191 protein-coding genes and 8 pseudogenes (2 of these 199 cut by a window edge) are annotated in these 230686 nt (G+C 71.5%); 104 read left to right on the top strand and 95 right to left on the bottom strand.

Going from position 1 to position 230686, the window contains the following annotated elements:
• Nucleotides 1-1170, top strand: the 3' portion of a protein-coding gene (locus J8403_RS35670) for a propionyl-CoA synthetase (protein WP_211126752.1). It extends 708 nt beyond the left edge of the window; the window shows 1170 of its 1878 coding nt (coding positions 709-1878); its start codon lies beyond the left edge, outside the window; the stop codon is at nt 1168-1170.
• 6 nt (nt 1171-1176) lie between these two features.
• On the opposite strand, the gene J8403_RS35665 is transcribed toward J8403_RS35670, so the two are convergent.
• The 3 genes from J8403_RS35665 to J8403_RS35655 form a co-directional block, all read right to left on the bottom strand.
• Nucleotides 1177-2019, bottom strand: a complete 843-nt coding sequence (locus J8403_RS35665) for an alpha/beta fold hydrolase (RefSeq protein ID WP_211126751.1) — start codon at nt 2017-2019, stop codon at nt 1177-1179.
• Nucleotides 2020-2185: 166 nt separating this feature from the next.
• A complete protein-coding gene (locus tag J8403_RS35660; RefSeq protein WP_246586147.1) occupies nt 2186-2944 on the bottom strand; it encodes an SDR family NAD(P)-dependent oxidoreductase in 759 nt (252 codons plus the stop codon).
• Between the two features lie 181 nt (nt 2945-3125).
• Entirely contained in the window at nt 3126-3803 is a 678-nt protein-coding gene (locus J8403_RS35655; protein WP_211126750.1) for a TMEM175 family protein, read from the bottom strand.
• A gap of 183 nt (nt 3804-3986) precedes the next feature.
• Here J8403_RS35655 and J8403_RS35650 point away from each other — a divergent pair, with 183 nt between their 5' ends.
• On the top strand, nt 3987-4703 hold the full coding sequence (locus J8403_RS35650; protein ID WP_211126749.1) for a GntR family transcriptional regulator: 717 nt from the start codon (nt 3987-3989) through the stop codon (nt 4701-4703).
• A gap of 99 nt (nt 4704-4802) precedes the next feature.
• Here J8403_RS35650 and J8403_RS35645 read toward each other — a convergent pair whose 3' ends face one another.
• The 7 genes from J8403_RS35645 to J8403_RS35615 form a co-directional block, all read right to left on the bottom strand.
• On the bottom strand, nt 4803-6347 hold the full coding sequence (locus tag J8403_RS35645; RefSeq protein ID WP_211126748.1) for a sugar ABC transporter ATP-binding protein: 1545 nt from the start codon (nt 6345-6347) through the stop codon (nt 4803-4805).
• Nucleotides 6344-7420, bottom strand: a complete 1077-nt coding sequence (locus J8403_RS35640; protein ID WP_211126747.1) for an ABC transporter permease — start codon at nt 7418-7420, stop codon at nt 6344-6346. Before J8403_RS35640 ends, J8403_RS35645 begins: the two co-directional genes overlap by 4 nt.
• Nucleotides 7417-8496 (bottom strand): ABC transporter permease, encoded by a 1080-nt coding sequence (locus J8403_RS35635; RefSeq protein WP_211126746.1) that lies wholly within the window; start codon nt 8494-8496, stop codon nt 7417-7419. The genes J8403_RS35640 and J8403_RS35635 overlap by 4 nt, the downstream gene beginning before the upstream one ends.
• Nucleotides 8493-9581: a mandelate racemase/muconate lactonizing enzyme family protein gene (locus J8403_RS35630; RefSeq protein WP_211126745.1), complete on the bottom strand. Its 1089-nt coding sequence runs from the start codon at nt 9579-9581 to the stop codon at nt 8493-8495. Before J8403_RS35630 ends, J8403_RS35635 begins: the two co-directional genes overlap by 4 nt.
• Before the next feature lie 51 nt (nt 9582-9632).
• Nucleotides 9633-10700, bottom strand: a complete 1068-nt coding sequence (locus J8403_RS35625; protein WP_425519915.1) for a sugar ABC transporter substrate-binding protein — start codon at nt 10698-10700, stop codon at nt 9633-9635.
• 187 nt (nt 10701-10887) lie between these two features.
• Nucleotides 10888-12276: a chitinase gene (locus J8403_RS35620; RefSeq protein ID WP_211126743.1), complete on the bottom strand. Its 1389-nt coding sequence runs from the start codon at nt 12274-12276 to the stop codon at nt 10888-10890.
• Entirely contained in the window at nt 12273-13550 is a 1278-nt protein-coding gene (locus J8403_RS35615; RefSeq protein WP_211126742.1) for a glycoside hydrolase family 16 protein, read from the bottom strand. The genes J8403_RS35620 and J8403_RS35615 overlap by 4 nt, the downstream gene beginning before the upstream one ends.
• Nucleotides 13551-13863: 313 nt before the next feature.
• On the opposite strand from J8403_RS35615, the gene J8403_RS35610 reads away from it, so the two are divergent.
• Nucleotides 13864-15072, top strand: a complete 1209-nt coding sequence (locus J8403_RS35610; protein ID WP_211126741.1) for a serine hydrolase domain-containing protein — start codon at nt 13864-13866, stop codon at nt 15070-15072.
• 134 nt (nt 15073-15206) lie between these two features.
• Nucleotides 15207-17957 (top strand): FHA domain-containing protein, encoded by a 2751-nt coding sequence (locus J8403_RS35605; protein WP_211126740.1) that lies wholly within the window; start codon nt 15207-15209, stop codon nt 17955-17957.
• A 29-nt stretch (nt 17958-17986) separates the two neighbouring features.
• Here J8403_RS35605 and J8403_RS35600 read toward each other — a convergent pair whose 3' ends face one another.
• On the bottom strand, nt 17987-18850 hold the full coding sequence (locus J8403_RS35600) for an SCO6745 family protein (RefSeq protein ID WP_425519914.1): 864 nt from the start codon (nt 18848-18850) through the stop codon (nt 17987-17989).
• Nucleotides 18851-18864: 14 nt separating this feature from the next.
• Entirely contained in the window at nt 18865-19569 is a 705-nt protein-coding gene (locus tag J8403_RS35595; protein ID WP_211126738.1) for a GntR family transcriptional regulator, read from the bottom strand.
• A gap of 163 nt (nt 19570-19732) precedes the next feature.
• On the opposite strand from J8403_RS35595, the gene J8403_RS35590 reads away from it, so the two are divergent.
• The 5 genes from J8403_RS35590 to J8403_RS35570 all read left to right on the top strand — a co-directional run bounded on the left by J8403_RS35590 (nt 19733) and on the right by J8403_RS35570 (nt 24119).
• On the top strand, nt 19733-20272 hold the full coding sequence (locus J8403_RS35590; RefSeq protein WP_211126737.1) for a YbhB/YbcL family Raf kinase inhibitor-like protein: 540 nt from the start codon (nt 19733-19735) through the stop codon (nt 20270-20272).
• A 140-nt stretch (nt 20273-20412) separates the two neighbouring features.
• Nucleotides 20413-21582 (top strand): aminotransferase, encoded by a 1170-nt coding sequence (locus tag J8403_RS35585; RefSeq protein ID WP_211126736.1) that lies wholly within the window; start codon nt 20413-20415, stop codon nt 21580-21582.
• A gap of 111 nt (nt 21583-21693) precedes the next feature.
• Nucleotides 21694-22347, top strand: coding sequence for a class I SAM-dependent methyltransferase (locus J8403_RS35580; RefSeq protein ID WP_246586146.1), 654 nt, complete (start codon nt 21694-21696; stop codon nt 22345-22347).
• Between the two features lie 195 nt (nt 22348-22542).
• The gene (locus J8403_RS35575) at nt 22543-23130 is read left to right on the top strand and encodes a response regulator (protein WP_211128596.1); all 588 of its coding nucleotides are present in this window, start codon (nt 22543-22545) and stop codon (nt 23128-23130) included.
• 134 nt (nt 23131-23264) lie between these two features.
• Complete coding sequence (locus J8403_RS35570; RefSeq protein ID WP_211126735.1) at nt 23265-24119, top strand: alpha/beta fold hydrolase; 855 nt, start codon at nt 23265-23267, stop codon at nt 24117-24119.
• A gap of 16 nt (nt 24120-24135) precedes the next feature.
• Here the strand turns inward: J8403_RS35570 and J8403_RS35565 are convergent, their stop codons facing one another.
• Nucleotides 24136-24762 carry an NADPH-dependent F420 reductase gene (locus tag J8403_RS35565; RefSeq protein ID WP_211126734.1) on the bottom strand — a complete coding sequence of 209 codons (627 nt, stop codon included), beginning with the start codon at nt 24760-24762 and terminating at the stop codon, nt 24136-24138.
• Nucleotides 24763-25246: 484 nt separating this feature from the next.
• Here J8403_RS35565 and J8403_RS35560 point away from each other — a divergent pair, with 484 nt between their 5' ends.
• Both J8403_RS35560 and J8403_RS35555 read left to right on the top strand, forming a co-directional pair.
• Nucleotides 25247-25780, top strand: a complete 534-nt coding sequence (locus tag J8403_RS35560; protein WP_211126733.1) for a cupin domain-containing protein — start codon at nt 25247-25249, stop codon at nt 25778-25780.
• A gap of 440 nt (nt 25781-26220) precedes the next feature.
• Nucleotides 26221-27192, top strand: a complete 972-nt coding sequence (locus J8403_RS35555) for a glycoside hydrolase family 16 protein (protein ID WP_211126732.1) — start codon at nt 26221-26223, stop codon at nt 27190-27192.
• 82 nt (nt 27193-27274) lie between these two features.
• On the opposite strand, the gene J8403_RS35550 is transcribed toward J8403_RS35555, so the two are convergent.
• The 5 genes from J8403_RS35550 to J8403_RS35530 are packed head-to-tail and all read right to left on the bottom strand — an operon-like array spanning nt 27275 to nt 32680.
• Nucleotides 27275-27739 (bottom strand): ribose-5-phosphate isomerase, encoded by a 465-nt coding sequence (locus J8403_RS35550; RefSeq protein WP_059142953.1) that lies wholly within the window; start codon nt 27737-27739, stop codon nt 27275-27277.
• Entirely contained in the window at nt 27736-29481 is a 1746-nt protein-coding gene (locus tag J8403_RS35545; protein ID WP_211126731.1) for a dihydroxyacetone kinase family protein, read from the bottom strand. Before J8403_RS35545 ends, J8403_RS35550 begins: the two co-directional genes overlap by 4 nt.
• Nucleotides 29478-30938, bottom strand: coding sequence for an FGGY-family carbohydrate kinase (locus tag J8403_RS35540; protein ID WP_211126730.1), 1461 nt, complete (start codon nt 30936-30938; stop codon nt 29478-29480). The genes J8403_RS35545 and J8403_RS35540 overlap by 4 nt, the downstream gene beginning before the upstream one ends.
• Complete coding sequence (locus J8403_RS35535) at nt 30935-32005, bottom strand: 2-hydroxyacid dehydrogenase (protein ID WP_211126729.1); 1071 nt, start codon at nt 32003-32005, stop codon at nt 30935-30937. The genes J8403_RS35540 and J8403_RS35535 overlap by 4 nt, the downstream gene beginning before the upstream one ends.
• Nucleotides 32006-32011: 6 nt before the next feature.
• On the bottom strand, nt 32012-32680 hold the full coding sequence (locus J8403_RS35530) for an HAD family hydrolase (protein WP_211126728.1): 669 nt from the start codon (nt 32678-32680) through the stop codon (nt 32012-32014).
• 174 nt (nt 32681-32854) lie between these two features.
• On the opposite strand from J8403_RS35530, the gene J8403_RS35525 reads away from it, so the two are divergent.
• The 3 genes from J8403_RS35525 to J8403_RS35515 all read left to right on the top strand — a co-directional run bounded on the left by J8403_RS35525 (nt 32855) and on the right by J8403_RS35515 (nt 36122).
• A complete protein-coding gene (locus tag J8403_RS35525; protein WP_211126727.1) occupies nt 32855-33643 on the top strand; it encodes a DeoR/GlpR family DNA-binding transcription regulator in 789 nt (262 codons plus the stop codon).
• Nucleotides 33644-33750: 107 nt separating this feature from the next.
• Nucleotides 33751-35034 carry an MFS transporter gene (locus tag J8403_RS35520; protein ID WP_211126726.1) on the top strand — a complete coding sequence of 428 codons (1284 nt, stop codon included), beginning with the start codon at nt 33751-33753 and terminating at the stop codon, nt 35032-35034.
• 347 nt (nt 35035-35381) lie between these two features.
• The gene (locus J8403_RS35515) at nt 35382-36122 is read left to right on the top strand and encodes an alpha/beta hydrolase (protein ID WP_211126725.1); all 741 of its coding nucleotides are present in this window, start codon (nt 35382-35384) and stop codon (nt 36120-36122) included.
• Nucleotides 36123-36358: 236 nt separating this feature from the next.
• Here the strand turns inward: J8403_RS35515 and J8403_RS35510 are convergent, their stop codons facing one another.
• The 3 genes from J8403_RS35510 to J8403_RS35500 form a co-directional block, all read right to left on the bottom strand.
• Nucleotides 36359-36781, bottom strand: a complete 423-nt coding sequence (locus tag J8403_RS35510; protein ID WP_211126724.1) for an ATP-binding protein — start codon at nt 36779-36781, stop codon at nt 36359-36361.
• Nucleotides 36782-36905: 124 nt separating this feature from the next.
• Complete coding sequence (locus tag J8403_RS35505) at nt 36906-38117, bottom strand: helix-turn-helix domain-containing protein (RefSeq protein ID WP_211126723.1); 1212 nt, start codon at nt 38115-38117, stop codon at nt 36906-36908.
• Nucleotides 38118-38203: 86 nt separating this feature from the next.
• Complete coding sequence (locus J8403_RS35500) at nt 38204-38752, bottom strand: dihydrofolate reductase family protein (protein ID WP_211126722.1); 549 nt, start codon at nt 38750-38752, stop codon at nt 38204-38206.
• 258 nt (nt 38753-39010) lie between these two features.
• On the opposite strand from J8403_RS35500, the gene J8403_RS35495 reads away from it, so the two are divergent.
• Entirely contained in the window at nt 39011-39754 is a 744-nt protein-coding gene (locus J8403_RS35495; RefSeq protein ID WP_211126721.1) for a flavodoxin family protein, read from the top strand.
• A gap of 64 nt (nt 39755-39818) precedes the next feature.
• On the opposite strand, the gene J8403_RS35490 is transcribed toward J8403_RS35495, so the two are convergent.
• From J8403_RS35490 to J8403_RS44030, 3 genes and pseudogenes are all read right to left on the bottom strand, one after another.
• Nucleotides 39819-40445: an RraA family protein gene (locus J8403_RS35490; protein ID WP_211126720.1), complete on the bottom strand. Its 627-nt coding sequence runs from the start codon at nt 40443-40445 to the stop codon at nt 39819-39821.
• A 251-nt stretch (nt 40446-40696) separates the two neighbouring features.
• Nucleotides 40697-41341, bottom strand: coding sequence for a TetR family transcriptional regulator (locus J8403_RS35485; RefSeq protein WP_211128595.1), 645 nt, complete (start codon nt 41339-41341; stop codon nt 40697-40699).
• A gap of 597 nt (nt 41342-41938) precedes the next feature.
• Nucleotides 41939-42070, bottom strand: a pseudogene (locus J8403_RS44030) (hypothetical protein); the annotation flags it as partial.
• Nucleotides 42071-42312: 242 nt separating this feature from the next.
• On the opposite strand from J8403_RS44030, the gene J8403_RS35475 reads away from it, so the two are divergent.
• Nucleotides 42313-43923 (top strand): MFS transporter, encoded by a 1611-nt coding sequence (locus tag J8403_RS35475; RefSeq protein ID WP_211126719.1) that lies wholly within the window; start codon nt 42313-42315, stop codon nt 43921-43923.
• A gap of 105 nt (nt 43924-44028) precedes the next feature.
• Here the strand turns inward: J8403_RS35475 and J8403_RS35470 are convergent, their stop codons facing one another.
• From J8403_RS35470 to J8403_RS35455, 4 genes are read right to left on the bottom strand one after another with little or no spacing between them, the layout of a single operon-like run.
• A complete protein-coding gene (locus J8403_RS35470) occupies nt 44029-46080 on the bottom strand; it encodes an acetoacetate--CoA ligase (RefSeq protein WP_211126718.1) in 2052 nt (683 codons plus the stop codon).
• Between the two features lie 15 nt (nt 46081-46095).
• On the bottom strand, nt 46096-47835 hold the full coding sequence (mhpA, locus tag J8403_RS35465; protein ID WP_211126717.1) for a bifunctional 3-(3-hydroxy-phenyl)propionate/3-hydroxycinnamic acid hydroxylase MhpA: 1740 nt from the start codon (nt 47833-47835) through the stop codon (nt 46096-46098).
• Between the two features lie 7 nt (nt 47836-47842).
• Entirely contained in the window at nt 47843-48817 is a 975-nt protein-coding gene (locus tag J8403_RS35460) for a fumarylacetoacetate hydrolase family protein (protein WP_211126716.1), read from the bottom strand.
• Nucleotides 48818-48869: 52 nt separating this feature from the next.
• A complete protein-coding gene (locus J8403_RS35455) occupies nt 48870-49994 on the bottom strand; it encodes a VOC family protein (RefSeq protein ID WP_211126715.1) in 1125 nt (374 codons plus the stop codon).
• 128 nt (nt 49995-50122) lie between these two features.
• Here J8403_RS35455 and J8403_RS35450 point away from each other — a divergent pair, with 128 nt between their 5' ends.
• Nucleotides 50123-50758 (top strand): TetR/AcrR family transcriptional regulator, encoded by a 636-nt coding sequence (locus tag J8403_RS35450; RefSeq protein ID WP_211126714.1) that lies wholly within the window; start codon nt 50123-50125, stop codon nt 50756-50758.
• Between the two features lie 38 nt (nt 50759-50796).
• Here the strand turns inward: J8403_RS35450 and J8403_RS35445 are convergent, their stop codons facing one another.
• From J8403_RS35445 to J8403_RS35425, 5 genes are all read right to left on the bottom strand, one after another.
• The gene (locus J8403_RS35445; RefSeq protein ID WP_211126713.1) at nt 50797-51798 is read right to left on the bottom strand and encodes an alpha/beta hydrolase; all 1002 of its coding nucleotides are present in this window, start codon (nt 51796-51798) and stop codon (nt 50797-50799) included.
• 85 nt (nt 51799-51883) lie between these two features.
• Nucleotides 51884-53806, bottom strand: a complete 1923-nt coding sequence (locus J8403_RS35440) for an amylo-alpha-1,6-glucosidase (protein ID WP_211126712.1) — start codon at nt 53804-53806, stop codon at nt 51884-51886.
• Nucleotides 53803-55227 carry an MGH1-like glycoside hydrolase domain-containing protein gene (locus J8403_RS35435; RefSeq protein WP_425519856.1) on the bottom strand — a complete coding sequence of 475 codons (1425 nt, stop codon included), beginning with the start codon at nt 55225-55227 and terminating at the stop codon, nt 53803-53805. The genes J8403_RS35440 and J8403_RS35435 overlap by 4 nt, the downstream gene beginning before the upstream one ends.
• Complete coding sequence (locus tag J8403_RS35430) at nt 55155-55955, bottom strand: sugar phosphate isomerase/epimerase family protein (RefSeq protein ID WP_211126710.1); 801 nt, start codon at nt 55953-55955, stop codon at nt 55155-55157. Before J8403_RS35430 ends, J8403_RS35435 begins: the two co-directional genes overlap by 73 nt.
• A gap of 11 nt (nt 55956-55966) precedes the next feature.
• Nucleotides 55967-57013 (bottom strand): zinc-dependent alcohol dehydrogenase, encoded by a 1047-nt coding sequence (locus J8403_RS35425; protein WP_211126709.1) that lies wholly within the window; start codon nt 57011-57013, stop codon nt 55967-55969.
• A gap of 126 nt (nt 57014-57139) precedes the next feature.
• Between J8403_RS35425 and J8403_RS35420 the strand changes: the two genes are divergently transcribed.
• The 6 genes from J8403_RS35420 to J8403_RS35395 all read left to right on the top strand — a co-directional run bounded on the left by J8403_RS35420 (nt 57140) and on the right by J8403_RS35395 (nt 63399).
• Complete coding sequence (locus J8403_RS35420) at nt 57140-58543, top strand: ABC transporter substrate-binding protein (protein WP_211126708.1); 1404 nt, start codon at nt 57140-57142, stop codon at nt 58541-58543.
• A 31-nt stretch (nt 58544-58574) separates the two neighbouring features.
• A complete protein-coding gene (locus J8403_RS35415) occupies nt 58575-59597 on the top strand; it encodes a carbohydrate ABC transporter permease (RefSeq protein WP_211126707.1) in 1023 nt (340 codons plus the stop codon).
• The gene (locus tag J8403_RS35410) at nt 59594-60478 is read left to right on the top strand and encodes a carbohydrate ABC transporter permease (protein ID WP_211126706.1); all 885 of its coding nucleotides are present in this window, start codon (nt 59594-59596) and stop codon (nt 60476-60478) included. The genes J8403_RS35415 and J8403_RS35410 overlap by 4 nt, the downstream gene beginning before the upstream one ends.
• Nucleotides 60479-60495: 17 nt before the next feature.
• Nucleotides 60496-61695 carry an ROK family transcriptional regulator gene (locus tag J8403_RS35405; RefSeq protein ID WP_211126705.1) on the top strand — a complete coding sequence of 400 codons (1200 nt, stop codon included), beginning with the start codon at nt 60496-60498 and terminating at the stop codon, nt 61693-61695.
• Nucleotides 61696-61883: 188 nt separating this feature from the next.
• Nucleotides 61884-62726: a Gfo/Idh/MocA family protein gene (locus J8403_RS35400; protein WP_281427962.1), complete on the top strand. Its 843-nt coding sequence runs from the start codon at nt 61884-61886 to the stop codon at nt 62724-62726.
• Nucleotides 62727-62898: 172 nt separating this feature from the next.
• Nucleotides 62899-63399: a nuclear transport factor 2 family protein gene (locus tag J8403_RS35395; RefSeq protein ID WP_211126703.1), complete on the top strand. Its 501-nt coding sequence runs from the start codon at nt 62899-62901 to the stop codon at nt 63397-63399.
• Between the two features lie 54 nt (nt 63400-63453).
• On the opposite strand, the gene J8403_RS35390 is transcribed toward J8403_RS35395, so the two are convergent.
• On the bottom strand, nt 63454-65106 hold the full coding sequence (locus tag J8403_RS35390) for a helix-turn-helix domain-containing protein (protein WP_211126702.1): 1653 nt from the start codon (nt 65104-65106) through the stop codon (nt 63454-63456).
• A gap of 197 nt (nt 65107-65303) precedes the next feature.
• Here J8403_RS35390 and J8403_RS35385 point away from each other — a divergent pair, with 197 nt between their 5' ends.
• A complete protein-coding gene (locus J8403_RS35385) occupies nt 65304-65987 on the top strand; it encodes a DUF4232 domain-containing protein (RefSeq protein ID WP_211126701.1) in 684 nt (227 codons plus the stop codon).
• A gap of 8 nt (nt 65988-65995) precedes the next feature.
• Here the strand turns inward: J8403_RS35385 and J8403_RS35380 are convergent, their stop codons facing one another.
• Entirely contained in the window at nt 65996-66688 is a 693-nt protein-coding gene (locus J8403_RS35380; RefSeq protein WP_211126700.1) for a hypothetical protein, read from the bottom strand.
• 140 nt (nt 66689-66828) lie between these two features.
• Between J8403_RS35380 and J8403_RS35375 the strand changes: the two genes are divergently transcribed.
• Complete coding sequence (locus tag J8403_RS35375; RefSeq protein ID WP_211126699.1) at nt 66829-67515, top strand: DUF899 domain-containing protein; 687 nt, start codon at nt 66829-66831, stop codon at nt 67513-67515.
• A 494-nt stretch (nt 67516-68009) separates the two neighbouring features.
• On the opposite strand, the gene J8403_RS35370 is transcribed toward J8403_RS35375, so the two are convergent.
• The 5 genes and pseudogenes from J8403_RS35370 to J8403_RS44845 form a co-directional block, all read right to left on the bottom strand.
• Complete coding sequence (locus J8403_RS35370) at nt 68010-68519, bottom strand: serine hydrolase (RefSeq protein WP_246586145.1); 510 nt, start codon at nt 68517-68519, stop codon at nt 68010-68012.
• 82 nt (nt 68520-68601) lie between these two features.
• On the bottom strand, nt 68602-69423 hold the full coding sequence (locus J8403_RS35365; protein ID WP_211126698.1) for an alpha/beta fold hydrolase: 822 nt from the start codon (nt 69421-69423) through the stop codon (nt 68602-68604).
• 360 nt (nt 69424-69783) lie between these two features.
• Nucleotides 69784-72390 (bottom strand): rifamycin-inactivating phosphotransferase, encoded by a 2607-nt coding sequence (gene rph, locus J8403_RS35360; RefSeq protein ID WP_211126697.1) that lies wholly within the window; start codon nt 72388-72390, stop codon nt 69784-69786.
• Nucleotides 72391-72894: 504 nt separating this feature from the next.
• Complete coding sequence (locus tag J8403_RS44850; protein ID WP_211128732.1) at nt 72895-73833, bottom strand: hypothetical protein; 939 nt, start codon at nt 73831-73833, stop codon at nt 72895-72897.
• 571 nt (nt 73834-74404) lie between these two features.
• Nucleotides 74405-75082 (bottom strand): annotated as a pseudogene (locus J8403_RS44845) (AfsR/SARP family transcriptional regulator); the annotation flags it as partial.
• A 206-nt stretch (nt 75083-75288) separates the two neighbouring features.
• Between J8403_RS44845 and J8403_RS35345 the strand changes: the two are divergent.
• Nucleotides 75289-76809: an FAD-dependent oxidoreductase gene (locus tag J8403_RS35345; protein ID WP_211126696.1), complete on the top strand. Its 1521-nt coding sequence runs from the start codon at nt 75289-75291 to the stop codon at nt 76807-76809.
• Nucleotides 76810-76863: 54 nt separating this feature from the next.
• Here the strand turns inward: J8403_RS35345 and J8403_RS35340 are convergent, their stop codons facing one another.
• The 3 genes from J8403_RS35340 to J8403_RS35330 form a co-directional block, all read right to left on the bottom strand.
• Nucleotides 76864-78027, bottom strand: a complete 1164-nt coding sequence (locus J8403_RS35340; protein ID WP_211126695.1) for an oxygenase MpaB family protein — start codon at nt 78025-78027, stop codon at nt 76864-76866.
• Nucleotides 78028-78104: 77 nt separating this feature from the next.
• Nucleotides 78105-79217, bottom strand: coding sequence for a polyprenyl synthetase family protein (locus tag J8403_RS35335; protein WP_246586144.1), 1113 nt, complete (start codon nt 79215-79217; stop codon nt 78105-78107).
• Nucleotides 79210-79491 carry a polyprenyl synthetase gene (locus tag J8403_RS35330; RefSeq protein ID WP_211126694.1) on the bottom strand — a complete coding sequence of 94 codons (282 nt, stop codon included), beginning with the start codon at nt 79489-79491 and terminating at the stop codon, nt 79210-79212. The genes J8403_RS35335 and J8403_RS35330 overlap by 8 nt, the downstream gene beginning before the upstream one ends.
• Before the next feature lie 310 nt (nt 79492-79801).
• On the opposite strand from J8403_RS35330, the gene J8403_RS35325 reads away from it, so the two are divergent.
• Nucleotides 79802-80218: a nuclear transport factor 2 family protein gene (locus J8403_RS35325; protein ID WP_211126693.1), complete on the top strand. Its 417-nt coding sequence runs from the start codon at nt 79802-79804 to the stop codon at nt 80216-80218.
• 22 nt (nt 80219-80240) lie between these two features.
• Here the strand turns inward: J8403_RS35325 and J8403_RS35320 are convergent.
• Both J8403_RS35320 and J8403_RS35315 read right to left on the bottom strand, forming a co-directional pair.
• Nucleotides 80241-81085, bottom strand: a protein-coding gene (locus tag J8403_RS35320; protein ID WP_425519913.1) for an IS5 family transposase whose coding sequence is annotated in 2 segments (ribosomal slippage) — nt 80241-80746 and nt 80746-81085 — 846 coding nt in all. Because the reading frame shifts where the segments join, the coding sequence is not laid out codon by codon here.
• A gap of 37 nt (nt 81086-81122) precedes the next feature.
• The gene (locus tag J8403_RS35315; protein WP_211126692.1) at nt 81123-81524 is read right to left on the bottom strand and encodes a PPOX class F420-dependent oxidoreductase; all 402 of its coding nucleotides are present in this window, start codon (nt 81522-81524) and stop codon (nt 81123-81125) included.
• Nucleotides 81525-81665: 141 nt separating this feature from the next.
• Here J8403_RS35315 and J8403_RS35310 point away from each other — a divergent pair, with 141 nt between their 5' ends.
• Nucleotides 81666-82331 (top strand): MarR family winged helix-turn-helix transcriptional regulator, encoded by a 666-nt coding sequence (locus J8403_RS35310; protein ID WP_211126691.1) that lies wholly within the window; start codon nt 81666-81668, stop codon nt 82329-82331.
• Between the two features lie 39 nt (nt 82332-82370).
• Here J8403_RS35310 and J8403_RS35305 read toward each other — a convergent pair whose 3' ends face one another.
• The 4 genes from J8403_RS35305 to J8403_RS35290 all read right to left on the bottom strand — a co-directional run bounded on the left by J8403_RS35305 (nt 82371) and on the right by J8403_RS35290 (nt 85815).
• The gene (locus J8403_RS35305) at nt 82371-82586 is read right to left on the bottom strand and encodes a thioredoxin domain-containing protein (RefSeq protein ID WP_211126690.1); all 216 of its coding nucleotides are present in this window, start codon (nt 82584-82586) and stop codon (nt 82371-82373) included.
• 160 nt (nt 82587-82746) lie between these two features.
• Nucleotides 82747-83112, bottom strand: a complete 366-nt coding sequence (locus J8403_RS35300) for a YciI family protein (protein WP_211126689.1) — start codon at nt 83110-83112, stop codon at nt 82747-82749.
• Between the two features lie 96 nt (nt 83113-83208).
• Nucleotides 83209-84672: an alpha/beta hydrolase family protein gene (locus J8403_RS35295; protein WP_211126688.1), complete on the bottom strand. Its 1464-nt coding sequence runs from the start codon at nt 84670-84672 to the stop codon at nt 83209-83211.
• Between the two features lie 138 nt (nt 84673-84810).
• A complete protein-coding gene (locus J8403_RS35290; RefSeq protein ID WP_211126687.1) occupies nt 84811-85815 on the bottom strand; it encodes a LacI family DNA-binding transcriptional regulator in 1005 nt (334 codons plus the stop codon).
• A 220-nt stretch (nt 85816-86035) separates the two neighbouring features.
• Between J8403_RS35290 and J8403_RS35285 the strand changes: the two genes are divergently transcribed.
• Complete coding sequence (locus J8403_RS35285) at nt 86036-89020, top strand: alpha-L-fucosidase (RefSeq protein WP_211126686.1); 2985 nt, start codon at nt 86036-86038, stop codon at nt 89018-89020.
• A gap of 11 nt (nt 89021-89031) precedes the next feature.
• Nucleotides 89032-90507 (top strand): glycoside hydrolase family 28 protein, encoded by a 1476-nt coding sequence (locus J8403_RS35280; RefSeq protein ID WP_211126685.1) that lies wholly within the window; start codon nt 89032-89034, stop codon nt 90505-90507.
• 30 nt (nt 90508-90537) lie between these two features.
• Here the strand turns inward: J8403_RS35280 and J8403_RS35275 are convergent, their stop codons facing one another.
• Nucleotides 90538-91158, bottom strand: coding sequence for an L-threonylcarbamoyladenylate synthase (locus J8403_RS35275; RefSeq protein WP_211126684.1), 621 nt, complete (start codon nt 91156-91158; stop codon nt 90538-90540).
• Nucleotides 91159-91227: 69 nt separating this feature from the next.
• The gene (locus tag J8403_RS35270; RefSeq protein WP_211126683.1) at nt 91228-92403 is read right to left on the bottom strand and encodes an Lrp/AsnC family transcriptional regulator; all 1176 of its coding nucleotides are present in this window, start codon (nt 92401-92403) and stop codon (nt 91228-91230) included.
• Between the two features lie 38 nt (nt 92404-92441).
• Here J8403_RS35270 and J8403_RS35265 point away from each other — a divergent pair, with 38 nt between their 5' ends.
• The 3 genes from J8403_RS35265 to J8403_RS35255 all read left to right on the top strand — a co-directional run bounded on the left by J8403_RS35265 (nt 92442) and on the right by J8403_RS35255 (nt 97076).
• Nucleotides 92442-93776, top strand: coding sequence for a metal-dependent hydrolase family protein (locus tag J8403_RS35265; protein ID WP_211126682.1), 1335 nt, complete (start codon nt 92442-92444; stop codon nt 93774-93776).
• Nucleotides 93776-95407 carry an AbgT family transporter gene (locus J8403_RS35260; protein WP_246586143.1) on the top strand — a complete coding sequence of 544 codons (1632 nt, stop codon included), beginning with the start codon at nt 93776-93778 and terminating at the stop codon, nt 95405-95407. The genes J8403_RS35265 and J8403_RS35260 overlap by 1 nt, the downstream gene beginning before the upstream one ends.
• A gap of 235 nt (nt 95408-95642) precedes the next feature.
• Entirely contained in the window at nt 95643-97076 is a 1434-nt protein-coding gene (locus J8403_RS35255; RefSeq protein ID WP_211126680.1) for an amidase, read from the top strand.
• 19 nt (nt 97077-97095) lie between these two features.
• Here the strand turns inward: J8403_RS35255 and J8403_RS35250 are convergent, their stop codons facing one another.
• Nucleotides 97096-98100, bottom strand: coding sequence for a threonine ammonia-lyase (locus J8403_RS35250; RefSeq protein ID WP_246586142.1), 1005 nt, complete (start codon nt 98098-98100; stop codon nt 97096-97098).
• A gap of 175 nt (nt 98101-98275) precedes the next feature.
• Nucleotides 98276-98884, bottom strand: a complete 609-nt coding sequence (locus J8403_RS35245; RefSeq protein ID WP_211126678.1) for a TetR/AcrR family transcriptional regulator — start codon at nt 98882-98884, stop codon at nt 98276-98278.
• A 96-nt stretch (nt 98885-98980) separates the two neighbouring features.
• Here J8403_RS35245 and J8403_RS35240 point away from each other — a divergent pair, with 96 nt between their 5' ends.
• Nucleotides 98981-99730: an SDR family oxidoreductase gene (locus J8403_RS35240; protein ID WP_211126677.1), complete on the top strand. Its 750-nt coding sequence runs from the start codon at nt 98981-98983 to the stop codon at nt 99728-99730.
• Nucleotides 99731-99754: 24 nt separating this feature from the next.
• Here the strand turns inward: J8403_RS35240 and J8403_RS35235 are convergent, their stop codons facing one another.
• Complete coding sequence (locus tag J8403_RS35235; RefSeq protein WP_211126676.1) at nt 99755-100507, bottom strand: DUF6328 family protein; 753 nt, start codon at nt 100505-100507, stop codon at nt 99755-99757.
• 209 nt (nt 100508-100716) lie between these two features.
• On the opposite strand from J8403_RS35235, the pseudogene J8403_RS44840 reads away from it, so the two are divergent.
• Together J8403_RS44840 and J8403_RS35225 are read left to right on the top strand one after the other, a co-directional pair.
• A pseudogene (locus J8403_RS44840) lies at nt 100717-101481 on the top strand (RsbRD N-terminal domain-containing protein); the annotation flags it as partial.
• An 82-nt stretch (nt 101482-101563) separates the two neighbouring features.
• Nucleotides 101564-102001 (top strand): helix-turn-helix domain-containing protein, encoded by a 438-nt coding sequence (locus J8403_RS35225; RefSeq protein WP_211126675.1) that lies wholly within the window; start codon nt 101564-101566, stop codon nt 101999-102001.
• On the opposite strand, the gene J8403_RS35220 is transcribed toward J8403_RS35225, so the two are convergent.
• The gene (locus J8403_RS35220) at nt 101984-103039 is read right to left on the bottom strand and encodes a GlxA family transcriptional regulator (RefSeq protein ID WP_246586140.1); all 1056 of its coding nucleotides are present in this window, start codon (nt 103037-103039) and stop codon (nt 101984-101986) included. The two genes, J8403_RS35225 and J8403_RS35220, sit on opposite strands and share 18 nt — an antisense overlap.
• A 202-nt stretch (nt 103040-103241) precedes the next feature.
• Here J8403_RS35220 and J8403_RS35215 point away from each other — a divergent pair, with 202 nt between their 5' ends.
• The 6 genes from J8403_RS35215 to J8403_RS35190 all read left to right on the top strand — a co-directional run bounded on the left by J8403_RS35215 (nt 103242) and on the right by J8403_RS35190 (nt 109863).
• Nucleotides 103242-104171, top strand: a complete 930-nt coding sequence (locus J8403_RS35215; RefSeq protein ID WP_211128592.1) for an NADP-dependent oxidoreductase — start codon at nt 103242-103244, stop codon at nt 104169-104171.
• 231 nt (nt 104172-104402) lie between these two features.
• Nucleotides 104403-105467, top strand: a complete 1065-nt coding sequence (locus J8403_RS35210) for a glutaminase (RefSeq protein ID WP_211126674.1) — start codon at nt 104403-104405, stop codon at nt 105465-105467.
• 135 nt (nt 105468-105602) lie between these two features.
• Nucleotides 105603-105872, top strand: coding sequence for a hypothetical protein (locus J8403_RS35205; protein ID WP_211126673.1), 270 nt, complete (start codon nt 105603-105605; stop codon nt 105870-105872).
• Between the two features lie 207 nt (nt 105873-106079).
• A complete protein-coding gene (locus J8403_RS35200) occupies nt 106080-107564 on the top strand; it encodes a long-chain-fatty-acid--CoA ligase (RefSeq protein ID WP_211126672.1) in 1485 nt (494 codons plus the stop codon).
• A gap of 404 nt (nt 107565-107968) precedes the next feature.
• Entirely contained in the window at nt 107969-108835 is an 867-nt protein-coding gene (locus J8403_RS35195; protein WP_211126671.1) for a helix-turn-helix transcriptional regulator, read from the top strand.
• 44 nt (nt 108836-108879) lie between these two features.
• Complete coding sequence (locus tag J8403_RS35190; RefSeq protein WP_211126670.1) at nt 108880-109863, top strand: quinone oxidoreductase family protein; 984 nt, start codon at nt 108880-108882, stop codon at nt 109861-109863.
• A 127-nt stretch (nt 109864-109990) separates the two neighbouring features.
• Here the strand turns inward: J8403_RS35190 and J8403_RS35185 are convergent, their stop codons facing one another.
• Nucleotides 109991-110947 (bottom strand): AraC family transcriptional regulator, encoded by a 957-nt coding sequence (locus tag J8403_RS35185; RefSeq protein WP_211126669.1) that lies wholly within the window; start codon nt 110945-110947, stop codon nt 109991-109993.
• Between the two features lie 82 nt (nt 110948-111029).
• On the opposite strand from J8403_RS35185, the gene J8403_RS35180 reads away from it, so the two are divergent.
• The 8 genes and pseudogenes from J8403_RS35180 to J8403_RS35145 all read left to right on the top strand — a co-directional run bounded on the left by J8403_RS35180 (nt 111030) and on the right by J8403_RS35145 (nt 119019).
• Nucleotides 111030-111866: an NAD(P)H-binding protein gene (locus J8403_RS35180; RefSeq protein WP_211126668.1), complete on the top strand. Its 837-nt coding sequence runs from the start codon at nt 111030-111032 to the stop codon at nt 111864-111866.
• A 113-nt stretch (nt 111867-111979) separates the two neighbouring features.
• On the top strand, nt 111980-112408 hold the full coding sequence (locus tag J8403_RS35175; protein ID WP_211126667.1) for a pyridoxamine 5'-phosphate oxidase family protein: 429 nt from the start codon (nt 111980-111982) through the stop codon (nt 112406-112408).
• Between the two features lie 70 nt (nt 112409-112478).
• Nucleotides 112479-112613 (top strand): hypothetical protein, encoded by a 135-nt coding sequence (locus J8403_RS44465; RefSeq protein ID WP_281427960.1) that lies wholly within the window; start codon nt 112479-112481, stop codon nt 112611-112613.
• Nucleotides 112614-112684: 71 nt separating this feature from the next.
• Nucleotides 112685-114031 (top strand): NADP-specific glutamate dehydrogenase, encoded by a 1347-nt coding sequence (gene gdhA / locus J8403_RS35165; RefSeq protein WP_211126666.1) that lies wholly within the window; start codon nt 112685-112687, stop codon nt 114029-114031.
• 94 nt (nt 114032-114125) lie between these two features.
• Nucleotides 114126-115121 (top strand): aldo/keto reductase, encoded by a 996-nt coding sequence (locus tag J8403_RS35160; protein WP_211126665.1) that lies wholly within the window; start codon nt 114126-114128, stop codon nt 115119-115121.
• Between the two features lie 268 nt (nt 115122-115389).
• Nucleotides 115390-116274: pseudogene (locus J8403_RS35155) on the top strand (ThuA domain-containing protein); the annotation flags it as partial.
• 322 nt (nt 116275-116596) lie between these two features.
• A complete protein-coding gene (locus J8403_RS35150) occupies nt 116597-117382 on the top strand; it encodes a cyclase family protein (protein ID WP_211126663.1) in 786 nt (261 codons plus the stop codon).
• Entirely contained in the window at nt 117379-119019 is a 1641-nt protein-coding gene (locus J8403_RS35145) for a thiamine pyrophosphate-binding protein (protein WP_211126662.1), read from the top strand. Before J8403_RS35150 ends, J8403_RS35145 begins: the two co-directional genes overlap by 4 nt.
• A 23-nt stretch (nt 119020-119042) precedes the next feature.
• Here the strand turns inward: J8403_RS35145 and J8403_RS35140 are convergent, their stop codons facing one another.
• The 3 genes from J8403_RS35140 to J8403_RS35130 all read right to left on the bottom strand — a co-directional run bounded on the left by J8403_RS35140 (nt 119043) and on the right by J8403_RS35130 (nt 121947).
• Complete coding sequence (locus tag J8403_RS35140) at nt 119043-119282, bottom strand: DUF6411 family protein (RefSeq protein ID WP_014059174.1); 240 nt, start codon at nt 119280-119282, stop codon at nt 119043-119045.
• A 191-nt stretch (nt 119283-119473) separates the two neighbouring features.
• Nucleotides 119474-120577 (bottom strand): AI-2E family transporter, encoded by a 1104-nt coding sequence (locus J8403_RS35135; protein ID WP_211126661.1) that lies wholly within the window; start codon nt 120575-120577, stop codon nt 119474-119476.
• A 248-nt stretch (nt 120578-120825) separates the two neighbouring features.
• Nucleotides 120826-121947, bottom strand: a complete 1122-nt coding sequence (locus J8403_RS35130) for an ABC transporter substrate-binding protein (RefSeq protein ID WP_211128591.1) — start codon at nt 121945-121947, stop codon at nt 120826-120828.
• Between the two features lie 236 nt (nt 121948-122183).
• On the opposite strand from J8403_RS35130, the gene J8403_RS35125 reads away from it, so the two are divergent.
• The 3 genes and pseudogenes from J8403_RS35125 to J8403_RS35115 form a co-directional block, all read left to right on the top strand.
• The gene (locus J8403_RS35125) at nt 122184-122798 is read left to right on the top strand and encodes a dihydrofolate reductase family protein (RefSeq protein ID WP_211126660.1); all 615 of its coding nucleotides are present in this window, start codon (nt 122184-122186) and stop codon (nt 122796-122798) included.
• Between the two features lie 843 nt (nt 122799-123641).
• Nucleotides 123642-124400 (top strand): MerR family transcriptional regulator, encoded by a 759-nt coding sequence (locus J8403_RS35120; RefSeq protein ID WP_211126659.1) that lies wholly within the window; start codon nt 123642-123644, stop codon nt 124398-124400.
• 247 nt (nt 124401-124647) lie between these two features.
• Nucleotides 124648-124764: pseudogene (locus J8403_RS35115) on the top strand (IS5/IS1182 family transposase); the annotation flags it as partial.
• 48 nt (nt 124765-124812) lie between these two features.
• On the opposite strand, the gene J8403_RS35110 reads toward J8403_RS35115, so the two are convergent.
• The gene (locus tag J8403_RS35110; protein WP_211128731.1) at nt 124813-125199 is read right to left on the bottom strand and encodes an arginase family protein; all 387 of its coding nucleotides are present in this window, start codon (nt 125197-125199) and stop codon (nt 124813-124815) included.
• Between the two features lie 312 nt (nt 125200-125511).
• Nucleotides 125512-126423, bottom strand: coding sequence for a helix-turn-helix transcriptional regulator (locus tag J8403_RS35105; protein WP_211126658.1), 912 nt, complete (start codon nt 126421-126423; stop codon nt 125512-125514).
• A 69-nt stretch (nt 126424-126492) separates the two neighbouring features.
• On the opposite strand from J8403_RS35105, the pseudogene J8403_RS44010 reads away from it, so the two are divergent.
• Together J8403_RS44010 and J8403_RS35100 are read left to right on the top strand one after the other, a co-directional pair.
• Nucleotides 126493-126624 (top strand): annotated as a pseudogene (locus J8403_RS44010) (Rossmann-fold NAD(P)-binding domain-containing protein); the annotation flags it as partial.
• A 280-nt stretch (nt 126625-126904) separates the two neighbouring features.
• Nucleotides 126905-127657 (top strand): dienelactone hydrolase family protein, encoded by a 753-nt coding sequence (locus tag J8403_RS35100; protein ID WP_211126657.1) that lies wholly within the window; start codon nt 126905-126907, stop codon nt 127655-127657.
• 18 nt (nt 127658-127675) lie between these two features.
• On the opposite strand, the gene J8403_RS35095 is transcribed toward J8403_RS35100, so the two are convergent.
• Nucleotides 127676-128113, bottom strand: coding sequence for an ester cyclase (locus J8403_RS35095; RefSeq protein ID WP_246586139.1), 438 nt, complete (start codon nt 128111-128113; stop codon nt 127676-127678).
• A gap of 341 nt (nt 128114-128454) precedes the next feature.
• Here J8403_RS35095 and J8403_RS35090 point away from each other — a divergent pair, with 341 nt between their 5' ends.
• Nucleotides 128455-130320, top strand: a complete 1866-nt coding sequence (locus J8403_RS35090; RefSeq protein WP_211126656.1) for a hypothetical protein — start codon at nt 128455-128457, stop codon at nt 130318-130320.
• 72 nt (nt 130321-130392) lie between these two features.
• Here the strand turns inward: J8403_RS35090 and J8403_RS35085 are convergent, their stop codons facing one another.
• Nucleotides 130393-131649, bottom strand: a complete 1257-nt coding sequence (locus J8403_RS35085; protein ID WP_211126655.1) for a winged helix DNA-binding domain-containing protein — start codon at nt 131647-131649, stop codon at nt 130393-130395.
• Between the two features lie 39 nt (nt 131650-131688).
• On the opposite strand from J8403_RS35085, the gene J8403_RS35080 reads away from it, so the two are divergent.
• On the top strand, nt 131689-132012 hold the full coding sequence (locus J8403_RS35080; protein WP_211126654.1) for a hypothetical protein: 324 nt from the start codon (nt 131689-131691) through the stop codon (nt 132010-132012).
• A gap of 53 nt (nt 132013-132065) precedes the next feature.
• Here the strand turns inward: J8403_RS35080 and J8403_RS35075 are convergent, their stop codons facing one another.
• Nucleotides 132066-132467, bottom strand: coding sequence for a VOC family protein (locus J8403_RS35075; protein WP_211126653.1), 402 nt, complete (start codon nt 132465-132467; stop codon nt 132066-132068).
• A 185-nt stretch (nt 132468-132652) separates the two neighbouring features.
• Entirely contained in the window at nt 132653-133585 is a 933-nt protein-coding gene (locus J8403_RS35070; protein ID WP_211126652.1) for an NADP-dependent oxidoreductase, read from the bottom strand.
• A 193-nt stretch (nt 133586-133778) separates the two neighbouring features.
• On the opposite strand from J8403_RS35070, the gene J8403_RS35065 reads away from it, so the two are divergent.
• Both J8403_RS35065 and J8403_RS35060 read left to right on the top strand, forming a co-directional pair.
• Complete coding sequence (locus J8403_RS35065) at nt 133779-134252, top strand: MarR family winged helix-turn-helix transcriptional regulator (protein ID WP_211126651.1); 474 nt, start codon at nt 133779-133781, stop codon at nt 134250-134252.
• Between the two features lie 633 nt (nt 134253-134885).
• A complete protein-coding gene (locus J8403_RS35060; protein ID WP_211126650.1) occupies nt 134886-135554 on the top strand; it encodes an alpha/beta hydrolase in 669 nt (222 codons plus the stop codon).
• Here J8403_RS35060 and J8403_RS35055 read toward each other — a convergent pair.
• On the bottom strand, nt 135500-136312 hold the full coding sequence (locus J8403_RS35055) for a sulfite exporter TauE/SafE family protein (protein WP_211126649.1): 813 nt from the start codon (nt 136310-136312) through the stop codon (nt 135500-135502). The genes J8403_RS35060 and J8403_RS35055 overlap by 55 nt on opposite strands.
• A gap of 103 nt (nt 136313-136415) precedes the next feature.
• On the opposite strand from J8403_RS35055, the gene J8403_RS35050 reads away from it, so the two are divergent.
• Nucleotides 136416-137207, top strand: a complete 792-nt coding sequence (locus J8403_RS35050) for an AraC family transcriptional regulator (protein WP_211126648.1) — start codon at nt 136416-136418, stop codon at nt 137205-137207.
• Between the two features lie 23 nt (nt 137208-137230).
• On the opposite strand, the gene J8403_RS35045 is transcribed toward J8403_RS35050, so the two are convergent.
• A complete protein-coding gene (locus J8403_RS35045) occupies nt 137231-139879 on the bottom strand; it encodes a PLL family lectin (RefSeq protein WP_211126647.1) in 2649 nt (882 codons plus the stop codon).
• Between the two features lie 137 nt (nt 139880-140016).
• The gene (locus J8403_RS35040; protein ID WP_211126646.1) at nt 140017-140847 is read right to left on the bottom strand and encodes an oxidoreductase; all 831 of its coding nucleotides are present in this window, start codon (nt 140845-140847) and stop codon (nt 140017-140019) included.
• A gap of 84 nt (nt 140848-140931) precedes the next feature.
• Between J8403_RS35040 and J8403_RS35035 the strand changes: the two genes are divergently transcribed.
• Complete coding sequence (locus tag J8403_RS35035) at nt 140932-141459, top strand: TetR/AcrR family transcriptional regulator (protein WP_246586138.1); 528 nt, start codon at nt 140932-140934, stop codon at nt 141457-141459.
• Between the two features lie 58 nt (nt 141460-141517).
• On the opposite strand, the gene J8403_RS35030 is transcribed toward J8403_RS35035, so the two are convergent.
• Nucleotides 141518-142207: a GntR family transcriptional regulator gene (locus tag J8403_RS35030; RefSeq protein ID WP_246586137.1), complete on the bottom strand. Its 690-nt coding sequence runs from the start codon at nt 142205-142207 to the stop codon at nt 141518-141520.
• Between the two features lie 54 nt (nt 142208-142261).
• Between J8403_RS35030 and J8403_RS35025 the strand changes: the two genes are divergently transcribed.
• Both J8403_RS35025 and J8403_RS35020 read left to right on the top strand, forming a co-directional pair.
• Entirely contained in the window at nt 142262-142684 is a 423-nt protein-coding gene (locus J8403_RS35025) for a VOC family protein (RefSeq protein WP_211126644.1), read from the top strand.
• Entirely contained in the window at nt 142681-143442 is a 762-nt protein-coding gene (locus tag J8403_RS35020; protein ID WP_211126643.1) for an SDR family NAD(P)-dependent oxidoreductase, read from the top strand. The genes J8403_RS35025 and J8403_RS35020 overlap by 4 nt, the downstream gene beginning before the upstream one ends.
• A 13-nt stretch (nt 143443-143455) precedes the next feature.
• Here the strand turns inward: J8403_RS35020 and J8403_RS35015 are convergent, their stop codons facing one another.
• The gene (locus J8403_RS35015) at nt 143456-143911 is read right to left on the bottom strand and encodes an anthrone oxygenase family protein (protein WP_211126642.1); all 456 of its coding nucleotides are present in this window, start codon (nt 143909-143911) and stop codon (nt 143456-143458) included.
• A gap of 104 nt (nt 143912-144015) precedes the next feature.
• Here J8403_RS35015 and J8403_RS35010 point away from each other — a divergent pair, with 104 nt between their 5' ends.
• Nucleotides 144016-144591, top strand: a complete 576-nt coding sequence (locus tag J8403_RS35010; RefSeq protein ID WP_211126641.1) for a TetR/AcrR family transcriptional regulator — start codon at nt 144016-144018, stop codon at nt 144589-144591.
• 170 nt (nt 144592-144761) lie between these two features.
• On the opposite strand, the gene J8403_RS35005 is transcribed toward J8403_RS35010, so the two are convergent.
• Nucleotides 144762-145382, bottom strand: coding sequence for a TetR/AcrR family transcriptional regulator (locus J8403_RS35005; protein WP_211126640.1), 621 nt, complete (start codon nt 145380-145382; stop codon nt 144762-144764).
• Nucleotides 145383-145594: 212 nt separating this feature from the next.
• On the opposite strand from J8403_RS35005, the pseudogene J8403_RS44000 reads away from it, so the two are divergent.
• Nucleotides 145595-145747, top strand: a pseudogene (locus J8403_RS44000) (muconolactone Delta-isomerase family protein); the annotation flags it as partial.
• A 28-nt stretch (nt 145748-145775) separates the two neighbouring features.
• Here J8403_RS44000 and J8403_RS34995 read toward each other — a convergent pair.
• Complete coding sequence (locus tag J8403_RS34995; RefSeq protein WP_211126639.1) at nt 145776-146210, bottom strand: spore germination protein GerW family protein; 435 nt, start codon at nt 146208-146210, stop codon at nt 145776-145778.
• Between the two features lie 232 nt (nt 146211-146442).
• On the opposite strand from J8403_RS34995, the gene J8403_RS34990 reads away from it, so the two are divergent.
• Nucleotides 146443-147894 (top strand): amidase, encoded by a 1452-nt coding sequence (locus J8403_RS34990; protein ID WP_211126638.1) that lies wholly within the window; start codon nt 146443-146445, stop codon nt 147892-147894.
• 160 nt (nt 147895-148054) lie between these two features.
• On the opposite strand, the gene J8403_RS34985 is transcribed toward J8403_RS34990, so the two are convergent.
• The 4 genes and pseudogenes from J8403_RS34985 to J8403_RS34970 all read right to left on the bottom strand — a co-directional run bounded on the left by J8403_RS34985 (nt 148055) and on the right by J8403_RS34970 (nt 153845).
• Complete coding sequence (locus tag J8403_RS34985; protein ID WP_246586417.1) at nt 148055-148417, bottom strand: cupin domain-containing protein; 363 nt, start codon at nt 148415-148417, stop codon at nt 148055-148057.
• Nucleotides 148418-148531: 114 nt separating this feature from the next.
• A pseudogene (locus J8403_RS34980) lies at nt 148532-149536 on the bottom strand (MerR family transcriptional regulator); the annotation flags it as partial.
• A complete protein-coding gene (locus J8403_RS34975) occupies nt 149530-150351 on the bottom strand; it encodes a HEAT repeat domain-containing protein (protein ID WP_425519855.1) in 822 nt (273 codons plus the stop codon). The gene J8403_RS34975 and the pseudogene J8403_RS34980, both read right to left, overlap by 7 nt.
• A gap of 92 nt (nt 150352-150443) precedes the next feature.
• Nucleotides 150444-153845: a CARDB domain-containing protein gene (locus J8403_RS34970; protein WP_211126637.1), complete on the bottom strand. Its 3402-nt coding sequence runs from the start codon at nt 153843-153845 to the stop codon at nt 150444-150446.
• Nucleotides 153846-154233: 388 nt separating this feature from the next.
• Here J8403_RS34970 and J8403_RS34965 point away from each other — a divergent pair, with 388 nt between their 5' ends.
• Entirely contained in the window at nt 154234-155064 is an 831-nt protein-coding gene (locus J8403_RS34965; RefSeq protein WP_211126636.1) for an isocitrate lyase/PEP mutase family protein, read from the top strand.
• 40 nt (nt 155065-155104) lie between these two features.
• Here J8403_RS34965 and J8403_RS34960 read toward each other — a convergent pair whose 3' ends face one another.
• From J8403_RS34960 to J8403_RS34950, 3 genes are read right to left on the bottom strand one after another with little or no spacing between them, the layout of a single operon-like run.
• On the bottom strand, nt 155105-155983 hold the full coding sequence (locus tag J8403_RS34960) for a helix-turn-helix domain-containing protein (RefSeq protein ID WP_211128586.1): 879 nt from the start codon (nt 155981-155983) through the stop codon (nt 155105-155107).
• 19 nt (nt 155984-156002) lie between these two features.
• Nucleotides 156003-156833 (bottom strand): alpha/beta fold hydrolase, encoded by an 831-nt coding sequence (locus J8403_RS34955; RefSeq protein WP_246586136.1) that lies wholly within the window; start codon nt 156831-156833, stop codon nt 156003-156005.
• The gene (locus J8403_RS34950; RefSeq protein ID WP_246586135.1) at nt 156826-157521 is read right to left on the bottom strand and encodes a hypothetical protein; all 696 of its coding nucleotides are present in this window, start codon (nt 157519-157521) and stop codon (nt 156826-156828) included. Before J8403_RS34950 ends, J8403_RS34955 begins: the two co-directional genes overlap by 8 nt.
• A gap of 406 nt (nt 157522-157927) precedes the next feature.
• Here J8403_RS34950 and J8403_RS44460 point away from each other — a divergent pair, with 406 nt between their 5' ends.
• The 7 genes from J8403_RS44460 (at nt 157928) to J8403_RS34915 (ending at nt 166511) form a co-directional block, all read left to right on the top strand.
• Nucleotides 157928-158935 carry an Lrp/AsnC family transcriptional regulator gene (locus J8403_RS44460; protein ID WP_211126635.1) on the top strand — a complete coding sequence of 336 codons (1008 nt, stop codon included), beginning with the start codon at nt 157928-157930 and terminating at the stop codon, nt 158933-158935.
• A 102-nt stretch (nt 158936-159037) separates the two neighbouring features.
• Nucleotides 159038-159994: a polysaccharide deacetylase family protein gene (locus J8403_RS34940; RefSeq protein WP_211126634.1), complete on the top strand. Its 957-nt coding sequence runs from the start codon at nt 159038-159040 to the stop codon at nt 159992-159994.
• Entirely contained in the window at nt 159991-161319 is a 1329-nt protein-coding gene (locus J8403_RS34935) for an MFS transporter (protein WP_211126633.1), read from the top strand. The genes J8403_RS34940 and J8403_RS34935 overlap by 4 nt, the downstream gene beginning before the upstream one ends.
• Entirely contained in the window at nt 161319-162191 is an 873-nt protein-coding gene (locus J8403_RS34930; protein ID WP_211126632.1) for an SDR family NAD(P)-dependent oxidoreductase, read from the top strand. The genes J8403_RS34935 and J8403_RS34930 overlap by 1 nt, the downstream gene beginning before the upstream one ends.
• Entirely contained in the window at nt 162188-164410 is a 2223-nt protein-coding gene (locus J8403_RS34925; protein ID WP_211126631.1) for a 2-dehydropantoate 2-reductase, read from the top strand. Before J8403_RS34930 ends, J8403_RS34925 begins: the two co-directional genes overlap by 4 nt.
• A gap of 343 nt (nt 164411-164753) precedes the next feature.
• The gene (locus J8403_RS34920) at nt 164754-165497 is read left to right on the top strand and encodes a hypothetical protein (protein ID WP_246586134.1); all 744 of its coding nucleotides are present in this window, start codon (nt 164754-164756) and stop codon (nt 165495-165497) included.
• Between the two features lie 120 nt (nt 165498-165617).
• Nucleotides 165618-166511: an NAD-dependent protein deacetylase gene (locus J8403_RS34915; RefSeq protein ID WP_211126629.1), complete on the top strand. Its 894-nt coding sequence runs from the start codon at nt 165618-165620 to the stop codon at nt 166509-166511.
• A gap of 50 nt (nt 166512-166561) precedes the next feature.
• Here J8403_RS34915 and J8403_RS34910 read toward each other — a convergent pair whose 3' ends face one another.
• Nucleotides 166562-167431, bottom strand: a complete 870-nt coding sequence (locus J8403_RS34910; RefSeq protein WP_211126628.1) for an LLM class F420-dependent oxidoreductase — start codon at nt 167429-167431, stop codon at nt 166562-166564.
• 312 nt (nt 167432-167743) lie between these two features.
• Here J8403_RS34910 and J8403_RS34905 point away from each other — a divergent pair, with 312 nt between their 5' ends.
• Nucleotides 167744-168889 carry a serine hydrolase domain-containing protein gene (locus J8403_RS34905; RefSeq protein WP_211126627.1) on the top strand — a complete coding sequence of 382 codons (1146 nt, stop codon included), beginning with the start codon at nt 167744-167746 and terminating at the stop codon, nt 168887-168889.
• 37 nt (nt 168890-168926) lie between these two features.
• Here the strand turns inward: J8403_RS34905 and J8403_RS34900 are convergent, their stop codons facing one another.
• Nucleotides 168927-169478, bottom strand: coding sequence for an ROK family protein (locus J8403_RS34900; protein WP_211126626.1), 552 nt, complete (start codon nt 169476-169478; stop codon nt 168927-168929).
• On the opposite strand from J8403_RS34900, the gene J8403_RS34895 reads away from it, so the two are divergent.
• Nucleotides 169479-172688: a glycoside hydrolase family 38 N-terminal domain-containing protein gene (locus J8403_RS34895; protein WP_211126625.1), complete on the top strand. Its 3210-nt coding sequence runs from the start codon at nt 169479-169481 to the stop codon at nt 172686-172688.
• A 262-nt stretch (nt 172689-172950) separates the two neighbouring features.
• Here J8403_RS34895 and J8403_RS34890 read toward each other — a convergent pair whose 3' ends face one another.
• The 6 genes from J8403_RS34890 to icmF all read right to left on the bottom strand — a co-directional run bounded on the left by J8403_RS34890 (nt 172951) and on the right by icmF (nt 180458).
• On the bottom strand, nt 172951-173322 hold the full coding sequence (locus J8403_RS34890; RefSeq protein ID WP_211126624.1) for a VOC family protein: 372 nt from the start codon (nt 173320-173322) through the stop codon (nt 172951-172953).
• A gap of 389 nt (nt 173323-173711) precedes the next feature.
• Nucleotides 173712-174146, bottom strand: coding sequence for a VOC family protein (locus J8403_RS34885; protein WP_211126623.1), 435 nt, complete (start codon nt 174144-174146; stop codon nt 173712-173714).
• A gap of 111 nt (nt 174147-174257) precedes the next feature.
• Nucleotides 174258-175373: an aminopeptidase P family protein gene (locus J8403_RS34880; protein ID WP_211126622.1), complete on the bottom strand. Its 1116-nt coding sequence runs from the start codon at nt 175371-175373 to the stop codon at nt 174258-174260.
• 248 nt (nt 175374-175621) lie between these two features.
• Nucleotides 175622-176206, bottom strand: a complete 585-nt coding sequence (locus J8403_RS34875; RefSeq protein WP_211126621.1) for an SUKH-4 family immunity protein — start codon at nt 176204-176206, stop codon at nt 175622-175624.
• Between the two features lie 120 nt (nt 176207-176326).
• Nucleotides 176327-177187, bottom strand: coding sequence for a 3-hydroxybutyryl-CoA dehydrogenase (locus tag J8403_RS34870; protein WP_211126620.1), 861 nt, complete (start codon nt 177185-177187; stop codon nt 176327-176329).
• Between the two features lie 40 nt (nt 177188-177227).
• Nucleotides 177228-180458 (bottom strand): fused isobutyryl-CoA mutase/GTPase IcmF, encoded by a 3231-nt coding sequence (icmF, locus tag J8403_RS34865; protein WP_211126619.1) that lies wholly within the window; start codon nt 180456-180458, stop codon nt 177228-177230.
• A 308-nt stretch (nt 180459-180766) separates the two neighbouring features.
• On the opposite strand from icmF, the gene J8403_RS34860 reads away from it, so the two are divergent.
• Entirely contained in the window at nt 180767-182719 is a 1953-nt protein-coding gene (locus J8403_RS34860; protein ID WP_211126618.1) for an oxidoreductase, read from the top strand.
• Nucleotides 182720-182746: 27 nt separating this feature from the next.
• On the opposite strand, the gene J8403_RS34855 is transcribed toward J8403_RS34860, so the two are convergent.
• Nucleotides 182747-183313, bottom strand: a complete 567-nt coding sequence (locus J8403_RS34855) for a class I SAM-dependent DNA methyltransferase (protein WP_211126617.1) — start codon at nt 183311-183313, stop codon at nt 182747-182749.
• A 208-nt stretch (nt 183314-183521) separates the two neighbouring features.
• On the opposite strand from J8403_RS34855, the gene J8403_RS34850 reads away from it, so the two are divergent.
• The gene (locus J8403_RS34850) at nt 183522-184661 is read left to right on the top strand and encodes a PQQ-dependent sugar dehydrogenase (protein WP_211126616.1); all 1140 of its coding nucleotides are present in this window, start codon (nt 183522-183524) and stop codon (nt 184659-184661) included.
• Nucleotides 184662-184931: 270 nt separating this feature from the next.
• On the top strand, nt 184932-186185 hold the full coding sequence (locus J8403_RS34845) for an MFS transporter (protein WP_211126615.1): 1254 nt from the start codon (nt 184932-184934) through the stop codon (nt 186183-186185).
• 54 nt (nt 186186-186239) lie between these two features.
• Here the strand turns inward: J8403_RS34845 and J8403_RS34840 are convergent, their stop codons facing one another.
• The 3 genes from J8403_RS34840 to J8403_RS34830 all read right to left on the bottom strand — a co-directional run bounded on the left by J8403_RS34840 (nt 186240) and on the right by J8403_RS34830 (nt 189098).
• Entirely contained in the window at nt 186240-187193 is a 954-nt protein-coding gene (locus J8403_RS34840) for a phosphotransferase family protein (RefSeq protein WP_211126614.1), read from the bottom strand.
• A gap of 127 nt (nt 187194-187320) precedes the next feature.
• On the bottom strand, nt 187321-187968 hold the full coding sequence (locus J8403_RS34835) for a DUF4232 domain-containing protein (protein WP_211126613.1): 648 nt from the start codon (nt 187966-187968) through the stop codon (nt 187321-187323).
• Nucleotides 187969-188165: 197 nt separating this feature from the next.
• Nucleotides 188166-189098, bottom strand: coding sequence for an NADP-dependent oxidoreductase (locus J8403_RS34830; protein WP_211126612.1), 933 nt, complete (start codon nt 189096-189098; stop codon nt 188166-188168).
• A gap of 90 nt (nt 189099-189188) precedes the next feature.
• Here J8403_RS34830 and J8403_RS34825 point away from each other — a divergent pair, with 90 nt between their 5' ends.
• Nucleotides 189189-189581 (top strand): winged helix-turn-helix transcriptional regulator, encoded by a 393-nt coding sequence (locus J8403_RS34825; RefSeq protein ID WP_211126611.1) that lies wholly within the window; start codon nt 189189-189191, stop codon nt 189579-189581.
• 98 nt (nt 189582-189679) lie between these two features.
• On the opposite strand, the gene J8403_RS34820 is transcribed toward J8403_RS34825, so the two are convergent.
• Nucleotides 189680-191068 carry a M1 family metallopeptidase gene (locus J8403_RS34820; protein ID WP_211126610.1) on the bottom strand — a complete coding sequence of 463 codons (1389 nt, stop codon included), beginning with the start codon at nt 191066-191068 and terminating at the stop codon, nt 189680-189682.
• A complete protein-coding gene (locus tag J8403_RS34815) occupies nt 191065-195060 on the bottom strand; it encodes a Pls/PosA family non-ribosomal peptide synthetase (protein ID WP_211126609.1) in 3996 nt (1331 codons plus the stop codon). The genes J8403_RS34820 and J8403_RS34815 overlap by 4 nt, the downstream gene beginning before the upstream one ends.
• 792 nt (nt 195061-195852) lie before the next feature.
• Between J8403_RS34815 and J8403_RS34810 the strand changes: the two genes are divergently transcribed.
• The 22 genes from J8403_RS34810 (at nt 195853) to J8403_RS34705 (ending at nt 224642) form a co-directional block, all read left to right on the top strand.
• The gene (locus tag J8403_RS34810) at nt 195853-196290 is read left to right on the top strand and encodes a cupin domain-containing protein (protein WP_211126608.1); all 438 of its coding nucleotides are present in this window, start codon (nt 195853-195855) and stop codon (nt 196288-196290) included.
• A gap of 813 nt (nt 196291-197103) precedes the next feature.
• Nucleotides 197104-198582 (top strand): sugar transferase, encoded by a 1479-nt coding sequence (locus J8403_RS34805; RefSeq protein WP_211126607.1) that lies wholly within the window; start codon nt 197104-197106, stop codon nt 198580-198582.
• Nucleotides 198583-198652: 70 nt separating this feature from the next.
• Complete coding sequence (locus J8403_RS34800; RefSeq protein WP_211126606.1) at nt 198653-199978, top strand: nucleotide sugar dehydrogenase; 1326 nt, start codon at nt 198653-198655, stop codon at nt 199976-199978.
• A complete protein-coding gene (locus tag J8403_RS34795; protein WP_211126605.1) occupies nt 199968-201233 on the top strand; it encodes a glycosyltransferase family 4 protein in 1266 nt (421 codons plus the stop codon). The genes J8403_RS34800 and J8403_RS34795 overlap by 11 nt, the downstream gene beginning before the upstream one ends.
• Complete coding sequence (locus tag J8403_RS34790; RefSeq protein WP_211126604.1) at nt 201230-202627, top strand: Wzz/FepE/Etk N-terminal domain-containing protein; 1398 nt, start codon at nt 201230-201232, stop codon at nt 202625-202627. The genes J8403_RS34795 and J8403_RS34790 overlap by 4 nt, the downstream gene beginning before the upstream one ends.
• Complete coding sequence (locus J8403_RS34785) at nt 202624-204144, top strand: Wzz/FepE/Etk N-terminal domain-containing protein (RefSeq protein ID WP_211126603.1); 1521 nt, start codon at nt 202624-202626, stop codon at nt 204142-204144. The genes J8403_RS34790 and J8403_RS34785 overlap by 4 nt, the downstream gene beginning before the upstream one ends.
• 3 nt (nt 204145-204147) lie before the next feature.
• Nucleotides 204148-206082 (top strand): asparagine synthase (glutamine-hydrolyzing), encoded by a 1935-nt coding sequence (asnB, locus tag J8403_RS34780; RefSeq protein ID WP_211126602.1) that lies wholly within the window; start codon nt 204148-204150, stop codon nt 206080-206082.
• Nucleotides 206083-206100: 18 nt separating this feature from the next.
• A complete protein-coding gene (locus tag J8403_RS34775) occupies nt 206101-208308 on the top strand; it encodes a bi-domain-containing oxidoreductase (RefSeq protein WP_211126601.1) in 2208 nt (735 codons plus the stop codon).
• A complete protein-coding gene (locus J8403_RS34770) occupies nt 208305-210281 on the top strand; it encodes a heparinase II/III family protein (RefSeq protein ID WP_211126600.1) in 1977 nt (658 codons plus the stop codon). The genes J8403_RS34775 and J8403_RS34770 overlap by 4 nt, the downstream gene beginning before the upstream one ends.
• Nucleotides 210282-210291: 10 nt before the next feature.
• Complete coding sequence (locus J8403_RS34765; protein WP_211126599.1) at nt 210292-211809, top strand: right-handed parallel beta-helix repeat-containing protein; 1518 nt, start codon at nt 210292-210294, stop codon at nt 211807-211809.
• Nucleotides 211810-211825: 16 nt separating this feature from the next.
• Nucleotides 211826-213067: an O-antigen ligase family protein gene (locus tag J8403_RS34760; protein WP_211128584.1), complete on the top strand. Its 1242-nt coding sequence runs from the start codon at nt 211826-211828 to the stop codon at nt 213065-213067.
• Nucleotides 213068-213078: 11 nt separating this feature from the next.
• Nucleotides 213079-214320 (top strand): glycosyltransferase family 4 protein, encoded by a 1242-nt coding sequence (locus J8403_RS34755; protein WP_211128583.1) that lies wholly within the window; start codon nt 213079-213081, stop codon nt 214318-214320.
• Entirely contained in the window at nt 214317-215552 is a 1236-nt protein-coding gene (locus J8403_RS34750) for a class I SAM-dependent methyltransferase (RefSeq protein WP_211126598.1), read from the top strand. The genes J8403_RS34755 and J8403_RS34750 overlap by 4 nt, the downstream gene beginning before the upstream one ends.
• A complete protein-coding gene (locus J8403_RS34745) occupies nt 215549-216343 on the top strand; it encodes a glycosyltransferase family protein (protein WP_211126597.1) in 795 nt (264 codons plus the stop codon). The genes J8403_RS34750 and J8403_RS34745 overlap by 4 nt, the downstream gene beginning before the upstream one ends.
• Nucleotides 216340-216990: a PIG-L deacetylase family protein gene (locus J8403_RS34740; RefSeq protein ID WP_211126596.1), complete on the top strand. Its 651-nt coding sequence runs from the start codon at nt 216340-216342 to the stop codon at nt 216988-216990. The genes J8403_RS34745 and J8403_RS34740 overlap by 4 nt, the downstream gene beginning before the upstream one ends.
• A 3-nt stretch (nt 216991-216993) precedes the next feature.
• Nucleotides 216994-218019, top strand: a complete 1026-nt coding sequence (locus J8403_RS34735) for an NAD-dependent epimerase/dehydratase family protein (RefSeq protein ID WP_211126595.1) — start codon at nt 216994-216996, stop codon at nt 218017-218019.
• On the top strand, nt 218007-219290 hold the full coding sequence (locus tag J8403_RS34730; RefSeq protein ID WP_211126594.1) for a DUF4910 domain-containing protein: 1284 nt from the start codon (nt 218007-218009) through the stop codon (nt 219288-219290). Before J8403_RS34735 ends, J8403_RS34730 begins: the two co-directional genes overlap by 13 nt.
• A gap of 5 nt (nt 219291-219295) precedes the next feature.
• Nucleotides 219296-220585, top strand: coding sequence for an MATE family efflux transporter (locus J8403_RS34725; protein ID WP_211128582.1), 1290 nt, complete (start codon nt 219296-219298; stop codon nt 220583-220585).
• Entirely contained in the window at nt 220582-221529 is a 948-nt protein-coding gene (locus tag J8403_RS34720) for a glycosyltransferase family 2 protein (RefSeq protein ID WP_211126593.1), read from the top strand. Before J8403_RS34725 ends, J8403_RS34720 begins: the two co-directional genes overlap by 4 nt.
• Entirely contained in the window at nt 221526-222761 is a 1236-nt protein-coding gene (locus tag J8403_RS34715; protein ID WP_211126592.1) for a polysaccharide pyruvyl transferase family protein, read from the top strand. The genes J8403_RS34720 and J8403_RS34715 overlap by 4 nt, the downstream gene beginning before the upstream one ends.
• Nucleotides 222758-223309 carry a dTDP-4-dehydrorhamnose 3,5-epimerase gene (gene rfbC / locus J8403_RS34710; RefSeq protein WP_211126591.1) on the top strand — a complete coding sequence of 184 codons (552 nt, stop codon included), beginning with the start codon at nt 222758-222760 and terminating at the stop codon, nt 223307-223309. The genes J8403_RS34715 and rfbC overlap by 4 nt, the downstream gene beginning before the upstream one ends.
• A gap of 7 nt (nt 223310-223316) precedes the next feature.
• Nucleotides 223317-224642 carry a glutamate-1-semialdehyde 2,1-aminomutase gene (locus tag J8403_RS34705; protein WP_211128581.1) on the top strand — a complete coding sequence of 442 codons (1326 nt, stop codon included), beginning with the start codon at nt 223317-223319 and terminating at the stop codon, nt 224640-224642.
• 7 nt (nt 224643-224649) lie between these two features.
• On the opposite strand, the gene J8403_RS34700 is transcribed toward J8403_RS34705, so the two are convergent.
• Both J8403_RS34700 and J8403_RS34695 read right to left on the bottom strand, forming a co-directional pair.
• Nucleotides 224650-225369, bottom strand: a complete 720-nt coding sequence (locus tag J8403_RS34700; protein WP_246586414.1) for a phosphatase PAP2 family protein — start codon at nt 225367-225369, stop codon at nt 224650-224652.
• Between the two features lie 152 nt (nt 225370-225521).
• Nucleotides 225522-226454 (bottom strand): zinc-dependent alcohol dehydrogenase, encoded by a 933-nt coding sequence (locus J8403_RS34695; protein ID WP_211126590.1) that lies wholly within the window; start codon nt 226452-226454, stop codon nt 225522-225524.
• 82 nt (nt 226455-226536) lie between these two features.
• Here J8403_RS34695 and J8403_RS34690 point away from each other — a divergent pair, with 82 nt between their 5' ends.
• Nucleotides 226537-227322: a TetR/AcrR family transcriptional regulator gene (locus J8403_RS34690; RefSeq protein WP_246586133.1), complete on the top strand. Its 786-nt coding sequence runs from the start codon at nt 226537-226539 to the stop codon at nt 227320-227322.
• 192 nt (nt 227323-227514) lie between these two features.
• Nucleotides 227515-230686, top strand: the 5' portion of a protein-coding gene (locus J8403_RS34685; RefSeq protein ID WP_211126589.1) for a WD40 repeat domain-containing serine/threonine protein kinase. 254 nt of this gene lie beyond the right edge of the window; the window shows 3172 of its 3426 coding nt (coding positions 1-3172); its start codon is at nt 227515-227517; its stop codon lies beyond the right edge, outside the window.

Here is a 230686-nt window from a genome sequence, read left to right as displayed (position 1 = left end):
CTGTACACCTCCGGGACCACCGGCAGGCCGAAGGGCGTCGTCCGCGACAACGGCGGCCACGCGGTCGCGCTGGCGTGGTCAATGGCCGCGATCTACGACATCGGGCCGGGCGACGTGTGGTGGACCGCGTCCGACGTCGGCTGGGTGGTCGGGCACTCCTACATCGTCTACGCGCCGCTGCTGATCGGTGCGACCACCGTGCTGTACGAGGGCAAGCCGGTGGGCACCCCGGATGCCGGGGCGTTCTGGCGGGTGATCAGCGACCACGGGGTGAAGGCGCTGTTCACCGCGCCCACGGCGCTGCGGGCGATCAAGAGGCTGGACTCGGAGGCCTTCGAGCCGAAGAAGTACGATCTGTCCTCGTTCCGCACCCTCTTCCTGGCCGGGGAGCGGCTCGACCCCGAGACCTACCACTGGGCGCACCAGCACCTCGGCACACCGGTCATCGACCATTGGTGGCAGACCGAGACCGGCTGGCCGATCGCCGCGAACCTCCACGGGCTGGAGCCGATGCCGGTCAAGCCCGGGTCGGCCACGGTGCCGGTTCCCGGCTGGGATGTGCGCGTCCTGGACCAGGGCGGTGCCGAGCTGCCCGCGGGCCAGGAGGGCGTGATCGCGATCCGGCTTCCGCTGCCTCCCGGTGCGCTTCCCACGCTGTGGGGTGACGACCAGCGGTTCATCGAGGCGTATCTGTCCCGGTACGAGGGCTACTACCTGACCGGTGACTCGGGGTACCGCGACGCGGACGGCTATCTGTTCGTCATGGGCCGCACCGACGACGTGATCAACGTCGCGGGGCACCGCTTGTCCACCGGTGCGATGGAAGCGGTGCTCGCGGCGCACCCGGCCGTCGCGGAGTGTGCGGTGATCGGGGTGCACGACGAGCTGAAGGGCCAACTGCCGCGGGGCTTCGTGGTGCTCAAGGCGGGCGCCGACATCCGGGACGAAGACCTGCGCGAGGAGCTGGTCGCGGCGGTCCGCCGGGAGATCGGCCCGGTGGCCGCGTTCCGGGCCGTCTCGGTCGTGGAGGCGCTGCCCAAGACCCGGTCGGGGAAGATCCTGCGCAAGACGATGCGCGGAATCGCCGACGGGCGCGACGAGCCGGTGCCGTCGACGATCGAGGACCCGTCGGTGCTGGACGCGCTGCGGCCGGTGCTGCGCCCCGAGTGAAGTCGATCAGCGACCGGACGTGTGGTCACCGGCCTCCGCCGCCCCGATGAACTCGGTGAGGACGGCCGTGTACTCCTGGGGGTGGGTGACATGCGGGATATGCCCCGCCCCCTCGAAGCTCCGGCGCTGTGCCCGCGGCAGGGCCGCGGCCAGCCGCTCCAGGACCATCGAGAACCAGCTGGGGCTCGTGCTGCCGCGGCTCAGCAGTACCGGCATCGTGCAGGCGGAGAGCCGGTCCAGGTCCAGTAGGGCCCAGGACGGGTCGGACTGTTCGTCCAGCCAGGTCCGGGCGTGGGCCACGAACATCGCGCGCACCGGACCGGTCAGCCGGCCCCAGCTGCCGGGGCCCAGGGCCACCTCCTCCACGAACAGGCGTGCGCCCCGCTCGGTCTCCGCCCGGCGGAGGTGGTCCACCACGGCTTCGATGGAGGCCATGGTCGGCCGCAGCTGTGCCATGGCCTCCGCGTCGTCGGCCACGACCCCGACCAGTGGTGGCTCGTGCACCGCGATGCTGCGGAACAGCTCGGGCCGGCGGGTGGCCAGGCCGAGGATGATCGACGCGCCGAAGGAGACCCCGGCGACATGCGCGGGGGCGTGGCCGAGCCCTTCGATCAGCGCGGCGAGGTCGTCCTCGTCCTGCCTCCGGGTGCCCTGACCCGGCACCTCTTCGCTCCGGCCGTGGCCGCGGCGGTCGTAGGAGACCACGGTGAAGGACGCGGAGAGGTCGGCCTCGATCGCGGACCGCCAGCTCGTGTGGTCGTTCCACGAAGCGTGGACGAGTACGAGCGGTGTGCCGTCACCGACCGCCTGGTAGTGGAGATTCACGCCGGCGGCGCGTACCTGGGGCATGCCCTGCCTCCTCGGAGGGGTGAGGGCGGCGCGTCGCGAGCGCCGCCAGGCAGGTCTTTATCAGCACCGTCCGCGGCTCGCTCGCCGCCGCGCCGGGGCCGTACGCCAGGGCACGGTCCGCGCCGCCCTCGCCGTCCGGCCCCGCGCACGGTCGACCGGACGGGCCTCAGAGGTTCTGTCCGCCGGAGACCTCGATGTCCTGGGCGGTGATCCAGCGGCCTTCCTCGCCGACCAGGGTGGCGATCACCATGCCGATGTCGTCGGGTTCACCGATCCGCCCGAGTGCGAAGGTGCGCGCCAGGTCCGGGATGATCTCCGGGTGCCGCTCGAAGGCATCGTCGGCGAAGCGGGTGCGGGTGGCGCCGGGTGCGACGGAGTTGACGCGGATGCCCCGGGCGCTGAACTCCTTGGCCATGTAGCGGGTCAGTACCGTCAGGGCGCCCTTCACGGACGCGTAGACGGAGTACCCGGGCGCCGTCACGGCCGGCCGGGTGGAGTTGCTGGTGGTGTTGACGATCGCCCCGCCGTCGGCCATCAGCGGCAGCAGCGCCTGGGTGAGGAAGAACGGCCCCTTGAACAGGCCACGGGTGAGCGCGTCGAAGAACTCCTCGGTGGTCTCCTCGATCATCGAATTCCCCGCGAAACCCGCGTTGTTGACGAGGTGGTCGAAGGTGTCGCGCTGCCAGGTGGTGCGCAGCGCCTCGGCCACGGCGTCGCGGAACGCGGGAAAGCCGGCCGTGTCGCCGATGTCCAGAGGCAGGGCCACGGCGGTGCCGCCCCGCTTCTCGATCTCGGCGACGGCGTCCTGGGCGCCCTGCTGGTTGGAGCTGTAGGTGAGGATGACCCCGGCGCCCCGTTCGGCGATCTGGATCGCCGCGCTGCGGCCGATACCGGAGCTGGCGCCCGTGACCACGGCTACCTTCATGATGTGCCTCCTGCGCACGCGGTGGAGCACGCGATCTCCACGCGGAATGTGACACTTCCAGGTAAGCGGCCGGCGTCACACCGGCGAAAGAAAGATCCTCCCGCGTCCTTGCCCAATCCTGCCGCGCTGCCCGACAGCGACGCTCAGATGCGCCGGTAGCGGCCCCGCGGCCATGCCGAGGTCAGGCGGCGGCCTCACCGGACGTGTCCCGGCTCCCCGGCAGCCCTTCGCTGGTGGTGAAGTAGAAGACGGGGAGCAGGATGAACGCGGCCAGGGCGGCCAGCGGCGTGACGAGGACGCCCAGGACTCCGGCGAGCGCGTAGGCCAGCGCTCCGATCCACGAGCGAAGGGAGCCGTGGCGTACATACGTGGGCTCGATGGTCTCCTCCAGGAGCTCGGGGCGCCGGCGCAGGTGGTCGTAGAGGGCCGCCCAGCTCAGACACATCACGGCGGCGAGGGCCGCGTAGAGCGCCACGGCCACCTTCGCGTCCGTGCCCCAGGCGTCGGCCCGCAGTTCGGTGGCGACGACCTCGGTGGGAAAGGCCAGCGCCGCCGTGGTGAAGAGCAAGAAGAAGTTCGCCGCGTGCAGGCCCCGGTCCATGCTGCGGATCCGCAGGAAGCACCGGTGGTGGTTGAGCCAGATCACCGCGATGTAGCTGAAGGACGCGGCGTATCCCAGATAGGCGGGCCACTGGCGGGCCAGTGCGTGTCCCAGGCCGCCGGGCGGATGTGCGGGGGTGGTCAGGCCGAGCACCAGGATGGTCAGTGCGATCGCGAGGACCGCGTCACTGAACGCTTCGGCACGAGCCGTGTCCGACAGAGCGAAACGCTGGGCGGGCAGGCGGAAACGGGGCGGCATGCGAGGCTCCTTGTCCCGACTTCCCCCAGACCGTCACATATGACACATAACCGACTATATCGGGTTCCGCTTCGCCGCAGCTCAGCACCGGGTGGGACGGACTCGGCTCACCCCTGAACCGCGTCCCTCACCTGGGTAAACTGTTGCTGTCCCGACAAGCCCCGAAGAGCACCAGGAGGCCGGATGCCGCCGCACGACACCTCCGCGCTCGGGGCACCGCGCGACGGGCACGGCCGCGACCTGTCCCCCGCCCGCCAGGCCCTGTCGGACAGCGTCTACGAGAACATCAAGGCCATGGTCATGGACCATGAGATCACCCCCGGCGCGCGCGTCAGCATCGAGGCCCTGGCCCGCGCCCTGAGCGTCTCACCGACCCCCATCCGGGAGGCGCTGGCCCGGCTGGAGTCCGATGGCCTGGTGGTGAAGAGGCCGCTCTCGGGGTACCGCACCACCGAGCTGCTGACCCGGCAGGGGCTCGAGGAGCTCTTCGAGATGCGGCAGTTGCTGGAGCCGAGGGCGGCCGCGCTCGCCGCGGGCAACGCCAGTGAGGCTCAGCTCGACGGCATCGAGCGGATCGCGGAGGAGATGCAGTCCCATTCGGGGACTGCCGGGCGCTATGCGGCCTACCGCGACTTCGCCGCCCTCGACCAGCGCTTCCATGACGCGATCGCGCAGGCGTCCGGGCGGCCGCTGCTCGCGGACGCGGTGGAGCGGCTCCATTCCCATCTGCACATCTTCCGGCTCAGCAGTGTTCTCGACGCCGAGGACCCGACCCTCGCCGAGCACCAGCGTGTGCTGCACGCGGTATTGCGCCGCAACCCCGACCGCGCGGCCGAGGCGATGGCGGAGCACCTCGCCCGCAGCCTCCGGCGCCAGCTCAGCCAGGACGATAAGTCCTGACCGCGCGGCGTCCTGACGGCACGGCGTCCTGACCGCACGGCGTCCTGACCGCACGGCGTACGGCATCGGACCGGCCGGGGCGGGGTCATCGCGGCCCGGTCACGCCTCCACCGCCCGGGGGTGCACGGCCGAGGTCGCGCGGTCGTGGATGATGCGGATGATGCGGCCGCTCATCCGCTCGTAGTCGCGGTCGTTGTCCACCTCACCGCGGATCCGGTGGTCGGCCATCACGGCCACCCGGTCCGCGAGCGTGATCATCTCCGCGAGGTCGCTGCTGATCAGCAGGATGGGCAGGCCACCGCGGGCCAGTTCCCAGATGAGTTCGTGGAAGGCGTGCTTGGTGCGCACATCGACCCCGACGGTCGGCTCGTCGACGATGAGCAGCCGGGTGTCCGCCGCCAGCCACTTCGCCAGGCTCACCTTCTGCTGGTTGCCGCCGGACAGCTCACCGGCGTTCTGCCCCAGTCCGGAGATGCGGATGCCGAGACGTTCGACGAGGTCGTGGGCGACCTCCCGCTCCTCGCGCGCGGAGATGAACCCGAGCGTCTTCGCCAGCCTCTTCCACACCGTCACCGTGATGTTCCGGGCGATGGGCTGCTCCAGGAAGACCCCTTCCTCCTTGCGGTTCTCGGTGAGGTAGCCGATGCCGAAGCGGTGCAGGGCCTCCCGGGGAGAGGTGATGCGCACCGGCTCGCCGTGCACCCGGATCTCGCCGCCGGTCACGCGGTCGAGGCCGAGCATGGCCTTGACCAGTTCGCTGCGCCCCGCGCCGACCAGGCCGTACAGACCGACGATCTCGCCGGGCCGGACGTCCAGGCTGATGTCCCGGTGCCCGGCGGCGGTGGAGACGCCGTCGAACGAGAGCACCGGCGCCGCGGAGGTGTCCGCCTCCCGCGGCCGCATCTCGGTGGCCGAGTGGGCCCGGCCCACCATGAGCCCGACCACGTCGTCGTGGGTGTGGTCGGCGAGTGGCGAGGATTCGAGCACGGACCTGCCGTCGCGCAGCACGGTGACGGTGTCGCAGATGGCGAACACCTCCTCCAGTTTGTGACTGACGAAGACGACACACGTCCCCCGGGCCTTCAGCCGCCGGACGACCTCGAACAGCCGCTCCGCCTCCTGCGGGGAGAGGGACGCGGTCGGCTCGTCCAGGAGCAGCACCCGGCTCTCGGTGTACAGGGCCTTCGCGATCTCCACCAACTGCTGTTGTGCCACGGACAGTTCACGGACCGGCTGGTCCGGGTCAAGGTCCAGACCCAGCTCACCGAGGCATCTCAGCGCGGGGGCGGTCATGGCCGCGCGGTCGATCAGACCGCGGTGCGAGGGAGGGCTCTGCAGCGTGATGTTCTCGGCCACCGAGAAGCCCGGGATCAGATTGCGCTCCTGGTGCACCACGCCGATACCGGTGCGGGTGGCCTCCTGCGGCGAGCGCAGGTGAACTTCGTCGCCGCACCAGGTCAGGCGGCCGCCGTTGGGCGTGTGCACCCCGGTGATGACCTTGATGAGGGTGGACTTTCCGGCGCCGTTCTCGCCGAGCAGTGCGTGGATGGACCCCTCGGTCAGGCGCAGTCCGACGCCGTCCAGGGCCCGTACGCCGGGGAAGACCTTGACGATGGCGTGGCATTCGAGAAGGACGTTGCTCATCCGGAACCTCCCGGGTGCGGCAGGACGGCGGTCGGTCGCGCCTCACTCGGCGGTGGTGCGGGCGGTACGCGGCCGCGCGAACCACCCCGCTTCGCCAGCTGGGTCTGGTGGATCCGGCCGCCGACCACCGTGCCGAGCACGACCACGCCGATGAGGAAGTTCACCCAGCTCGGGTCGAGTGAGAACTGCGCGCGTGCGGCGTCGATGAGCCGCATCACGAAGGCCGCCAGCACCGTGCCGAGCACGGCGACCGACCCTCCGGTGAGCGCCACGCCGCCGATGATGGGGGCCGCGAAGCTGGGCAGCAGCCAGTCGCCGCCGACACTGCGGTTGACTCCGGGCAGCGACGCCGTCGCGGTCAGGGCCGCCACGCCGATCAAGAGCCCGGACAGGGTGTGGGCGAGCACGATCTGCCGGTCGGTGGAGATGCCCGAGAGCCGGGCCGCCAGCGGGTTGCCACCGGCCGCCAGCAGCCGCCGGCCGGCAGTGCCGCGGTACAGGAAGGCGGCGAGCAGGGCCGCGGCGGCCAGGGCCGTGACGAACACCAGCGGGACGTTCAGCGGGGCCGCCCTGCCGAGGTCCTTCAGGCCCGCGGAGTATCCGTCGACGGTGCGCGTGCCCACCAGCCAGTACTGCGCTCCCTGGAGGATGGTCATCGTCCCGAGGGTGACGATAAAACCGTTGATCTTCGTCGCCACGATGCACAGGCCCGTCACCAGGCCGATGGCGGTGGCCGCCAGCACACCGGCCGCCACCGCCACCACGGCGGGCACACCCTGGTCCGCCATCAGGACACCCATCAGGCAGGCGGTGAAGCCACCGAGCGCGCCGACCGCGAGATTGAGCTGTCCGACGCACAGCGCGACCATCTGGGCCAGCCCGATGAGGACGGGGGTGGCCAGGTACCGCAGGAAGGTCCGCACCGACGGGCCCTCGAGGAACGAGCCGGAGGAGGCCAACCCCAGGGCGAGGTAGCCGGCGAGGACCACGCACAGCAGGGTCATCGTCGTGGAGCGGGAGAAGCGGCGCAGGATCGCGGCGCCCCGCTCTCCCCGTTCGCGGATCGTGTTCATGTGGAGCGCACCACCTTGCGATGGGCCACCACGGTGCGCACCCGGTCGGCCGAGAGGGCCAGCAGGAGTACACAGCCGAGGTAGATGTTCAGGCTTTCCAGACCGACGCCGAGCAGATCGAGTCCCTTGCGGATGACGCCGACCAGGGACGTGCCCAGCAGGGCGCCCAGTACGGAGACGACACCGCCGGTGAGCAGGGTGCCGCCGAGCACCGAGCCGAGGAAGGACGGCAGCATGAAGTCGTCCCCGATGGAGGCGCGGAACGTGCCGGTGCCGACGGCGGCCATGAAACCGGCGAGCGCGGCGAGCAGCCCCGAGAGCGTGTGCGCCAGGATGAGCCGGCGGCCGGTAGGAATGCCGGACAGCTCGGCCGCCGCGGGGTTCGCGCCGGTGAGCAGCAGCTCCCGGCCGATGCGGGTGCGGGCGTAGAGGAAACCGAGGCCGACCAGTGCCAGGACGGTGAACTGCGCCAGCTGCGGGATGACCGGGGATCCGCACACGGGCCCGACGCAGATGTCGGCCAGCGAGTACGAGCGCAGTTCCGCGAGCCCGGACGGCTTGCTGGTGAAGGCGGCGTTCTCGGTCAGGGCCGAGTAGAGCAGGGAGACGAGTCCCAGCAGCGCGAAGTCCATCGCCAGGGTCACCACGAAGGAACTCACCCCGGTACGGGTGATGATCCAGCCGGTCAGCGCGCCGATGGCGGCCCCGGCCAGCAGGCACAGCAGCAGGCCGAGTGGCAGTGGCAGGTCCAGCCGGTCGTAGCCGAATCCCGCGAACAGGGCGCCGAAGGCGGCCATCCGCCCGACGGCCAGGTTCATATGCCCGACCGAGAGGACGACCATCTGGGCGAGCGCCACCACCGTCAGCGTCGAGACGTCCCGCATCAGCGGGAACAGCACGAGCCGTGCATCGAGGAACGCCGGCTGCAACGCGCCGAACAGGGCACCGAGGCCGATGACGAGCACCAGCAGCCCGAGCCGCTGGTTGACCCAGAACGGCAGCCGGTGCACCGGACGCGGCGGCGTGGCCCCGGCGGAGCCGGTGTCGGTGCCCGGCGGGAGGACGGGCGTCGTCATGCCACCCTCCGGTCGTCGATGGCGTCCATGTCCCAGTCGATGCCGATCCCCGGAACGTCGGGCGCCACGGCCCGCCCGTCGCGGATCGTCAGCTCGCCGCGGGTGACCGCCCGCAGCTGCGGGATGTACTCGACGAACCTGCCGTTGGGCACCGCGGCCACGAGGCTGACGTGCAGTTCCATCAGGAAGTGCGGGCACACCATGACGTTGTGGCTCTCCGCCGTGTGGGCGACCTTGAGCCACGGTGTGATCCCGCCGATGCGGGCGGCGTCGACCTGCACGATGGAGGCGGCGCCCGTCTCCAGATAGGTGCGGAACTGCTGGGGCGAGTACAGGGACTCGCCGACGGCGACGGGAATCCGTGTGGCACGGGCCAGCCGGGCGTGGCCGCTGATGTCGTCCGCCGGCAGGGGCTCCTCGATCCAGTACGGGTCGTAGGGCTCCAGCGCGGCCGCCAGCTGGAGGGCCGAGGACATCGTCTGCGACTGGTTGGCGTCGGTCATGATGTGCAGCGAGGGGCCGACGGCCTCTCGTACGGCGCGCAGGCGCTCGGCGTCCTCGGCGGCATGCGGCTTGCCCACCTTGATCTTGACACCGTCCCACCCGGCCTTCTGGGCCCGCAGCGCACCCTTCACCAGGTCGTCGGCGCTCAGATGGAGCCAGCCGCCCTCGGTGTCGTAGACCGGGACGTCCTGGCGGTGGCCGCCGGCCAGCCGCCACAGCGGCTCGCCCGCGCGCTTGCAGCGCACGTCCCACAGCGCGGTGTCGACGGCGGCGAGCGCGAGCGAGGTGATGGCTCCGGTGGTGGTGGCGCGGGTCAGGGCGAACAGCCGCTGCCACAGCGCCTCGACGTTGCGCGCGTCCTGCCCGATGAGGGCGGGCAGCAGATGGTCCCGCAGCAGGGCCAGTACGGAGGTTCCGCCGGTGCCGATGGTGTAGGCGTAGCCGGTCCCCGTGCTGCCGTCCACCGTGGTGATGTCGACCAGGACCGTCTCCTGTTTGACGAAGGACTGCACCGCGTCGGTGCGGTCCGTCTCCACGGCGATGTCGGCCAGCTTGGCCGTGGCGGTCGTGATGATGCTCATCTCGTGATGCCCGGTTTCTCTAGAGCGTTCCGCGGTACGGGGGCGGCGGGATCAGCCGCACGCCAGGACGTCGTCGGCGAACTGCTTCTTCAGCCGGTCCGTCTTCGCCCTCCGGGCACGGTCGTAGGTCGTGACGTTCTTCTTCGTGACGACGAACGAGCCGGAGTCGACGGACTGGCCGGGCGTGCGCATGGTGCACTGCTTGGTCTGCAGCAGCGCGAGCGCCCACGCCCCGACCTTCGCCTGTCCCACCGGGTTCTGCACGACGGTGGCGGTGACCGTGCCCTGCCTGATCGAGCTGAGGATCTTGGCGTCGTCGTCGATGGCGACGACCTTCGCCCGCGAACCGGAGCTCCTGACCGCGTCGGCGGCGGCGACGGCCGGGTTGTAGGCGGTGGAGACGATGCCCTGGATCTGCTTGCCCTTGGCCGTCAGCAGATCGGACACCGCCTTCTGCGCGGTCTGCAGGTCCTTGTCGATGTCGGTGACGGTCTGCAGCAGCTTCGCCTTGCCGCCCGACTCCTTGACGGCCCTGGCCACGCCCTTGATCCGCAGCTGGGTGTTGGCGTCCACGTTGTTGCCCGTCAGATGGACGATCGTGCCCTTGCCGCCCATCGCGTCGATGGCGGCCTTGGCCGCCTTGTACGCGGCCAGTTCGACATCCGTGGAGAGGCAGAAGTCGGCCTCGTTCCTGCCCGCCGGACAGGAGCCGAGCGAGGCCACGGCGAGGCCCTGCGACTTCAGGTCGGCGAATGTGGTGTTGATGTCGGTGGGCGAGACCCCGAAGACACCGAACGCGTTGTAGCCGCGCGCGGCGAGCGTGGACAGCAGGTTGTTCTGCTTCTGCTGGTCCCACTCCGCCGTCTCGTCGAACGTCACGCCCCCGAGCCGGTACGTCTTCTTCGCGTCGGCGCCGGCGGACTTCCAGGGCTGGAAGTACGGGTGCGCCCCGCCGGGCACGAGTGCGACCTTGGTGGCCGACCCGTCCGCGAGCACGGCCGAGCCACCACCCGCCCGCGCGGACGCGGGGCCCTGCCCGGCCGTCGGCTCACCCGAGTTCTTGAGCGTGCAGGCCGCCGAACCCGCGGCCAGCACCACGACGGCGACCACTCCCGGCAGTACAGATCCAGTCCGGAGACCCACCTCCGCACCCCCACGAATCAAATAGGAAATTGATGCCGCGATGGTGTGCCAGCCGGGCCGCCCCGTCAAGACCTCGGACAAACACGAGATCCGGCACCCCTGTGGATCGGGTGCCGGATCTCGTCGCGCAGATTCCTATAGGAAACGCGTGTCCTGAATGGGATCAGCCCGCGTACTGGGCGAAGACACGGGTGAAGTCCCACGGCTGCTGGGAGACGCCCGAGCAGGTGTCCGCCCCGCCACCGGTACAGGGCCGGTCACGGTTGACCGACCAGAAGGTCAGCCGCGCGAGGTGCCGCTGCTGGGCGTAGCCCAGGATGGTGCGGAAGTCGTTCACGGTCACGGTCTCACCGTTGTCGGTGATGCCGTTCATCGAGGAGATGCCGGTGTGCCGGTACGCCTGGTCGTCCGTGTACCCGTAGGCGCTCTTGACCGTGTTCTTGAGCCCCTCGGCGGCGCGGAGGGTGAGCTGGCCCATGTTCTGCCCGGCGCCCCCGAAGTTGAACGGCATGATGGTCCAGCTGTCCACGGTCAGACCGGAGGCGGCGGCCTTGCTGATCAGGCTGTTGTCCGGGCCGTTCTGGCCGGTGCCGAAGGTGACGTACACCTTGATGCCGGGGTTGTTGGCCTTGACGGTCTTCAGCGCGTCGACCGTGCGCTGCTGGACGGTCGGGCTGTCGTACGCGGCGGCCTCGATGTCGATGTCGATCGCCTTGAGACCGTAGGCGTTGATGACCTTCTGGTAGGCGGCGGCCAGCTCGCCCGCGCTGCCGCAGGAGCTCTCCAGCTTGTTGCCGCTCCAGCCGCCGAAGGACGGGATGACATCGCCACCGGCGGACCGCACGGTGTTGATGGTCTGCTGGTCGACGCCTCCGGTGAGCGGACGGCCACCGTCCCACTGCGGGTTGCAGTAGCCGTTGCTGAGGACGAAGGCGAGCGTGAACCACTTGACGCCGGTCGCGTTCATCACGGTGGTGGGGCTCGGCGGGCTGCCCCAGCCGTTGTAGAGGTACGGGGCCACGGCCATGGCTCCCGGCCCGGTCGGCGGGGTGCTGCCACCGTCCGGCGCCGTCCACTTCTGGTTGGCGGCACCGGTGCAGGTCCATATCTGCAGCCGGGTGCCGTTGGCCGAACTGCCACCGGTGGCATCCAGGCACTTGTTGGCCTGCGGATTGACGATGTCACGCGCCGCCGGGAGGGACCACTGCTGGGCCCCGCTGCCGTTGCAGTCGTAGAGCTGGACCAGGCTGCCGTCGGCCGTGCCACCCGAGGCCACGTCCAGACACTTCCCCAGCGCACGGATCGTGCCATCGCCACCAACGGTCCACTGCTGCGCGGCGGAACCGTTGCAGTCGTAGAGCTGGATCGGCGTACCGTTCGCGCTGTTGGCACCCGCCACGTCCACACACTTGCCGCCGACACCGGTGATCTGTCCGGTGGCCGCCGCGGCACCACTCGCGGGGACGCTGGTCAGGCCGGTGAGGAGGGCGGCGGCGGCCGCCACGCCCAGAATGCCGCGCACCACGGGTCTGTGCAGGAGTCTCATCTTCATCTGGTCACCGTCCACTTCTGGTTGGCGGCGCCGGTGCAGGTCCATATCTGCAGCCGGGTGCCGTTGGCCGAGCTGCCACCGGCGGCATCCAGGCACTTGTTGGCCTGCGGATTGACGATGTCGCGGGCCGCGGGAACGGCCCATTGCTGCGCCGCGCTGCCGTTGCAGTCATAGAGCTGGACCAGACTGCCGTCGGCCGTGCCACCCGACGCCACGTCCAGACACTTCCCCAGCGCACGGATCGTGCCATCGCCACCAACGGTCCACTGCTGCGCGGCGGAACCGTTGCAGTCGTAGAGCTGGATCGGCGTACCGTTCGCGCTGTTGGCACCCGCCACGTCCACACACTTGCCGCCGACACCGGTGATGGCACCGCCGCCCGGCTGTCCGCCGTCGGTGCTGACCCGGACGTAGTCGACGAGGAGTTGCTGGGGGAAGGCCGTGCTGCCGTTGGGGTCTCCGGGCCAGTAGCCACCGACCGCCAGGTTGAGGATCACGAAGAAGGGCTTGTTGAACACCCACTGCCGGCCACCGAGGTCGGCGGGGGTGCGCCGCTGGTAGACGGTGCCGTCCACGGACCAGGTGATCGCGTTGGGGCTCCAGTCGACGGCGAAGGTGTGGAAGGCGTCGGCGAACGCCTGGCCACCGGGCAGGGAGTACCCGGCGCCGATACCGCCGGACCCCGAGTATCCGGGGCCGTGGAGGGTGCCGTGGACCGTGGACGGCTCGAAGCCCACGTTCTCCATGATGTCGATCTCACCCGAGTTGGGCCAGCCGACCTGTCCGATGTCATTGCCCAGCATCCAGAACGCCGGCCACATGCCCTGCCCGCGCGGAATCTTCATCCGGGCTTCGACCCGGCCGTAGGTGGTGGTGAACTTGCCGGAGGTGTTCAGCCGGGCGGAGGTGTACTCACATCTTCCGTACCAGCACTGGTAGTTGCTCGGGTTCTCACGGCGGGCGGTGATGGCCAGATGGCCCTGCCCGTCGAGGGCGGCGTTGCGGTTGCCCGCCGTGTAGTACTGCCGCTCATGGTTGTTGACGTTGTCGCCCGTCTCGATCTGCCACTTGCCACCGTCGACGGCGGAGCCCGCGGGCCCGTCGAACTCGTCGGAGAAGGTGACGGCGGCGGCCTTGGCGGCCGCGGCCGGTGGCGCGGCGGACCGCGCCGCGGAGGCGGGCGCGCCCTGTGCCAGTCCGGTGGACATGGAGGCGAGGGCGAGGAACGAGACGACGGAGAGCAGCAGTCGCCGGGGTAAGCGCGGGGAGTCCATGACTCTCCCTTCCAGAAGCATGTGCATGACAGGTGCGGAGAGACATGAGGCGCATGTGAAACCAACAGGTGGAACCAAGTGGTTACGGCGCCGACCGGGGTGCGATGAGCGATCCGAGAGATACTTAGTTCACTACGTGATTTAAGAAGTGAAGGAAAATCCTGTCAAGGGTTTGGTATGGACCATATGTAGGGACAGAAACCGCCGGGGAGGACGGCCGCACGACGGGTGAGGGCCCGCGGGGGATATCCCCCATGTCGATCCTGGGGTGCGCCGGATCGCGCCCCGTTGGGGGCGAATCTAGCGTTCAGCCATGTCTCCCACTCCGCGCAAGCACCTCGCCCTGGCACTCGGTGTCGCTACGCTGCTCGCCACCGAGGTGGCCACCGCCGTCGCCCGGCCCGCCGGCCCCTCCCCCGTGGAGCGGCTGCGCCAGGACACCGAGGCGATCCACGCCCTCGGCGTCAGCGGTGTGCAGGCCCGCGTGGTCGCGCCGGACGGTCGGCACTCGGTCGCCACCAGCGGCACCGGCGACCTGAACACCGGCCGTCCGGTCTCTTCCGACGGCTCCTTCCGCATGGCCAGCACATCCAAGACACTGGTCGCCACCGTGGTCCTCCAACTGGAGGCCGAGGGCACACTCTCCCTGGACGACACGGTCGACCACTGGCTGCCGGGAGTGGTGCGGGGCAACGGCAACGACGGCCGCCGGATCACCCTCCGCCAACTGCTCCAGCACACCGGCGGCATCCACGACGACCTGCCCGGATACACCACGCCGGAGGAGTACTACCAGCAGCGCCACGACGTCTACGAGCCCGAGTGGCTGGTGGCCCGCGCCATGGCCCACGCACCGGACTTCCCGCCCGGCGAGGGCTGGGCGTACTCCAACACCGGCTACATCCTTCTCGACATGGTCGTCAAGAAGGCCACCGGCCGCCCCGCCCACCAGGAGATCGAGGACCGCGTCCTGCGCCCGCTCGGCCTCGACCGGACCCGGTGGCTGGGCACCTCGCCCACCCTCCCCCGGCCGCACGCCAGGGCCTACCAGCTCTTCGGCCCCGGGTCCCGGGTGGACGTCACCGACCAGAGCCCGGTGGACCACGAGAACCTTTCGTGGGTCACGACCACACGGGACGAGAACGACTTCTTCCGCGCACTGCTCTCGGGCCGGCTGCTGCCGCCGCGGCAACTGGCCGAGATGAAGCGGACCGTGCCGGTGAGCGAGGAGGTCCAGCAGCTGTGGCCCGGCGGCCGCTACGGGCTCGGCCTGGTCGAACGCCCGCTGAGCTGCGGAGGAACGTACTGGAGCCACGAGGGCGGGGACGGCGGCTACATCACCCTCAACGGGGTGACCGAGGACGGCAGGCGCAGCGCCGCGGTCTCCATGTCGGAGGCACGCGGTGACACCCCGGAGCACATCCTGGACCAGGAGAACACGGCCAGCGCCCTCATCGACCACGCACTGTGCGCCGGGGGCGAACGCGGGGACGGAGGCGAACCACCGCTGCCGGGGAGGTAAGTTGGGACCCCGCGCCATCACACGCAACCTCCGTACGCCCCGTGCCCTCTTCCAAGTCGGCTACGGCCGTACGCATCGGCGTGCCCGGCCCGGGCCGCACGCCGACTGACCGACCCCATGAGGACACACCGCCCGTGCCGGAACTTGTACTGCATGCCAATGGACGCACCTGGACCCTGGACGCGTCCCGGAGCTACACCGTGGGGCGCGATCAGCAGGCCGACATCCCGACCATCGACCGCCGGGTCTCCCGGCGGCACATCACGATCCGCTGCGTCGGCGGGACGTGGGTCATCGAGGACCTCGGCAGCGCGAACGGCACGTTCGCGGACGGGCGCCGTGTCCAGCGGATCGAGATCGGCCACGGTTCGATCGTCCGGCTGGGGAACTTCTCCAGCGGCATGCGGCTGGACTTCACGGAGGCCGCGCCGACGCCTTCGCCAGCGCCGGCGCCGTCGCCGGTGAGTGGCGACCAGGCGCCCGCCGCCGCGCAGGGCCGCGCGGCGGCACATCAGGGCGATGCCCGTCCTGAGCCTCGTCCCGAGGCCCGCCCCGAACCCCGTCCTCAGGCTCATCCCGAACCCCGCCCCGAGGCCCATCCCCAGCCCCCTCGCGGACCGCGAGGTGATACGGGTTGGGGCACGGTGGCAGCCGCCGGTTCACCCCCGGTGGCGCCCCGTCCCGGGACGGCGGAGGGCCCGGGAGCCCCGGCCGGGGCGGCGGCCTCAGCGGGGCAGGCGGCGGCCCCGGCCGGGACGGCGGCCCCCGCCCGTACGGCAGGCCCGGACGTCACCCGGGACCCGCACCGGCCCGCCGCCGGAGAGCCGGACGAGCCCCATGGAGCCGCCGCGACCCACTTCATCGACCGGAGCCCGTCGGGTGTCCACCGGCTCGTCCAGGGGCGGCCGATGCGCATCGGCCGGGCGCAGGACAACGAACTCGTGGTGGAGGGCCCGCACGTCTCCCGCCACCACGCGGAGTTCCGGCCGCTGCCCGGTGGCCGCTTCGAGATCGTCGACCTCGGCAGCCACAACGGCACCTTTGTCAACGGGCAGCCCGTGGACCGCCGCCAGCTCATCGGCCCCCATGACATCGTCGGTGTCGGCCACTCCACCTTCCGCCTCGCCGGGGACCGGCTGGAGGAGTTCGCCGACACCGGTGAGGTCTTCTTCGCCGCCCGGAACCTGACGGTGACCGTCGGACGCGGCAAGACCATCCTGGACGACGTCTCCTTCGGCGTCCCGGAGAAGTCGCTGGTGGCGGTGGTCGGGCCGTCGGGCTCCGGGAAGTCCACCCTGCTGCGCGCGCTGACCGGCTACCGGCCCGCCGACCAGGGGCATGTCCTCTACGACCACCGCGATCTGTACACCCAGTTCGCCGAGTTGCGCCACCGGATCGGCCTCGTTCCGCAGGACGACATCCTGCACAAGGAGCTGACCGTCGACACCGCGCTGAAGTACGCCGCCAGGCTGCGCTTCCCCGGCGACACCAAGGCCGCCGAGCGCAAGGCCCGTATCGACGAGGTGCTCCGGGAGCTGAAGCTCGACGTCCACCGGGACAAGAAGGTCGCCTCGCTCTCCGGCGGTCAGCGCAAGCGGGTGTCCGTCGCCCTGGAGCTGCTGACCAAGCCATCCCTGCTCTTCCTGGACGAGCCCACCTCCGGGCTGGACCCGGGCCTGGACCGCGATGTCATGAAGTTGCTGCGGGGGCTCGCCGACGACGGCCGTACCGTCCTGGTGGTGACCCACTCGGTCGCCGAACTGTCCCTGTGCGACCGGGTGTTGGTGATGGCGCCGGGCGGCTCCGTGGCCTACTTCGGCGCCCCGGACGAGGCCCTGGAGTTCTTCGGCCACGAGAGCTGGGCCGATGTCTTCTCCGCCTTCGAGAACCATCGCGACCACGACTGGGGCGGACGCTGGCGGACTTCCCCGCAGTACGCCCGGCGGGTCGCGGAGGTCGGCTCTGCCGTACCGCCGCAGCAGCCGGGCGCCCTTCCGGCGCAGCCGCCCGCGCGAGCGCTGCAGCCCAAACGGCGGCACTGGGTCGCCCAGTTGTGGACCCTGATCCGCCGCTATCTGTCGGTCATCGCCTCCGACAAGGGCTTCATGGCGCTGATGCTGCTCCTCCCGGCCGTGCTGGGCGGGGTGAGCTGTCTGGTTCCGGCGAAGTACGGACTCGTCCCGCCACCGCCCGACAGCGGTTTCCGCTACAACCAGGAGTCCGGAACCATTCTGCTGGTGCTCGTCATCGGCATGAGTTTCTCCGGCGCGGCCAACTCCGTACGCGAATTGATCAAGGAACGGGTGATCTACGAACGGGAGAGGGCCACGGGTCTGTCCCGGTCCGCGTATCTGATGTCGAAGGTGATCGTCCTCGGTCTGATCACCGCGATGCAGGGTGCCGTCCTGTGCGCGATCGGCTTCTCGGTCCGCCAACTGCCCGCCCAGGGGCTGCTCATGCCCACGGCCGTCGAGGTCTGTGTGGTGATCAGTGCGCTGGGCTTCACCTCCATGATGTTCGGCCTGGTCATCTCCGCGCTGGTGAGGACGGCCGAGAAGACCATGCCGCTGCTGGTGATGTTCGCCATCGTGCAGGTGGTCTTCACCGGCGTCCTCTTCAAGCTGTTCAGCTCTCCGGGCATCGAACAGGTCGGCTGGCTGATGCCCGCCCGCTGGGCGGTCGCGGGCGCCGGGACCACACTCGACCTCGCGCACACCATGCCGCCGTGGAATCTCGACAAGCCGAACGAAGTCGACCCGCTGTGGGCGCACACCGTCTCCCAGTGGGGCATCGATCTCGGTGTGCTGGTGGCGATCGGGCTGGTCTGCGGCTTCGTCGTGGCCCGGCTGCTGCGCCGGCACGAGCCCGACGTCATGCGCGACTAGGGGGCGACCAGGCGGCGGCTCGGTGGCGGTCAGCCCTTGCCGAAGTGGACCGCCGGGAAGGCGCCCGCGGCCCGGAGGGTTTCGGTGAAGCCACCGGCCAGCTCGGTGAGGCGGGCGGTGGCGGCCGGGCCGAGGTGGTCGTACGGGGCGGCGTCGAGGCGGTCGGTGAGCGCCTCCACCTCACCGCGCAGGGCCACGCCCGACTCCGTGAGGTCCCCCGCCTCGTCCAGCAGTCCGCGCTCGCGCAACCGGTCCCGCGCGGCGGCCCACTGCCCGGCGGACCATCCTCGGGTCCGCATGAACGTCGCCGACGTCACCGTGGTGCCGGTGGCGTTGTGCAGGACCAGCGCCTCGATCCCGGACAGGCCGGCGACCGCCAGGGCGAAGAGGTGGCCGTCGCCCCGGTGCTCGCGCAGCAGCGTCGCGGCGTGCCACAGGGCCAGATGCGGTTCCTCGGGCACCGGGAGGCCCGCGTTCGCGGCGTACAGCGGCCGCGCCTCCCGGTGGCACGCCTCGGTGGCGCGCAGCGCCAGCCCGGCCGTCTCGGCCATCTCCTCCGACGCCAGGGCCGCCTCCCCGAGCAGCCGCCGCAGCACCTTGTCCGCGCCGCGCAGCCGCGCCGCGAGCACCGCCTCCGGTGTGGCGATGGCCCACGCGGCGGGGATGAACCGCTCCACATGCGCGTGGTTGAAGTTGTAGAAGGTGGCGGAGACGGTGCCCGCGCCGACCGGCCCGAGCGGGGCCGCGCGGTCCGCGAAGTAGGCCATGGCCCCGCGCTCCAGCCCGAGCGCCGCGAGCTCGTCCTGCCGCTCGGGCGCGAAGTACACGCAGGAGTGCAGGGGATTGACGACGCCGTGGCAGCGGCGGCCCGCACTCGGTTCGGATGTGGTCAGGTCGGCGAGGCGCATCAGGCTTCCTTCGCGGGGTCGTCGTGGGTGCGGCCGGTCAGTACGGCCGCGGTCTGGGTGAGGTGCTGGACCAGGACCTCGGCCGCGGTGTCGGCGTCGCGGGCCAGCGCCGCCTCCTCCAGCCGGCGGTGTTCGCGGACGCCGTCCCGGCCCGGGTTGCGCTGTGCCGACCAGCGGCGTGCCAGCTCGCTCGCGGTCCACATCCGGTCGAAGGTGTCGAGCAGGACGGGGTTGCCGCAGCCCTCCAGCAGGGCGCGGTGGAAGACCCGGTGGGCCTCGGCCCATGCGGCGCTGTAGTGCTCGCCCTTCCCCGGCACGTACGCCTGGGTCCGGGTCAGCCGGTGGTGGGCGGCGCGTACGCGGGACTCCCAGTCGACGTCGCCGCGCTCGATGGACATGCGCAGCACGACCGGTTCGATGGTCCGGCGGGCCTCCGCGATCTCCTGCCAGCGGCGGTCGGAGTAGGCGGGGACGGCGAAGCCGCGGTTGTGCAGCCGGTCCGCCAGGCCCTCGCCGACCAGCCGTACGAGCGCCTCGCGGACAACGGCCAGGCTCACGCCCTGTTCCTTGGCGAGGTCCTGCGGTTTGAGGGCGTCCCCGGGGGCGTGGTCCCCGCGCATGATCGCGTCCCGCAGATGTGCGTAGACCTGCTCGGAGAGCATCCGCTTCCCCGAGGAGGCCGACGTGTGGGTCGTCTGAGTCATGCGGGCCATCATAGATGATCCAGAAGATAATCGATTATTACTGCTATGATCGATCGAGCGGTCCGACGGTGAGAGCCGTCGGCGGTGCCCTGCGCGGCGCCGCGGCCCCCCTCGGCCGCACCATCACCGCCACTTCACAGCACGGCCCGAAAGGAACGACGCGATGAGCGCCAACGACCCCTTCGCCCGCCTCCCCGAGGCGGCCTCCTTCACCGTCACCAGCACCACCGTCACCGACGGCGCCGCCTGGTCGATCGAGCAGTTCTCCGGCATCTCCGGCGTCCCCGGCGGGAAGGACGTCTCCCCGCAGCTGACCTGGAGCGGCGCCCCCGAAGGCACCAAGAGCTACGCCGTCACCGTCTACGACCCCGACGCCCCCACCGGGTCCGGGTTCTGGCACTGGGCGGTCGCCGACATCCCCGCCACCGTCACCGAGCTGCCCGAGGGCGCCGGCGACGACACCGGCTCGGGACTGCCCGAGGGTGCCTTCCAACTGCCGGGCGACGCCCGCGCCGCCCGCTTCATCGGCGCCGCCCCGCCGGCCGGACACGGCACCCACCGCTACTTCGTCGTGGTGCACGCCCTCGACGTCGAGTCCATCGGCGTCCCGGCCGACGCCACCCCGGCCGTGCTCGGCTTCACCATGGCCGGACACATCCTCGGCCGCGCGGTCCTGATCGCCACCGCCGAAACCCCCGCCTGACGCACAGCGACTACGGCGGCCGGTCCGGCTCCGACTCCCTCGCGCGCGTCCCCGCTGCCATGGCCCGGCCGGCGCGCGGGGGAGGTCGGTAGCATCGCGGTGAACCGACAGCGGCCCGCCACCCGTGAAGGAGCGCCGACGTGCGACTCAGCCCGCGCACCGTGCAGGAGATCGATTCGCCGATGGGCGCGACGTATGCCCTGCTGGCGGGCCGCAGCGGCGAGCGGGCACTGCTCGATCTGGCCCAGGCCGCGCCGAGCTACCCGCCCGCGCCCGAGATGGTCGAACACGTCACCAAGATCGCGCACGAGCCGAACGGCGCCGCCTATGTGCCGAGCCCCGGACTGCCCCGGCTGCGGGACGCCTTCGCCGCCGACCTCAGCCGCGCCTACCAGAGCCCGGTGGGAGCCGACCAGATGGTCGTCACCGCGGGGTGCAACCAGGCGTTCTGTCTGGTGGCGCAGGCGCTCACCGAGCCGGGCGACGAGGTCATCGAAGTCCTGCCGTACTACTTCAACTACGACATGTGGCTGCGCATGAATGGCGTCGTGCCGCGCTACCTGGAGCCCGGGCCCGATCTGGTGCCCGACCCGGAAGCGGCCGAAGCGCTCATCACCCCGCGCACCAGGGCGATCGTGCTGGTCACCCCGGGCAACCCGAGCGGCGTCACCCTTCCGCCGGATGTGCTCGCGGACTTCTACGCACTGGCGAAGCGGCACGACATCGCGCTGATCGTGGACGAGACCTACCGCTCCTTCCGCGACACCGTGCGACCGGCACACGACCTGTTCGCCGAACCGGACTGGGCGCGGACCCTGGTGAGCCTGCACAGCTTCTCCAAGGACCTCGCGATTCCCGGCTACCGGGTGGGCGCGGTCGTCGGCTCGCCCGAGCTGAACCGCGAGGTGATGAAGTTGCTCGACTGCGTGGCGATCTGCCCTCCGCGCGTCGGGCAGGAGGCCGCCTGGGCGGGGCTGACCTCGGCCCAGGAGTGGCGGCGTGCGCGTGCCGACGAGGCCACCGAGAAGCGGCGCTGGCTGGAGACCGTGCTGGCCGAGCGGCCGGGCGGTTTCGAGCTGCTGAGCTGCGGAGGGTTCTTCGGCTGGGTCCGCCACCCCTTCGCCGGCCGTGGCACCGACGACGTCGTGCGCGACCTCATCACCCGCTACGACACGCTCGTCATTCCGGGCACCGCCTTCCTGCCCGACGACCGCCAGGTCTTCCGGGTCAGCTTCGGCAACGTGGACCGGGCCGGGCTCACCGAATTCGCCGGGCGGCTCGAGCTGATGGCCAAGGATCTCCATGGCTGACCCGGCGGGCCGCGGCCGACCTGACGCTTGACCTTGCCCGAAGGTCAAGGACGAGGGTGCCGGTGGGACCGAGCAGGGTGCTCGGCTTGGCCGAACCGGGAGGAACCCGCAGTGGATGACGACGCTCTGCTGACCGAGCAGATGGCCTACTACAGGGCGGGCGCGGCGGAATACGACCGGCCCTATGCGCAGCGCGAGGACCTGCGGGAGTTGTTGGCTGCCGTCGATGACCTCCCGATTGCCGGAGATGTTCTGGAGCTGGCGTGCGGGACGGGGCAGTGGACCTCGTCGCTCGCCGCGCGGGGGCGTTCGGTGACGGCCGTCGACGCGGCGGCTGAGGTACTGGCCCTCGCTCGTGCGCGTACCGCGTCCGCCACCGTCCGGTTCGTCGAGGCCGACCTGTTCACGTGGCGGCCGTCGCGCCGCTACGACACGGTGTTCTTCGCCTTCTGGCTCTCCCACGTCCCACCGGCGCGGTTGCCCGGCTTCTGGAACACCGTCGCCTCCGCACTCGCACCGGGTGGCCGAGCGGTCTTCATCGACGACGGTCCCGCCGCGGCCGCCGAAGAGGAGGTCCTCTCCGGCGGGCCGACTCCGGAGGCCGTGCGCCGGCTCGATGACGGCAGCCGGTACCGCATCGTGAAGGTGTTCCACGACCCCTCCTCGCTCACCGCCGACCTCGCGGCGCTGGGCTGGTCCGCCCACATCCGGCTGGTGGCCGGGAACTTCATCGGCGTCGCGGAACCGCCGGCCACCGCTGCCTGAGGCCCGGCCCGGGTCCGGCGAGGATCAGATGAGTGTGGCCACCTTCTCGGCGGGCCTGTTGCGCCGCCAGCCGACGGCGAGGTAGGCGAGCATCCCGACGGGCGGGATGGCGCAGACGGTCCAGCTGATGGCCAGGGGCGGGCCGGGCCGGTCGAGCAGGCCGACGTTCCGCAGGGTGCCGCGGCCGTGGCCGCCATGTTCCGCTCGGGGCTGAAGGCGGTCCTGGGCACCCAGGACGATCTGTGCTGTGCCGCCGAAGTGGCCGACGGTCAGGCGGCCGTCGACGAGACCGGCAGGCCGGCACCCGACGTCGCCGTCCTGGACGTCCGCATGCCGCGCCTGGATGGACTCGGAGCCGCGGAGCGCATCCTCGGCAGGCCGGGCAACACCACGAAAATCATCGTGCTCACCACCTACGACGACGACAGCTACGTCTACCGCGCCCTCCACATGGGAGCCGGCGGATTCCGCCTGAAGAGCGCCCCTCCCGAGGAGACGATCGCGGCCATCCGCATCGCCGCCCGAGGTGACGCCCTCATCGATCCCTCGGTCACCCGCCGTCTCATCTCGCGTTTCGCCGGCAGCATCGCCCCGCCCGCGTCCTCCACCGCGCTCGAGCGGCTGACGGCCCGCGAGCACGAGGTGCTGATGCTGGTGGCCCAGGCGCACAGCAACACGGAGATCGCGCAGCGGCTGGGCATCGGCGACGAGACGGTCAAGACGCATGTCTCCCGGATCCTGGCCAAGCTGGGCCTGCGCGACCGCACCCAGGCCGTCATGTAGCGCGGCATCCCATCGGCTCGTGGCACCGCTTCCCCCTCCACCAGCCGGTACGGAGCGCTTGGGGCGGCGCGGGGGAAGGGGCGGTCGCTAACATTGACACCACACAGATGCCCCGAGCGACAAGCGAGGGAGCCGTGGGTGTCAGGACACATGACGCCATCGTGACCGGCGACGGAGTCGCTATCCATTACGTGGCGGCCGGAGCGGGGGAGACCCTTGTTCTCCTGCCGGGATTCTCCCAGTCCGCTGCCCAGTTCACCAAGCAGATCGACGGGCTGAGCACCTCTTATCGCGTACTGGCGGTGGACCACCGCGGCCATGGCGAGTCCGGAAAGCCGGACCACGGCTACCGCGTCTCCCGGCTCGCCGCGGACCTACGGGAACTCCTGCTCGCGCTCGACCTCAGGGACGTCACGCTGCTGGGCCATTCACTCGGCTGTCCGGTGATCTGGAGCTACTGGGACCTGTACGGCGGCGACCGGATCGCACGCCTGATCCTGGTCGACCAGGGCCCGATCGGCCTCAAGGAGCTGGCACCGGACGCGCCCACGGAGCGACGGGGGGCGATCTTCACCTTCGAGGAGGCGCTGCATATCGCGGCCGGTCTCAGGAGTGACCGGGCGCTGACGGCTTCGCGCGCCGTGGTCGACATGCTGCACACCCCGGAAGTGAGCGCCGAGGACGCGGAATGGATCCTGGGGCAGAATCTGCTGCTGCCGCGCGAGCACGCCGCCACGCTGCATCTCGACTACTGCGGCAACGACTGGCGGGACGTACTGCCCCGGATCACCGTGCCCACACTGGTCATCGGCGGGGCGGTCAGCTTGATCCCCGCCGATGTCGCGGAAGACGTCGCCGAGCGCATTCCGGGATCCGCGGTCCGCATTTTCTCGGCGGCCGAGAAAGGCAGCCACCTGATGTTCTGGGAGAATCCCGAGCTGTTCAACGCGGTGGTATCCGATTTCATCGACACCGGCACCGTCAAATGAACGAGCGGCCCCGGTCTCAGGCCACGTGCAGCAGGGCGCTGGTCTCGGCGGACGACATCTCGGTGGCGTAGACGCGGCTGCCCGGCTGGTGCTTGCGGCCGCCCTCGCCCAGGTGTCCGGCGTCCACCGCGTCGAAGCCGATGTCGCGGATCAGCCCGGCCACCACGGCCCTGGCCTCCTCGTCGTTGCCGGACAGCGGGATGGCCACCCGGTCGGTGGCACCCTGGGGACGGGCGTGGTCGCGCAGGTTCTCCCAGTAGATCGCGTTGAACGCCTTGACCAGGTTGGCGCCGGTGTGGGCCTGGATCTTCTCGCTGGAGGTGGTGGCGTCGCCGTCGAGCTCCGGGTCGTGTCCGTCCCGCTCGGGGTAGTAGTTGCAGGTGTCGATCACGACCTTGCCGCGCAGCGGCTCGGTCGGCAACTCCTGGTAGCGGCCGTAGGGGATGGACACGACCACCGCCTCGCCGAATCGCGCCGCCTCCTCGGCGGTCACCGCGCGGATCGGGCCGCCGATGTCGGCCACCACGTCGGCCAGGGTGTCCGGACCGCGGGAGTTGGCGATCGCCACGTCGTAGCCGATCGCCGCGAAGTGGCGGGCCAGCGTCGAACCGATGCGGCCCGCTCCGATGATTCCGATGCGCACGGCGTGCTCCCCTTCCTCGTCCACGGGTGGGCCATCAACCGGGTAACCCCCGCCCCGCGGGTCATGCATCCACTTCCCCGCGGATACCACGGACTGGAGCGGGAGCGAGAGCGAGAGCGCGGGCCCGGCGCACGTCGAGTCCCGCTGGGAGGGCGGGCCGCGAGCCCGCGCTACGCCTTGTGCGTGACGCACACCGGGGCGGCCGCGTCGGAGCGGTTCCGTCCGGCGGCGGGCCTTTCGCGGCCGGCGGCAGTCGGTCGGTGCCGTGACCAGGATCGAACCCGCCGCGGACGTGATCCGTGAACTCACCGCCGGCGCGGTGGCACGCCTGCGCGGAGCGCTCGCCGTCCAGGGTCCCGACTGACGAGACGGGCCTAGGTCTCCGGACCCGTTTCCACGGCCACCAAGGTCATCCGGAGGCCCGATGCGGCCCTCTCGGGGCGGAGCCATCATGCCAGTGGAGACCCGCTGAGAGGAGCACCTCATGTCCTACCCGGAAGACCTCGCATACCCGGAGCCTCGCTACCACGGTGACAGGGGCGAAGTGAACGCGGCCTTCCGCCCGGCCGGCACCCCGCCGGAGCTCTCCTCACCCGGCGGCTCGACCCACTATCTCGCCACCAGCGAGTCGACCGGCGGCGAATTCGGCCTGTACAAGGTGGAGATGGGTCCACGGTCCGGCGGGCCCAAGACCCATTTCCACAAGGCCATCTCCGAGTCGTTCTACATCCTCTCGGGCCGGCTGGAGCTCTACAACGGCGAGAAGTGGATCACAGGCCGCGAGGGCGACTTCCTGTACGTACCGGTCGGTGGCCTGCACGCGTTCAAGAACGTGTCGGACGAGCCCACGTCCATGCTCCTGCTCTTCGCCCCGGGCGCCCCGCGCGAGGAGTACTTCGAGCGGGTCGCGGAGATGACCCAGCGCGGCGGCGAGGAACTCAAGCGGTTTCGCATCCGGCACGACAGCTACTTCGTGGAGGACTTCGAGCCCGGGACGGAACAGTCCGGGACCGAGTAGTCCGGGAGGGAGCGGTCCGGGACGGAGCAGTCCGGGACACCGTCGCTCACCACGTCGATCAGCGTGGCCACCGATGGCCGAGTGATGTTCGGCGAGGGCGGGTTTCCCGCCCTCGGGTGCCGTCAAGAGTTGGCGCGCACGGGTGCCGGAACCCCATGTATGTCTCCAATTCTGAAGTGGGGCCGGCGATACTTCGGTGAGGTCGTGGTCGGGCAACGAGCTCACGTTCAACTCGTGAACGCGGCGCGGCTCTTGACCGGCAAGGGCAGGGTCCAAGACAGTCGTTCTGTGTGAGCGCTCTCTCGACCCGATGGCGCTCGCGCTGTCCCTGTGCCCGAGTCCCCGTAGCCCCGCCTCCACCACACCCCACGCCAGGAGCGGGCTACGGGGGCTCGCACACCCCGTCACCGACGTTCCTTCGGACGAAAGCAGCCCCCCACATGTTCAGGATCACCTCACGTACGACGGCGGAGGCCAAGCCCCGCCGCCGACGACGCGCACTGGCCTTCGTGGCCGCCCTGTCGCTTCCGCTGACCGGTCTGCTGGCTCTCACCGTGTCCTCCCACACCGCCGCCGCGGGCGAACCCGCCGCCGCGGCCGAGTGGACCACCGTCTTCCAGGACGACTTCGACGGGGCGGCGGGCACCGGCCTGAACAAGAACGACTGGCTGTACGACATCGGCACCGGCTACCCGGGCGGCGCCCCGAACTGGGGCACCGGTGAGGTCGAGTCGGTCACGGACTCGACCGAGAACGTCTACCACGACGGCGAGGGTCACATGGTGATCAAGCCGGTCCGCGACGGTTCCGGGAAGTGGACCTCCGGCCGGGTGGAGACCCAGCGCACCGACTTCGAGGCCCCGGCCGGCGGGCAGTTGGAGATCAGCGCCTCGCTCAAGCAGCCCAACCCGGAGAAGGCCCTGGGGATTTGGCCCGCCTTCTGGGCCATGGGCGCCGACGCCCGTCCGACCGGAGCCACCAACTGGCCGAGCATCGGCGAGCTGGACATCATGGAGGACGTCAACGGGCTGAGCAAGCACTCGAACACCTTCCACTGCGGGGAGTGGGCCGGTGAGTGCCACGACCCGGACGGGATCACCAGCGATCTGCTGCCGTGCGACGGCTGCCAGACCGACTACCACACGTACTCCGTGATCGTGGATCGCACCGACACCTCCGCCGAGCAACTGCGCTTCTACCGCGACGGCAAGGAGACCTTCACGGTGAAGCAGAACCAGGTGTCCGCCGAGACCTGGAAGAAGGCGGTCGACCACGGGTTCTTCGCCATCTTCAATGTCGCGGTCGGTGGCTCCTACCCGAACAAGGTCTGCGGCTGCACCTCGCCGGCGGCGGACACCACCTCCGGTGAGGGGATGAGCGTGGACTGGTTCTCCGTCAAGGTGAGCCAGTAGCGACGACACGGTTTCCCGTACGTCGGGCTCCACGACCCGGTTGTGGTCGTGGAGCCCGACGTTGCCGCTCTGTCCTCCTCGATCAGCCCTCGTAGCTCCGGATCGCGGCCACCTTCTCCGCCGACGGGGAGGTCTCGTCGAAGCTCTGCGCCAGCCAGTCGTCGGTGAGCGAACGGGCGAGTTCCAGGCCGATGACGCGCTGGCCGAAGCAGAGCACCTGGGCGTTGTTGCTGAGGACCGAGCGGCGCACGGAATAGCTGTCGTGGGCGGTGACCGCGCGGATGCCGGGGACCTTGTTGGCGCTGATGGCCACGCCGAGGCCGGTGCCGCACACCAGGAGGGCGCGGTCGGCGGTGCCCTCGGCGACGCGGCGGGCCGCTTCCACCGCCACATGCGGATAGGCGGTGTGCTCGTCGCTGCCCACGCCGACGTCGATGACCTCGGCGACCCGGGGGTCGGCCAGCAGATCCCGCTTGAGGGCTTCCTTGTAGTCGTATCCGGCGTCGTCACAGCCGACGACGATCCGGAACGCGTTCGCGGTGGTCATACGGGATCGCTTCCTGTCGTCGTGTGGAGGGTGGCCACCGCGGTCAGTACGGCGGCGAGTGAGGTGGCCCCGGGATCGGGGGTGCCCACGCTGCGGTCGGCGAGGGGGCGGGCGCGGCCCAGGCGGGGGCGCAGCCCCGCGGTGTCCTCGGCGGCCGTACGGGCTTCGGCCACGGCGGACGCGTACGCCTCCGCCACCGGCTCTTCGGTCCGCAGCCGCGCGGCGAAGGCGGTGGCGAACGGCGCGAGCGCGTCGACCAGGGTCTTGTCGCCCACCTCGGCCCCGCCGAGCGAGGTGACGGCGGTGAGCGCGGCGGTGGCGGCGGACGCCAGCTCCTCGCGCCCCGGCGCCCGCTCGGCCGGCAGTGCGGCGCCGATGGCGCGCAGCGCCACGCCCCACAGCGCGCCCGAGGTGCCTCCGGCCTCCGCCGCCCAGGCATCACCGGCGGCGGCCAGCACCGCGGCCGGGGCGAGCCGATCGGCGTGTGCCTTCTCGGCGGCCGCCAGCGCCGCGTCCACGCCCTTGCACATGCCACGGCCGTGGTCGCCGTCGCCCGCCACCGCGTCCAGCCTGCCCAGGGCCTCCGCGTCCCGGTGCAGTACGTCGCGGGCGGCGCGCAGTGCGTGGACGGTCAGCTCCGCGACCTCGACGGCCGCGCCGGACGCCGTGGCGGCGGACCGCTCGGGTCGGCGCGGGGCGGCGGCGGGTCGTTCGGCGGCGTCCTCGCCCAGGGGTTCCCGCGGTGTCCCCCGGCGGAAGGCCGGGGTGTCGGCCGGTGCGCGCCACAGGCGTTCCAGCTCGTCGTCCAGCCAGCTCAGGGTCAGGGAACAACCGGCCATGTCGAGACTGGTGACGAGTTCGCCGACCTCGGGGCGTACGGGGGTGAGCCCCGCCTCGTCGAGCAGCCGGGCCACGGCGCCCCACAGCACGTACAGCTCCTCGTACTTCGTGGCGCCGAGGCCGTTGAGGACGACCGCGACCCGCCCCTCGCCATCGGTGTCCGCGGGCCGGTCGGCCAGCAGCCCGGTCACCAGGGCGCGGGCCAGGTCCTCGGCGGTGCCCAGGGTGTCCTCGCTGACCCCCGGTTCGCCGTGGATGCCGAGGCCGAGGCCCAGGCGGCCCTCGGGAACGGTGAACAGGGGCGCGTCGGAGCCCGGCAGGGTGCAGCCGTCGAAGGCCACGCCGAGCGTGCGGGTGCGGGCGTTGGTGTGCTCGGCCACGCGGACGACCTCGTCCAGCGAGGCGCCTTCCTCGGCGGCCGCCGACGCGGTCTTGAAGACGACGAAACCGCCCGCGATGCCCCGCCGCCGCGCCGTCTGGCCGGCGGGGGCGGAGGCGATGTCATCGGTGACGGCGAAGCAGCGGGCGGGTATGCCGTCGTCCGCCAACTGCCGTGCCGCAAGGCCGAAGTTCATCACGTCCCCGGCGTAGTTGCCGAAGAGGAAGAGGACACCGCCGCCCGACTGCGCCGCCTCGGCGACCGAGCGGGCGCGGGCGGCCGACGGCGAGGTGAACACATCGCCGATGACCGAGCCGTCGGCGAATCCGGGCCCGACGACCCCGCAGAAGGCGGGATAGTGGCCGGAGCCGCCACCGGTGAGGACGGCCACCTTCCCGGTAGGGGTGGGGCGGGTGCGCACCACACCGCCGGGCACGGCCCGTACGTGTTCCTGGTGGGCGGCGGCGAACCCGGTGATCATGTCGTCGGTGAACCGGGCGGGGTCGTTGAAGAGCCTGGTCATCGGGTGCTCCAGCCTTCGCGTGCGATGTCGAGGGCCTGGCGGTAGGCGGCGTAGCCCTCGGCGTAGTGGTCGATCAGCCCGCGCTCGGCGGTCACGGTACGGAGGCGGGCGCGCCAGGCGCCGGGGTCGACCGGTGTGCCCAGGGAGCGCCAGGCGACGTGGGCGGCGCCGCGGATGCCCACGGCGTCGTCGCAGACCTCCAGGTCGCCCCCGAGGACACCGGCGAAGATGCGCGCCCACTCCCCGGAGCGCGCGCCACCGCCGCAGGCGGTGACGGTGCCGGTGACGCCGAGGGTTTCCATGCAGTGCCGGGCCGAGTAGGCCACGGCCTCGCACAGCGCCCGTACCAGGTCGGCGCGGCCGGCCAGCGGGGACAGGCCGTCGAAGCGGCCACGGGCCCGGGGGTCGACGAACGGCGCGCGCTCGCCACTGGCGGACAGGAACGGCAGCGCGGTGACGCCCGAGGCACCGGGCGGGGACTGGACGAGCAGCGCGTCCAGCGCCTCGATCTTCACATCGAGCAGCTTCAGCAGCCAGTCGAGACCCGCGGTGCCGATCATGGCGGGCATGACCCGCAGATACCGGCCCTCGTACGGGGTCGCCAGCAGCATCCCGGCCGCGTCCTCGGCGATGGCCGGGCGCGGCTCGGTGTCGAGGACCTGGGCGGCGAGGGTGGTGCCGATGATGAGATTGCCCTCGCCCGGTTCGGCCACTCCGGAGCCGAAGGCGCAGGCCGGGATGTCGAACGGGCCGGCGGAGACCGGCAGCCCGGCGGGCAGGCCCAGCCGCCGGGCGGCGTCGGGCAGCAGCCGGTGCAGGGTGCCGGGCGGCGCCGGGTCCGGCAGCAGCCGGCGGTGTGCGGACAGTCCGCACAGCTCGAGCGCGGTCTCGTCGTAGGTGCGGGTGGCGACGTCGAGGAACGGCTGCGAGGCGTCGGAGACATCGACGGTCACGGCGCCGGTCAGCCGCTGTACGACGGCGTCCACGCAGTATCCGGCGACATGGGCGGCCGCCAGCCGCTCGGGCTCGTGCTCGGCCAGATGCGCCAGCAGGGGGGCCGCGGAGCCGGGGAAGAGGCCGACGCCGGTGCGCTGGTGCAGGGCGCGCAGGGTGCCGTCGGCGGTCCAGCGGTCGAGCTGGTCCGCGGCCCGGCCGTCCATCCAGGACAGCGCGCGGCCGACGGGGGCGCCCGTGGCGTCGCGCAGCCACAGGCCGTCGCCCTGCCCGGTGAGGGCCAGGGCCTCGGGGGGTTCGTCGCCCAGTTGCGCGGCGTCGGCGAGCGCCGCCCGTACGACGGTCTCCACGGTGCCCACGACATCGTCCAGGTCCTGCTCGACGCGGTGTCCGGGCAGCGTGTAGACGGTGCTGCGGGCCTCGTGGGCAGGGGTGGTCCGGCCGTCGCGGGAGATCAGCTGGGCCTTGGTGACCGAGGTGCCGATGTCGACTCCGACGATCATGGCCGACTCCCGGTCAGCACCTCCGGATTGGCCACGTGCCGCAGCGGTTCGCCACGCAGGAAGCGGGCGGCCTCGGCGGCGGTGATCCGGGCGGCCCGGTCGGCGGTCTGCCGGGTGGATCCCGCCAGATGTGGGGTGGTGATGACGTGGGGGGCCTTGTGCAGCGGCCAGTCGGCCGGGGGCGGCTCGATGTCGTAGACGTCCAGGGCGAGCGCGCCGAGCCGGCCGGACTCCAGCAGGCCGGGCAGCGGGGCGTAGTCGAGCAGTTCGCCGCGGGCCGAGTTGACGAGGACGGCGCCCTCGGGCAGGAGCGCGAGGTTGCCGGCGTGCAGCAGGTGCCGGGTCTCGGGGGTGACACGGGCGTGCAGGCTCACGACGGAGCTGCGCCGCAGCAGGTCGTCCAGGGCGGTGAGCTCGACACCGTCGGCCTGTGCCCGGGCCGGGTCCGTGTACGGATCGGAGACCAGGACGTGTGCGCCGAAGGCACGCAGCACACGGGCCACGATGGAGCCGATGGCCCCGTACCCGACGAGTCCGACGGTGGCGCCGTCGAGCTCCAGCCCCGCGTTCTCGTACGCGTAGTAGTCACCGCGCCACGTGCCCTCCTTGAGGGCCGCGTCGGCGAAGGTGAGATGGCGCATGGCGGCGAGCATCAGGCCGATGGTGAATTCGGCGGCAGCGGCGGCGTTGCGGCCCGGTGTGAAGGTGACGGGTATCCCGGCGGCGGTGGCGGCGGCCAGGTCCACGTTGACCGGGCCGCCGCGGGCCACGCCGATGAACTTCAGATGGGGCGATTCACGGATGACACGGGAGGTGAAGGGAGCCATCTGGGTCAGGGCGACATTCGCGTCGCCGAGCGCCTCCAGCACCTGCTCCTCGGTGCCGCTGGCCTCCTTCACACCGCCGTTTCCCTGCCCGTCGGCGCCCACCGGCCCGAAGGGTTCGTTCGGCCAGCGGGTGCGCAGCGTGCGGAAGCTCAGCCCGGCGGAGGGCAGGCTCTCGCTCAGAGCGGCGGCGAAGAGCTCGGGGGCGATGAAGTCGTCGCCGGATACCAGGACCGCGGTCATGTCGGGTCACTCCCCTCGGGTGTCGAGCCTGCTGAGCAGGAAGTCACGTACGGCATGGTGGTCCGCAGAACGGTAGGCGGCGGCCGCGAGGGCGTCCTCGGCGGGTGGGTACTGCGGATTGGGAATGGCCACCACGGTCATCCCGGCGGCCGCGGCGGCGCGCAGTCCGTTGCTGGAGTCCTCCACCGCCAGACAGCGCTCCGGGGCCACGCCGAGGGCGCGGGCGGCGGCCAGATAGACGTCCGGGCTCGGCTTTCCGCGCTCCACCTCGGCGCTGGAGACGGTCGCCTTGAAGTGGTGGTCGACACCATGGTGGACGAGGACGGCGTCGATGACCCGGCGCGGCGCGGAGGAGGCGAGCGCGATGGGCGCGAGCTCGGCGGTGGCGGTGATCATCTCTCGCGCTCCGGGCAGCAGGCCGATGCGGCCGTCTGCCAGCGCCTGGACCATGCCGTCGACGACGACCTCCTCGGTGCTTGCCGCGGAGTCACCCGCCCCGCAGAACCGGGTGAGGTAGGCGGCCCACTCGGGGGCGCTCATCCCCTGGACGTCGCGTGTTTGTTCCGGGCCCCACTGATGGCCGCGTGCGGCGGCGTACGCGGCCCACAGCTCTTCCCACAGGTGCTCGCTCTCCACCAGTACGCCGTCCATGTCGAAGACCACTGCGTCGGCCATGCGTACCCCTGATCTCCTGGCTGATGATCTCTGGCTGTGCCGGGACACCGAGGGGTGTCCGTCGCACCGGGGGGTGTCTGTCGCACCCGGCGGTGTCCGGCACAGCGAAATTAACATTGGCTGCGTGAGTTGTCACTGGTTCAATGTGAGAAACGAACACGGCAGGATGGGGGCATGACTACTCCCCCGTCGTCGCGCGGCGCGCGGCAGCAGCGGCACCAACTGATCGTCGACCACGTTCTGGCCCGGGGGGACGCCACCGTCGCCGAACTGGTCGAGCTGACCGGCGTCAGCCTGATGACGGTCCACCGGGACATCGCCGAGCTGGCGGACCGCGGCATCCTGCGCAAGTACCACGGCGGCGTCTCCGCGCAGCCCTCGATGGTCTTCGAGTCCAGCTCGGACTTCCGGCTGCACGCGCACACCGACGAGAAGCGGGCCCTGGCCCGCGCCGCCCTGCCGTTCGTGGCCCCGGGGATGTCGGTGATGCTGGACGACTCGACCTCGGCGCTGGCCCTGGCGCGGCTGTTGCCCGAGGTGGGGCCGCTGACCGTGGTGACCAACTACCGCCAGATCACCGAGGAGCTGAGGGGTGCCGAGGGCATCCGGCTGATCTGCGTGGGCGGCGAGTACTCGCGCACCCATGACTCCTGGATCGGCCTGCCGGCGATGGACATGATCGGCGGCATCTCCGTCGATCTGAGCGTGCTCTCCACCTCCGCGATGACCGCCGGCATGACGTTCCATCAGGAGCAGGAGATCGTCAGCATCAAGCGGGCGACCCGGCAGGCGGGCGCGCGAAGCGTGCTGCTCATGGACCACAGCAAGGTGGGCCGTCGCGCGCTGCACCGGCTGGAGGGCGTGGACTCCTTCGACCATGTGCTGCTGACCGGTCCGGTGGACGAGGAGCTGGTGCGGGAGATGCGGGAGCTCACGGATGTGCGGGTCATCGAGGCGGAGTAGTTACCACTCGATCCCGTTATCTTTACCAAGACTCTTGATATTTCTCTCGGCGCGCTTGAGTATCTGCGGTCGTACTCCTTACATCACCGCAGAGTGGAGGTCGAGCGATGCCGAAACCCTTGATCCTGGGCTATCTGGGCGTACTCCTGTTCATGATCGGCGATGGTGTCGAAGCCGGGTTCATCGCCCCGTACATGGCCGACCACGGTGCGTCGACGGACGTACGGGCCGGGTACGTCATCACGGTGTACGGCATCGCCGTCATGCTGGCGTCGTGGTTCTCCGGTGCGCTCTGCCAGGTGTGGGGGCCACGCCGGGTGATGTGGACGGGCCTGGCGATCTGGGCCGTCTTCGACGCCGCGTACCTGCTCTTCGCGCTGGGCACCGAGAACTACCCGCTGATGTTGCTCTTCTACGGCATCCGGGGCTTCGGCTACCCGCTGTTCGCGTTCGGCTTCCTCGTCTGGATCACCAACACGGCACCGAAGGCCCGGCTGGGCACCGCGGTGGGATGGTTCTACTTCGCCTTCACCGGCGGCCTGCCCACCCTCGGCTCGCTCTGGTCGAGCCTGACCATCCCCTCGTTCGGCCGCCTGGGCACGCTGTGGTCGGCGCTCGCACTCATCCTCCTCGGCGGCGCCATCGCCCTGGTCGGCGCCCGCAGGAGGCCCGGCGGCGACCGGATGGCACCGCCGGAGGTCACCACCGGCCAGAGCCTGCTCAACTCCGTCTCCATCATCTGGACCCATCCGCGCGTGCTGGTGGGCTGCCTGGTCCGGGTCATCAACACGGCCCCGGAGTTCGGCATGCTGGTGTACCTGCCGCGGATCTTCTCCGACGACATCGGCTTCGGCGAGGACAAGTGGCTCCAGCTGCTGGCGATCATCTACGGCACCAACATCTTCTTCAACCTCATCTTCGGCGTCCTCTCCGACCGCATCGGCTGGCGCACGACCATCGCGGGCTTCGGCGCGCTGGGCTGCGCGATCAGCGTCACGACGCTGTACTTCGTACCGACCTGGCTCGGCGCGGACTACTACTGGGTCGCGGTGCTCGCGGGCATGTTCTACGGCGCCACCCTCGCCGGATTCGTCCCCATCTCGGCGCTCATCCCGTCAATGGCACCGGAGAACAAGGGCGGTTCCATGGCCCTGCTCAACCTGGGCGCCGGCGGCGCGGCCTTCGTCGGCCCGGCGATCGCCAGCCTCTTCTTCCCCCTCGTCGGCGCGGGCGGAGTCACTCTGATCTTCCTCGCCCTCTACCTGGTCGCCTTCGTGCTGACGCTCCTGCTGAAGCTCCCCGAGGAACGGGGTGAGGAGCCCCCGGCCCCGGACCCGGCGACCGGCCGACAGCCCCGTACGGACCCGGCCTCGACCACCACATCCGCCTGAACTCCGCTACGCCGGGTGACCCGCACCGGCCCGCCGCACCAAGAGCGGCCGGGCCGGTGCGGGTTGCGGGTGTGGGGTGCGGGCGTGGGTGGCGGGTGCGGGGTGCGGGTCTGGGTGGCGGGTGTGGGGTGCGGGTGTGGGGTGCGGGTCTGGGTGGCGGGTGCGGCCGCGGGAAAAACCCGTTGGCGAACCACAGCGGCCACTGCTACCTTTCCGGAGGCCGTGCAAGAGAACGAGGAGGTGGTACCCGTGAACACAGTATCGACATGGGTGCTCCCCTCCGGGGTCACGGTCGGGCGATAGGTCGTCCGGGAGCGCCGTTCAAGCGACTCCCGAAAGGCACGACCATGCAATTCACTTCCGAACAGCGCCTCGACGACGGCGTCCTCGAGCGCGAATTCACCCTCGGCGACATCCCCGGCATCCTGTGGACCCCCACATCCGCGTCCACCTCCACACCGGTGCCGCTGATCCTGCTCGGCCCCGCTCCCCTCGGGCTGGGCAAGATGTATCCCCGACTGGTGGCCCGGGCCCAGCACTCCGCGGCGGAGGGTTTCGCCACGGCCACCATCGAACTCCCCGGAATGGGCGACCGGCCCCGCTGGCCCGCCGTCGAGCAGGCCCGCGCCGACCTGCGCCGGGCGGTGGAGGCCGGCGAGACGGTCAGCGACGAGATCATCGACGCCTTCGTCCTCCCGCTGGTCGACAAGGCAGTCCCGGAATGGCAGTCCGCCCTGGACGCCCTCCTTTCGCTGCCCGAGATCGGCGGCCCGGTCGGGTACTCGGGAGGAGTGATCTCCATTGGCGTCCGACTGGCGGTAGTCGAGCCGCGCATCGTGGCCGCCGGTCTCTTCGCCGGGAGTTTCGTGCCCCGCGCCATCTTCGAGGAGGCCCGGCGGGTCACCATTCCCCTGCACGTCCTGCTGCAGTGGGACGACGAAGGGAACGACCGTCAGGCGGCCCTGGACCTGTTCGACGCCTTCGGCTCCAAGGAGAAGTCCTTGCACGCCAACATGGGCGGGCACACCGGGGTCCCGCGGTTCGCGGGGGACGCCGCGGCCCAGTTCTTCACCCGCCATCTGAAGTGAGCCCGGGCCGTCGGACCGGCAGCAGACGGTAGCCGCTGCCGGCCGGCACACCGCTCATGGAGGACAGGCCCCGGCCCTCTTCCATGAGCGGTGGCCGGCACACGCACCACCGCCCCGATCGCGGCGGTACCGACCATCGACGGTACCGGCCGATCGGGGCGGCACCCGGCCACCAGCGCACGGCTCACGGTCGGGCTGAAGGGTCCACGTCTCGTGCCGGATCACTGCGGGCGTGCTCATCCCCGTACCTCTCCGCCCAGCTCTGCCCATACCCGCTTGCCCCACGGCAGCGGCTCGGTGCCCCAGTCCGTCGCCAGCGTCCCCACGAGTGTCAAGCCGCGCCCGTGCTCGTCTCCGAGGTTCGGCTCCCTGCGCACAGGGCGCACCTTCGAGAAGTCCACGACACCGATCCGCACCCGTGCCGCCCCGGGGCGGTCGATGACGACCCGGATGGTTTCTCTCCGCGCGTGCCGGACGGCGTTGGTCACCAGCTCGGAGATGATCAGGGTTCCGTCCTCGGCCAAGTCGTCCAGGCCCCAGGCGGATAAGGCGACGCGGACCAGGCGCCGGGCGGTGGCGGCGCTCTCGGGCTCGCGCGGCAGAGTCTCGCTGTACCCGGGACGCCCGGTCGGGCGGGCATGCGTTGTAGGTTGCGGCATGTCGGTCTGCTTCCTCGGATCGGCCAACCCCCGGGCCGGTCGCACGGCCGCCGGGGCGCTGTCCGCTTATGTAAGCGACATACCGGGAACGCTGACAGCGGCGCAACGTCCCACTTTCACCACGCTATGCGCTGACCCCCAGGAACTCCGCCAACGGCCGTAGCCCCGGCGGGTGGTTGGGGAGTGCCCACAGGTCGCGCACGATGGCCACGGCCAAGGTGTGGTGCTGCATCCACGTCGGTGCCACCCGGCGCAGGGACTCCAGGGTCTTCACCGCCCCGGCCGCGTCGCCGATGTCCGTATGGGCTCGGGCCACGTCCAGCAGCAGCCACGTCCGCCAGGACGGTGGGGTGTCCTTGCTCAGCCGCATCCCCTTGGCCAGTGCCAAGGCGTCCTTCGGGTGCCCGTACTGGACTGCGAGCCGGACACGTTCGATGCGGACCGACGACGGGCTGAAGACGCTGACCATACGGTTGTCGCCGCCGTCGGGCAGCTTCGAGACCCGGGCGGCTTCTTTCTCCGCCGTCTCCATCATCGCCGCCGCGCGCTCGTAGTCGCCGCTTCGCGCGGCCGACGTGGCGGCGCTCATGGTCAGCGCGCCCCACACCTTCAGGCCGTCGGCCGTGTCGGTGCGGCCCGCGTTCGCCAAGTCGTCGGCGGTACGGAGGGCAATGCTCAACGCGTCTTCCAGGCGGCCTTGGCGCTGGTAGGTCCACGCCGTGGAGTTGACGATCATCGGCGGAAGCAGCGGATCGGAGGACTGGCCCGCAGCCTCTATCGCGCGCTCCAGACCGATGAGGGCGAGATCGGTCTTGCCCATGCGCACGGCGACGTGTCCGGCGAGCTGAAGCGCTTTGGCCAGCGCCGCGAAACCCGCCCTGCGGTCGTCATTGGCCGAGGCCGTAGCGGTGCGCGCGTCCGAGATCACGTCCGGCAGGGCCTTCATCACAGTGTCGAACTCGGCGGAGTGGTACTGCGTCCAGCCGTCCGCGATCTGCTCGCGCAGACGGTCCAACGAGAAGCCAGGTCCAGGTGGCTCCGGCTCCGGTCCCCAGAGCGGGGGCATGATGGCGCGGCGCACCGCCACGAAGCGGGGCCCGTCGTTCTCGCCGGTGGAGGAGACGGCAGGCGGGTCGCCCAGAAGGGTGGTCAGCTCCACACCGAGACCGTTCGCCAACGCGTGCAATGTGGGGAGGCGTGCCGAGTGCTTCCGCCCCTGTTCGAGTTGACGGATCACGTCGACGGACACGCCGGAGCGCTCGGCCAGCTCTTCCTGTGTCAGGGAGGCCAGACGGCGCAGCCGGCGCAGGGTCCGCCCGAGGTCTTCGTTTGCCACGCTGCCACGGTACGCGCCGCCGTGGTTCATGGCCTCCCTTCCGTCCACCGGACGCCGGTGCCGTGGCGCGGCGGGGCACGGTGGTGTCAGTGGGCGGTCGGGACATAGGTGAGGCCGAGGATGCCGTTGGTGAGGCGCTTGACGTCGATCAGGTCGAAGTCCGTGGTGTCGATCCCGTCGTAGAGCCGTTCGCCGCTGCCGGCGATGACCGGGAACAGCCAGAACAGATACTCGTCGACCAGCCGGTGCTCGAGCAGGGTCCGGCTGAACGGGCCGCCGGAGCCGACCTTGAGGATGTCGCCGCCCGGCTGTTCCTTGAGCTTGCGTACGGCGTCGACGACGTCGTCCCCGAGCAGCGCGGCGTTCCACGTCACCTCGGTGAGGGTGCGCGACGCCACGTGCTTGGGGACGGTGTTCATCCGGACCGCGTAGTCGCCGAACGCCTCCTCCATGGTCGGCCACACCTCGGCGTGGTTCTCATAGCTGACCCGCCCGTAGAGGAGCGCGTCGACGGAGAAGAGCAGGTCTCTGGAGAGCTGCTCGAACTCACCGGCCCACCGTGTGGGGAGCCAGTTCTGGGGCGTGCTGGTCTGGCCGTCCAGGGTGATTACCGCCTGCTCGATGATCTTCCGCACGGTCAGTGCTCCTTATTCGGTCGTTGTCGCGTGGTCAACGTGTTCAACGTGTGCAACGTGTCGAGAGTGCAGACCGGCCGGAGCGGGAGAACTCATCGGTCCGGCGGCGCCGTTGGCCATCGTGGCGCCGGTCCCCCGGGGCGACCGCCTCCCTCCGGCTGTCCCCTGGTGTCGCTCCCCGCCAAACGGCGATCTTCGCGAGATGCTGCTGAGCCCGGCCCGGCCCGCCGGGCCGGCAGTCCCGCACGAGGAGCCCCCATGGCAGCGTCGCCGTCCACCGCCACCCCGACCGATGACGCGTACCGCTTCGACGACCTGACCGCCCTGTACATCAACTGCACCCTCAAACCCTCTCCGCAGCAGAGCAACACCCAGGGGCTGATCGACAGAAGTCGCGCGATCATGGATGCGCACGGCGTCACCACGGACGAGTTCCGGGCCGTCGACCACGACATCGCGACGGGCATCTACCCGGACATGACCGAACACGGATTCGCCACCGACGCCTGGCCGGTGCTCTACGAGCGGGTGATGGCGGCGGACATCCTGGTGCTGGCGGGGCCGATCTGGCTCGGTGACAACAGCTCGGTGACCAAACGAGTCATCGAACGTCTCTACGCCTGCTCGAGTCTGCTCAACGACAAGGGCCAGTACGCCTTTTACGGACGCGTCGGCGGCTGCCTGATCACCGGCAACGAGGACGGTGTGAAGCACTGCGCGATGAACGTCCTCTACAGCCTTCAGCACCTCGGCTACACCATCCCGCCGCAGGCCGACGCGGGCTGGATCGGCGCGGCGGGACCGGGGCCGTCGTACCTGGACCCGGATTCGGGCGGCCCGGAGAACGACTTCACCAACCGCAACACCGCCTTCATGACCTGGAATCTGATGCATCTGGGGGCCATGCTCAAGCGGGCCGACGGCATCCCCGCCCACGGCAACCAGCGCTCCGAGTGGGAAGCGGGCTGCCGCTTCGACTACCCCAACCCCGACTACCGCTGAGGTTGCCGAGGATCTCTCCGAGGGGGCCGTCGACCGGCCCTGCCTCTCGACGGGAATCGGTGTCTCACGGGGGCGCCCGGTACTCGCCGAGGATCCCCTCCGCGGTACGGGCATCCTCGGCCTCGACCTTCAGCGCTTCGTCGATCACCCGCCGCAGGCTTCCGCCCGGGATCACGACCGCGCCGCTGGCGTCGGCGTAGACGTAGTCCCCGGGGACCACGCATACGCCGCCCACTTCCACCGCGACGTTGACGGCATAGGGCATGGCGATGTCGCCGCCCCAGCGAGTCGCCTCTCCCCGGCACCAGGTGGCGAAGCCGTAGGCGCCCAGTTGCTCGAAGTCGCGCAGTCGCCCGTCCGCCAGGACGCCGGCGGCATGGGTGTGTTCGAGCCTGGAGAGCTTCGTTCCACCGCCGTGGGACACCTCTGAATAGCCTCCGCTGGACAGCACCAGCACGGTGCCCGCCGGACGGTCGCCCACCGCCCGGCCGAAGAGATCGCCGAATTCGGCGTGCGGGATGTCGTCGCGGTAGGGCAGATAGGCGATCGTGGCGGCGGGGCCGAACAGCTTGCGTGGCGCGGGGCTGACGAGGCCGACGATATGCGCCCGGTGACCGTGGACCCGGCCCATGGCGTCGACCAGCGAGGCGCAGGACACGCGGTCGGGCACGGGTTTCAGCTCGCTGGCCATCGTCGCTTCCTCCCGCTCATCGCAGCAATCGCAGCACCGGACGATCCCCCCTATACCGGACGTGCCATGGGCTCAATGCTAGTCACCCGGCCGCACCGCGGCAGCCCGGTGACGAGGCGCGGAGCGCCGAGACCGGCCCCTCCCCCACGACCGACCCCACGACCGGGACCGCCCCCACCGAGGATCCGGCGTGAACCTCGCTGCCCCCGGCACCGGCACCGGGTCCGGCGTCCACGTCGCGGTGCCACGGCTCAGTCGGCGGTGGTCTCCCGGGTGACCGTGGCGGCGACGTCCTCGACCACGGCACATGCCCGCTGCTCGGGCACACCGGCCGCGATGAGCATGGCAACGGCGCTTCGGGTGCCGTCGTCCTCCAGTGCCCCCGTGTTGACCTGCTCGAGCAGAGCGAGCGTCAGCGCTTCCAGGCCCGCGCTGAGCACCGTGGGGGGCAGATGGGTGTGGAAGACGCCGTCCCGCTGTCCGCGCTCCAGGATGGACGTGACCTCGTCGCGCGCCGGCTTGATGATCTCGGCGACGCGTTCCGCGCCCAGGTCGCGCCGGGTCAGCGCCAGGAGCATCCGATAGCGGTCGCCCACGGGCCACATCGACAACGCGAAGTGCGCGAGCGCCCGCTCGGCGGGGCCCGTGGACTTCGCTCCGGCCACCGCCGCGTCCCGGAGGGCCTCGGAGGCTTCCTCGGCCAGCGCCTCGAGCAGTGCGACGCGTCCGGGGAAGTGGCCGAAGAGCGTGCGCCGTACGACACCGGAGGCGCGGGCCAGTTCCTCCAGTGTGATGTCCGGGTTCCGGCCGAGTTCCTTGCGGGCCGTGGCCAGGATGCGCGCCCGGTTGGAGCGCGCGTTGCGTCGCTGCGGGACACGGGCAGCGGGCTTGGTCACGGACAACCTCGGGGGCGGTACGGCGGATACGGCGGACGGGAGCGGCACGTCCATTCTGACACGCGGCGTTCCTCGCGTTCCGGGATCGCTTCCGGCATGTGGACCGCCGCCACCGCACTGGCCGAGGTCGCCACCGCACCGGACGAGGTCGCTGTCGACCCCCACGGCGATCAGGGCGGCGGCGGCCGTGCGGGTGCCGTCGTCGGTCCAGGTGCCGGTGTTCACGCAGTCCAGGAGCGCCAGAACGTGTGCCTCGACGGCGCGGACGAGCACGGACGGCGGAAGGCTGGTACGGAAGACGCCCTGCCGCCGGCCCTCGGTGATGATCGCGGTGGCCAGGTCGCGGGCGGGGGCGAGGAGGTCGGCCCGTTCCGCGCCCAGATCCTGGGGGGCGAGCCGAAGCAGCATGCGGTAGCGGTCGCCGACCGGCCACAGGGTGAGGACGAAGCGCGCCAGGGCGGTGGCGGCGTCGGGGGCCGGAAGCGCGACCGTGGCGAGCGCCTCCCGTAGGGCCTGCGCGGCGTCGTCCACGAGCCCCTGGACCAGCGCGGACCGCCCGGCGAAGTGGCCGTAGACGGTACGGCGCGACACCCCGGCGGCCGCGGCGATGTCACCCAGGCTGCTGTCGGGATCACGGTCGAGTTCCCGGCGGGCCGCTTCGAGGATGCGGGTCCGTGTGGTGCGCGTCCGGCGGCATCCGGGGGCCGGCAGGGCTCGTGGGCTGGGCACGGCGGAACCTCCTTCACCAGGGCCGCTTCGCGGGGTCCCAGGGCCGCTGTGCGGGGGCCGAAGGCCGCTTCGCGGGGGTCCACCTGCTTGCACATCGGCGAGCAACTAATATTTGCACACCGATGGGCAATAAACTAGTCTGCACATCCATGGGCAAGTAACTGTCCTCGGTGCCAAGGCAGCAGCCCGCACCGCTCCTGCCGACCCGCGAAGCCGACCGCTTCGCTCCCTAGGAGCTTTCGATGCCGCTCGTCCCGAACACCCCGGTCGAGAAGATGACCGGGCCGTACCCACGGCGCTGGTGGGCACTGATCGTGTTGTGCCTGAGCCTGCTGATCGTGGTCATGGCCAACACATCCCTGATCGTCGCCGCGCCCGATATGACCACGGACCTGCACCTCAGCAGCAGCGATCTGCAGTGGGTCGTCGACGGCTACACCGTCCCCTATGCCGCGCTGATGCTGGTGCTCGGCGCGATCGGTGACAAGTACAGCCGCCGCGGCGCCCTCATCACGGGGCTGCTGATCTTCGCGGGCGGTTCCGTGATGGGCAGCCAGGTCGACGAGACCAACCTGGTCATCACCGCCCGGGCGATCATGGGCGTGGGCGCCGCCGTGGTCATGCCGGCCACCCTGTCCCTGCTGGTGGCGATCTTCCCGAAGGGTGAGCGGGCACGGGCCATCACGGCCTGGACCGCGACCTCCGGCCTCGCCATCGCCGTCGGCCCCGTGGTGGCCGGCTGGTTGCTGCGGGACCACGCCTGGGGTTCCACGTTCCTGATCAACGTGCCCATCGCGGTCGTCGGCGCCATCGCCGCGTTCCTCCTGGTGCCGCCGTCCAAGGCGAAGGGCATGAGCCGGATCGACTACATCGGCGGTCTGCTCTCGATCGTCTCCGTCGGCTCGCTCGTCTACGCCATCATCGAGGGCCCGCACTTCGGCTGGGGCACAGGCCCGGTCACCGCGGCCGTGGTCGCGGGCGTGGGCTTCCTGGCCTTCGCCCTGTGGGAGCTCAGGCACCCCCACCCCATGCTGGACGTCCGCAGGTTCGCGTTGCGCGCCTTCAGCGGCTCCATGCTCGCGGTGCTGTTCTTCTTCTTCGGCACCTTCGGCTGTATCTACTACGCCACCCAGTTCCTGCAGTTCGTCCTCGGCTACGACGCCCTGGAGACCGGCGTTCGTCTGCTGCCGCTGGCCGGTGGCGTGTTCGTCGGCGCCGCGGTCACCGGGAAGCTGGCCCCGAAGCTCGGGGTGAAGGCCATGGTCGTGCCCGGCATGGTCATCGGCGCCGTGGGCGTGTTCCTGCTCACGCGGATCGACAACGGCTCGGACTACACCGACTTCCTGCCCTCGCTGCTGCTGCTCGGCTTCGCGATCGGACTGAGCGTGTCCCCGGCGACCGACACCATCATGGGGTCGTTCCCCGAGGCCGAACTGGGCGTCGGCGGCGGCGCCAACGACACCTCGCTGGAGCTCGGCGGCTCCCTCGGCATCGCCCTCCTGGGCTCGCTGCTCAGCACGTCCTACCAGGACAAGCTGGGTGACCTGGTGGGCAACCAGCTCCCGCACAACGCCATGGACACCGCCAAGGAGTCGGTGGGCGGTGGCCTCGCGGTCGCCGAGCAGATCGCCAAGAGCCCGAGCGGCGGCCCCCAGAAGGCCCAGGCCCTGGTGGACGCGGTGCACGAGTCCTTCGCCCACGGTGTCGCGCACACCAGTCTCATCGGCGGCATCATCATGGCCGCCGGCGCCCTGATCGTCCTGGCCGTCCTGCCCGGCCGCAAGGCCGCCGCGCCCCAGCACGGCCAGGAGCGGGCCGAAGAGGACGCGAAGGAGCCCGCGGAGGTCGGCTGACCCTCGGACGGGCCGTGCTGTGAGCGGCACACGGCCCTGGACGGTGCCGGGAGGGGACGCCCGGCACCGTCCTTTTTCATGCCCCTTTTTGTGCCTCCAGGGTGGCTACGCGCGGCTCGCCTCGCCCGCCGGAGCACTCCGCGCCGCCCGGCGCTCGGCGCCCAGGGCGGCGAAGTAGTCGATCAGGCCGGGGTTGTCGACCGCGCCGGGGTTCACGATCTGCTCGACGGGCGCGCCCTGGAGCAGCCGTTTGACCGGCACTTCGAGCTTCTTGCCGGTGCGGGTGTGCGGAATGCCCGGGACGGTGAGGATCTCGTCGGGGACATGGCGGGGCGACACGCCGGTGCGGACCGCCTCGCGGATCCTCTCGCGCAGCGCATCGTCGAGCGCGGCGCCGTCGGCGAGGACCGCGAACAGCGGCATCCAGTACCCGCCGTCGGGCTCCTCGGCGCCGATGACCAACGCCTCGGTGATCTCGGGGAGCCGTTCCACCACATCGTGGATGTCGCCACTGCCCAGCCGTACGCCGTTGCGGTTGAGGGTGGAGTCGGAGCGGCCGTGCACGATCACCGAGCCGTGCGAGGTGAGCGTGATCCAGTCGCCGTGCCGCCACACACCGGGGTACGTGGCGAAGTACGCCTCCCGGTAACGGGTGCCGTCGGGGTCGCTCCAGAAGTACAGCGGCATCGACGGCATGGGCCGGGTGACCACCAGCTCGCCGACCCGGTCCACCAGCGGGCGCCCCTCGGCGTCGTACGCGGCCAGTGCCACCCCCAGGTTCGGTGCGGACAGCTCCCCCGCCCAGACCGGGGTGGTGCCGGCGCTGCCCGCGAAGCCGGACGCGATATCGGTGCCACCGCTGGCGGAGGCGAGCTGGATGTGCGCGCCGACGTGGTCCCGCACCCAGGGGTAGGCCGAGGCGGGCAGGGCGGAGCCGGTGCAACCTATGGCGCGGATGGCCGACAGGTCGTGCGTGGCGGCCGGATCGATGCCGAACTTGGCCATGCCGAGCAGATATTGCGGGCTGGTGCCGAAGAGGGTGACGCGGTGACGTGCCGCCAGCTCCCAGAGGACGTCCGGCCTGGAGTGCGGTGCCGGACTGCCGTCGTACGTACACGTCGTGGCGCCGGTCAGCAGCGCGGACACGGCCAGGTTCCACATCATCCAGTGGGTGGTGGTGTACCAGAGCAGCCGGTCGCCGGGGCCGAGGTCGGAGTGCAGGCCCAGGGTCTTGAGGTGCTCCAGCAGCACACCGCCGTGGCCGTGGACGATGCCCTTGGGCAGCCCGGTGGTGCCGGAGGAGAACAGGACCCACAGCGGGTGGTCGAACGGCACCGGTGTGCAGTGCAGCTCCTCGGTGCGGCCAACCGCGTCCTCCCACGGGACGACCGGTACGGGAGACGGCTCCGGCGACGGCCATGGCAGACCCACATGGTCCACCAGCAGCGTGGCCTTCAGGCCCGGCAGGGCATGGACCAGTTCGAGGGCCGCGTCGCGGCGGTCGTGCGTGGTGCCGTTGAAGAGGTAGCCGTCCGCCGCCACCAGCACGGTCGGCTCCAGCTGCGCGAAGCGGTCGGCGGCGGCCCGCGGCGCGTAGTCCTGGCCGCACACCGACCACACCGCGCCGAGGCTCGCGGCGGCGAGGAAGGCGACGATGGCGTGCGGAGTGTTGGGCAGGTAGCCGACCACCCGGTCCCCCTTCCCTACACCGAGTTCGCGCAGGGTGGCCGCGACGGAGGCGACCTGGGCGCGCAGCCGGTCGCCGGTTATCTTGTCGCCGGAGCCGGTCTCGTCCAGCGCGATGATCGCGGGCCGGTCGGCGCTCAGGTTCCGCAGGGCGTGCTGGGTGTAGTTGAGGGTGGCGCCGGTGAACCAGCGGGCGCCGGGCATCGTCTCCTCGGCCAGCACCCGCTCGTAGGACGTGGCCGCGTCGATCTCGAAGTACTCCCACACCGCGCCCCAGAAGCCTTCGAGGTCGGTGACGGACCAGCGGTGCAGGGCCGCGTAGTCGGTGTGGTCGTGGGTGGTGTCCACGTCGTCGCGGTGGCGGGCGAACCCGCTGTGGCGGGCGAACCGGCGCCCGAAGTCCGCGACACGGCTGCCGGCCGCGGTGGCGGGGTCCGGGGTCCAGAAGGGCTGCGGGGTCGGTGAGCTCATCGTGTGGGCTGCTCCTCAACAGGGGGTGCGCGGCGGGGGCGTTGGGCTGTTGGGCTGTCGGGCGGGTACGGGGCGACGGGCCGTGTACAGCAGTGGCGCCCAGCGATACGTACCCGTGAATCCGCCGCCACCCGCCGGAACGGTGTCCATCACGACCCGGTCCGGGCGCAGCAGGACGGCGTCCGCCCGGCCGGTGCGCAGCCAGGTGGCGAGGGTGCCGTCGTCGGTGACGGTCGTCTCGTGGAGGGCGGTGGGTTCGTCGCGCGCGGCATGAGTGGCATCGCGGGCCGCATGAGTGGCGTCGTGGGCCGCATGCGTGGCGTCGAGGTGGACGATCCGGGCGCCGAGCGACTGGGCAACGGCCCGGACGGCCGGGGCGGGCGGTTCGGCGGACAGAACCGCGAAGGAGTCGCCGAGCACCTCGTCGAGACGGGCCCGCCCACGGTCCGCCGTCACCCACGGCTGGGGAACGAGGGTGCCGGTCAGCCGGCGGCCGGTGCGGCGGCCGTGCACCAGGGGGCCACGGGTCAGGGCCGGGCTGAGGCCGCTCTCGGAGACGTACGAGGTGAGCGCGGGGATGCGGCACACCGCCCCGAGCGCGGCGCGCCGTACGGCGGCGGCCCTGTCCTGTCCCCCGGTCATCGCCCAGCCGGTCGCGACCGCGAGCCGGATCATGCGCCGGGCATGCGGCTTGCGCTCGCTCTGGTAGGTGTCGAGCAGGCGGTCGTCCGCGCCCTGCCGCAGCACCCGGGCGAGCTTCCAGGAGAGGTTGTGGGCGTCGCGCAGCCCCGCGCACAGGCCCTGCCCGATGAACGGCGGGGTCAGATGCGCGGCGTCCCCCAGCAGGAAGACACGGCCCCGGCGCCAGCGGTCGGCGAGGCGGGCCCGGAAGGTGTACCGCGCCTGCCGTACCACCTCGAAGCCGTCGCCGTCGGCCGGGACGTCCACCCAGGGCGCCACGAGCTCCCGCAGGTCCTCGGAGCCCGGCCCGAGCCGGAACTCCCAGCGGTAGCGGTCCTCGCCGATGCGCATGAAGGTCGCCGCTCGGGCCGGGTCGCAGACCTGGTCGACCCCTTCCCAGGTTCGCACCGGCAGATCGGTGCGGACGTCCACGACCATCCACGTCTCCTCGAAGTGCAGGTCCTCCCATACGGCGCCGATCGCGTCGCGGGTGAGGCTGCCCGCGCCGTCGCAGCCCAGGACGGCGTCCGCCCACAGGTGCTCGGTCGCGCCCGTGGTCCCGTCGCGCAGCGTGACGCGCACCCGGTCCGGCCCGTCACCGGGCGCGTCCCGATTCACGCCCCATTCGCTGTCCTGCTCGACCGCGACGACCTCCACTCCCGCCCGCAGCTCGCACTCGGGGTGGCGGGCCAGGGCGTTCCTCAGCAGCCGTTCCAGTTCGGGCTGGTCGTAGAGGGTGGTCTGGGGGAAGCCGTGGTGGCCGCGCGGGTCGTCCCTGCGGAACTCGGCCATCACCCGGTGCCGGGCGTCCAGCAGCCTGAGGCCGTTGGCGGGGCGGGCGATGGCCGTGAACGCGTCGTGGATGCCGATGGTCTGGAGGATCCGGCGGACCTCGTCGTCCATCGCGACGGCGCGCGGCAGCGGGTACACGTCGCGGTGCCGTTCCAGCAGGATGCTGCGCACCCCGCGGCGGGCGAGCAGGATCGCGGTGGTGACACCGACCGGGCCCGCCCCGACGATGACCACCGGCGCCGTCCGGGCGGCGCGACCCGGCGCGACCTGGTGCGATGTCATGCGTGGCTCACTTCTCGGGTGATGGGGCGTCCATGACGGCGGTGCGTTGCTCGCCGAGGTCGATCCGCCCGTCGGGGGTCGCGATGGTGGCCGTGATCAGGTCGCCCGTGTGCAGATAGCGCGGGTTGCCGGCCTGGCTCTTGAAGAACGCCTTCCACTTCACGGCGGGCGGCAGCAGTGCGCTGATCCTCTCGACCGGCTTGGGCGGGGCCTTCAGGGCCGTGCCGCCGGGGGTGCCGGTCAGGAGCAGGTCGCCCGGATCGAGGCTCTGGAAGCGGGCCAGCAGGGTCAGCGCCTCGGCGGGGCGGACGATCATGTCGGCCAGGGTGCGGTCCTGGCGCAGATCGCCGTTGACCCTCAACTGCAGACGCAGGCCCAGCAGATGGGCGAAGTCCTCCGGCTCCAGCAGGGTCAGACGGGGCCCGGTGGGCGTGAAGGTCGGGTAGGACTTGCTCTCGTAGAACTGCGTCTTGGTGAGCTGGACGTCGCGGGCGCTGACGTCGTTGGTGATGACGAGCCCGGCGACGTACGTGGCGAGATCCTGCTCCGTGACGACGGTGCCCAGCGGCAGCGGCGCCCCCATGACGAGGCCGAGCTCGATCTCGTAGTCGAGCAACTGCACATGCGAGGGCCGCACGATGGTGTCCTCGGGGCCGCTGACCGAGCTGGACGCCTTGCGGAAGAAGGTGGGCGGGATCGCCCCGGTGAAGCCCGAATCGCGGGCGTGGCTGCGGTAGTTGACCATCTGGGCCACCACCCGGCAGGGGGTGGTGACCGGGGAGAGCGCCACCAGGTCGGCGACGGGCGTGCCCGGATCACCGGAGGCGGCGACCTGGTGTGAGGCTTCGCGCGCGGCCACGCGGACGGCTTCACGGTCGCCGATCAGCTCGGCCGTGGTGGCCGCCTTGGTGTCGATACGGACAGCGCGGTCGCCGTGGACGGCCCACCAGCCGTCGGCGGTACGCAGGACGTTGGTACTCATGTCAGGGCCTTTGCGAGGGGATTGAGGTGGAAGGGCGGTCAGGTCAAGGGGGTCAGGAGACGGTGGCCTTCAGCAGGCCCAGCAGCCGGGCGGGGTCCATGTCGTTGTCGCCGCGCAGGGCCTCCACGACCTCCCGGAGCCGCTTGGGCGAAGGGCCGGCGCCGAGGAAGTCGCGGGTGGCGGGCGGACCCCACTGGGCGAGGCCGCTCGCCGACATCGGCGCCCAGCCGGGCTCGGTGTCGCAGGAGAACAGGTCGCCGTCGGCGAAGTGCTCCAGCATGAGGTGGTCGGGGTCGCGCCAGTAGTCGAAGAGCTGGCTGCCCTGGATGTGGCGTCCGATGCCCCAACTGCGGCGGTATCCCCGCTCCTTCAGATACTCGCCGCCGGTGGCGATCGCGTCGAGGTCGGTGACCTGGTACGCGGAGTGGACGTAGCCGGTACCGGGGCCCAGATGCATGGCCAGGGTGTGGTGGTCGGCCGGTACGCCCCCCAGATCGCAGCGGATGAACGCCATCGTCGGCCCGCGTCCGCGCTGACCGTCCAGGAACAGGAAGTCGGACACGATCATGCCGAGGGTGTCCACGTACCAGTCCAGGGCGCGGGCGAACACCCGCGTCTCCAGCACCACATGCCCCAGGCGCTGGATACGGGACGGCTCGCGCGGCGGGCGCTGGGCGGCGTTCGTACGGCGGTGGTCCGTGCCGAAGTTCAGCGGCAGGGGCCGCTGCCCAGGCAGTGCGGGCAGCCGTTCGGCGCAGTGCACGACCCGCACCGGGAAGCCGGACGGGTCGAGCAGATCGACGGCCTTTCCGCCACCCGGCACGTTCGCGTCCCGTACGGCGGAGCCGGTGGCGCGGGCCAGCCGGTCGAGGTCGGCCCGCTCGGCCGCGCGGAACGCCGGGCCGATGAACCGGGAGGTACGCCCCTTACGGATCACCATGCAGGCGGAACCGGCGAAGGTGCCGCGCAGCCACAGCTCCCGTTTGTCGCGGGCGACGATGCCGAAGCCGAAGTCACGGGCGAAGACCTCGGCGCGGTCCAGGTCGGGCTTCTCGAATTCCAGCCAGGCCAGGTCGGCCACCTTGATCAGCGGGTTGCGGGAGCGCCCGGGGTGTTCGCCCCGCAGGGCGCCCTGCTCGCTGTGCAGGTCCTGGTGGGCTGTTTTCAGGTCGGTCATGGTGCCTCTCCGGTCGGCCACCCCGTTGATTGATAAAATCATCATCTCTGACGCAGTCCGCGTCAACAGAATCATGGAAGATTTCTGATAAATCCATCAGTACTGCGGGTCATGGTTAGACTCGGCTTATGCCGACGTCAGCCCCGCCCAGTAACCGGTTCGAACGGCGCCGCGCCGCGACCCGGCAGGCGCTCATCCGTGCGGCCCGGCAGATACTGGCCGAGTCCGGCGACACCAGCGTGAGCATCCAGGCGATCGCGGACCGGGCCGACGTGGGCTTCGGCTCCTTCTACAACCACTTCGAGTCCAAGGCCGCCCTCTTCGACGAGGCGGTGTTCGACGCCCTCGACGAGTACGGCCGGGCGATCGACGAACGGCTGGAGGGCGTCGACGACCCGGCCGAGCGGGTCGCGTTCGGTGTGCGGCTCAGCGCCAGGATGGCCCGGACCCATCCCGAGATCATGCGGATCCTGCGCCATCGCGGGCTCGGACACATCCACTCCGACCGCGGCCTGTCCCCCCGCGCCCTGGGCGACCTCAAGACCGGCGCGGCCTCCGGCCGCTTCACCTTCACGAGCCCCGAGATCGCCCTCTCCGCCCTGGGTGGCAGCCTGCTGGCGCTCCTGGATCTGCACCTCGCCCAGCCGGACGCCGGCGGCGACGAAGCCGCCGCGGCCATGGCGGAGATGATGCTGCGCATGCTGGGCGTCCCCGCCGACGAGGCCCTGGACATCGCCGACCGCCCCCTTCCCGCGCACGACTGAGCCACGGCGCCCGGCCCGGGGGGAAACGCCTCCGCGAACTACCCGGCCCGCTCCGGCAGATAGGCGCGGAGCCAGAGATCGAGCTCGGCGAAGATGCGCTCGCGCACCTCGGGCAGCGACAGCACCAGGTCGTGCACCCCGTCCCGGATGCGCACCGTGGTGACCCGCGGGCCCAGCCGGGGTGCGAGGCGGGCGATGTCGTCGGCGCGCAGTACGCCGTCGGTGCGGAGCAGGGCGTCGTCCCATTCGGTGGTGGCGGTGCTGGCGGTCGAAGCCATCACCAGGACCGGGCAGTCGATGCCCAGTCCGCGGCGCACCCGCCGGTGCCCCCGTTGGATCGCCGCCAGCCACCCGGCATAGAGGGGGAAGCCCTTGGCCGGTTTGAGGGTCAGGTCGAACTCCCAACTGCCCCGGAAGTCACGGTGGAGGCTGTGCACGTAGTGCGGGTTGGGCGGGGTCGGGAGCTTACGGGTGGCCGCCAGACGTCCGAGGAGGTCGACGACGGGGGCGCCGAGCGTGCGGATCAGCAAGGGAGCGGGCAGGGACAGGAACGGGCTGTTGAGGAAGAGCGCGTCGATCGTCCCCTGCCCGGCCCGCCGGTCGGCGTACAGGGCGCTGATCAGCCCGCCCGTCGAGTGGCCGTTGAGCAGCAGGGTGTCGTGTCCGTCGACCTCGCGGATGATGCGGACGACCTCGTCGAGTTCCTCGTCGTAGGCGTCGAGGTCGTGAATGTAGTTCGGCGAGTGGTGCGGGCGCAGTGAGCGGCCGTACTTGCGCAGGTCCAGTGCGTAGAAGTCGTAGCCGCGCTCGGTGTAGAAGTCGGCCAGGTGGGTCTGGAAGAAGTAGTCGACGAAGCCGTGCACATAGAGCACCGCTCGGCGGGAGCCTCCGGCCGCGGCGCCGGGATCCGCGGACCGGCGGCGGACCAGGGTCGCGACGACATCGCCCTCGTCGTCGGCGGCGAGCGGCAGGTCGATCGATTGGTAGGGCTCGCCCAGGATGTCGGTGAGGAAGTCCACGGCGCCGACTGTAATGGCCATGCCCGCGCCAACACCCCCGGAACCCCGTGGGCTTGGTCACTGCCGACGGGGGCACCGGCCCCCGGCCCGAACGGACGCTATGGGGCTACCGTACGGCGACCTGCCGCGACGCCGTGAGCAGCGCCAACGGTGCCGCGGCGGCCCACGCCTGCGGCGAGCAGGAATGGGGGTAGGGCACCGGTGTGGCGGTGGCGGAGCGGTCGTAGCCGGCGATGACCTCGGGGAGGCGGTCTCCGTGGTGGGCCGCCGCCCCGACCAGCCCCTTGGTGACGGTGGCGACCTGGTCGGTGAGTCCGTGACGGGCCAGGCCCAGCACGATGACGGCGTTGTCGTGCGGCCAGGCGCTGCCACGGTGGTACGACAGCGGGTGGTACGGCCGCTGTCCGGCGGCCAGGGTGCGGATCGCCCAGCCGGAGAAGAAGTCCGGCTCCAGCAGGCGCCGCCCCACGCGGCGGGCGCGCTCCGTGTCGAGGATGCCGGACCACAGCAGATGGCCGGCGTCCGAGGCGAGGGCGTCGACCTGCCGGCCGTCGCCGTCCAGCGCCAGCGCCGGAAAGTCGGCGTCCGGCATCCAGAAGTCCGAGGTGAAGCGGGTGCGCAGCCCGGCCGCGGCGGTACGGAGCCGTTGTGCGTAGGGCTCGTCCTTCCACAGCTCCTCGGCCAGTCGCGCGGTGCGGACGAGCGCGTCGTAGGCGTATCCCTGGGCCTCGGAGACCGCCACGGGGCCCGCGGCCTGGGTGCCGTCGGTGAAGCAGATTGCGCCCGCCGAGTCCTTCCAGTTCTGGTTGACCAGGCCGCCCGCGTCGGGGCGGTAGACGAGGTAGCCGTGGTGGTCGAGGCCGCCGTCGGTGAACATCCAGTCGACGGCCCGCCGGGCGTGCTCCTCCAGCCGCAGGGCGAGCGCGCCGTTACCGGTCGTCTCGTAGTGGGCGTGGAGCAGGACGAGGAAGAGCGGAGTGGCGTCGACGGCACCGTAGTAGCGGCCGTAGGGGACTTGGCGGAAGTGGGCCAGCTCTCCGTGGCGGGTCTCGTGGACGATGCGGCCGGGCTGTTCGCCGCTGAAGGTGTCGTACCGCCGCCCCTGGGTGGCGGCGAGTGCGCTGAGTGTCGCGGCGGCCGTTCCGGGTCGGTACGGCAGCAGGAAGTAGGACGTCAGCAGGGAGTCGCGGCCGAACAGGGTGAGGAACCACGGGATGCCCGCGGCGGGGACGTACACCTCCTCGCCGTCCACGCCGGTGGCCGCGATGGTCAGCAGATCCACGTCGGCCAGGCCCCGCTCGCAGGTGCGGGTCAGGTCGTCCACCGGTGCGGGTGCCGGTGCCCGCCGTGGCGCGGGTGGCGCGGCGGACGGGTGGGACGGCGCTCCGTGCGGACGAGCGCGGACGGTGAGGTGGAGTTGGGCTTCGCCGTGTCCGTCCAGTGGCAGCTGCCAGGTGAGGGCGCGCGCGGTGGGCCGCGGCGCGTCCCGCGGGCTGTCGACGGCGTCGGGCGCGGGGCGGCAGTCGAGGGTGGTCCGGGCGTGCCAGTCGGCGCGCCGGTAGTCGAAGCGGAGCCCGTCGTCCGTGGTGTGGGTCTCGTGCCGGCCGTCGGGCTTGGCGTAGTGGCGGTCGTCGGCGCGTAGCTCGAACAGGTCGGCGAAGTCGGCGTCGACGGTGAGCTCGATGCGGGCGGTGACCGGGCCGGGGCGGTTGTTGACCAGCCGCAGGTGCTCGGTGAAGGTGCCCGCGGTGACGCTCTGCCGGCGGAAGACGGTGTAGGCGGGCGGCTGGTCCCGGGTGCCCTGGGGGGTCAGGACACATGCGGCGGTGTGGTCCGCCTCGGCCGCGGCGGGCACCAGGGTGGTGGGGCTGGTGCCGTCGACGGTCAGCTGCCAGCGGCTGAGGTGGCGGGCGTCGCGCAGGAACAGACCGTCGGGTGTGGTGCCGCGGGTGCCGCTGATGCCCCCGTCGGCCTCCAAGTGGGCGAACGTGGCGTCGCGCACCAGCTGGACGCGGTGGTCCGCGGTCATGGCGTGGACTCCTCGGGGTCGGCGCACAGCAGGTCGAACGTGAGGGCCGCGGTCCACGAGAAGGGCCGCGCGCCGCGTGCGGCGCCCGTGGTGGGGTCGACGTATTCGGCGAACCCCGACCGTCCCGCCTCCGCGAGGATGCCGTGCCGCAGGCGGTCGGCGTCCGCCCACAGGCGGTGGGTGCGCAGGCCGCGCTGGATCAGCCAGGCGGTGTTGAACCAGGCCGGGCCGCGCCAGTAGCGCTTGGCGTCGAAGGCCGGGCCGGTCAGGTCGTAGCTGGGGACCAGGCGCGAGGACGGTGCCCTGAAGTGCGGGCCGCCGAGCGTGTCCCGAAGCCGCTCGACCAGGTCGGGCGGCAGCCGCGGAACGATGAGCGGGACCAGACCGGTGACGGCGCGCTCGTCGACGAGGGTGTCGGTGACCAGGTCGCGGACGCGGAACAGACCGGCGGTGTCGTCCCACAGCCGGGTGACGAGCTGCCGGGTGAGCTCGTCGGCGCGCGCGGTGTGCGGTGCGTCGGCCGTACCCAGGTCGCGGGCCATCCCGGCGAGAGCCAGCTCGCTGGCGATCAGCAGGGCGTTGAAGCAGGGGTCCTCGACGGCGAAGCGGTGCCGGGCCGTCCGGTCGTCGTAGTGGGCCTGCCGGTAGTCGGTCGCCAGCCGCACATAGCGCCCGTAGTCCAGGTCGGTCGGCCGGTCGGCGGGGTGGCCTTGGGCCAGGTCGGCGCGGTGGAAGGCATCGGGCGGGGCCGGGTCGACGCGGCGCAGGGCCTCGTCCCAGCAGGGGCTGTTGTCCATGCCGGGCTCCCACGGGTGCACGATGGCCGCAAGTCCCGCTCCTGCCAGGTCTCGTCGGGCGCGGAGGTAGTCGTGCCAGGCGACGAGCCGCGGATAGACGCGGGGCAGGAAGCCCCGCCGCCGGGACTCGGCGGGATCCGCCCGGTGTACGAGCCAGGCCGCCAGGGCGTGCACCGGTGGCTGGACGATGCCCGAGGTCTCGGGTGCCGCCGGTGCGCCGGCCGCCCGGCCGGCGTGGGAGGACTGCCAGAAGTCGGGGCTGGGGAAGTAGGCGTCGTGCGGCACGGCGGGGTTGAAGACGATGTGCGGGATGCGTCCGTCGGCCCACTGCCCGGCCAGGAGGGATTCGAGTTCCCGCTGGGCGCGGCGGGCCGAGAGGTGGCGCAGCCCGATGGCGATGAAGGCGGAGTCCCAGCTCCACTGGTGGGGGTAGAGGGTGCGGGAGGGAACGGTGGAGGCGCCGGTCCAGTGCTCGATGAGGACCCGCGCCGCACCGCGCCGCAGTGTCAGGGCTGCGGCCGCGGTGGGCGCGGGTCCGGCCAGAGTTACGGTCACGCGCCGGACCCCCGCAGGAACGCGGGGATGGAGCGGACCGCTTCGAGGGGCTCGCCGGTGAGGCGGCATTCGGCGGCGAGGTAGCCGTCGTAGCCGATGGTGTGCAGGGCGCCGAGCCAGGCGGGCCAGTCGAGGTGGCCGGCGCCGGGCTGGAAGCGGTTGGAGTCGGAGACCTGGGCGTGGCCGATCAGCTCGGCGTGAGCGAGGATCGCCGCGGCGGGGTCGGTCTCCTCGATGTTCATGTGGTAGCTGTCGATGCCGATCCTGAGCGAGTCCAGACCGGTGGCGCGGATCAACTCCGCGGCCTGTTCCAGCCGGTTGACCATGTGGTCCTCGTACCGGTTGAGCGGCTCCAGGAAGAGCGTGACGCCCTCCTTGCGCGCGTGCTCGCCGAGTTCGGCAAGGCCGGCCAGCAGGACCTCGCGGTCCTCCTCCTCGGTGCGCGGGGGCTCGAAGGGGGGCAGCCGGCGCGAGAACATGCCGTAGGAGGCGGGGGTCTGGGCGCCCAGGCCGCCGATCTCGGCGATCACGGTCAGCTGGGACTTCAGCTGGACGACGGCGTCGCGGCGCAGGGCCTCGTCGAAGGCGCCGAGGAAGTGGAGCATGTCGACGCAGACCGTCGGCATGACCACGCCGTCCTTGCGTGCCTGCCGCAGTTCGTCCAGGCGCGAGGCGAAGTGGAAGTCGCCCTTGGCGCGCAGTTCGATGGCGTCGTAGCCGGCCGCCTGGGCGACGTCCCACTTGGCCTGCAGGGTGTCCCCGGGCAGGAGTTGTTCCTGAACGGCGGTCTTGAGCATGCGGAGCCCTTTCAGAATTCCAGGACGACCTGCAGCGCCGCCGCGGGGCGCTCGTCCAGCAGCGCATAGGCGTCGGCGGCGTCGGCGGCGGGGATGGTGTGGCTCACCAGGGAGGTGACGTCCACCTGTCCCTCGGCGACCAGGCGCAGGAAGGTCTGCTGGAGGCGTTCGACGCTCCAGCGGTTGGACAGCTGCGGGGGGACGCCGCCGATCTGGGAGCAGATGAGCTGCACGCGGTTGTGGTGGAACTCGTCGCCCAGGCGCAGGCCGATGCCGTCGCCCTGGTAGAAGCCGGACGCCACCACGCGGCCGCCGGCGGCGACCGAGCGCAGGGCCTCGTGCAGGGCCGGGTAGGCGCCGCTGATCTCGATGGCGAGGTCGGCGCCGAGGCCGGCGGTGGCGTCGCGGATGCGCTCGGCCACCTGGTCGGTGATGGCGTTGAAGGTGTGGTGGGCGCCGTAGGCCTTGGCGGTCTCCAGCCGGCTGTCCAGCGCGTCGACGGCGGTGACGCGTGCGCCGTTGAGCTGGGCGAGGCGGGTGGTGAGCAGTCCGATGACGCCCTGACCGAAGACGGCGACGTCCTCGCCGAGGTGGATGTCGGCGGCCAGGACGGCGTTGTACGCGATGGCGCCGACGCGGGCGAAGGCACCGGCCAGGGGCTCCAGCCCGGCGGGCAGCGTGTGGCCGATCATGCGCTCGGCCGGGACGAGGCCCTCGCTGCGGTGTCCCCAGATGCCCCACACCAGGTCGCCGGGGTGCGGCAGGCCCGGGGTACCGGCCAGGTCCGGGGCGACCTCGACGACCTCGCCGACCTCGGAGTAGCCCCATCCGGCGACGGGGTACTGGATACCGGCCGCACCCTCGCGGAACAGTCGCGCGTCCGGGTCCCAGGTCCGCGTCAGATACGGGTTGGTGCCGCGGTAGGCGGTGAGCTCGGTGCCGGCCGAGATGCCCGAGAAGCGGGTGCGGACCCTGAGGTGTCCGGGGGGAAGTTCGGCTCGGGGGTGCTCGGCGACCTCCACCTGGCGAGGGCCGGTGAATTGAACGACGCGTTCCACGGATGGCTCCGGAAGGGGGGTGCGGATGTCGGTTGCGTCGACAATAGCCGCCACTTACGCCTTGTCAACAAGCAAAAGTGATGCTGAGATGCGTGCTCAGTAGACGTAAGTCGAGACGAGGACACCATGCACACCAGGACCCGGCGGTCGAGGATGACCGCGGTCGGCGTCACGGCAGCCCTGGGCATCGGGCTGCTCGCGGGCTGTGCCGGCACCACCGGACCGGGCAAACCGGACCGCGAGATCACGGTCTGGTCACAGGAGAACCTCCCTGATCGCGCCGCGGCGACCCAGAAGATCATCGACGGGTTCGAGAAGAAGACCGGGATCAAGGTCCACCTCGTCGGGGTGGACGAGGGCCAGATGCCCCAGCTGATCATGTCGGCCGCGGCCTCCGGCACCCTGCCCGACGTCATCGGCGCGGCCCCGATGGGCCAGGTCTGGCAGATGTACGACAACGGGCTGCTCAACACCGACATCCCGAAGAAGATCATCGCCGAGCTGGGCCGGAAGACCTTCAATCCGAACGCGCTGGACCTCACCTCCGACGGCCGCACCGCCCTCGGCGTGCCCTCCGACGCCTGGCTCCAGCTGCTCGTCTACCGCAAGGACCAGTTCGCCCGGAAGCGGCTGGCGGCTCCGGACACCTACCAGCGGACCCTGGCCGCCGCCAAGGCCCTCACCACCAAGGGCCACGACGGCATCTCGGCCTCCACCGACCCCGCCGACGTGTTCACCTCGCAGAGCTTCGAGAACCTGGCGCTCGCCAACGACTGCCAGCTCGTCGACGGTCACCACGACGTCGCGCTGGCATCCCCGCCGTGCGAGACCGCCTTCCACACCTACGACCAGCTCGCCCGCGTCTACGGCCCGCCGGGCGCCCAGACCGTGGACTCCACCCGCGCCACCTACTTCGCGGACCGGTCATCCATGATCATCTGGTCCTCGTTCCTGCTGGACGAACTGGCCGGGCTGCGCAAGGACGCCCTGCCCAGCTGCCCCCAGTGCAAGAAGGACCCGCGGTACCTGGCGCACAACAGCGGCATCGTCACCGCCATGAAGGGCCCGGACGCCACGAAGGCGGCCCAGTTCGGCGAGATCACCTCCTGGGTGACCACCAAGACGGCCGAGACGGCGGCCTCCCGCGAGTTCATCGAGTACATGATGGGCTCCGGCTACGAGTCCTGGTTCGGCATGGCACCCGAAGGCAAGATCCCCGTCCGGCACGGCACGGCCGCGGAGCCCAACCGCTACCTCGCCGCCTGGCGCCACAGCCCCATCGGCGTCGACACCCGTATCCCGTTCGACCAGGTCTTTCCGACCCGGCTGCTCAACCAGCTCGCCGACGGCGTCAGCAACATGCGGCGCTGGGGCATCACCCAGGGCGAAGGAGCACTCGTCGGCGCCACCAACGGCGAGCTGCCCGTACCGAAGTCCATCGGGGCCATGACCAGCGGGCAGATCTCCTCCTCCGAGGCGGCCCGGGAAGCCGCCGACGAAGTCGCCGCCCTCAAGAAGTCCCTGCAGTAGCCGCCCGCATGCACCTCACGAAGGTCTCCTCATGACGACAGCCCCAGCAGGCGCACCGCAGCGCCGGGAAACCAGCCCTCGGCCCACGGACCGGCCCACCGCCCCTCGCGGCCGCCGCCCGATGACCGCCGGCCGCCGCGCCAACCGCGCGGGCCTCGCGTTCGTCTCCCCCACCTTCATCGTGGTCCTCGTGGTCGTCGTGCTGCCCATCGCGTGGACCGTGCTGCTGGCGTTCCAGAGGGCCAAGCTGGTCGACATCCAGGGCATGGGGCTGTTCGGCAACTGGTCCCTGGACAACTTCGCCCAGGTCTTCGACTCCGCCGGCTTCTGGTCGAGCCTGACCACCACCCTGCTGTACACCGCGGGCGCCACACTGGGCTCGGTCGCCCTCGGACTCGTCGCGGCGCTCGCGCTGCGCAAGCCCTTCCACGGCCGCGGACTGCTGCGCGCGGCCATGCTGCTGCCCTACGTCGCCCCCGTCGTCGCCGTGGCCTTCGTCTGGGAGGTCGCGCTCAGCCCGCAGTACGGCGTCGTCAACGACTGGGGCCGGCACCTGTTCGGCTGGGACGACCCCATCGCCTTCCTCTCCACCCGCGAGTACGAGGTCCATCTGCTCGGCATGCATGTCGACATCCCGCTGGCCCTGCTGACCGTCATCGCCTTCGAGTGCTGGCGCTACTTCCCCTTCGCCTTCCTCTTCATCCTCGCCCGGCTGCAGGCAGTCCCCGACGGCCTGGAAGAGGCCGCCCTGGTCGACGGCGCCACCGTCTCGCAGCGCTTCCGGCACATCCTGCTGCCCCAACTGATGCCCGTCATCGCCCTGTTGTGCGTCCTGCGGTTCATCATGACGTTCAACAAGTTCGACGACGTCTATCTGCTGACCGGAGGCGGCGCGGGCACCAACGTGGCCGCCGTGCGGGTCTACGACTTCCTCACCGCCCGCTACGACGTGGGAGCCGCCGCCGCCCAGGCCCTCGTGCTGGCCGCCGCCCTGATGATCCTGCTGGGCTTCTACTTCAAGCTCTTCGGCAACAAGGTCCAGGAGGAATCGTGACCCGTAAGGCCGCTCTGACCCGGGCCCACGTCGAGGAGAGGATCTTCGGCGTCCTGCGCTGGTGCGTCATCGCGTTCCTCGCCGTGATCACCCTGCTGCCCTTCTACTACATGCTGCTGCTGTCGGTGAAGCCCATCGACGCGCTCCTGCTCGACCCGGGATCCCTCCTGATCTCGGCCAAGGACTTCACGCTCGCCACCTACCGGGACGTGCTGCGGTCCACCGACGACGGCGGCCAGGGCTTCCTGCGGTTCCTGCTCAACTCCGCCCTGGTGTCCCTGGGGACCGTCGCCCTGACCCTGCTGGCCGCCGTACCCGGCGCCTACGCCGTCAGCCGTCTGAAGTTCTTCGGCCACCGCCAGGTCAGCGCGCTCTTCCTGGCCGTCTATCTGTTCCCCGCGACCCTGCTGGCCGTCCCGCTCTTCGTCGTCTTCGCCAAGATGGGACTCTCCTCCAGCCTGGTCGGCCTCGCCATCGTCTACGTCGCCCAGACCGTGCCGGTGTCGATCTACATGCTGAAGAACTACCTCGTCACCATCCCCGCCTCCATCGAGGAGGCCGCGGCGCTCGACGGCTGCACCCGGCTGCAGACCGTCCGCAAGGTGATCCTGCCGCTCACCCTGCCCTCCCTCATGGCGACCGGCCTGTATGTCTTCATGATCGCCTGGAATGAGTTCCTCTTCGCGCTGCTCTTCCTGGCCGCCGTCCCCGGCAAGTGGACCGTCTCCCTGGGCCTGGCCCAGCTGTCCAACGGCATCGAAGTGCCCAAGACCGTCCTCATGGCCGGATCGGTGGTGCTGACCATCCCCGTGGTACTTCTGTTCTTCGCCGCCGAACGCCTCCTCACCGAGGGCCTCACCAGCGGCGCCGACAAGAGCTGACGCGTGGGGGAAGCATGATGACACCGAACCAGGTCAGCGCGGGCGAACTGCTGCAGCTGATCCGTAGTGGCCGCGCCAACACCCGAGCCGATCTGCAACGCGCCACCGGGCTGTCCCGATCGACCGTCGGGCAGCGCCTTGACCTGCTCGACCGGGCCGGCTGGCTGCGCCACACCACCGGCACCTCCACCGGCGGCCGCCCGTCCGACCGGCTCGTCTTCGACCCCTCCCACGCCGCGGTCATCGCCGCCGACCTCGAAACCCGGCACGCCCGGGCCGCGGTCCTCGACCTGGCGGGCACCCTCCTCGCCGAGCACACCGGCCCGCTCCACATCGACCAGGGCCCGGACGAGGTCCTGGACCAACTGGCCCGCTGGTTCCCGGAGCTGATCACCGCGGCGGGCATCGACGCCACCGACGTCTGCGGCATCGGGCTCTCGGTGCCCGGCCCCGTCGACTGGGACACGGGCCGGGTCGTCGAGCCGCCGATCATGCCCGGATGGGACCAGTACCCCATCCGGGAACGGCTGCAGAAGGCCTACGCCGAGCATGTGGGCCCCAGCCTGGAAGCCGGTCCCGTCTCCGTCTTCGTCGACAACGACGCCAACCTCATGGCGCTGGCCGAGCACCAGGCCAACCACCGCGACTGCTCGGCCTTCGTCCTGGTCAAGGTCTCCACCGGCATCGGCGCCGGTGTCGTCGTGAGCGACAGCATCTACCGCGGCATCGACGGCGGCGCCGGCGACATCGGCCATATCCGCCTCCACGACCGGTCCGACGCCCTGTGCATGTGCGGTGCCCACGGCTGTCTGGCCGCCGTGGCCAGCGGCGGGGCACTGGCCCGGGAGCTGGCCGGCCTCGGCGCCGAAACCCGCTCCGGCTCCGACGTCAAAGCGCTGCTCGCCAAGGGCGACCCCGACGCGATCCGGCTGGCCAGGGAGGCCGGACGCCGCGCGGGCGAAGTCCTGGCGACCGTGGTCACCCTCCTCAACCCGGGGGTCCTGATGCTCGCCGGGGACCTGGCCGGGGCCCCGTTCATGACCGGCGTCCGCGAGCTGCTCTACCAGCGCGCCATCCCCCGTACCACCGCCCACCTGCAGGTCGTGACGTCACGGCTCGGCGACCACGCCGGTGTCATCGGCGCCGCGGCCATGGTGGTCGAATCCCTCTACGCACCCGCCTGCGCCGACGAGCGGCTCAACCGCGTCGCGCAGTGACCCCGTGGGGGCCGGCAATGACCCCGCGGGGGCCACCCCGAACCGACAGGAACACCGTGCCCACACACCCCACCGAACCCGCCCCACATCACCCCGCCGAACCGGACCCCCTTCCCCTCACCGAAGCCGCCCCCTCTCCCCCCACCGAACCGGCCGCGGGGACCCACCGACCCCTGGAGGTCGGCCTCGTGGGCGCCGGTCCCTGGGCCAGGGCGATGCACGCCCGCATGCTCGCCACCGGCCCCGAAACCCGGCTGACCGCGGTCTGGGCCCGCCGCCACGAGGCCGCCCGGCAGGCCGCCGCGCCCTACGCGGCGCACGTCGCCGCCGGCTTCGAGGAACTCCTCGACCACTGCGAGGCCGTGGCCTTCGCCGTCCCGCCCGCCGTCCAGGCCGAGCTGGCCCCCCTGGCGGCCAAGCGCGGCAAGCCGCTGCTGCTGGAGAAGCCCCTGGGCCCCGACCTGGCCGCCGCACAGCGGCTCGCGGACGCCGTAGCCGAGGCCGGCGTGGTCTCCCAACTGGTCCTGACCAAGCGCTACCACCCCGCGACCCGCGCCTTCCTCGCCGCCGCCCGCACCCGCGACATCGCCGGGGCCCGCTCCTGCTACCTCCACGGCGCCTTTCTCGGCGGCGACTTCGCCACCAGCTGGCGCCTGGAACAGGGCGCCCTGCTGGACCTCGGACCCCACCTCCTCGACCTCCTGGACGCCGCCGTCGGCCCCATCACCGACATCCGCGCCACGGGCGACTCCCGCCGCTGGATCGAACTCACCTGCGAACACGCGAACGGCACCGTCAGCCAGGCGTCCCTGTCCGGCGCCGTCGACGTGCCGCGCGCGCTCACCCGCATCGAACTCTTCGGCGCCGAAGCCCCCTTGGTCTACGACACCGCCGAGATCGACCACGAGGAGTGCTGGCCGATCCTCCGCCGTGACTTCGCCACCGCCGTACGCACCCGCACCCCCACCGAACTCGACGCCCACCGCGGCCTGTACCTGCAGGCCCTCATCGACCGGGCCACGGAGCGCTGACCCCGGAGGTGGAGCCTCCGCGGCAGGCGTCTACGGCCCGCCCGGCGTCGTCCCCCGACTCGTAAGGCCGGAGGACGCCTGGTCGCATCCTGTCCGTGACGGTGTTCGTTGGTTGGCTGGGGTTGATCAGGGAGTAGCCCCGGCCGGTGGGACGGATCTCCGAGGAGACATCGTGAACCAAGAGGACATGGTCGCGCTGTGGGAGCAGCACACGGCGTACGAGTTCGTCATCAAAGATGCCGACCTGGCGGTGTCCACCATGGTGGAGGACGCCAGTGTGATGCATCTGCCGACGATGAGCGGTGGTTCCGGCAAGAACCGCCTACGGAGCTACTACCGCGACGTCTTCATCCCGGGCATTCCCCAGAACACCACCATGGAGACAGCGGACCGGTCGGTGGGCGGCGACTTCCTCGTCGAGGAGATCATCATGCGGATGGCCCACGACCAGGAGGTTCCGTTCCTGCTGCCTGGACTGGCCGCGACCGGACGGACCGTCGAAGTGCCGCTGGTGGCGGTCGTGAAATTCCGCGACGAGCTGATGGAGAGCGAACGGATCTACTGGGACCAAGCGTCCGTTCTCACCCAGGTCGGTCTGATCGCCGCCAACGACCTCCCCATGGCCGACGTCACGGGGGCCACCCGCTTCCTGCGGGACAAGGTCATGTCCTGACAGCACAGGGGCTCACAGGTACTGGTGACGGGCAGCCGTGTTCGGCGTTCGTGGCTACTCCTCGCGCTTGGCCCACTCGCTGCTGCCCAGCGGGTAGTCGTAGCCGGGGCGGCCCGCGGCGGCGCTGGTGCGGAACGGGGCGCCGTTGTTGTCGAGGTGCACCGTGCCGTGGCGGTCGCCGCTGGACCAGTCCAGGGCGAGGTCCCAGCGGACGTCGTGCGCCTTGGTGTGGGCGGTGACGTAGAAGACCTCCGGATCGGACTCGCTGACCTTGTACGGGAAGTCGCCCTGGCCGTTCTTGACGGTGACGGTGGGGCTGCCGTTGTCGAGGTCGACGTCGAACGACTTGGTCTCGACGTCGCCGCCGCAGCCGACGCCCATCGAGTAGTCGTTCCAGGCGAGCGGGGCGCCCTTCGCGACGACGCGTACGTGCAGCGCCTCCAGGACGACGGTGTCCTTCCCGGTCCCCTGCACCGTGAGGGCGACGCGCTGCTCCCCCGAGGAGACCGCGCCGTACGCGGCGGCCCAGCGGGGCGCGTCCGGTTCGCCCGCGGGCGGGCCGACCTGTTCGGGCTCGCTGTCGACGAGGAAGTGCTGGCTGCACGGGCTGTCGTAGACGTAGGGGCGGGTGGCGATGTTGACCGGTGCGCCGCCGGGGCGCTCGGCGGCGCCCCCGCCGTCGTGGGCGGCGGGCTCCGACGCCGGGGCGGAGGGTTTGCCGGTCTTCGCGCTCCGGGACGGGGACGGGGAGGCCGACGCGGACGGCCGCCGCTTGTCGTTCGCTCGGCCGGTGTCGGTGTCGGTGTCGCTGTTGGTGCCGTGGCCGGTGGTCGGCGTGGTGGCCCCCGCCCCCGCGGCCTTCTTGTCATCGCCGTCAGTTCCGGAGGACGGCAGGTTCACGGCGAACGCGACGGCTCCCAGCACCGCGGCCGCGGCGACGGAGGCGACGAGCGCGGCGCGGCGCCGCCGGGACCGCGCGGGAGCGGGTGGGACGGCGCCGCCGACAACCGGTTCATCCGTTCCGCCGGGTTCGTGGAGTTGGCCAACCCCGGTCGCCGATTCCGTTTCGCCGGATGCGCGGAGCTGACCGCCCCCGGACGCCGACCCCGTTCCGCCGGATTCGCGGAGCTGACCGTCCCCGGACGCCGATTCCGTTCCCGCCGCCGCGTCAGGCCGCCCACCGGCGGAATCGGCCGGGCCCGTCGCTGCCTCGGGCAGTCCGCGGCCCCCGGCCCCGGGCGCCGAATCGTCCGGCATCGGCGCACCCTCGGGCTCCCGGGCCCCGGCCCCAGCCGCCCCGGCGCCGGCGTCGGCCCCTGCCCCAGCCCCGGCGTCGGCGCCGCCGTCGGCCCCTGCTCCTGCCCCGGCGTCGGCAGACGCCCCCGCACCGCGTGCCGCCCCGTCCGGCTCCGGCGACCCCCTACGGGCCCGCGCCGCACTCGCCAGAATCCACCGCCGGTGCAGCTCGACCAGCTCATCGGGGGTCGCCCGGCACACCCGCGCGACCCGCTCGATCGACGCGTAATCGGCCGGCACCACCGTGCCGTTGCAGTAGCGGTGCAGCGTGGACGTGCTCATGTGCAGCCGCTTGGCGAGCGTCCCGTAGCTCAGCCCCGAGCGCTCCTTGAGCCCCCGCAGCTGTTCCGCGAACGCCCCAGCGTCCCCGGCAGCCCCCCTCGCTCCCGTGGCCCCTGTCGTCCCTGACACCGTTGCTCCCTTTCCCCTGTGACCCGGCGCGTCCCATTCCCGCGTCCCAGATCCTTTACGTTCCCCCTGGTCAAAGCCCGTTTCCGCGTTCCAGCGTCTCCGACTGCCCGGCTGGAGTGGCAGCTGGGACGGACCGCCCCACAAGCTCCGGTCATCCAAGCACCACATCCACCGCAGCACCGAAAGGGCACACCCACATGTCCAGCATTCGTCCCTCCCGCACCCGTCTCCTGACCGTCGCCGCGACCGTCGCGGTCGCCGCCTTCTCCCTGACGGCGTGCAACGACGGAGAGGGCGTCCGCAATGAGGGCTCGTCGGCGGGCGCCTCTTCGACGGCGTCCGCCTCCGGCTCGTCCTCCCAGGAGGACGCGAAGACGGGCGGCGCCGGTTCGAAGTCGGGCACGGACGGGTCCGCGGCGTCGGGGAACGGCAAGTCCGGCACGAGTGGCAAGAAGGGCGTCACCTGCCAGGGCTCCAACACCAAGACGGTCGCGGCTCCCCTGAACCGCCCCGTGAACCACATGCTGCTCACGGTCACCAACACCGGCAGCAGCCCCTGCTACCTCTACAACTACCCGGCCGTCCGCTTCGGCGAGGCCCAGTCGGTGCCGCCGGTGATCGAGGACTCGCAGCCGCAGGCCGTCGTCACGCTCGCCCCGGGCGAGTCCGGCTACGCCTCCGTGAACCTGTCGGCCGCCGACGGCAGCGGTAAGAACGGCCACACCGAGAAGTCCCTGGCCGTCCACTTCCAGGGCCGCACCCCCGACGAGGACGTCTCCTCGGCCGCCCACCCGGCGCTGCCCGCCAAGGGCGCCTACATCGACGACTCCCTCAAGGTCACGTACTGGCAGCAGTCGATGGACGCCGCCATCAGCTGGTAACGCCACCGTCAGCTGTTGACGGTGCGAAGGAAGTGGTCGGCGTCCTCGGGTTCGCCCAGCCGTCCCACCTCCAGCCAGGAGCCGTCGGCGAAGCGGAGCCGGAACGTGGCGAATCCGCGTGGCTGGCCCGCCTCGCCTTCGACGCGGACCTGATCGAGGGGGAACTCCGCGAAGGTCTGGAAGTCGTCGGCCTTGGTGGGCGACAGCCGACGGCGCGGGGACGTGGCGACGCAGACACGATCGCGGGCCAGCATGACCAGGCGCTTGGGGTTGGGCGAATGCCCGTACCAGCGCAGCAGCAGCTGGCCCGCGGTCAGGTTCCAGTCGCCGTCGAAGATGCCGTGGGTCGGGTCCGGCCGGCGATCGCGGGCAGGGCCGCGGCCGGAGGAAGAGGGGCGGGCGTCCGGCGGAGTCCGCGGCTCCCCGGCCCGCGGCCCGCGGTTGCGTCGCGGCTGGGACAGCCGGTCGAGCCGGCCGCCCAGCTTGTCGATCAGCATCATCGGGATGACGACGAAGAAGAACACGACGGCCCCGACGTACAGCAGCCAGTGGTGTCCCGGCTTCAGCCGTCCCTTGCCCGCGGCGCGGTGCACCTCTTTGGGCGGTGTGGGGATGGGCCTGTGGATCTCGCACCAGACCAGGGCCACGGGCTCCTCGCCCAGTATCTTCCGGGCCCGTCGATGGACCGCGCGCTTCGCCATACCGAAGATCCTAGAACGAACCCCCGCCTCACCGGCCGGGCGGGGAACCAGGCGGTCGAACGGCCGACACCGATGAGTTCGACGACCGAACGAGGTCTACACATAGACAGCAGGCCACCCACATGATCAGGGAGGGGACCATGAGCCCCAAGGCACTACCGCCCGTCGTCGACGCCGACACCTGGCGGCGTCGGCTCGAAGCGCTGCGGGTTCGGGAGAAGGCCGCGACCCGGGAACTCGACGCGATCGCCGCCGAGCGCCGCCGCCTGCCGATGGTCGAGATGCCCGACTACACCCTCGAGGGCGAGGACGGGCCGGTCCGGCTGGCGGACCTCTTCGACGGCAAGAGGCAGCTGATCGTCTACAACCACATGTGGTTCCCGGGCGAGGAGTGGCAGTGCCCGGGCTGCACGGGGTTCACCTCGCAGTTCACCCGGCTGGCCTTCCTGGACAACTACGACGCCCGGTTCGTCATCGTCACCCAGGGCCCGATCGACGAGGCACTCGCCTACAAGCGGCGGGTCGGGAACACGATGGCCTGGTATTCCACGGCGAACAGCCCGTTCGGTGCCGACGTCGGCGCCCCGCCCGGCGGAGGATTCGCCGTCAATGTGTTCCTGCGCGACGGCGACACCGTCTACCGCACGTGGCACACCAACGGCCGCGGCACCGAGCAGCTCAGTTACTCCTTCGCACTGATCGATCTGTTGCCGTACGGGCGGCAGGAGGAGTGGCAGGACTCCCCCGACGGCTGGCCACAGGCGCCCACGTACAGCGGCTGGGCCGGCTCCGAGGACATCGCCGCGCTCTACGGCCGGGAGGCGTGAGGGCCGACGCCGGATCACCACGCCGGATCACCACCCATGGCAGGCTCCACGCCATGGCAGCCTCAAGGAGTGCCCCGCTACCACCGCTTCGTCGAGGAACTGCTCGGCTTCCCGCTGACCCGGCTGGACGCCGAGAGCGACATCGAGCACCTCGTCGCCCATGAACCACGGCGGATGTCAGCCGCCTACTTCGAGGGGGGCGGCGGCCGCGCCGAGTTCGGGACGACTCGTCCACGAGGCCTGACCGCGCTCATCCTCACGCGAACGCGTCGACGACATCCCGCCGACGCGGTCGGTTCCGCTTGGGCATGCGCCGGCCGAGCACGCCGACGGTGCCCGAGGGAGACCCGGGCCAGCCAGCGGCGCGCTCCTGGCGTACCTGGACGAGCAACTCCGGTCGAAGCCCGCCGACCCGGCCGACGATGTGCTCTCCCACCTGGCCGCCCGGACGACGACCGGTGACCTCACCCGCCACGAGGCCGCCATGCTGGGCCTCACCCCGATCGTGTCGGGCGACAGCAGCCGAACGCCGTCGACGGTGCCGCCCAGCGCGAGAGCCTTGAGGATTCGGGCCACGGACCGTGCGTTCCCGTGGCCGTTGAGCGCGGGCAGGTCGGCGCGTCGCCAGGCCGGAATGTTCGCGTCCTCGGGATTGGCCGGCGGACCGACGACGGTCTTGAACCTCGGGCCCTCGGGGTCCAGAGCCGCCACGTCGAACGGGAGTGGGGCCGGTGGGGTGATCGGTGCGATCCGGCTCCAGTCAGGAAGTCCCAGTCATAGGTGTCCTCAGTACTGAACGGCGTCTCCCAGCCGGAGACGCCGGAGGTGTGACTGAGGAGGTGGCGGACCTCGATGTGCTCCTTGCCGTTCGCGGCGAAGTCCGGCCAGTACATTTCGCCGCTGCGCAGCAGCGAGAGCTGCGGGGTACTGACATTCCACAAGGACACGATCCCGTGCTCCCACACAAAGACATGCCCTTCTTGCCACAGGTGCAGCGCAAGCATCCACAGGAGCGGAAGCGAGCGCAAGAGAGAGGGCACCGAACTCATGCGCTCCCTAGTCGGGATAATTGATCCCGCCGGGGGTTCAGTTGGTCCCGATGAAGTCGAGCAGGTCCTGGTTGACGTCATCGGCGTGGGTCATGAAGAGGCCGTGTCCCGCGCGGGGGTACTCCTTGTAGACATTGTCGGGCACCAGCTTCGCCATCCGTCGGCCGCAGAGTCCGATGGGAGCGGAGGCATCGGCGTCGCCGTGGATGATCAAGGCCGGCACCCGGAGCGCGGCGGCCTCCTCGCGCAGATCGGTGCGGAAGCCTGTCCTGATCACCTCGACGGCCGCCTTGGCCGAGCAGTCAAGGCATCTCCGCACCGTCCACTCCAGGAGCTCGGTGGAGATCGTGTTGCCCAGATGGGTCGCGAAGAACGCCTGTGCGTTCTGGGCCATCCACCGCGGGCGGTCCTTCGACCGCTCCGCCAGCAGGGCGTCGAAGGCGCCCTGGTCGATCCCGTCCCGGTGGTCCGGCGCCCAGGCCATCAACGGCGCGGTGACCGACATCAGCACCACCCGGCTCACCCGGTCGTAGCCGTGGCGCGTCAGGTAGCGGATCACCTCCCCACCGCCCATCGAGTGCGCCACCAGGGTCACCTCGCGGAGGTCGAGGAGATCCAGCAGCGCCGCGAGATCATCGGCGAGCGTGTCGTAGTCATATCCGTGGCCGACCCAGTCCGAGCGGCCGTGCCCCCGCTTGTCGAAGGCGACACAGCGCAGGCCCGCCTCGGACAGCGGGAGCATCTGGAACTCCCATGAGCTGCTGCTGAGCCAGGCCCCGGTGACGAACACCACCGGCTTTCCCTGTCCCCAGTCGGTGTAGAACAGGCTCGTTCCGTCGGAACCCTCGAAGTACGGCATGGTCGGCGAATCCTTCCTGGGCGATGAGGTGTTGTCGCGATACGGCAACTCTCGTCCAGCCGGCTCCCGTCCGTCGATTACGCCGGAGGTAATGAGCGGGGCGAGCACGCCCGATACCGCGGCTGCCAACGGCTGAGTCCCGTCACCGGTCGGCGGAAATAAATCCGAGCCGGAATCCATTGAATCCGAACCCCATCGCCCTGTGACCGCTGGTGGTTACGTGCACATTTGACTGGCCACCTGCCGCAAAGAATGGCTCTTCGCCCAATCCGTCGTGATCGGCGGGATGCCACGAGGGGAATGCAGATGAACCCGCCCAAGCCGACCCGGACCGCCGTGGCGGCTGCTCGATGTGGCCGGTCAGGGCAGGATCTCGACGTACCCGTCCGTTCCGTGCACACGGATCCGCTGCCCGTCCCGGATCAGCCGGGTGGCCCGCTCCACGCCCACGACGGCCGGCAAGCCGTACTCCCGGGCGATTACCGCGCCATGGGTCATCAGACCGCCCACCTCCGTCACCAGGCCCGCGATTCCGACGAACAGCGGCGACCAGCTCGGGTCCGTGAAGGCGGTGACCAGGATGTCGCCCGCCTCGAGATCGGCCTCCGCCATGTCCAGGATGACGCGGGCCCTTCCCTCGATGGTCCCGGCGGAGACCGGCAGGCCGACCAGGGCGCCGGTCGGCACATCGTCGCGCCGGTACGCCCCGGTGACGGCCTCACCATCCGAGGTGAGCACCCGGGGCGGGGTGAGCGCGTGGTACGACCGGAACGCGTCCTTGCGCCGCTGGATGAGCCGGTCATCCGCCTGATGCGAGCGCACGACGTCGTGGAGTTCCTGGAACGTGAGGTAGAAGATGTCCTCCGGCTCAGGAAGCACACCTGCCTCCACGAGGCGCCCGGCCTCCGCCAGCAGGGCCCGCTTGTAGACGAAGTAGCGGCTGATGATGCCGTACTTGGGGTACTCCCGGTAGCCGATGAAGGTTCTGACCCGGTCGATCATCCGCTTGGCCTCGTCCGCTTTCCGGTCCCCGTCCGGCAGGGCCCGCAAGCGGGACAGCACCTCCTGCTCCTTCTCCCGCGCCTTCTGCCGCCCCTCCTCGAAGCGCCGCTCGGCGGCGCCCGGCTCGAAGTTCCTGACGTTGTCGAGGATCACGGGCACGAGCGTGGTGGGGCGCTCGCGCCACCGTGGCCGCGTGATGTCGATCTCGCCGACACAGCGCATGCCGTACCGGTCGAGGTAGGACTCGATGGCATCGCGCGCCTCGGCCCCGCCCGCGAGCTTCGCCAGCTCGTCCAGGAAGGTGTCGTCCTCGATCGACTCGACGTCCCGCAGGAACGCCACCACCTCCGGATGCGGGCGGATCACATCCGCGACGTCGAGCAGCGCCAGCCCCATCTCCGACGTGACGTTGTCGGGGGCGGACAGCGTGAGCGTGTCGGCCGCGTTCTTCTCGCCCAGCCACTCCCGCAGCGTGTCGTTGAGCCACCACGTGGCCTCCATCCCCGCCATGATCGCCCGCATGCTCAGCGGATCGGTGAGGACGCGCTTGTGTTCCTCGAAGGCCTCCAGCAGGAAGTCGAACAGCGCCGGCCCGGTCTTCGTCCGAATGTTCCGCTCCAGGGCGGCGATGGACGTCCGGCTGCCCTCGATCAGCTCGGTGACGATGGCCGGATCGGTCTCGACCGGGGCGGACGCGCCGCGCTCCGGCGGCCCGCCGGGGCCCGCGTCCGGGAGTGACGGGATGAAATCGCCGCGGTCGAGGACGGTCTCCAGAGCGTCCCTGATCAGCGGATCGCCTCTGCCGACGACGTCCAGGAGGGCGGCCCGGCTCGCGGGCGAGGCCAGGCGCCGGGTGGCGTCGACGAACAACCTCCCACCGGCCTCGTGCATCGGCGCCATGGCCGTCAGCTGCCATACGGAGATCCCCAGGGGCTTCATGGGGTCGGTCATCATCTGCTGGTGGCCCACGGAGAGGTAGACGTGGTTCTCCTGGTCGCCGCTCTCGGGAACGGGGAACAGCGTCGTGATCGGCCGGCTCTGAACGATCTGGAAGTCATCGTCGGCCAGGCACCATTCGATGTCCTGCGGGCGGCCGAAGTGTGCCTCGATCCGCCGCCCGAGCTCCACGAGCCGCAGGACCTGCGCGTCCGTCAGCGCCGGCCGCTCCTGCCGCCGCGCGTCGATCGCCACTTCCCGCGTACCGCCGTCCGGCAGGGCGTGAACGGCACGCTGTTTGGCGGAGATCGTCCTGGCGACGATGTCGCCGTGCCGCACCGTGAAGACGTCCGGGTTCACCAGGCCGGAGACCAGGGCCTCGCCGAGCCCGAAGCCGGCGTCCACGGTGGCCACCTTACGGTTGCCCGTGACCGGGTCGGCCGTGAAAAGGATGCCGGACGCGTCCGGGAAGACCATCCGCTGCACGACCACGGCCATGTGGACCGTACGGTGGTCGATGCCGCCGCGCCGGCGGTAGGTCACGGCCCGCTCGGTGAACAGCGAGGCCCAGCACCGGCTGATGTGCCGGAGGACCGCCGTCGGCCCCACGACGTTCAGGTAGGTGTCCTGCTGGCCGGCGAAGGAGGCCGTCGGCAGGTCCTCCGCCGTCGCGCTGGACCGGACGGCCCAGGCGGCTTGCTCGCCGTGCCGAGTGAGCTCGCGGGTGATCGCCGCCGCGAGATCGGCCGGGACGGCGATCCCTTCGACCGCCCGACGAATCCGCGCGCTGAGCGTGCGGACCGCCTCCCGGTCGTCCGGGTCCACGCGCGACAGCTGTTCAAGCTGATCGTCGATCGACGGCGCTTCCGCCATGATCCGCCGGAAGGCGTCCGTCGTCACACAGAAGCCACCCGGCACCCGGATTCCCTCGATCCGCGACAGCCCGCCCAGGTGCGCGCCCTTGCCCCCGACGACCGCAGCCTGCGTCTCGGCAGCCTCGCGGAGATCCAGCACGTACCGCTCCTTCATCGCGAGACCTCCGAGGCGGCCGTGCCGGGCCGCACCGCGAGCCGGTCCCACCGCTGGTCCGACGTCATCGCGCCCCCCATACGTCGACAACTACACACGTACGTCGTGCCCCCATTTCCGCAGGTTGTGGCATCGACCGACGATTGTGCGCGGTGACCCGGGGCTTGCGGCAAGCCCCCCGGCGCGCTATACGTTGAAAGTGGCAAGGAGAGACAGTTCTCCCTGCCTTTGTCTTTGCCTTTGCCCTGCCGTCCATGGGAACCGACCAGCTTCTCCGCGAAGCGGTGGCGCGCCGCGTAGACGGTCGTCGTAGCTCGGATCGGTCGGCCCCCAGGTTCCCCGGCAGGTGCCCTCTCGGCCTCCGCGCAACCGCCTACCCTGCACAGAGCCGCCGAGGAGAGCGGTGGCACTCCCTTCCCCGGCAGCGCATTGGTTGCGTCACGGGGGACGGCGAGGGCCGTCACTGGCCAGCAGCGAGTCACTGCGCGTGCGCTCCCCTTGCTGTCAGCGCCCGAGGCTCGGCGGCCGGCCGTGGTGGCGGCGGAAGGCGGTGGCCGCGGGCGGGGCCGCACGGCGCAGGCGTGCCGGATCGGCCCGGGTCAGGGCCGTCGGCGCGGCCAGCTGCCGGCCGGTCTCGTACGCCTCGGCGAACCGCGCGTCGCCGAGCGCGACCCGGCCGCGGCTGGTCAGCGTGCGGACCTGCGGATCGGTACGGTCGTGGGCACCCCGCAGGCGGGCCGCGGCGCCGAGCAGAACGGCCACGTCGAGGTAGCGCCCGTACAGCGCGGCGAGGCCGGCCACGATCACCGCGACCATCGCCACGATCGGCATGTCCTTGCTGTCGACCGCCGCCGCGTAGGCCCGGCCCAGCGCCTCCTCGGCGCCCGGCCCGTCGCCGAGTTCGAGACAGAGCGCGCCCCGCACCGCGCCGACCAGCCCCTGTCCATGGCCGCCGAACGGGAACCGCTCGGACAGCCCGGCCTCGGCCGACTCGACCAGCTCACGCGCCCGGTCCAAGTCCCCGACCCGTAGCCACAGGTCGGCCTCCCGCGCGTCGAGGAGAATCGCCATCTCGGGCGACGCCGAGCGCAACGCGCGCTCCCGGGTCGCGGCGATCATCTCGGTCGCCCGCACGGTCGCACCGAGCCGCACCTGCAGATCGATCCATCGCAAGTCGATGAAGGTCTCGTCGCTGAGGCTGAGCGATCCGAACTCGCGGGCCAGCCGTTTGGCCTCGGTCAAGTCGGCCAGCGCGCCGTCGAGATCGCCGTCGTACTGCCGCAGCAGCGCGCGCAGCGGCAGCGCCCTGGCCAGGCCCCAGCAATCGCCCGCCCGGGCGAAGCAGTCCAGGGTGGCGGTCACATCGCCGCGGACCGGATCGAGGCGGCCCTCGGCCTCGGCGGACTGGGCCCGGAACACATGGGCCAGCCCGGCCAGCCACACGTCCGGTCCGTCGACCAGCCGCTGGATGAGCCACCAGCGCCGCGCCCACCTTGGTCGGCTCGGTGACCGAGGCGAGGTCGATCATCCAGGTGCCGTCGCGGTACGCGTGGCGGTGGCGGCGGGCGGCCTCGATGGCGAGGCGTGTCTTACCGGCGCCGCCGGGACCGAGCACGGTGACCAGGCGCCCGGCGGCGAACAGCGTGTCGATCCGGGCGAGGTCGCCGTCGCGTCCGATGAAACTGGTCAGCGGCGCGGGCAGGTTGGCCGGGCCGGTGTGCTTGGCGGGGCTCGTCTGCTCGGTGGGGCTGGTCTGCCTGGCGGGGCTCGTCTGGTCGGCGGGGCCCATCTGCTCGGCGGGGCTCGTCTGCTCGGCGGGGCCCATCTGCCTGGCAGGGCTGGTCTGCCTGGCGGGGCTCGTCTGGTCGGCGGGGCCCGTCCGCTTGGCCGGACTGGTCGGCGCGGCCGGACCGGTCGGCGCGGTGTCTGCGGCCTGGGCGGGGCGCTCGGCGCGCAGCAGACGCAGATGGCGCTCGTGCAGGGCGGCGCCCGGGTCGGTGCCGAGCGCGTCGGCCAGGGTTGCGCGGATCCGCTCGTACCGGGCCAGGGCCTCGGCCTGGCGGCCCTGGGCGGCGAGCGCGTCCATGAGCAGCGCGGCCGCCCGCTCGTGGACGGGGTGCTCGGCGAGCAGGGCGGTCAGGCGGGCGGCGGCCTCGTCGGCACGGCCCAGGGACAGCTCGGCGTCGGCGAGGTCGGCGACGGCCTCGACCGAGGCGTGGGCCAGTCGGGTCGCGGCGGCGGGCGCGACCGCGGCGACGGCCGTCGGCTCGGCTCCGGGACGGTCGTCCCAGAGCGCCACGGCCTCGCCGAGCACGGCCGCCGCGGCATTCGGGTCGCCGGCGCGCAGGCGGGCACGGCCGTCGGCGGCGAGTTGCTCGAACCGCAGCGCGTCCACGTCGGCCGCGTCCACGTCCAGCCGGTAGCCGCCCGCGACCTGTGCGACGGCGTCGGCCGAGCCGAGGGTCCGGCGCAGCCGCGAGACGAGGGCCTGCAGGGCGTGGCCGGGCCCGGTGGGAAGGTCCTCGGCCCAGATCGCGTCGACCAGGACGCCCTGCTCGACCGGGCGCCCACCGGCGAGCGCCAGCCGTACGACCAGACCCCGCGACCGGGCACCGGGGACGGGCAGGGCCGCGTCACCGCGCGACACCCGAAAGGCGCCGAGCAGCGTGATGCGAAGCGCACTCCCGTCCATCCCCCGATTTTCGCCCACGCGCCCTCGGGGCCCCGCATCAGGGCAGTGCCCGCATCAGGGCGGCGCCTGGATCAGGCCGGCGCCGCGCCGGACGGGAGGGTAGGCGCCATGTGCCCCCGTGTGAACGCCATGTGTGCCCCGTGTGAGCGGCCCGCGTCAGTCTTCCCGTGCCTGAAGACCACAGGCTTCGGAAGGGGAGTTCTGTCGTGCATGACGTAGTGATCGTGGGCGCCGGCCCGGTCGGTCTGTTCCTCGCCTGCGAGCTCGGCCTCGCGGGCTGCTCGGTCCTGGTGCTCGAACGGGAGCCGGAGCCCGGCTCCCCGTGGCGGGCGGAACCGCTCGGGATGCGGGGCCTGTCCGCCGCGTCCGTCGAGGCGTTCTACCGCCGCGGGATGCTGCACCCGCTGCTGACGGCCTCGGGCATCCAAGACGATCCCGAAGCGGACGCCGAAACCGACGAGCCGTCACCCCCGCGCAGCGCGGGCCACTTCGCCGGGATGACGCTCGATCCGGCCAAGGTCGACCTCGCCGCCCTGCCGTTCCGGCTTCCCAGCCCGGCGCCGGAGGGCCTGCTGACACACCTCGAGGCGGTCGAGGCGGTGCTGGCCGAGCGGGCGTCCAAGCTCGGCGTGGACATCAGGCGCGGCGTCAGGGTCTCGGCCATCGCCCAGGACGAGGAGAGCGTGGTCGCGCAGGCGGGCGAGCAGGAGTACGCGGCGCGCTGGCTCGTCGGCTGCGATGGCGGGCGCAGTGCGGTGCGCGGGCTCGCGGGCTTCGCGTTCGTCGGCACCGAGCCGCAGCTCACCGGCTACACCCTGCACGCCACCATCGCCGATCCCGAGAAGCTGCGCCCCGGGTTCAACCTGACGCCGGGCGGCATGTACGTCCGGATGCCCGCGGAGGGGCATATCGGCATGATGGACTTCGACGGTGGCGCGTTCGACCGCTCGCGGCCGCCGACTCGCGAGCATCTCCAGACGGTGCTGCGCCGAGTGTCCGGCACCGACGTGACACTCAGCGCCGTCCATCTCGCCTCGACGTTCACCGATCGGGCGATGCAGACGACGACCTACCGGGCGGGACGCGTCCTGCTCGCGGGCGACGCCGCTCATATCCACTCCCCCCTTGGAGGGCAGGGACTCAACACCGGCCTCGGCGACGCCATGAACCTGGGATGGAAACTCGCCGCCACCGTGCACGGGCACGCGCCGGACGGGCTGCTCGACACCTACACCCGCGAGCGCCATCCGATCGGCGCCGCGGTGCTCGACTGGTCGCGCGCCCAGGTGGCGGCCATGCGGCCGGACGCGCATGGCCAGGCGGTCCAGGGGGTGATCCGCGACCTGATCGGGACCCATGACGGAACGACCTACGTCTTCCAGAAGGTGTCGGGCTCGTCGATCCGCTACGACCTCGGCGGCGAGCATCCACTGGTCGGCCGCAACGCCCCGGACCTCCGCCTCGAGGACGGCACGCGCCTCGGCGACCTGATGCGGGACGGCCAGGGCATCGTGCTCGATTTCAGCGCCGACCGATGCCTGCACGGGTCGGCGATGGGCTGGGAGAGCCGGATGCGGTACGCGGCCGGGCGGGCGGGAAACGACCTCGGAACGGGTGCCGTGCTCGTCCGGCCGGACGGCGTCGTCGTCTGGGCAGGTGATCGCCACCCCGACCGCGAGGCGTTCGAGCGGGCCGCGGTCCAATGGTTCGGCGGTCCCGGAGCGTAAGGAAGCTCCCCTCGTTTGCTTCTCGCCGCGCCGTCGAAGGCGGCGCGGCGTGGGTCACTCGGACACGGTGGCGGCAGGCGGGGTCCACCGGTGGGTGCGGGGCACCGCGCCTGCGATGCCGTAGTCCTTCTTGAGCTGTTCGGGAATGGCGTAGTGCATCACGCGTCCGCGGGTGAGGGAGGACAGTTCGAGGATGGTGGTGAGGTGGCCGAGGCGGTCCAGTGCCCAGGCCCCGAGCGGGGAACGGTCCTCGATGGTCTCCAGTACGCCGAGGAGGTGGGGCACGGCCTTGACGACGGTGTCCCAGGGGGTGCGCGACACCTGGAGCCAGTCGGCGCAGGTGTCGCCGACGAGGTGGCGGATGAGTGCGGAGACGATGGGGTCGAAGAAGGTCCCGGGCACGACTTCCTCGTAGAGGTCGATGAGCTGCCGGGTCAGGTGCGCGCCTTCCTCGGACGGCCCCATGTGCCGGACCATGTACAGGTCGAGAAACCGGCGGGCGTCGTCGAGGGTCGTGGGGACGGCGTCCTGGTCGACGCCGAGCATGGCGCCGACCACACGCCAGGCGTAGTAGTACGCCTCCGCGCCCTCCGTCGACATGTGGATGCCGAGGCGGTGCAGGCTGTCCAGGACCAGCAGGGAGAAGAACATCTGCCCGCCGATCATGTCCTCCTGGCAGATCGGCGTCCCGAGCGCGTCGGTGTCCCAGCGGTCCTCCCGCCTCAGGTGGTGGCGGATGGAGGCGTGCAGCAGGCGGACCTTCTGGGCGGCGGGGATGAAGCGGCTGCCGGCCTCGAAGGCGCCGGGCTGCATCAGGTAGACGGTGAACTGGCCGGTCTCCGCCATCCGTTTGGAGGGGTACTTCAGCCCGTGGGTGGCCGACAGCAGCTTCGCCACCTGCGGGACGACGTAGCACGCGGGCATGGAGGCGAAGGAGAGCGCGGTGGAGATGTGCACGTTGTTGTCGATGAAGAACAGCCGGGCCTTCTCCATCTCGCCCCAGTCCACCCAGTCCGGCGGGGCACTGGTGGCCTGGAGGTACTCACGGGCGACATCGGGGAGCCCGTCCGGCAAGGGGGCGCCGACGGTGGAGACATAGCGCATTAGGGTGTTGAACTTCCCCACCTCCCCGCGCTCGAAGAGGGTGGCGACGGTGGCATCGGCGAGTTCGTCACCGGCCTGCCGCAGGGCGTCCATCGATGCCTCGGTGTAGGTCATGACGGGACTCCTTGTCATTGACGGGTCGTCCCCAACACGGGCGGGGGCGGCGGCCGCCCCCGCCTGTGCGGCGGGGGTCAGGACAGGCGGACCGCCGCCGAACGCGCCAGCGCGGTCAGGGCAGCGGTGGCGTGCGGGGGTGCGTCCAGCTCGTGCAGGGCGTCGAGGGCCTCCTCGACCCGCGCGGTGATCATGGCCTCGATACGGTCCGGGGCCTTCAGCCGGCACATCACCTCGCGGACCGCGGCCAGACCATCCGCGTCCAGATCGCGTCGGCCGAGGAGGGCGCTCAGCCGCTCCCGCTCGCCGTCACCGGCGATGCGCCAGGTCTCCGCCAGCAGGGCGGTGGGCCGGTGGCCGCGTACATCGTCGGCGTTGGCCTTGCCGGTCCGTTCCGGGTCTCCGAACAGGCCGAGCAGGTCGTCCCGGAGCTGGAACGCCTCGCCCAGCGGCAGCCCGTACGCGGAGTAGCCCTCGCGCAGCCGCCGGCCGGCCCCGGCCAGGGCTCCGCCGATCAACAGGGGCTGTTCGACGGTGTACTTGGCGGTCTTGTACCGGATCACCTTCAGCGACGCCGTGGTGTCCGGATCGGCCCCGGTCCGCAGGATCTCCAGGCACTCCCCCGCGATCAGCTCCCGGGCCAGCACCGACCACAGCGGGCGGGCCCGGGCCAGGTACGCGGCGGGCAGACCGCTGGTGGCGAACATCTGCCCGGCCAGCGACATCAGCAGATCGCCCACCAGCATCGCCAGCGACCTGGCGGCGGCCACGGCACGCGGCCGACGGCGTACGGCGGCGCGCAGGGCGATATGCGCCGTGGGCCGGCCGTGCCGCAGCGGACTGTCGTCGATGAGATCGTCATGCACCACCGCGGCGGCATGCACCAGCTCCATCGAGGCCGCCGCCCGTACGAGCGCATCGCTGTCCGGCTGCCCCGCCGCGCGCCAGCCCCAGTAGCAGAACGCCGCCCGCAGCCGCTTGCCGTCCGCGACCGCCGCCTCCAACTGCCCGGCCACCGGGCCCAGGGCCGGGTCGATCGCCGACAACTGCTCGGCCTCTTGGGCGACGAAGCCGTGCAGCACCTCGTCGACGCGGGCCTTGAACGCGGTCGGCCCCCAGCGGTCGGACCCCCGCCGATCAGCACCCCGCAGGTCGGACCCCCGCCGATCGGACCCCCGCAGGTCAGACATCGCCGGTGGCCCGCCGTGCCAGGGCGTGCCGGGCGAGGATCTCCAGGTGGGCCGGGGGGACGGCCGCGGCATGCCGGTCCAGCGCCAGGCGCCCGCGTGCCATCAGATCGTGCTCGGCCTCCGCCGCCAGCTCCGTGGTGTCCGAGCGGCGCAGCAACCCCCGCGCCGTCCCCAGCACCGAACCCAGCGTGCTCACCGCCAGATCGGCCAGCCCGGCCGCCAGCAGCACCGCCCGCTCATCCAGTCCCCCGCGTCGCCCCGTGCCTTGCGCCATCCCATCCCCCACCCTCAGCCGTCCGGGCGGCGCCGGTCACACGCCGTGTCGGCCAGCGTGGCATCGCACCGGGCATATGAAGGGAACAACTCACGATCGAGTGACGGCATCGCTCGTGCGTACGCTTCTGCCGGGGGCGGGCGATCACGGTCCAGGGGACATCGCCTAGGCGGTTTCGTTTGGATCACTGGTCAGTTCATGGCTGGGAAGCCTTGACACGGGCTGGGAGCCCTGTACACCGTCTCTCCGGCTCATCCGAGCCGGCCAGGGCCTAGCCCCATGGCGCCGCTTCTTCACGTGAGGTTGTCGCATGAACCATCTCCTCGATCGTGCCGCCATCCACGATCTCAACACTCGTTACGCGGTTGCCTTCGACGGCTTCCGGCTGAACGAGTCCTCCGGCTGCTGGGCCGAGGACGGTGTCCTCGACGAACGCGAGACCGGCTTCGGCCTGTTCCAAGGGCGCGAGGCGATACGCGACTTCTTCCGCGACTCACTCTTCGCCCATGCCCGCAACGTCATCCACATCATGTTCAACCACCTGGTGACGGACATCGAGGGCAACCGCGCGGCGGGGAGTGTCTCCTGCCTGGTGGAAGTGGTGAAGAACGACGGCGGCTACGTTCGCTCCCACGTCAAGTACGAGGACGAATACATTCGCGTGGACGGACAGTGGAAGTTTGGCAGCCGCGTCATCAAGCCGTCCTTCCCGGGCGCCCCGTCATGAGCCCTGGGAACTTCCACTTGGATCACTGTGCGGACCAGAGAAAGATGCCCGCGATGTGGAGTCCGGCCAGGTAGATGGTGGCTGTCTTTTCGTAGCGGGTGGCGATGCCTCGCCACTGCTTCAGGCGGTTGATGCACCGCTCGACGGTGTTGCGCTGCTTGTAGGTCTCGCGGTCGAAGGCCGGTGGCCTGCCGCCGTGACTGCCCCGACGCAGCCGGTGTGCGCGCTGGTCGGCGGGGACGGGGATCACTGCCCGAATGCCGCGCTTGCGCAGGTGCTCGCGGATTGCGCGGGAAGAGTACGCCTTGTCGGCCAGGACCAGGTCCGGCCTGGTGCGGGGCCGTCCCCGCCGACGAGGAACGCGCAGGCGGGCCATGACATCGGTGAAAGCGGGTGCGTCACCGGCCTGGCCTGCGGTGAGAACGAACGCCAGAGGTCGGCAGCGGGCATCGGCAGCGAGGTGGATCTTCGTGGTCAGTCCGCCCCGGGATCGGCCGATGGCGTGTTCGGCGGGTTCGCCGGCCGGGGCCCCTTTTTGCGGGCCCCGGCCGCATGCTGGTGAGCCCGCACGATCGTGGAGTCCACCGACACGGCCCAGCTCAGGTGCTCTTCCGCGTCGGCTTGGGCCACCAAGGCGGTGAACACCCGCTCCCACGTGCCATCCACGGCCCACATCCGCAGCCGGTTGTAGACGCCCCGCCAGTTGCCGTACTTCTCCGGCAGGTGAACCCACTGCACACCGGTCTGGAACTTGTAGGCGATCGCGTCGATCACCTCACGATGGTCCCGCCAGCGGCCACCCCGTTTCGGCGTCCGGTCCGGGAGCAACGGCTCAATCCGCGCCCACTGCGCATCAGTCAACGGCACACCCGAACCAACGACCGACTGATCCAAACGAATCTGCCTAGCCGCGGGGGCTGCTGATCCGTTCCGGCTGGATCACATAGAGCACCCGCACCTGATCGCGGCCGCCGAACCACGGGTAGGGCCCTCCGAGGTACTTCTGCGCGAGCGCCTCGATGTGTTCGGCCGCCCCCTCGGTGGTCATCCGCACCACACGGCCGCGGATCTGGACGTAGGAGGTGGGTTGCGCGGGGTCCGCGACCGCGATGGCCACCCGCGGGTCGCGCGCGATGTTCCGGTTCTTCTGATGCGACTCCACACTGTTGATCAGGACGTGCTCGCCATCGGTGTCGACCCAGGTCTGGGTGAGCTGGGGCGAGCCGTCGGGCATGGTGGTGGCGATGTAGCAGGTGCTGGGGCGGCGCAGCAGCGCCAGCACGTCCTCGCCGAGCGGTACGGGCACGGGATCCTCCAGGGGGCGGTGGTGGGGTGCTGGGGCCACGGTAGCCACGGCGTGGAGCCCGCCCCTCCGTGCCCCCGGACCGAGAACGACAGCGCCTCACACGGCTTACCGCCACCTCCCGGCGGCGCGTACTATCGTGACATGTTTCGTAACGGGCCGGACGGTGCACCTGCGGAGTGTTCGGTCTGTGGGGCCGAGCTGGAGAGCCGTCGGACCGGCCGACCGGCCACGTACTGCTCGCAGGTCTGCCGTCAGCGCGCCTATCGATCGCGGCGCTCGGCACCGGTGCGGGTGGACGGGCGTGGAGCGGGTCCGGGAGCCCGGAAGGAGGCGGCGGCACCGCTGCGGGAACGGGCCGTACCCCACCTGTCCGGTCAACAACTGCGGGCCTGGCGTGGGGTGCTGGAGCTGCAGGCCGTGCTCATGCCGAAGCTGGAGGCGGAGCTGCGGGAGGAGACCGGACTCACGATCAACGAGTTCGATGTGTTGTACCAGCTGTGGCGGGCTCCCGGCGGTGTTCGCCGGGTGGGCGATCTCGCCCATGACGTCCTGGTCACGCCCGGTGGCGTAACCCGTCTGGCCGACCGACTGGTCGATCGCGGGCTCGTCGAGCGGCGCCGGGAGGACGGGCGCCAGGCGGTCGAGCTCGCGCTCACCAGCGCCGGGGGCCACCGGATCCGTGCGGCGATGGATGTGAGGTTCCGAGGTGTGCGCAGGAGGTTCGTGGACCTGCTCGACGCCGAGGAGGTCGAGCTGCTCGCGAAGATCTGGGCGCGCCTCCGTGCCCACAACGCCGGGGAGGACTGACCTCGGCGAGGCTCCGGCACCCTCGTCACGGAAAGTGGTTCATCCGCTCTCGGCGATCGCGTGTGTCGCGTCCAGGACCGCGTCCGGCTCGGCGCGCCGGGTGTAGTCGGCGGAGACGTGTGCGTAGCGAATGACACCGTTCCGGTCCGCGACATAGGTTGCGGGCAGCGGCACCTCGGGCGCGGCCGCACCGTTGAACGCGGCCACGTCGTTACCGTTGCCGAGCTGATAGGCGACGATCTCGGGCGGCGTCACGCGCCAGGCCCGTCCGTTCCACATCGCGCACGGCGCCGGCCCGGGCGGCACGCTCCTCGGGGGTGCGCGCGTCCCACGCCGTTCTCCGCTGCCGAGCCAGTTCGTCTTCGAGTGTCATGCTGCCTCTCCGTCCACGAACCGGTGGGTCTTTCTCGGTCGCTCAGGTGAGGGTGGCCGTGCCGTCGGACAGGGTGACGGTCACCTCGAACGACCCCTCGTTGAGCTGCCAGGGCCAAAGCCGGTAGGTGCGCAGCCCGCGGGCGTGGAACGGGTCCCGGTCGACGATGTCCCGCGCCTCCCGCTCCGACGCGGCACGCAGGATCACCATGCCGCTTCCCGACCCCCGATAGTTCTCATCGAGCAGGGGCCCTCCGGCGAACAGCCGGCCGTCACGCTCCAGCGCCGCGAGCCACTGCTTGTGCTCCTCGAGGTGGGTGCGCAGCGCGTCGGCGGTCACCCCGTCACCGGGTTCGGTGAAGCAGACGAGCGTCGATACTCGACACCAGAAGCAGACTAGGTGGCCCATAGTTTCCCAGTCAACAATATCCGCCGCACCGAACAGTCCGGTCGAGGGGGAGGCCGGGGTCGGCCGCGGGGAGCCGACCCCGGTGGGCGTGGCCCCTCAGGGGGCGATCCCCACACCGTCGATCCCGCTCCACGCCCGCTCCTGCGCCGCGGTCATGGCGGGCCAGCCGAGCCCGCCCGGCCGGGGACGGACCCGCGAGGCGTAGGGCGCGGGGTGGAAGGCGGAGTCGTAGAAGCAACCGCTGCCGTAGATCTCGTCGAAGGCGCCGCAGGAGGCCGCGATCGAGGACGGGGTCGGCTTACGGCCGGAGCGCACCCATGTGTCCAGCGCCGAGATCGAGTTGGCGTATTCGGAGTCGCTCAGCGCACTGTGCTCGGTCTCCTCGGTGAACGTCTGGACGAGGTTTCCGGCCCGGCCGGCACCCCGGAGGGTGGCGCGGTAGGCCGCCTCGTGCTCCACGAAGGCGGTCGGGTCGTCGATCGCGTGCAGGGTGAGGACCGGAAGGGAGACCCTGCCGGTGAGATCGCTGTCGTAGGAGAGGTCACGGCGGGCGGTGGGATCGGCCGAGAACCGCTCGACACCCGCGTTGAGCGCCTTGTCGTCGTGTGAACCCGAGTACCACACACCGCGGTTGCCGAACGGATTACGGCCACCGAGCCGGTTCCACACGATGTCCCGGAAGGTGAAGGTCGCGAACTGCAGATGCGATGCGAGGGAACGCTCCGGGACGCGGGTGACGGCGAGGATGTCGTCGAGGTTGCGCTGCTGTGCCGCGGTCCGGTCCGCGGGGTCGGACGCGTAGCCGGTGCACTCCTGGAGGCGGGCGCGGAGCCCGGTGTTCGTCAGGGTGGAGTCCGGGCGCAGCCCCTGCCACAGCGGGTATTGCGGCTCGGTCGGCCGGGGGTGGTTGTGGCAGTAGTACTGGTAGACCACCCGCAGGTCGACGCGGTAGTCGTAGCCGCGCGAGCCGCCGCCGAGGACACCGCTGGTCAGCAGCACCCCGTCGTAGGCCCCCGGCCGTGTGCCGTAGGTTTCCGCCACCTTCGCAGCGACGTTGCCGCCCCAGGACTGGCCGTGGACGTACGTCCGCTTCGGCTTGCCGAACCGGGCGAGGAACAGGCGGCGTACGTTCTCGGTGTCGGCGGCGGCCATCCGGGTTCCGTAGCCACCGCGGCGGTAGGAGGAGCCGGCCCAGGCATATCCCTGGTCGACCATCACCGCCCAGCGGTCCAGGTCGTCGGTGCTGCGGGACGGGTCGGAGGAGTCGCCGAGGTCGGGTCCGCCGTGTGCGTGCACGACGAGGGATCCGTTCCAATGGGTGGGCACCGCGATCGTGTAGTACGCCCCGTTGGTGTCCTGGCCGGTGTAACACGTCGCCTTCCCGGCCAGCTTGGCCGGGCAGGTGGCGGCCTCGGGCTGGGTGGTCCGGGCGTGGCCGGTCGGTGCGTTGCCGAGCGTGCCGAGGGACACGGCCGCGAGCACGGCCGCCAGTACCGCCGGACGGCGGCGGCGGTGGGAGGCCCACCAGGAGACAGGCGTGGGCGCGTCAGATGTGTTCAAGGAGTGGCTCCTATCGTGCTGCGCGCGAAGCTGCGCTGCGCACGGGGATGCTAGGAACCGCAGGGGGCGAGCGCCATGCTGTCGATCATTGCGTTCATATTGTTCGCCGGGAGCGCCGAGGACGGCGGCGCAAGGGGGTCAGGAGGACGCGCGGATCACGAGGCGTGGCTCGATCACCGTCTCGCCCGTTCCGGCGCCGGTCATCTGGGCCGCGACCTGCCGCACCGCGGTCCGGCCGAGGAGCTCCTTGTCGACCGTCAGGGTGGTCAGCGGTGGGTCCACGAGCCGGCTCAGTGTCAGTCCGTCGCAGCCGACGAACGCGCAGTCCTCCGGCACCCGCACCCCGCGGTCGCGGGCGCGGCGCATGGCACCGATGGCGATCAGGTCGTTGTACGCGAGCACGGCCGTCGCGCCGAAGCCGGTGTCCAGCACGTCCTCCATGGCCGCCGCCCCGCCGTCGAGGGAGTTGGCCGCCGGGAAGACCCAGCTCTCGTCCGCGGGCAGCCCCAGTTCGGCAGCGGTGCCGAGGAACAGCGAGTGCCGGGTGCCGCGGTCGCCCGCGTCCGGGCGACCGCGGTCATCCAGCATCGCGATCCTGCGGTGGCCGCGCTCGACGAGGTGGCCGACGACCTGGCGCATCCCGCTGGCGAAGTCGATCCGGCCCCCGCTCACCGCGGGTGGCCGGTGTTCGTTGTCCAGCAGGACGAAGGGCATCCCGGAGCGCCGGATGAGCTCGATGGCGCCGGGGTCCAGCAGAAAGGCGATACACGCGTCCACGTGGTTCACCACGGTCTCCGCCACCGCGGTCTCGCGTTCCAGGGCGGATCCGGTGCTGTAGACGGCGACCTGCCAGCCGCGCTCGTCGGCCGCCGCCAGCACACCGGAGACCACCTCGGGGAAGAAGGGGTTGAGCACGTCCGCGATGACCAGCCCCAGTGTGGTGAGCCCCGGGCCGACCATGCCACGGGCGAACCGGCTGGGCCGGTATCCCATGGACTCGGCCACCAGGAGCACCCGCTCTCGCGTGGCGGGGTCGATCTCCGGTTTGTCGTTGACCGCGCGGGACACGGTCTGCCGGGACACCCCGGCCGAGCGCGCCACGTCGTCGATGGTGATACGGCGCGACCTGCCGTTCGCGGGCATGGTCCCCACCCCTCTCCGCACCCGCGGACGTGGCGTTCGGGCGCGCTCATGGATGCGGTCCCCCGATCCACTCCCGCCTTGATAATCACCGCGGCGGCGACGGGCGTCAACGGATCGCCACCGCATAACACCCCACCACCGCACACATATTGACACGGCGGCCGGGTGGGCCGGACAGTGCTCCGTGAGCGCTCACGGGAACGTTCACGGAGGACAGGATATGCCCACGCCGAGGATCCCGCTCCGCCCCTTCCACATCTCCGCCGCCCGCACCGCACATGCCATCCGCGCCACCCGCGCCCGGTGGCGCGCCGTGTGCGCGGCGGTCGTACTCGCCCTGGCCATCGGCCTCCTGGCCGCCCCCGCCCGGGCCGAGGTCCACCACCCCCGGCAGGAGTGGCTGCGCCAGTCCACCGCCGGGCTCTTCATGCACTGGGGCATGTTCACCCACCCCCAGCACCAGAACTGCGCCGAGTGGGAGCGCGATGTCACCGAGGGCGGCTGGAGCGCCGACTACTGGGTGGACGAGGCGCGCAAGCTCGGCGCCTCGTACATCGTGCTGGCCACCTTCCACAGCAGGCTGGGCTACGCCCGCCCGTGGCCGTCGAAGGTGCCCGGCAGCTGTGCCACCGAGCGCGATCTGCTCGGCGAGCTGGTGGCCGCCGGCAAGGCCAAGGGCGTGCACATCGTCCTCTACATGACCGACGACCCACAGTGGCACAACGCGGACGGCGTCGAGACGCTGGATTCGGCCGCCTACTCGGCGTACAAGGGCGAGCAGGTCGACCTCACCACGCGCCAGGGCTTCGGCAGGTACAGCTACGACCTGTTCCTCGAGGCCATGGAGAAGTACCCGGATCTGTCGGGGTTCTGGATCGACAACGACAACGAGTACTGGGAGGAGCACGGCCTCTACGAGAAGATCCGCGAGCGCCGCCCGGACTGGCTGCTGAGCAACAACAACGAAGACACGCCGATCATGGACACGGTCAGCAATGAGCAGAAGACCGGCATGACCCCGGCGTACGACTACCCCGCCGCCGTGAGCGTCCCCATGCCCCGGCTGACCGAGGCCGACTACAAGCTGCCCACCACCGGCGACTGGTGGTACGACGGCGGTGACCACGAGGTCGACGCCCGGCTCAGCACCGGCCGTTACATCACCAACGCGGGCTCCTCCATCAAGTCGCTCATGGCCGAGACTCCCATGGTGAACGGCAAACTCCCGCCCCAGCAGGAGGAGTTCAACGACTTCATGGGCAAGTGGGTCGAGCCCATCAAGGAGTCGGTGTACGGCGTCGAGGGCGGCGGCTATATGTACGGCGGGATGCAACCCGGGTTCTGGAACGACGGCGCGCACGGCGTGGTCACCGTGGGCCGGGGCGAGAACGGCGACCGCACCCAGTACGTCCACGTGGTCACTCCGCCCCGCACCGACACGGTGCGGCTGGGCGACAACGGCTACACCGTGCGCCGGGTCACCAATCTCCGCACCGGCGAGACGATGCGCTTCAGCCAGTCCGGCGGCCATCTGTCCATCCTCGGCATCCACGACTGGGATCCGTACGACACCGTCTTCAAGGTCGAGACCGACGGCCGCCGGCCCCTTTACCCGCAGTCCGGTGTGGGCGCCACCGCCACCTCCGCGCGGACCGGCCACCCGGCGGCGGACCTCGCCGACGGTGACTACGAGACCTACTGGGACAGCGACGGCAAGCTGCCCGTCTCCGTCACCCTCGACCTCGGCGCGCGCAAGCACACCACGGCGCTGGCGGTGAACCAGCGCGAGTGGTCGCCTACGCACGCCCGGTCGTCGTTCGGGCGCCCCGAGGACTCCGCGCGCATCAAGGACTACCGCGTCTACGCCGGCGGCGACGGCAAGCGCTGGACACCGGTGCGCTCCGGCACCCTGCCCAGCGCCCGCGGGGTGCAGACCATCGACCTCGGCGGCCGCGACGCCCGCTATCTGAAGCTGGAGGTGCGCAGCCTGTGGGGCGGCCCCCAGGCGCCGGAGTTCTACGACCAACTGCGCATCGACGAGATCCAGGTGGCCTACGGCCGCTCCAGGACCACCCGCACCCAGCTGCCGCTGGAGGCCGAGGCGCGGCAGAACACGTCGTCGGGCAAAGTCCACCCGGTGGCATGCGGCGCCTGCTCGGGCGGGCGGCAGGTGGACGGTCTCGGCGGCGGGTCGCGCAACTCCGTGACGTACCGCGAGGTCCGCGCGGCCGAAAGCGGCGACTACCGGCTCCAGTTGGACCACACCGCGGCGGCCGCCTCCTCCCTGTCCGTGAGCGTCAACGGCGCGGCGCCGGTCGAGGTCCCGGTCGGCGCGGGCAGCCCCGAGGTGCCGGCGAGCACGGCGGTGTCCGTACCGCTCAAGGCGGGCGCCAACACGGTGAAGGTCTTCAGCACCGCCCGCCGCGGCCCCGGGCTGGACCGGATCGCGGTGGCCCCGCTGCCCCCGGCCTCGTACACGCCCAAGACCACGCTCACCGTCCGGCCGCACGGTCTGCAGTGGGTCGGCTCCGGCCGCCGGTCCCTCACCGTCACGGCGGCCCTCCGGCTCGACGCCGACGAGCAGCTCGACGACATCAGCCTCGCCCCCCGGTTGCCGGCCGGCTGGACCGCGGACGGCGGCCCGGTCACGGCCCGGTCGCTGCGGCTCGGCCAGACGGTGCGGGGCACCTGGACCGTCATCTCCCCGCCCGGCCAGGACGCCGGTTCGGCCGACATCCCCGTCACGGCGGACTTCGGGCTGCTCGGCCGGCAGAAGTCGGTCTCCGACCAGGTCAAGGTGCGGCCACTGCCCGCCGACCGGATCTGGGCGCGCGAGGCGGAGGACTCGGCCAACCAGTTCGGCAGCACGGGCCTCACCGGCTGCGGACCCTGCTCCGGGGCGGAGAAGGTGCGCAACATCGGCGGCAGCGAGCAGGCTGCCATGGTCTTCCCCGACGTCGTGGTCCCCGACGGCGGGCAGTACACGCTCCACCTCGACTACACGGTCAACGGCACCCGCTCGTTCCAGGTGAGCGTCAACGGCGGCCCGGCGACCAAGGTGACCGTGACCGACACCGGGAACACCACCCCGCGCACGACCTCCATCCCGGTCACCCTCAACTCCGGCACCAACACCATCAAGATCTCCAACGACACCGAGTCCGCCCCCGACCTCGACCGGCTGTCCCTCGGCCGGACCACCTGAGGAGCCAGGCGATGCATCCGAGACCTTCCCGCCGCTCGGCGCTGCGCACCGGCGGTCTGCTGGCGGCCGGCGCGCTGCTCCCCCAGCTGCCCGAGGGGGAGGCGTACGCGGCCACGTCACACACCGGCGCGGTCACGCCGCACACCGGCGGGGCCACCGATTACACCGGGGCGTGGCGCGCGGTGCCGGGGATCCTGGACCGGATCAGGCCGCCCGCCTTCCCCCGCCGGAGCTTCCGGATCACCGACTACGGCGCGGTCGGCGACGGGCGGACGATGAACACGGCGGCGTTCAGGGCCGCCATCGCCGCCTGCCACCGGGCGGGCGGCGGCCACGTCGTCGTCCCCGAGGGCCGTTTCCTCACCGGCGCCATCCATCTGCGCAGCCGGGTGAATCTGCGGGTCACCGCGGGCGCCACCATCGCCTTCAGCCCCGATCCGCGCGACTTCCTGCCGGTGGTGCTCACCCGCTGGGAGGGCACCGAGTGCTACAACTACTCGCCCTTCATCTACGCGTACGGCGCACGCGACGTCGCGGTCACCGGGCCCGGCACCCTCGACGGGCAGGCGCGACTCGGCCCGTGGGAGAGCTGGTACCGCGACAGCGGACCGCAGGGGGCCGATCAGAAGCTGCTGCGCGAGCTGGGCTCCACGGGAGCGCCGGTGGCCAGGCGGGTCTTCGGCGACGGCCACTATCTGCGGCCGAAGATGGTGCAGTTCTACCGCTGCCGCAATGTCCTGGTCAGCGATCTGACCATCGTCGACCCGCCGATGTGGACCGTGCATCCGGTGCTCTCCGGCAATGTCACCGTGCGCGGTGTCACCGTGGACAGCACGCTCTACAACACCGATGGCTGTGATCCGGAGTGCTGCTCCGACGTGCTCATCACCGGCTGCCGCTTCAACACCAACGACGACTGCGTGGCCGTCAAGTCCGGCCGGGACGAGGACGGCCACCGCGTCGGCGTGCCGAGCAGGAACATCGTGGTGCGCGACTGCCAGTTCTCCGGCCGCTGGGGCGGGATGACCGTCGGCAGCGAGATGTCCGGCGGGGTGCGCGACATCTTCGCCGAGAACTGCGAGATCAACCCAGCGGACTTCCCCGGCCGCTACCCCGTCAAGCACGCGCTGTACGTCAAGGCGAACAAGAAGCGCGGCGGCTACATCGACGGTGTGCACATCCGGAACTTCACCGGACAGGGCGTGGAGCGCGACATCGCGTTCGTCACCATGGCCTACAACGGTGGCGAGGACGGGACCCTGCCGGTGTCCGTGCGGAACATCCATATGGACCGCATGGCGATCGACGGCGCCCAGACCGTGCTGCGGCTGGTCGGCCTGGACACCGACCACCTTCGCGGGGTGCACCTCTCCCGCTCCGCCTTCACCGGCATCCTCAACCCCGACAGCATCGCCTGCACCGACGATCTGACCTTCCGGCGGGTCATCGTCAACGGCCAGGAGGTGCCACCCCGGCCACACTCCTGACCGACGCGGGGACGGGGGCCATCGGCGCGGCTACTCGAACCGTGCCGTGTCACCCGCCCCCCGGCGTACGATCTCGGCCTCGCCGCTGGAGAAGTCGATGACCGTGGTCGGCTCGGTGCCGCAGTCGCCCGAGTCGATCACGGCGTCCACCACATGGTCGAGCCGTTCCTTGATCTCCCAGCCCTGCGTCATCGGCTCGTCCTCGTCGGGGAGCAGCAGGGTGCTGGAGAGCAGTGGCTCACCGAGCTCGGCGAGCAGGGCCTGGGTGACGACATGGTCGGGGATCCGGACTCCGACCGTCTTCTTCTTCGGGTGCGGCAGCTGACGCGGCACCTCCTTCGTCGCCGGGAGGATGAAGGTGTAACTGCCGGGCGTCGCCGCCTTGATCGCGCGGAACACGTCCTTGTCGATGTGCACGAACTGGCCGAGCTGCGCGAAGTTCTGGCACATCAGCGTGAAGTGGTGACGGTCGTCGAGGTTGCGAATCGACCGGATCTGGTTGATTCCGTCACGGTTGCCCATCTGGCATCCCAGCGCGAAGCAGGAGTCCGTCGGATAGGCGACCAGCCCACCGGAGCGGATCCTCTCGGCCACGTTGCTGATGGTGCGCTGCTGAGGGTTATCGGGATGCACATCGAAATACTTCGCCATCCACCGAGCCTACGTGCACCGACAGCAGGCACGGCACATCACCACCCGCGGACGTCGCTACGCCGTGGCCTAGACCGTATGGAGGTCGAGACCCGCGGCCAGGCTCGTGTGGGAGGGGCCCGGGCCGTGCGGGTGCAGCAGCGGGACGATGCCCACCGAGCGGCCGTCCTCGTCCAGCAACCGGCCCATGTGCTTGACCGTGCGCAGGACCAGCGAACGGTCGTCGACGGTCAGCCGGGGCAGCCGCCGGGAGAGATGAGCCTCGAAGGCGTGCACATCGCTCAGGCCGCGCAGCCAGACGTCGATCACCAGATTGTGCGGGCCGGCGATGATGGCGCACGCGCGGACCTCGCGGAAGCCGGACAGCACCCGGCTGGTCTCCTCCAGGTGCTGGGCCGGTACGGACGCGAAGTACACCGCGGACTGCGGCCACCCGAACGGGGAGCGGGCGAGGTCGCAGCGCAGGCTCACCTGTGAGGGCAGCAGCGACTGGAGTCTGCGGCGCACCGTGGTGAGGCCCACCTCGGCGGCCGCCGCCAGCTTGCGCATCGACATGCGGCCATCGGCGCTGAGCAGCTCCAGGAGCCGCGCGTCCAGGGCGTCCCAGCCCGCGGCGGTGTCGTCCACCGGCCGGGCCGACGGGAGCAGGGCCGCCTCGATACGTGCGCACTGGTCGCTGTCCAGGCTGCGGAGCCGCCAGCGGCTGCCCTCCGTCGGCATGCCGGTGGAAATGTGCGCCCGGGTCGCCCGCACCCCGGGGGTCCCCTGGAACAGCCGTGTGGTGAGGCGGAGCAGCTCGTTCAGGTCCCGGACCTGCACCTCGGCGATCACATCGCGGCCGCCCGCCGTGAGCTTGACGTTGACCACCGAGTGATCCACCGCCAGCGCCCGGGCGATCTTCGCCGCGGTGCCGGGCTCCGTGTCGACCTCGATGACGCCGGTCGCCACGAGCCGGGAATTGGCCAGCCGCGGATGTGCGGTCACCCAGGCGAGTCCCGCGTCCTCCAGGCGCTGCCAGCGCCGCGCCGCCGTCACCGGGTCGACTCCGAGCACCTCACCGACGAGCGTCCAGGGGGCCCGGGGGTGGATCTGGAGGGCGTGCACGATGCCGCGGTCGAGTTCGTCCAGTTCCGGCGCGGCGCGATCCTGCGCCGTGTGAGGAGGCGCGTTCCTGCGGGTTTCCCGGGAATCGCGGCTCAAAGTTGCATCGCGACCTGGGCCTGTCTTCAGCATTCCACACTCCATTCACTGTTCCTGAGATTCGAGGAGTGATTCCGCCCGCCATGACGGATGCCACGACGCATGAGACCGCCAGGACTGCCAGGACCGACAGGGCCGCACTGCGTGTGCACCATGCCCGGCTCATCGACGGCACGGGTGCCTCCCCCGTGGACGACGCCGTCATCACCGTCGATGCCGAGGGGACCATCACCTACGCCGGACCCGCCGCGACCGCGCCTCCGGAGCCCGAGGGCGCGTCCCCGGTCCGGGACGTCGACGCGGGCGGCCGGACCGTGCTGCCCGGCTTCTTCGACTGCCACGTCCATCTCGCCTACGCCCACCGGGCCCACCCCGGACGTCATGGCGAACTCGATCCGGTGCTGGTCACCTATGACACGGCCACGCGGCTGCGGCAGACCCTCGACGCGGGCATCACCACCGCCCGCGACCTGGGCGGGCTGGCGGCGGGCTACCGAACGGCGGTGGAGACCGGACGCATCGCGGGCCCGCGGCTGCACACGGCCGTGCGGATCATCGGCCACACCGGTGGCCACTCCGACTTCCGGCTGCTCGACGGCACGGACCTGACCGGCGGTGAGATGGCCGACCTCGCCGACACCGTGGACGAGGCCCGGCTGGCCGTACGCAAGGTGCTGCGCGCGGGCGCCGACGTGATCAAGATCTGCGCCACCGGCGGTATGGCCAGCCCGTACGACCAGCCCGAGGACGAGGGCCTGCGGGAAGAGGAGATCCGCGCGGTCGTGGACGAGGCGCGGCGGCACGGTGGCACGCCGGTCGCCGCCCACGCCCAGGGCACCGCGGGCATCCTCAACGCCATCCGCGGCGGTGTCACCAGCATCGAGCACGGCTACGGGCTGGATGAGCGGGCGCTGGAGCTGGCGGGTGAGCGCGGCGTCTTCGTCGTCCCGACGCTGTCCGCCGCGTTCGCGCGCATCGACAAGGACACGATGCCGGAGTACCAGTACCAGAAGAAGACCCGCTGGTCCGGTATCACCAAGGAGAACATCTCCCGTGCCATCGAGCGGGGCGCCCGTATCGCGCTCGGCACGGACGCGGCCATCGCCCCGCACGGTGTGAACCTCAGGGAGCTCGGACACCTGGTGGACCTCGGCATGGACCCCATGGCGGCCATCGTGGCCGGCACCCGCGCGTCCGCCGAACTCCTCGGCCTGGCCGACCGGCTCGGCACCCTTGTCCCCGGCCGCACCGCCGACCTGATCATCTGTGACGGCGATCCGCTCACGGACATCGGCGTCCTCGGCGACCCGGCCCACGTCGTCTGCGTGGTCCAGGACGGTGTGCTCCGCAAGGACCTGCTGTCCCCGGCCACCACCACCCGGGCCACCCCAGCCGTCCCGGCCGTAAGGCGGCCATGATGTCCTCACTGCACAGCCTCCCCACCCCGGACCGTCAGGCCGCGGGCAGTCAGACCCAGGACAATCGGGCCCCGGACGGGAAGAGCCCGGACGGGAAGACACCGCAGGACCCGCGGCCCACCGGGCTCGACCGGCTGCTCTCCCTGATCGAGCGGGCGGGCAACGCCCTGCCCAACCCCGTCGTCCTGTTCGCCGCGCTCTTCGCCCTGCTGGCCGTCGTCTCCACCGCGCTCGACCTCGCCGACGTCTCCGCCGCGGTGCCGGGCTCGGCGGAGACCAAGCACATCACCGGTCTGCTCACCGGCGAAGGACTGCGCTGGCTGCTGGAGAACCTGGTCCTCAACTTCGCCACCTTCCCGCCCATCGGCACGGTCCTGACGCTGTTCATGGTCGTCGGCCTGGCGGAGAAGACCGGTCTGCTGAACACCCTGATGCGGGCCACGCTGGCCCGCGCCCCCAAGGCCGTACTTCCGTACGCGCTGGCGCTCTTCGCCTGCCAGGCGCATGTGATGACCGATGTCGCCGCGCTCGTCTTCCCGCCACTGGCGGCCATGGTGTTCAAAAGCGCGGGCCGCCACCCCGTGGCAGGTCTCATCGGCGCCTTCGCCTGCGTCAGCGCGGGCTACGCCGCCGGATTCACCGTCGGCTCGCTCGACGCCACCTACGTCGGCATCACCCAGCAGGCGGCCTCGGCGCTCCCCGCCGGCGACGGGCTCCACATCCATCTGCTCATCAATTACTTCTTCACCGCCTCCAGCAGCATCGTGCTCGGCCTGCTCGGCGGTTTCCTCATCAGCCGGGTGATCGAGCCGCGCCTCGGTCCCTATCAGGCGGCCGAGGGCGAGCCCGAGCCCGAGGACCTGACCCTCACGCGCGACCAGCGCCGCGGTCTGCTGTACACCGGGCTCGTCGTCGCCGCCTACCTGGCGGCGGTCCTCGCCCTGTGGCTGCCCTCCGGAGCCCCGCTGCGCGGCGAGGGCGGGGCCTTGCTGCCGTCCCCGGTGCTGACCGGAATGGTCCCGATCGTGTTCTTCGGCTTCCTCCTGGCGGCCGTCACCTATGCCATGGCGGCCAGGACCCTCACCACCGCCGAGGAAATGATCACGGCCGTCTCCGACTCGCTGAAGACCATGTCCGGCTACCTCGTGATGATGTTCGTGGCGGCTCAGGTCATCGCGCTCTTCAACTGGTCCAACGTCGGCATCCTGCTGGCCGTGAAGGCCGCCGCGGCCCTCAACTCCATCGGGCTCACGGGCTTCTGGGTCATCGCGGCATTCGTCCTGCTGACCGCCTGCCTCAACCTCTTCATCGTCTCCGGCTCCGCCCTGTGGTCCCTGGCCGGCCCCATCTTCGTACCGGCGTTCATGCTGCTCGGGATGAGCCCCGCGCTCAGCCAGGCGGCGTTTCGCATCGGGGACTCCGCCACCGGCATCCTCACGCCGATGAACCCGTACCTCTTCCTGATCCTCGGCATGCTCCGGCAGTACGAACCCGAGGCCCGGCTCGGTACCCTCATCGCCCGCCTGGCGGTCTTCGCCGTGCCGTTCCTGGTGGTGTGGCTGGCGATCCTGGGCGTCTTCTACGGGTTCGGCCTGCCACTGGGGCCCGGTGCGCACATCGGCATGAAGTGACCGCGCACACGACTCCGCGACGCGGTCGGGCCTCGGGACACTCCGCTGCCGGTGGCCGGTCACCCCCACGCCCCTTCCCCCGCCAAGCACGGCTCGGTGGGAAGCATGGCGCCTCCGTCGTCGGTCGGGACTGGGACGCTACGGCCGTCTCGCACCGACCGCCACGCATCCGGACCGCTCAGCGGACCGGTTGGCGCATGTTCCGCCACCCCCACACAGATCAGGAGAGAACCGCATGACCACGCTGGCCACGATGGACGCACTGGACCAGGCGGACCTGGTACGCCGGGGCGAGGTGTCCCCACGAGAACTCGTCGAGGCTGCCATCGAGCGCATCGAGGCAACCGACCCGCAGATCAACGCGATCACACACCGGCGGTACGAGCGGGCGCTCGCGGAGGCGGACCGGGTGCCCCGGGACGCCCCGTTCGCGGGAGTGCCCACGCTGACCAAGGCCCTCAACGACAGCGAGGGCGACCCGGCCAACTTCGGATGCGCGTGGGTGGCCGCACACGGTCGCACCGCGCGGGAGGACGCCGTGGTCAACCGGCGGCTCAAGGAGGCGGGCTTCGTCGTTGTCGGCCAGACCTCGGCGCCGGAGTTCGGCCTGCTCTCGGTCAGCGAGAGCCGCGTGCACGGTGTGACGCGGAACCCGTGGCGTACCGATATCACCCCGGGTGGTTCCTCGGGTGGCGCGTCGGCTTCGGTCGCCGCGGGCATGGTGCCGGTCGCGCAGGGCGGGGACGGCGGCGGCTCGATCCGGATGCCGGCCGCGTTCTGCCACCTGGTCGGCCTGAAGCCCAGTGTGGGGCGCATCAGCGCGGGTCCGGGCAAGTCCAGCAGGTGGGGGCACAGCGTCCCGGCCGTGGTCACCCGGACCGTGCGCGACACGGCGGCGGTGCTCGACGCGGTGAGCGGTGGCGCGCCCGGAGACCTGGGCGGCCCCGCGCCACTTCCGCCGGGCGGCCTGGCCGCGATGGTCGTCCGTGATCCGGGGCGGCTGCGGATCGGTGTCCTCGCCCATGCGCCCGACCACGCGCCGCAGGTGGCGGATGAGGTGCGGGAGGCCGTTCTCGACACGGCCCGGATACTCGAACGGCTCGGCCACGAGGTCGAGGAGGCGTATCCGGCACGCATGCTCGAACCCCGGTGCCTCGAGGCGTTCTTCGACGCGCTGAGTGTTACCGCGGTACAGAGCGTCGAGGCGCTGACCAGGGAACTCGGCGAGGAGCCTGGCCCCGACGACCTCGACCCCGTCACCTGGCTCTGGGTGCGGCGCGGGCGGGAGATCACCGGGCTGGAGCTCGCCGACGCCCTGGTCTGGCAGAACGGGCTCCGGGCCGCCATGGCCCACTGGTGGCAGGAGTTCGACCTGCTGCTGAGCCCGGTGTTCGCCACACCGCCGGGGCCGGTGGGGTGGCCGTGGCGGGAGCCGGACGGCCTCCGGAAGTCGGTGGACGTGCTCACCTTCACGGCGCCGTTCAACACCACCGGCCAGCCCGCGATCGCGGTACCGGCGGCGCTGACCGAGGCCGGCGAGCCCATCGGCATCCAGCTGGCCGCGGCCTACGGACGGGAGGACCTGCTGGTGTCCGTGGCCGCGCGGCTGGAGGCGGAGCGCCCCTGGGCGTCACATCGGCCACAGGTCTTCCCGGCCGAGGGGATGTAGCACTCCCCGGTGGGGCGGTTCAGTCCGCCAGGGCCCGGCGGTAGACCGCGGGATCGACGTTGCCGCCCGATGCCACGAGCGCCACGGTCCCGCCCTGTACGTCCACCTGCCCGGACAGCAGGGCCGCCAGGGACGCGGCGCCGCCCGGCTCGACCACGATCTTGAGGAGACGGTGGGCCACGGCCATGGCGGCCAGGGCTTCCTCGTCGGTGACGGTCAGGCCGGTCACCTCGTGCTGGCGCAGGACGGCCAGCGGGCGCGCACCGGCCGCCGGGCCGGAGATGGCGTCCATGAGGCCGCCGGGCGGGTGGGGGTTGGCGCACACGTGGCCGCTCTCCAGCGACCGTGCCATCTTGTCGAAGCCCGCCGGTTCGACGATGTGGTGCGCCAGGCCGGGGAATGTGTGGTGGAGCGCGGTGATCACACCGGCGGCCAGCCCGCCACCACTGCAGTTCACCAGGACCGCCTCCGGGGTCAGGCCCAGCTCGCGCGCCTGCTCGGCGATCTCCAGGCCGACGGTGCCCTGCCCGGCCATGACCCGGGGGTCGTCGAAGGGCGGGATCAGCGTCATCCCACGGTCCTGAAGAATCTTCTGGGCGACCTCCTCCCGGTCCTCGGTCCGCGGGTCGTACAGCACCGTCTCGGCGCCCCACCAGCGGCAGTTGTCGGCCTTGATGCGCGGGGCGTGCCGCGGCATGACGATGACCGCGGGACACCCGGCGAGCCGCGCCGCCGCGGCCACGCCCTGCCCGTGGTTGCCGGCCGAGTAGGCCACGATCCCGGCGCGGCGCGCCTCCTCGTCCAGGGTGAGCAGGGCGTTGAGCGCCCCGCGCACCTTGAACGAGCCGGTCAGCTGCAGGCATTCGGCCTTGACCAGGACGCGGGCGCCCACGAGCTCGTCCAGCATCGGGGAGTTGAGCAGAGGTGTCCGGACCACCTGGCCGGACAGGCGCCGCGCGGCCTCGTGGATGGCGTCGATACCGAAGCCGGGCACGGGGCCGTCCCCGACGGCCGCCACGCTCACTTGCGGGGACTCGGGCGGACGCGCCCCCTGCTCCCCGGGTCGGTTGTGGATCTGGGACAACGGTGGGTGTCCTCTCGCGTGGTCGGGGCGGGGTCCGGCATCGGCAGGGTACGCGGGCTGGCCGTCCGCCCGGTCGCCCGAGAGCCGACCGGGCACGGCCGGCCCGGCGGTCGGGTCAGGCGGGCGGCCAGTTGCCCAGGGCCAGGTCGGCCACCTGCTGCAGGTCGTCGCGGGTGGCGCCGCCGACGGCCTGGACGGCGATGCCGTTCGCCACGGTCATGAGGTAGCGGGCGAGCAGCTCGGGATCGGTGTCCGGGGGCAGGTCGCCTTCGTCGACGGCCCGCCGGAACCGGTCACGGAGGTGGGAGACGCCCTCGTCGCGCCAGGCGACGAGGGCCTCGCGGGCGTTGCGCCCAGGGGCGCCGGCGGCGAGGGAGCCCTGGACTCCGAGGCATCCGGCGGGGCAGTCGGGGCGGGTGGTGGCCCGGACGGAGCCGCCCAGGAACGCGGTGGCCACCTGCCGGGCGGTCGGCTCCCGCAGGGCCCGGGCCGCGTACGAGGCGGGGCCTTCGGTGTAGCGCTCCAGCGCCCTGCGGAACAGGTCCTCCTTGTTGCCGAAGGCCGCGTACATGCTGGTGCGGGTGATGCCCATGGCGCTGGTCAGGTCGGTGAGGCTGGCGCCTTCGTAGCCCTGTTCCCAGAAGACCCGCATGGCGCGTTCGAGGGCCTCGTCGGCGTCGAATCCTCGCGGCCGGCCGATCGACGCCTTCTGGTGCGTATCCATGGTCCCCACCCTATCTCTTCCGCACCGATCGGTACGGAAGTGCTATGGTCTTATTCGGTACCGATCGGTACTGAACTCTTTGGGGAGGTCATTCTCATGGGACAGCTCGAGGGCAAGACCGCCGTCGTAACCGGCGGCGGCACCGGTATCGGCCTGGCCACCGCCGTACGGCTGGCGGACGAGGGCGCACACGTGTTCATCACCGGCCGGCGCAAGACCCAGCTGGACGCGGCCGTGGAGACCATCGGCTCGGCGAGGGCCACCGCGGTGGCGGGTGACATCTCGAACCTCGCCGACCTGGACCGGCTGTACGACACCGTCCGCGCCCGGGGCCGGGGGCTGGACGTGCTGTTCGCCAACGCCGCCGCCGCGTCGTTCGCCACACTGGAGCAGGTCACCGAGGAGCACTTCGACCAGACCTTCGACGTCAATGTGCGGGGCACGCTGTTCACCGTGCAGAAGGCTCTGCCGCTGCTCAACGACGGCGCCTCGGTGATCCTCAACTCCTCGGTGCGCGCCGATGACGGTGTCGCGGCGTTCGGCACCTACGCGGCCTCCAAGGCGGCACTCCGGTCCTTCTCCCGGACCTGGGCCAACGAGCTCAAGGACCGGAACATCCGGGTCAACGTGGTCTCCCCGGGCACCATCGACACTCCCGCGCTCGACAGCGTGGCCGCCACGGCGGACGCGCCCGTCACCAAGGCGGACTTCGCCGCGGGTGTCCCGCTCGGCCGGATCGGGCGTGCGGACGAGGTCGCCAACGCGGTGGTCTTCCTCGCCTCCGAGCAGAGCAGCTTCATCCTCGGCGCCAACCTGTACGTCGACGGGGGCGAGAACCAGTTCTGACCGCCACCGGCCGCCCCCGCCACGTCAGCGGGCCTCGGGGGCAACCGGCCCATCGGGCACGGCCGTCGCGCCGGTGTGCACACCCTTCGGCCTGACCGGCCGTATCCGTCTGCGGATGTGCATCGGCCCGAGCAGCCACAGCAGCAGAAACCAGAACAGGGCCGCGGCGCCGCTGATGAGAGCGGGGACGCCCCCGATCGCCATATCCATGATCAGCGTCATGGCGGTGCTGAGTGCCAGGGCGAGAAACGCCATCCCCGCTACCAGGCAGCGATTGGCGGAATCGACCAGGGCGTCCCGGGCGTGGTCGCCCCGGACGAGCCGGTGCAGGGCGGCGGGCGCGAGGAGCGTACCGGCCGCGCCGAGCGCGCAGCCGAGCGCGGCGCAGTAGGTCCACTGCTGAAACGCGGTCGGCTGCGCGAACTTCGGGGTCACCCCGAGGGTGAGCAGGGACGCGAAGAGGATCTGGATGCCGCACTGGGCGATGCGCACCTCCTGAAGGATCTCGGCGTACCGGCGGTGGAGCCGCTCGGTGTGCCGCTGGGTGACCGTCGGCCGCTGGTCGGTGTGGTGGGCGGGCGCACTCCCCGGCGGGGGCGGGCCCTGGTGCGCCACGGGGGGTGCGGGGCGGGGCAGCGGCATCGTGCTCGCCACCACGGCGCCCTGCTTCGCCTGGTGCGCGTGCCGGTGTCCCGGCTCGAACCACCCCTTGTGCTCGGCGGGTTCGAGCCACCCCTCGTGCTCGCCGTCCGGTGCGCGGTACTGCATCTCCTGCATCGCATTCGCCTCCTTGAGCGGATACCCGTGACGCGAGTGCGCCGGGTCCGTGAACGGCGGGGATCTCGGTTGGCTCACGGTATGGGTGGGCCCGAACTGCCGCTCTGTTCCGGTGCACAGCCTCTGGCGGGGCCGGTTGTGCAGAGCGCGTTCGCCTGCCGTTCAGCCTCTGTTCTCAGTTGAGTCGGCGTGTTCTCAAGCCGACGGCCATGGGCTGTTCACGCAGTGGAAATCCCTCGCTACTCTCCCGACACATGTCGGCAGATTCCCGCACCGCCTTTACGGCGGTGGCCCATCGCATGCTCAGCCAGGTCCCGGAACTCAGCCGCCGCATCGTGGGGCAGATCGTCGCGCAGGAGCCGATGTACCAGGCGATCGGAGCCGTACCGCTGGAGATCCTCACCGCATCGGTGCAGGAGAACCTGCGGGCGATCCTGGAGTCCCTGGCGGGAGTCGAGCGCCCGCCGGAGGAGGAACTGGCGGTGGCGCGCACCACCGGACGCCGCCGGGCCCAGCAGGGGGTGCCGCTGGAGGCGGTGTTACGCGCCTTCCGGCTCGCCACCGAGCTGGTGCTCAATTCGCTGCTGGCCGAGGTCAAGGGCCGCTCCCACACCGAACTGACGGAATTCCTGCAGGTCACCACGGCCGTCATGAACGTCATGGACCGTCACTCCGAGGCCGTTGTGCAGGGCTACCGCACCACCGAGGCCGAGTTGCAGCGCCGGGACGCGCAGCGCCGGCAGGCCACCTTCGACGCCCTTCTGGAGGGCCGCGGCGGCGACCCCCAACTGGCCGCCGAGGCACTGGAGATCCTCGGCCTGCCGGCCACCGGCCCGTACGCCGTGGCGGTGGCGACGTTCGACATCGCCGCCCACCACACCTTCAGCGCCGCCCGCGACGCCTGCGCGGCCTACTCCTTCCCGGCCGCCTGGCGTATCCGCGGCGACCGCGAGATCGGCCTGGTGGCACTCGGCCACTCCAGCGTGCCCCGGCTGATCAGGGCGCTGGGCCGCAACCCCGTCCGGCCGGATCGGCATCTCCGACCCCTTCGACGCGATGCACGAACTGCCCGAGGCCCACCGTTCGGCCGATGTCGCCCTGCAGACCGTGCGGCACGAGGGCGACGAGGTGGCGTGGATCGCCGAACGTCTGCCCGAGGCCCTCGTCATCTCCAGCCCGGCCCTCGCCGAGCGGCTGACCAGGCGCGCCCTGGGCGCGGTGCTCGACCTGCCGGACGACGAGCGGGAGGTGCTGCTCAAGACGCTGACGCTCTGGTACCAGAGCGGCCGCTCCGCCGCCCGTGCGGCCGGTGTGCTGTACTGCCACCGCAATACGATCCTCAACCGGCTGCGCCGCATCGAGCAGCTCTGCGGCAACTCGCTGGAGGACCACCGCTTCCTCCTGGCCAGCTATCTCGGCCTGCTCACGCTCGACCTGCGGCCGGGTGCGCAGCACACACCGGCCGGCAGCGGCCGCTCAGCCCCCGGCCCGTGACGCTTCCCTGACGCCGCCCGCGGCCGGACCCGAGGCGCGGAAGGTGCGCCGGTACGCCGACGGCGCCACCCCCGCCTCCGCCGCCAGGTGCCGCCGCAGCGAGGTGGCGGTGGCGAAGCCGACCTCGTGGGCGACCCGTTCCACCGGCAGATCGCTGGACTCCAGCAGATGCCGCGCCCGCCGCAGCCGCTGCTGGGTCAGCCAGCGGCCGGGGCTCAGACCGGTCTCCTCCCGGAAGCGCCGGGCGAAGGTGCGGGTGCTCATCGCCGCGTGCGCGGCCAGGTCGTCCAGCGACAGAGGAAGTTCCAGGCGCCGCAGCGCCCAGTCGCGGGTCGGCCCGGTGCCGGTTTCGCTCGCCGGCGGCAGCGGCCGCTCGATGTACTGCGCCTGCCCGCCGTCCCGGTAGGGCGGCACGACACAGCAGCGGGCGACGTGGTTGGCCACCTCGCTGCCGTGGTCCCGGCGCACCAGGTGCAGGCAGACGTCGATACCGCTCGCCGCCCCCGCGGAGGTCAGCACGTCACCGTGGTCGATGAAGAGCACGCCGGCGTCGAGCTCGACCCGGGGGAACAGCTCCCGGAAGTGGCCGGTGAGCGCCCAGTGGGTGGTGGCCCGGCGCCCGTCCAGGAGACCGGCGGCGGCCAGCAGGAAGGCGCCGGTGCAGATGGACACCAGCCGGGTGCCGGGGCGGACACGGGCCAGGGCGGCCAGGGCCCGCGGATCCGGGGCGGCGGCCGAGGCGCGGGTGATCGCGTACGGAGGGATGACCACGGTGTCCGCCTCGGCCAGCACCTCCGGGCCGTGGCCGGGGGTGACGGTCAGATCCGCGTCGGTGCGCACGGGCCGCCCGTCCACGCTCGCGGACAGCACCTCGTAACGGCCGTCGGCGGAGCCCAGGACCCGGTGCGGAATGCCGAGTTCGAAGGGGTAGACGCCGTCGAGGGCGAGGACGACGACCTTGTGGGCGCCGGGCCGGGGCTCCGGGCGCATCCGGCGGTCCAGTTCGGCCGCGCGGTGGGCGGCAGGGTCGATAGGCATGGCAGGAATGTATCGGAGGCTGACCTTCTGGCCATCGCCTCGGGCCGGACCGTACGGCGAGGATCGAGCCATGACTTCGACGAATGCCCCTACGACGCGCATCTCTTCGGCGGACGCCGCCTCGGCCGGCACCCCCTCGGCCGGCACCCCCGAGCACCTCGACTCCCCGGCCCCGGCCGCCGCCCCTGACGGCGCCCCCGTGATGCTCGCCCTGCACCAGACGGCCCTCGGCGGCCCCGAGGTCCTGCGGCTGACCGAGCTGCCGCGGCCCGCGCCCGGCCCCGGCGAGATCCTCGTCGCCGTGCACGCCGCCGGACTCAACCCCACGGACTTCAAGCACCGCGCCCTGAGCATCTTCCTGCCGCCCCCGCCACTGACCCTCGGCTGGGACGTCTCCGGCACCGTGGTGGAGACCGGCTTCGGCGTCACCCTCTTCCGGCCCGGTGACGAGGTGTTCGGCATGCTGCCCTACCCGTACGGGGCGGGTTCCCACGCCGAGTACGTGACCGGCCCCGCCCGCGCCTTCGCCACCAAGCCCGCCGGGATCGACCACGTCCAGGCGGCCGCGCTGCCGCTGGCGGCGCTCACCGCCTGGCAGGCCCTCGTCGACACCGCGGACCTGCGGCCCGGGCAGCGGGTGCTGATCCACGCCGCGGCCGGCGGTGTCGGCCATCTCGCCGTACAGCTCGCCAAGGAGCGCGGCGCGCACGTCACCGGGACGGCGAGCGCCCCCAAGCACGACTTCCTGCGCGAACTCGGTGCGGATGCCTGCGTCGACCACCGCTCCGAGGACTTCACCGACACCGACGAGCGCTACGACGTCGTCCTCGACGCCCTCGGCGGGGAGAACGCCACCCGTTCGGTGGGCGTGCTGCGCCCGGGCGGCGTGCTCGTCTCCCTGCTGCCGGGCGCCGAGGACACCCGGGCCGCGGCGGAGCAGGCGCGGGTCCGCGCCGTCACCCTGCTCGTCGAGCATGACCAGGCCGGGATGCGCGCCATCGCCGAGCTCGTCGAGCGGGGCAGGCTCCGCGCCCATGTCTCCGGCACCTTCCCGCTCGCCGAGGGCGCCCGGGCCCACATCCAGGGGGAGACCGGCCGCACCACGGGCAAGCTGGTCATCACCGTGCGCTGAGCCGGAATGGCCCGGGGGCCGTCCCGGCCGGCGGCACCGGACGGCCCACCGTGGCCGAACCGCACGGCGCCACGCCCACTCGTTCACGATTCAGATACCGGCTCGGCTAGTTCCGCGGCACAACGCGCTGTGTCCATCCCTGTGCGTACGGCCAGCGCGTAAGCCACGGAACGGCTGCTTCCATCGCTGGACCACCCCGGTCCACTCCCGATACAGCGTGTGGAGGCACCGTTGAGCACTGCCCCGAGCCCCTTGCCGGATCCCCGCCCGGCGCCCGCCGATCCGCCGGACCTGCCCCGGCGGAACACCCTCGCCGCCCCCGCCGGGCGCGACGCGGTCGGCACCGACTTCGACGGCTTCACCGCGGCCGTCGCCGATATCCACCGCCGTCTGCTGCCCGACCGGCGGGGCCGGGTGGCCGGACACCTGCCGGCCCCGAGCCAGGCCGGTCCCGACCGGTTCGCCGTGTCGGTGTGCACGGTCGGCGGGCAGCGGTTCTCCGTCGGCGACTCCCGTACCCCCTTCGCCGTCCAGTCGGTGTGCAAACCGGTCAACTACCTGATGGCGCTGGACGAACACGGTCCGGAGGTGGTCCATCAGCACGTCGGCCACGAGCCCGGCGGGCACGGATTCGCCGCCCCGACGCTCACCCCTGACGGGCGCCCGCCCAACCCGATGACCAACTCCGGGGCGATCACGACCTGTTCGCTGCTGGAGCCGCGGCACGACCCCGAGACCAGGTTCGCCCGGGTCCTGGACACCTGGCGGCGGCTGTACGGCGGCACCACCGCGCCCGAGTTCGACGAGGAGGGCCTCCACTCCGAGAAGAGCACCCTGGTCCGCGACATCGCCCTGAGCCACTGGCTGCGAGAGCTGGACGCGCTGCCGCCCGGCACCGGGCTGAAGGAGACGCTCTCCTTCTACCTCACGTGCTGTTCCATCCAGCTCGACACCCATGCGCTGAGCGCCGCCGCCACTCTCGCGGGCGGCGGGCGGAATCCGGTGACCGGCGAGCGCGTCGTCTCCGCGGTCTCGGTGCGCCGCTGTCTGGCCATGATGGCGGCCTGCGGGTTGTACGACTCCTCCGTGGAGTTCGCGTACACCGTCGGACTGCCCGCGAAAAGCGGTGTCTCCGGCGCCCTGATGGTGGTGATCCCGCAGGTGATGGGCGTGTGCGTATGGTCTCCCCGGCTCGACGGGCGCGGCAACTCCGTGCGCGGTGTCGAGTTCTGCCGCGAGCTGGTGTCCCGGTTCGCCTTCCACATGTACGACATCCCGGGCGAGGGAGACCACTGATGCCCCGGCAGACGCGGGCCCACGGAGGCATGCCCGCCCGGGCGGCGGCGACTGTGCCCGCCGGGCCTCGTCCGGGCGTACGACGACCGCAGTGCCCGGCTGCTGGCGCGCCTCGGCGTCCGGCGCGGCTCCCGTGTGCTGCTACTGGGGGCCGCGGGTTCCGGCCTGGCGCGGTGGGCGGCCGATACGGTGGGCCCGGCCGGTGAGGTCGTGGTCACCGATGTCCGGCTCTCCGGCGCGGCCGTGCGCGGCCGGCCGGGCATCCGCTTCGTGCGCAGCTCCCCCGACGCCGAACCGCTGTTCAACGAGGCTCCGTTCGACATCGTGCACACCCGGCTGGTGCTGGGTTGCCTGCGCTACGGCGAGACGGCGTTCAGGCGCCAGCTGACCCCGGCCACGATGTGATCGCCCCGACCCTGATGTCGGTGTGGGGCCGCAGGCCGGGGCCCGGCTCCCCCGTGGCCCTGGCCGAGGAGCGCCGCGCAAGGGCCCGTGCCCATGTCGCGGCGGCCAAGGGTGGGCACCCGCACATGGTTGGGACCAGCGGCGATGTCTGATTCTGGGCCCGTCGTAATCCACGGCATCCACCGCTCGGCCCTCAGGGGAGACGCCATGCTGAGTGTCGCCGCCATCCTCGGCGATTCCGCCCGCCGCCATCCGCACCGCCTCGCGATCGTCGAGGGCGACATCCGGCTCACCTACAGCGAACTGTGGGACGACGTCACGGCCTTCGCGGCGGAGCTGCGCGCCTGCGGGGTGGGTCGCGGCGACCGGGTGGCGCTGATGCTGCCCAACGGCATCGACTTCCCCCGCGCCTACTACGCCGTCCTCGCGCTCGGCGCCACCGTGGTGCCGGTGCACGCTCTGCTCGTCTGCGAGGAGGTGGTGTACATCCTGCGGCACAGCGGCGCCGTCGCCGTCATCGCGGGCGGCCCGCTGCTGGCCGTGGCAGAACCGGCGGCCGCCGAGGCGGGCATCAAGGTGCTGGACGTCGTCACCGGGCAGGGCCGGCTCGAGACCATCGAACCGACCCGGGCCGACGACATCGCCGCGGTCCTGTACACCAGCGGCACCACCGGCCGGCCCAAGGGCGCCCAGCTCACCCACCTCAACCTGGTGATGAACGCGACCGTGCTGGCGTACGACCTGATCGGCATGGTGCCGGACGACGTGGTCCTGGGCTGTCTGCCGCTGTTCCACAGCTACGGTCAGACCGGTGCGCTCAACGCCACGATGCGGGTCGGCGCGGCGCTCGTGCTCACGCCGCGGTTCACCGGGGCCGGTGCGCTGGACCTGATGGTCGGCCAGAACGTCACGGTGTTCATGGGCGTGCCCACGATGTACCACGCGCTCACCGAGGCGGCCGCCACGGACCCCCGCCGGCCCGCGCATTTGCGGGTCGCCGTCTCGGGCGGCGCGGCCCTGCCCGTGGCGCTGCTGGAGCGCTTCGAGGCCGCGTACGACACGGTGATCCTGGAGGGCTACGGACTCACCGAGACCTCGCCCGCGGCGACGTTCAACGAACACGGCCGCGGGCGGCGGCCCGGCACGGTCGGGCACGCGGTGTGGGGCGTGGAGATCGCCGTCGCCGACACCCGCGCCACGGACCGGATCGTGCCACTGCCCGACGGCGAGGTGGGCGAGGTCGTCATCCGCGGGCACAACGTGTTCCACGGCTACCTCGACGACCCGGAGGCCACGCGGGCCGCGCTGGTCGACGGATGGCTGCGCAGCGGCGACCTCGGGATGGTCGACGAGGACGGCTTCCTCGTCATCGTCGACCGCGGCAAGGACCTCATCATCCGCGGCGGCTTCAACGTCTACCCGCGCGAGGTCGAGGAGGTCCTGGCCCGGCACCCGGCCATCGCCGAGGTGTCGGTCGTCGGAGTGCCCGACGACGTCAGGGGCGAGGAGGTGTGCGCCGCCGTGGTGCTCCGGGCCGACCTGCGCGTCCCGTCCGCCCAGGAGGTCATCGTCTGGTCCCGGGAACGGCTCGGCGGGCACAAGTACCCGCGCAAGGTGGTCTTCATGACCGCCCTGCCCCTCGGCCCCACCGGCAAGGTCCTCAAGCGCGAACTGCGCAAGACCTGCTCCTGACGCCTGGAGCGGGTGGGGGGGAGCGGGCCGCCGGGATGCACACCCGGCGGCCCGCTCCCCCACGGGCACACCGCTGGGCCCGCGCCCACCACCTCGGCGACCGGTCGCGCCGCTTCCTGTGCGCAGCCCCAGGACGGGGTGAAACCCGAGCCGCCGTGCCCGTAGTCGCGCACCAGGCGGGTGCCGGTCTCGGCCTCCAGCCGGACGTTTCCGTGGTGTGCGAGCCGCGACCCCACCCGTACCGGCTCCAGTTGGGGCACGGCCGCACGCCGCCGGCGACCACTCCCACAGCGCCCCCGCCACCGCGGACACGGTGTCCGGCGAGGTGCGGTCGGCGACGACGGTCACCCGTAAACCGTTCTCATCCGGCGGAGAAGCGGAGAAGCGGCCTTAGGGTTTGTCTCATGGCCAGTGCTCGCACCTCCTTGTCCCGTGACCGCCGCCGCGCCGAGCTGCGGGAGTTCCTGCGCAGCCGCAGGGCGCGGGTCTCGCCGGCCGACGTCGGCATGCCGGACGGCGGCCGGCGGCGCACCCCGGGGCTGCGGCGCGAGGAGGTCGCGGTGCTCTCCGGGGTCGGGGTGTCGTGGTACACGTGGCTGGAGCAGGGGCGCGACATCACGGTGTCCGAGGAGGTCATCGACGCCATCGCCCGCGCGCTGCTGCTGAACGCGGCCGAACGCGCGCATCTGTACCGGCTGGCCGGGCTCAACCCGCCGCGCGACGTGCCCGCGCCCGCCGTGCCCACCTCGCCGGAGCTGCGACGGCTGCTCGACTCCTGGCTGCCGCGGCCCGGCTACGTACGCGACCGCCACTGGAACTTCACCGCGGTCAACGACATGGCCCGGGAGGTGTTCGGCTACGGCGAGACCGACCACAACTGCCTGGTCTCGTTCTTCACCAACACCCGTTACCGGGCGCTGCACCGGCACTGGGCCGAGACCGCGCCCCAGGTGGCCGCCGGCTTCCGGGCCGATGCGGCACACTACCCGGACGATCCGGAGTTCGACCGCATCGCCGGCGACCTGGCCGCGGTCAGCCCGGAGTTCGCGGAGCTGTGGGCGCGCCACGACGTGGCCGAGCACACCAGTGCGGTGAAGGCCGTCGACCACGACACGGCCGGGACCCTGGTCTTCGACGCCACGCTGCTGCCGCTGCCCGAGCACCCCGGGCACCATCTGATCCTGCACAACCCCCGCCCGGGCACCAACACCCAGCAGCGGCTGGAGGAGCTGATGCGGCGGCGCAGCCTGGTGGTGGCACACCCAGGATGAACGGACACTGCCCGACCCGCTGACCGAGCGGCAGCATCACTGCCATGAACAGCGATGACACGCAGATGAAGGCAGTGACCATCCCCGAGTTCGGCGACGCCGGGGTGCTCCGCGTCGGCACGGTGCCGATCCCCGCCCCGGGGCCGGGCCAGGTCGCCATCGACGTGGCCTACGCGGGTGCGAACTTCGCCGAGGTCCTCTACCGGCGCGGCGTGGTCGATGTGCCGCTGCCCTTCGTACCGGGCATCGAGGTTGCCGGATACGTCCGTGCCGTCGGCGAGGGCGTCGAGAATCTGTGGCCCGGCCGGCCGGTGGCCGCCCTGACGATCGTCGATTCCGGCGGCTACGCCGAGGTGGCGGTCACCTCGGCCGACCTGGTCGCCCCGCTGGACGGCCTGGACATCGGCATGGGCACGGCCGCGGCTCTGCCGTCCAACAGCACCACCGCCTTCCTGGTGCTCGACCGGGTGGCCCGCATCGCTCCGGGCGAGAGCGTCCTGGTGCACGCCGCCGCCGGCGGCGTGGGCAGCCAACTCGGCCAGGCGGCCCGTCTGTTGGGCGCGGGTCGCGTGGTGGGTACGGTCGGGAGCGCCGCCAAGATCGACACCGCGAAGGGCTTCGGCTACGACGAGGTGATCCTCCGCGACCGGCTCGCCGACGCCGGTCAGTTCGACATCGTCGTCGACATGGTCGGCGGCCCCACCCGCCGGGCGAGCCTGGACCGGCTGGCCTCCATGGGACGCCTGGTGGTCATGGGCAATGCCTCGGGCGCCGAGGACGTCGGCGTCCCGGCCAACGAACTGTGGTTCAGCAACAAGACCGTCTCCGGCTTCAATCTGGCCGCCTTCGCCGCCGCCCACCCCGACGAGGCGGGCCGGGCGCTGCGCCGTGCGGTGGCGGCCGCGGCCGAGGGAGAGCTGCGGGTGCAGGTCGAGGCTCTGCCGCTGGAACGGGCTGCCGAAGCGCACCGCCGGATCGAGGCGGGGACGACCACGGGCAAGCTGGTGCTGGACGTCGCGGCGCTATGACATCGTCGCGGCGCTATGACATCGTCGCGGCGCTATGACATCGTCGCGGCGCTATGACATCGTCGCGGCGCTATGACATCGTCGCGGCGCTGGGACGTCGTCGCGGCGCTATGACATGGTCGCGGCGCTATGACGTCGTCGCGGTGCGCCGGAATTCGCTGGGGTTGGCGCCTCGGACCCGTTTGAACGCCGCGCTGAATCCGAACGGGTCGGAGTAGCCCACCGTGCGGGCGATGTCCGCGATGGTCGCGGCCTTCCGCTCGACCAGGAGGTCTGCCGCGAGCGTCATGCGCCAGCGGGTGAGGTAGGTCAGCGGGGGCTCGCCGACCAGATCGGCGAACCGCTTGGCCAGCGTCGAACGCGACACTCCGGTCCGCTCGGCCAGCGCGGCGACCGTCCAGGGTGCCGCCGGTTCGGCGTGCAGCAGGCGCAGCGCGTCGCCGACCACCGGGTCCCGTTGGGCGGCCCACCAGGCCGGGGGCTCGCCGCCGGGCCGGTCGAACCACTCGCGCAGCGTGCAGACCAGCATCCAGTCCAGCAGCCGGTCGAGCACGACCTGCTGGCCCGGTGTGTCGACGGCGACCTCGGCGGCGAGGTGGTCCAGCACGGGGTCGGCCGTGCCCCCGGCGTCCACGCGCAGCACGACGGGCAGCGCGTCCAGCAGTCGGCGGCTGATCTCGCCGCGCACGGGATAGGCGCCGACGATCAGGGTCGTGGCACCACGGCCGTCGTCGAAGTTCCCGCCGGCGCCCCCGCCGGAGTCGTTCCAGCCACGCCGGTGCCGGGTCCCGCCCTGCTCGGGCGTCGCGCAGTGCTCGCCGCACGCGATCGGTTCGGCCCGGGTGCCGACCTCGTCGACGAAGGTGAACGTGGCGGGGCCGCGCACGACGATCGTCTCGCGGGCGCGCAGCGGCTCGGGCGGACCGTGCTCCGACACGATCCAGCCCGCCCCGGTGAGGACGCTGCACAGGGTCAGTGGCGCGCCGTCCACGAAGTGCAGTGCCCAGGGCGGCGACAGGGTCGAGCTGCCGAACAACGAGCCGTGGGCTCGCACCCCGCGGATCAGGTCACTGAAGGCGTCCACCTCAGCGATTTTAGACGCATACACAGGTGATCCGGCTTTTTGCCCATGGGTTCGTCCGAGTCGGCCGTGTTCAATCGGCCTTATGAGCAACGACACCACTCTCGTCCTGGGCGCGACCGGCAAGACGGGCCGGCGGATCCTCGCCCGGTTGCGGCTGCGCGGAACACCGGTGCGGGCCGCCTCCCGATCGAGCCGGACACGGTTCGACTGGTCCGACCCCGGCGGCTGGGACGCGGCCCTGCGGGGTGTCGACGTCGCCTATGTGGTGGCCCCGCGCGTACCGGGCCCGGTGCACGAGTTCGTGGCCCGGGCCGAGGCCGCCGGGGTGCGGCGGCTGGTCCTGCTCTCCGGGCGCGGGTCCGACACCTGGGGCGACTCCTCGTTCGGCCTCGACATGCGCTCGGCCGAGGATGCCGTACGTGGCTCGGCGCTGGAGTGGACCGTTCTACGGCCGTCGAACTTCGCCCAGAACTTCGACGAGGACGTCTTCCACGCCGCGCTGGTCGCCGGGGAGCTGGCGCTCCCGGCCGGCACGGTCCCCGAGCCGTTCATCGACGCGGAGGACGTCGCCGACGCCGCGGCCGCGGTGTTGACCGAGCCCGACCGGCACACCGGACGGATCTACGAGCTGACCGGGCCGCGCGCGCTCACCTTCGGCGAGGCCGTCGAGCTGATCTCCCGGACGTCCGGGCGGCCCATCGCCTACCGGCAGGTCTCCCCCGCCCAGTACACCGCGGCTCTGGTCGAGGAGGGCGTGGGCGAGGAGGACGCCCACCACGTCGCCGAGATGTTCGTACTGATGGAACGCGGGCTGCTCGCCGGGACGACGGACGACCTCGCCACCGTCCTGGGACGGGCGCCCCGGACCTTTGAGGACTACGTCGTACGGGCCGCGGCGGCGGGAGCCTGGGGGCGATGACCGCCTAGCGGCGGCCGGGCTGCCGGGCCATCGCCCTGACCACCCGATCAGAACGAGCCGACGCCTCGTTCAACGACCTCGAAACCATTCCCTCACTCATCGGAAGGGCCGTGATGAGCACCGACGCCACTTCGCTGACCGCCCAGGACCTCGAGTTCCTCCGGCGCCCCCTGTACGGGTTCCTGTCCGTGGCCGGGGGCCCGCTTCCGCCACAGCCCCGGCCGGTGTGGTTCGAGGCCACCGCCGAGGGCACGGTCCAGCTCTTCACGGGCCCGGACACGCTCAAGGTGCGGCGCCTGCGCCGCGACCCCCGCGCCTCGATCGTCGTCGCCGCCCCGGTGGGCGAACGCGAGCGCTGGCTGTCGGTGGCCGGCCGCACCACGGTGGAACCCGACGGAGCACACGACCTGGCCGCCCGTCTGGCGGCGCGCTACTGGGACCTCGACGACCCGGCCCGCGCCGACGACCTCGCCGGGATCCTGGCCGAGGACTGGGTCCGTGTCGTCATCCACCCGGAGAAGGTGAGTCGCTACGCGTTCTGACCTCCGCGACACTCTCTCGGCAGACCACCGGGAACCCGGTCTAGGGGATCTCGGGGACGAGACCCTGTAGGTGTGGAGCGCGCTGTTCGATCCGCGGGACATCCTCGGCCTCATCAAGATCGGACGTACCGAGGACGAGGCGGCCACCCGCCTCGTGGCCGCCCTGCGCGGCGCCCCGATCGGCTGGTCCGCCCCCAGCCCCTAATCTGGGCGCGGCACCCGCACGACCCACGGATCCACACCCGGCTCGCCCACACCTGAACAGAGAGACACCACATGGACGTCAGTGCCCAGATCGAAGCCGTCTACGACACCCTCCGCCGCCGGAACCCCGGGGAAGCGGAGTTCCACCAGGCGGCCCACGAAGTCCTGCACGCCATAGGCCCCGTGCTCAAGGCACATCCGGAGTACGCGGACGCCCGGATCGTGGAGCGGCTCTGCGAACCCGAGCGACAGCTGATGTTCCGGGTCCCATGGGTGGACGACCAGGGAACGGTGCGGGTCAACCGGGGGTTCCGGGTGGAGTTCAACAGCGCCCTGGGGCCGTACAAGGGCGGCCTGCGCTTCCACCCCAGCGTCAACCTCGGCATCGTGAAGTTCCTCGGCTTCGAGCAGATCTTCAAGAACGCGCTGACCGGATTGTCGATCGGCGGCGGCAAGGGCGGGTCGGACTTCGATCCCAAGGGCCGCTCGGAGGCCGAGGTGATGCGGTTCTGCCAGTCCTTCATGACCGAGCTGTACCGGCATCTGGGCGAGCACACCGATGTGCCGGCCGGAGACATCGGCGTGGGCGGCCGTGAGATCGGCTATCTCTTCGGCCAGTACAAGCGGATCACCAACCGCTTCGAGGCCGGTGTGCTCACCGGCAAGCCGGTCGGCTGGGGCGGTTCACACGCCCGTACCGAGGCCACCGGTTACGGCACGGTCTTCTTCGCCCAGGAGATGCTCGCCACCCGCGGTCAGGGCTTCGACGGACGCCGGGTCGTGGTCTCCGGGTCCGGAAACGTCGCCCTGTACGCCATCGAGAAGGTCCACGCCCTGGGCGGCCTCGTGGTGGCCTGCTCCGACTCCTCCGGCTACCTGGTCGACGAGAACGGGATCGACCTGGCCCTGCTCAAGGAGATCAAGGAGGTGCGCCGGGAGCGGCTCTCCGCCTACGCCGAGGCCAAGCCGGGCGCCGTCTTCTCCGACCGGGGATCGGTGTTCGACGTGCCGTGCGAGATCGCCCTGCCGTGCGCGACCCAGAACGAGCTGCACCAGCAGGACGCCGGCGCGCTGGTGAAGAACGGTGTGCTGGCCGTGGCCGAGGGCGCGAACATGCCGTGCACACCCGAGGCGGTCGAGGTGTTCCGCGGCGCGGGGGTCCTCTTCGGCCCGGGCAAGGCGGCCAACGCGGGCGGGGTCGCCACCTCCGCGCTGGAGATGCAGCAGAACGCCTCCCGCGACCGCTGGACCTTCGAGCGCACCGAGGACCAGCTCGCCGGCATCATGCGGCAGGTCCACGCCCAGTGCCGCGCCTCCGCCGAGATCTACGGGGGTGACGCCGAGGACTATGTGCTCGGCGCCAACACCGCGGGCTTCCGCCACGTCGCGGACGCGATGATGGCCCAGGGAGTCATCTGAGGCACGGGCGCACCCGAAGGCAATCTCGTGCACACGAAGGCAATGCCGTAAGGGCTTGCCTTCGTGTGCGCTCCAACTCCTACTGTCCCCGGGCATGGAGACCACGGAGCACAACAGAACACTGGGCCGCAGCGGCATCGAAGTGAGCGCTCTCGGCTTCGGCTGCTGGGCCATCGGCGGTGAGTGGCAGACCGCCGACGGACAGCCCCTGGGCTGGGGCAAGGTCGACGACGAGGAGTCCGTGCGGGCGATTCAGCGGGCACTCGACCTCGGCGTCACCTTCTTCGACACCGCCGATGCGTACGGCACCGGCCACAGCGAACGCCTGCTCGGCCGTGCCCTCGGCAAGCACCGCTCCGACGTCGTCATCGCGACGAAATGGGGCAATCTCTTCGACGAGCGGACCCGCGTCTGCGACGGGCAGGACGACTCGCCGGAACACCTGCGCCGCGCCCTGACCGCCTCCCTGCGGCGCCTGAACACGGACCACGTCGATCTGTACCAGCTCCACATCTCCGACGCCGACCCCGAGCGCGCCGCCGAACTGCGCGACACCTGCGAGGAGTTGGTGGCCGAGGGTCTGATCCGCGCGTACGCCTGGAGCACCGATGACCCCGCCCGCGCCGCCGTCTTCGCCCAGGGCCCGCACTGCGCGGCCGTCCAGCACCGCCTGAACATCCTCCAGGACGCGCCCGAAATCCTCGCCCTCTGCGCCGAGTCGGACCTCGCCAGCGTCAACCGCAGCCCCCTCGCCATGGGACTGCTCACCGGCAAACACACCACCGGCCGCGCCCTGGACCACGCGGACATCCGCAACGCGCCCCCCGCCTGGCTGCCGGGCTTCCTCGCGAACACGGGCGCGGACCCGGCCTGGCTCCAGCGCGTCGACGCCCTGCGGTCCATCCTCACCAGCGACGGCCGCACCCTCGCCCAGGGCGCCCTCGCCTGGATCTGGGCCCGCAGCCCGCGGACGATCCCGATCCCCGGCTTCCGTACGGTCGCCCAGGCCGAGGAGAACGCGGGTGCCATCGCGAAGGGGCCGCTCACCGCCGGGCAGATGGCCGACGTCGACCGCATCCTGGAGCGCTGAGCGGACCCCGGCCGGGCGGCGGCAGAAGGCCCACGGCGCGACATAGGCCGCGTTCGACTTCTTCAGGCGAACCTCGCCGTGGGCGCTCTTCTTGCTTCATCTCTTGACGTGTCTGGTTCAGACCTTTAGCTTCACCCATCGCCCGTCTGCGAAAAGCCGTGCCTCTGCGATGGTGGACAAACCCGCTCCGCAGCTGTGTCGGCGTTGGCCGTCGGTGTCCAGATCCCCCACCCGTGACAGCGGCAACATCCGTCAGCGAGGAGCGCACATGCAGAAGAGCAGAGACATCGGATCGCCCAGGACGGCATCCGTGGCCCTACGGCTGCTGGTGCTGTTGGCCACGCTGCTGGGCCTGGCGGTCGCCCCCGTCCACGCGACGGCGCGCAGCGCGGCCGCCCCGTTCAAGGTCCTGGCCCTGTACAACGGAACGTGGGACGCCGCCCACATCAACTTCGTCCACGAAGCGAACGAGTGGTTCCCCCAGCAGGCCGCGCAGAACGGCTTCACCTACACGGCGAGCAACAACTGGAACCTGCTCGCCGACGGCGGGGTCGACGAGTACAAGGTCGTGCTCTTCCTCGACGACCTGCCGCAGACCTCCGCCCAACGTGCCGGTTTCGAGCGCTACATGCGCGGCGGTGGCGCCTGGATGGGCTTCCACGTGGCGGCCTTCACCACCGAGGCGCAGAGCTGGCCCTGGTATCACAACGAGTTCCTCGGCACCGGCAACTTCAAGTCCAACACCTGGGGACCGACCACGGCCACCCTGAAGGTCGAGGACCGCACCCACCCGTCCACCAAGGCCCTGCCCGCCACCTTCACCTCGTCGGTCAGCGAGTGGTACAGCTGGTCCAACGACCTGCGGCAGAACCCTGCCATCAAGATCCTGGCCTCCGTCGACCCGAGCAGCTTCCCGCTCGGCACCGACCCCAACCAGACCTGGTACAGCGGCTACTACCCGATCCTGTGGACGAACAGCAACTACAAGATGCTGTACGCGAACTTCGGCCACAACGCGATGGACTACGACACCAACACCGCCCTGTCGTCCACCTTCGCGAGCGAGACACAGAACCGCTTCCTCCTCGACGGCCTGAAGTGGCTCGGCGGAGCGGGCGGCGCCCAGTCACCGGCCGCCTCCACCTCCGCGTCCGCCCGGACGGCCATGAGCCAGAAGTAGACCCGCACCATCACGAACCCGCGGGGCCACCCCGGGAGCCCGGCTCCCCCCGGCCCAGGCCGCCCCGGAAGTCCGGGGCGGCCACCTTCGTTTCCGGCTGACACGACGGCACACCAGCAAACGCAAGACACGCCGCCGATACGAGCTGTCGTCACCCTTCCGCGTCGCCTGATACCCCAGTGATGATCACTCGGGTAGAGTCCCTGCACACCTGCGGACCCCGCCAGGCCCCTACGACCTGCAGTGACGCATTGATGTACGGCACACGATCAGCCCTCATGTGCAGGAGGCCGTCATGTCCCCCCAATCCGTCCTCGCCACCCTGACCGCCGGGTTGCGAAGTGGGGCGATCGAGGTCGTCGACCTCACCTCGCCCCTGTCGTCCTCCACGCCGGTGATCCAGCTGCCCCCCGAGTTCGGCCAGACCGCGGTGTTCGAGCTGGAGGAGATCAGCAGGTACGACGACCGGGGACCGGCCTGGTACTGGAACAACTTCCGCAGTGGCGAGCACACGGGCACCCACTTCGACGCGCCGAACCACTGGGTCACCGGGAAGGACCTCACCGACGTGGCGTCGGTGCCGGCGGGGCGGCTGATCGCACCTGCGGCCGTGCTGGACTTCTCCGCCGAGGCGGAGGCGGACCCCGACTTCCTCGTCGAGGTGGCGCATGTGAAGGCATGGGAGGCCGAGAACGGGCCGCTGCCCGAAGGTGGCTGGCTGCTGGTGCGGACCGGGTGGGACGCCCGTTCGCATGCGCAGGAGCCGTTCCTCAACGCCGACGCGAGCGGCCCGCACACGCCTGGTCTGTCACCGGAATGCGCCCGGTGGGTGGCGGAGGAGTCGCCGGTGATCGGGCTCGGGGTCGAAACGGTGGGCACCGACGCCGGACAGGCGCCGTCGTTCGACCCGGCCTTCCCGTGTCACTCCTATCTCATGGGCAGTGACAAGTACGGGCTGACGCAGTTGCGGAATCTCTCGGCGCTGCCACCGACCGGCGCCGTCATCATCGCGGGGCCGTTGCCCATCGTCACCGGGTCCGGGGCTCCGGCGCGGGTGCTCGCGCTGGTGGAGCGCTCATGAAGGTCGCGGAAGCCGTTGGCCGGGCGTTGTCCGCGGCAGGTGTCGACCATGTATTCGGCGTGGTCGGCTCGGGAAACTTCCACCTGACCAATGCCATGGTGGCGGCGGGTTCCCGGTTCGTCGCCGCACGCCATGAAGGTGGCGCGGCCACCATGGCCGATGCCTACGCGCGGATGAGCGGCACGGTGGCCGCGCTGAGCGTGCATCAGGGGTGCGGTCTGACGAACGCCATCACCGGTATCGGCGAGGCGGCCAAGAGCCGTACGCCGCTCCTCGTACTGGCGGCCGAAGCCACCGAGCCGACGTCCAACTTCTCCGTCGACCAAGCGGCGCTGGCGCACGCGGTGGGCGCGGTCACCGCGCGTGTGACATCTGCGGAGGACGCGGTGGAGCAGGCATGCGCCGCGGTGCGGCGGGCCCTGCACGAACGGCGCACCGTGCTGCTCAACCTTCCGTTGGATGTGCAGACGCTGGACGTGCCCGACGAGGCGCCGACCGTGGCCGCGCCGCCGCCCGAACGGACCGGTGTCGAGCCGGTGGAGGACGACGTGGCGGCGTTGGCGCAGGTGCTCGAGCGGGCCCGGCGTCCGGTCTTCGTGGCCGGCCGGGGTTCGCGTGCGATCGGCGCCCGAGATGCCCTGGCGGCGCTCGCCGACCGCCACGGCGCGCTGCTGGCCACGTCGGCCGTCGCCCGCGGGCTGTTCCACGACGACCCGTGGTCGCTCGACGTGTCCGGCGGCTTCTCGTCCCCCCTGACGGCAGAGCTGATCCAGGGGGCGGACCTCATCGTGGGCTGGGGCTGCGCGCTGAATATGTGGACGATGCGCCACGGTCGGCTGATCGGCCCGGACACGACCGTCGTACAGGTCGACGACGACGCCTCGGCGCTCGGTGCGCACCGGGAGGTGCACCTCGGTGTCACCGGCGATGTGGAACTCACGGCCCGGCAGGTGCTCAACAGGCCCGGACGGCAACGGCAGGGCTACCGCACCGCTGACATCGGGGCGGCCATCGCCGCACGGGTGCGGTGGCGGGATGTGCCGTACGAGGACGAGAGCGGCCGGGAACGCATCGACCCGAGGACGCTGAGCATCGCGCTCGACGACATCCTCCCGGCCGAGCGGGTGATGGGCGTGGACTCCGGAAACTTCATGGGCTACCCGACCATGTACCTGTCCGTGCCGGACCACAACAGCCTCTGTTTCACCCAGGCGTTCCAGTCGATCGGCCTGGGCCTCGCCACGGCCATCGGGGCGGCGCTGGCCCGGCCGGACCGGCTGCCCGTGGCCGCGCTCGGCGACGGCGGTGCGCTGATGGGCGCCGCCGAACTCGACACGGTGCGCCGCCTCGGACTGCCGATGGTGGTCGTCGTCTACAACGACGACGCCTACGGAGCGGAGGTGCACCACTTCAAGCCCGGTGGATACCCGCTCGACACGGTCGAGTTCCCGCCGACGGACATCGCCGCCGTGGCGCGAGGCTACGGCTTCGAAGCGGTGACCGTACGCACGCCCGCGGACCTGAAGGCCGTCGAGGACTGGGTTGCCGGACCACGATCCGCGCCACTGCTCATCGATGCCAAGGTGATCGGCGATCACGGGGCCTGGTGGCTGGAGGAGGCGTTCCGCGGTCACTGAGCCGTCGGGACCCCGGACTCCTGTCAGAACGGCATGCGGCCCCGGGCCCGCCGGCCGGCGGAGCCGCTGCGGCCGACCGCCTTGGAACTGCTGCGGAAGGGCTTGCTGAGGATCCGCCCCAGGATGCCGGGGGCCTTGCCACCGGCGCGTGATCCGGCGCCCAGGGTGCGCTGGGTGCCCCGTTCGGGGTGCCGGGACAGGCGCGGGACCAGGAAGGCCAGCACGGCCAGGAGGACGCAGATGCCAACAATGCCGAAAATCATGCGAAGTACTCCTCATCCGACGTGTGTCTGCCGAGTACCCCGCCCGCCCGACCGCATGCCCGGCAGCACGGCCGGGCGGCTGGCGCGCATGCGCACGGCCCGGCGGACCGCATGCGCCGCCGCCCTGCGGACCGCGCCCGACGCGTTTTCGGTGTCGGCGCCGACTGGGTGTCGGCGCCGACACCGAGGGTTTACGACACGACAGGCTGCTCGTTGCCCTCCAGCTCCTCCCGCGGGTCGCTGAGCTGTTCGCGCAGGTAGTTCCAGACCACCGCGATCAGCGCGGCGACCGGGACGGCGAGCAGACTGCCCACGATCCCTGCCAGGCTGCCGCCCAACGTCACCGCCAGCAGGATGACCGCCGCGTGCAGACCCAGCCCACGGCTCTGGATCATCGGCTGGAACACATTGCCCTCCAGCTGCTGCACCACGACGATGATCGCCAGCGCGATCAGCGCGTCCGTCGTGCCGTTGGACACCAACGCGATGAGCACCGCGACCGCACCCGCGAACAAGGCCCCCACGATGGGTACGAACGCACAGATGAAGGTCAGGACCGCCAGCGGCAGCACCAGCGGTACTCCCAATGCCCACAGGCCGAGTCCGATGAAGACGGCGTCGAGCAGGCCGACCAGCGCCTGCGACCGCACGAAGGCGCCCAGAGTGGCCCAACCCCGCTCGGCCACCACGGGGATGTCGGTGGCGAGCCGACCGGGGAGCTGACGGGTGAGCCACGGCAGGAACCGCGGGCCGTCCTTGAGGAAGAAGAACATCAAGAAGAGCGCGAGGACGGTGGTGACCAGGCCATCGATCACGGTGCTCACCCCCGTGACGACGGTGGTGACCAAGCTGCCGGCGCTGCTCTGCAGCCGGTCGGCCGCGGTGTCCGTGGCCTTGGTGATCTGGGCATCGCTGATGTTCAACGGTGGCCCGGAGGCCCATTCACGCACCTGTTCGATGCCTGCGGTCACCCGGTCGGTCAACTCGCCGGACTGGGACGCCACCGGCACCGCGATCAGCGCCACGATGCCCGTGGCGACCAGAAGAAACAGCACGGTCACGACCGAGGCGGCCAGAGCCGGCGGCCACCCGTGCCCACGCAGAAAGCGCGCCAGCGGCCAGGTCAGTGTCGTAAGAAGTAGGCCGACTACTAGTGGCCAGACCACCGACCACATCTGGCCCAGGACCCACAGGACCACCGTGGTCATGACGAGGACCAGAAGCACATCAAGGGAGATACGGGCCGATTGGCGGAGCGCGACGCGTGTTTTCGCTGAACTCAACGTGGGAGGCATGGGCCACCCGTACCCCATGGCCATTGCCGCTGTCCAGGAGCACCCTCGCCGGGACCCCGCGCCGGGACCCCGCGCCGCGCCGCCCTCCGCGAGGACTGACGGCGGGCGGTCTCCTCCGGGGCGATGCCGGGGGCGACTTGGGCGACGCGGGGGGTGCCGTGGGCGGTGGTCGCGGTGCCGGGACGGCGATGGCGCACCGCCACCAGCTGCGAAATCACCGGGGCCGCTCCAGCCTGTTCCGTGCTCGCTCAGCCGGCGTGGAGGACCCGAAAGCGCGTGGGGTCCGCCGGATCCCGGTCAACGACCTGGACGGGCGTCCAAGCCCATTGCCACACGCTGATGCCCGGCGTGCGGGAGAACTGGATCTGCCCGCGGGTGCCCTCGACTGCGACGCGCGGCCAGGCTTCGGCAAAGCGCGCCCGGTCCACGCCGTGCGAGCGCAGCACCTCGGCGAGGACGGCGATCGTGTCGTAGCCCTCGAAGGCGACGAAGGAGGGCGCTTCGGCCGACCGGTCGCGGAGGGCCGTCTCGACTCGTGCACCGAGGGGGCCGAGGCGCTCGGGCAGATACCGCAAGAACGGGATCCCGGCGCCGTCGTCACCCAGCAACGTCGCCCACTCGGCGAACTCCGGTTGCCCGGCGGGAGCGCCCATCATCATCTCGGCGAGGCGCTCGTCGCGGCGGACGGCCTTGACGATCGACACGGCCGGTTCCGGGTGGCCGACCAGGAGCAGGAGGGCCGTCGCGCGATGGTCGACGAGTTCGTCGCACACCGCCGTGGGGGTGAGCGAGCTTATGTCGAGTTCGACGACCGTGCCGCCACGTGGCGCGAGGTAGTCCCGCAGAATGCGGGTCCCGGAGGCCCAGTAGACACTCGGCTGGGCCGCTATGGCGATGCGGCTGTGACCCGCGCCGAGGAGGAAGTCCGCGTACATCCGCCAGCCGTGGGACTGCGCCGGGGCGAGGCGCGCGACCCATTGCGTCGGCCGTTCGGTGAGCGCGTCGAGAACCGCCGACGAGCAGAGGAACGGCAGTCCGAGGGCGTCGGCCCTGGCGGCAGCGGCGCGGGCGACGACGCTGTGATACTCCCCCGCCAAGGCGGCCACGCCCAGACGAGCCAATTCGTCGACGGCCGCCGCGGCCCGCTGTGGATCAGCCGCGGTGTCCCGGACCACCAGCTCGAGCGGTCTTCCTGCGATCCCGCCGCCGTCATTGACTTCGTGAACGGCCAACTCAAGTCCAGCGAGCAGGTGTTGGCCTGCCTCGACCCAGCCAGGCCGAGTCAGCGGAACGAGGGCGCCGATCTGGACGGCTGAACCGTCAGTCCGCTCCGCTCCGAGCGGCGATGGTGGCGATAGTGGCGTATTCATGTGCGGGCGTCTCCCGAGCGACGATGCGGTTGCGGTCGCCAGGATCGCAGAGTGATCGTCAGTGGCGCCGAAAGTGGCCGAGCCGAGCATGCCCGACTTCGGCACCCGGCCCCGTGGCCGTCGGCCGACGCTCGCTCCGCCGCCGATCGAGACTGAGCAGCCCGCAAGCGCAGCCCGAGAGAGGAGGCTCCACACGTGAGCGATGAGTTCAGGCAGCCCACCGAGTCTGCCCTGACATGACTCGAATCATCGCAGACATCTCGGTCTCCCTCGACGGCTTCGTCACCGGACCCGACCCCGGCCCGGACAACGGTCTGGGCACCGGTGGCGAGGCCCTGCACACCTGGGCGTTCTCCGAGGACCCCGACGACCGCCGAATCCTGCGCGAGGCCACCGCCCGCTCGGGCGCCGTCGTCCTCGGCCGCCGGCTCTTCGACATCGTCGACGGGCCGAACGGCTGGGACGACACGACCGGCTACGGCGCCGGCGAGGTCGGCAAGCCCGCGTTCATCGTCGTGACGAGCTCACCGCCGGAGTCGGTGCGGCTCACCGACCTCGACTGGACGTTCGTCACCACCGGCCTGCCCGACGCCGTCACCGCCGCGCGCGAACGCGCCGAGGCGGCGTCGTCCACGAGTGGCAAGGACCTCGACGCCATCCTCATGGGCGGCGGCGCCACGATCGGCGCGGCGCTCGCCGCCGGGCTGGTCGACGAGCTGTCACTGCACCTCGCGCCCGTCGTCCTGGGCGCCGGGACGCCACTGTTCACCGGCGGCGCGCCGCGCACACTCGTACAGCGGAGCGTGACCTCGACATCGACCGTGACACACCTGACCTACGACGTCCTCTGACGCCTCCGACCGGAGCTGACGAAAGGCGGGCGCGGGCGCCTGCCGGCCGAAGCCTTCGGCGATCACTCGCACCGGCCGCACAGGTAGCCACGCCGCACAGCGGACTGTGAGCTGGCCACCCCCGGCACAGGCGCCCACCGGCCACGGTGTGCGCGGTGCGGCGGCGGGCCGTACGGCGACTGCCAGGCCGGCCGATCGGTTCGACCCGAGACACCCACCACGCGGCGCCGTACGGCCGGGCCCGGGAGCAGTCCGGCTACCGGACCGGGGCCGTTGTCGTGCAGCGGGTTCAGGAGTTCGGGGTGTACGGAACGCGACAGCGCGGGGAGACAGGCGTTGCCGAGCTCGTGGTTCGCATGGACGTGGAATGTGCCGTTCGCCAGGAAGCGCCCGAAGGCACACCTGTGGCAACGGCGGAGAACGATCGGCAGGCAGGTGGGCACGACCACCCAGTTCTTGGACACAGAGTTACACCGCTTCCAGTGAGAAGACCGCAGCGAAAAGGCGCACGGCGCACAGGTGCGACGCACGATGGATCAGCGCTTGGGGGTCTCACTTGGTGTACAACGGCGTGTCCTTGACGGAGTGACGGTGGGCGGGAGCACCGTAACCGCACACAGGAGTGCGGCTCCACTGATTTAGACCGACCGGCAGTTGGCGCTGCCTGGGAGCACGTACTGCGGTGGGTTTCCTGCAACGGGGTGTGGTTGCGTTCTGATCGTTGCTACGGAGGGTTGCATCGGCTTGGTGTCCCCGCGTGTGGTTCGGGAGGTTGACCTTGCCGTTGGGTCAACTTCTACGGTCGTGTGTGGCCGGACAGTCCGGTCGGGATGGGAGACGGTGATGACCTGGTCGATCGCGGAGGTGGCCCGGATGTCGGGCGTGACGTCGCGGACACTTCGCCATTACGACGAGGTGGGCCTGCTGCCCCCGGCATCGGTCGGGACCAACGGCTACCGCTACTACGGGGAGAGCGAGTTGCTGCGGCTGCAGCGGATCCTCGTGATGCGGGAGCTGGGCCTGGGGCTGGTCGAGATCGCGGCGGTGCTGGCCGAGGAGGTCGACCAGGTGGACGCACTTCGGGCGCACCACCTGCGGCTTGTGGCCGAGCGGGACCGCCTGGACACGCTGGCCCGCACCGTCAGCCGCACCATCGCCACGTTGCAGGACAGGAAGGACGACGGCATGTCGACGATGCAGCACCCGGAGAACCTGTTCGAGGGGTTCGACGCCGCGCGCTACCACGACCAGGCGAGCGAGCGGTGGCCGCAGGAGGCGCAGCAGTCCCAGCAGTTCGCCGACACGCTCACCGCGCAGGACCAGGAACGCCTGCAGCGGGAGGCGACCGCGCTGCTGGTGCGCCTGGCCGCACTCATGGCGGCCGGCACGCCAGTGGGCGACCCGGCCGTGCAGGCCGAGGTGGACACGCAGTACCAGGGCCTGTGCCGGATGTGGACCCCGAACGCGGCCGCGTTCAAGGCACTGGGCCAGACCTATGTCACCGACCCGCAGTGGCGAGCGGTCTACGGCCAGGTCGCCGACGGCCTGGCCGAGTACCAGCGCGATGCGATGGCCGCCTACGCCGACGCCCGCCTGAGCTGACCCCCGCGCTCCGCCGGGAGGCTGCAGACTCCCGGCGCACTGCTCGCAGACCTTCCTGGACGTTCCGGCCCCGGCCGCAGCCTCCCCGTGCCATGGCTGCTGACCGTGCCCGACCGCCCCGAAGTCGTCACGGTACAGATCATCGAGGCCACCCCGCGGCGCTGCGGTACACAGCATCGACCGCGGCTACCAGGGCGCACCCTTCGGCGAGGTCATCGTCCTCCCGGTGCCCGACACCGGCCCCGCGGACCGCATCGTCTTCGAGCACGTCGTGCTCGCCCTGGTCCACGGCTCCGGCTACGAGCGGATCTCAAGCCCTGGCTGTTCGGACCGCCCGATCCGACGAGTAGTCAAGGCGTGGGCCGCGATGCCCACTTGCATCAACGTTGTTGATCCGGCGAGCAACCAACCGCTACCGCTGGGACGGCCGCCCCGCCACCCGACGGCTCAAATGATCCACTTGCCGGTCAGTCTTAGGCACGCTTGTCGAAGCGGGTCGCTTCAGGTGCATGTCCTGCCGGGGGATGAACTCGGCGGTCGTGAGGCCGACAACCTCGGCGGCCTGGTCGACGTCGGCCACGAGGCGCCGCACTTGGCTGCTGGTGAGCCCGCCGGGCACCAAGCCGAGCCCGATCTCGTTGCTGTCGACGGTGTCGACGTCGAAGTGGACGGCGACACGGGAGCAGCCGGTGGCCGCGAGCCAGTCCAGGACGGGCCGGCTCGAGGCCCGCAGGTCGTCGGGGGCGAGGGACTGGATACCCACGAGGTCGCCGTGGCCGGTCAGCGCGGCGCCGGCCATCGCGTGGTAGCCCTTGTAGCACCGGTTCGAGGACCGCGGTGCCGACCGTGTAACCACGGCGGGCGACGTCGAGCGGGAACTCGGGAGCGAGCTCTCCGACGACGGCCGCGCCGGCGCCCTGCCACTGGGGCCAGACGAGACGCAGGTGCCCGCCCGAGCCGCGGGGGCCGTCGGCGGGGGTGGTGGCGTGGCTCATGGGTGTCATTTCACGGAGTGGTCCGCCGCAAGCTGCCGGCGGATGAGCCACCGCGTGCTCACCGCGGCGTACATCATGCGGTGCAGGTAAGGCGGGGCAGGTCAGGCGGCTGCATGTCAATCCGGGCGGGTCGTGCTGTCGCGTCGCGCAGCGGGTGAGGTGCGAGGGTCGTCCCGCTGGGCGTCGGGGGCGCTCCAGCTGGCGAGGAGGGCGAGGGCCTCGGCGGAGGCGGAACCGGGTTCGGCGGTGTACACGCACACCGCCTGGTCCGGGTCGGCCGGCAATGCCAGGGTCTCGTGGCGCAGGGTGAGCTCGCCGACCACGGGGTGGTGGAGGTGCTGCGTGTCGTGGGCGCACTGGGCCACGCGGTGGCTGTCCCACCAGGCGCTGAACTCCGGCACCTTCACGATGGCCTCGCCGATGAGTTCGTTGAGCAGGGCGTCGTCGGGGTGGCGTCCGGCCTCCAGGCGCAGATTGGCCACGACGATCTCCGCGACCTCGTCCCAGTTCGTGTACAGCTCGCGGGCGGCGGGGTCGAGAAGGGCGTAGCGGGCGAAGTTGCGCTCCCGGTAGGGAAGGGCGTCCCAGTCGGTGATCAGGGCACGGGCCAGCGGGTTGGCGGCGAGCACGTCCTGGCGGTGGTTGGCGACGAAGGCCGGGGTGACGGCGCCCAGGACGTCCAGCATCTGATGGACCTCGGGCCGCACGCGGTGCAGGCGTTCCGGGCGGCGGCGCCGGGTGCGGGAGGTGCGGGGCCGGGCGAGGTCGAAGAGGTGGCCGCGTTCGTCGTCGTCCAGGCGCAGGGCCCGGGCCACGGAGTCCAGGACGGCCTCGGAGACGTTGGGGTGACGGCCCTGTTCGAGGCGGGTGTAGTAGTCCGTACTCACACCGGCCAGGTGCGCCACCTCCTCGCGACGGAGCCCCGGCACCCGGCGGGGGCCGACGCCCCGGGCCAGGCCCGCCTCCTCAGGCCTCAGCCGGGCCCGGCGGGTGCGGAGGAAGTCTGCCAGCTCAACGTTCTGCTCCATTTCTCCAGTATTCGCCCCGGGCGGACCGGCCGCCCGGGGCGAGGGTGACCCAGCTGGACCCAGGCTCGGCTGGGCCCAGGCTCGACTGGGCTCCTTGCCGCTGGACACGATGTCGTACTGAGCAATCGCGGAGGGCCCGAGACCCTGTCCGGCCTGGTGGCGGAGCTGGGCCCGCGCGCCCGTGCGGCCACCGCCGCCGAGGTCCCGAGACCTGACCAGGCCCGCTGATGGCCGAGGTCATTCTCGCGAACCGGCCTGTGGAACCGGGCGCTGGCGTCGGCTCCGTTCCGTGGACTACGTTGTGGCCATGAATCCCGGGACGGCATCGCGCCATGCACGGATTGGTGACCCGGTGCCCCTCTGAGCGCCGTACGGGCCGGTGCGGGCCCGCTCTTCGATCGAGGACCTTGCGCTGCCGCGCGGGCTCCGCCTCCGTCGTGTTGATCACAGGTTTCACACCTCAACCACGACAGGAGAATTCATGCCCACCAAGACGTTGCGGATCCCCACCGCGGACGGCCAGGCCGACGCCTTCGCCGCCTTCCCCGACCGGGGCGGGCGGCACCCGGGGGTGCTGATGTACTCGGACGCCTTCGGAGTACGCCCCGCACTGCGGGAGATGGCCCGCGAGCTGGCCGGGCACGGCTACTACGTGCTCGTCCCCAACTTCTACTACCGGCACGGCCCGGCACCGGTGATCGAACTTCCCGAGCACATCGGAGAAGAGGTCCGGCCCGCGGTCATCGGCCGGCTGATGCCCCTGCTCGAGGCGGACATCACCACCGAACGTGTCCTGCGCGACGCCGACGCCTACCTCACCTTCCTCACCACCCAGCCCGAGGTCAGCGCCGGACCGGTCGCCGTGACCGGTTACTGCATCGGCACCCTCTTGGCGCTGCGCACCGCCGCGGCCCACCCCGACGAGGTGGCCGCCGTCGTCGGATTCCACCCCGGCTTCGTGGTCACCGACGCGCCCGACAGCCCGCACCGCCTCGTGCCCGAGCTCACGGCCGAAGTCCATCTCGGCCTCGCCGAGGGCGACTTGTCGCCCGACATCATCAGTGAGCTCAACCAGGCCCTGGATGCCGCAGGTGTCGGCCACACCTGCGAGATCTACCCCGACACGATCCACGGCTTCACCATGTCCGACACCGATGCCTTCAGCGCCGCCGGGCTGAAGCGCCACTGGGACCGGCTGCTCTCCCTCCTGGACCGCACGCTGGCCACCGGCTGAGGCTCCGGCAGGCAGGTGTCAGTCGGCCTGGGCGAGTTGGTTCAGGGGGTGGGATCCGTCCAGAAGAGCGCGCGGAGCCGTGACGATGGGCAGCCGCGCCACGGTGGCGCGGTCCAGTAGGCCGACCTGGGCGAGCACGGCGGCTTGATCCCAGTAGACGTGCTCGTAGGCGACCGCGGTGCCCTCGAATCCCACGACAGCGATCACCGGAATGTCGACCTTCCTCCCCGTCGCGGCCACGCCGGGGAGGATCCAGGGGACCTCGATGTCATGTGTGAACGAGAGCAGCAACTCGTCCACGACGGTTACGTCGCCGACCGTCCGGCTGACCGACTCGATGTTCAGGTCGGCCGCGTTGCGTCCCACGAACCACGTCCGGTAGAAGGAGCGGACACCCTCGAGGCCCGTACCGCCCATGCCCGTGGGCACATGCAGAACGGCGGGGTTGCCACTCATGGTCCGCATCGTGGCATCCACATCCCGAGTCACGAACTCGGCCTGGGTGTGGGCCTGCCACTGACGCACCATCGCTGCTGTATCCGCCACACAACCCCCAATGTCCGATTTGGGCAAGAATAGCAGCATCCTCGGGACGCTCATCCATGGCCACGGCCTGCCGCCGTCACCTCGCAAGGCCACATGACTCGCGGCCTCACCGCCCGGGGTTGGGCCGAAGGGGTGGCCTCGGACGGGGCGTTGAGCCATCCCGGTGACGGTGGGGCGGGGCTGGTGGCGCCGCGCCCCGATGATGTCCGGGTCAGGGACCGGGCCCCGCACGGCAATGGAGGCGGATGGCGATGAAGCAGAAGATGTGGTTGATGGTTCCGGGGGTGTGTGCGGTGGTGCTGGCCTCCGCCAACAGCGCCCTCGCGGCCGGTCCCGGGGGCGACGGCAACACCGTCCGGCAGGCCACGGACTGTCCCTCCACCAACAGCGGGCCGATCAATCCCATGGTCATCGACTCCCCCGGCGCCTCGGCCGACGTCGGCCTCTCGGCCCGCTGCGGCAACTCCGTACGCAACAAGGGGAAGATGTCCGGCAACGCCATCGATCAGTCCGCGCAGTGCGAAGCAACCAACAGTGGGCTGATCAACCCCCTCATCGAGGACTCCCCTGGCGCCTCCGCGGACTCCACGTTCTCGGCCGACTGCGGCAACGATCTGCGCAACAAGGGAGAGCTGACCAACAGTGCCGTCGGTCAGTCGGCGGATTGCGACGCGGCCAACAGCGGACTGATCAACCCCGAGATCACCGGTTCCCCGGGGGGCTCGGCGGACGCCACGTTCTCGGCCCGCTGCGACAACGGCCTGCGCAACAACGGGAAGCTGACCGACAGCGCCGTCGATCAGTCCGCCGACTGTGACGCGACGAACACCGGCGCTCTCGACGACCCGGGTGTGGACCTGTCTCCAGGCGGTTCGACGGACACCACGATCGAGGCCCGGTGTGGCAACGACTTGGCCAACCAGGGCACGGTCCACGACAGCAGCATCGGCCAGCAGGGCGAATGCGAGGCCGCCAACACCGGCATGCTCAACCCCGACCTGGGGGACTCCTCGCCCGGGGGCACGCTCGACACCCGGATCGTCGGCAGCTGCGACAACACGGTCGCCAATACCGGGACCGTGGAGCACAGCGTCATCGGCCAGCGGGGCGACTGCGACGCGCTCAACACCGGCGAGGTCAACAGCGGCTTCGACGATGACTCCCCGGGCTCCTCGACGGACCTGGACGTGGCGGCCCAATGCCACAACGACATGAGCAACGACGGCCGCATGGACCGCGTCACCCTGGGCCAGAGCGACGCCTGCGACAGCTCCAACAGCGGTCTCTTCGGCAGCGCTGTCAGCGGCTCCCCGGGAGGCTCGGCGGACGCCACGTACACGCTCCGCTGCGACAACGACCTGCGCAACAACGGGAACCTGACCAACAGCGCCGTCGATCAGTCCGCCGACTGCGACGCGACCAACACCGGCGCTCTCGACGCCCCCGAGGTGTTCAACTCTCCAGGCGGTTCGGTGGACGTCACGGTCGCGGGCCGGTGTGGTAACGAGCTGGCCAACCAGGGCACGGTCCACGACAGCACCATTGGCCAGCGGGAGGAGTGCGACACCGCCAACAACGGGGGCATCGACTCCGACGTGGGCCCCCTCTCGCCCGGAGCCACGTCCGAGACCCGGGTCTCCGGCCGTTGCGACAACAAGGTCACCAACGCCGGGGCGGTGGAGCACAGCGTCATCGGCCAGCGGGGCGACTGCGACGCCGCCAACAACGGTGCCGTCGACACCGGCTTCAACATCACCTCCCCGGGCTCCTCGACGGATCTGGACGTGGCGGCCCAATGCCACAACGACGTGACCAACGACGGCCGCATGGACCGCGTCGACCTGGCCCAGAACGACACCTGCGACAGCGCCGACAACGGTCTCTTCGGCAACACCCTCGTCAACTCCCCCGGGGCGAGCGCCGACCTCACCACGCGTGTCGACTGCGACAACCAGGTGTCCAACGAGGGCCGGATGCACGACGAGACCTTGGGCCAGGACAACGGGTGCGCCGCCACCAACAACCAGGACATCGACCTCAACATTGCTGACCAGGCCGGTGCCGACGCGGACACCACCGTCGCGACACGCTGCCGCAACCTCGTCGACCGGAAGTAGTCCGGCACCCCCGGCGGCCGTCCTGCGCCGACGACCTCGGCGGCCGCGACTGATGGCCCGATGCCGCCGGGGTCAGCCTGCCGCGTTGTCGAACTCGACCTGCACCGTCGACGCGCCACGCAGCTCGGCAACGTGTTCGGCCTCGGCGCCCAGTTGTTTGCGGAGCCCGGCGCCGAGTGGCCGAAACGTCTCTACCGAGAGGGTGAGTTTGCGACCGCTCTTACGGGGCCGCCAGATTCCGGCGATTGCGCCATCGGCCAGTACCGTGCCGGGCGCGCCGACGGTCTTCCACACGTCCCGGTGGTGTTTCTTGTCGACGATGGTGTCCCGGTCCCGTAGTTGGGTGTAGGGATCGCTCGGTGGCAGCAGCCGCACTCCGCGCGCTTCCGGTGGCGAGCGCAGAGTGTCCAGATCGTCGGTGAGGATCCACGCCCGGCTGCCGTTGCATTCGACCGGGGTGAGTTCGCCCTCCAGCGTGGTCCACCACGGGTCCACGTCGCCGACGAGGACACCGAGCCAGGCGGCGAAATCCTTACGGGTGGACGGGCCGTAGCACCGCAGGTAGCGACGGAGCAGTGTGGCACGTGCTCGGTCGGGGTCGACCTGCGGCAGCGGTCGGCCCAGCCATTCCTCCAGCAGGACGAACGGTGCCTTGTTGCCGCTGCGCGGTGCGAAGCAGACGATGCCGCGAAGCGTCAGCATCCGGACGCAGAAGTGCACCACCGCCTCACCGAGCGGGACGTTCCTCCCGTATGGCCCCGCCGCCTGCCAGGCCGTGCGTTGGGCAGGAGACAGCCTGGGCGCGATGCGGTCGGCCAGTTTCTGACCGAGTTCGTTGATCGCCAGTTGCCGCTCGGCGTGCACGGCCCCGATCTCCTCGATGGTGAGGTCGACCGCCTCGTCCAAGCCCATCCCGAGGGTGCTCAGCGCCCCCTCGACACCGCTGATCAAATGGAGTCGCGCCGTCTCCGTGGTCGGCAGAACGCCGGTGGTAAAAACCGGTGCGTCCGCGGTCGGGAAGAAGTACGGCGACCCGCGCATGCACCAGGTCTGCAGCAGACTCTTCTCTTCACCGACGAGGTGGTCCACGCGGCCCTGCGTCACGTCCTCGACGCGGGCATGGAGGGCGAGCAGCGCCGAACCCGGTGGACTGTTCTGGATCCCGCACGCCCCCGCCACCGCGAGCAGGCCATCGGCCGGTTGCCGCGTCGCGAGATGGTGTGCGTGCAGTCGAAACGCGATGACGTCGCTGGTGTGTACCGCGGCCGCGGGGCCATCGGTGCTCTTACGGGGTGCCAGGATCCACCTCCCGCAGCGATGGTTCGGCAAGGGCCGATCTTAGGCGGCCACGGGGGTCTGAGAGGCGCGGTGGACCTCGCGGAGTGTCGCGATGCCGTGGCCGTGGTGGATGACGCCCTCGCCCGCGACGCGAACACGCCGTTGCCCGAGGCCCGCCACCGCGGCCCCGACGAGACGCGGGTGCTCGCCTGGGCCGCGGGTCGATCGATCCCGCCAGTGGCCGTGGCCACCGCCGTGGCCGCCACCGCCGTGGTCGTCGTGGTCGTCGTGGTCGTCGTGGTCGTCGTGCGCGACGATCGTCCACGGGCGCATCAGGTCGTCGTCTTCGTGGTCCAGGATGCGGCAGTGGTGGACGTACGTCGCCGGGCAGGCATCGGAAGGGGAATCGAATGATTACCGCCAGCCAACGGGCCGAAGGGGACGTCGAGGCGAAGGCGTCTCGGCTGTCAGGAGGTTGGCAGGCTGCCGCCGCCACTGGGTGCATGGCTCAGGTCGACGACGCAGAAGATGTTGCCGTCCGGGTCGGCGAGGACGACGAAGTCGGGTTCGGGCGGGTAGAGGTCCCACTCGACGGCTTGAGCACCGAGACCGATCAGCCGCTGGACCTCGGCCTGTTGTTCCTCCGCCGTCTCGGTGAAGAGGTCCAGGTGAATGCGAGGGTGCGGCTCCGCCGGCGACTCGCTGAGGAGCAGGCCGAGAGCCCGGCCGGAACCGTCGGCATGGTTGAGCGTGCGCCATGTCTCGCTCTGCCACTCCTCGGCGGCAACCAGGTCCAACGCCTCCGTCCAGAAGACCACCGCGCGGGGAAGGTCCGTGACGCCGATTACGGGGATTCCGAGCCTCACCATGGAAGGCAAGGCTAGAGGGTGCCGTCAAAGCTGATCAAGTGATGAGGGGAACACGCCATCGGCAGGAGCCTTCAGCGCTGTCGCCCGCCAACGCGCGCCGCGCCGCTGTCACTTCGGAAAGGTCGGCAGGAGGGCCGGGACGCCCGTCGGCCGGAGAGCGAAGCGCGGGCGTCCGGCCGGTGTGATCAGGGGGCGATCAGGACGGTCTTGCCGGGCAGCCGCCCGGCGGCGGAGTCGTCATGTACGGCACGCGACTCGGCCACCGGGCGGCGGTCGGCGATGTGGATGCGGAGTCGAGCATCGTCGACCCTGGCCACCAGCTCGGTCAGCTGGGTGGCGTCGCTGCGGACCCACAGGCCGGCGCTGCGGACCGAGCGGGCGGGGTCCTCCGGTATCGGGCCCGCTGTGCTGGCGGCCACGCCGCCGTCGGCGACGTAGCGCGACAGCCGCGCGGCCTCGTCCTCGGTGCCACGCACATGGTTCAGCAGAACCTCGAAGGGGCCACCGACCGCGGCCGGGCCCGTGGCGAGATCGAGGCGGCCGACGACCCGGGCGCCGTAGCCCTCGAGGCGCTCGGCGTGCCGCGGGCCGGCGGCCGCCGTCACCTGCGCTCCCGCGTCCACGGCGAGCTGGACCGCGAGACTGCCCACCGCACCCCCTGCCCCGTTGACCAGGACGGTCTGCCCTCGCTTCAGTTCGGCGAGCTCGAACAACACCTGCCAGGCCGACAGGCCGGTCAGGGGCAGCGCCGCGGCGTCGACCAGGTCGATCGACCGGGGCGCCGCGACCAGGGCCTCGGCCGGGGCGAGCACGTACTCGGCGGCCGCGCCCACGGCGTCGAGGGGCAGCATGGCCACGACCCGGTCGCCGACCTCCACGCCCGGCACCCCCGCGCCGAGTTCGGCGACCGTGCCCGCCAGGTCGATCCCGGGCACATGCGGGAGAGCGATGGGCAGCATCGCGTTCAGGGCTCCGGCGCGGATGTGGTCGTCGACCGGGTTGAACGACGTGGCCGCCACCCGCACCAGCACCTGCCCGGTGGCGGGGACCGGGCGCTCGATGTCCTCGTAGCGCAGGACCTCGCTGCTGCCGAAGTCGTGGTATCGCACTGCCTTCATGGCATTTCCTCTTGTGTATGTCGATGTGTGGGTGTGCCGGTGTGTGGGTGTTTCCTCAGCGGCGAGCTCAGGGAAGGCCGGCCGTCACCGATTCCGAAGTCGTCCGTTGACTTGCCCAGGCAAGTCAAACGTAACCACGATTGAGTTGCCCAGGCAAGTCATCTGAGTTGCCCAGGCAAGTAGGATGTGGGGTATGGACACCTCATCCCCCTGGCTCGACGACGACCAGCAAGAGCTGTGGCAGGCCCTGCTCACCATCGTCATCGCACTTCCGGCGGCCCTCGACCGTCAGCTGCAACGCGATGCGGGCATCTCCAACTTCGAGTACGGCGTTCTGGCTCGGCTGTCCATGTCCGACGAGGCCACCATGCGACTCAGCGACCTGGCCCGGGACTGCGACAGCACGCAGCCCCGCCTGTCGAAGGTGATGGACCGCTTCGAATCCCGCGACTGGGTCGTCCGCCGACCCGACCCCACCGACGGGCGCTACACCCTCGCCACACTGACCGACACCGGCCGACAGAAGGTCGTGGCGAGCGCACCGGAACACGTGGCGCAGGTGAAGCGCCTCGTCTTCGATCCGCTCAGCGCCGCTCAACGCCGCCACCTCAGCGCCGCACTCTCCCGCATCGCCGCCACCGTGCGCCGAGAAGTCGAAGGAGGGTGAGCGTCGTCCGGCGCCCTGAGGCAGTCGCACGGTTCCATCGCGGCGCTCATCGCGAGCTTGCGGTCGATCGTCGGCTCGCTCGACATCGACGACAAGCTCACCTGACCCACCCGGCGCGCCTGAAACGGGGCTCCTGGCTGCGGGCCCGGCACACTTCCCCGGGGGCTATCCCCCGGGGCCTCCCTGGGGCGGGCCGGATGGTCCGGACCGTCCGGGAAACGAGAGTGTGCTGAGGCATGACGAAGCCTCACAGGACACTCAGGAACGCCGCCACGAAGGGCGGCTCTCCGTCATGAACCCACGCATCACGCGCACCGCCGCCATCACCACACTGGCCGCGGCGCTGGCCTTCGCCGGGAGCCCCACCCTCGCCCAGGCCACCGCCGCATCGAGCGTGAACCAACGCCCGGACGTTCCACCGGGCCGGGTCGATCGCGCTGTCCAGCAGCAGCCGGTCGGTACGGCCCGGGAACATCGCCGCGTAGGCGGCACCGAGGTAGGTGCCGTACGAGATCCCGAAGTACGAGGTCTTCCGCTCGCCGCCACAGCGTCTACGGGTTCGGCGGCACCCCGGCGAAGGTCCGGGCGACCGTCGAGGGGATTGCCCGGCAGGCGGCCCGCACACCTCTGCGGGTGGGCCCGTACACCGCGGACGGCCGGCAGGTGCCGGCCGTATTGGCGGCTGTGATGGCCGACGACCGGGGGTTCGTCCGCGCGGCGAAGAACATCCGGGTGCTCCACGACGCGGCCCGGGGCCGCACCGTCGAGCCGACCGAGGAACTGCGCTCGGCTCTCGGCCCGCCGGACGACACCTCGGACATCCAGAACTCCCTCCAGCTTGCCCTGCTGTGCGGGGACCGCGCCGCGCCGCGGGACCTGTCCTGGTACCGGCGCAACGTCGAACGCAGCCGGGCGACGATGCCGCTGTACGGCCCGCTGTTCAACGGCGTGCACCCGTGTGCGCTCTGGCCCAACACACCGCTGGAACCGCCCGTGACCGGTGGCAACGACGCACCGGGCCTGATCGTCCAGGCCACCGGCGACCCGCGCACCAGTTATGGCAACGGGCAGGGGCTCCACCGCAAGATGCCGAACTCCCGGCTGATCACGCTGAGGGCACGGGTGCACGGCGTCTACACCGTCTACCCGAACCGATGCGTCTACCACCAGGTCAACGACTATCTGCGAACCGGCGAACTGCCCGCGCGGAACACGGTCTGTGACAAGGACCCGGCGCGTCAGACGCGTCAGACTCCCATGGCCACCATCACGACCAGCACGATCAGGAGCAGGACGATGTAGGCGACGGAGTGGACCCGGTCCGGGACCCGGCCGGTGACGCGCCTCGCCACGGCGATGGTGGGCAGTGATCCGATCAGCAGGGCGGCGCCCGCGGTGAGGTCGACGTAGCCGAGCCGGCCCGGGCCGGCGGATGTGGCGGGGGCGAGGGCGTAGACGAGCGTTCCGGCCAAGGCGACGGGGACGCTGAGGGGGTTGGCCATGGCGGTCGCCTCGGCCATGGGGAGGCCCCGGCGGCGCAGCAGCGGAACCGTCATCACGCTGCCGCCGACCCCCAGGCCCGCGGCCACCAGGCCGATGCCCACGCCGCCGAGGGTGGTGGTGCGCCGCCCCAGGGGCTCCGGACGGGTCCGGTGCGCCACGGAGAGGAAGCCCTTCCTCAGCAGACTGTCGGCGATCGTCACCAGCAGATAGGCGGCGAACAGCAGGCGCAGCGCCGTGCCGCCGATCAAGGTGGCCGCGAAGGATCCGGCGACGGCGCCGACCGCGATGAACGCCGCCAGCGGCCAGACGTAGGCGCGGCGCAGTCGGCCCTGCCGCCACTGGGCCAGCGCCGCGGCGGCGGCATTGACGACCATGACCGCCGCCGAGGTGGCCACGGCGATGTGCATGGCGTCCGTGTCCTTTCCCGGAGCCGCCGTCACGGTCAGGACGCCGTAGACGACGGGGACCGTGATGAAACCGCCGCCGAAGCCGAAGAGCACCGTCGTGATGCCGGTCAGGCAGCCGAGGAACAGAAGGGTGGAGAACGAGGTCAGCACTGGTCAGACGCTATTGACCGGCAGGCGTGGCGGGCAATCGACGGATTGCCATGTTCCTACGCGCAGCAGACAGGGGGCGGGCGGTGCCGCGTAGCCTCGCGGTATGCGCAACATCCGGGTCGCGGAGGTGGACGACCTCGATCGTGCCGTGCTGGCCATCGGCACCGACTACCCCCAGGACCATCTGCTCGTCTGGCATGAGCACCGCCGCGCCCAGGTGCTGTACGCGGCCACCGGCGTGATGCGGGTCGAGACGGCGGACGGCAGCTGGACGATACCCACCGCCCGCGCGGTGCTGATTCCGTCCATGACCGGGCATCAGGTGACGATGACGGGCGTCAGCACCCGCAGCCTCTATATCGAGCCCGCCGCCGTGCCGTGGTTTCCCGCCCGGTGTCAGGCCGTCGATGTCTCCGCACTGCTGCGGGCGCTGATCCTGGAGGCCGTGGAGATGGAGCCGCGCTACCCCGAGCACAGCCGCGACGCGGCGGTGGCGGCCCTCATCCTCCACGAGCTCAAGAACCTCACGCCGCTGCCGCTCGATGTGCCGCTGCCCTCCGAGCCGCGGCTGCGCGGCCTGTGCGAGGCGTTCCTGCGGAAGCCGGACATCCATGACCCGCCCGCCCGGTGGTGCGCTGCCCTCAACATCAGCGAACGCACCCTCGCCCGGCTGTTCCGGCGCGGCACCGGTCTGAGCTTCTCGCGGTGGCGGCAACGCGCCTGCGTTCTGCACTCCCTTCAGCACCTCACCGCGGGCGTGCCCGTCACACGCATCGCGGCCCAGCTCGGCTACGACAACCCCGCCGCCTACACGGCCGCGTTCAAGAAGCTCCTCGGCCAACCGCCGACGGCGTACCGGAGCCCCGACGCCACGGGCATTGGCGACCGGGGCTGACGCTCGGCGAGACCCCGGGCGCGTCAGCCGGGCCGGACATCGCCGGACGGGACATCGGTGGGCTGGACATCGGTGGGCTGGACACCGCTGGATGGCATTTCGGCCTGGATGTCGGCGACGAGCTTCTTCGCCGCCGCCAGCTTCGGCCCATAGACCGCGGGATCCGTGGCGTTGAGCGCGGTGAAGATGTCCACGGCTTCCCGCGCCCGCGCGAGCGCCTGGTCCCCGCGGCCGGACTGCCGCAGATAGGGGATCGTCGGATACATCAGCCAGTCGCCCAGCCCTCCGCGAAACCTCCCCGGGTTCTCGGTGGCGAGTCGGCGGAGCAGGTCGGTGGCCTCGACGGCACGCTGTGCGCCTTGGGTGTGGTCGGGCTTGCCCCACAGGGCCTGGGCCAGATTGACCAGCGTCCACGCCTTTCGGTAGCGGAGGTCGTCAGATCCGGGCTGCTCACCGATCAGCGTGTCGTAGAGGCCGAGCGCCTCCCGCATGCGCCCGATCGCGTCATCGTGGTGGCCACTGGCCATCAGATACGTGCCCGCCGGAAACACCAGCCACTGCGCGAGCGTCGCACGGAAGCCGGCGTCCAGGGCCACGACCTCGCGGGCCACCGCGATCGCGTCGGCCGCCCGGGCGTTGGCCTCCTCGCGCGCCGGGCCCGGCAGGTTCCAGAGGGTCTGGGCCCGCGCCACCAGCGCTCGGGCGTCCGCGATCCGGGCCGTCGCCGTCGGCGTGGCCGTGTCGTAGAAACACGTCTGGAGCCTCGGCACCTCGCCGATCTCGCTGCCGAAGTCGACCCGGTAGAGCGATACGCTCCCAGCCGTCGAGGGCACCGCGGCCAGTTCGGCGTACGACCACCAGGGCTGGCCGAGCCACTGCGGCGCCGACCACTGGGGCTGCTGGGGATCCCGGTAGATGGTCTGCACGCGGCTGTCCCGGCCCTGCCAGAACCAGTTGAGCCGCCGGTCCCCGGTCACCGCGGGGACGATCGTGTAGGGATACCCCCATTTGGTGAGATGGCGCGGGGTGATCTCGGCCGGGGCGCTCCAGCCGCCGTCGTAGTGGATGTTCCACATGACCCCGAACGTGCCCTGCCAGACCACATCGGCCTTTCCGTCGCCGGTGCCCATGGCGTGGATGGACGACGGGAAGTCGTTCCCGGGGAATTCGGCGATCTGGGCGGGTGTGCTCCACGCGGGGCCGGGCGTGTGGGAATCGTAGGTGACGCTGTGCAGTGTGCGGTTGTTCATGGTCCACACCGCCAGCACCACCCCGGGCGCCGGACAGGCCACCGTGAGGTCCGAGTTCAGCGAGATGGCGCCGGCCGGGGTCGCCGCCCGCGGTGGCCCCCAGGCCCCCTTGGCGTCCTGGAACGCGGCCATCAGCGTGCCGGTGCCGTTGTCCTGCCACATCACGACGACCGAGCCCGGTGCGGCGGCGACCTCGGCGAACGAGACATCGGTGGCGCCGCCGCTCACCTCGACCGGGGCGTCCAGCCATCCGGTGGGCCGGGTGGGGTCGGTGCGCGTGGCGTAGACCTCGCCCTCCTTGCCCCGCATCACCACGGTGATCAGGCCTGGTCCCGATGACACGGCGCGCGGCATGGGTTCCTCCCGCACCGTGTTCTCCGCGCTGATGGCCACCGACGGTTTCCAGGCCGGTGCGGCCGCGGTGGCGTCGTAGGACGTGGTGCGCAGCTGTGCCTTGTCCCGGTCCCGCCACACCAGCACGGTGTGCCCCGGCCGGTCCGACACCGCGGCCGGGGACACCACGCCGTCCGGCACCTCCACCGGGGTCCAGGGGGACCATGCGGGGGTGCGCGGGTCCTTGGCCCAGTAGGCCACGGTGTCGTGGAAGCCGATGAGTTTGGCCAGCCCCGTCCTGACCCGCATATCGGCGCGGAGCTGGTCGGCGTAGTAGGCGCGGGCGTCGTCGTACTCGGCCTGCCCGCCCGGGCGCCACCCGACTTCGGCGTGGCCCGTGTCGTAGCCGGTGATGTGGTCCACGCACTGGTGGGCCAGGAAGTAGCTGCCGCGGTCGTCGGGACCGCCGCCGATATGGGGCTCGATGGCCTGGTCGGCGTGTTGGAACACCCAGTCCAGCCGCGCCGCGTGGCGGGTCAGCTCCTCGCGGGCCAGCCGGTCCTCGCGGTACAGCGGATTGAGCCCGGCGATCACACCGAACCGGACGGTCAGCACATAGACGTAGGCGATATACGCCAGTCGATGGTCGAAGACGCTTTCCGGTGCATGGGGATCCGGGCGGTAGAAGTACGAGTCGCCCTCCAGCAGCGTATTCGCCGCCAGCCGTGAGTTGTCGTCCGCGTTGGACCGCAGCAGGGGGTCCTTGCGCCCGTCGGCGACCCAGGCGCTCAGCTCGTCCGTGGCCGTGCGGGCGCGCCCGCGCAGCCCCTCCAGATCGCGCCGCAGGTTGAGGACATACGCCTGCTGCTCGACCCTGACCGCCTGTTTCACGGCCTCGAGCACCTCGTCGAACCGCCCCTGGAGGGCGACGAAATCCTGGTGCAGCACCTCCAGCCGGGCCAGGATCTCCTCTTCGGGAGTGGGAGTGTGACTGCCGAGGCTGACGAAGGCGACGATGCCCTGGTATGCCTCGTACGCCTTCTTGCCGGCTTCATACACCGCCAGTGCGGTGGCGATGGGCGTGGCCATATCCGGTGTTTCCCCCCTCGGCCCGTGCCCCCCCGCGGGCACGCCTGAGCCAAGTGAACCACCGGACAAGGACACATATGGTGGAAATATCCTTGAGCGCCCCCTGCGCGCGGGGGCCACTGGTGGCGCCGGTCGGGCTACACCTGGGCGAGGATGCCCCCGTCGACGCGGAACTGCGATCCGGTGAGCCAGCGCGCCCGCTCCGACACCAGGAAAGCGACCAACTCGGCGGCGTCCTCAGGGGTTCCGGGGCGGTTCATCGGCACGTTCAGCCGCTCCGCGAGGCCGCGCTGCGCCTCCTCCAGCGACACTCCCTGGCTGTCGGCGATCTTCTGATGGTGTGCGATCGCCCCCGGGGTGGCGATGAAGCCCGGCAGAACGCACACCACCCGCACCCCGGCCGGGCCGACCTCGGCCGCGAGCGAGCGGCTGTAGCTGTTCAGCGCGGCCTTGGCCGCCGCGTAGGCGGCCTGGCCCGGCTGCGGCAGATGGCTCGCGATGGAGGAGACATGCACCACGACCCCCGAGCCGCGCTCCACCATGCCCGGGACCAGCTCCTGGTCCAGCCGGACCGCGGACAGCAGATTGCTCTCGAGGTCCGCCTGCCAGGTCGCCGGCGGCCGGGTCAGCGTGTCCTCCGGAGCACTGCCGGCGCCGGCGTTGTCGACGAGGATGTCCACCCCGCCGGCGGCCTCGCGCACCCGCTCCGCCAACTGCCGCGCACCGTCGGGGTCCGCGAGGTCCGCGGTGAGGAACCGCGCCGGCAGCGAACCCTCGGGCGGCGCCGATCTGGCCGCCGCGAACACGGTGGCGCCCGCCGCGGCGAGTCGCCGCACGATCGCCGCGCCGAGTCCGCGACTCCCGCCCGTGACCAGGGCGCGCCGTCCCGCAAGTCCTTCGTCGAGGATCGGCGAGGAGCCGTCGATCCCGCTCCCACCAGGGGGTAGGTTGCTCTCTGGGCCGTTCATGCGCTCAGAATACCTGACTTACCAGTAAGGCAGTTTGATATGCCGGAGCAAGCCGATCGAAGGCGTACCGACACCCGTCGGCGCGTGCGGGCCATCGCGCTGAAGATGTTCACCGAGCGGGGCTACGAGCTGACGTCGTTGACCCAGGTCGCCCAGCAGGCGGGGGTCACCAGGCAGGCCGTCCTGCACCACTTCGCGAACAAGGAGGAGCTGCTCACCAGTTCCTACGAAGAACTGCTCCCGGCGCTCGACGCCGTCATCGAGTCCGCACGCGCCCACCCGCCGTCCGCGGCGACCCGTATGCGAGCCGTCGAGGAGTTCGACGCCCTGGTCCGTGGCGAGCACGGTGCCTCGCTGGTGTGCGCCCAGGTCAACGAGCACGCCCTGCGGGGCCTGACCGCCGCGCGCACACTCCAGCAGCGGCTGGGCGACCTGACCCGCGCACTGGCCACCGGCGAAGGGCCCGAGGGGGTGATGCGCGGACGGCTGGCCCTGTCCGCTGTGATCATGGCCGCGGCACGCGGCCGCGAACTGGGCGGCCGGCAGGCGGAGCGCCACGCAGCGGCGCTCGCGGTGGCCCGCTCACTGATCGCACCCGACACCGAGCGCTAGCAAGGATCTCCCGAACCCCGAACCCCCGCCCCGCCCGGCGGATCACGGTCCGAGCCGTTCAGGGACGCAGTCCGGTGAGGAGACCGCGGCGGGCCGAGTCGACGTGTTCTTCAGCGCGCCGGGCCAGCGTCTCGCGGTCGCCGGAGCGCAGGAGCGTCGCCAGTTCATGGTGTTCGTCCACCACCCGGGCACGGTAGTGCTCGTAGCCGAGGGCGATACGACGGAGCTGGAACAGATAGACCTGTGAGCGCACGGCGTGCCATGCCGCGCCGAGTCTGCGGTTGTTCGAGGCCGCGTAGATCAGGTCGTGGAAGGCGATGTCGAGCGCGAGCAGCCGCGCGCCGGACGCCTCGCCGCCGACCTCCTCCGCCATCGCCCGGACCAGGGTGTCCAGCTCGGTCAGCTGCTCGGCGGTCGCGTTTGCCTGCGCGCTCGTCGCCGCGAGGCGGTCGAGCGCGGCGCGCACGGCGTAGACCTCCTCGACGTCCTGCTCGGTGACGTCGATGACGGTGGTGCCACGGTGCCAGGCGCTCCGGACCAGCCCTTCGCGTTCGAGGAAGGCGAGTCCTTCGCGTACCGATCCGCGGCTGACCCCCAATGAGGCGGCGAGTTCGACCTCGCGCAGCGGCGATCCGGGCGGGAAGTGGCCGGCGAAGATCGCCTCGCGGATGAGGTCGGCGGCCTCGTGTGCCAGTCCGCGGCGGCTGGCTTTGGGGAGCGGTGCGGTGGGCATGTCGAATGTTGACATGGGGATCTGCGGTGCTGCAAGGTCTGAAGCCATCCGAGCCGAGGGAGCCGCTCCATGTCTGTGCGTCCTGCCGTGCATCTGGCCATACCCGTGGATGATCTGGATGCCGCGCGCCGGTTCTACGGTGGCGTCCTGGGGCTTGCCGAGGGGCGTTCCACCGGCCACTGGGTCGATTGGGACCTGCACGGCCATCAACTGGTGACCCATGTTGTCCCCGGTGGCCCCGTGTCCACCGGGTCCAGTTCGGTCGACGGGCAGGCGGTGCCGATTCCGCACTTCGGGCTGCTGCTGTCGACGGAGGACTTCCACGCGCTCGCCGACCGGCTCCGCGCGGCGGGCACCGACTTCGTCATCGAGCCCTGCCTGCGCTTCCGGGACGAGCCGGCGGAGCAGTGGACGATGTTCCTCCACGATCCGGCGGGCAACGCGCTGGAGTTCAAGGCGTTCCGTGACGAGTCGAAGGTGTTCGCGCGATGAGGCGGGTGCTGGTCACAGGGGCGTCGCGGGGCATCGGCCGGGCCGTGGCCCACGCCTTCGCCGAGCGCGGCGACCGCGTGGGGGTGCACTACGCGACCGGCCTCGCGGATGCCGAGGACACTCTGCGAGGCTTGCCCGGCTCCGGCCATGGTCTGCTCGGCGGCGATCTCGGTGAGCCACAAGCGGCGCGGGACATCGTCGAGCAGGCCGTGCGGACGCTGGGCGGGGTCGATGTGCTGGTCAACAACGCGGCCATCGCGCCGTCCGCCGAGAACCGGCACTCCGTGGCCGACGTGTCCTACCCGGACTGGCAGCGGATCTGGCACCGCATGATCGACGTCAATCTACTGGGTGCGGCGAACATGACCTATTGCGTCGCCCGGCATCTCATCGACCGCGGCGCCACCGGAAGCATCGTCAACATCGGTTCCCGCGGCGCCTTCCGGGGCGAGCCGGACTTCCCCGCGTACGGCGCGAGCAAGGCCGCGCTGCACGCGTTCGGGCAGTCGATGGCCGTCACGCTGGCGCCGCACGGGATCGCGGTGGCGTCCGTGGCCCCCGGGTTCGTCGCGACCGAACGGCAGGCCCCCAAGATGACCGGTCCCGCCGGGGACGAGCTACGGGGCCAGAGCCCGTTCGGGCGGGTCGGGACGCCCGAGGAGGTCGCCGCCGCCGTGCTGTACCTGGCCTCACCGGAGGCCGCGTGGTCCTCCGGAGCCGTGCTCGACCTCAACGGCGCGTCCTACCTCCGGACCTGAGAGAGCACCTCGGTCATCCGGCCCGGACGAGGGCGACGGCGAGCAGCGTGAAGGCGAGCACGATCACGCCCACCCGCACGTAGTGAAACCGGTCCCACCGGCCCACCTGCTGCTTCCAGTCCGCGGGCACGCCCTCGCGCGACCAGCTCGCGACCCGCGAATTGATCGGCACCAGCAGGAGGATCGACATCACCACGCTCAGCACGAGCAGGAGCGTGCCCGCGGTGACGAACGACGCGCCCGCGTCGCCCCACGTCACCGCGGCCCATATCGCGCCGAGGACGACCGAGCCGATGTACCAGAACGGCATGACCCTGCCCAGGACGCGCGCGCCGTCGCCGCGGGCGTCGAGTCCGCCGTCGTTCGGGAGCCGGTCGAGGATCGGGTTGACGAACGCCGCCACCGCGAACTCCACGCCCACCATCACCCCGACCACGACGACGGTGACCACTGCCAGTACGTCCCGCATGTCCCCTCCAAGGTTTTCCCAGCACTCATTCCTAGCACCGCTAGAATCTGGTGCGACGATAGACCTGCCGACGCACGATTGTCTAGCGGTGCTAGGATCGGGTCATGTCGGTACACGAACGCAAGGCACGCGAGCGGGCCCACCGCCACCAACTGATCGTCTCAACGGCCCGCGAACTCGCCGAGACCCACGGCTGGGACGCGGTCACCACACGCCGGCTCGCCGAGCGGATCGAGTACAGCCAGCCCGTGCTCTACAGCCACTTCCGCAGCCGGAACGAGATCGTGGGAGCGGTCGCGCTGGAGGGATTCGCCGAGCTGACGGCCGCGTTGCGCGCCGCGGTGCCGGAAGGGCCGGCCGACCGGGAGGCGGTGACCGCGCTGGCCCACGCCTACACCGACTTCGCCGAGCGCAACCACGCCCTGTACGACGCGATGTTCAGTCTCGACAACGGCCTGCCCTTCGCCGACGAGGCCACCCCCGCCCCCCTGCGCGAGGGGTACCAGGCCCTGCTCGACCCGCTCCAGGACCACGCGGGCTCCGACGCACCGGGATTGTTCGTCGAGACGTTCTGGGCCGCGCTGCACGGACTGGTCATGCTCACCCGTGCCGGACGCATGCCCGCCGACCAAGTTCCCCAGCGCCTCGACCTCCTGATCGACCGCTTCATCCCCCGCTGAGGCCCGCGGGACGCCCGGGCCTGCGCGCTGCGGACGCCGCACGGGGCCAGCCGGCCACCGGCCGCGGCGACCCCTGGCCGTACCGCCCGGGGAGGTTGTGACCCGCGCCGCCGGCCATGGGTCATCGGAGTCGGCGCGACCGAGTCAGCACCCGATCGCGCCCGGACCGCTCAGGAGTTGACGGCCGCCATGCCCGTCGGGCGTGCGGAAAGCAGCGCCAGGCAGTTCTCCCACAGGGCTTCGAGGTGCTGGGTGTTGTTGTAGAGCTTGGCGAACAGCACCTGGCCCTCGAGCTGGGCGACGACCGACCGGGCGGCGTCACGGGTGTCGCCGACGGTGGCCTCCCCGCGCTCCCGGGCTTCGGCGATGACCGTATCGACCATCTCCACCTGGGCGTCGAAGATCTGCTGAAGGCGAGCGCGGATGGGCTCGGTCTGATTGCTCAGCTCCAGGGTGAGGTTGCCGAACATGCACCCGGAGACCGTTCCACAGCTCTGCTGTCCCGCCCGCAGACCGGCCTGGGTCTGCTGGAACAGCCGGCGCAGCCGCGTGAGCGGCTCCGCGTCGTCCTCCAGGGCCCGGGCCCAGTCGTCGCGCTGCGCGTGCCAGTGCTCGTCGAGGACGGCCAGGGCGAGAGCCTCCTTCGACTCGAAGAAGTAGTAGAAGCTGCCCTTGGGGACGTCGGCCGCCTTGCAGATCTCGGCGACACCCAGCGCCGAGTAACCGCGCAGTTCGATGAGCGAGTGCGCGGCGTTGAGGATCTTCTCCTTCGCATCACTGGTGCGTCCCATGGCGGCAAGTGTACGACCGATCGTCTATAACGAGGATCCGCGGCCTCCGGGCGCTCGGCCGGGCGCCCGGGGTCGGCCTGGCCACCGTGGGTTTATGCTGGTGGCTATATCTAGACGACCGGTCCACTAACCTCGGCCGACCGGTCGCCCGCGAGACGGTTCAGCTCGACCGCCCCGCGACCCCTGCCTCACTCGCGGAGCGGAACATGATCATGAAGGAGTCCCTGGTCGAGCTCACCACCACCGTGCCCGAGGGCACCGACCCCGCCGAGGTCAGCCGCCGCCGCGCCGACGAGTCCGTCCGGGCGAAGGAGTTCGCCGCCACCGGCCACCTGGTCCGGCTGTGGCGCCCGGTGGGCGAGCTCCTGGGCGAAAGGGGCGTTCCAGCCGCCCTCACCCCCGGCAACGCTTGGCCAGGCGGCGTGTCAGTCCTGGGAGAGCGGTGCCTGCCAGGAGAGCGGCGAGCGGCACGGCGGCATCCAGCCAGGGATTCCGGAACGGTTTGTAGGTGACGGTGCCGTTCTTGATCTCGATGAAGCCGCGGGGCCGGGCCCGGACTCCTCCACCTCCCGCACCTTCGCCGCCGGTCTTGCCCGCATCGCCCTCGGATCCCGCACCACCGCCGAAGCCCAAGCCGAAGCCGACACTGACCTCGGCGACCGGAATGACGGTGACGCCCCCGTTGGTGACGGGCTCGCCGTAAACGACCCTCCCCGAGGTCAGGCTGCCGAGTTCGTCCGCGAGACGCTCCAGCAGGGTGGCGGAGGCTTGGTCGGCGGTCATGCGCGCCGGCGGGACGGGCCGGGCTCTGTCGTCCGGAGCGGTCATCGGGTGCCTCCTGGGGCGGTGCTGCCGAGTCGTCGTCCTTCGCGCGCCCGCGCGATGAGCTTAGTCGGTGTGGTGGGACGGCTGTGTTGAGTCATGACAAGAGAACGAGACATTGGCGCCGGGCGGGCGAATGGTCTATGGCGGAGCGGAACTTGATGCGTATGGAGACGTCCATTCCGTTGCGCCGATCGGTATTTCGTGGCCTGTTCCCCAGGCCGATACGGTCGGATTTATGGAGTGGAATTTTCAGACGGCCGAAAACCTCGTGGCCGCTTTGCGTGCCGGTGAAGTGACCTCGGCGGAACTGACCGATCAGGCGATCGCCCGTATTGAGCGGGACGACAAGGCGATCAACGCGATCTGTGTGCCGGACTTCGACCGGGCACGGGCCGCCGCGCGCGGTGCCGACGAGGCGCGTGCCCGTGGTGAGGACCGGCCGCTGCTCGGCATTCCGGTGACGGTCAAGGAGTCCTACAACATCGCCGGGCTGCCCACGACCTGGGGCATGCCACCACATCGGAACTTCATGCCCGCCGAGGACGCGGTGCAGGTGTCGCGGCTCAAGGACGCGGGCGCGGTGGTGCTCGGCAAGACCAATGTGCCGTTGGGGCTGCAGGATGTGCAGAGCTTCAACGAGATTTACGGCACCACCAATAACCCGTGGGATCACGGTCGTACCCCGGGTGGGTCCTCCGGCGGATCGGCGGCGGCCCTGGCGTGCGGATTCGGCGCGCTGTCCATCGGCTCCGACATCGGCGGTTCCTTGCGCACCCCCGCGCATTTCTGCGGTGTCTACGCACATAAGCCGACCCTCGGGCTCGCGGCCGGCCGCGGCATGGTCCCGCCGCCCGCACCGGCCTTGCCGACCGACTCCGACCTCGCCGTCGTCGGTCCGATGGCACGCACGGCCCGCGACCTCGCGCTCCTGCTCGACGTGATGGCCGGGCCGGACCCGCTGACGCTGGGTGTGGCGCACACCGTGACGCTGCCGCCCGCGCGCCATGAGCGGCTCCGCGACTTCCGGGTCCTGGTCCTCGACGAGCATCCGCTCATTCCGACCGGGTCCGCCGTACGAGCGGGCCTGAACCGGGTGGCCGACGCGCTCGCCGACGACGGCGCCCGCGTCGAACGGCACAGTCCGCTGCTGCCCGATCTGACCGAAGCCGCCAAGCTCTACGCACAGTTGCTGTTCTCGAGCCTGGTCGCGCGTTTCCCCCTCGAAGCGTACGAGGAGCTGCGGGCCGGCGCCGCCGCGCTGAGCGCGGACGACCAGAGTCTCGATGCGGCGCGGCTGCGCGGCATGGTGTTCAGCCACCGCGACTGGATCGCGGCGAACGACCGTCGCGAGCGCCACCGCCATGGCTGGCGGCAGCTCTTCGCCGAGTTCGACGCCGTGGTGTGTCCCATCACGCCCACTCCCGCGTTCCCGCACGACCACAACCCCGATCGGCTGGAACGCCGGATCGACATCGACGGTGTCGCGTACCCGTACCTCGACCAGCTCGTCTGGGCCGGTCTGCCCACCATGCCCGGCCTGCCCGCCACCGCCATACCGGCGGGCCGGTCCCCCGAGGGTCTGCCGGTGGGAGTGCAGCTCATCGGCCCGATGTTCGAGGACCGCACCCCGCTGCGGCTGGCCGAGCTGCTCGAGCGGAAGATCGGTGGCTTCCAGGCACCGGAGTAGGACGTAATACTGCCGGGTGTCCGCGACTGCGGCCCAGGGCAATCTGTGTGGGGTAGCCGGGTCAGGGCTAGGTGGTCCGGCTACCCCCGCACACGGGCAACTGAGATGTTCAGTTGGCCACGCTATTCAGTCAGCCACGCTTTTCAGTTGGCCACGCTGTTCAGTTGCCCACCCGCAGGTGCCGTCGTTCGGCCAGCTCCTCCGGGCTGACCGCGGTAAGGACCGGGGTACCGGGAGGCGCGAACATGGTCACCACCAGCTGCGACTGCGCGTCCGGAAGGTTGTTGGCGCCCTGGTAGTGGATCACGTCCCCGCCGGGCTCGAACACGGCGTCACCGGCCTTGAGCACCCTCGGCGCCTCCCCTTCCAGCTCGAAGAGGATCTCGCCCTCGGTCACATAGCCATACAGCGGTCCGGGGTGCCGGTGCGGCGGCGCGCCAGGATCACCGGGCGCCAGGGTGACCCGAACGGTCCTGGCCTCGGCGCCGGCCGGGATCCGGTCCGACGCCTCCGGCAGGGTCATGATCACCTCAACGCCATGTGGCAGGTGTGCGTGCTCAGCACTCATGGGTTCCTCCAAACAGGGACTGTCCATAGAAAGGACAAGATGGCCTCCCTGTTTGTGACAGCCCCGCCTCCGCTCCTCGAGAAGCCCGACGAAGGACGAGGCGACGAGGGCGACAGCGCGGTCGTCGTCGTGGGTCAGTTGGCGCAGGACCTCCCGCACGGTGGTTCCCGACAGCTCGACCAGCGCCTGGGCCAGGCGGATCCGTGTCGCGGAGTCGGCGGTGGGGGCGGCGAGTTCGTCGGCCAGCGCGGTCGTGATCCGGTCCGCGCACCCGGGGTCCTGGGACAGCGCTCCCAGGACCTCCGCCGCGTCGACGTCGTTGGAGCCCTCGACCACCATGGCGACGAGGGTCGGCACGGCCGCGGTCACGCCACGTCTGCCCAACGCCAGAGCGGCCTGTCTGCGCACCCTCGGGTCCGGGTCCCCGAGGGCGTCCACGAGCACCGCGGTCGCGCCCGGGGTCTCGGGCAGTCCGGCGATCGCCAGTACCGCGCGCCGCCGGATGTCGACGTCCTCCGCGTGCACACCAGCGGCCAGCGTCGCCACGCCGTCGCCGCCCGATCGGGCGAGCGCCCAGCGCAGGGCGCCCGCGACATTGGGGTCGGATTCGGCCAGGACCGCCCCGGCCAGCAGTTCGGCGGGCACCGGCACATCCCCCGGCCGGGCCAGGATCGCCTGCTGCCTGCGCGCGGCGCTGGTCGAGTTGAGCCCCTGCATGAGTTCGACGATGCGCAGGACGTCCTGCCAGCCGGTGGGCGCCGACGCGTCGATCGCGCGGAGCCGGTCGAGCAGCTCCGCTTCCCGCGCCAGGCGGTCTTCCGTCCATTGAATGAGGTCGCTGACCAGGGCGGCCGGGGTGAAGGCCGGGTCGTCCAGCGCGCGCCCGATCTGTTTGAGCGAGAGCCCGAGGGACCGCAGGCTCTCCACGTGGAAGATTCTGCGGACGTCCTCGGCGGAGTACTCGCGGTAGCCGCCGACGGTGCGGCCGGTCGGGCGTACCAGCCCGAGGGCGTCGTAGTGCCGGAGCATCCGGGCGCTCACGCCCGAGTGACGGGCCACCTCGCCGATCAGCAATCCGCGATCTCCGTAGTCTCCGCGGTCTCCGCAGCGTTCGCGGACGCCGCAGCCTTCGCGGACGCCGCGGCCTCCGCACCCTCGGTGACTCCCGGCGCAGCCGCGGCGGCAGCGGCCTCCGCGGCAGCGGCTCCTTCCGGGCCGAGCGTGACCACTCGCTTCGCCTCCTCGATCGCCGCGTCGAATCCGGTCTCCGGGTTCTGCCGGAGCAGCTCGGTGGCACGGGCGTGCGTGGCCACCTCCGGGTCGGGGTTCGCCGCGGCCCGCCCCAGGGCGGGTTCGGTCACCTCGCCGAGGTCGACCAGGGCCCGGCTCAGGCTCAGCCGCACCTCGCGGTCGCCGCGGCCGAGCCGCGTGACCAGCTCCTCGGCCAGGCCCTCCCGCTCGTCCTCGGGTACGAGGACGACCGCGACGCGCCACGCGGTCCGCGCCACCTCGTCGTCGGCGTCGTGCAGCAGGTCGCGGGTGATCCAGGCCCATGCGCCCTTGTCGCCGATCTTGGAGAGCGTGTGCAACGCCTGGCCGCGGGCCTGAGCGCGCTCGGAGTCGAGTTCCTGGCGGATCCGGGGCAGGGTGATCTCCGGTGGGAGCCGGGTCAGCGCCCAGGACAGCATGTCCCGTACGAAGAAGTCCGGCTCGATGGCGCACCGCTCGACGAGCGGCTCCAGGAAGCCGGGGTCGGGGTTCGAGCCGACCGCAAGGGCCGCCTGAAGCCGGACCGATGAGTCCTCGGCGCTCAGGGCGTTGGCCACGCGGGTGTTCTGCGGGGTTCCGATGGATGTGTTGATCGGGGCCACCTCCTGCACCCAGGGCACACGTTATCACCGTGTCAAGGTCAAGCCCGTGACCGGCGGATCGGAAGATCCGCTGGTCACGGGCCGAAACCGGTGCACCCTGGGAACAGCGCTCAGTCGCGCGACGCGGATGCGGAGGCCCCGTTCGCGGAGCCGTTGATCACGAACTGCGAGCCCGGCTCCTTCACCACGTCGCCCTCGGCCGAGTTGGTGATCGTCACGTTCGTCAGCGTGGCGCTGCCGCGCGCCCCGCTCATCGCGAGGATCCCGGACCCGTTGGTGGACTTGTCGATGGTGACGTTCTCGATCCGGACACCGGGCATCGCGCCGCCGCCCGTCTTGAACTGGATGCCGTCGTAGGTGGAGTCGTGGATGTCGGTGTCGCGGATCGTGACCCCGGGGATGTCCTGCCCCTGGGCGAACAGGGTGATCGCGCCGAACTCCTGCGCCTCGCCCCAGAACGCGCCGCCCGTGCGGTACAGGCCGTTGTTGGCGATGAGCGTCTGGCCCGAGAAGGGCAGCGGGTCGTGGTCCGTGGCGAGCATGATCCCCGGGTAGTTCATGGTGTCGGAGATCAGGTTGTTCTCGATCGTGTTGCCGTAGCCGCCGTAGACCGCGATGCCGTTGGCCCGCCAGGGCAGTTGGACGGTGTTGTTGCGGAAGTGGTTGTCGTGGCCGATGTCCGTCGAGGTGTCCTTGACGTACTTGTTGGCCCAGACGGCGAGTGAGTCGTCGCCGGTGTTGCGGAAGGAGGAGTTGTAAACGGTCGAATTGCGGGTGCCGTTGGTGAAGTTGACGCCGTCGGCGTAGGTGTTGCGGATCCGTACGCCGCTGAATTCGAGGCCGTCACCGGGCCCCCACAGCTCGGGGATGTTGGAGTAGTCGCGGCCGACCCAGGCGCCGACGTTGGCGTGTTCGAGCCATACGTTGGTGATCTTGGTGTTCTTGCCGAAGCGGCCGTTGAGCCCGACGCCGCCCTCGGCGCCGCCGTCGCCACCGCGGATGGTGCCGGAGCCGAAGATGGCGATATCGGAGATCTTGGTGTTGTCGTCGATGTCGAAGCCGAAGTTGCCCTCGTGGGGGTGGTTGATGCCGCCCGCTTCCTGGGGCGGGATGAGCGAGTAGAGCTGGGAGTGCCACATCCCGGCGCCGCGGATGGTGACGTCCCGGATGCCCATCTGGTTGTACTGGCCGTGGTTCTGCGGGTCGTCGGTGAGGATCTTCTTCTCCTGGCGCCACTGGCCCGCGGGGATCCACACGCAGGGGATCCGGCCCTCCTGGTCCGCCGTGACGGCGCGCTGGATGGCGTCCGCGTCGTCGATGCCGTCGTTGGGCACGGCCCCGTAGTCGGTGATGGAGACGCAGTCGGCGGGCTTGGTGGCCGGTGCCGCGACCTGCTCCAGGTCGACCAGGTCGATGATGTAGAAGGCCGCGTCGTCACCGGCATCCCGCTGGAGCCGGAACTTGGTGCCCACCGGGTAGGAGTCGGTGAGCAGGGCGTGGGACTCGTCGAACAGCCGCCGGGCGTCGCCACCGGGCCGATTGGTCAGGCCCTCGGGATCGTCGGTGGTGCCGTAGAGCCAGCTGTGCTTGGAGGACAGGGTGAGTTTGCGGACGAACTTCCCGTCCGCGTAGAGGCTGATGGTGGCCTCCTTGCCGCCACCTGCTGCCGCGTCCGGGATGGAGTTGCGGACGACGATCGAGTTGGACGGTGTGGTGGAGGTGAACTCCACGTACTGCCCCGTGCTGTCGAGTCGGACCGATGCGCGCCCGGAGGACTCGGTGGCGAAGTTGGTGTGCCCGAAGGTGCGCTTGGCGTCCGACTTCAGCAGGGTCCCGTCGTACCGGCCGTCCTCGGCCTCGTACTCGGTGTACGGCACGGCGGCGCCGCGTCCGACGACGAGGGAGCGGGCGAAGGTGTTGTTGTCCTCGTTGGTCTCGGCGACGGTGCCGGTGGCGTCGGCCGTCGCGGTGAGCGTCGCTCCACCGTTGGTGGCGGTCCAGCTGCCGTCGATGGCCACGGTGGCGGTGCCACCGGCCGGGATGGCGCCCGCCGTGCCGTTCAGCGTGGTCTCGCCGACGGTGAGCCGGGTGACCGATCCGGCGGGCACCGCGCTCGTACCCCTGTTGTGCACGGCGACGGTGAAGGTGACCTTGGCGCCGACGGCCGGGCTGGAGGGGTTGGTGGTGATGCCGCTGACCTCCAGGTCCGGCCCGGGGGCCTGGCCGACGACCAGCTTCGTGGCGGCGTTGCGGCTGTTGTTGCTGTTGTCGAGTTCGGCGACCGTGTCGGTCGGGTCGACGACGGCGGACACGGTGTAGCTGCCCATGGGCCGCTTGCCGACCTTGACCGGCACCTTCACCGAGGCGCCCGGCGCGAGCGCGTCGACGGCGCCGCTGCCGGCGACCGCGCCCTCGAGGCTGACGTTCACGGTGGTGGCGGGTGCGGCGACCGGCCCGGCGTTGCGGACCGTCGCCTCCACGGTGACCGCGTCCGTCTCGGACGGCGCCTGGGGCGACCAGGAGAGATCGGTGACGGTCAGATCGGGAGCGGGCGCGGCCGAGCCGACGACCTCGAACTCGGCCACCTGTCCCCCGCCGGCGCCGGTGTTGCCGAAGAACTGCAGCCGTACGTCCGCGTACCGGCCCGTGACCGGGATGGTCACCGTGTTCTTGTTCTGCGACGGGTTGAACGTGTAGTCGGCCCGGTCCTTCAGCGAGGTGAAACCGGACTCCCCGATCGGCCGCCCCAGCACCTGGATGCTCTGCGACCGGGTGCTCCAGACGGGATCGGGGTTCAGCTTGACGACGACGCCGGTCAGATCGGCGTCGGCGCCGAGCTTCGCGGTGAGCGTCGAGGACTGCCCGCTCGCCTCCCAGTAGCTGGCGGTGCTGCCGTCGTTGGCGTTGCTCGCCACGTAGTTCTGGGTGGTCGACGACGCCTCGATCGGCTTGCGCAGGGCCAGGTTGGTGCCCGCGGGCGGGTCCCCGGGGTCCTCCCCGCCGGCCTCCCCGCGCACCTCCACCTCGGAGAGCTGGGCGGCGTTCCAACCGGTGTTGCCAGTCACCTGTACGCGCACGTACCGCGCCTCGGCCGTGACATCGAGCGCCACGGTGTTGCCGGACGACGGCGAGAAGTCCTTGCGCGCGTCGGCGACCACCGTGGTGAAGTTCTGGCCGTCGGCGCTGGCCTGGACCCTGACGCCCTCGGTGCGGGACTCCCACGAGGCGGGGAGCTTCAGCACCACCTCGTCGATGTCCGCCTTGTTCCCGAGGTCGACCTGCACCCACTGCGGGAACGAGCCCGCGGGCCCCTCCCAGTAGGAGGACTGGCTGCCGTCGGTGACATTGCTCGCCGGATAGGAGCCGTGTGCCCCACTGGCCGTCACCGGCCTGCCCAGCGCCAGGTTCGCTCCCTCCGCGGCATGTGCTGCCACGGGCAGCAGCCCGACCGTGAGCAGACCCGCCGTCACCAGCCCGGCGGCTAACCGCCGACCGTGATGTCTTCTTCTCATGAGGCCCTCTCGATCCCTTCCCCTGAGCGCCCGCGACCGGCCCCGCCACCCGCCGCCCACAGACGCGCAGGTTTCTCGGGGCAGGGAGCACGCAGGCATGAGGGAGCGGTGCGCCTGGTGGACGATGACGGTGTTCAGCGGGCCCGGACGATGTCGCGGTGGAGAAGCCGAGCCAGCCGCAGTGCAAGAGTTGAGTAATTTCGTCTATCTTTTGCAGTGCCTTGACGACAGATTTCTACTGCCCATCGACTTTGTCAACGGCCTGGCACAGCGGAGTACTTGGTGACCGAGCGCTTCGGCCGGCCGGCGCGCACCGTCTTCGGCAACCTCGACGCCGATGTCGGATTCCCGCCGGAAAGGACCACCCGGCGAGTGTTTGGCTGGGCGCATGACCGCCACGCAGCAGGCCAAAGCCCGCCTCTTCCGCTCCCTGCACACCCTCGCCGGACCCCTCGCCCTCGCCAACGCCTGGGACGCGGCGAGCGCTCGCGTCATCGAATCCGCGGGCGCCTCCGCGATCGCCACCACCAGCGCCGGTGTCGCCTGGTCGCTGGGCTGCCCGGACGGCGACGCGCTCGCCCGCGACCTGGCATTGGAGACGATCTCCCGCATCACCGCCGCGGTGGCGGTGCCGGTCACCGCCGACATCGAGGGCGGGTACGGGCGGGACGCGGCCGACGTCGCCGAGACCATCACCGGGGTGCTCGCGGCGGGCGCCGTCGGCGTCAACATCGAAGACGGCACCAGGCCCCCGGGCGAGTTCGCGACGCGACTGGGGGCCGCCCGGCGGGCCGCCGACCGGGCGGGGGCGGACCTCTTCCTCAACGCCCGTATCGACACCTACCTGTTGGGGCTCGGGAACCCGGACACCCGGCTCGGGGAAACCCTGTCCCGGGCGCACATGTACCTGGACGCGGGTGCGGACGGCATCTTCGTCCCCGGTGTCACCGACAGCGCCACGATCGCGGCGCTGGCCATGGACATCTCGGGACCGCTGAACGTCATGGCCGGCCCCGGCGCCCCGGCCGTCGCCGAGCTGGGGGCTCTCGGCGTGGCCCGCGTCAGCCTGGGCTCCGGCGTGGCGCAGGCCGCGTACGCTGCCGCTCGCCGCGCGGCGCGGGAGCTCTTCGACACCGGTGGCTACGGCTCCCTCGACGGCGCGATCCCCTTCCCGGAACTCAACGCGCTGCTCTCCGAGCCCCGGGTGGCCGTCTCATGAGGTGGGTTGCGTCCCGCTCATGAGGTGGGTTGCGTACCCCTCACGAAGCGGGTTGCGTCCCCGCGATCACCCCAGGCGGCCTGCGGGGTGACGATGAGCCCGGCCACGCCACGTCGTCGATCGCGAGCCACGGCGCGACGGCCACCGCCGTGGGCGTGAGCCCGGTGAACGCCTTGACCTCGCGGTGGAGATGGGACTGGTCGACGTAGCCGCTCTCGGTGGCAACGTCGGCGGCGGCGCGGCCCGCCGCGAGTAGGTGGGCCGCGTGGTCGAACCGCACCAATCGGGCGGCGCGTTTGGGTGTGATGCCGAGCTGGGACCGGAAGCGGGCCGAGAGCCGCTTGCGGCTCCAGCCGACCTCCTCCGCCAGACGCTCGACCCGGACCCGCCCCCGGCCGGTGAGCGTCCGCCGCCAGACATGGGCGACCTCCGGCGCGACCGGTGGGCGCGTGCCGAGCCATCGGCCGAGGAGGTCCACCGCGATCGCGAACCGGTCGTCCCACGACGCGGCGGCACGCAGCCTCTCCTCGGCTCGCCCGGCATCGGGGCCCCAGAGGTCATCGAGGGCCACCACCGTCCCGCTGAGCTCGGGCGACGGGCCGAGCACCGCGGCCGCCGCGACCGGCTCCAGCCGGATCTGGAGGCACTCGCCCACCCGGCCGCCCGCCCGGAGCTCGCCGGGGTGGAGGCCGACGACGACACTGCCGCGCCCGTGTTGGCCGTGTGCGTCGTAGACGAGGCCCTCGCCCTCGCTCAGGTCGACCAGCAGGGTGACGGACGGGTGCGCGACCATGGCGATGTCCACCGCCGCGGGAACACGTTGGCGGAACCCGGCCATGCTGACCCCCGGCAGCCGAGCGGACGGGCGCGGGACCGCGACGTCCACCGCTGCCCAGTCGAATGGTGTCCCCGCCGACATCACACGCCCAGTCTAGGTCTCAGGGCGTCACGGGCGGGGCGTCAACGCCCGTTGCCGCGAAGCCCAGCAGCAGGGTGCCGGTCGCCTCGGGCTCCTCGTACATGGGCACATGCCCGACGCCCGGCAGCAGCTCGATGCGCGCGCCCGGCACCGCGTCGTACTGGTGTGCCGACGAGGGCTCCCAGCGGGGGTCGGCGGCGCCGAAGACCACCAGTACGGGGACGTCGAGGGCGGCGAGGCGCTCGGGCAGGCTCCGCTCGGCGAGGTACGCGGAGTTCCGGCGCAGCACGCTCCTGAGCGTGGGATAGGCGATCCTCCGTATGTCGGCGACCACATCGTCCGCCACCTCCACCGGGCGTGCGCATGTCGCGCTGATTCCCCTGCGGATCGTCGCGTCCGAACGCCTCGGCCACAGGAGCGGGCCGAGGGGCGGGGCCAACAGCACCCGGAAGAGGAGCGGCTGCGGCAGGAGGGCGTCCAGACTCGGGCCACTGCTGATCAGCGCGATCGATCTCACCAGGTCGGGGCGGTGTTCGGCGAGCGCGGTGGCGACGTAGCCACCACTGGAGTGCCCCGCCACGGCCACGGATCGGTGGCCGTGGCCATCGAGCAGCGCCGCCACCTGACCCGCCTGCGCGGGCACGTCATAGGACGCCGCGGGCGGGGACTGGCCGCAGCCCGGGAGGTCGACCCGGATGACGTGATGGTGGCGAGCGAGCGCCGGGACCACCGGGCCCCAGAAGCCGCCCGAGGCCCCCGATCCGTGGATGAGCAACAGGGGCGGTGCCTGCCGAGGGCCGTCGTGGACCACATGCATCCCGTGCGAGAGCTCAACGCTGTGTTCACTCATGGGGGGATGGTGCCGGGGCGGCCGACCGCCGGTCTTGTACATATGTCGTCGGGGCGGTGACGTGGGCCGAGAAGACCGAAGCGACCGAGGGAATGCCCGCCCGCGTGTGACGCCGCGCGGAGAAGGTGCGGCAGTGGCCGGCCGACAGGACGAGCGCGGCCAGGGCAGATCCGGCCCAGCCGAACCGGATCTGCCCAGCTGAGCCGGATCTGCCCAGCTGAGCCGGGTCACCGCCACGGTGAGTGGCATCCAGGCGGTCAGCAGCCCGACGGCGACCGTGGGCCCCCCACCCCCAATACAACGGCAAGTACAGGGCGGCCTCGATCCCGGCGCGCTGCCCGGCCGGTGTCCGTGCGTCGACCGCTCGCATGGCGCCGCTGTGCGGGCGGGTGGGGCGCCACCGCCGCTGTGCCCCTGCCCCGCGCACGGCCGTCGGCGCGGGCACGGTCCGGCGCAGCCGTTGCCACACCCATGCCCGCAGGGCCAGGGCCAGGTGCAGGACATGGGGAGTGGTCAGCGTTCCGGGTGCGTACTGGGCGAGCAGGCCCGAGACCACCGGGCCCACGGCGGTGCCCGCCGCGAAGGCCAGGCTCGCGAGCAGCGGTCCGGCGATGCGGGCGGTGGGGCCGCGACGCCAGGTGATCAGTGCCTGGACCGCTCCGGTCGCGGCGCCCAGGGCCGGCGGCATCCGCCTGACGAAACGCGGCCCGCATCCTGCCGCGCCACGGCTCGACCTACCACCAGTTGGTGCTCGCCGCCTGCATGAGCGCGGGCTTCTCGGCGAGATCCCCGTCCTCACCCGCGCCGCGCGGACCATCACCGCGGCAGCCACGCGGTTGCTGCCGATGCGCTGACTTCCCCGCCCGGAAGGGGAAGGAAGCACGCCGGTGCGCCCCGCGGCCGGGCGGGGGTGAACTTTTTTGGATATCCGCGTGACGTAATCCGTCACGCCGCACCTCCCCCGTTCATCCGCGCCAGATCTGCGGGTGTTACCCCTCCGTGATGTCCGGGGTGCCGGATCGCCCGGCTGTGACCTGGAGCGATGCAGGATTCCCTCATTGACGCGTGGAAAAGCGCTCATTAGCGTCCGCCCCATGACCCACCAAGCCCTCGTGGACACCATTGATGACCTGGACCGTTGCGTGATCGCGGCGCTCCAGCTCAACGGTCGTGCCCCCTGGTGCGCGGTGGCCCGCTGGGTGGGTACCAGCGAGACGACCGCCCAGCGGCGCTACAAGGCCCTGCGCGAGCGGGGAGTGCTGCGGGTCGTCGGCACGCTGGAGCTGGACCGCACCCGGGAGGGCTCGTCCATGCTCGTCCGGGTGCAGGCCAAGCCCGGTCGCGGGCTGGACCTCGCGGACCGGCTCGCCGTCAGCCCGGATGTGCGCTTCCTGGCCGTCGTCACCGGCGCCGCCGATCTCATCGTCGACTTCGTCGCCCGTGACAACGAGGAGATGATGCGGATGCTCTTCACCGACCTGCCCGGGGCCGAACTGATCACCAGCACCGAGGCGGTCGCCGTCATCCGTGCGTTCACCTCCGCGTCGATGTGGGACACCGGGCTGCTGCCCGCCGAGGCGGCCGCGGACCTGCGGCCCGCTTCGCTGGCGTCCTCCTGCGACCGCGACGACTGGGACGAGGCGCCAAAAGCGCTGACCGCCCTGGAGCAGGAGGTCGCGGCGGCCCTCAAGGAGGACGGCCGGGCCCAGATCAGCGCCCTGGCCCGGCGCCTGGGCCACACCGAGGCCGGTGTCGCACGGGCCATGGAACGACTCATATCCCGCGGCATCCTGCAGTTCCGGACGCTGGTCGAACCGGGCCTGCTCGGATACGACGCGGAGTTCATGGTGTGGCTGTCGATCGAGCCCGACCGGCTCGAAGCGGCGGGGCGCCAGCTCGCGCGGCATCCGGGCACCAAATTCCTGGGCGCGGCGACCGGGCGTTTCAACCTCGTCGGACACATGGTGCTGCCCCGCCGCACCGATCTGCTCCGCTACACCAGTGAGGTCATCGGGACACTGCCGGGGCTGATCGCCTCGGATGTGACGTTGCACCTCGCCACCCTCAAGTACTCCTGGCACCGGATGGTCCGCACCGTCTGAGCCCCCGGCCGGCCGCCGGGCACACCGGCCGGTGGCGGCCCGGCCCTCCCCTCATCCGCCCTCTCCCGTCCCCGTCCCGCCCCGATCCTTGTGGAGATCACCATGCCCACAGACGACTTCGGCCTGCCCTCGGAGAGCTGGCGCTGGCCCGAACACACCTGGCGCGGCCACGTCGACGCGGTCCGCGCCGGGCGGCGGCTGGTCCCGGACCGCTGGCCCGGCGGTGCCCGCGTCGCGGTCGCCCTCTCCTTCGACGCCGACCACGAGACGATCCCGCTGCGCGACGGCGGGACCAGCCCCGGTCTGCTCGCCCAGGGCGAGTACGGGGCCCGCGCCGGCTCCCCGCGGATCCTGGACCTCCTCGCCCGCCACGGCGTCCCCGCGACCTTCTTCATGCCGGCCGTCTCCGCCCTCGTCCACCCCGAGGAGGCCCGCGCCTACACCCGTGACGGGCACGAACTGGCCGTCCACGGCTGGATCCACGAGCGCAACATGCTGCTGGGCCGCGAGGACGAGAAGGACCTCACGGCGCGTGCCCTGGACACCCTCACCACGCTGACCGGCAGCCGCCCGGTCGGCATCCGCACCCCGTCCTGGGACTTCTCCGACTCGACCCTCGCCATCATGCTCGAGCTGGGCTTCGCCTACGACTCCTCGCTGATGGCCGACGACGAGCCGTACGAGATCGTCGCCGACGGCCGGCCCACCGGCCTGGTGGAGATCCCCGTCGACTGGATCCGCGACGACGCCCCGTACTTCACCATGGACCGCTACGGGTCCGCCCGCCCGCACAGCCGTCCGCGCGACGTACGGGAGATCTGGACCGACGAGTTCGACGCCGCCTACCGGGACGGCGGCGTCTTCCAGCTCACCCTGCACCCGCACGTCATCGGCCACCGCTCGCGCCTGGTGGCGCTGCGGGAGCTTCTCGACCACATCGCCGCTCACCCCGGCGTCTGGTACGCCACGCACGCCCAGCTCGCCGACACGGCCCGCGACGTGCTGCACGGCCGGACCACAGCCGGCTCCCCCGCCGACACTCCGGAGCACACGCCATGAACACCGGATCCACCACGCCCACCGGCCCCCTGCGCCAGGACGGCGCCGCCCCCGCCACCACCCGGCTGAGCGGCGCCCAGCGCAAGGCCATCGTCGCCGGGACCATCGGCAACACCGTCGAATGGGTCGACTGGGCCCTGTACTCCATCTTCGCCAAGATCATCGCCGATGAGTTCTTCCCGAAGAGCGACGGCGCGGTGGCCCTGCTGTCCACGCTCGCCGTCTTCGCCGTCGGGTTCGTGATGCGCCCGGTCGGTGCCGCCGTCCTCGGCGCCTACGCCGACCGCCATGGCCGCAAGAAGGGCATGACCCTCACGGTCGGCCTGATGGCGGCCGCCGGTTTCGTCATCGCGATCACCCCCTCCTACGAGACCATCGGCATCGTCTCGCCGCTGCTCCTGCTGGTCGCCCGGCTGGTGCAGGGCTTCTCCGCCGGTGGCGAGTTCGGCTCGTCCTCCGCGTTCCTCGTCGAGTCGGCGGCCCGTGGCAGGCGCGCCTTCGCCGGGTCCTGGCAGCAGGTGTCGGTCGCCGGCGGGGTGCTCGTCGCCTCCCTCCTGGGCACCCTCGCCACCTCGGCCCTGAGCGACGACGCCCTGCACTCCTGGGGCTGGCGGGTGGCGTTCATCCTCGGCGGCCTCCTCGGACTGGTCGGCCTGTGGCTGCGGGTCTCGGTGGCGGACACCGACTCCTTCACCCAGGCGCGGGGCTCCGGCCGCACCCGCACCAATCCCGTCAAAGCCATGTTCGTGGAGCACCCCGGGGCCGCCCTGCGCGTCGCCGGCATCACGGTGGCCGGCACCCTCACCTACTACATCTGGGTCAACTACCTCCCCACGTACGCGAATCTGACCACCGGCATCCCGCTGAAGACCGCGCTGCTGTCCCAGACCCTGTGTCTGGTCGTCTTCGTCATCGCGCTGCCATTCGTGGGCGTGGTCTCGGACCGGCTGGGCCGCAAGCCGACCATGGCGGGGTTCGCCGGTGGCTTCGTCATCCTGGCCTGGCCCCTGCTGCACCTGCTGAGCAACAGCTTCCTCAGCCTGTTCCTGGTCCAGCTCGTCGGCATGCTGCTGATCCTCGGCTACTCCGCCAACTGCGCCGTCATCATGGCCGAGCAGTTCCCCCCGGAGGTGCGCGCCACCGGTATCGCCCTGCCGTACGCCCTGGCCGTCGCGCTCTTCGGCGGCACCGCGCCGTACCTGACGACGTGGATGCATGAGAGCGGCCACAGCGACCTGCTGTGGATCTACGTATCGGCGGCCTCGCTGATCTCCTTCGTCGTCTACATAACGATGCCGGAGACCAAGGACAAGGAGTTCAGCTGATGACCCACGTCCTCGTCACCGGCGCCGCGGGCGGCATCGGCGGGGCGATCGCCGAGGAGTTCGCCGCCCGGGGCGCGTTCCTCACCCTCGTCGACCGCGACCCGGCCGCCCTCCGGCGGGCCGGGGCACGGGTGGGAACCCGTACCGCGCCACGGGCCGCGGACCTGACCGACCCCGACGCGCCCACCGCCGTCGTCGAGGCGGCCTGGGCGGAACACGGCCCCATCGACGTCCTCGTCAACGCGGCGGGCGTCTACCCCTCGCTCGACATGGCCGAGGTGGACGCGACGGCCTGGGACCGGCTGTTCGCCGTCAACCTGCGCGCCCCGGTCCTGGCCACCGCCGCCTTCGCCCGGCTCGCCATCCACCATGGACGGCCCGGTGCGGTCGTCAACATCTCCTCCGGCTCCGCGCTGCGCGCCCGCCCCGGCGGAGGCCCGTACGCGAGCTCGAAGGCCGCCCTGGAGATGGCCACCCGAGCCGCCGCGCTGGAACTGGGCCCGCACGGCATCCGCGTCAACGCGGTCAGCCCCGGTTTCATCCCGGTGGACAGCGACTGCAACCCCGTCTCCGCGCAGTACGCCGAGGCCATAGGCGCCAACCCGCTGGGCCGCCCGGGAACGCCACAGGACATCGCCCGGGCGGTGCGCTGGCTCACCGGCCCCGACGCCTCCTGGATCACCGGCGAGGTGGTGCGGGTGGACGGCGGATCCAGCACGGGCGCCCTGCACCTGCCCCGCATCTGGCAGCCCGACGACACCCGCGCCGCCCCGCCCACACCGCCCGCCCCGGTGCCGGGGACCACCGCGGCCACAGCCGGCGCGACCGCGACCGCCACCACGACCATGGAAGAAGGACGAACCACCCGATGAACGACGCCCAGCCGGTCAGGCCCGGATACACCGTCGTCGGCGCGGGAGCGATCGGCGGCACCCTCGCCTTCGCCCTCGCCCGGGCCGGCCACCCGGTCACCGTCGTGGACACCGACCGCGCCCATGTCGACGCCATCCGCACCCGCGGGCTCGTCGTCGCCCGCGGCGGCATCCGCGAGAGCGTGCCGGTCACCGCCACGACCCCGGACGAGTTCACCGGCACCCTCGACCGCGTCCTGCTGGCCGTGAAGGCGCAGGCCACCGGCACCGCGCTGGACTGGATCGCGCCCCGCCTGGCCCCGGACGGCTATGTCGTCTCCCTGCAGAACGGCTTCAACGAGTCCCTGATCGCCGAGCGTCTGGGAGCCGCCCGCACCGTCGCCGCCTTCGTGAACATCTTCGCCGACGTCATCGAACCGGGCGTCATCCTGGACGGCGGCGCCGGGGCCCTCGTCATCGGCGAGCCCGACGGTGGGCCGGTCAGCCCGCGGGTCCGGGATCTGGTGGCCCATCTGCACAGTTGGGGCCCGGCCGTGGCCAGCGACAACGTCGAGGGATATCTGTGGGCCAAGGCCGGGTTCGGCGCCATGCTCGCCGCCACCGCCCTCGCGGACGCCCCCATGGCCGACCTCATCGACCGGCACCGCCCCGCGATGGCCGCGCTCACCGGCGAGATCTTCGCCGTGTCCGACCGCCTCGGCGTCACCCTGGAGGCCTTCGACGCCTTCGAACCGCACCCCTTCCGGCGAGGAGCGGACCCAGCCGTCCAGGACGCCGCCTTCGACCGTCTCACCGCATGGCTGCGCACCCAGACGAAGGACCGCAGCGGCATCTGGCGCGACCTCGCGGTGCGCCACCGGCCCGTGGAGGCCCCCACCCACTACACCGAGGTCTTCGACCACGCGGCGCGCGAAGGTCTGCCCACGCCCCTGCTGCGATCGGTCGTGACCGGCCTGCGCCAACTGGAGGGCGCCGCACAGGACATGTCGGAGTCACGGCTGGACGAACTGGACCGCCTGGCCGAGCCCCCCGCGCCCTCGCTGCCGCCCGACGCCGAACAGGCCGACGCGGTGCGGCAGTGGCTCGACGCCCACCGCGAGGACATGGTCGCCGACCTCGCCGCCTACACCTCCCAGGGCAGCGCCAGCGACGACCTGGACGCCCTGAAGAGCTGCCTCGGCTGGCTGCGCGACTGGCTCGACCGGCGCCTGGGCGCACCGGACACCGAGGAGACCCTTTCGCGCGAGGCGGCCGGAGACATCCTCGTCCGCCGCTACTCCGCCCGGGACACCACCACCCGGGACCACCGTCCCGTCCTTCTCCTCGGGCACTACGACACCGTCTGGCCGACCGGCACCCTGGACACCTGGCCCTTCCTGCGGGACGGCGACCACATCAGCGGCCCCGGCGTCTTCGACATGAAGGCCGGTCTGGTCCAGGCGGTCTGGGCACTGCGCGCCCTGGACGCCCTCGATCTGCCCCGCCCGGCCTGCACCGTGATGCTCAACGGCGACGAGGAGACCGGCAGTCTCGCCTCCCGCGACGCCATCGTCGAGGAGGCACGCGACAGCCGGCTCGCCATGGTCTTCGAGGCCGCCGCCGACGGCGCGATCAAGACAGCCCGCAAGGGCGTCGGACTCTTCACCGTCACGGTCACCGGCGTCGAGGCCCACGCCGGTCTGGACCCCACGGCCGGAGCCAGCGCCGTGGACGAACTCGCCCACCAGATCCTGCGGCTGACGGACCTGCGCGCCCCGGACGCGGGCACCTCGCTGAACGTGGGCGTGGTGGAGGGAGGCACCCGCAGCAACGTCACGGCGGGGCACGCCGTGGCCCGTATCGACATCCGCGTCGCCACCGCCGCCGAACAAAAACGCCTCGAAGACGCCCTCGCCGCGGTGCGGCCCGTCGACCCACGGACCCGCGTGGAGGTCACCGGTGGCTGGAACCGCCCGGTGTTCGAACGCACGGAAGGGGTCGCCGCACTCGCCGGCCTGGCCCGCCGCTGCGCCGCACTGCTCGGACACGACCTGCCCGAGGCGTCGGTCGGCGGAGCCAGCGACGGCAACTTCGTGGTGGCCCAGGGCACTCCGGTCCTGGACGGTATCGGCGCGGTGGGCTCGGGCGCACACGCCCGCTCGGAGAACACCTCGGTGCGGGGCATGGTCACCCGCGCGGCGCTGGCCGCCACCGTGCTGACGGCGCTGGCACAGGAATGAATCCCCTGCCCCGCGCGACCCGGTAGGACATGAACGGCGTGTCTTACAATTCCCCGGCCACTGGCGAAAAATGAGCGGTCGAAGGCACGGGCCGCGGGGGCGAGGAGGAATCGCGATGGCATCGGGGGGATGGGGTCTGCCGAACGACCCCGGACAGGGAGGAAACCGCTGGGGGCCTCCGCCATCACCCGGTCCGTACGGGCCGCCGACACCGGATCCGTACGGGCCACCACCGGCACCGGATCCGTACGGACCGCCACCGAACCCCTACGGGCCCCCGCCCCCGCCTCCGCCGCCCGGGCCCTACCGCCCGGCGCCCAGGAACCGGCACTGGTACCGGCGGGTGCCCTTCCTCTTCTTGATCGTCCCCCTGCTCCGCTCGGTGCACCGGGCCGCGCGCAGGGTGTTCGACCAGGACGGCGGCGGGCGGGTCCACGATCCCGTGGTCACCCGCTTCCAGATCACCCGCACGGTGCTCGGCGTCCTCGCCACGTTCACGCTCTACTACATGTACGGGGCGGACAACGGCCTGGAGGACCAGGCCAGCGAGGGTCTCGGCCAGCTCCTCCTGACCCCGGTCCTGCTCATCATCGCCGGACCGCTGGTGATCACTGCCTTCATCCGCTACGCGCCCGCGGAGCGGCGGCGGCTGCTGCGCTCCCGGCTCGGCGTCCCGGCCAAGACCGTCGGCTGGTACGTCCTGGTCGTGGCCGCCCTCGTCGGCACGGCGTGGCTGATCTCGGGCACCACGCTGCTGCACGGGCTGCACGGGGTGTGGCTGTTCGTGGCCGCCGTTCCCGCGCTCGCGTTCGTGCTGTGGGGGCTGCCGTTCTTCTTCATGGCCTCGGCCTACGTCGCCCGCTCCGCCTTCAACACCGCCTATGTGCACGCCGCGCTACCGGCCGTGCTCACCGTGGTGATGGTCTGGATCATCGCCATCCTCAACCTGACCGGGAGCGGCATGCCGAACGGTCCGATGTGGGCCCAGTTCTGCTCCCTGTTCGGCGGCCCGCTCTCGGTGACCGGGCTCTCCCTGTGGGAGCTGCACCGACTGCGGACGCGCCACGGCGTGACCATACGCGGCTGAGACCTCCGGCCCTTCCCGGTGGCGCGGCGGCCGTACCGAGGGTCACCGGGCGCTGTGCCGCGTTGCCCGGGAATCGACGGCGGACGTGGGCGGTGGCGGCCGGTTCCGTACCCTGGCGGCATGCGCATGCGCCCCACCTTGAGCTGGACCCCGGTTAAGGACCTGCCGCCGGGCAGTACGGACCTGGCGCCGGTCGCCGACGCGCTGAGCACCGGCGGTGTGCTGGTGCTCAGCGGTGCGGGCATCTCCACGGAGTCGGGCATCCCGGACTACCGGGGCGAGGGCGGGAGCCTGAGCCGGCACACCCCGATGACGTACCAGGACTTCACCGCCGGTGCCCCGGCCCGGCGCCGGTACTGGGCCCGCAGCCATCTCGGCTGGCGCACCTTCGGCCGCGCCCGTCCCAACGCCGGACACCGGGCCGTGGCCGCGTTCGCACGGCACGGCCTGCTCTCGGGTGTGATCACCCAGAACGTCGACGGCCTGCACCAGGCCGCCGGCAGCGAGGACGTCGTGGAACTCCACGGAAGCCTGGACCGGGTCGTCTGCCTTGTCTGCGGCGCCTCCAGCCCGCGCCGCGACCTCGCCCGGCGGCTGGAGGAAGCCAATGTGGGCTTCGCGCCGGTGGCCGCCGGAATCAATCCGGACGGTGACGCCGACCTCACCGACGAGCAGGTCGGGGACTTCCGTGTGGTGCCCTGTACGGTCTGCGGCGGCATCCTCAAACCGGACGTGGTGTTCTTCGGCGAGGCCGTTCCGCCGCGGCGGGTCGAGCACTGCCGCGAGCTGGTCCGCGAAGCCACCTCACTGCTGGTCCTGGGCTCCTCACTGACGGTGATGTCCGGACTCCGGTTCGTCCGCCAAGCGGCCAAGGCCGGGAAGCCGGTGCTGATCGTCAACCTGGACCCGACCCGGGGCGACCAGCACGCCGTCACCCGGGTCGCCCTCCCGCTGGGAACGGCCCTCACCGGCGTGGCCGAGCGACTGGGCATCCCGGGGCCGACACAGCCCTGACGCGGATCCGGCGTGGCGCGGACCGGGTCCGGGGTCCGGCGCCCTTGCGGCTATTGCGCCGGGCGGATCCAGGTCCGGGCGAGTTCCGCGACCCAGGTGGCCGCCGCGTCGGGAGCGGGCGGAGGAGCGCCGACGACCACGACTTCGGTGACGCCCGCCGCGTCGAGCGCGGGGAGGTGCTCCGGGGTGCCGTCGCTCAGCGCGACGGCGACCGTGAACTCGTCAAACGCGCGGCCGTGGCGCGCGCACTCGTCGGCGAGCACGGCGATACGGGCCGGGACGTCGGCCACCGGGATGGTGAAGCCGTACCAGCCGTCGGCGAGCGTGGCCGCCCGGCGCAAGGCGGCGTCGCTGTTTCCACCGGCCACGACCGGGAGCCGGGCGCCACGCAGCGGCTTCGGGTTGACCCGGATCGCGTCGAAGCGGATGAACTCCCCCGCGTAGGAGGCCGGATCCTCGGCCCACAGGGCGCGCATCGCGGCAAGGTACTCCTCGGCGCGCCGCCCGCGACCGGCGAACGGAACTCCGAGCGCCGCGAATTCCTCGGCCGACCAGCCGACCCCGACCCCGAGGCCGAACCGCCCGGCGGAGAGCACATCGAGTGTGGCGGCCTGTTTGGCGACCAGGACCGGGTTGTGCTCGGGCAGCAGGAGTACGCCGGTGGCCAGCTCGATCCGGCTGGTGACCGCCGCCGCGAAGGTCAGGGCGAGCAGCGGGTCCAGCCAGTCCGCGTCCGCGGGCACGGCGATCCGGCCGTCCGCCGAGTAGGGGTAACGAGAGGCGGGCGCGTCCACGAGCACCGCGTGCTCACCGCACCAGAGCCTCGCGAAGCCGTGCGTCTCGGCAGCCGTGGCCACGGCCCGGATCACCTCGGGACGTGCGCCGTCGCCGATACCGAGCGCGTGCAACCCCACTCGCATGCTCCACCTCCGGGCGTCACCTTAGGCGCGAGGCGCGGACGCACCGGGCTGACGTGGCACGCCGCGCCCGCGCGCGGCGTGGCATGTGGTCCGGACGAGCGAAGGCCCTCCTCGATGCCGCCTGACGGGGGGTAACCCCAGCCACTGCCCTGAGGACAGCGCATCGGCAGGTCAGGGGGACGGCCGGATGGGCCGTTCCCCTCTCCGCTGGTGGGATGGTGCGGACCACCGGCTCCGGGGGCGGACCAGCCGCGGGCCACGGCCCGAGCGGTCCCCGAACGCGCGGGCAATCCGAAAAGAAAGGGGCTCACCATGCAGGTGCCGGGAAAGCGCCGCCGGGGCCGGCTCGTCCTGACCGGCCTGGCCACCGTCCTCCTCGCCGCCTCCACCGGACCGGCGGCGGCGAAGCCACGGCAGCCCGATCCGCTCCAACAGCAGGTGGACACGGTCCACGACACCGGGGCCGTCGGTGTGTTCGCCGAGGTGACATCACCGGACAGACATGACACCGCGCGCGCCGGGACGGCCACGGTGGGCAGCGGGAGGCCGATGCCACGGAACGGCCGTTTCCGGATCGGCAGCGCCACCAAGACCTTCACCGCCACGGTCGTGCTGCAACTCGTCGCCGAGGGGCGCATGTCCCTGGAGGACACCGTCGAGCAGTGGCTACCGGGAGTGGTCCGGGGCAAGGACAACGACGGCAGCCGGATCACCGTGCGGCAACTCCTGCGGCACACCAGCGGCATCCATGACGTCCTGCCGGAGATACCCGCGTTGAACAGCGCGGAGGGCTATCGGGCCGAGCGGTTCCGCACCTACACCCCGAAGGAGCTGGTGCGGCTGGCGATGAACCACCGGCCCAACTTCCCGCCGGGTGACGGCTGGTCGTACTCCAACACCAACTACGTACTCGCCGCGATGATCATCCACGAGGTCACCGGCCGGAGCTGGGCACAGGAGGTGAACGACCGGATCATCCGCCCGCTGGGCCTGAAGGACACCAGCACCCCCGGCGCCTCCCCGTCCGTCCCGGGCCCGCACGCCCACGGCTACGCCGCGTTCGGCACCCACACCGGCATCGACGTCACGGCGCTCAATCCGAGCATGGCCGCCGGCTCCGGCTCGATCATCAGCACCACGCACGACCTGAACCGGTTCTACGCCGCGCTGCTCGGCGGCCGTCTGCTGGCTCCGGCGCAGCTCGACGAGATGACGACCACCACGCCCGCGCCCGAGCTGGGCGTGCGGTACGGACTCGGTCTGGGCGAACTCCCGTTGTCCTGTGGCGGCAGCTACTTCGGCCACCCGGGCGAACTGCTCGGCTATCACACCTGGAGTGGCGTCACCCGGGACGGCACCCGGACCGCCGTGGTGTACGTCACCAGCGACGGCGGCGACGACACCCAACAGGCCATGAGCACCCTCGTGGACCGGGAACTCTGCCGGAGCCGCTCCTGACCACTCCTGATCCTCCGCGATGGTCCGCGGTCGGGCGCTACGCGCGGCGGGCCGCGAACACCGCCGCGCCCAGCAGGGCCTGGTCCTCGCCGTCGTCGCGTACCGACAGGGTGAGGCGTGCGAGTCGCGGGTCGTGGTGGGTGAGGCCGTCGTGGAGGGGCGGGCCTATCAGGGGCCATGCGGCCGTGATGGAGCCGCCGAAGACCACCGTGTCGGCCTCGAAGGCGGTCAGCCACGGGGCGAGGGTGTCGCCGAGGGCACGCAGGGCCGAGGTGATGATGCCGCGGGCGGTGGTGTCGGTGACGGCGAAGGCCGTCAGCTCCCGCAGCCCGTCGACGGGGCGGCCGGTGCGCTCCGTGTAGTGGGTGGTCATCGCCCGGGTGGAGACCGTGTCCTCCAGCGGGCGGCCGTCCACGGTGAGCAGGTCGACGCGGCCCTCTGGCGGCACGCGCGGGTCGTCCTCGACGATCGTCCCCCGGTCCAGGAACGCGGAGCCGATCCCCGTGCCGAGTGTTTCGTGTTCCAGCGCTTCTTCGTCAACAGCCTGCGGCTCACGGCCTGACCCGAACCACCCTGGGAGAGAGAACACATGACGACGCGCGCCCTCGTACGCGACCGCCGCTGGTCCACCGACAAGGCCCGGACGAGCATGATCGGCCTCGCCGTCGCCGCCACCGCGCGGGCCGGCGACACGGAACTGCGAGCCCTGCCGGAACACCTCGTACGCCGCGACGACGCCGGCGCCCGGCGCGGTGTGCGCATCCTCATCTCCGGTGACGCTCCGGATCACGGCGAGTGGACCTTCGAGGTGGAGGTCGCGGGCCGAGGCCGGGTGCCCGTCGAGGTGCTGCCCGCGCCCGGCGGGCCACGCCTGATGCTCCCCCTGGAGAGCGACCGCCGCGACGTGCGGATCCAGGCCCGCAAGGGCGACGTGTCGGCGGTGCTCGCCTTCGCGCTGGAACCGCCGCGCGACTGGACGATCCACCTGGTCCACCACTCGCACCTGGACATCGGCTACACCGATCCCCAGGGCACCGTCCTCGGCGAACACGTCGCCTTCCTCGACTCCTGCCTCGATCTGACCCGTACCACCGACGGCTGGCCGGACGACGCCAGGTTCCGGTGGGCCGTGGAGTCGCTGTGGTCCTTCGAGCAGTGGGCCGCCGGCCGGCCGCCGGAGCGGGTCGCGGAGTTCGTCGAGCGGGTCCGCGCCGGTCAGATCGAGCTGACCGCCATGCCGTACAACCTCCACAGCGACACCTGTTCCACCGACGAACTGCACGAACTGCTGCGGCTGGCCCGCCGGGTGAGGGACACCTACGGGATCGACTTCCACTCGGCCATGCAGACCGATGTGCCCGGCTCCGTGGCCGGGCTGCCGGACGCCCTGTCCCCGCTGGGCGTGCGCTACCTGTCGGTGGCGCACAACTGGGCCGGGCGCTCGGTGCCCACCACCAACGGCGGGGCACGGCTGCCGCGCCTGTTCCGGTGGCGCGCCCCCTCGGGCAAGGAGGTGCTGGTGTGGATGACCGACAGCCCCCACGGCCTCGCCTACATGGAAGGGCCCGTACTGGGCTTCGACACCTCGTACAGCATGGTGGACGACCTGCTGCCCGCCTATCTGACATCGCTGGCGACCAACCCCTACCCGATCCCGCCCGAGCTCCTCGGCTCGCCGTCCCCCGCGCCCGGGGAGCGCGAGCCCTACCCGTGGGACGTGCTGCACCCGAGGGTGCAGGGCCACTTCGGGGACAACGCGCCGCCACGGCTGATCCTCGCCGAGACCGTACGCCGCTGGAACGAGACCTGGGACAGCCCCAGGCTACGGCTGTCCACGAACACCGACTTCTTCGCCGACGCCGAGGCCCGGCTCGGCGACGCCATCCCCGCCTTCGAGGGCGACTGGGGCGACTGGTGGGTCGAGGGTGTCGGATCGGGCGCCCGGCCCCAGGCCATGGTGCGCCGCGCCCAGTCCACCGTCACCGACGCCGCCACCTTGTACGGCATGGCCGCCCTGGCCTCCCCCGCGCGGCCCGCCACCGATCTGGCCACGGCCGCCCGCGACGGCGCCGACCAGGTGTACCGGTCGGTGTCCCTGTTCAACGAGCACACCTGGGGCGCCTCCGACCCGTGGACGCACGGTGACGCGGGCGGCGAGTCGGGCGAGCAGCAGTGGCACTGGAAGTACGGGTACGCGCTGCACGGCGACAACGACGCCGACACCTTCCTCGACCACGCCTCGGCCGCACTCGGCGCCCTGCTGCCCACCGCGGCCGACGCCGACGTGACCTACTGGGCCGTCAACACCACGGCAGCGGCCCGCACCTCCGTCGTGACGGTGTTCCTGCGCGAGAGCCGTGTCCCGCTCACGAGCACGGTGTCGGTGACCGACGGCCGCACCGGCGCGGAACTGCCGCTGGTCCAGGAGGCGCAGACCAACCCGGTCCACCGGGACGCCGGGCGATGGCTGCACATCCAGGTGCCCGATGTGCCGCCGTTCGGCCTCGTACGGCTGGATGTGACGGTGACCGGCCATGACGGCGACAAGGTGGTGGCCTCCCCCGCCGCGCTCCGCCTCGACGGGGACGAGGAGGGCGAGAAGCGGAAGAACCGCGCCGTCCCCCTGCCCACCGCCGACGACCTGATCCTGGAGAACGACCACCTGCGCGTCCGCGTCGACCTGACCACGGCCTGTGTGGCGAGCCTCGTCGAGAAGGCCACCGGCCGCGAACTCGTCGACCAGGGCGCCGTCGTCGGCTTCAACGGCTATGTCTACGACACCTACACCACTGCCGGCGGCTACAACCACCAGGCCAACAAGACCACCGTGAGCGAGGAGCTGGAACTCCTCGGCTCCCGGACCCTGGCCCGCCCCGCCGTCCTCCTCGAACGCGTCGACGACGCCCTCGGCCAGCGCCTCACCTACGAATACGCGGCCGACGGCGTCCGGCGGGCCCGCACCACGCTCAGCCTCGGCCGTGACGACGCGCACCTGGTGATCGACAACCGCTTCGACAAACCCGCCACCATGACGAAGGAGAGCGCCTACCTCGCGTTCCCCTTCGCGCTGACGCGGCCCACGGTGCACTACGAGATCACCGGCGCCCTGACCGGCACCGGCCTGGCCCATGTGCCCGGCGCACCGCAGCACATGCGTGCCGTCAGGTCGTTCGTCTCCCTTTCGGACGACGGCGGCCCCGTCGCCTGGATCACCAGGGACGCGCCACTGGTCGAGCCGGAGACCATCGCCCTGCCCTACGCGCCCTTCCCCGACTCGACATCGCCGCGACAGCCCGGCACGGTCTACTCCTGGGTGCACAACAACCTCTGGGACACCAACTTCCCGTCCCAGCAGGCGTTCCACACCACCTTCCGCTACGCGGTGGGCGTCCGCCGCAGCGGCGAGACCATCGACGCCGACGCCCTGGCGCTGCGCACCGCCTATGAGGTCGACCACCCGCTGATCGGTGTGCCGGCGCACGGCGCCCCCGACGCGGCCCGGCCGGCCGAACGCGCGCTGCTCTCGGTGGACGACGCGCGCATCGCGGTCCGCGACGCGGCCCCGGTGCCGGGTGACGACGGCGTCGACCTGCTGATCAGGCTCCAGTCCTTCGCCACGGAGCCGCGCACGGTGCGCCTCAGGTGCGGCTTCCCCGTCGCGAGCGCGGAGCGCGCCACCTATCTCGGCGACCCCGACGGCCCCGCCGCCCTCGACGGCGACGAGCTCCTCGTGGAGATCCCCCGCTTGGGCAGCGTCGCGGTGCGGGCGCGGCTCGGCGCCGCGGGGGTGGCGGGGTAGCGGGGTAGCTGGGCGGCGTCGTACGAGCCGCCCGCCACCGGTCCCGGGTCCGGGTCGGTGGCGGGCGGCCCTGTCCCTGTCCTCCGACCCCACCCTCACCCTCGTGATCTACACCGCCGTCCCCCACACCCCCAGCGCCGACGCCCTCCGCCTCCTCTCCGCCTGGGCCGCCGCCCAGGACCACCCGGCATCCGACCTCCACGAGCGCCTCACCCGCGTCGCACACCAGGTCACTGGTCGGTCGGGAGCACCCGGAACAGCGTCACTGAGGCGGGATCGGCTGGGTGAGGTTCACCGGGTTGCCGTCGGGGTCCGAGATGTGGGCGACGCGCTGTCCCCACGGCATGTCGTTGGGGCCGCTGCGGACCGAGCCGCCCAGCGCCTCTACCCGGCCGAGCGTCTCATCGACGTCGTCGACACCGATGCTGAGCAAGATCCGCGACGCCTCCCGGTCGTCGCCCAGGTTCGCCTTCGCCACCAGCCCGAGGTCGGTGTCGCCAATACGCAAGCCGAGGTAGAAGACCGGGCCTTCCGCCGGTACCCGGAAGATCTCCTCCGCACCGAACAATTTCGTATAGAAGCCGAGCAGGACGTCGTGGTCGGCAGTCAAGATCACTGGCTGGATGGTGGACATGGCACTCCTGTCGAGAACGGTCGTGTCGCTGGGTAGACCGTTCGAGGACGGTGAACTCATCGGCAAAACCGCCCTGCCAAATGATCTACACCCCAGACTGCCGCCCACGACCAGCACGAGCACCCCGAAACGAGGTCACGCCACCCCTCTGACCAGCCCAGCTCTGACATCCGAAGGGATTCCTTCCATGGACGGCGCTGGGTCCGCCAGTCAACCTTGACGGTAGAGGAGCCGCCCCTTCGTTGCCGCGCCAGGCCTTCCCCACACCAGCATGGTGGAATGCTGTGGCGACTGCTCTTTCTGGCCTTGACGAGCACTTTCACCCTGATACGGCTCCTGTCGAGAGAGGCCCAGGGGAGGTGGCGCCCCACCTCCCCTGCTCGGAGTGTTCAGTCGATACAGAACTCGTTGCCCTCGATGTCCAGCATCGGGATGCACGACTCGTTTTCCCCATCGGCGTACAGCGTTTGCACGTGGGTCGCGCCGAGCGCGACCAGTCGTGCGCACTCGGCTTCGAGCGTGGCGAGGCGCTCCTCCCCCACGAGCCCGGTGCCGACCCGGACGTCGAGATGCACCCGATTCTTGACGATCTTGCCTTCGGGGACACGCTGGAAGTACAGGCGCGGGCCCACGCCTGAGGGATCACTGCAGGCGAACCATGATCCCTGCTTCTCAGGAGGCAGGGTGCGGTTGAAATCGTCCCAGGTGGTGAACCCCTCCGGCGGCGGCGGTATGACGTACCCCAACACTTCACACCAGAAGCGAGCGAGGCGCTCAGGTTCTGCGCAGTCGAAGGTGACTTGGAACTTCTTGATCTCTGACATCAGCGCACCGTACCGCGCACCAGCGCGACCCTGCCGCTCATTTCCCCAGGCTGATCCGCCAGTCCCTTGTCGCATCCTGGGCCGCCTTGGACACCAAGGCCGGCGGGACAGTCACGGCAGCACCACCAGCTCACGGCTGGTGCGGTTGAGGCGTTCGCCGCCGTCGTCGGTGCAGATGACGATGTCCTCGATGCGGGCTCCGAACCGGTCGGGAAGGTAGATGCCCGGCTCGACGGAGAAGGCCATGCCGGGCTCCAGCGGCAGGGCGGAACCCGCCACGATGTAGGGCTCCTCGTGGGTTTCCAGCCCGATGCCGTGGCCGGTGCGGTGGATGAAGTGGGGCCCGAAGCCCGCGTCCGTGATGATGTCCCGGCCGATCGCGTCCAGTTGCTCGGCGGTGATACCGGGCCGCACCGCGTCGGTCTGGGCGCGCTGGGCGGTCAACAGCACCTCGTACAGCCGTCGGTACTCCGCCGGGGGCTCGCCGACGACGTAGTCGCGGGTGGAGTCGGAGCAGTAGCCGTCTTCGGTGGTCCCCCCGATGTCGACCACCACCGGGTCACCGGGCTGGATCACCCGGTCCGACAGCTCATGGTGGGGGCTGGCGCTGTGGGGTCCGGAGCCGACGATGACGAAGTCGGTCCGCACATGGCCTTCGGCCGTGATGGCTTCCGCGATGTCCCGGCCGACCTCGCGTTCGGTGCGCCCGGCGCGCAGCCACTCGCCCATGCGGGCGTGCACCCGGTCGATGGCCGCGCCCGCCCGGCGCAGCGCCTCGGCCTCGGCCCGGGTCTTGCGGATCCGCAGCCGGCCGAGCACCTCTCCGGCGAGTGCCTGGTCGGTGTCGGGCAGTACGGCGCGGAAGGCGATCGTCTTCTCGGCCCACATGTGGTTGTCGACGCCGACCCGGGCCATACCGGCGGGCAGTCTGGCCGCGATGAGGGCATACGGGTCCTCGGTCTCGGCCCATCCGGTGATCTCGATGCCGAGGTTCCCGGCCGGGGACGCGAGCGCCGCGGGCCGCTCCAGCTCCGGCACCAGGAGGAAGGGCTCGCCGACCACGGGGAGTACGAGGCAGGTGAGCCGTTCCAGGGGCAGGGCCTGGTAACCCGTCAGGTAGCGCAGGTCGGCGCCAGGGCTGATCAGCAGCGCGCCCAGGCCCGCGTCGGCGGCGGCCTCCCGGGCGCGCTCCAGACGGTCGGCGGGGTAGAGATCGGTGAGGATCACAGGGTGTTCTCCATCCTGGTATCGGGCCGGACCGGGCCGAGGGGCGGCGGGCCGGACCGTCCTCGACCGGCTGGGGCCCCTTCAGCCTCAGCCTCCACAGCATGCAGCACAAACGGCAACCCCACGGCACAGGACGCACTGCCCGCGCCAGGTCCCAGCCGACCGCCTGCCCGACCCGCTCCCGGCCCAGACCCGCTCCCGGCCCGACGCGCTCCTGGCCCAGACCCGCTCCCGGCCCAGATCCTCTCCTAGCCCAGATCCTCGAAGATCTCGCCCCAGAACGCGGATTCGTCCACGTCCGGGTCCAGGTCGGCCATGCGCTCCCGCAGATCCGTGACGGCGGCCGCCCGTACGGCCTCGTCCGCCGATCCCAGGGCATTGCTCGATTCGGCGATCAGCCCGAGGAGCACGGCCAGCCGAGGGAGCGAATCGGCGGCCGGTCCCTGCCACCCCTCCCCGTGGTCCCACCCGTTGGGGTCGTAGTGGGTGATGCCACCGTCCGCCGCTTCGAGCATCAGGTGCTGGTCGTACCGCGTGGCCACGGTGAAGCAGAACTTCTCGGGCGGCGAGTCGTCGTCCGGGTAGCGGTTCCCGTAGATCTCGTCGGCGTCGAACGGTTCCAGCCCGCCCTCGTCCCGTACATGCCGGGTGTCGAGCCCTACGACGTCGAGACGGACGGCCGGAAAACCGACCGTGAGCAGGAACTCCCTCGACTGGGCGTCGGTCAGCTCGGCCGGCAGACCAGCCTCGTCCGGCCGCCAGAGCGCGCCTTCGCCCAGTCGCTTCTCCAGCCACGCCGCGTCCGGTATGAGCGGAGTGTCGTTGCTTTGCACTGCGTGGCCCCCATGAAGTCCGCGTCGTTCGGCTCTTGCGGGCCCCAGTCAATCGCATCGCGCGGCGCGGCTTTCCGGCGCCACGGGGTCGATGTCAGGCGACGATGTCAGGCGTCGATCTCAGGCGTCGTAGATGTAGAAGCCACGTCCGCTCTTCCGGCCGAGATGGCCCGCCGCGACCATGCGGCGCAGCAGCGCGGGCGGTGCGTACAGGGGCTCCTTGAACTCCTCGTACATCGACTCGGCCACCGCCTGGATGGTCTCGAGGCCGATGAGGTCGAGCAGCCGGAGCGGTCCCATGGGGTGGGCGCAGCCGAGCTCCATGCCCCGGTCGATGTCGTCCGGGACGGCGGAACCCGATTCCACCATGCGCACCGCGCTGAGCAGGTAGGGCACCAGGAGGGCGTTGACCACGAAGCCGGAGCGGTCGGGTGCCTGGATGGCCTGCTTGCCGAGCTGCTGGGCGATGTCGTGGGTGCGCCGCACGGTCTCCTGGCTGGTGGTGAGCGCGGGGATCACCTCGACCAGCTGTTGCACCGGCACGGGGTTGAAGAAGTGCATGCCGATGAGCTGGGCGGGCCGTTCCGTGGCGACCGCGAGGTCGACGATGGGAATCGAGGAGGTGTTGGTGGCCAGGATCGCCGCCGGGTCCTCCACCACCTTGTCCAGGGCGCGCAGGACATCGGTCTTGATGTCGCGGTTCTCGGCGACGGCCTCGATGACGAACTGGCGGTCGGACAGCTCACCGAGGTCATGTGTGAAGGACAGCCGGGCGAGGGCCTGGTCCCGCTCCTCCTCGCTGAGCTTGCCACGCCGAACGCCCCTGCCGAGGGAGGCGGTCAGACGACGGCGGCCCGCCTCGGCGGCGTCCGGGGTGGCTTCGGCGACACGGACATCGATGCCGTGCCGGGCGGCGACTTCGGCGACGCCGGAGCCCATGAGGCCGCAGCCGACGACGCCGAGACGGGTAACGGGATCCATCTGAGATCCAATCCGGGGGGTGGTGGTGTGCCGGGGCTGGTCAGACGTTGCGGCGGTACTGGCCGCCGACCTCGAAGAAGGCGTCGGTGATCTGCTGCAGCGAGCAGACCCGGGCGGCGTCCATGAGGACGGTGAAGACGTTGCGGTCACTCATCGCCGCGTCCTTGAGCGCGGCCAGCGCGGCATGGGCCGTCTCCTGGTGGCGGGCCTGGAAGTCCCGCACCCGCGCCAGCTGGGACTGCTTCTCCTCCTCGGTGGCGCGGGCCAGTTCGATGGCGTCGGGCTCGGCGGTGTCCGCATGCGGGTTGCGGAAGGTGTTGACGCCGATGATCGGCAGGGTGCCGTCGTGCTTGCGCTGCTCGTACAGCATCGACTCGTCCTGGATACGGCCGCGCTGGTAGCCGGTCTCCATCGCCCCGAGCACACCGCCGCGCTCGCTGATCCGCTCGAACTCCTCGAGGACGGCCTCCTCCACCAGATCGGTGAGCTCGTCGATGATGAACGACCCCTGCAGGGGGTTCTCGTTCATCGCCAGACCCCACTCGCGGTTGATGATCAGCTGGATGGCCAGGGCCCGGCGGACCGAGTCCTCGGTGGGGGTGGTGACCGCCTCGTCGTAGGCGTTGGTGTGCAGGCTGTTGCAGTTGTCGTAGATCGCGATGAGCGCCTGCAGCGTGGTGCGGATGTCGTTGAAGTCCATCTCCTGGGCGTGCAGCGAGCGGCCGGAGGTCTGGACGTGGTACTTCAGCTTCTGGCTGCGCTCGTTCGCACCGTACTTCTCCTTCATCGCCACCGCCCAGATCCGGCGGGCGACCCGGCCGAGCACGGAGTACTCGGGGTCCATGCCGTTGGAGAAGAAGAACGACAGGTTCGGGGAGAAATCGTCGATGTGCATGCCCCGGGCGAGGTAGGACTCGACGTAGGTGAAGCCGTTGGCCAGGGTGAAGGCCAGCTGGCTGATGGGGTTCGCGCCGGCTTCGGCGATGTGATAGCCGGAGATGGACACCGAGTAGAAGTTGCGGACCTTGTTGGCGATGAACCACTCCTGGATGTCCGCCATCATCCGCAGCGAGAACTCGGTGGAGAACAGGCAGGTGTTCTGGCCCTGGTCCTCCTTGAGGATGTCGGCCTGCACCGTGCCGCGCACGGATCCCAGCGCGTGCGCACGCAGTTCGGCCGCCTCCTCGGGCGACGGGTCGCGGCCCTCGGCGGTCCGGAACCTCTCGATCTGCTGGTCGATCGTGGTGTTGAGGAAGAACGCCAGGATGGCCGGCGCCGGTCCGTTGATGGTCATGGAGACCGAGGTCGTCTGCGCCACCAGATCGAAGCCGTCGAAGAGCGCCTTCATGTCCTCCAGGGTCGCCACCGACACCCCGGAGGTGCCGACCTTGCCGTAGTTGTCCGGGCGCTCGTCCGGGTCACGGCCGTAGAGGGTGACGGAGTCGAACGCGGTGGACAGCCGGGTGGCCGGCTGGCCCTCGGACAGCAGCTTGAAACGCCGGTTGGTACGGAACGGGTCGCCCTCGCCCGCGAACATCCGCGCCGGGTCCTCGCCATCGCGCTTGAACGGGAACACCCCGGCGGTGAACGGGAAGTGGCCGGGCAGGTTCTCCCGGCGCCAGAACCGCACCAGCTCCCCGTGGTCGGTGAAGCGGGGCAGCGCGACCCGGGGGATCTTGTTGCCGGACAGGGACTCGCGGGTGAGCGTGGTGCGGATCTCCCGGTCCCGTATTTTCACGATCTGCTCGTCGCCGGAGTACGAGGCCACGACGGCGGGCCAGTTCTCGATGCGTTCCGTGACCTCGTGCGGGAGATTCCGGCGGGCGTCCTCGAGCAGCGACCGCACATTCCCGGCGTCGGAGCCGACCTCGACGAGTTCGCCCTCCACCGCCTCCAGCCGCTGCACCCGTCGGGCCGACTCGGCCAGCCGGTCGGTCTCGGCGTGGTACCCGCGGACCAGCTCGCTGATCTCGGCGAGGTAGCGCACCCGCTCCGCCGGAACCACCTGCCGGATACCGGAGGAGTGACGCACATCGACGGGCGCCAGCCGGCCCTCGGTCAGCGGCAGCCCCTTCTCGGCCAGCGTGCCCTTCAGATGCTGGTACAGCGCGGTGACACCGTCGTCGTTGAACGTGGCCGCCGAGGAGCCGTACACCGGCATCTCCTCCGGCCGCATGCCGAACGCCTCGCGGTTGCGGACCAGTTGACGGCCCACATCGCGCAGCGCGTCCTTGGCGCCACGCCGCTCGAACTTGTTGATCGCCACGACGTCGGCGAAGTCGAGCATGTCGATCTTCTCCAGCTGCGAGGCCGCGCCGAACTCGGGTGTCATCACATACATCGAGGTGTCGACGAACGGCACGATCGCCGCGTCGCCCTGGCCGATGCCCGGCGTCTCCACGATCACCAGGTCGAACCCGGCGGCCTTCACCACGTCGATCACATCCGCCAGGTGCTCCGGCAGCTCACGGCTGTTGCGCGTGGCCAGGCTCCGGAAGAACACCCGGTTCCCGTCCAGGGAGTTCATCCGGATCCGGTCGCCGAGCAGCGCACCGCCGCCACGACGGCGGGTCGGGTCGACCGCGATCACCGCGACCCGCAGCTTGTCCTGCTGGTCGACGCGGAACCGGCGCACCAACTCATCGGTGAGCGACGACTTGCCCGAGCCGCCGGTGCCGGTGATGCCGAGCACCGGTGTGACCCGCGCCGCCGCGGCCGCACGCAGCTGTTCCAGGAAGTCCGGGGACAGCTTGCCGAGTTCGGCGCCGGTGATGGCGCGGGCGATCGCGAACCGGTCGCCGGCGAGCAGGGCGGCGATGTCGGCCGGCCTGCCGTCCCACAGGTCGAAGTCGCAGTCCTTGATCACCGAGTTGATCATCCCGGCCAGGCCCATCCGCTGCCCGTCCTCCGGGGAGAAGATGGTCACTCCGCTGCCGCGCAGCCGGTCGATCTCCTCGGGCACGATGACGCCGCCACCACCGCCCACCACCCGGACGTGCTCCGCCCCCTGGGCACGCAGCGACTCCACCAGGTACTCGAAGTACTCCACGTGACCGCCCTGGTAGGACGAGACCGCGACACCGTGCGCGTCCTCCTCCAGCGCCGCGTCCACGACCTCCCGCACCGACCGGTTGTGACCGAGGTGGATCACCTCCGCGCCCTGGGACTGGAAGATCCGCCGCATGATGTTGATCGACGCGTCATGCCCGTCGAACAGCGCCGAGGCGGTGACCAGGCGGACGGGGTGCGCAGGACGGTGCAGATCACTCATGAGGGCCTTCCCAGACAGGTCAGGGCGCTGACTGAAGAGATAGTAGGACGTCCTAGTAAATTACTGGAGGCGGGGGCGGTGTGAAGAGCAGCACAGCCCGCGAGGGCGAGCCGGCCGCATTGACGGTAAGTGAACTCACTTCAGTTCGAAGACTAGATAGGGCACATCGCATCGTCAATCAGTCCACCAGCTCAGGTCCTGTGATTGACGGCACCCCGGGGCCACCTCTAACTTTGAACTCGATTAGGTTCGACCATGCGCCCTTCATGGAGCGTGCCCGGATGGCCCTTCCCCAGAAGTGAGGCGCCGTGACCGCATCACACCCTCCGGCCGCCGCCGCACCGCTGACCCTCGGTTCACTGACCCTGCGCAACCGGCTCGTCGCCACCGCCCACGCCAGCGGTTTCGTACGGGACGGGCTGCCGCTCAGGGGCGACGCCGAGTACTGGGGCCGGCTGGCGGCCGGCGGCGCGGCGCTGCTGATCTGCGGCGGTACGACGGTGGCGCCGGAGTCCGCGCCACGGCAGGGAAACATCCTTCAGCTCCATCGCCCGGAGGCGGTCCAGCCGCTGCGAGCGCGGGTCAACGCCATCCACGCCGAAGGCGCGATCGCCGTCTGCCAGCTTGTCCATCTCGGCCGGGAGACACTCGGCGCACCGTCGTACTACGCACCGGTCGCTCCCTCGGCCGTACGTTCTCCCCGCGAGCCGACAGCGCCGCGCGCCCTGCTCGGCAGCGAGATCGACGATGTGGTGGAGGCGTTCCGCGTATCGTCCGCCCACGCCCTGGCGGCCGGGTTCGACGGGATCGAACTCCACGCCGCCCACGGCTACCTGCTGGAGCAATTCCTCTCGCCACGCACCAACCCGCGCCGCGACGGGCTCGAGGTGCTGGAACGTGTGATCGCCGCGATACGCGGACTGTCGCCCGCCGCACCGCTGGGCGTCCGTCTCAGCGTCGACGCGTCGGAGGACGTGGCACTGAGCCCGGACGAATTGGCCGAACTGCTGCCCGCCGTCGATCCGTTGGTCGACTACGTCAACGTCACCGTCGGCGTACGCACCACATACGTCCGGGACATGGCCACCGAGCGCCCTCCGGTGCTGGACGACCTGGCGCGTCTGCGGTCGCTCATCACCCGGCCGCTCGTTGCGTCGCACGCCTTCCGCACCGCGGCCGCGGTGGGGGACGCCCTCGCGGCCGGAGCCGATCTGGTGGGCATGGCGCGCGCCCTCATCGCCGACCCGGACCTGCCGCGCAAGGTGCTCACGGGACGTGAGACGGAGGTCCGGCCCTGCGTGGCCTGCAACGAGGACTGCCGGACGTTCGACCCGGTACTGCTGTGCGTGGTCAACCCGGACCTCGCACCGCCCGGCGAACCGCGTCGCCCCGCCGCACCGCTGGTGCGCGCATGGGAGCCGCCACGCGTCACCGGACGGCGCGTGGCCGTCGTGGGGGCGGGACCCGCGGGCCTGGAGTGCGCGCTGAGCCTCGCCCGCGCCAAAGTGGCGGATGTCGTCCTCTTCGAGGCCGCCGACCGGCTGGGCGGACAGCTCTCCACGGCGGCCCTGGCGCCCCACCGCGCCGGGTGGGGCGCACTGCTCGGCTTCTACGAACGGACGCTGTCCGCCATGGGTGTCGATGTACGGCTGGGGCGGACCGCGGAGCCGGGCGGTGGACTCGACGCGTTCGACGCCGTGGTGCTGGCCACGGGAGCGGTGGAGACGTCACCGCTGGTCGAGGCCGGGGCGGTGGGGTCGTCGGCCGCGCTGGCGCGGGGAGTCGCGTCCTTGGCCGGTGCCGGCCATGTGCTGGTGGCCGACGATGGATTCGGCTGGTGGCCCGGATGCGATGTCGTGGAACTGGCCGTGGCCGCGGGAGTTCCCCGCATCACCTTCGTCACCCCGGGAACGGCCTTCGCCGGAGCCATCCCGCCCGAGAGCCGCGTCCAGCTGCTGCAACGGCTGTCAGGCACCTGCGACCTGGACATCATGCCGCTGTGCACGGCAACCGGCATCGGCCCCGAGGGCGTCGCCGTCGCTCACCACGCCTCCGGAGGGACCACGACGGTGGCGGCGGACCAGGTCGTCGTCGTGGGGGAACGCCGCCCACGCACCGCCCCGGACTGCGCCAACCCCCTGGTGCTCACCATCGGCGACGCCGTGGTGCCGCGACGTGTCGCACACGCGATCGCCGAGGGCCGGGAAGCCGCCGCGAGAATCGCCTCCGCGCTACGACACGGTATGGCGTCCACGCGGTGAGGGCGCTCCGGCCCCTGGCAATCAGCGCTAGGGCTTGCCATGCACCTTGCCATGCACGGAAACGGCGTAGTTCCCGTCGGTGTAAGGGTCGCGGGACCACGTCGCGTACCTGGCTTCGAGGGTGAGTCCCGCCGCACGGCAGTGCGCGTCGTAGTCGTCCAGTGTGTAACCGCGGTCCAGGGCGAAACCCGCGACGAGACGCCCCGCCGGGCGTACGTGGGCCGCCGCCCCGGCCACCAGGGCCGGTTCCGTTCCCGGCGGGGTGAACAGAGGGACATTGCCCGCCAGCACCACGACATCGAAGGACAACCCCAGGTCGAGGTCGACCAGATCCTGGTGATGCCAGCGGATCTCCGGGGCCAGCCGCCGGGCGGTGGCGAGCATCGACTCGTCGGTGTCCACGCCCACCACGTCGATCCCGTGACGGGCCAGCTCGATGGCCACCCTGCCGGTACCGCACCCCGCGTCGAGGACCGTGGTGGGCCGGAAGGACCGGACCAGCGCGGCTTCACCGTGGATGTCCCCGCCTTCGGCGGCGATGCGGTCAAACCGCGACTGGTACTCGTCACCGTTCCACCTCGTGCTCACGCTCATGCGGCCAGCGTGTCACATGCGTGGGGCAGCGGGGCGATAGCCGGGTGGCGTTCTGGTCTATACCAAGCCCGTCCGTCCCAGTATTCTCATTCCTGGCCAGTAGCACACCATCCCCCCACCCAGGTTGCGTGCTGGCGCGGGCGACGCCCCCTGAACCTGCCCAAGCAGCCAGGTGACCCCCCGATTCACCGCCTCTAGGAGGATCACGGTGAAAGTTCGCACCAGAAGTTCGGCGATCATCGGCACCATCTGCCTCGTCGCTTCCCTCGCCCTGACCACGGCCTCCGCCGACCAGCCCGCCGCCCCACGGCAGGCAGCGGCGAAGGTCGCGCTCAAGAAGGTGGCCACGGCCCAGAATCCGACCGCCGGCGCCGCCGGTCCCGGAGGTACGGTCTGGATTGCCGAGCGCCCGGGCACCGTAAGGGTTCTGGATGATCAGGGACTGGGCGAACCCGTCCTCGACATCTCCGACGAGACCACCACCGACGGCGAGCGCGGCCTGCTGGGCATCGCGTTCGACAAGGAATTCGCGCACTTCTACATCTCGTTTACGAACCTCGAAGGCACCAGCACCGTGGACGAGTTCGCCATGCGGGACGGCAAGATCCAGCCGGACACCCGGCGCACCGTCCTCACCCAGACGCAGCCGTACTCGAACCACAACGGCGGCGACATCAAGTTCGGCCCCGACGGCTACCTCTACATCGCCTTGGGCGACGGGGGCGCGGGTGGCGACCCGCACGGCAACGGGCAGAAACTCGACACGCTCCTCGGCAAGATCCTGCGGATCGACCCGAGCGGCGGCGAGCCGTACGCGATTCCGCCGGACAACCCGTTCGTGGACGACCCGGACGCGAAGGACGAAATCTGGGCGTACGGGCTGCGCAATCCGTGGCGGTTCTCCTTCGACGCGGGCACGGGCGACCTGCTGATCGGTGACGTCGGCCAGAACGACTGGGAGGAGATCGACTGGGCCCCGGCGAACAGCAAGGGCGGCGAGAATTACGGCTGGTCCCAGATGGAGGGCACCCATCCCTTCCGCGGCGGCACGGAGCCCGCGAACCATGTGCCGCCGGTCCACGAATACGACCGCACCAATCTGGGCTGCTCGGTGACCGGCGGCTACGTCTACCGAGGCAACGCGATCCCGGACCTCAAGGGTCAGTACGTGTACAGCGACTACTGCGACGGCACCGTCCGCTCTCTGCAGATGGAGAACGGCAAGGTGACCGGCGCGAACGACCTCGGCGTCAACGGCGGCGAGGTCATCTCGTTCGCGCAGGGCGGCGATGGCGAGCTGTACGTGCTCGCCATAGGCGGCAGCATCTCCCGCATCGACCCGGTGTAACGACAACCGGACGACGCGGCCGAGTGGCGCGTGCCACCGGTTCACGTCGCCGCCCTTCCGCTGCGCTGAAGGGCGGCGACGTGCAGGCTCGCCGGCAGCAGTGCGAGCACAGCCCATCCCTTAGCATCAGCGGAAGGACTGGCATCCCGTCGAAGCCGGGCAGACCGCCACCTTCGACGGCGACGCCCCCACACCTACCGCGGCGACGACGGCGGGACCTGCCATCTGATCATGACCGTCCGCCTCGAAGATCAGGGCCAGAGGAGGTTCATGTCAGGGCGCGCGAAAGAATCCGTCATCCGGGCCCCGGGCATACCGCACCTGCTGATGGTGGTGCTCTGCTGCTTCTCCGGGTTCGCCCTGCTGCTGCCGGTCTCCCCGGCATGGGCGGTCAGCGGAGGAGCGGATGAGTTCGGTGCCGGGCTCGTCACCGCCGTCCTGATGGCCGCCACCGTCCTGGCCCAGCTGTGCGTCAAAGCGGCGCTGCGCGTCCTCGGCTGGACCCGCACCCTCGTGCTCGGATCCCTGCTGCTCGGCCTGCCCGCCCCGCTGCAAGCCCTCAGCGACCACCTGTGGCCCATCCTGCTGACCACGGCCTTCCGCGGAGTGGGCTTCGGCATCGTCACCGTCTGTGGTTCCACCGCCGCGGCCGCGCTGGCCCCGCGCGGACGCCAGGGTGCGGCCATCGGGCTCTACGGCTTCGCGGTCGCCCTCCCCCAGGTCGCCCTCACCCCGGCGGCGCCCTGGCTGGTGGACACGTTCGCCCTCCCCGCGATCATCACGTGCGGCGCACTCCCCGTCCTGGCGCTGCCCTGGACACGATCCCTCGGCCACGTCGTCGAGGCCCGCATCGGCGGCCCCGCGCCAGAGGACAGCCGGCCACGCGATCCCGCCCCCGCGACCACGGTGCTCCGGCGCATCCTGCTCCCGCTCACCGTGTTGCTGCTGGTCACGGCCGCGGGGGGTGCCGTACTCACCTTCGCTCCGCAGTTCACCACCACCCCGGCGCTGGCCGCCACGGCCCTGCTCGCCCTCACCGCCACGGCCGCGGTCTCCCGTTGGGGCTGCGGAGTACTGGCCGACCGGATCGCTCTGCGGCCGATCAGCGGCGTCCTCGCCTCGGCCGCGTGTGCGGGGCTGGCGCTGATCGCCCTGGCCGTGGGATCGGAGAGGGTCCCCGTCCTCGTCCTGCCGGCCGGACTGGTCGTGCTGGGAGCGGCGTACGGAGGGCTGCAGAGCCTCACGCTGGTGCAGGCGTTCACCTACGCGGGCGCGGAGAACCGGCATACGACATCCGTCGCGTGGAACATCGGCTACGACGCGGGCACCGGACTCGGCTCCCTGATGCTGGGCCTGGCGGCCCAAGTGGCCACCTTCTCCACCGGCTTCGCCACGATGTCCGCGGTGATGGCGGTCGTGGCCCTCATGGTTCTCCTCACCGGTGGCCGACCGGCCACCGGCCGCTCGGCGAACGGCCTCCGGCGTACGCAAAGCCGAAAGCGCCGATCGCTCACCGACCGCTAGCAGCCACTCCCCCGCGGGTGTGGGTCACGGGGCCGCGCCCCGGACCGTCGTGGCTCAGCCCAGCGCGTCCATCACGGCGGTGACATAGGCATCCAGCCGCTCCTCCACGGCTCGTGTCGTCAGCTCCGTCCTCCCTGCCTCCCGCCATGGCCGCGACACCAACCGCACTTCTTCCGAGCACGCCAGCCCGTCCCGCACCCGCCAGTACAGCCGCTCGCTCGCGGTCGCGGCCAGCACCCCGCCGGCCTCCTCGTACGCCTCGGCGAACCGCAGACCCCACGCCGGGCCGTGCAGCAGCGCGAGATGGGTGGAACAGTGCGCCACATCGAGATCCGCCGGGCCCCAGGAGGCCCCCGCCCAGTCGACGACGCCGCTGATGCGGGCATCCGCCGGCCGTGACGGCGGCACGTCGAACAGCACATTGCCGGGCTGGAAGTCCCGGTGCAGGAATCGCCCTTCATAGGGCGGCGGGGGCTCGCGGATCACGTCGATGGCCGCGGCCCATACCGCCGCGTCGGCGCCCTTCGGCGTCACGACGGTGTCGGCGGTCGTCAACGCCACGTACTCCCGGGGCCGAACGGCGGGGCGCACCGCGTGGATCGCCACGAGTTGCCGGGCCAGCAGAGGGACGCGCGTCTCCAATCCCTCCTCCTCGAGGACCGTCCGGCCCGCCAGATGTGTCATGAGGAGCGAGGGATATTCGCACTGCGCGGCGGTCGGATCGACGGCGACCAGTCCAGGAGCCGGCACACCGGTCCCCGTGAGCAGGGTCAGGGCGCCGGACTCACGGTGCAGCCAGTCCTCGGCGTGCTCCCTGCCGACGAAGGTCCGCAGCACCAGATGACGGGTGTCTCCGTCCCGCGTGCCGATGGTCAGCCTGCGCATGTCGGCGGTGATGCCGCCGTGCAGCGCCTGGGTTCCGACGATCCGTTCGCCGGCCGCCAGGTGCCGGCTCACCCAGGCCAGTGTCAGCGGTCGGAGGGCCGCCGCCTCATCGTGGTCGGTCACCGTGCCACCTCACCATCCGGACGGTGGCATGCGCGAACGCCCAGCCCATCACCGTTACGCGTCATTCCGCACCGGCGGGTGCCCGGGCAGCGGCGCGCCGCTGCCCGGGCACCCTGGGAGGTGCGGGTCAGCCGCCCTGACCGATGCCGCCGATCGGGCCGACCTTCACCGGGGAGCCGGAGCCGTCCGTGACGGGCAGGGTGCCGCCGCCCGGCCAGTCGAGGGTGACCGACTTCGTCTCGTTCGGCGGGGTCACCACCAGCCCCGTGACGCGGACGCCGGAGCCGCCCGAGTCGTTGATCGGGTAGTTGACGCCGAAGTACGTCGACTCCCCGTCCTTGAGGATGTGCGAGTCGGCCGGCTGACCACTGCGCTTCGCGGACAGCGCCCCCTCGCTGGTCTTCAGGTCGACGCCCGCGAACCCGGAGATCGTGCAGTCCCGGCCGCCGCCGTTCTTCAGCGTCACCGCGACGGTGCCCTCGCCGTCGCCGTCGATGGTGTGGTCCGCCGCCGTGATCTCCAGCTCGTCGGTGCGGCACTTGCCGACCTCGCCGTTCTCGTCGGAGCCGGTCCCGGCGGCCGTGCCCTGCCCGCCGGAGTCCTTCCCGCCGCCCTGGTCCGAACCGCCCGAGCCCGAACCGCCGCCCGAGGAAGACGCACTGGACGCGGACGACGGGTCGCTCTTCCCCGAGCCGTCATCGTCGTTCTGACAGGCCGTGAGCGAGAGACCCGCGGCGACGACCAGGGCCGCGAAGGTGAGCTTGTGAACGCGCATCGTTTCTTCCTCAGTACTGGTTGGGGGGTGCCGCCCGCTCGGTACACGTCGGTACGGGCGAGCGTTTCTGATCAGCAGGAGCCGCCCGGCCCGCCGCACGTTCCGCCCAACCTCCCCCCTGATACAGCCCTGTTACACGAACGCCCGGGCGCGGCCGTTCCTCATTGGGCCTCCCGCACGCGAGGCCCCACGAGGGATCAGACGGTGAGGACGACCTTGCCCCGGAGGTGACCGCCGTCGAGCAGCCGGTGCGCGTCGGCCACGCGCTCGAACGGGAACGTCTCCTGCACATGGACCCGGAGCCGGCCCTGTTCGACGAGTTCGACCAGACCTCGCAGCGCGACCGGATCGGGGTCGACCGCGATACCGCTGAAGCGCATACCGGCCGCCTCGTACCGTGCGATGAGCTCCGCGTCCTCCTCGGCGACCGCCGTGACCAGGTGACCGCCCGGGCGGAGCACGCCGAGCGACCGCTCGGCGGTGTCGCCGCCGATCGTGTCGAGCACGACATCGATATCGCGGACCGCCTCGGTGAAGTCGACCGCCGTGTAGTCGATCACCTCGTCGGCGCCGAAGCCCTCGACGAACTCCCGCTTGCTCCCACTGGCGGTCGCGATCACGTGCGCGCCGAGCGCCTTCGCGATCTGGATCGCGACGTGGCCGACCCCGCCACCACCGCCGTGGACCAGGACCCGGTCGCCCTCGGTCACACCGCCGAGGTCGACGAGGCCCTGCCACGCCGTCAGCCCGACGACCGGCAGCGCCGAGGCCTCTCCATGCGAGAGCGCGGCCGGCTTGCGTACCAGGTGCAATGCCGGCGCCGACACCACCTCGGCGTACGCGCTCGCCGCCCGCGGGAACAGCGGCATCCCGAACACCTCGTCGCCGGGCCTGAACCGATACGTCAGCGACCCTTCCTCGACCACGCCGCTGATGTCCCAGCCGAGGACGAACGGCGGCCGGCCGAGCAGCGGGGGGAACTCGCCGGCACGCAGGAGCGCCTCCAGCGGGTTGAGCCCGATCGCCTTGACGCGGACGAGAACCTCGGTCGGGAGGGGCTGGGGCTCGGGCGCGTCCACGATGGTGAGCACCTCGGGACCGCCGAGCGTCTGCTGGGTGATGACTCGCATGACTCTCCTGGCTCGGGAGGGGGGAGAGAACCCAGGCTAGGTTTCCTATAGGAACCGGCAGGTGCCTCTGGCGGAGGTACCTTTGGCGCCATGAGCGGTTTCGGTCCCGGCGGTCCCTTTCTCGCCGACTGCCCGGCGCGTCTGGCGGTCGAGCTCATCGGCGACAAGTGGACGGCGGTGGTGCTCTACGGCCTCAGCCGGGGCCCGGTGCGCCATGGCGAGCTGATCGAGCTGATCGGCGGCATCTCCCGCAAGGTGCTCACCCAGACCCTCCGACGGCTCGAGGCGCATGGCCTGATCCGCCGCCACGCCTACGCCGAGGTGCCGCCGCGCGTCGAGTACGAACTCACCCCGCTCGGGGCGACGCTGATCGATCCGATCCACATGCTGACCGAGTGGGCGATGGCGAACGGCGAGGCGGTGCTCGACGCGCTCGACGCCGACCCCGAGCCGGTCGCCCCCGGCGAACCGGGCCCTCGCTAGCGCGCTGGGCATCCTCTCCGCTCCGCCACTCCTCGGTATCGGCCCGGCCGCGCCCGGTCCGCAGGCACACCACACCCCGCCCGGGGCGTGGGAGCCGATCACCTGGGGCCGGGGAGTTCCGGCAGGCGGGGGGCGTGGAGCCAGGCGGTGAACAGCGCGTCGAGAGGCTGTGCGGCGCGGCGTCCGGCGAGCGCGGTGAACTCCTCGGTGGTGACGGTGGCGTGGCGGTGTGTGGCCGTCCATTCGCGCAGCACCGCGAAGAAGGTGTCGTCGCCGAGGACCGTACGGAGCGCGTGCAGCGTCAGCGCGCCCCGCTGGTAGACCCGGTCGTCGAACATCCGCGGCATGCCCGGGTCCGCGACCAGCAGGTCCTGCGGCTGATCCGCCAGCCTGGCCCTGGTGCGGGCCGCGATGGTGGCGGCGGGGAGGCTGCCGGAGACCTCCGACCACAGCCACTCGGCGTACTTGGCGAAGCCCTCGTTCAGCCAGATGTGGCGCCAGTCGGCGACGCTCAGGCTGTTGCCGAACCACTGGTGGGCCAGCTCATGGGCGACCAGCCGCTCACAGCCGCGCTGCCCGTCGACGTGGTTGGCGCCGAAGATGGCGAGCGTCTGGGCCTCGACCGGCACCTCCAGCTCGTCGTCCGTTACCACCACGGCGTACTCGTCGAAGGGATACGGGCCGAAGAGGTCCTCGAAGGCGGCCATCATGCGGGGCTGGCGGGCGAAGTCGTGGTCGAAGCGCTCGCGCAGCCGCGGCGGTACCGCCGCCCGCTGGGACACCGGGCTCACGGCCGCGTCGGTCAGCTCGACCAGGTCGTACAGGCCGATCTGGACGGTGGCGAGATAGCTGGACATCGGCGCCGGGTGCTCGTACACCCAGGTCGTGGTGGAGGCGCCGACCGTGCACGAGTCCAGCGTCCCGGCGGCGACCACCGTGTACGGCGACGGCGCGGTCACCTCGATCCGGTACGACGCCTTGTCGGCCGGGTGGTCGTCGCACGGGAACCAGGACGGCGCGCCGATCGGCTGGCCGGCCACCAGCGCCCCGTCCTCCAGCTGTTCCCAGCCCAGGTCGCCCCAGTGCCGGGTCTTCACCGGCCGGGGCACCCCGACGTACCGCACCTCGACCGTGAACGGGGTCCCGGCGGGCAGCGGGCGCGCCGGGCGGATGCGCAGCTTGTCGGCCCGGTGGGTGTAGCGGGCCGCGCGGGCCCCGTCGACCAGCACCCCGTCGACCCGGAACGCGCCGAGGTCGAGGCTGAACCCGGACAGCGGCTCGCCCGCGGCGCCCGGCTCGGCGACCGCCGAGATCCGGGCGCGGCCCGAGAGGCGGCCGGTGTTCGGGCGGTAGGTCAGCTCCAGGTCGTAATGGGTCACCCGGTAGCCGCCGTTGCCGTGCCCGGGCAGATAGGAGTCCCCGGACCGGTCCGCCCCGGCGGCGCCGCCGGGCGCGGCCTGCGCCCGGCCGCTCTTGCCCCTGCTCACTTCGCCGTACCCTCCGTCTTCCGCATGTCCTGTGTCTTCTCCGGCTGCCACGCCGCGATCGGGTTGCCGAGCCACCGGGTGCCCGCGGGCAGCGTCTCGCCGCGCATCACCAGCGAGGCCGGACCCACCGTGGCACACCCGCCGACCGTGGCGCCCAGCAGCACGATGCCGTGCGGGCCCAGGGTGGCGCCCTCCTCCAGCACCACCCGGTCCATGCGCATGATCCGGTCGTGGAAGAGATGGGTCTGCACCACACACCCCCGGTTCACGCTCGCGCCCGGGCCGATCCGTACCAGATCGGCCTCCGGCAGCCAGTACGTCTCGCACCACGCCCCGCGCCCGACGCGCGCGCCCAGGCCCCGCAGCCACCAGTTCATCAGCGGCGTCCCTGGCACGGCCCCGACCAGCCACGGCACGGCCAGCACCTCCACGAAGGTGTCCGCCAGCTCGTTGCGCCACACGAAGGAGCTCCACAGCGGGCGTTCGGCTGCCCGGAACCGGCCCATCAGCAGCCACTTGGCCAGCACCGCCACGGCGCACGCGACCAGGCCGCCCGCGAGCAGCAGCACCCCGCCGGCCGCCATGGCCGCGGCGAAGCCCCACCGTGCGGCGAGGGTCCCGAAGGCGGCCAGCACCAGCACCGCGAGCGCCGCACCCGCCATCACGGGGACGATCCGGCACAGCTCGACCGCGCCGCGGGCCCACTTCAGCCGCCGCGCCGGGCGGTACGTTCGGCTCTGGTCGCCCTCCTCGGCCGCCCGCGGCAGCTTCATCGGCGGCATCCCGAGCCATGAGCTGCCCGCCTTGGCGCCCCTGGGCGCGGCGGACAGCACGCCGACCAGGCCGTGCTTGGGCACCGAACTGCCGCCCACGGCCATCCCCGAGTTGCCGAGGAACGCCATCTTGCCGACCCGCGACTCCGCGATCCGCAGCCGGCCGCCGCCCAGTTCGTAGGAGGCGACCATGGTGTCGTCGGCGAGGAACGCGCCGTCGCCGACGGTGGTCATCGACGGCAGGGCCAGCACGGTGGACGCCTCGACCCCGCGCCCGACCTTCATCCCGAGCGCCCGCAGCCACACCGGGGTGAACAGGCTGGCGTACAGCGGGAACAGATGCACCCGCGCCATGTCCATCAACCGCTCGGTGGCCCATGCCTGCCAGGCGATCCGCCCGTGGACGGGGTGGTCACCCGCGCGCAGGCCGAGGCCGAGCGTCCGCACCCCGGCCAGGACGAACAGCGCGTAGCACACCATTCCGGCCACCGTCGCGAGCGGCACGGCGGCCAGCGCGTGGAGCAGCGCCGTGCCCGCGTCGCGGGTGCCCCGTACGCACAGCGTGATGACGGCGAGCGCGGGCAGCAGCGCCAGTGCGGGCAACAGGGTCAGCCCCAGCGAGGTGAGCCCGTACACGAACGCCCAGCGGCGGGTGCGGGCCGGCCGGCCCTCGGGCCGATGGTGCGCCGCCTTGCCGGACTTGGCCGCCGGCACGCCCGCCCAGCGGCGCCCGGCGGGCACCGCGCCGGTCACTCCGGACCCCGGGGCGATCTCGGCGCGCTTGCCGATCCGGGCGCCGGGAAAGAGCGTGCTGCGGGCGCCGACCGTGGCGCCCGCGCCGATCCGCAGCCGGCCGATCCGCAGCCGGTCGCCGTCGAGCCAGTGGCCCGACAGATCGACCTCGGGCTCGACCGCGCTGCCCTTGCCGAGCTTGAGCATCCCGGTCACCGGCGGCAGCGCGTGCAGATCGACGTCGTCGCCGACGCGCACGCCCAGCGCCCTGGCGTAGTGGGTGAGCCAGCTGCCGGACAGGCCGGTGGCACCGCTCAGTTCGGCCAGCCGCTCCGCCGTCCACAGCCGCAGGTGGACGCCGCCGCCGCGCGGGTACGTGCCCGGCTTCAGACCCCGCAGCAGCAGCCGGGCACCACCCGCGGCGATCGCGATCCGGCCCGGCGGGGAGACGAAGAGCAGCCAGCCGAGCGCGATCCACCACCAGGAGAGCGTGGGCGCGTACGGGGCGGCACCACAGAGGTGCAGCACGTTGAAGACCGCGGCCGCGGCCACGCCCCAGCGCAGCCCGGCGACCGTCAGCAGCGGCAGCATCAGCAGCGTCTGCGCGACACCGGTGCGCGCGGGCACGGGCCGTACGGTGCGCCCGGCCGTCGCCTCGCCCCGCATCGCGTCCAGCGTCCGGGCGAGCGCGCCCAGCCGCGGGTTCTGGTAGATGTCGCTGACCGATCCGCTGGGGTAGCGGTCCCGGATCCGCGAGACGAGCTGGGCGGCGGCGAGGCTGCCGCCGCCGGCCGCGAAGAAGTCGGCGCCGGGACCGGTCGCCGGGGTGCCCAGCACCTCGCCCCACAGTTCGGCCAGCCAGCTCTCGGTCCCGGTCAGCTCGTCCGCCGGACCGTCCGTGCCGACCCCCGGAAGCGGCCAGGGCAGCGCCGCCCGGTCCACCTTGCCGGAGGTACGGGTGGGCAGCGTGCCGACCACCGCGAGCAGCGGCACCAGCGCGGCGGGCAGCGCCTGGCGCAGCCGCTCCAGCGCGTCCGCCTGGTCGAAGCCGGTATCGGTGTCCTCGCCGCCGTCCTCCGCCGTGCTCTCCTCGGGCACGACATAGCCCACCAGGAGCTGGTGGCCCGCCTTGGTCGTCCGCACCGCGGCCGCGGCGCCCGCCACGCCCGGCAGCGCCTGCAGCGCGGCGTCCACCTCCCCCAGCTCGATCCGGCGGCCGCCCAGCTTGATCTGTTCGTCGGCTCGGCCGACGAACAGCAGCCCCTCCTCCTCGGCGCGCACCAGGTCACCGCTGCGGTACGCCCGCGACCAGCCCAGCGACGGCAGCGGGGCGTACTTCTCGGCGTCCTTCGCCGGGTCGAGATACCGGGCCAGCCCGGCCCCGCCGATCACCAGCTCGCCGACCTCGCCCATGGGCACGGCCTCACCCCGGGCGTTCACGACCGCCAGCTCCCAGCCGTCGAGCGGCAGCCCGATCCGCACCGGGCCCTCGCCGGTCAGCTGCGCGGCGCACGCGACGACGGTGGCCTCGGTCGGACCGTAGGTGTTCCACACCTCGCGGCCCTCGACCGCCATCCGCTCGGCCAGTTCCGGCGGGCAGGCCTCGCCGCCGAAGATCAGCAGCCGTACGTCGTCCAGCGCCTCCACCGGCCACAGCGCCGCCAGCGTGGGGACCGTGGAGACCACGGTGATCTCCTGCTCGACCAGCCAGGGGCCGAGGTCGACGCCCGTGCGCACCAGCGACCGGGGCGCCGGCACCAGGCAGGCGCCGCTGCGCCAGGCGAGCCACATCTCCTCGCATGACGCGTCGAAGGCCACCGAGAGCCCGGCCAGCACCCGGTCGCCCGGTCCCATGGGCTCGTCGGCCAGGAACAGCCCGGCCTCGGCGTCCACGAAGGCGGCCGCGCTGCGGTGGGTGACGGCGACGCCCTTGGGCTTGCCGGTCGATCCGGAGGTGAAGATGATCCACGCGTCGTCGCCGGGCCCCGGGCGGCCGGGAGCGCCGTGCGGCGCGCCGCACACCGTCATCTCCAGCCCGGCGCCGAGCACCACGCTCACCCCGGCCTCGGCGAAGACCAGCTCGGCCCGCTCGTCCGGGTCCTCCGCGTCCACCGGCACATAGGCCGCACCGGCGGCCAGCACGGCCAGGATCCCGACGTACAGGTCGGCGGTCCCGGACGGGACGCGGACGCCCACCCGGTCCCCGACACCGACGCCCGCCTCGGCCAGCCGCAGCCGCGCCCGCTCCACCTCGGCGAGCAGCGCCCGGTAGCTCAGCGCCTGGCCGCCGTCGTCGACGGCGGGGGCGTTCGGGTGGCGGCGGGCCGTCTCTCCGAGGACGTCCATGAGGGTGCGCTCGGCGTGCGCGCCGCGCCCGGGGAAGAGGGCGGGCGGTACCGCGGGCTCCTCGTCGGCGGGTGCGGGCAGCGGGTCGATCAGTGCTCGGGGCTCGTCGATCAGTGCTTGGGACTCGTCTATTACGGCCATCCGGCCTCTCCGCAGTCGGTGAACCGAATGTTCGGCGACACCGCCCGGTCAACCCGGACCATCGGCCTCTGCCATCCGGCTCCACACTGAGCCGGGTCCCGAACACCCGCTCGCGGCTGATGGTTTCCGCGAGGGCGACCACTCGGCACGGCCGTCCGGCGGCCGGCTCGAATCGCGGGCGCCGATGGCCGGGCGGGCATCTTCCGCCCCCTCCGGTCGAACCGGCGCCCGCATACGCCGAACGGGCAGTTTACCCAGCGTTAACAGGAACCCCCCGCCTTCCGGGCTCTCGGTGGCCCGAGCCCGTGGCCGCGCGGCACGGTGGCACGCCGTTCCCGTCCGCCGCGGTTCCTCTCGTATCGCGCCTGGTGGGAGGCGGTTTCTCCGGTCCCGTCCGCGGCCCGGCGGCGCGGCCCGACGGGGCCCCGGCCCTGTGGGCGGTCTCACAGCGGCCGCGGTCCGGGCGGGCACCGCTCCCCGAGCGCGGGCTGTTGGAGGCGTTCGCGGCGGAGTGGGCCGAAGCCCGCCCACCCCGGGTGAGGCAGGCGATGCCGGACTTGTCGGCGATCGTCTCCCGGCCCTGGCCGGTCCACAGGGGACGGGGACACATCTCCATCACGCCTTGGCCCCAGTGCACGCCTCTGTCTGGCTCGAACTGCACCTTGACGCCATGCTCTACGTGTCACTGACAGCTGGCCTCCGGGCATGCCTGGAGGCCACGCCACACAGGCAGTTCGCCGACGCCGCGTCCTCCGCGGCCGGGCGAGAACCAACGGCAAGAAAGACATCGGCATGAACAAGCGCATACGGGCCGGAATGGTCGCGGCCCTCGCCGCGACAGCAACACTGGCGGGCGTCGCCACGGCCGAGGCGACACCGGCCGGTCCCGGTGTGAGCGGCAAGATCATTTCGCAGAAGACGGTGGGCGGCAAGGACTACATCCTGCGCCAGATCACCATCCCTGCCGGCCAGAGCACCGGCTGGCACTTCCACGACGGCACTCTGTACGCCTTCGTCGAGCAGGGAACGCTCAGCCACTTCGACTCCACGTGCACGTCCGACGGCGTCTACCCGCCGGGCAGCCCGTTGACCGAGCCTTCCGGTTCCGAGCACGTGCACATCGGTCGCAACCTCGGCACCACACCGGTCGTCCTGGACGTGCTGTATGTCCTCCCGCATGGTGCACCGCTGTCGGAGGATGCCCCCAACCCCGGCTGCGACTTCCAGTAGCAGGCGGTTTGCGGCACCGGTCTCGCTGGTGCCGGCCCGGCTCGTGGAACCCCACAACAGGACCCACCTGAAGACCACTCGCCACACCGTCCGTACCGCCGCCCTCGTCGCCGTCGCAGCCGCGCTCGCACTGACCGCCCGCCAGAGCGACGGCGGCGAGGGCGGCAAGGTCGAGGGACGGCGACCGAGGCGCCGCTCAGCGGCGAAGTGGAGACGGATGCCACTGAGCACCTGGGGGACCATCAGCGCGGACCCGGCACCTTGGGTGATCCTGGCCAGCGATCCATACGCCTGGGCCGGGCGCGATGGCGCAGAGGGCAGTCACCGCTCGGCGGCTCCGGCTTCAAACTTTGAGCACAAATTGCACACAACTCTTCTTCAGGCGGGCCCGATGTTCTACATTGACCCGTGCTCCACATGTTTGGACACGAGCGACAAATAATGATCTACAGGTCCGGCGCTACGGGCGGCCAGCAGGCGCGTCCACGGCGCCGGACGTGGGATTGATCAATTCTGGGAGCCCGAGAGGGGCGGCCTTGGGTGTGGGGAGCACCCGAGGTTTCGACGGCCTCCCACGCACCTCGAGAGTCCGGCAAGACAGGCGGGTCCGCACCCGTCCGGGTGGGGTGTCCAAAGAGCGCTGCGATATCCGCGATGTCATGCGCGGGAGGTGGGGACCTCCCGGCGGAGGAACGGCGCGACGGGAGGCGGGGGCCTCCCGAGGGGAGGAACAGTGCGGGAGGGGGGGCCTCCCGAGTGGGAGGAACAGTGTTGGGCGAATACGTCGAACCACTGGGGACCTGGGGGGGTTCTGTGCGGCGAGGGGGATTACTCAGCCCGTTTTCGTCAGAGCGCGGGCGTCTGGCGAACGGGGCAGTCAGCCGGCCCGCGGACAACTGGGAGCAGCGGTACCGCCGTACCGTGATCACCAGCGATACCGTGGCCACCGCCATCGTGGTGGCGGCGATCGGCAACTTCTTCGGGGCCCGGGACGCGGCCAACTGGCACGAGAAGTGGGGGATTCTCGCCTTCGGCACCGAGCTGCTGGTGCTGGGGGCGCTTGCGGTGAGCCGGTCATGGGCTCCGGCCGTGCTCGGCCAGGGCGCCGAGGAATTCCGCCGGCTCGGCCGCTCGCTGTTCACGGCGACCGTCGTCCTGGCGCTCGGCGGGATCGCCCTGACCTCGCGCAACATCAAGCTCTGGATCTTCGTCGCGATCCCCGCGATCGCGATCGTCACCATGACCGCGCGGTATGTGCTCCGCCTGTGGCTGCACAAAGAGCGCAAGGAAGGACGGTGCCTGAGACCGGTGCTCGCTGCCGGGAGCCCGGCCACCGTGCGCGATCTGATCACCCGGACCCGCAAGTTCCCGCATCTCGGCTGGCGGGTGGAGGCGGTGTGCACGACGGACGGTCGGGGGCTCGACAGTGACCGACTGGACGGAGTGCGGGTCGTCGGCCAGCTGACCGACGTCGCCAAGCACGTCCGCCACGACGGCTACCGCGTCGTCGCGGTCACACCGGACCCGCACTGGTCACCGGACCGGCTGCAGCGGCTGGCCTGGAACCTCGAGGGCAGCGATGCCGAGATGGTCGTGGCCCCCGTGCTGATGGAGGTGGCCGGCCCGCGGCTGCATGTCGACGCGGTGCTGGGGATCCCGCTGCTGCGGGTCAGCATGCCGACCTTCACCGGGGGCCGCCGGGCGATCAAAGAGGTGGTCGACCGGGTGGGGGCGGCGGTCCTGCTGATGCTGTTCGCGCCGCTGATGGTGCTCGTCGGACTGCTCGTGCTGGTGGACAGCCGGGGTGGGGCGTTCTACCGCCAGCGCAGGGTCGGCAAGGACGGCCGCGAGTTCACCATTCTCAAGTTCCGCACCATGGTCGCCGGGGCCCACGGGGCCCGTGCGGAGCTGGCCGACCGCAACGAGGGCGCGGGCCTGTTGTTCAAGGTCCGCCGGGATCCGCGGGTGACCCGGGTGGGAGCGGTGCTGCGCCGGTACTCGCTCGACGAGCTTCCGCAGCTCTTCAACGTGCTCACCGGATCGATGTCGCTCGTCGGACCGCGGCCTCCGCTGCCGGAGGAGTCCGCGGCGTACGGCCCGGACATCCGGCGGCGGCTGCTGGTCAAGCCCGGGCTCACCGGCCTGTGGCAGATCAGCGGGCGCAGCGACCTGCCGTGGGAGGAGGCGGTCCGCCTCGACCTGCGGTACGTGGAGGACTGGTCGCTCGCCCTGGACACAGTGATCTTGTGGAAGACGCTGCGTGCGGTGCTGCACGGGCAGGGGGCGTACTGATGCGCGCAGGTCGTCCGACCGGCGCGCGGACCGCAGGCCGCGAGGGCCTGCCTGGGGGGAGAGACGGGTCATGAGAGTCAGCGTTTTCGGGCTCGGCTACGTGGGCTGCGTATCGGCCGCGTGCCTGGCCGGCATGGGGCACGAGGTCATCGGGGTGGACGTCAACCAGGTGAAGGTCGACCTGGTCAACGACGGCAAGGCCCCGGTGGTCGAGGAGCGGATCGGGGAGCTCATCGCCGAGGTCGTGCGGACCGGAGCGTTACGCGCCACCGGCGACGTCCGCGAGGCGATCAGGAACAGCGAGGTGTCGCTGGTCTGCGTGGGCACGCCGTCGGAGCCCAACGGCAGCCTGTGCACCACGTATCTGGAGCGGGTCACCGAGCAGATCGGCGCCGCGCTGGCCGAGGGGGCCGGGCAGGGGGGCCGGCGGACCGTCGTGTTCCGCAGCACCATGCTCCCGGGCACCTGCCTGAACCTGCTGGTGCCGATCCTGGAGAAGAACGTGGGCGGCACGGCCGGGGTGGACTTCGGGGTCGCCGTCAACCCGGAGTTCCTGCGCGAGGGCACGAGCGTGCGGGACTTCTTCGACCCGCCCAAGACCGTCATCGGCGAGCTCGACCCGGCGAGCGGCGACGCGGTGGCGGCGCTGTACGACGGTGTGCCCGGCGAGGTGTTCCGGGTGCCGGTCCCGACGGCCGAGGCGATCAAATACGCGGACAACGCGTTCCACGGTCTCAAGATCGGCTTCGCGAACGAGCTGGGCGCGGTGTGCCAGGCGCTCGGGGTGGACTCGCACCAGGTGATGGACGTGTTCCTGGCCGACCGCAAGCTGAACATCAGCCCCGCCTATCTGCGGCCCGGCTTCGCCTTCGGTGGCTCCTGTCTGCCCAAGGACCTGCGCAGCCTGGTGTACGCGGCGCAGCGGGCCGATGTCTCGGTTCCCATTCTCGCCCACGTACTGCCCTCCAACTCCGACCATCTGCAACGCGCGGTGGACCTGGTCGAGCGCACCGGCAAGCGCCGGATCGGCATGTTCGGGCTGTCCTTCAAGCCCGGCACCGACGACCTCCGTGAGAGCCCGCTCGTCGAACTGGCCGAGCGGCTCTTCGGCAAGGGCTACGACCTGCGGATCTATGACGCCAACGTCAACCTCTCCCGGCTGATCGGCGCGAACCGCGAGTACATCGAGAACCGGCTGCCGCACCTCGCGCAGCTGCTCGCGGAATCCGTCGGCGAGGTGCTGGAGCACGCCGAGGTGTGCCTGGTCGGGACCGGGGATCCGGCCGTGCTGTCGGCACTGCCCCAGGGCGACGGTCCGGTGCTTGTCGACCTCATCCGCCTTCCCGACGCCGAGGCGCGCCGGGCCGAACCGGGGTACATGGGCCTTGCTTGGTGACACGACCGGCGGTGGCGCGCTGAAGCGGCGCGCGCTGATCCTGGTGGAGAACCTGTCGGTGCCGTTCGACCGGCGGGTGTGGCAGGAGTGCACGACGCTGCGCGACGCGGGCTGGGAGGTGCACGTCATCTGCCCCCGGGGGGAGAAGCGGGACACCGAGCCCGAGGCGGAGATCGACGGGGTGCGGATCCACCGCTACCCGTTGCGCGCGGCCACCGGAGGACCGGCCGGGTATCTGCGGGAGTACGGATCCGCGCTGTGGCATACGGCCCGGCTGGCCCGCAAGGTCGGCCCGGTGCACGTGGTCCACGCCTGCAACCCGCCCGATCTGCTGTTCCTGGCGGCGCGGTGGCTGAAGCGGCGCGGTGCGCGGTTCGTCTTCGACCAGCACGACCTGGTACCCGAGCTGTACCTCTCCCGGTTCGACCGCGGCGAAGACCTGCTCTACCGCGCCGTGTGCGCGCTGGAACGGCGGACCTACCGGGCCGCGGACATCGTGCTCGCCACGAACGAGAGCTACCGGGACGTCGCGCTGCGCCGTGGCGGCCGGAGGCCGGAGGACGTCTTCGTCGTGCGCAGCGCGCCCCAGGTCGAGCGGTTCCAACCGGTCCCGCCCGAGCCGGAGTTGAAGCGCGGCAAGCCTCATCTGCTGTGCTACCTCGGCGTCATGGGCCCTCAGGACGGCGTCGACTACGCCTTGCGGGCCCTGGCGAAGCTGCGCGACGAACTCGGCCGGACCGACTGGCATGCGGTGTTCATCGGCGCCGGCGACGCCTTCGAGGCGATGGTGGACCTGTCCCGGCAGCTCGGGCTCTCCGAGCAGGTGCGGTTCACCGGACGCATCCCGGACGCCGACCTGGTGCGCTATCTGTCCACCGCGGACGTGTGCCTCTCCCCCGACCCGCGCAATCCGCTCAACGACGTGTCGACCATGAACAAGGTCCTGGAATACATGGCGATGGGCCGGCCGATCGTCTCCTTCGACCTGAAGGAGGCGCGCGTCTCCGCCGGTAACGCCGCCGTCTACGCGCCCGCCAACGACGAGGCCGCGTTCGCGGGGCTCATCGCGCTGCTCCTCGACGATCCGGAGAGGCGGGCCCGGATGGGCAAGATCGGCCAGGAGCGGATCGGCGGGCCGCTCTCCTGGCGGAACTCCCAGGCGTCGCTGCTCGCCGCCTACGCCGCCGCCTGCCGCGACCGCACCCCGGTGTCGGCGGGCTCCCCGGCGCGGCCAGGGAAGAGGCCGCACCGTTGAGCGATGACACGATACGCCTGGTCACGATCGGGCGGATGCTCCGTCGGCGCTGGCGGCTGCTCACTGTCGTCGCCGTGCTGGGTGCGGTGGTCGGCTACGGCACCTCGTTGCTGTTTCCGCCGCGGTACACGACGTCGGCATCGGTACTGCTGCCGGGGCAGTGGGAGGAGCGCGAGCTGCTGACCCAGGCGGAGATCGCGACCAGTTCGGTGGTGGTCGACCGCGCGGCCTCCACGCTCGGCTGGCCCGGGGTCAGCGGCGGCGAGCTGCGGGATCGGGTGAGCGCCAAGGCCGCCGACGGGAACATCATCAAGATCTCGGGTACGGCCGACACCCCGGAACGCGCGCGGCAGCTCTCGGACCAGGTGGCCCAGCAATTCATCACCTTCGCCGCGCGGCTCGCGGGCGACAACACCGACCCCGAATCGGCGGCCGGGCCCGAGGACTTGCGGAAGATGGTGACGCAGACCAACCGCCGCATCACCGACCTGGCCGAGGCGGCCGATCCGGGGCGGACCGTGGAGAGCGTGCAGGCCCGCACCGAGCTCGCGAAGCTGCGTACCGCGCTGCAGGAGGCCGTGAAAAAGCTGGACGAGGCCGACCCGACGACCAACCGGGCCAATATGGTCGTCATGGGGCCGGCGGCCCGGCCGACCGGCGAGGCCGCGCCGACCAGGACGCAGTTCATCGTCGCCGGGGCGCTGCTGTTCTTCCTGATCGCGGTCATCGGCCATCTCGCCGCCGCACGGGCGAGCCGCCGGCCGCGCACCGCACCGGAGATCGCCGCGGCGCTGGGCTCCACGCTGCTGGGCACCGTCGACGTACCTGGTGAACGGGGAGCGCACCGGCCGGAAGGCCGTGGCCCGCGGTCCCGGATCCGCCGGCTGCTGGGCCTCGACATCCGGTGGGACCTGCCGACCCCGCGGACGTCCGGTGACGAGGCGAGCAGGCAGCTCCGCTACCGGCGGGTGTGCGCCCACCTCCGGGACCAACTGCCGGGCCCCCGGCGGCTGCTGGTTGTCGTACCCGAAGGCGACGAGGTCGCCCGCCGGGCCGCCGGGCAGCTCGTCGCCGAGGCCGAGGGCGATCCTTCCCCGGCCTCGTCGAGCAGGGCATACCCCATGCTGCGGGTGGTGGGGATCTCGGTATCCCAGCCGATGGTGCCGGACCGCGGCACCGAGTCCGGTGCCCTGGTCGTGCTCAGCGCGGGCAGCCGGACCGCGGAGGAGCTCGCCGACGTCGCCGAGGCGTGTGCGGACGCGGGGCACGAGGTCGTCGGCACCGTCGTCGTCGGCACCGTCCGGGCCCGTCCGGCACGGTCCGCCGGCCCTCCCCGGGATGCCGCCACGCCGGCGCTCACGGTCCGCGGCCACGCGCCGGGAGGTTCGGTGTGACGACGAGCAAGACGTCGGAGTCGTCGGCCTCCGCTCCGCTGCTGGACCTGCAGGCGCTGGTGGTGGCGGTGCGCAGGCGCCGTCGCCTCTGGTGCGCCCTGGCGCTGCTGGGACTGCTGGCCGGCGCGGCGATGGCGGTCCTGCTGCCGCCACCGCCGACCGCGGTGACCAAGGTGCTGGTCGCGCACAAGGAGGACCAGCCGAACGACACCGGAACGCTGATCCGCACCGATGTGGCACTGCTGCAGACCACGCGGATCGCCGACAAGGCCCTGCGCTCCCTCAAGTCCACGGAAAAACCTGAGGACTTCATGCAGGACTACCGGGGTGCCGGCCTGACCAACAACCTGCTGCAGATCACGGTGTCAGGCGACAGCGACGCGCAGGCGGTGGCCCGCGCCAAGGCGCTGGCCGACGCGTTCGTCGCGGACCATGTGCGGCGGATGCGGGAAACCGCGAAGGCCGAAGCCCAGGCCCTGCTCGACCAGCGTGACCGCATGCGGGACGAACTCACCCGGGTCAACGAGGAGATCGGAGATCGATCGCCGGAGAGCGATCCCAAGGCGTCGGCGGGCATCGAGTCGCTCTTCGCCCGCCGCGCCGAGCTCAACTCGCGGATCGCCGAATTCGACCAGCGCGCCGCGGAGGCGCGCACCGGCACGCCCAAGGTCGTCTCCGGCACGCAGATCGTGGACGCCCCGCGCGCGGTGCGGTACTCCCTGCCCAAGGCCGCCGTCACCGACGCCGCGATCGGTCTCGTCCTCGGGCTCGTCCTCGGGCTAGCGCTGGCCGCGGTCGGCACGGTGGTGGCCGACCGCCCCGTGCTGCGCCGGGAGATCGCGGCGAACCTCGGTGCCTCGGTCATCGCGGAGCTGCCCCGCCGGTCGGGCGGGCTGTGGCGGCGCCGACGCACCCGGGCGGCACGGACCAGGCTCACCACGTCCCTGGCCCGCACCGTGCGCGAGTGTGCGGAACCGGTGTCGCTGCTGGAACTGGGCTGTGCGCGCGGCACGAGCGCGATCGCCCTGGACGTCGCCCGGGCACTGGCGGCGGACGGCCCGGTGGTCATCGTCGACGGGCTGCCCGGCCGGCAGCTCGCGGACCGCCGTCCGAAGCCGGGAGACCCGGCCGTGGTCGGCGGCGAGCGGGCCGCGGCCGTGCCGGATCAGGAGCTTCGGCTCGGAGTCGGCTCGGTCGCGCCCGGCACGGCGTGGACCGACCTCCAGTACCTCGGCACCCGGACCGTGCTCGTGGTGCGTGCCGGGCACGGCAGCGCCGCATGGCTGCACACCGTGGCGCGGCAGCTCGCGGACCAGAGCATTCCGGTGATCGGTGTGGTGTTGATCGACCCCGATCCGCGGGACCGGACCGACGGCACGTTATGGGACGGGCTGCACATCGCGCTGCGGGGCCATGGCGAGCGACCGGCCCGGCAGAACGTGAAGGGCCGGTTACGGACGGACCGGCTGCCGATGTGGGCCGCACGGGTCCCGGACAGCGACCAGGAGGCGCGGTAGGACATGTGTGGCATCGCAGGCACATACCGATGGCCGGACGGGAAGGTCGTGACCGACCGGCTCACCGAGACCCTCGCCCACCGCGGGCCGGACGGGGCGGGCCGGTACGGCCACCGCGCCGGTGACGGCGAAGTGCACCTCGGGCACCGCCGGCTGGCCATCATCGACCTGTCCGAGACCGGCGCCCAGCCGATGGTCTCCGACGGCCTCGCCCTCACCTACAACGGCGAGCTGTACAACGCGCCCGAGCTGCGTGCCGAGCTGACAGCCGCCGGGGCGCGCTTCCGCGGCACCTCCGACACCGAGGTGCTGCTCGAGGCCTGGCGGCGCTGGGGCACGGGCTGCCTGCCCCGGCTGCGCGGCATGTTCGCGTTCGGGATCTTCGACGAGCGCACCGGTGAACTGGTGCTCGCCCGCGACCAGTTGGGCATCAAGCCGCTGTTCCTGCTCCGGCGCGGTGCGGGTCTGGTGTTCGCCTCCGAGCTCAAGGCACTCGCCGCCGCCACCGGCGGATCGCTGGAGGTGGACCATGCGGCGCTGGTGGCCTCACTGCTGTACTACTGGGTGCCGGACTCACGGTGCGCGTTCCGCGAGGCGGAGAAGCTGCCGCCGGGGAGCTGGCTGCGCTTGCGGCCCGACGGCCGGGTGGAGAGCGGCCGGTTCTGGGACCTGAAGGACGTCGCCGCCGAGGGGCGGGAGCGGGCCCGGGCCGGCGAGCTGCCGGATGTCGCCGCCGTCGTCGAGGAGTCGACCCGGCGCCACCTGCTCTCCGACGTACCCGTGGCAACCTTCCTCTCCGGTGGTCTGGACTCCAGCTATCTGACCGCGCTGGCCGCCCGCGACCGGCCCGGGATCTCGGCGTACACGATCGGATTCCGCGCCGAGGACGCCAGGTTCGAGGCGATGCCGGACGACCTGCGCCATGCCCGGCGGGTGGCCGAGCGGTTCGGCGTCGACCTGCGCGAGATCGAGATCGCGCCGAACGTGCTCGACCTGCTGCCGGAGATGACGTACCACCTGGACGAGCCGATCGGCGACCCCGCCGCGATCAACACCTTCCTGATCTGCTCGGCCGCCCGGGAGGCCGGGGTCAAGGTGATGCTCTCGGGGATGGGTGCCGACGAGCTGTTCGCCGGGTACCGCAAGCACCTGGCCAACCTGCTCGCGCTGCGCTACCAGCGCGTCCCGCGGCCCCTGCGGCGCGGGGTGTCCGGGGTCGTGGACCGGCTGCCGGTCGCCACCTCCCGCCGGGGGTACCGGTCGGTGCGCTTCGCGAAGCGGTTCCTCTCCTTCGCCGATCTGCCGGAGGAGACCGCGTTCCGGCGCAGCTACACCCTGTACGACCAGGACGAGCTGCTCGCGCTGATCGACCCGGACCTGGCCGGGACGGTCGAGGACGTGCTGACCGAACACGCCGACATCTACCGGGACAACGACCTCGACGACTTCGTCAACCGGATGTGTCTGGGCGACGCCCGGATGTTCCTGCCGGGCCTGAACCTCACGTACACCGACCGCTCCAGCATGGCCGCGTCGACCGAGGTGCGGGTGCCGTACGTGGACGTCGAGGTGGTCAGGGCGGCGTTCGCCGTGCCCGGCAATCGCAAGATCGTCGGACGGCAGGGCAAGGCCGTCCTCAAGGAGGCGGCCACCTCGATCCTGCCCCGGGAGATCGTCTACCGGCCCAAGGGCCTGTTCAGCGCCCCGCTGCGGGCCTGGATGAGCCGGGATCTGGCACCGCTGGTGCGCGAGGTGGTCAACGACGGGGTGCTGGTCCGTTCCGGGTTTCTGCGCCGCGACGCGCTGGCGCGGATGGTCGCCGAGGACGCCGCCGGACAGCGGGACTTCTCCAAACATCTGTGGCATGTGCTGACCCTCGAGTACTGGTATCGCGACGCGACCTCTGGGTCCGGCCAGAGCACTCGGTTGACGGCTTAGGAATGCAGAGGAGTTCGGGTGAAACAGGTTGTGCAGAACTACAAGACCGGCGAGCTGGCCGTGCTCGACGTGCCGGTGCCGGGGTGCAAGCCCGGCGGTGTGCTGGTGCGCAGCGCCTACTCGCTGATCTCCACCGGGACCGAGCTCATGAAGGTGTCCGAGGCCGGCATGTCGATGCTGGGCAAGGCCCGCTCCCGGCCCGACCAGGTGGCCAAGGTCATGCAGAGCGTGGCCACCAACGGGGTGCCCGCCACCTACCGCAAGGTGATGGGCAAGCTGGACTCCTACACCCCGCTGGGCTACTCGCTGTGCGGGGTGGTCGAGGAGGTCGGCGCCGGGATCGACGATGTGAAGGTCGGCGACCTGGTGGCCTGCGCCGGCAACGAGCACGCGCTGCACGCCGAGTTGAACTGGGTGCCGAAGAACCTCTACGCACCGGTGCCGGACGGCCTCGCGCCGCGGCACGCTGCCTTCGGCACCGTCGGGTCGATCGCGATGCAGGGCGTCCGCCAGGGCGAGTCCCGGCTCGGCGAAGTGGCGCTGGTCATCGGCCTCGGCCTGATCGGGCAGCTGGCGGTGCAGCTCCTCGCCGCCTCGGGCGTCCGCGTCGTCGGGGCCGACCCCGACCCGGCGCGCTGCGAGCTGGCCACCGGCCTGGGCGCCGCGGCCTGCGGCGATCCCGCGTCCACGACCGTGGAGGCGGCCGTCGCCGAACTCACCGGCGGGCACGGCGTGGATCAGGTGTATCTGGCCGCCGGCGGCGGCAGCAACCAGCCCGTCGAGCTGGCCGCCCGGCTCTGCCGGGACCGCGGCCGGGTCGTCGACATCGGCAAGTGCCGCCTGGACCTCCCGTGGAACGCGTACTACGAGAAGGAGCTCGACGTCCGGTTCTCCCGCAGTTACGGCCCCGGTCGCTACGACCCGGAGTACGAGCTGGAGGGGCGGGACTACCCGATCGGCTATGTGCGCTGGACCGAGCGCCGCAACCTGGCGTGCTTCCTCGATCTCCTCGCCCGCGGCAGCGTCGACGTGGAGCCGTTGGTCTCCCACGTCGCCGACTTCGACGACGCCGTCGAGACGTACCAGCGCCTGAAGGACGGCGGCCTGAAGGCCGTGACCGTGCTGTTCCGGTATCCCGGGCACCCCGGCCGAGCGGTGGAAACGGGGGAAGCGGCGGCCCCGGCGGTGGCCGTGCCCGCGGTGCGGCCGCGCGGCGGTGGAGCGTCCGCCCCGGCCCGGGCCGTCCCGACGCCGGTGCGCCTCGCCTTCGTCGGCGCGGGGAACTACGCGACGTCGATGCTGCTGCCGCACCTGGCGCCGCGCGACGGAGTCGTGTTGTCGACCGTCGTCACCACGACGGCGCTGTCCGCGGCCAACGCGCAGCGGAAGTTCGGCTTCGCCGAGGCGACCACCGATCTCGACGCCGTGCTCGGCGACCCGTCCATCGACGCGGTGTTCGTGGTCACCCGGCACAGCTCGCACGCCGAACTGACCCGCAGGGCACTGCTGGCCGGCAAGCCCGTCTTCGTGGAGAAGCCCCTGGCCCTCACCGAGGACGAACTGGCCGGGGTGCTCGCGGCGGTGGAGGAGTCCGGCAACGACCGGCTGCAGGTGGGCTTCAATCGCCGGTTCGCGCCGCTGCTGCAGGAGGCCAGGAAGCGGTTCGGCGCCCGGACCGGTCCGGCGAACCTCCGCTACCTGGTCAACGCGGGCCGTCTCGCGCACGGCAGCTGGTACCTCCAGCAGGGCACCGAGGGCTCGCGGTTCGCCGGCGAGGGCGGACACTTCATCGACACGGCGAGCTGGCTGCTGGATTCCGACCCGGTCTCGGTGTACGCGGTCGCCACGTCCGGCCACGAGGACCTGCAGGTCGTGCTCGGCTACCCGGACGGGTCCGCCGCCACCATCAGCTACGTCACCAGCGGCCCGGCCGACTTCCCCAAGGAGACGCTGGACCTGGTCGCCGACGGCAAGGCGCTGCGGCTCGACGACTTCGTCCGGGCCACTGTCCACGACGGCGGCCGCAAGCGGTGGATCAGTTCGCGGCTGCCCAGGGCCCGGGACAAGGGCCAGAGCGCCGAACTGGCCGCGTTCATCAAGGCCGTGCGGACCGGCGGGCCGATGCCGGTGCCGCTGGAGTCGCTCGTCGCCACCACGGCGGCCACCCTCGCCGTGCGGACCGGCCTGGCCGGCGGTGCGCCGGTGACGTTGGCGAGGGCGCGATGACCATGAGCGCCGGCTGGTACCTGCGGCGGCTGTCCCGCATGGGACCGCAAGAGATCGCGGGCCGGGCGGGCGACGCGGTGCGCAGGCGGCGGTGGCGGTCGGCGCGGCCGGACTGCCCGAACGTGACCGGTGCCCGGTTCACCGCGGTCCTGCCCGCCGGGACGCTCGCCGCGGTGCCACCGGACGCCGCGAAACGTCTCATCGCCGAGGCGGACCGGCTGATGTACGGGCACGCCGAGTACTTCGGGGTGGTGCGCGACGATCTGGCCGACCCGGACTGGTGGCGCGACCCGAAGACCGGGCGCCGGGCTCCGTGGGGCTACGCCTTCAATGTGCCGTACCGGAACGAGGACGCGGTCGGGGACATCAAGCAGATCTGGGAGCTGTCCCGGCATCAGTACCTCACCGTGCTCGCCGCCGCCTACGCGATCAGCGGGGACGAGCGGTACGCCGAGCGCGTGGCCGCGCATCTGCGGTCGTGGTGGGCGGCCAACCCACCGCTGCGCGGTGTGCACTGGATCAGCGGCATCGAGCTGGGGATCCGGTTGCTGTCCTGGGTGTGGATCCGCCGGCTGCTCGACGGCTGGCCGGGCGCGGCCGGGCTGTTCGAGGGCAATCCGGTGGCGATGAACCAGATCTGGCACCACCAGCGCTGGCTGGCCGCCTTCCCCAGCCGGGGATCCTCGGCGAACAACCACGTCATCGCCGAGGCCGCCGGGCAGTTCGCCGCGGCCTGCGCGTTCGGCTGGTTCCCCTCCTCGGCGCGCTGGCGCGCCGGGGCGCTGCGGTCGCTGGAGCGGCACCTGCGCCACAACACCTTCGACTCCGGCCTCAACCGCGAGCTGGCCACCGAGTATCACGGACTGGTCCTGGAGCTCGGCCTGGCGGCGGTGGCCGAGGCGGATGCCGCCCGCGTGCCGGTCCCCGCGTCCGTCCGGCTGGTGCTGCTGCGGATGACCGACGCGCTCGCGGCCGTCGTGGACAGCCACCTGCGTCCGCCGCGCCAGGGGGACGCGGACGACGGGCACGGGCTGGTCGTGGACGGCACCGGCACCGACCGCTGGGCCTCGCTGCTGGCCACCGGGGACGCCGTGTTCGGCCGCCTCGACTGGTGGCCGGAGGTGACCGGTACCGATGTGCGTACCCCGCTGCTGGCCGCGCTCATCCGGCCGTACGCGGCAGTCGGGGCCGCACCGGCCGTGGCCCGCCCGCCGAGCCGGCCGGGCCACTTCGCCGACGCGGGGCTCACCGTCCTGCGCGGTCCGGGAGAGATCTGGTGCCGCTGCGACGGCGGTCCGCACGGCTTTCTGTCCATCGCCGCGCATGCCCACGCGGACGCGCTGTCCGTGGAGGTCCGGCACGACGGGGTCGATGTGCTCGCCGACCCGGGGACGTTCTGCTACCACGGGCAGCCCGAGTGGCGGCAGTACTTCCGGTCGACCCTCGGCCACAACACCCTGCAGATGGACGGCGGTGACCAGTCGGTCTCCGGCGGCCCGTTCCTGTGGGCCCGGCATGCCCGCAGCCGCGTCCTGACCGCGGACACCTCGGACGCCTCCGCCGGGGGGACGGCCCGCTGGTGTGCCGAGCACGACGGCTACCAGCGGTCCGTGCACCGCCGCCGGGTGGAACTGGCCACCGCGAGCGGCGAGTTGACGGTGGTCGACGAGGTGCGCGGTCCGCGCCGGGACGTGCGCCTGGTGTTCCACCTCGGCCCGGCGATCGCCGCGGAGCTGGTGGGGAACCGGGCGGTGCTCACCTGGACCCGGGACGGCGAGGGGCGTTCCGCGGTGCTCGACCTGCCCGGGCAGCTGTCCTGGCGAGCGCATCGCGGCGAGAGTGACCCGCCGCTGGGCTGGTACTCCGCCGGATTCGGGCGCAAGGAACCCGCCACCACGCTGGTCGGTACCGGCTTCGCCGACGGCACCGCGCCGTCGGGGGAGTTCACCACCGTGCTCAGGTTCCACGGCTAGGGGGGGGCGTGTGGGGATCAGGAGGCGGCACTGGGCGCTGGCGGCACCGCTGGCGCTCGCCCTGCTGGCGGCGACCGGTTGTGAGAGCACGCCGGGCGCCCGGGCGAAGCCGAGCGCTGTGCCGGCCACGTCCGTGGCCCGGGTGTGCGCCAAGCCCGCGGCCGGGCCGGCGAAGGCGCCGCCGGGCGCGGTGACGGTCGACCCCGCGGTCGCCGGTGACCTGGCCGCGAAGACCAGGAGCAGCCCGCGGAACACCACGTTCTGGCTTCGGCCGGGCAGGCACAGGCTCGAGTCGGACCGCTACGCCCAGGTCATCCCCAAGGAGGGGGACCGCTACCTCGGTGCGCCGGGCGCGGTGCTCGACGGCCGGAAGAAGAACCAGTACGCGTTCGGCGGTACCGCCCGCAACGTCACCATCCGCTACCTGACCGTGCGGGGTTTCGTCGCGCCGCACGACGAGGGCGTGGTCAACCATGACTCGGCCGACGGGTGGGTGATCGAGCACGCGACGATCCGGAACAACTCGGGTGCCGGGCTCATGGCCGGTGCCCGCCAGCGGGTCCGCGCCAGCTGCCTGCGCGACAACGGTCAGTACGGCATGAACGCGTACAAGGCCAAGGGCCGTATCAGCGGTCTGGTGGTCGAGGGCAACGAGATCGTGGGCAACAACACCGGCGACTGGGAGCGGCGGCGGGAGGGCTGCGGCTGCACCGGAGGCATCAAGTTCTGGGCCGTCGACGGCGCCGACATACGCGGCAACTGGGTACACGACAACCGCGGAACGGGGTTGTGGGCGGACACCAACAACAACGACTTCCGCATCGAGAACAATGTGCTCGAGGCCAATGACGGTGCCGCGCTGATCTACGAGACCAGCTACAACGCGGTCATCCGGAAGAACACGATCCGGCGGAACAACTGGGTCGAGGGCCGCAGATACGCCGACCGCGGCGACACCTTCCCGTATCCGGCCGTCTATCTGTCCGAGTCCGGCGGCGAACCACGGATCCGCGCCCGCACGGACAAGATCGAGATCTACCGGAACGTGCTGGAGAACAACTGGTCGGGGATCACCCTGTGGGAGAACGCCGACCGGTTCTGCAACAGCCCGGCCAACACCTCCTCAGGCGACTGCACGTTGCTGGTGAAGAACACCGGCCGCTGCGCACAGCCGGCCATCGCCACCGCACCGCTCTACGCCGACTGCCGGTGGAAGACCCAGCGGGTGGACATCCACAAGAACCGCTTCGTGCTGGACAAGTCCGTCGTCGACTGCACGGGGAAGTGCGACCGCATGGCGGTGCTGGCCAACTACGGCACCTATCCGGACTGGTCGCCGTACCAGGGTGAGCGGGTGGCCGAGGCGATCACCCGCAAGCAGCACAACCGCTGGTACGACAACGTCTACCTCGGACCATGGAAGTTCGTCGCCCACGACCCGAGCCGGACACTCGACACCTGGCAGTGGCAGGGCACGCCGTACCAGCAGGACACGGGCAGCACCTTCCGTGCAGGGGACGGTGGTTGAGCTGAGCACCGGACATCTGAGCACCGACCACGCGTCGCGCACCTCGAAGATCGTCGGGACGGTCTGGGGGCTGCTGGTCCTCAACACGCTCGGCTCCGCCGGGGCGAAGACCATCGTCCCGCTGCCCCGCTCCCTCATCCAGATGGTCACCATGGGTGCGCTGGTCGCCGCGTTCGCGCTGGCGCTCGCGGTCAACCCCCGGCTGCGCATCCGACCCGGCGCCTGCTTGTTCCTGCTCACCCTGCTGCTGGTGCCGAGCGTGATCTCCAGCGCGGACCTGGAGTCCGGCTTCGGTGCGCTGTTCCGCTGCACCCGGCTGGCGCTCTTCGTCGGCACGCTGTGGCTGCTCAGCCGCTGGTGGGACGGCGGCCTGACCTTCGTCCGGTACCACATCCGGATGTACTTCGCGGTGCTCGGATCGGTGGCCGCCGGACTGGTCGTCTCACCGGGCGCGGCCCTGCCCGAGCTGTACGGCGGGCGGCTGGTCGGCGCGTTGTGGCCGCTCACCCCGCCGCAGATCGGACAGTACGCCGCGGTGATCATCGGGCTCACCGTGCTGCTCGTACTGGGCCGCCGGACCGACAGGGCGAGCGCCGCGGTGGTCATCGTGCCCTCATTCGTCCTGCTCGCGCTGACCCACACCCGGACGGCCACGCTCGGCCTGTTCATCGGGTTGGCCCTGGCGATCGGCTCGCTCATCCTGACCAGCGCCGCCGCCCGCCGGTTCTTCGCCTGGACGGTGCTGTGCGCCACCGTGGCCGGGGTGGCGTTCGCCTCCGCGCTGCAGGCGTGGTTCCTGCGCGGACAGAGCAAGGAGAACTTCTCCAATCTCACCGGCCGGGCCAAGGTCTGGGACGCCCTGCTGGCCGCGCCGCGGTCGACCTCGGAGAAGGTGTTCGGCGTGGGCCTGGGCGACAAGTCGTTCGGCGGGCTGCCGATCGACAACAGCTGGCTGGCCGTCTACCACGAGCAGGGTCTGATCGGGGTCACCCTCGTCTCGGCGATCATCATCGTGCTGGGCGGCGTCGCGCTGCTGCGGCCACCGTCGCTGCAGCGGGCCTGCGCGATCTTCCTGATCAGCTACTGCGCCATCGCCTCGTACACCGAGGCCGGTCTGGGCGACGCCTCGCCGTATCTGCTGCATCTGACCCTGGCCGCCTCGCTGTTGGCGGCACCCGCCGCGGCGGCTCCCGCCTCGACGCCCGAACTCCCCCGACGGCACATCCCGCGCTGGGCCCGTAGATCGGAGGTTCCTTGAGCACGCACGGCATCCACGTCCTCGTACTGCACAACCGCTACGCCTCGGCGCAGCCGAGCGGGGAGAACAAGGTGGTCGACCAGGAGGTGGCGCTGCTGCGCGAGGCCGGTCACCGGGTCGAGGTGTTCGAGCGGCGCAGCGACGACATCGCCGCCCGGTCCCTCCTCGGCAAGGCCAAGGTGCCGCTGCTGGTGCCATGGAACCCGGCGGTCCGCGCGGAGCTCGCCGCCCGGCTGCGCGCCGAGCGGCCGGACGTGGTCCACATCCACAACGTCTTCCCGCTCCTGTCCCCCGCGGTGCTCGCCGCCTGCGCCGACGTCGGCGTGCCCGCCGTCGCCACGCTGCACAACTACACCCAGGTCTGCCCGCCCGGCACGCTGCGGCGGGACGGCCGGCCGTGCACCGAGTGCGTCGGATCGGCGCCGCTGCCCGCCGTCCGGCACGGCTGCTACCGCGACTCCCGCCTGGCGACGGTGCCGCTCGCGGTCAGCCTGTCGGTCAACCGGCGGCGGTGGTGGTCCGGTGTGGAGCGGTTCTTCTGCATCTCCGCGGCGCAGCGCGACGTCCTGGTGCGGTCCGGCATGCCGGCTGAGCGGCTGGTGGTGAAGCACAACTTCGTGCCGGAGCCGGGCACGTGCCGCATGGGCGACGGAGAGCAGCTGCTCTATCTGGGCCGGCTCGCGGAGGCCAAGGGCGTGCGGCTGCTCATGGCCGCATGGGACGAGATCGCGGCGAGCGGCGGTGTGGGGGTCCCGCTCGTGATCGCCGGCACGGGGCCACTGGAGCGGGAGGTGACCGCCTGGGCCACCGGCCGGGACGATGTGCGCTACGTCGGCCTGTTGGACCCGGCGGAGTGCCGCAACGCCATCGCGCGCTCGGTCGCCGTGGTGGCTCCCTCCACGTGGCTGGAGGCGTTCGGCCTGGTGGTCGTGGAGGCGATGGCGGCCGGGGTCCCGACCGTCGCCGCCGGTCACGGCGCCTTCGTCGAACTCGTCGAGGACGGGGTGACCGGGCTGCTGCACCGGCCGGGCGAGTCCGCCTCGCTCGCGTCCGGCATCCGCCGGATCGCGACCGAGCCGGCCCTGGGCCGGGAGATGGGCCAGGCGGCCCGGCGCCGTTATGAGCGGGGTTTCAGCCCGGCCGTCGGGCTGGAGCGCCTGCTGGAGGGGTACCGCACCGCGATCGCGGGACGGTCAGCACTGGCTCGCGGCGGGGACACCCGCGCGAGCAGGGGGGATGGGGACAGTAGATGACACGATGCCGACTCTGCGGCTCGGAAGCGATGGCGAGCGTCGTCGACCTCGGGGCGACGCCACCATGTGAGAGCTTTCTCGCCGCGGACCAACTGGATCAACCCGAGCCGGCGTACCCGCTGCACCTGCGGGTCTGCACCGACTGCTGGCTGGCGCAGATCCCGCCGCTGATCACGCCGGAGGAGACGTTCAAGGAGTACGCGTACTTCTCCTCCTACTCGACCTCCTGGGTGGAGCACGCGCGCACGTTCGTCGCCGACGCCGTGCGGCGGCTTCCGCTCGGCCCCGACGCCTTCGTGGTCGAAGTGGCGAGCAACGACGGGTACCTGCTGAGGCACGTGGTGGACCGCGGGATCCGCTGCCTGGGCATCGAGCCGTCGGTGAACGTCGGCGAAGCGGCGCGCGAGGCGGGTGTGCCCACGCTCACCGAGTTCCTGGACCCGGCCACCGGCTCGGGCGTCCGCGCCGACCACGGCCCGGCGGACCTGGTCGTGGCCAACAACGTGTACGCGCACATCCCCGACGTGGTCGGGTTCACCCGGGGGCTGCGCGCCCTGGTCGCCGACGACGGCTGGGTCTCCATCGAGGTCCAGCACCTGCTGACCCTGATCGAGGAGAACCAGTACGACACGATCTACCACGAGCACTTCCAGTACTACACGGTCGCGTCCGCGATCCAGGCCCTCGCGAGTGGCGGACTCGCGCTCGTGGACGTCGAGTTGCTGCCCACGCACGGCGGCTCCATCCGGCTGTGGGCCCGGCCCGCCGAGGTGGCCGGGGAGCCCACGCGGCAGGTGGCCGACGTACTGGCCCGGGAGAAGGCCGCCGGGCTGGAGGAGTTGTCCGGATACGCCGAGTTCTCGGCCCGGGTGGCCAAGGTGCGCCGGGATCTGCTGCGGTTCCTCATCGAGGCGGCCGAGCGCGGCGAGACGGTCGTCGGCTACGGCGCCCCGGGCAAGGGCAACACCCTGCTCAACCACTGCGGCATCCGGCCCGACCTGCTCGCGTACACGGTCGACCGCAACCCCTACAAGCACGGCAGGTTGACCCCGGGCACCCGCATCCCGATCCTTCCGCCCGAGCGGATAGCCGCCGACCGGCCCGACTACGTCCTCGTCCTCCCGTGGAACCTGCGGGCCGAGCTGGTCGAGCAGCTGTCCTTCGTGCACGACTGGGGCGGCCGGCTGGTCTTCCCCATCCCGGAACTGAGCATTGTCGAGGTAAAGCGATGAAGGTCGTCCTGTTCTGCGGCGGTTACGGGATGCGCATGCGCAGCGGTGCCGCGGACGATGTGCCCAAGCCGATGGCGATGGTCGGGCCCAGGCCGCTGATCTGGCACGTCATGCGCTACTACGCGCACTTCGGGCACACGGAGTTCATCCTGTGCCTCGGCTACGGGGCCCACCACATCAAGAACTTCTTCCTCAACTACGAGGAGACGACGTCCAACGACTTCGTGCTGCGGGGCGGGCGGACCGAACTGCTGTCCACCGACATAGCCCAGTGGACGATCACGTTCGCGCAGACCGGCATCGAATCGCCGATCGGGGAGCGGCTGCGCCGGGTGCGGCACCACCTGGACGGGGACGAGATGTTCCTCGCCAACTACGCCGATGTGCTCACCGACGCCCCGCTGCCGGAGATGATCGAGAACTTCGCCCGGCGTGACGCCGGTGCCTCGATGATGGTGGTGCCGCCGCAGTCCTCGTTCCACTGCGTGGACCTGGGCGAGGACGGCCTGGTGGGGGGCATCACCGCGGTGAGCGACATGCCGCTGTGGGAGAACGGCGGCTACTTCGTGCTCCGCCAGGAGGTCTTCGACCACATACCGGAGAACGGGGACCTGGTCGCCGACGGATGCGCCCAACTGGCCAAGCGGGGACGGCTGGTGGCGCATCAGCACCGCGGCTTCTGGAAGCCGACCGACACGGTGAAGGAGCGGGCCGCGCTCGATTCCGCCTACGCCCGGGGCGAGCGCCCGTGGGCCGTGTGGGAGCGCGCCGGGGCGGGGGTGAGCGCGTGATCCGGCTCGGGGCCGGGCGCCGCCCGGACCGGATCGTCGCGGTGGGCGCGCACTGCGACGACATCGCCATCGGCGCCGGTGGCACGCTGCTGACGCTGTGCGGCGCGCGGCCGGGCATCCGCGTCGACGCGCTGGTGCTCTCCGGCGGCGGCACCGACCGGGAGCGGGAGGAGCGGGCCGCACTCGCCGCCTTCTGCCCGGGCGCCGACCTGCGGCTGACCGTGCTCAAGCTGCCGGACGGGCGGATGCCCGCGCACTGGGAGGAGGCCAAGGCCGCCGTCGAGGAGCTGCGCGCGCGGACCGAGCCGGACCTGGTCCTCGCCCCGCGTACCGATGACGCGCACCAGGACCACCGCGGCCTGGCGCGGCTGCTGCCCACCGCGTTCCGCGACCACCTCGTGCTCGGCTACGAGATCGTCAAGTGGGACGGCGATCTCGGCCGTCCGGCGGCGTACCAGCCGCTGCCGCCGGAGATCGCCGAACAGAAGGTGCGGCTGCTGCAGGAGCACTACCCCTCGCAGCGGCACCGGCCCTGGTACGACCGGGAGGCCTTCCTGGGCCTGGCCCGGATCCGCGGCATCGAATGCCACGCCCGCTATGCCGAGGCGTTCGCCGTCACCAAATTCACGCTCAACCTGGGGGGTTGAACCTTGCGCGTACTGCTGACCGGACACCAGGGCTATCTGGGCACCGTGATGGCCCCGGTCCTCGGCTCCGCCGGACACGAGGTCGTCGGCCTCGACGCCGGCCTGTTCGCCGACTGCGTGCTGGGCGTGCCGCCCGCGGACCCGCCGGGGCACCGGGTGGACCTGCGCGACATCACGGCCGAACACGTGGCCGGGGTGGACGCCGTGATCCACCTGGCCGCGCTCTCCAACGACCCGCTGGGATCGCTCGCGCCGCAGCTCACCTACGACATCAACCACCACGCCTCCATAACACTGGCCCGGCTGGCCCGCGACGCCGGAGTGCGGCGCTTCCTGTACGCGTCGACCTGCTCGGTCTACGGCGCCGCGGGTGGCGGCGAACTCGTGGGCGAGGACGCCCCGCTGCGGCCGGTGACGCCGTACGCGGAGTCCAAGGTGCGGGTGGAGGACGACCTGCACGCGCTGGCCGACGGCGACTTCAGCCCGGTGTTCATGCGCAACGCCACCGCCTTCGGCTACTCGCCCCGGCTGCGCGCCGACATCGTGCTGAACAACCTGGTGGGCCACGCGCTCCTGTCCGGCGAGGTCCTTGTGCTCTCCGACGGCACCCCGTGGCGCCCGCTGGTGCACGCCGCCGATATCGCGCGGGCCTTCGCGGCCGCGCTGACCGCGCCGCGCGATGCGGTGCACGACCGGGCGTTCAACATCGGCAGCGAGACCAACAACGTCACGGTGGCCGAGATCGCCGCGCAGGTCGCCGAGGCGGTGTCCGGCGCGAAGGTGCGGATCACGGGCGAGAACGGCGCCGACCCGCGCTCCTACCGGGTGGACTTCTCCCGGTTCCGCGCCGCGATGCCCGGCTTCGACTGCGAGTGGACGGTGAAGCGGGGCGCGCTCGAACTCGCCGACGCCTACCGGGAGTTCGGGCTGACCCGGGAGGACTTCGAGCGGCGCTTCACCCGCCTCGCCGTGCTGCGCGCGGCGTCCGACGCCGGCACCGTCGACGACACCCTCCGGTGGCGCCGGTGACCGAGGTGGGCGAGGAGATGTACACGCTGGTGGAGCGGATGTACCCGCTGTGCCGGAGCATCACCGGCGACGGTGTGCGCGCCACCCTGGACATCGTCGGGGAGTACATCCCGCTGCGGGTGCACGAAGTGCCGACCGGGACGCGGGTGCTCGACTGGACGGTGCCGCAGGAGTGGAACATCCGGGACGCGTACATCGCCGACACCACCGGCCACCGGGTCGTCGACTTCGCCGCGTCCAGCCTGCACGTGCTCGGCTACAGCGTGCCGGTGTCGACGACCATGCCCCTGTCCGAGCTGCGCGGACACCTGCACACGCTGCCGGACCACCCGGCATGGGTGCCGTACCGCACCAGTTACTACCAGCGGGAATGGGGGTTCTGCCTGGCCCAGGAGACCCTGGACGCGCTGCCGGACGGCGAGTACGAGGTCCGCGTCGACTCCACACTCGAGGACGGCCACCTCACCTACGCCGAGCATGTGGTCCCCGGGCAGGTCTCCGACGAGGTGATCGTCTCCTGCCATGTCTGCCACCCGTCGCTGGCCAACGACAACCTGGCCGGCATCGCGGTGGCGACGTTCCTGGCCCGGGCCCTGGCGCGGGAAACCCCGTACTACACCTACCGGTTCATCTACGCGCCCGGCACCATCGGGGCGATCACCTGGCTGGCCCGCAACGCGGAGCGGGTGGCGCGGGTCAAGCACGGCCTGGTGCTGGCCTGCGCCGGTGACCCGGGCTCGCTGACGTACAAGCGGAGCAGGCGCGGCGACGCCGAGATCGACCGGGTGCTGCGGTATGTGCTGGCCGCCTCCGAACGGCCGCACCACATCGCCGAGTTCACTCCGTACGGCTACGACGAGCGGCAATACTGCTCGCCCGGGTTCAATCTCGGCGTGGGCTCGCTCACCCGGACTCCGTACGCCGGCTATCCCGAGTACCACACCTCGGCGGACAACCTGGACTTCGTCTCCCCGGAGGCGATGGCGGACACCCTCGCGGTCTGCCGCGAGGCGTTCGCCGTCCTGGACCGCAACCGGCGGTACCTCAACCTCAGCCCCTACGGCGAACCGCAACTGGGCCGGCGCGGGTTGTACGACGCGCTCGGCGGCCGCAGCGACACCAAACAGGCCCAGCTGGCCATGCTCTGGGTGCTCAACCTCTCCGACGGCGAGCACAGTCTGCTGGACGTCGCCGAGCGGTCCGGGCTCCCGTTCGACACCGTCGCCGACGCGGCCGGGGCCCTGCACGGCGCCGGGCTGATCAAGGCATGACGCGGATGACCACCGAGGAGGAGAAGGCGACGCCGACGGCCGGATCCGTCCGGCGGGCCTTCGTCGGCCGGCTGTCCTGGGGGCTGGCCGACCAGGCGGCCTCCAGCATCAGCAACTTCGCGGTGGGGATCTATGTGGCCCGCTCGCTGGGGGTGACCGCGTTCGGCGTGTTCAGCCTCGCCTGGGTGACCTACGGCGTGGTGCTCAACGTCTCCCGCGGGCTGGCCACCGATCCGCTCGTGGTGCGCTTCAGCGGCGTGTCGGACGCGTCCTGGCGCGGGGCGGTGGCCCGGTCGTCGGGTACCGCGCTCGGCGTCGGTGCCGCCATCGGCGCGGCGTGTGTGGTGGTCGGCCTGGGTCTGGGCGGGCGCGTGGGGCCCGCGTTCGCCTGTCTGGGCGTCATGCTGCCGGGGCTGCTGCTCCAGGACGCCTGGCGGTACGCGTTCTTCGCCGCGGGCACCGGGCGCAAGGCGTTCGTCAACGACGTCGTATGGGGTGTCGCGCTCGTCCCGGCCATGGTGGTGGCGGCCCGTGTGGGCAGCGTGGCGGCCTTCGTGCTCGCCTGGGGCGCGTCCGCCACGGTGGCCGCGGCGTACGGCTACGTCCAGTCCGGCATCCTGCCCGGGGTGGGCCGGGCCCGCGCGTGGCTGCGCGAGCAGCGCGACCTCGGCTACCGGTATCTGGTCGAGAACGTCAGCCTCAGCGGCGCGAGCCAGGTGCGGGCGTACGGGCTCGGCGTGATCGCCGGGGTCGGCGCGGTGGGCGCGGTCCGGGGCGCCGAGCTTCTGCTCGGCCCGTTCCTCGCCGTGCTGATGGGCCTCTCGCTGGTCACCGTCGCGGAGGCGGCCCGGGTGCTGCGGCGCTCCCCGCACCGCCTCGGCCCGTTCTGCCTCCTGCTGGGCGGCGGGCAGGCCGTGGCCGCGCTGCTGTGGGGCGGGGCGTTGCTGCTGATGCCGGACCGGCTCGGCGAGCTCGTGCTCGGCGACGTCTGGCACTCCGCCGCCCGGCTCATCGTGCCGGTCACCCTCGGCGTCGCGGGCGCCGGCCTCGGCTCCGGCGCGGCGGCCGGGCTGCGCGCGCTCGCCGCGGCCCGGCGCAGCCTGCGCTGCCAGCTGTTCGCCTCCGCCTGTTACGTCGCCGGCGGGCTCGGCGGCGCGGCCCTGGCCGGGACGGTCGGCTCGGCCTGGGGCGTCGCCACCGCGACCCTCGCCGGCTCGGCCGTGTGGTGGCTGCAGCTGCGCTCCGCCCTGCGCGAGCACCTGAAGGAACCCATCCCCGAAGTGAGGACGTCATGACCGCCCATCCCCGGCTGAGCATCGGCCTGCCCGTGTACAACGGCGAGGAGTACGTGGCCGAATCGCTCGACGCCCTGCTCGGCCAGACCTACGAGGACTTCGAGCTGGTCATCTCCGACAACGCCTCGACCGACGGTACCGAGGACATCTGCCGCAAGTACGCCGCGCAGGACTCACGTATCCGGTACGTCCGGCTGCGCCGGAACATCGGCGCCGCGCCGAACCACAACTACGTGTTCACCGAGTGCCGCGGCGAACTGTTCAAGTGGGCCTCACACGACGACCTGTACGCCCGGGACCTGCTGCGGCGCTGTGTGGAGGCGCTGGACGAGCGGCCGGAGGTGGTCCTGGCACACTCCGACCAGGCGGTCATCGACGGCGAAGGTCAGGTGAAGGTCCCGTACGCGTACGGGCTGGCCACCGCCTCGCCGCACGCGCCGGAGCGCTTCCGCAGCTTCCTGTTCGAGCCCGGTGGCGACGACTTCTACGGGGTGATGCGCGCCGACATGCTGCGCCGGGTGAAGCCGCACGACAGCTATCACCACGCGGACCGGACGTTCGTCGCCCAGCTCGTCCTCCAGGGACCCTTCCACCAGGTGCCGGAGTTGCTGTACTTCCGCCGGGACCACCCCACCCGCGCCGAGCGGGCGAACCCGTCCAAGCGCTCCCGGTGCGTCAACCTGGACCCGCGCCGGGCGGGCCGGCTGCACCCGACGCCCCGGCTGCTGGCGGAGTACGTCTGGGGCTTCGCCTCGGCGATCCGGCGGGCGCCGCTGTCCGTGGCCGACCGGCGCGCCTGCTACCGCCACCTGGCCGCGTGGATGACGAGCCGGGCCCGGCCCGGCGTCGGCGAGCGGGTCGAGGACCGCGCCCCGGTCGACCCGGCGAAGCTCACCGTCTCCGTCGACGACCTCGTCGCGGGACGCGAGGGGCGGCGCACATGACGTCCGCGGACACTCCCGTACGCGTCGGGGTGTTCGGCCTGCTCGGCTCCGGCAACCTCGGCAACGACGGTTCGCTGGAGGCCGTCCTCGGGTACCTCCGCGCCGAGCACCCGGAGGCGGTCGTGGACGCGCTGTGCGGCGGGCCCGAGGCCGTGACGACCCGGTTCCGGATCCCCGCGACACGGCTGCACTGGTACCGCGGGGAGTACCGGACCGCGTCCCGTGCGGGCGCGATCGCGGGGAAGGGCCTGGGCAAACTCGTCGACGTCTGCCGCACCGCCGCCTGGGTGCGCCGGCACGACGTGGTGATCGTGCCGGGCATGGGTGTCCTGGAGGCCACACTGCCGCTGCGGCCGTGGGGCTTCCCGTACTCGCTGTTCCTGCTCTGCGCGAGCGGCCGGCTGCTGGGCACCCGGGTCGCGCTGGTCGGCGTCGGCGCCGCCGAGATCGGCGACCGGCCCACCCGGGCCCTGGTGCGCTGGTCGGCGCGGCTGGCCGCGTACCGCTCGTACCGGGATACCCCGTCCCGTGAGGCGATGCGGGCGATGGGCGTGGACACCGCGCGCGACGAGGTGTATCCGGACCTGGCCTTCGCCCTGCCGATACCGCCGCCCGACGCGCCCTCCGGCCCGCCCGGCGTGGTCTGCGTCGGCGTCATGGACTTCCACGGCGGCAACGACGACCGCGCCCGGGCCGATGAGATCTACCGGCGCTACCTCGACGGGACGATCCGGTTCGTCCGTGCGCTGGTCGAGGAGGGCAGGCCGGTCCGGCTGCTCACCGGCGACGCGTGCGACGCCTCGGTGGTCGCCGCGATCCTCGAGGCGGTGGACTCGCCGCTGGTCACCGCCGCGGAGGCGGCCTCACTGGCCGACCTGATGAAGGAGACGGCGGCCGCCGACACCGTGGTGGCGACCCGGTACCACAACCTGGTCTGCGCGCTGAGGACCGGAACGCCGACCCTCGCCCTCAGCTATGCGGCGAAGAGCGACGCGCTCATGGACCGGATGGGCCTCGGCGCGTACTGCCACCCGGCGCGCGAGGTCGACGCCGACCGGCTGCTGGAGCAGTTCCGGGCGCTGGAGAAGCGATCGGCCGAGCTGCGGCAGACCCTCGCCGAGCGGAACCGGCTCACCGCCCGGCAGCTCCAGGACCAGTTCACCGCCTTGACGGCCGCCCTGTTCCCGGCGAACGACCACCCGCACGCCCGCACCCGGCAGGAGACACCATGAAAGCGATCGAAGTCCCGGCGATCACGGGCGCGTATCTGTTCGAGCCGACGCCGTACGCCGACGAACGCGGCTTCTTCTGCCGCACCTTCGACGCCGACGTGGTCCGCTCGGTGGGCCTCGACCCGGACGCCTTCGTCCAGGACAGCCTGTCCCGCTCGGTCCGGGGCGTACTGCGCGGCCTGCACCTGCGCTCCGGCAAGGGCGAGGCCAAGCTGGTGCGGTGCTCGTACGGGAAGATCTTCGACGTCGTCGTGGACCTGCGGCCTCACTCGCCGACCTACCGCGCCGTGGCCTCCTTCGAGCTGTCGGGCGAGACGCAGACGACCCTGTACATCCCGGCGGGGTGCGCGCACGGTTTCCAGGCGCTGACCGAAACCGCCGACACCTCCTATCGGATCGACCGCCCGCACGATCCCTCCGAAGACGTGACGATCGCCTTCGACGACCCGGAGCTCGCCATTCCCTGGCCGCTGCCGATCACATCGATGTCCCGGCGGGACCGGGAGGCGCCGGGCCTCGCCGAGGTCCTGAAGCACGGGGAGGGGTGAAGTGAGCGTGGACACCGAAGAGTTCCTCCTCCCCAGGTCGCGGGCGGCGAACGAGCGGCTGCACACCATGATCCCGGGGGGCGCGCACACCTACGCCAAGGGCGACGACCAGTACCCCGAGAACCTGGCCCCGGTCATCAGCCACGGCCGCGGTGCCCACGTGTGGGACATCGACGGCAACCGCTACGTCGAGTACGGCTCCGGCCTGCGATCGGTCAGCCTCGGCCACGCCCACCCACGCGTGACCGAGGCGGTGCGGCGGGAACTCGACCGCGGCGGCAACTTCGTCCGGCCGTCCATCGTGGAGGTCGAGGCCGCGGAACGCTTCCTGGCCACGGTGCCGACGGCCGAGATGGTGAAGTTCGCGAAGAACGGCTCCGACGCCACCACCGCCGCGGTGCGCCTCGCCCGCGCCGCCACCGGGCGGCCGCGGGTGGCCATCTGCGCCGGCCATCCGTTCTTCTCCGTCGACGACTGGTTCATCGGCACCACGCCGATGTCGGCCGGTGTTCCGGCGGCGACCACCGATCTCACCGTGGCGTTCCCGTACGGGGACCTGGCCGCCACGGAGGAGGTGCTGAACCGGTACGCCGACGAGGTCGCCTGTCTGATCCTCGAACCCGCCACCCACACCGAACCTCCGCCCGGATACCTCGCGGGCTTGCGCGAACTGGCCGACCGGCACGGCTGCGTACTGATCTTCGATGAGATGATCACCGGCTTCCGCTGGTCCGAGGCGGGCGCCCAGGGCCTGTACGGCGTCGTGCCCGACCTGTCCACGTTCGGCAAGGCGCTGGGCAATGGATTCGCCGTCTCCGCGCTGGCCGGGCGCCGCGACCTGATGGAGCGGGGCGGACTGCGGCACTCCGGCGAGCGGGTGTTCCTGCTGTCCACCACCCACGGTGCGGAAACCCACTCCCTGGCAGCGGCGATGGCCGTGCAGACCACCTATGCCGAGGAGGGCGTCACCGCCCAACTGCACGCCCTCGGCGCGCGGTTGGCGGCGGGCGTCCGGGAGGCCGCGGCCGCCATGGGCGTCGGCGACCACCTCGTCGTCCGGGGCCGGGCCAGCAACCTGGTCTTCGCCACCCTCGACGAGAACCGGCAGCCGTCGCAGCGGTACCGCACCCTGTTCCTGCGCCGGCTCCTCGCGGGCGGGGTGCTCGCCCCGTCGTTCGTGGTGAGCAGCGCGCTCGGCGACGCCGACATCGATCACACGGTCGACGTGGTGGCCCAGGCGTGTGCGGTGTACCGGAAGGCACTGGACGCCGCCGACCCCACCCCGTGGCTGGGCGGACGCCCGGTGAAACCGGTGTTCCGCCGCCTGGCGTGACGCGGCGTCAGCCCATTTCCCGCCGACCGGCGTCGGCCGTCCGATCGACCAGCCGGTCGGCCGTCCGGTCGACGATCCACGCGGTCGCCGGGACCACCGCCAGCGCGGTGCACCAGCCGCCCAGAACGTCGGTCGGGTAGTGCGCGCCCAGGGCGACCTGCGCCCAGCCCATGGCGGCGCCGGCAACCAGCGCCGCGGTGAGCACGAGTGAGGTGCCGGCCGTCCTGCCGAGGCCGAGCCGGCCTGCCGCGAGCAGCGCCGCCACGAGGGCGAGCGCGGTGAGGAAGGCGGTGTGCCCGCTCGGGTAGGACAGGTTGTCGGCGCCGTGAATGGTGCGTCCCACCAGGTACTTGAGCAGGGTCGCGGTCCCCACGGTCATGCTGACGCCGACAACGACCAGCACCGCCGCGCGAGGACGCCGAAGCAGCAGGCAGCCCGTCACGGTGGCCACGATCAGCGTCGCGGCTCCCACCGGCTCCCCCAAGAAGTCCGTGGCCAGAGCGACATGGCGCCACGGCGATCCCATACCGTCCACCGCCGCCCAGATCCGCGCGTCCACCGTGCCGGGCCCACTGTCGCCGGCATACCGGACCCCGAGCACGACGACCACCAGTGCGGCGAGGGCCGCGATCGGCCCGAGCCACCCGCGCAGCGACGGGGGCAGCACCGCAGGCGCCGACCGGCCGGTCGCCCCGCCCACCGCGTCCGGTCGACCCGCTCCCGCCAGGCGATCCAACGCGAGCCCCCCTCGTGTCCGACCCACCCTCAAGCCGCCGTCATCCTAACGAACGATCCGGTCGGGGCGGCGGCCGTCGATTCCGTGTCCTTGCGGCCGCTGTGAGCGGACCGGTCCTTGCGGCTGCTGTGAGCGGACCGCCGTCAGGGGTGAAGGACGACCTTGATGGCTCCGGAGGCCCGGTCACCGGCCACGCGGAAGGCCTCCGCGGCCTCGTCGAGGGGGAAGCGGTGGGTGATCACGGTCTGCGCGATCGTGGGGTTGCCGGCGAGCAGCGCCGCGGCCTGTTCGGTGTCGCGGATGCCGTCGTGCCGGCTGTAGGCGATGGAGTGGACGTAGGTGAGTTCCTTGACCAGGCTGACGACGCCCGGGAGGGGAATGGTGTGCTGGTACACGCCCAGCAGCACGACGCGACCGCCGGGGCGGGCCAGCTCGGCGCACCGGGCGAGACCGGTCTCGCTGCCCGCGGCGTCGATCACGACGTCGTAGAGGCCTTCGGCCGAGCCGGCTTCGAGGCGTTCCGCCGCGATCCTCTGGTGCTTGTGGCGCACCTCGATATCGACGTCGAAGCCGCGCTGCCGGGCCGCGGCCGCGGCCAGCAGCCCGATGCTGCCGCCGCCGACGACCGCCACCCGCTCCCCCGGTGTGAGCGCCGCGCCGCGGACACCGTGCCAGGCCACTGACGCGGGCTCCACGAGGCAGGCGTCGCGTACGTCCAGGCCGTCCGGCAGCGGGACGAGCATGTTCTCGGGGACCGTCACGGCATCGCACATGCCGCCGTCCCGGAATATCCCGAGCGTTCCGTGCTCCGGGGCGGCGCACCGCTGGACATGGCCGGCGCGGCATTGGCCGCACACTCCGCAGTAGACCGTGGGCTCGACGGCGTAGCACCGGCCGTCGGCGTCGGTGCCGGCGAACTCGTGGCCATAGGTGTAGCCCTGAACGCCACCGGCCGCGAAGTTCACGTCGGTCCCGCAGATGCCCGCCGAGGCGACGGTGAGGCGTACCCCGGGCACCTCCGGTTCGTCGGCCTCGGCCACGAGGATGCCCTGATCGGTATTGCGTACTGCGCGCATGGTGACCCCTTCGACTCCGTTATGCGAACGCCGTTAGCTTAGGTTAAGTGATCGGGGTTCACCTCACACCTATGCTTGTCCGGTGCATGAACCGACGACGAAGGCCACGGCAGGCGAACCGCCGCCGGAACACCCGCGGAAGAGCCGGCCGGCGGAACCGAGGCCGGGCACGGCGGCCTGGTGGCTTGCCCGGGAGAGCGAACCCGCGCGGCCGCGGCGGCGCAGATCACTGACGCTCGATGCCGTCCTCGACGCGGCCATGACCCTGCTCGACACGCGCGGGGCGGCCGCGCTGACGATGCGCAACATCGCCGATGAGCTCGGCTGCACACAGGCGTCCCTCTACCGCCATGTGCGCAACCGTGAGGAACTGGTGACCCTCCTGGTCGACCGGGCACTCGACGTGGCGAGCTCGGCTCCGCCCGACGGCATGGACTGGGCCGGGAAGGCGGCGTGGTCCGCACGCCTGTTCCGCGCGCACCTGCTCCGCCACCCCGGCGTGGCCTCGCTCCTTCGCGGAACCGAGCGGCTCGGTCCCAACTCGCTGGCCGGGGTGCAGTACTCCCTCGAACTCTTCATCAACGCCGGCCTCAGCCCCCGGCTCGCCTCCGCCGCCGCATCCTCGCTGGCCACCTTCGTCATCGGCTCGGTGCACCTCAACCTGGGCCTGGACATGTCGGACCCCGAGGAGAGCCGTCACCGACGCCTGCTGTACCGCTCCCGGGACGCCGCGACCTTCCCCCTGCTCGTCCAGCACGCCGACACCCTCGCGGAGGTCAGCAGCGACGACGAGTTCGAAGTCGGCCTCAACGCCTTGTTGACCGGATTCCGCGCCCTGATCCAGAACTCGGACATCACCCGCGACTAGCTGTGCTGTCCGGGGACGTTGGTGACGGGGCCCGTGAGCGGCGCGCTCCCGCACCCCGCGCTGAGCCTGAAACATCGACACCAGGATCGACCACGTCACATACTGGCCCTCGTCGAAATCCGACAACGGGGCCTTCTGCGTCCGGGCCTTCCGGGACGGCGACTTCTGCCGCACTCACGATGAGGAATCGCAGTGAACGCACCTACGTCGCCGTCCGTTTGGGGGACCGGCGAGACCGTCGACGGCCGGTACCGGGTGGTCGGCGAGCTCGGCCGGGGCGGGATGGGTGTCGTGCACCGGGTACGGCATCTCGGCTGGGGCATCGACATGGCGGTGAAGAGTTCGCGGCCCGAGCTGTTCCGCAACCCCGGCGACCAGGAGCTGTTCGTCAGGGAGGCCGAGGCGTGGGTGTCCCTCGGGCTCCATCCGAACGTCTGCGCCTGCCATTACGTGCGGGTGATCGACGGTGTCCCCCGCGTGTTCGCCGAGTTTGTCGACGGCGGCAGCCTGGCCGAGTGGATCGGTGACGGGCGCCTCCACGCCGGGGACGCGCGTCAGGCCCTCGCCCGTGTTCTCGACACGGCGGTCCAGGCGGCCCGTGGGCTCGAGCACGCCCATCGCGCAGACCTGGTGCACCAGGACGTGAAGCCGGCCAACATCCTCCTCGACGGCACGGGAGCCGCGAAGATCACCGACTTCGGTCTCGCCCGGTCCAAGGCCGCCACGGCACCGGCCGACCTCCATGTGGCGCCCGGTGGCAGCGTGTTGGTGCCGTTCGGCGGCATGACGGTCGGCTACGCGTCCCCGGAGCAGCTCGCGGGCGAGCCCGTCGGCCGGCGCAGCGATGTCTACAGTTTCGCGGTCTCGGTCCTGGAGATGTTCACCGGCGGTGTGCACTGGGCTGCTGGTTCGGTCGCGGGTCTCGCGCTGGAGCAATACCTGGCCGACCCCTCCAATCCGGTCGCGGCGCCACCGGAAGTCGCCCACCTGCTCCGGCGCTGTCTGCGCCAGCACCCGGCCCACCGGCCGGCCTCGATGGCGGACATCGCGGATGTGCTGACCGGGATCTACGAGCACGTGACCGGCTCGGCGTATCCGCGCCCCACGTCGCGGGCCGCCGATCTGCGCGCCGACGAGCTCAACAACCGTGGCCTCTCGCTCCTCGACCTGGACCGGGCCGCCGACGCCGAGCAGGCCTTCGACCAGGCGCTCGCGGTCGACCCCCACCACGTCGGGGCCGTGTACAACGGTGGCCTGTTCCGGTGGCGTACGGGGGCGATCACCGATGGGGAACTCGTCGCCCGGCTGGAGGCGATCCCGCGTGGGTCCGGCGCTTCCTCCTGGCAGGTGCGGCTGTTTCTGGCCCGGGTCCACCTCGAACGCGGCGACCTCGCGGCGGCACACGACCTGCTCGACGCCCTCGCGCGCGAACGGCCCGACGACACCGACGTACGGGCGGCGCTGCGGGTGGCGGCCTCCGGAACCGTGCCCGACGCCCGCCACACCGGCACCCGCGCGTTTCGCGAGCCGTTCGCGCTGCCGTTCGCGCCGGTGGAACTGCTCGCCCGGCACGAGGTGATGGGCTATCTGCCGATCCGGTTCACTCCCGACGGACGCCTCGCGCTGAGCGGCCACTGGGACGGTGTGCTCCGGCTGTGGGACACGGGGACCGGCGCACAGCGGCTGGCGGTCGAGGGCCACCGCGCACAGGTGCTCGGCGTCGACCTCACCCCCGACGGCTCGTACGCACTGTCCACGAGCCGCGACGGCACGGTGCAGTTCTGGGATCTGGGGGCAGGCAGGTGTACCCGCGCCATCCGCGCCGCCGCACGCGCCACGGGCTGCCCGATCAGGTTGAGTGCCGACGGACGCATCGGTGTGTGGCAGGGCGTGGACGGGCGCGTCCAGGTCTGGGAACCGCGGACCGGAACCCCCCGGTGGTCGCTCGGCGCGGCACTCGCGGACGGCGCCCTGGACGGCTCGCAGTACGAGGTGAGCGCCGACGGGCGCCATGTGCTCACCGCCGAGGAGGACGGGGCGCGGCTGTGGAGCGTGGCCGATGGCAGGTGCCGGGTGCTGGCGGCCGGCTCGGCCACGCATGCGCTGTGCTTCAGTCCCGACGGGCGGATGGTCGCGGTGGCCGGCGAGGACCGGGTGATCCGGTGGTGGGATGTGGCGGACGGCCGGCAGGTCGATGCGCCGCGTACGTTGACGGGGCTGACCGCCGCCGCAGGTCACCTGGCGTTCGCCGACAGTGGGCGGCTGCTGCTGTCCGGAACGACCGGCGACCACACCGTTCAGGTCTGGGAGCTGAGCAGCGGCCGGTGTCTGCGGACCTTCACCGCCCACGCGTACGGGATGCACCACGTCGGATTCCCCGACCGCGACGACCGGTTCGGCTGCTCCGTCGGCGGACATCCCGAACTACCCGTGCACCGCTGGCGGTTGCCCGACAGCGCATATACCGCCGAGCCGCACGTGATCAAGCCGCGCGAGTACGCGGAGGTCAGCCGGCTCGGCGGACTGGCCGAGGAACTGCTCGCCGAAGCACACCAGGCGATGTCGAACGGCCAACACCGCTCGGCCTTCGGCCTGTTGACCCGCGCACGGGAGATACCGGGATACGAGCGCGCGCCCCAGGTCCTGGCCGCCTGGCACGAACTGGGCCGCTCGGCGCGCCACGTACGGCTGCGCTCCGCCTGGTCGCGGCCGCTGGACGCCGGCCACCTCTCCTTCGGCGCCATCACGGCGATCGGTGTCGCCGCGGGAGTCCGGCTCGCCGTCAGCGGGCAGAGCGACGGCACCGTACGGATCTGGGATCTGGACAGCGGCGCGTGCACGCACGTCCTCGACGATCACGCGGGCAGGGTGGGCGGGGTGGCGTTGAGCGACGACGGCCAGTACGTCCTGTGCGAGGGCACCAAGCCGCTCGCGATCGTTCGGCGGCGACTGGCGGACGGCGAGTGCCGTCGGCTGACTCCGGACTGGGACATGGTCAGGACCATCAGGTTCACCGGCGACGGTAGGTACGCCTGGTTCGGCAGCGGCGACGGTGTCCTGCGCCGATGGGACCTGGACGAGGACCGCTGCGTCGCGACGATCACCCGGAACGGCCCGGTCAACGTGATCTCCGTGTCCACGGACGGACGGCTCGCGGCGGTCGGCGACTCAGGCGGTGTGGTCCGGCTGCGGGATCTCGCCACCGGAGCCTGCCTGCGGACCTGGACCGGCCCCCGGGAACCGATCCTGTCGGCGTGCCTGAGCGCCGACGGCCGCCTGGCGATGTCCACACACCAGGTCATGTCCTCGGGCGCCGAGGACGAACCGATCCGGCTGTGGGACGCCGGTGCCAAGCGGCCCGTAC

Source organism: Streptomyces yatensis, assembly GCF_018069625.1.
In the GTDB taxonomy this organism is placed as follows: Bacteria; Actinomycetota; Actinomycetes; order Streptomycetales; family Streptomycetaceae; genus Streptomyces; species Streptomyces yatensis.
This window is presented reverse-complemented; position numbering and strand designations above follow the sequence as displayed.

What these genes read in the sequence shown, in the direction of transcription:
- J8403_RS35235 (WP_211126676.1), bottom strand. Translation starts at nt 100,507, where the DNA reads ATGCAGGAGATGCAGTACCGCGCACCGGACGGCGAGCACGAGGGGTGG.
- J8403_RS35660 (WP_246586147.1), bottom strand. Translation starts at nt 2,944, where the DNA reads ATGAAGGTAGCCGTGGTCACGGGCGCCAGCTCCGGTATCGGCCGCAGC.
- J8403_RS34950 (WP_246586135.1), bottom strand. Translation starts at nt 157,521, where the DNA reads ATGCCGCCGGCCCTGGGCGCCGCGACCGGAGCGGTCCAGGCACTGATC.
- J8403_RS35590 (WP_211126737.1), top strand. Translation starts at nt 19,733, where the DNA reads ATGAGCGCCAACGACCCCTTCGCCCGCCTCCCCGAGGCGGCCTCCTTC.
- J8403_RS35045 (WP_211126647.1), bottom strand. Translation starts at nt 139,879, where the DNA reads ATGGCCACGCCCATCGCCACCGCACTGGCGGTGTATGAAGCCGGCAAG.
- J8403_RS35270 (WP_211126683.1), bottom strand. Translation starts at nt 92,403, where the DNA reads ATGGAGTGTGGAATGCTGAAGACAGGCCCAGGTCGCGATGCAACTTTG.
- J8403_RS35420 (WP_211126708.1), top strand. Translation starts at nt 57,140, where the DNA reads ATGCACACCAGGACCCGGCGGTCGAGGATGACCGCGGTCGGCGTCACG.
- J8403_RS35370 (WP_246586145.1), bottom strand. Translation starts at nt 68,519, where the DNA reads ATGCTTGCGCTGCACCTGTGGCAAGAAGGGCATGTCTTTGTGTGGGAG.
- J8403_RS35290 (WP_211126687.1), bottom strand. Translation starts at nt 85,815, where the DNA reads ATGCCCGCGAACGGCAGGTCGCGCCGTATCACCATCGACGACGTGGCG.
- J8403_RS34835 (WP_211126613.1), bottom strand. Translation starts at nt 187,968, where the DNA reads ATGCGCGTTCACAAGCTCACCTTCGCGGCCCTGGTCGTCGCCGCGGGT.
- J8403_RS35550 (WP_059142953.1), bottom strand. Translation starts at nt 27,739, where the DNA reads ATGACCACCGCGAACGCGTTCCGGATCGTCGTCGGCTGTGACGACGCC.
- J8403_RS35340 (WP_211126695.1), bottom strand. Translation starts at nt 78,027, where the DNA reads ATGACCTACACCGAGGCATCGATGGACGCCCTGCGGCAGGCCGGTGAC.
- J8403_RS34940 (WP_211126634.1), top strand. Translation starts at nt 159,038, where the DNA reads ATGCCCACAGACGACTTCGGCCTGCCCTCGGAGAGCTGGCGCTGGCCC.
- J8403_RS35655 (WP_211126750.1), bottom strand. Translation starts at nt 3,803, where the DNA reads ATGCCGCCCCGTTTCCGCCTGCCCGCCCAGCGTTTCGCTCTGTCGGAC.
- J8403_RS35160 (WP_211126665.1), top strand. Translation starts at nt 114,126, where the DNA reads ATGGAGACCACGGAGCACAACAGAACACTGGGCCGCAGCGGCATCGAA.
- J8403_RS35435 (WP_425519856.1), bottom strand. Translation starts at nt 55,227, where the DNA reads ATGCCGCCTCACCGGCGAGCCCCTCGAAGCGGTCCGCTCCATCCCCGC.
- J8403_RS35005 (WP_211126640.1), bottom strand. Translation starts at nt 145,382, where the DNA reads ATGGGACGCACCAGTGATGCGAAGGAGAAGATCCTCAACGCCGCGCAC.
- J8403_RS35380 (WP_211126700.1), bottom strand. Translation starts at nt 66,688, where the DNA reads ATGGCGAAGCGCGCGGTCCATCGACGGGCCCGGAAGATACTGGGCGAG.
- J8403_RS35555 (WP_211126732.1), top strand. Translation starts at nt 26,221, where the DNA reads ATGTTCAGGATCACCTCACGTACGACGGCGGAGGCCAAGCCCCGCCGC.
- J8403_RS35140 (WP_014059174.1), bottom strand. Translation starts at nt 119,282, where the DNA reads ATGATTTTCGGCATTGTTGGCATCTGCGTCCTCCTGGCCGTGCTGGCC.
- J8403_RS35610 (WP_211126741.1), top strand. Translation starts at nt 13,864, where the DNA reads ATGTCTCCCACTCCGCGCAAGCACCTCGCCCTGGCACTCGGTGTCGCT.
- J8403_RS34935 (WP_211126633.1), top strand. Translation starts at nt 159,991, where the DNA reads ATGAACACCGGATCCACCACGCCCACCGGCCCCCTGCGCCAGGACGGC.
- J8403_RS35190 (WP_211126670.1), top strand. Translation starts at nt 108,880, where the DNA reads ATGAACAGCGATGACACGCAGATGAAGGCAGTGACCATCCCCGAGTTC.
- J8403_RS35010 (WP_211126641.1), top strand. Translation starts at nt 144,016, where the DNA reads ATGTCGGTACACGAACGCAAGGCACGCGAGCGGGCCCACCGCCACCAA.
- J8403_RS34890 (WP_211126624.1), bottom strand. Translation starts at nt 173,322, where the DNA reads ATGTCCACCATCCAGCCAGTGATCTTGACTGCCGACCACGACGTCCTG.
- J8403_RS35375 (WP_211126699.1), top strand. Translation starts at nt 66,829, where the DNA reads ATGAGCCCCAAGGCACTACCGCCCGTCGTCGACGCCGACACCTGGCGG.
- J8403_RS35065 (WP_211126651.1), top strand. Translation starts at nt 133,779, where the DNA reads ATGGACACCTCATCCCCCTGGCTCGACGACGACCAGCAAGAGCTGTGG.
- J8403_RS34965 (WP_211126636.1), top strand. Translation starts at nt 154,234, where the DNA reads ATGACCGCCACGCAGCAGGCCAAAGCCCGCCTCTTCCGCTCCCTGCAC.
- J8403_RS35540 (WP_211126730.1), bottom strand. Translation starts at nt 30,938, where the DNA reads ATGATCGTCGGAGTCGACATCGGCACCTCGGTCACCAAGGCCCAGCTG.
- rfbC (WP_211126591.1), top strand. Translation starts at nt 222,758, where the DNA reads ATGAAAGCGATCGAAGTCCCGGCGATCACGGGCGCGTATCTGTTCGAG.
- J8403_RS35125 (WP_211126660.1), top strand. Translation starts at nt 122,184, where the DNA reads ATGACTCGAATCATCGCAGACATCTCGGTCTCCCTCGACGGCTTCGTC.
- J8403_RS34990 (WP_211126638.1), top strand. Translation starts at nt 146,443, where the DNA reads ATGGAGTGGAATTTTCAGACGGCCGAAAACCTCGTGGCCGCTTTGCGT.
- J8403_RS34930 (WP_211126632.1), top strand. Translation starts at nt 161,319, where the DNA reads ATGACCCACGTCCTCGTCACCGGCGCCGCGGGCGGCATCGGCGGGGCG.
- J8403_RS35095 (WP_246586139.1), bottom strand. Translation starts at nt 128,113, where the DNA reads ATGAGTGGCAACCCCGCCGTTCTGCATGTGCCCACGGGCATGGGCGGT.
- J8403_RS35135 (WP_211126661.1), bottom strand. Translation starts at nt 120,577, where the DNA reads ATGCCTCCCACGTTGAGTTCAGCGAAAACACGCGTCGCGCTCCGCCAA.
- J8403_RS34910 (WP_211126628.1), bottom strand. Translation starts at nt 167,431, where the DNA reads ATGCGAGTGGGGTTGCACGCGCTCGGTATCGGCGACGGCGCACGTCCC.
- J8403_RS34745 (WP_211126597.1), top strand. Translation starts at nt 215,549, where the DNA reads ATGAAGGTCGTCCTGTTCTGCGGCGGTTACGGGATGCGCATGCGCAGC.
- J8403_RS35255 (WP_211126680.1), top strand. Translation starts at nt 95,643, where the DNA reads ATGACCACGCTGGCCACGATGGACGCACTGGACCAGGCGGACCTGGTA.
- J8403_RS35490 (WP_211126720.1), bottom strand. Translation starts at nt 40,445, where the DNA reads ATGGCCAGCGAGCTGAAACCCGTGCCCGACCGCGTGTCCTGCGCCTCG.
- J8403_RS35510 (WP_211126724.1), bottom strand. Translation starts at nt 36,781, where the DNA reads ATGCCGCAACCTACAACGCATGCCCGCCCGACCGGGCGTCCCGGGTAC.
- J8403_RS35335 (WP_246586144.1), bottom strand. Translation starts at nt 79,217, where the DNA reads ATGTCTGACCTGCGGGGGTCCGATCGGCGGGGGTCCGACCTGCGGGGT.
- J8403_RS35440 (WP_211126712.1), bottom strand. Translation starts at nt 53,806, where the DNA reads ATGACCGCGGACCACCGCGTCCAGCTGGTGCGCGACGCCACGTTCGCC.
- J8403_RS35445 (WP_211126713.1), bottom strand. Translation starts at nt 51,798, where the DNA reads ATGGCCATTACAGTCGGCGCCGTGGACTTCCTCACCGACATCCTGGGC.
- J8403_RS35050 (WP_211126648.1), top strand. Translation starts at nt 136,416, where the DNA reads ATGCGCAACATCCGGGTCGCGGAGGTGGACGACCTCGATCGTGCCGTG.
- J8403_RS34800 (WP_211126606.1), top strand. Translation starts at nt 198,653, where the DNA reads ATGAGAGTCAGCGTTTTCGGGCTCGGCTACGTGGGCTGCGTATCGGCC.
- J8403_RS35470 (WP_211126718.1), bottom strand. Translation starts at nt 46,080, where the DNA reads ATGAGCTCACCGACCCCGCAGCCCTTCTGGACCCCGGACCCCGCCACC.
- J8403_RS34955 (WP_246586136.1), bottom strand. Translation starts at nt 156,833, where the DNA reads ATGAGTGAACACAGCGTTGAGCTCTCGCACGGGATGCATGTGGTCCAC.
- J8403_RS35200 (WP_211126672.1), top strand. Translation starts at nt 106,080, where the DNA reads ATGCTGAGTGTCGCCGCCATCCTCGGCGATTCCGCCCGCCGCCATCCG.
- J8403_RS35120 (WP_211126659.1), top strand. Translation starts at nt 123,642, where the DNA reads ATGACCTGGTCGATCGCGGAGGTGGCCCGGATGTCGGGCGTGACGTCG.
- rph (WP_211126697.1), bottom strand. Translation starts at nt 72,390, where the DNA reads ATGAAGGAGCGGTACGTGCTGGATCTCCGCGAGGCTGCCGAGACGCAG.
- J8403_RS35130 (WP_211128591.1), bottom strand. Translation starts at nt 121,947, where the DNA reads ATGAATACGCCACTATCGCCACCATCGCCGCTCGGAGCGGAGCGGACT.
- J8403_RS35225 (WP_211126675.1), top strand. Translation starts at nt 101,564, where the DNA reads ATGCACGAACTGCCCGAGGCCCACCGTTCGGCCGATGTCGCCCTGCAG.
- J8403_RS34695 (WP_211126590.1), bottom strand. Translation starts at nt 226,454, where the DNA reads ATGCGCGCAGTACGCAATACCGATCAGGGCATCCTCGTGGCCGAGGCC.
- J8403_RS35545 (WP_211126731.1), bottom strand. Translation starts at nt 29,481, where the DNA reads ATGACCAGGCTCTTCAACGACCCCGCCCGGTTCACCGACGACATGATC.
- J8403_RS35030 (WP_246586137.1), bottom strand. Translation starts at nt 142,207, where the DNA reads ATGTCAACATTCGACATGCCCACCGCACCGCTCCCCAAAGCCAGCCGC.
- J8403_RS34925 (WP_211126631.1), top strand. Translation starts at nt 162,188, where the DNA reads ATGAACGACGCCCAGCCGGTCAGGCCCGGATACACCGTCGTCGGCGCG.
- J8403_RS34810 (WP_211126608.1), top strand. Translation starts at nt 195,853, where the DNA reads ATGAACAAGCGCATACGGGCCGGAATGGTCGCGGCCCTCGCCGCGACA.
- J8403_RS35025 (WP_211126644.1), top strand. Translation starts at nt 142,262, where the DNA reads ATGTCTGTGCGTCCTGCCGTGCATCTGGCCATACCCGTGGATGATCTG.
- J8403_RS35525 (WP_211126727.1), top strand. Translation starts at nt 32,855, where the DNA reads ATGACTACTCCCCCGTCGTCGCGCGGCGCGCGGCAGCAGCGGCACCAA.
- J8403_RS35090 (WP_211126656.1), top strand. Translation starts at nt 128,455, where the DNA reads ATGAAGCAGAAGATGTGGTTGATGGTTCCGGGGGTGTGTGCGGTGGTG.
- J8403_RS35520 (WP_211126726.1), top strand. Translation starts at nt 33,751, where the DNA reads ATGCCGAAACCCTTGATCCTGGGCTATCTGGGCGTACTCCTGTTCATG.
- J8403_RS35215 (WP_211128592.1), top strand. Translation starts at nt 103,242, where the DNA reads ATGCTCGCCCTGCACCAGACGGCCCTCGGCGGCCCCGAGGTCCTGCGG.
- J8403_RS35495 (WP_211126721.1), top strand. Translation starts at nt 39,011, where the DNA reads ATGGCAGCGTCGCCGTCCACCGCCACCCCGACCGATGACGCGTACCGC.
- gdhA (WP_211126666.1), top strand. Translation starts at nt 112,685, where the DNA reads ATGGACGTCAGTGCCCAGATCGAAGCCGTCTACGACACCCTCCGCCGC.
- J8403_RS34905 (WP_211126627.1), top strand. Translation starts at nt 167,744, where the DNA reads ATGCAGGTGCCGGGAAAGCGCCGCCGGGGCCGGCTCGTCCTGACCGGC.
- J8403_RS35455 (WP_211126715.1), bottom strand. Translation starts at nt 49,994, where the DNA reads ATGACCGACCTGAAAACAGCCCACCAGGACCTGCACAGCGAGCAGGGC.
- J8403_RS35415 (WP_211126707.1), top strand. Translation starts at nt 58,575, where the DNA reads ATGACGACAGCCCCAGCAGGCGCACCGCAGCGCCGGGAAACCAGCCCT.
- J8403_RS35405 (WP_211126705.1), top strand. Translation starts at nt 60,496, where the DNA reads ATGACACCGAACCAGGTCAGCGCGGGCGAACTGCTGCAGCTGATCCGT.
- J8403_RS34845 (WP_211126615.1), top strand. Translation starts at nt 184,932, where the DNA reads ATGTCAGGGCGCGCGAAAGAATCCGTCATCCGGGCCCCGGGCATACCG.
- J8403_RS35650 (WP_211126749.1), top strand. Translation starts at nt 3,987, where the DNA reads ATGCCGCCGCACGACACCTCCGCGCTCGGGGCACCGCGCGACGGGCAC.
- J8403_RS35075 (WP_211126653.1), bottom strand. Translation starts at nt 132,467, where the DNA reads ATGGTGAGGCTCGGAATCCCCGTAATCGGCGTCACGGACCTTCCCCGC.
- J8403_RS35150 (WP_211126663.1), top strand. Translation starts at nt 116,597, where the DNA reads ATGTCCCCCCAATCCGTCCTCGCCACCCTGACCGCCGGGTTGCGAAGT.
- J8403_RS34825 (WP_211126611.1), top strand. Translation starts at nt 189,189, where the DNA reads ATGAGCGGTTTCGGTCCCGGCGGTCCCTTTCTCGCCGACTGCCCGGCG.
- J8403_RS35365 (WP_211126698.1), bottom strand. Translation starts at nt 69,423, where the DNA reads ATGCCGTACTTCGAGGGTTCCGACGGAACGAGCCTGTTCTACACCGAC.
- J8403_RS35040 (WP_211126646.1), bottom strand. Translation starts at nt 140,847, where the DNA reads ATGAACGGCCCAGAGAGCAACCTACCCCCTGGTGGGAGCGGGATCGAC.
- J8403_RS35385 (WP_211126701.1), top strand. Translation starts at nt 65,304, where the DNA reads ATGTCCAGCATTCGTCCCTCCCGCACCCGTCTCCTGACCGTCGCCGCG.
- J8403_RS35630 (WP_211126745.1), bottom strand. Translation starts at nt 9,581, where the DNA reads ATGAGCATCATCACGACCGCCACGGCCAAGCTGGCCGACATCGCCGTG.
- J8403_RS35220 (WP_246586140.1), bottom strand. Translation starts at nt 103,039, where the DNA reads ATGCCTATCGACCCTGCCGCCCACCGCGCGGCCGAACTGGACCGCCGG.
- J8403_RS35595 (WP_211126738.1), bottom strand. Translation starts at nt 19,569, where the DNA reads ATGACTCAGACGACCCACACGTCGGCCTCCTCGGGGAAGCGGATGCTC.
- J8403_RS34725 (WP_211128582.1), top strand. Translation starts at nt 219,296, where the DNA reads ATGACCACCGAGGAGGAGAAGGCGACGCCGACGGCCGGATCCGTCCGG.
- icmF (WP_211126619.1), bottom strand. Translation starts at nt 180,458, where the DNA reads ATGAGTGATCTGCACCGTCCTGCGCACCCCGTCCGCCTGGTCACCGCC.
- J8403_RS35105 (WP_211126658.1), bottom strand. Translation starts at nt 126,423, where the DNA reads ATGGAGCAGAACGTTGAGCTGGCAGACTTCCTCCGCACCCGCCGGGCC.
- J8403_RS35015 (WP_211126642.1), bottom strand. Translation starts at nt 143,911, where the DNA reads ATGCGGGACGTACTGGCAGTGGTCACCGTCGTCGTGGTCGGGGTGATG.
- J8403_RS35430 (WP_211126710.1), bottom strand. Translation starts at nt 55,955, where the DNA reads ATGCTCAAGACCGCCGTTCAGGAACAACTCCTGCCCGGGGACACCCTG.
- J8403_RS35620 (WP_211126743.1), bottom strand. Translation starts at nt 12,276, where the DNA reads ATGAAGATGAGACTCCTGCACAGACCCGTGGTGCGCGGCATTCTGGGC.
- J8403_RS34995 (WP_211126639.1), bottom strand. Translation starts at nt 146,210, where the DNA reads ATGACCGCTCCGGACGACAGAGCCCGGCCCGTCCCGCCGGCGCGCATG.
- J8403_RS35475 (WP_211126719.1), top strand. Translation starts at nt 42,313, where the DNA reads ATGCCGCTCGTCCCGAACACCCCGGTCGAGAAGATGACCGGGCCGTAC.
- J8403_RS35265 (WP_211126682.1), top strand. Translation starts at nt 92,442, where the DNA reads ATGACGGATGCCACGACGCATGAGACCGCCAGGACTGCCAGGACCGAC.
- J8403_RS35070 (WP_211126652.1), bottom strand. Translation starts at nt 133,585, where the DNA reads ATGAAGGCAGTGCGATACCACGACTTCGGCAGCAGCGAGGTCCTGCGC.
- J8403_RS44460 (WP_211126635.1), top strand. Translation starts at nt 157,928, where the DNA reads ATGACCCACCAAGCCCTCGTGGACACCATTGATGACCTGGACCGTTGC.
- J8403_RS34720 (WP_211126593.1), top strand. Translation starts at nt 220,582, where the DNA reads ATGACCGCCCATCCCCGGCTGAGCATCGGCCTGCCCGTGTACAACGGC.
- J8403_RS35175 (WP_211126667.1), top strand. Translation starts at nt 111,980, where the DNA reads ATGAGCACCGACGCCACTTCGCTGACCGCCCAGGACCTCGAGTTCCTC.
- J8403_RS34855 (WP_211126617.1), bottom strand. Translation starts at nt 183,313, where the DNA reads ATGAGCGTGAGCACGAGGTGGAACGGTGACGAGTACCAGTCGCGGTTT.
- J8403_RS35145 (WP_211126662.1), top strand. Translation starts at nt 117,379, where the DNA reads ATGAAGGTCGCGGAAGCCGTTGGCCGGGCGTTGTCCGCGGCAGGTGTC.
- J8403_RS34815 (WP_211126609.1), bottom strand. Translation starts at nt 195,060, where the DNA reads ATGGCCGTAATAGACGAGTCCCAAGCACTGATCGACGAGCCCCGAGCA.
- J8403_RS35325 (WP_211126693.1), top strand. Translation starts at nt 79,802, where the DNA reads ATGAACCATCTCCTCGATCGTGCCGCCATCCACGATCTCAACACTCGT.
- J8403_RS35635 (WP_211126746.1), bottom strand. Translation starts at nt 8,496, where the DNA reads ATGACGACGCCCGTCCTCCCGCCGGGCACCGACACCGGCTCCGCCGGG.
- J8403_RS34770 (WP_211126600.1), top strand. Translation starts at nt 208,305, where the DNA reads ATGACCATGAGCGCCGGCTGGTACCTGCGGCGGCTGTCCCGCATGGGA.
- J8403_RS35530 (WP_211126728.1), bottom strand. Translation starts at nt 32,680, where the DNA reads ATGGCCGACGCAGTGGTCTTCGACATGGACGGCGTACTGGTGGAGAGC.
- J8403_RS35615 (WP_211126742.1), bottom strand. Translation starts at nt 13,550, where the DNA reads ATGGACTCCCCGCGCTTACCCCGGCGACTGCTGCTCTCCGTCGTCTCG.
- J8403_RS34915 (WP_211126629.1), top strand. Translation starts at nt 165,618, where the DNA reads ATGCGCATGCGCCCCACCTTGAGCTGGACCCCGGTTAAGGACCTGCCG.
- J8403_RS35645 (WP_211126748.1), bottom strand. Translation starts at nt 6,347, where the DNA reads ATGAGCAACGTCCTTCTCGAATGCCACGCCATCGTCAAGGTCTTCCCC.
- J8403_RS34885 (WP_211126623.1), bottom strand. Translation starts at nt 174,146, where the DNA reads ATGTCAGAGATCAAGAAGTTCCAAGTCACCTTCGACTGCGCAGAACCT.
- J8403_RS35275 (WP_211126684.1), bottom strand. Translation starts at nt 91,158, where the DNA reads ATGGCGAAGTATTTCGATGTGCATCCCGATAACCCTCAGCAGCGCACC.
- J8403_RS35285 (WP_211126686.1), top strand. Translation starts at nt 86,036, where the DNA reads ATGCCCACGCCGAGGATCCCGCTCCGCCCCTTCCACATCTCCGCCGCC.
- J8403_RS35460 (WP_211126716.1), bottom strand. Translation starts at nt 48,817, where the DNA reads ATGAGTACCAACGTCCTGCGTACCGCCGACGGCTGGTGGGCCGTCCAC.
- J8403_RS35280 (WP_211126685.1), top strand. Translation starts at nt 89,032, where the DNA reads ATGCATCCGAGACCTTCCCGCCGCTCGGCGCTGCGCACCGGCGGTCTG.
- J8403_RS34750 (WP_211126598.1), top strand. Translation starts at nt 214,317, where the DNA reads ATGACACGATGCCGACTCTGCGGCTCGGAAGCGATGGCGAGCGTCGTC.
- J8403_RS35240 (WP_211126677.1), top strand. Translation starts at nt 98,981, where the DNA reads ATGGGACAGCTCGAGGGCAAGACCGCCGTCGTAACCGGCGGCGGCACC.
- J8403_RS35640 (WP_211126747.1), bottom strand. Translation starts at nt 7,420, where the DNA reads ATGAACACGATCCGCGAACGGGGAGAGCGGGGCGCCGCGATCCTGCGC.
- J8403_RS35020 (WP_211126643.1), top strand. Translation starts at nt 142,681, where the DNA reads ATGAGGCGGGTGCTGGTCACAGGGGCGTCGCGGGGCATCGGCCGGGCC.
- J8403_RS34870 (WP_211126620.1), bottom strand. Translation starts at nt 177,187, where the DNA reads ATGGATCCCGTTACCCGTCTCGGCGTCGTCGGCTGCGGCCTCATGGGC.
- J8403_RS35260 (WP_246586143.1), top strand. Translation starts at nt 93,776, where the DNA reads ATGTCCTCACTGCACAGCCTCCCCACCCCGGACCGTCAGGCCGCGGGC.
- J8403_RS35665 (WP_211126751.1), bottom strand. Translation starts at nt 2,019, where the DNA reads ATGCCCCAGGTACGCGCCGCCGGCGTGAATCTCCACTACCAGGCGGTC.
- J8403_RS35310 (WP_211126691.1), top strand. Translation starts at nt 81,666, where the DNA reads ATGTTTCGTAACGGGCCGGACGGTGCACCTGCGGAGTGTTCGGTCTGT.
- mhpA (WP_211126717.1), bottom strand. Translation starts at nt 47,835, where the DNA reads ATGACATCGCACCAGGTCGCGCCGGGTCGCGCCGCCCGGACGGCGCCG.
- J8403_RS34830 (WP_211126612.1), bottom strand. Translation starts at nt 189,098, where the DNA reads ATGCGAGTCATCACCCAGCAGACGCTCGGCGGTCCCGAGGTGCTCACC.
- asnB (WP_211126602.1), top strand. Translation starts at nt 204,148, where the DNA reads ATGTGTGGCATCGCAGGCACATACCGATGGCCGGACGGGAAGGTCGTG.
- J8403_RS34895 (WP_211126625.1), top strand. Translation starts at nt 169,479, where the DNA reads ATGACGACGCGCGCCCTCGTACGCGACCGCCGCTGGTCCACCGACAAG.
- J8403_RS34960 (WP_211128586.1), bottom strand. Translation starts at nt 155,983, where the DNA reads ATGTCGGCGGGGACACCATTCGACTGGGCAGCGGTGGACGTCGCGGTC.
- J8403_RS34715 (WP_211126592.1), top strand. Translation starts at nt 221,526, where the DNA reads ATGACGTCCGCGGACACTCCCGTACGCGTCGGGGTGTTCGGCCTGCTC.
- J8403_RS35300 (WP_211126689.1), bottom strand. Translation starts at nt 83,112, where the DNA reads ATGGGCCACCTAGTCTGCTTCTGGTGTCGAGTATCGACGCTCGTCTGC.
- J8403_RS35180 (WP_211126668.1), top strand. Translation starts at nt 111,030, where the DNA reads ATGAGCAACGACACCACTCTCGTCCTGGGCGCGACCGGCAAGACGGGC.
- J8403_RS35535 (WP_211126729.1), bottom strand. Translation starts at nt 32,005, where the DNA reads ATGACCGCGGTCCTGGTATCCGGCGACGACTTCATCGCCCCCGAGCTC.
- J8403_RS35110 (WP_211128731.1), bottom strand. Translation starts at nt 125,199, where the DNA reads ATGGCCGGCGCCGCGCTGACCGGCCACGGCGACCTCGTGGGTATCCAG.
- J8403_RS35560 (WP_211126733.1), top strand. Translation starts at nt 25,247, where the DNA reads ATGTCCTACCCGGAAGACCTCGCATACCCGGAGCCTCGCTACCACGGT.
- J8403_RS35575 (WP_211128596.1), top strand. Translation starts at nt 22,543, where the DNA reads ATGTTCCGCTCGGGGCTGAAGGCGGTCCTGGGCACCCAGGACGATCTG.
- J8403_RS35100 (WP_211126657.1), top strand. Translation starts at nt 126,905, where the DNA reads ATGCCCACCAAGACGTTGCGGATCCCCACCGCGGACGGCCAGGCCGAC.
- J8403_RS35330 (WP_211126694.1), bottom strand. Translation starts at nt 79,491, where the DNA reads ATGGCGCAAGGCACGGGGCGACGCGGGGGACTGGATGAGCGGGCGGTG.
- J8403_RS35450 (WP_211126714.1), top strand. Translation starts at nt 50,123, where the DNA reads ATGCCGACGTCAGCCCCGCCCAGTAACCGGTTCGAACGGCGCCGCGCC.
- J8403_RS34970 (WP_211126637.1), bottom strand. Translation starts at nt 153,845, where the DNA reads ATGAGAAGAAGACATCACGGTCGGCGGTTAGCCGCCGGGCTGGTGACG.
- J8403_RS34985 (WP_246586417.1), bottom strand. Translation starts at nt 148,417, where the DNA reads ATGACCCTGCCGGAGGCGTCGGACCGGATCCCGGCCGGCGCCGAGGCC.
- J8403_RS35245 (WP_211126678.1), bottom strand. Translation starts at nt 98,884, where the DNA reads ATGGATACGCACCAGAAGGCGTCGATCGGCCGGCCGCGAGGATTCGAC.
- J8403_RS35195 (WP_211126671.1), top strand. Translation starts at nt 107,969, where the DNA reads ATGGCCAGTGCTCGCACCTCCTTGTCCCGTGACCGCCGCCGCGCCGAG.
- J8403_RS35515 (WP_211126725.1), top strand. Translation starts at nt 35,382, where the DNA reads ATGCAATTCACTTCCGAACAGCGCCTCGACGACGGCGTCCTCGAGCGC.